The following is a 221,936-nucleotide window of genomic DNA, read 5'->3' on the forward strand; positions in this document are numbered from 1 at the left end:
CTCGGCGGCTGTCAGACGCCTGCTGACACACCGTCTGGCTGCTGGGACGCCTTGCGGCGCAGCGCGGCGGTCGCGGGGATCGACAGACCGACGATGAGCAGGATGATCGCGATCCCGGACAGCGAGGGAGACAGCACCTTCTCCAGGTCCAGCGACCATGGGCTGCCCGCCGTGTAACTGACGAGGTAGGAACCCTTGCTGGCTCCGTAGCCGATGCCGAACAACGCGGCAACGGCCGCCACCGTCAGGCCCGTGGCCTGCCGTCGCCGACCGGCCCGGCGGTTGATCGCGCCTGCCTTGAGGCACAGGAACACCAGCTCGGCGCAGGTGACGGCAACGTAGGACAGATAGACCAGGAGGTAGGCGTTCACGGTGTGGTTGCCCGCGAAGTCGGTCGTGAACGTGATGTCGGGCGCATCGTCCGACGCGGCGATGAACAGGGGGACCAGGGCTGCTGCGACGCCGAACGCCAGGAAGATCCGGTAGCCGGCGTGGGTCGGCACCGCCCACTGTTCGTAGGCCCAGTCGACGAGCATGATCTGCAGACTGCAACACCAGGCGACGGCACACAGATGAGCGCCAAGCTTGGCCAGGTTATGGATGCCCGAGAGCGCCTCGACAGCGTCGGCAAGGGCCGGGATGGCCAGGGCCACGCCGATGGTGCAGACGGCGAAGGCGCAGGCTCGCGCCCACCTGGAGATCCCGTAGCCTCCGTCGTGCCGCTTGCGCCAGGCGACCAGCAGGTTCGCTGCCGTGCCTCCCAGCCCAACGGCCGTGCACAGCCCAAAGACCAGGGCGTCCACCATGCCTTGCCAGCCTCCTCAGTTGTCGGCGGCACGCGCCGCCATCTCGGTGTCACTGCGCCTACCCCCACGCCGCCGGCCGGGCCGGGTGGGTTCCGGCGCCAGCGGTGGAACGTCCGGAACCTCGGGGACGGGGGCGGTGCTCAGCGAGCGCCGTGCACGGATGTCGCGCGCGGCAGCCACGAGCTCCGCCGCAGCCTCGGGCCCGAGGCCGGCGACCAGGCGTACGGCCTCCCGTATGCCCGGTTCCTGCTGGTAGGCCGTCAGACCTGTCAGGTCGTCCCAGCCGGGCAGCAGGTAGGCAGCAGGGGCATCGAACGCTTGGGCGACCGCTTGGATGGTAGTACAAGGAGGATTGGTCTTGCGTCCATTGAGTAGGTCGTTGATCACGGCGTGCGACAGGGAGGGGGGATCTCCGTCGGCTGGCGCGGTTCGGGCTGCGAGTTCTCGAACGGACGGCGTATGCCCGATGGTGACGGCCAGTCGGCGCAGCAGGAGGTCCAGCTTGCCGGCCAGCGTCGTGGGCACCTCGGAGGGGGGCGGCGCGGTCATGGATGCGACCCGCGCTCAGAACGGCTTGTCATGGCCCCCATCTGCACTGATGCCCCATCCGTCGATTGTAAGTTTTCGTTGACATCCCGTAGCGACACCATGCAAGCTACCGGAAGGTCGTCGATCATGGACGACTTGGGGGTGTCCTGCCGGGCTGGCGGAGTGCCGCATGCCCGTGTGCATCTCCCGTATACGATCCGCGGCCCGCTTGCCGCGAGGGGGAATCCTGATGATCGACCGCGCCAGGGTATTGGCACGCCTCCAGGAGGCTGAGGGCTCCGGGCGTCCGCCGGTCGGCCGGATGGACGCCCATCGGATGCTGTGTCATCTGGCGGCGGTGGACGTGAGGGCGATCTGTGGTGACGAAGTCCCGGAGGGCGACGGGCCCGCCGCCGATTGCTGAATGGTCACTGGGCTCCTGACCTGCGAAAACTCCAAAATTTGGCCTTGTTGCCCCCCTCTTACGCGTATAGAATTAATGCATAAGGAACGGGGAGTTCCCGAAAACCTCTTGGAGTGGAGTCCGAAATGACCGTCAAGGCCGAGGCCCGCAAGACCAGCACCAGCCGCAAGACCGCCGCCCGCAAGCCGGCCGCGCGCAAGGCCGCCGCAGTCGCGGCCAGCCCCGCTCCTGTCGCCGAGACACAGGCCGCCGCCACGCCGGGCAAGCAGGTCGTTGCCCTCAAGCTCGCCGAGGTCCACCGCAACGAGTCCCAGCCCCGCGAGTACTTCGACGCCGCCTCCCTCATGGAACTGGCAGCCTCCATGGCCGAGCGCGGCCAGCTCCAGCCGATCGCCGTTCGCCCGGACGAGGAGAAGGGTGGCTACGAGATCGTCATCGGCGAGCGCCGCTGGCGAGCCGCCCACCTGAACGAGGCCGAGACGATCGACGCCGTGATCCTCGACGGCCCCTACACCCTGCAGACCTACAAGAACCAGGTCGCGGAGAACCTCAACCGGGAGGACATGACCCCGATCGAGGAGGCCCGCGCCTTCAAGAAGATCCTCAACGAGGAGGAGGGCGCCACGCCGGAGAGCGTGGCCGCCGACTTCGGCAAGACTACCCAGTTCGTCAACCTCCGCCTCAAGCTCCTGGACCTGGTCTCCGAAGTCGCCGAGCAGGTCAACAAGGGCGCCATTGGCACCCAGGCCGCCGTGCAGATCTCCCAGCTCACCGCTGCCAACCAGGGTGCCGTCCTCAGGAAGTGGGCCAAGGGCGAGTTCGCCACCGAGAACGACCTGGTCCACTTCGCCTACCAGGTGAAGCAGCAGCAGGACCAGCCGTTCATGCTGGAGGTCGAGGACCTGACGGAGGAGCAGCGCGCCGAGCGCGTCGCCACCCAGCGTGCCACCCGCTCCAAGCTCGACAAGATCGAGCGAGCCATCACCGAGCTCGACGGCATCAGCAAGATGCCGCTGCCCGAACTCGTGGCTGCCCTGGATGGCCAGATCGCCGCCCGCATGGAGCAGCTGGACCGCGTCGCCAAGGCTCTGGCCGACGCCCGCTTCCAGCTCCGCCAGGCGAAAGCCGCCGCCGACGCCCGCGAGATCGCACTGAACCCCGACGCGGTCGCGCCCACCCTGACCCCCGTTCAGGGGGCGTCGCAGGAAGCCGGGGAGGTGACCAAGCCCGCCGAGATCGACGGGTTGCAGTCAACCCCCGGGAACACCGAGACCGCACAGGGCAGCGGGGCGGCGCAGGCCCAGCAGGGCACCAGCTGCGGTACCGAACCGCAGGCCAGCGCCGATCAGACGGTGGAGCTGGCGGCCTGATCAGCCCACCCGTGAGGGGCGGCCTGCCGGGCCGCCCCTCCCCGTCCGAAGGAGAAGCCATACCGTGATCATCGACGCCCAAGCCCGCTCCGCCCTGGAGCAGGCCGACTGCAATGGCCCCGAACTGCGCCTGCCCCGCCTGGACAGCGCACTGTACAAGCGGATCGACCAGATGCTCGCAGCAGTCGGCGGTCGATGGACCCGCGGGTGCCAGGCGCACGTCTTCCCCAGCGGCGCGGCCGAAGTCCTCGCCGCACTCCTGGCGGCCGGTCAGATCCACACCGAGGCAGAGGCCATCGCCGAGCGGCAGTTCTACCCGACCCCCGAGCACATCGCCCAGCAGCTCATCGACCTCGCAGGGATCGAGCCCGGCCACCAGGTGCTGGAGCCGTCAGCCGGAGATGGCGCGATCGCCCGCTTGGCCGCCGCCCGCGGCGCCGTCGTGGACTGCGTCGAACTCGACCCCGGCGCCGCCGACACCATCCGCAGCGCAGGCTATGCCCGGAACGTGACCGTCGGCGACTTCCTACGCCGGCCCCGGCGGCCGGACTACGACGCGGTGGTGATGAACCCGCCCTTCGCCAACCGCCAGGACATCCGGCACATCCGCCATGCCCTCGGATTCGTTCGGCCTGGCGGCAAGCTGGCAGCCGTCATGTCCGCCGGCATCACCTTCTGGAACGACCGCGCCGCGCGCGCCTTCCGTGATGAGGTCGACCAAGCCGGCGGAAGGATCGAGCCCCTGCCTGACGACACGTGGAACCACCTCGGGGTCAAGCTGCGCACCGTCCTGGTCGCCGTACCCGTGGTCGGCGTCGTGCCCACCGCCCCGGCGAGCCCCATGCCCAAGGCGGTCAGGCCGTGGAGTCACCTCACCCCCGCCGACTTCGGTCACGAACAGGCGAGTCCACAGGCGTTCCTCCTCGACGAGCTCGACAGCGTCGGCACCCGGCCATTCGAGAGCTTCAACTTCGATGCGGCCCCGCCTCAGAACAAAAGATAGGCAACAACTTAATGGAGTGCTATGGTCAGGTTGTCGCTCGGGGAACCGCCCCATCCGGTAACCCGAGCGACAACGCCGTGGCCAGCGGCGCCCTCACCACCGTGCCCGACGGGCGGCAAACCCCCCGCGCCCCACCCGCCAGGCACTGGCCTCCCGACGAGGCCACCGAGGGCGCCGCCCCACCCACGAACCGGACCCGCCCAACCCACCCCGGGGGCGGGTCCTCGCGTACCCGAAGGACATTCCGTGCCCGCCACCTACAACACCGATGGCGCCGAGGACCCCGACCTCTACGCCCAACTCATGACCGAGCGGTACGGCCCGCTGCGGCTCATCCTCGCCGAACGCAACAGGCCAGCCCCGCCCCGCCAGGCACGCGCGAACCTCACGCCAGATCCCAGAGCGGCCGAGCATCGCCACCAACTCCTCGAAGCCCTCAACAACCGCCCCCAACCGGACCCGGAGCCAGCCGCATGATCGCCCACACCCCGAAGCCCCAGCCCACCCCGCCCGTCCCCGGCGCCATCTGGTGCAAGTCCTGCGACTCCTGGTGCCTCCCGAACGGCCTGTGCCGGTGCAACAACCGGTGAGCTTCCACAGCCCGGCCCCTGGGCAGATCTACCAGGCATGCCACCCGATGGACGAGGGTCGACAGATTCGGATCACCGCCGTTCATGGCAACCGGGTCGACATCGAGACCGTCGGCGGGCCAGGCCGCCCCCGAACCCTGGACATCACGGCTCTACACGCCACGGGAACTACGGCTACCGGCCGGACTCGCCGGACCGGATACCGTCTGCTTGACCCCGACTCCAGGAGCATCCCGTGATCAACCGGATGACCGCCAGCACTGCCACCGACCCCGGTCTGGAGGAGCTGTACGAGCGTCTCGATACCGCGGCCCAGCTCCTCGCCGCCGGGTATAGCTCATTCCAGGAGCGGGCCGGCATCGTCCAGCGGTTGTGCAGCGGAGAGATCACCACGCAACAGGCCCGGGACGAGGACCGCGGGGAGTAACCCGGTGTGGGGTGTGCCCGGTTAACCCAGAAAAGCGCACCCCACACGAGCGCCCAGCCGGACCTACCGACCGGCATCGCCTCCGTCCGAGTCGCGAGCCAGCCCCTTGCGCCACTCCGCCTTGACGTCACGCAGCGATCGGATGCCGATGATCGCCTTCCTGCTCAACACCGGGATTTGGTCGAATACCTTCTCTGTGAACCGGAGCATTCCGTACACAACGAAGGCGCCGGTGCCGAGGCAGATCTCAATGATGCCCATTTGCTCCCCAATGGCTACTGGGGATCTGGGCAACCGGCACACGGCAGGCTCGACCCGGCATCCCACAGTTGCGGATGAACGGATCGAGACCACCACGGCGCCAGTCTCGTCAGACAGCACAGACCGGGGGATGTACCCCCAGCTGTGTAACGACGCAACTGCCCGCGTCGCAGGGTCTCTCCATTAGGTCGCGCGTTCTGCATCAGTGCGCCGGCACTGGGCAGTCGTATCGACCAGGAGTCGCATCCTGCCCGTCGGGCAAGACGGAGGCGCGTGCTCAACTGACCGCCTCAGGACTAGTTTCGAGCGGTGGAGCAGCTAGGGTCAAATCAGCAGCTCAGACGCCGAGTTGGTGCCGCGTCAGCAGCCGAACGACTGGGTTGCCGTGTGATCGTCTAGGGTGGTTGGCCAGTAGGGCGCGGGGAAACGGCCTACCTGAGGGACGACTGTGACTCCACCGCCCACCCGCATCCCCGAACCGCTGCTCCCGCTCGCGGTGCCGATCGGTGACCTCGCCCCGTACCACCGGAATCCGCGCACAGGCGACCTCGCCTCGATCCGGGAATCCCTGACGACCAACGGCCAGTACCGGGCGATCGTCGTCAACCGTGGCACCCACACCGGCCGCCCGAACGAGATCCTGGCCGGCAACCACACCTGGAAGGCCGCTAACGAACTCGGCTGGGACCAGATCGCCGCCACCTGGATCGACGTGGACGACGAGGCCGCCGCCCGCATCGTCGTTGTGGACAACCGCACCAGCGACCTCGCCGGCTACGACACCGCCCTCCTGGCCGACATCCTCTCCGAACTCCCCGACCTCGACGGCACCGGCTACGACCAGCACGCCCTCGACGCGCTCCTCGACGACGCCGAACTGCCCGGCCTGGTCGAACTCCCCAGCGACGGCGCCGGAACCGGCGAGAAGGCCGTCGTGGACTACCTCCAGTGGGGCTACCTCCAGTGGTCCTCCACCCGAGTCCGGATCACCGCCGAGGAAGTCCAGGCCCTCACCGCGCTCCACGACAAGTTCATCGACGACACCAACGGCGACCTCGGCTTCGGCTGGCACCTCATCGAGCACCCGCACAAGCAGGCCGATGCCTCGTGAGCGCCATCCCCACCACGACCTTCCACGAGTCGTACCCGCTCGCCGAGCTGCGCCCCGCCGACTACAACCCGCGCAGGCTGTCTGCCGAGGCATTCGAACGCCTCAAGGCCAGCATCGGTCGCCACGGCATCGTCAAGCCGGTAATCCTCAACGCCAACGGGACCCTGGTCGCTGGCCACCAGCGAACCAAGGGCATGACCGCCCTCGGCATCACCCACACCCCCGCGGTCATGCTCGGCACCACCGTCCGCCTCCAGGACGAGATCCGCTTCAACCTCCTCCACAACAAGGTCGAGACCGAAGCGAGCATCGTCCACGCCGAGCCCGGCCAGATCGGCCACTGGACCTGGGTGCCCTGGCAGTCCATCCGGATCGACGACCAGAAGAACGCCGCGTTCATCCAGGCCATCGGACAGATGGCCGCCGCACACGGCCCCTGGGGATCCGTGGTGATGGACGATCAGGGCCGGATCATCCTCAACGCCGAGTACGCCGTCGTCGCCGCCGCGCACCGCTTCGACCTGCTCGCCTGGACCGTCCCCTCCCCGGAAGCCGCCCAGCTCCACGCCGACCTCACCGGCGAGTACGGCGTCTACGACTGGACCGCCATCGAAGGTCAAGCGCCCGTCTGGAACCAGCACATCGTCCAGCCCAAGCGGCTCCGCCAGCGCAGCTCCAAGGCCAAGACCGGCCTCACCTACGGCTCCGAGACCTGGGAGAAGCTGGTCCTGCCCTGGCTCAAGCCCGAGCAGCGCGTCGTGGACTTCGGCGCCGGCCACGGCGACTACGCCACGATGCTGCGGGGGAAGGGCTTCTCCGTCACCGACTACGAGCCCTACCGCACCGCGCCGGGCAAGTACGCCGTGGACATCCGGGCCGTCGTCAGCATGATCCGCGCCATCCAGAAGGAACTGCGCGAGCACGGCCTGTTCGACGTCGTCGTACTCGACTCCGTCATCAACGCCACCACCAGCCTCGACTACCAGCACTGGGTGCTCGCCACGGTCAACGCCCTGTGCGCCGAGGACGGAGTCGTGTGCCTCGGCACGCGGAGCCTGCTCAAGGAAACCCGTATGGAGCAGGCAGGCCGGGCAACAACCGGCGGAGCCGTCAACATGAGCTTCCTCGACGACAACAACGTCGAGATGAACTTCGTGGCCGGCAAGTGGCAGAAGCTCCGCTTCCACACACCAGAGACGCTGGCAGCCCTGCTCAATCCGTACTTCGCCGAGGTCAAGATCACCGACGCCTCCGACTCCAACCTCAAGGCCGTTTGCCGCAAACCGAAGGCGCTCCAGGAAGCCGAGTATCGGAAAGCATTCGAAGAGGAATTCAATATGCCTTACCCGAATGACTTTCGCCATGGCAAGCATCTGGAATTGGTCGAATTCTTGATAAAATTGGTACTGGAGAGGAATTCTCTCGAATCTCGCGACTAGAAAAGGGGTGGCCGTGAAAGGCAAAATCACGGTAGAAATACGCGCACGTGAGGACTACGGCATCATGTGGCTCGCCGGCATCCGCCACGTAGCCCTCGACCAGCACTGCCTCAAGTCCTTCGGCCGCCCCGACCGTGCCACCGTCCACCCATGCACCAAGCTCCAAACCGTCCACCTTCCAACTGCCAACCCGCCCCTCGCCTGGTATCTGTGCGCACTGCCCATCCCGTGGAACTGGGCCGCCAACGCACACCTCGCTTTCGAGGCGGCGCCCGGCTACCACTGGGAAGGCCAAGCCCTCGTCCCCGGCCTCGAAGTTCGACTCGTCGGCGCCAAGCCGATCACCGGCTGGGGCGAGCACAGTGTCCCTGCCAGCGAGCCCCACCGCTCCCTGCGTCGGTACCGGACATGCCGCAACTGGCAGTTCGCCTGGTGGCTCCGGCAGAACCGCGCCGCCCCGACGCGCCCCCGCCCCCGCAGCCACCCCATCAGGACCACGGGCAGATGACCCTGCTGTGAGAACGCACCTGGGGCCAGCACGTGTTGACGTGCTGGCCCCAGGTGCACGCGCTAGGAGCGGCGGTTGACCGGACGCCGCCGAGCCGCCGCCGACCGCACCCGCGGCCGACCTGCCGGCACGGCACCAGTGGGCCGCCGCCCGCTGTCCGCCGCAGACCGGCCAGCCCACCGCCGGTGCACCCGCCGCAGTTCACCAGCCCGCCGTGCGGACTTCCGCAACGGAGCCCGCCGCGCGCCCACCGACGGACGTGGCCGGGGCCGCCCCGCCTTCTGCCGCAGCAGCTCCAGAAACGCCGCCACGCCGACCCCGAACGCCTTCACCATGGCCTCCACCGACCACGGCGACTCCAGGACATGACGCATTGCTCACCTCTCAGCTGAGAACCGGGAGGGTGTGATTGATCAGGCAGCCAGGCCAAGAACCAGCCCTTGGACGCCCACCCCGAAGCGACCGGCCGCGAAGATCGGTCCGGGGGCCCTGGGAATCAGAGGTCTGCTGAGTCTCGTGATTCCGCAGGCAATGGCTAGCGGCTCGTGATCGACTGGCTGCGGAAAGCCCGCATCCGAATCGGTATCCCAGACGCGGGCTGACTGGAGCGAGCGAGCGAGAAGAAAGCCGGACTCTAGCCGGCTCAATGCACCAACGAAGCCATGGCGGTGGAGTCGTCCGGCCCGCTGAAGGACCCGATCGATGGGCTGGCCTCGCCAAGAGGCGGCGGCCACCAGGCCGAGGTATGCCTCTGTCTTCCCACCGCCCGTCGCGTGGAGCCACAACCCGCCCTTAGCGGCGTCGTGAGCAGCAGTGAGATCGCTGAGCCGATCACCACTCGAGTGAACGAATTCATCGGCGAGCTCAATGGTCGCGAGCAGGTGAGCAAGCTGGAGAACGCCGACCTCAGCTGGGCCCTCGCAGACGACTTCCATGCTGCTGATCTTGGGGGACAGTGAGCCCGTGACCAGGTCGCCTAGGCGTACCCGCCTTTGCCCCACCCGGTGCGCGACATCCACGGACCCCCGGGCCGACTGCACTACGCCGGACTTGATGCCGTCCAGCTCGATCGGCTGCATGCCCGAACTCTACGCCGACGCTGATGATCGACGCACCGAGTCCGCTGACCCGAGTAGTGAGGGATCATAGAAGCGGCGCGGGGGCGCACGGAAGGACCACCGCGCCCATGGCCCGCCCCACTCGGGCGCAGCGCGCCGCGATCGCCCAACGCCGCGCCGACGCCGTCGAGCTTCAGCTTGCCGGCGTTGACTGGCTGACCATCGGCCGGAAGCTGGCCGCCGACCCGACGATCAACTCCGATCGGATCGCCTACCCCCAGGGCTACGGCGCCGAGTTGTACGCCAAGGGCAAGGAGCCGCCGGATGACGCCGCCCTGATCCGCTACGCCTGCAAGGACGTCAGCACCGCGCTGCGGGAGCGGCACACCGAACTCGACATCGCCGTGGACGAGCTGCGCATCGTCCACCACATGCGCCTGGAGCGGCTGTTCTTCGTCGCGTTCCGGCGAGCCGTCAAGGACGGGGATCTGCTGGCGATCGACCGCGCCGTGCGGATCCTGGAGCGCGACTCCCGGCTCCTCGGCATCGACGCACCGGCCCGCACCCAGCTGTCGGGCCCCGGCGACGGCCCAATCGCGGTCGAGTCCGTCACCGCGGCCGAGCTGGCGAAGCTGATCGCGGCGACCGAGGGTGGCAGCGAGTGACGGCCGCGACCGCCGAACTCCTCGACCGCTACAGCACGCTGCCCGGCGACCGGCGCCGAGCCATCGCCGCTCAGGCTTCACCGCAGCTGCGGGACCAGCTCGCCAAGGTCGAGAAGGACATGGCGATGCGCCGCTCCCCGGGCTCGCTCGCTGCCGTCCTCACCGCAGGCCGGGAGATGCAGGCCGAGCACTTGGCCCTCATCGACGACGCCTTCGCCCGCATCGCGGCCGGCGAGTCCATCCGGCTCCTGCTGACCATGCCGCCGCGGCACGGCAAGTCCCGCCGTGCCGCCCGGTGGGCGCCGCTCTGGTACCTGCTCCAGCGCCCCGACCACCGCGTCATGATCGCCAGCTACTCCGCCGAGCTCGCCGACGACCATGGCCGATGGATCCGCGACGCCATCACCACGTGGGGCGATCAGATCGGCATCGCCCTCCACCCCGGCTCCAAGGCCGCGAACCGGTTCGACATCCTCGGCCACGAGGGCGGCCTGGTCTGCGCCGGCGTCGGCGGCGGCCTCACCGGCAAGGGCGCGCACCTCGCCGTCGTGGACGACCCGATCAAGGACGACGCCGAAGCCCAGTCCCCGACGATGCGCAAGCGCCTGTGGGAGTGGTGGCAGTCCGTCCTCCTCACCCGCATCGAGCCCGGCGGCAGCGTGATCGTCATCCAGACCAGGTGGAGCGAAGACGACCTCGCCGGGCGCATTCTCGCCAGCGAGACCGCCGAGGACTGGATCATCATCGACCTCCCGGCGATCGCGGACAGCTCGAACGACGCGCTCGGCCGCAAGGTCGGCGAACCGCTTTGGCCCGCCCGGTACGGCGCGAAGGCCCTGGCGAAGATCCGCCGCGCGGTCGGCGAGCGCGTCTGGTGGTCGCTCTACCAGCAGAAGCCCCGCCCGCAGGAAGGCGGCGTGTGGAAGCGGGAGTGGATCGACCAGCACCGCATCACCGCCGTAGCGTTCAGCGGCCTCGACATGGCCCGGGTCGTCGTCGCCGTGGACCCAGCCGGCGGCGAGAGCCTGGTAGGTGACGAGACCGGCGTTGTCGGCATGGCCCTCGGCTACGACGATCACCTGTACGTGCTGGACGACCGCTCCGCGAACATGGGCGCCAACGACTGGGGCATCAACGCGTGCCGCCTCGCCATGGAGCTGAAGGCTGACGCCATCGTGGTCGAGTCCAACTACGGAGGCGACATGGCCCGCCAGGTCGTCACCCAGGCCTGGGACCAGCTCGCCCGCGACGGCGAGACCCGAGGCCTGCTGATGCCGATGATCCTGGAGGTCACCGCCAAGGTCGGCAAGCGCCTGCGCGCCGAGCCGATCGCGCAGCTGTACGAGCAGGGCCGTGTCCACCATGTCGGCCACTATGCCGAGCTGGAGGGCCAGATGGTCACCTGGGTCGCTGGCATGGACTCGCCGGACCGGATGGACGCCACTGTGCACGGCCTCACCGAACTCGCTGACCCGGACCAGCTCGCCATGCTGCCGAAGGGCTTGGATGATGGTCGCCTCGACGGGCGCCGGTAGACGATCGGCTCGACCAGGCTTGTAACGGCCACAGTAGTTTTATCGCCAAGGCTTCCGACACCGCTTGGAAGGTGCTCCCGGGGCTTGCGGCGTAGCGTGGAGGCGTGGCGGATAACAGGCTGCCTGCGATCCCGGCAGCAGTTGAGATGGTCACTCTCTGGCTTGATGGCCCGGGTGAGTGGACCGATCGAGTGCAGCAGATTATCAAGGCCATGAAGGCCCACGAGAGCGAGTGGATCCCGCTCCTAGGTTTGCTCATGCTGAGCGAGCGTGCGCTCCATGACCTTGCAAGTGCACGTGGTGAGGATCCTCAGGCGTTCATTCCCGGTTACCTGCGTGCCCTGTCGCTGGAGGACCAGAACAGGTCGAGTGGGCTGTAGGGCGTCGGCCAGGCACGATCGCTGTTCGGCTCGGTAGCGTCGCGATCATGAAGCAGTGAGGGCAGGGGAAGATCGTCGCAACCGGGGTTGCGGGGGCTGCGATTGCGGCTGGTGGGATCACGTGGGCCGTGTGGCCAGGTCGTCGCGCTACGACTCGTGGCTGGCGGCGCAGCGGTAGCCTGTGGCCGTGGCGTCGCCTGGGGCGCCTGAGTGGGCCGTGCAGTTCAAGTACAGACACCGCGCCTCGATGGTGGTTGGCAGGTAGGCGCAGCTGGCGATCGTGCAGTGAGGTGGCGTGTTCGCAGGAGTTGTGCCAGGCGGAATGGGAGAAGTTCACGGTGGCGCAGCGGCTCATGCTGGACCGGGACGGCTTCAATACTGGCTGCGAGACGATGGAGTCGCAGGCAGCTGCCGACCGGGAGACTTGGAGCGGACGGGTTGCCTAGATCTATGAGTCTGCTCAGGGTTGACGCTCCGCCAGGTTGAGCCCCGGCAGATAGAAGGTCACCATACTTGGTTATCGGTTTCGAATGACACAGATAACTGTGTGCGGGTACCGTGGTCGGCGTGAGGATGGCTTATCCATGGTAGCCATTCCTTGTCAGGCCGGGCGGCGACCCGAAGCCTTCGGACCGCCACCCGTTCCGCCAGCGAGCGGAAGACTGAGGTGATCAGCCGTTGTGAGTCGTGAACAACTCCCGCGCGACAGCGGCGAACTGTGCGAGCAGGACCACGGTCCTCAACTGCTGATTGCCTCGGTCTGACAGCGAGAACGTCCTCGCCTTCTTGATCTTGGCAACCAAGAGCTTGATCATGCCTTCACCCCCTCTCCCAAGTGGTGCGGTGAGGGACATGCATGACGTTGCGTCACTGCAGGAACCACGTTAGGGGCATGACGTTCGGCGTGTGGCCGATTCCCTGAAAGCTAGGGATAAGTCGGCCGCTGCGGACACGGCCGCGCAACTGATACACCCTACGGTGTGGGGATAAGCTCCTTGTCGGGCGCGGGGCCCGTTAGCTGGGAGCACTCCAGTGGGTCTGCGTGATCTCGTCATCGATGCGTGGTCGTGGCTGAACTACAAGCCGGTGATGGCCAACCCGGTCCGGCGCGGAGCCGGCCCGTTCGCTGAGCTGGCGGCCGGCTGGGTGCCGCTCGAGGATCTGCGTCGCCTTCAGGCGTACAAACTTCTTGCCTCCTACGACAACAACCAGGCGGGGCAGCTGGCCGCAGCCGCCGGAGACGAGACCGGCCTGGAGCGCCGGGAGTTGGGTGATGCGGCGAAGCTGATCGACACCGCGCTCGGCTACATGCTCGGCTCCGAGCAGACCATCGTGGTGTCCGGGGCGGAGCACGACGATGGCACCGGCCTGTCCCCCGAGGCGCAGGCAGCACTCAACATCCAGGAACAGCTGAGGACATGGGCGGAGCGCGAGCTGCTGCCGCTGCGAATCCAGCAGGCCGAGCGGGCTGCGGTACGGTGCGGCGACACGGTCTACACCCTGGCCTGGGACCCCGCCAAGGGCCGACCGCAGCTTCGCGTCCTCGACGCCGGGTTCTACTTCCCGGAATGGGGCGAGGAGAGCGACGCCGCCGAGTACCCCTCCCGCGTCCACTTCGCCTGGGAGCTGCCCGAGGACCAGCGCCGTGGGTTGAAGGCCCGCCTGCGCCGCATCACCTACGAACTCGGACCGATCAGCGCCGCGACCCGGCCCGGCCAGTCGAAGACCGGCCAGCCGATCCGGGAGCCACTCGTTGGGGACGACGGTGACCCGCTGCTGATGGCCGGCGACCAGCTCGACGCCAACTCTGGCACGATCTACCGCACTTACCCGTGGGCTCCCGACCGCCCTTCAGGGGTGACGTGCTACCTGACCGACGCCGAGTGGCTGTTGGACGACCTCCGGGGACAGGACGATGTCTACAACCTGCCGATGGCCAAGGCCACCTTCCGGGCTCGCTCCGACGGGGAGGTGCTGGACCGACTCGACCTGATGGTGGACTTTCTGCCGGTCGTCCACGTCACCAACACCATCCCGGACGCGGGCGAGCACTGGGGCCAGCCGACCATCGCCAAGGTCATGCAGACGCTGGACGAACTCGCCGCGACGGACTCGGACTCGGCCGCCGCGTCTGCCACCACCGGCACGCCCATCATCGGCCTGTCCGGTGTGCGGCTGCCCAAGGACCGGATCACCGGCACGACGCTGCCGCTTCAGGTCCGGGCCGGCACGGTCTGGACGCTCGCCGAGGGCGGCTCCATGGACACGCTCGACACCTCGGCGCAGCTCGCCGAGCTGCGCGCCCGCGTCGATCACCTCCTCGACCGGGTCGCCGGGAACTCCCGGCTCACCTCCTCCGGCCTGGGAACCCTCGACCCAGCCGCTGTCCCGTCCGGCTACGCCCTCCAGCTCGCCCTCGGACCGCTTGATGCGCTGGTCAGCAGCATGCGACTCGCGCGGAACCACAAGTACGCGCTGCTCCTTCGTATGGTGCAGCGCCTCTACCAGGCTGGGCAGGCCGACAGCTGGCCGATGGGGGAGACCCTGTCCGCACGCCTGGTTTGGGGACCGCATACGCCGACCGACCGGGCCGCTGTGCTGGACGAGGTCACCAAGGGCTTCGTCGCCGGTGTGCTCTCGCTGGAGACCAGCGTCCGGATGCTGGCCGAGGCCGGATACCCGATCGAAGACGCGGCTCAGGAAGTCCAGCGGATCCAGGCCCGCGCGTTCGACGCGGCCGCCCGGCTCGCAGACGCCACCGGTGACAACGGGGCGGTCCGGTCCTACCTGGGACTGCCGGAGCCAGCCCCCTCGCCGATGTGACCGGGCCGGTGGTGTCAGCGGCCGATTGCGCGCTGCGCTTGTCGCTCGCGCCACCGGGCAGCCAAGGTCGGCCGAACCGCTGTGGCGGGGCTGAGGCGCACCCTGTCCTGGTCGGGGCCTACTCCGTAGGGGAGGAACCGGTCGTCCAGCACCTTCAATGGGCTCAGACCGGCAGCGACGATGACCGAGTTGATGACGCCGGAGGTCCGGTACTGCACGTAGCGGGCCTCATCCCATTCCCTGGCGGCAGCCTGGTAGACCCCGATCGGCGGTGACATCGGGGCGCCCGAGTCGCAGGCGCCGACGATCCAAGTCTGGTACCCGCCCGGGTTGCCGAAGTAGTGGCCCTCCGCGTAGCCGAACCGTCGAGCGCCAACAGCTGCGAACCGGCCGCCGGTCGGTCGCTGGGCCGGGTCCGGGAGTTCAGCGAAGCGGGAGCGGCCAAGCTTGATCGAGTAGTCGGGGCCGACCGGGACATGGGGCTGGAACCACCTGCTGCGAGTCGTGACCCCGTACATGACCACCGTGTCGTCGGCCAGCGTGCACCACGTCGTGAGGTAGCCGAGCTTCCCCAGCGGCCAGATCCGCACAAGCAAGTCCACGTCCGTGGTCTGCCCGTGCACGCCTTCGTACTGCTGGAACGTGGCCTTGAACTGCCAGTCGTGCTCACCGAACTGCCGCTTGATGACGTCGTGGCGGACCGAGAGCGCCATCCCCTCGTAGAGGCCAGCGTAGTACCGGCCCTTGCCCAGGGTCTTGCGCCAGAACGATCTGATGGTTACCAGGACGCCGCCGGTCGCCGTGACGGCGCCCGCCACGGTCAGCCCGCCCTGCCAGGTCTGGAACACGTGGCTTAGCCAACTCACGGCCTGATGATGCACCAGCAGGGCCCAGTTGCGCACGTGCCGAGCGAGAACCGCGTGCGGCCGCTTCGGCCTGAGTACACTGATCATCGGCGCGGGGGCGCTGCATGGAGGTCCTGTCTTGGCCGCCCCCCGCCCTCTTCCCGTCGCTGGAGAACGCCGCGATGGCCAGCCCGTCCCTCCGTCGTCCGGCGGCACCCTCGACGATCCGTCCTCTGTCCTGACTGACCAGTCCCCGTCGGTGGACGCCGGTGGCGCGCTGATCACGCAGGACACCCTGTCGCGACTGCTGGCCCGGGAGAAGTCCCAGGGGGAGCGCAGCGCGGTCCGCAGGCTCGCCGCCGACCTGGGCTTCGCCGACGCGACCGCGCTGAAGACCTGGGTCGATGCGCAGCGGGCCGCCGAGCAGGCCGCGCTGAGCGAGGCCGAACGGCGCGAGCAGGCTGCCACGCAGGCCCTCGCAGCGGCGGACGAGCGGGAGCGACGCGCCGAAGAGCGGCTTCGAGCGGCGATCCGCCAGACCGCGCTGATGCGACTCGGCGCGGCCGGTGACGGGCTGGCCGATGCCGAGCGGCTGCTGGACGTCCCGGACGACGCGGACGACCAGGCCGTGGCCGTCGCTGCTGCCGAGCTGAAGGCGCGGCGGCCGGAGCTGTTCGGCCCAGCCGCACCGGCCGTCGCCCCGCCGGCCCCGGGCGGTGCGCCCGCAGGTGGACCGCCGCCGCGCGGCCAGGCCCCGGCTGCGGTCGGCTCGGCCGGACTGGAGATGGCCAAGCGGCGCGGCTACGTCCCCTCCGCCTGAGCAGTTGCCCCGGCCGTGTCCGGGGTGTGGGACCACGCCCTTTCCCGTGGACGGCGCCACCGGCTGGTGAGCGTGCGCGACCGCTTCGTCTTCCCGTCCCCGAGGAGGGGCTTTGACCATCCAGCCGGTCAGCTCGTCGGCGCAGTTCAGCACCGATCGGTCCTGGCTCGCGTCGCTGCACGGCACCGACAGCACTGAGACGATCACCCTCGACATCACCAAGTTCACCGCCGGTGTGCACTACCAGGTGTCCGCCGACACCACCCAGCCCTACAGCCGGGTCCTGTCCGGCGTGCCGGTCGGGAAGATCACAGCGAGCGGGCTGTTTGGCCCGTACGACCCGGCTGCGACCGATGGCCGCCAGGTGCTGGCCGGTCTGGTGTTCGCCGAGACGCTGTTCGCGCCCACCCAGACGAAGGTGCCGGCCGCGCTGCTGTGGCACGGCGTGGTGAGGGTAGCGAAGGTGCCCGGCGGGATCGACCCGTCGAAGATCACGTCGTCCGTGACCGGACCCCAGATCCGCTTCATCTAAGGGAGTTGCCCTGTGACCATTCAGGACCTCATCAAGGACGTCACGGCGCACGACCTGACGACCTTCGCCCGCACCATCCCCACCCCGGCTGACTTCCTGCTCACTCAGAGCATCTTCCCCACGCTCGTGTCCCGTGAGGTGAAGTGGCGGCTCAAGCAGACCGGACGCTACGTCAATACCGCCAAGTACCGGGCCTACGACGCGTCCGTGCCGTTCGCCGAGCGGCAGGCCTGGCAGTCCGGCCGCGAGGGCTTCCTGCCACCGCTGGGGCAGAAGCTCGTCGTGGGGGAGCAGGAGCAGATCCTGCTGGAGCAGTCCCACGGTGCGGACCAGGACAGGCTGATCGAGCTGCTGTACGACGACGTGGAGCGGCACGTGGAGGCCATCCGCTCCCGGCTCGAACTCGCCGCAGGCGACGTGCTGTTGGACGGCAAGTTCACGCTGACCGGGGAGAACGGGCTGACGCTGGAGGTGGATTGGGGCGTGCCGGCCGGGAACATGCCGGTCGCCGCGAAGCCCTGGTCCGACCCGACCAGTGACCCGATCGCCGATGAGCTGTCCTGGATCCAGTACCTGGACGACCTGTCGGCGCCGGAGCCGGAGTTGGTCCTCACCTCCCGCAAGGCGTTCAGCTTCCTGGCGAAGAACAACGCCTACCGGGCCGCCTACTACGGCTCCGTGAACCCGAGCACCACGCCGACCGCGACGCTCACCCCCGGACAGGTCAACACCGTGCGCGGCAACTACGGCCTCCCGCCGATCACCTTCTACAAGGCACAGGTCCGCGTCGACGGGATGCCCACGCGGGTCCTGCCCGAGGACCGGTGGATCATGCTGCCTCCGGACCGGACCAAGTGGGGCCAGCTCCAGTTCGGTGCCACCGCCGAGTCCCTGGTCCTCTCGCGCGGGTCGAACCCGGAGATCGCGGCCGAGGACGCGCCGGGCATCGTCATCACCCGCGGTGTGCAGGATGACCCCGTGCAGATCTGGACCAAGGGCGCCGCCGTCGCCATGCCGGTCCTGCACACCCCGGACGCCCACATCGTCGCGAAGGTGCTGTGATGGGCGCCCGCCTGGCCGCCGCCGTGCATCTGGACCACCCGGTCACCCACGAGCGAATCCACCTCCAGCCCGGCGACGAACCCGAACCCGAAGTCGCCGCGCTCATCACCAACCCCGACGCCTGGCAGCCCGACGAACCGGCACCCGAGCCCGGGCCGGCAGCGCAGCAGCCGGAGGCGCCCGCACCCGAGACCGCCGAGCAGTAACCTCGGCCGCAGTCGGCCTGGCCACCGAAACGACGAGCGGTGGCCAGGCCGACCGCGGCCCCGACCAAGGGACCCGCCCGTGGACCAGAGCGTCCTCGCCTGGCTGCTCGCCCAGCTCGGCCCCAGCACCGACCACACCGACCTCGCCACCCGCTACGCCCGGCTCGGCACTGCGCGCTCCGTCGCCGCCGAGATTCTGGCCGAGCGTCGCGCACGCCTGCTGGCCGAGCCGCTGCGCTTGGTCGTGGACGGTGTGATCACCACCGACAACACCGCGAACCTGGCGGGCCTGGAGCGCCAGCTTGCATCCTTGGCCGACGCCATCGCGCCGGACGATCCGGCGGCGGCAGAGGACGGACACCAGCTGGTCACCGCCCAGCTGATCCGCTCCCGCACCACCCGGTAGGCCCTGCCGTGCCGTACGTGTGGCCGCCGCTGCTACCCGGCGATCAGGAAGAGGTCGCCGGCCGAGTCGCCGCCGTCCTCGAGGACGCCTGGCAGCGGCTGATCGCCAAGCAGGCCGCGGTGATCACGGCCTTCGCCGACAACTGGCGCACCCCATACGTGCTCGCCACCTTGGCCGAGTTCAGGAGAGCGATCGAGGACTTCCACAGGGCTGTGGACGAGGAGGCGGCAGGCTTCGTGCGGCGGCAGCTGCCCTACCTGTACGAGCAGGGGGCAACAGCGGCCGTCGCCGTGTCTGGCGGCAGGTTCGCGTGGACGCTGATCCACCGCGATGCCCTCCAAGCCCTCGCCGCCGACTCCTACGCCGACTTCCTGCGCCGCTCCCAGGAGGCCGGCCGGATGGCCGAGCAGTTCTACCGGGCGGCCCGAGCCGCCGCCCGCCGGGAGGTGCCGCTGCTGGCGGCAGGGAACACCACCGCGCGGCAGGCAGCCCGCGCTCTCGCCGACCGGCTCACTGCCGAGCACCGGCTCGACCACGTCATCTACCGCAACGGCGCGCGGGTCCCGGTCCGCGCCTGGGCGGAGGCGGCGACCCTGGCGAAGAGCGCGGTCGCCTACAACTCGGGCACCCTCAACCAGGCCCGCCAGGCAGGGGTCACCATGGTCGAGGTCTTCGACGGCCCGGACTGCGGGTGGACCAGCCACACCGACCCGGACAAGGCCACCGGGACGGTACGGTCCGTCGACGAGGCAGCCGCGTGGCCGATCTCCCACCCGAGGTGTCGTCGAAGCTTCGGGCCCCGTCCCGATCTGTGACGGGGGAGGTGGCGCCGGCAGGGGCTCACCGGGCAGGATCGCGTGCATGAAGCTTCTCGTGCTGGGCGGTACCTGGTTTCTCGGTCGAGCGGTAGTGGTTGAAGCTCTGTCACGTGGCTGGGAGGTGACCACGTTCACCAGGGGAAGGTCGGGCATCCCGGTCCCCGGTGCGGTTGCCGTGCACGGAGACCGCGAGAACGCCGACGACGTGGCGAGGCTCGCCGCCCAGGGACCGTGGGACGCCGTGGTCGACACTTCGGCCTCCGAGCTGGCGCCGGTCACGGTGCTCCTGGGCACCCGGGCTCTGGCGCCTGTGGCGGCGCGGTACGTCTACATCTCGACGGTGAATGTCTATGAGGGCTGGCCCAGTGAGCCGCTGTCCTTGGACTCGCCTGTTCTCGACGGGCCGCCGGATGCCGACGTCGATTACGGGAGGCTCCCGGCGGACTGGACGGGGCCGGACTACTACTACGGCCGCCAGAAGGCGGGCGCGGAGCGGGCGGTGCTTGCGGCCTTCGGCGCTGACCGGGCGTCGCTGCTGCGGCCGGGCGTCATCCTCGGACCTGGGGAGTACGTCGGCCGGCTGCCTTGGTGGCTCCGCCGGGCTGAGCGTGGCGGGCGCATCCTTGCCCCGGGGGATCCCCGGAAGACGATCCAGCCGGTGGATGTGCGAGATGTGGCTGCCTTCGCACTGGACCAGGCTCAGCAGACGGGGCTGCAGGTGCACAACGTCGTTGCACCGATTGGCAGGGAGACCATGGGGGGCTTCCTGGAGGCTTGCATGACGGCGACCAGCAGTACGGGTGAGCTGGTCTGGGTCCCGGATGAAGTCCTGCTGCGCAGCGACCTGCGGCAGTGGAGCGAGATCCCGCTGTGGCGGACGCATCCGGGGGTGTGGCAGGTCGACGGGACATCCGCCGTAGCGGCAGGCTTCCGCAGCCGGCCCATCGCCGAGACGGTCGCGGACACGTGGGCATGGCTGTCACAGGGCAATCTGCCTGTCCCACACGCCCGTTGGGGCGAACACGGGATCTCCCCGGAGAAGGAGATCAACATCCTGGCCGGGCTCGGTTAGCTGGCAGGCCCGTCGATGGCGGCCCGCACCGCACCTGGTCCCAGGATCCGTGGTGCGGCCACCAGCGTGAAGTCCTCGATCCGCTCGGCGAGGGATGACGCTGCGAAAGCTGTGCGGAAGGTGGGCGCAACAAGTTCCTGGCGGACGGCGTTGATCCGGTCGACTACCCCGGAGCCGCGCCATTCTCGGGGGAGGCTGAGAACTGGGCGCAGGGCCTCGGCAGCGGCATCGAGATCGCGCCGGAGAAGGAGGGCCATCGCCAGGTCGGTCGACGCCTGAGGTGCGACCGCGAACGGCGTCGAGCCATCGGGAGCCTGGGCGATGAGGTCGAGCGACAGCCGGGCAGATGACTCGGCCCCGGCACCGTCGCGCAGCAGGAGGTAGCTCGCACTATTGGACATGGCGACGCGTTCGAAGCTGAAACCGAACTCGCCGCCGATGCCGTCGTGGATCTCGTCCCGGTCCAAGCTGCGATCCTGCAAGCTTCGCTCTATGGCCTGCTGGGTTTCTTCGACTCGGCCGAGGTGCGCGAAGGCGCGAGCCGCGATCGCGGCAAGCCGTGCCCGTCCGGTCGCTCCAACCCCCGTGAATTGCTGGGCCCGTTGGACGTGCTGAACCGCCTGGCGGGGGTTGCCGCCCCAGTACGAGAGGATCGCCAGATATCCGTAGGCGTATGCCTGGAGCGGACCGTGCTCTGCCACCTGGCCGTAGAGCGCGGCGGCGCGGAACAGTTCGACAGCCGTTGGCAGCGAGCCGAGGTCGAACGCACAGCCTCCGAGTAGGGCGGAACTCTCTCCAGCCACGAGAAGCAGGCGCTGCCGCTGGGAAGGGAGCTGGGTGCGGTCGAGCATCACGGTAGCGAGCCCGAGTACTTCCTTGGCCTGCCCGTAGATGATGTGGGGCGGCGTGTTGGTGTGGGCTCGGACGAGGCGAACCAGGTCGTCCTCCAGCTGGTCCAGACTCAGGTCGGGAAGGATCTGGGCCGCGGCGTTGGTTGCGTGGTTGCGGGCTTCTCGCGCAGTCATGCGTAGTTCACTTTCATCGAGCACGGGGGCCAGCGTGAGGGCGGCCACCTGCTCGTCGTTCGCTGGTGCCAGTAGGGCTTGGATGGAGTAGCCGGGGAACATCCGCTCCAGAATCCGTGGAGCAGGGTGACGCGGGATCGCGGTAGCCCCGGAGCGCCACCGCTGCCAGGTGACCTCCGAGATTCCAGCTTCCTTGAAAGCGACATCCCGAGTCGCTTCGAAGAGCTGGTTTCCGGTGCTTCGATAGGCGACGGCGAACTCGCGGTAGGTCTGGCCCTGTTGTGTGCCTAACAGCCCGAACAGCGTCTTCTTCTCTGCATTCACTGGACAGCCTTGCCTTCCGCTGATGCCGCAGCTTGTCCTGCGAGGTGCCGTCCCTCTGTGACTACCACGCGAATACAGGGCCGCACACCCGTCACCGTGAAGTGATGGGCGAATGATGCCTCGATGCGCCAAAAGCCTCTGACGAGGCATCAAGTGAGGTGGTCGTTGACGTGGTTGTGTTCCGCGTTCGGCGGGACTCTGTCATCTCCGCAAGGCCCGACGCTCGGGTCCCGGCTATCCGTGAGGAGCCGTCTGAGTTGCGGGTGGTTCTCGATCAGCTCAGCGAGAGGTGCACGAGGTGAGTAACGCTGCAGTCCAGGGTCGACGGTGCGGCCAGGTGCGGGCACTGGTACGCAGGGCGCTCGGGATACACCGGCGGGGCGAGGTTCGTCGCCCGCCCGGCCGCCCGGCTCGGCCGGTTCGGGCGCCCTGGCGACCCTGGGCTATGGCGGGCGCGGGCTTCGTGTGCTCGGCGGCGGCGTACTCGGACGACCACGGAACCACGCATCTTGGGTACTTCGAGACCGCCGATGCCTACCAGGCCGTGACATGGGCGCAGACCCGCGTCGGACAGCTCGCTGAGCAGCTGCACCCGTGGACCGCCCCGTCCGCCATTACTTGGATGGCGAGTGTGGAGGAGGGGCGCGCCGCGATGGCCTCGCTCATGCTGGGCCAGCCGCTCCAGGTCGAGGTCGCGAACGCCGCACGGACACAGTACGTCGTGGTGGTCTCCAGGGCGCACAACGAGCAGCCCTCCAGGTGGTTGTCGTGAAGCCGAGCGGGGTCGCGAGGTCCGTGTCGACTCCTCGCCGGCCGATCCAGTTGCCTTCGCTGACCGCTGCCCCGAGTGCTCGTTCCTTTGACCACGGGAGCGAGGGCTGGGGAGGGCCGGGAACGCGTGAGCACTACTACGACGCCAAGGCCGACGAGGTGGAGGCTCGCCGCATCCGACACCGGCTGCTCGGCCTCGCAGAGCAGTGGTGGCCCGCAGCGACGGAAGACGAGCGGGACGCACTCGGCACCGTTGCCGCCGAACTCCTCGCAAACGTCGTCCGGCACGCTCCCGGACGCGTGACGGCGCTCTTGATCGACTCGGGCAACGGCAGCTGCGTGCTGGCCGTCGCCGATCAGAGCCCCACGGGACCGGTCACACGGCACGCGGAGCCTGGCCAGGCCGAGTCCGGCCTCGGCCTGGTCCTCGTCCAGGAGCTGACCAATAACTGGGGCTGGCACCCGATCCCGCGCGGCAAGGTCGTCTGGGCTCAACTGCCCATAAGCAGCGCCGCCTCGTGAAGCTCCGGCGGCCGCCGTCGGTAGAACCCGAGCGGCGGCCACCGGCACCAAGTCCCTCCCGGCGCTATCCGGGAGGTGCCTGAAATCAGTTCAACTCGCGATTCCAGAAGGGACCATGAACACTACCTTCGAGATCTGCAATGACGCTGGGAAGCCTGGGGGCGACCTGGTCGACAGCATCACCGTCGCTCTCCAGGCTGCTGCCCCCCTTGTCGAGCAGTTCTCCCAAATGCCGCTCCCGGACCGCGTGACGGTGCGCCTGCTGACGGTCGACGCGAGTTTGGACGTGTCGGCTCAGCATTTGAACCGCGGCTTCGCTGAAGCAGCGGAGCGCGTTGGGACGGAGAGAGCGCACCAGATGGCCGCGGTGCTTGCGGAAAGGGGCACTCGGCAGTACCGCCAGTCCGAACGGCTCATGAACCCCCTGCAGTTGGGCAAGGTCGTCTATGGTTCGGAGGACGGGGCTCCGCCAGAGCTGGTGATCACGCCAGCCGCTCACGGGGCGGCACGCTCCACTACGCGCATTCAAACCATGGTTTTCGCACACGAGTTGACCCACATAGCTCAGTGCCACAAGTGGCCCGGCATGCTCGCGTTCAACAACCTGCAGCAGCTCGAGATCACGCTGACCGGCCGGCCCCGCTCGGAGATGCGGTTGATTCCGCCGGTTAGCGAAGGGCACGCCATGGTCGTCTTCCGGCAGGTAGCCGATGAGCTGTTCGGGGCAGGCGCCAAGTTCCACGAGAAGGGCGATCGGGGGCCGACGCTGCGGTACTGGGCAACGGCGCTGCTGTCCTTGTTGCCTCCGCTGTGCTTGGTGCGTCTGATGTACAACCAGGGCACCAAGTTCATCAGGGCGGTCATGGCGGCTGGTGGTCCGCCGCTCGTACATTCCCTGTTCGAGGACGACGGAAAGCGCCTGCCCGTAGGGGTGGAAGTCGCCAGGCCAGGGCTGTGGTTGGCCCGTTTCGGCCCGGACGGCGGAGAGGCGTGAGACGGTCCCGGTGGCAGCCCACCCGGCACGGCATCGCCTCTGCGAGTGACGCCCGCACCGTCCTGCCGGCGGACATCGCGAGCCGGGGCCTCCCCTGGCCGGGGCCTGATACACCGGTCGACCTCGCAGTCCACCAACTCATCGACGTCATCCGCGAGTCCGTCTACCAGCCAGCGCGGTCCAGGCATGACGTACCTCCTGAAGCGGCTTGAATCCGTGCTCGCCTTAACCCATCACCAGTGAAGGAAGACGCTTATGGGAATCGCCACTCTCACCGACCTCGCCCCGTCACAGGAGAACTTCCTCGCGCTGGCTGCCAGCGCAAGGGACGAGAAGGTGTTTGAATCGCTGTTCATCTGGGGCGATCTGCAGACCCGCGACTATGCGACCGAGCTGTTCCGGCGCGGCGGCACATCGCAGGCTGACGTCGACGCGGCTGTCGCCGCGCGGCTCGCGCGGCGACAGTACATGGACGGCACCCGCACCTACCACGTCGTGATGACCGAGAGCACCTTGCTCTCGGGCTTCGGCGGACGAGAGGTGATGAACAATCAGCTCCGTTATCTACTGGAGGCCATGACCACGCCTGGCTTGACGCTCGGCATCATCCCGGCGACGGCTGAGATGCCGGTCGTCCCCGGTGGCGGCTTCGCGATCATCAACGGCGTGCGTGTGGAGTTCGACGACTACGAGGGCCACAGCACTGCCACCGACATGGCAGCGGTCAGGCGCTTCAACGACGCCTTCGATCAGCTCAGTAACGTCGCTGTGTTCGGCGACGATGCGCGAGACCTGATCACCGCGGTGATCGACGCCCGCTGATCGACGCCGGTCACCGGAACTGCCTCCGCCCGATGCTCAACATGCCCTGCTCGGCTGTCGCCGGCGAGAGCATACGGGGCCGCGCCACCCACAAGGACCGTGCGGCCCCACCCAGCATCTGACGACACCAAGTAACTGCCCAGCTCTTGCGCGGTGGTGAGAGCTGGGAGTTTCGAAGATCGGGCCGACGACCCGGTGTCTCTATTCCCAACTGACCGGCGCCTTAGGGCACTTGCCTGGGACCGACTCACTCCTCCCTCCATGCGGGGGACTACCGAAAGTACGGAGATGACAGACAAGTCACCATGCCACGCCATAGTGATCGCCTCCGGTGGGCTCGACAGCACCACCGTGGCGTACTGGCTCGCCGACCGAGGAGCCATCCTCACCATGCTGTCGTTCGACTACGGGCAGCGGCACCGTACGGAGCTGCAGTACGCCGGGCGTATCGCCGGTCACCTCGGTGCTTCGCACGAGGTCGTCGACTTGAGTGGGCTCGGTCGGCTGCTGACCGGGTCGGCTCTCACGGACCTGGGTGTGAGGGTCCCGGATGGCCACTACACCGCCGAGACCATGCGCAGCACCGTCGTGCCGAACCGCAACACGATCATGCTGTCCGTTGCCGTCGCGGGGGCCGTCGCGACGGGCGCGGACGCCGTGGCGTTCGGCGCACACAGCGGGGATCACGCGATCTACCCGGACTGCCGAGCCAGTTTCTTCGACCAGTTCGCGGCGATGACGCGGGAAGGCAACGAGGGTTTCCTCGCCGACGGGTTCGAGCTGCTGGCGCCGTTCATCGGCCTGACGAAGGCCGACATCGTGGAGATCGGGCGGCAGTTGGGCGTGCCGTTCGAGGACACCTGGTCCTGCTACAAGGGCGGCCAGGTGCACTGCGGGACCTGCGGGACGTGCACCGAGCGGATCGAGGCGTTCGCGCTGGCGGGCGTAAGCGACCCCACCGTCTACGCCAGCGCCACCCCAGGGGCGGCCTCGTGACCGCGTTAACCGGAGAGCACCGGATCGGCAAGCGGTTCCGGTTCGAGGCCGCGCACTACCTGCCCGGCCTGCCCGATGGGCACCAGTGCGCCCGGCTGCACGGCCACTCCTATGAGGTGGAGTTCGTCCTGACCGCCGACCGGCTGAGCGGGCCCGGCTTCGTCACGGACTTCGGGGACCTGGCGCCGGTCAAGATGATGATCGACAGTGCCCTCGACCACCGCGTCCTGAACGAGGCGCTGCCCGAGCTCGTACCGACCTCGGAGAACCTGGCCGCCTACTTGGCCGGCTGGTTCGTCGAGCACGTCGAGCCCGGCCTCCCTGGCCGCCTGACCGCGGTGCGGGTGTCGGAGACCGCGAGCAGCTGGGCGCAGTTCGAGGTGGCCCGGTGAGCGCGCCCGTCCGGGAGGAACCCGGGGCCCGGGGACTGCTGATCGCCGAGACCTTCGGCCCCACCTTCCAGGGCGAGGGCCCGACCGCCGGGCGGCAGGCGTTGTTCATCCGGCTTTCGCGCTGCAACCTGCACTGCCCCAGGTGCGACACCCCGTACACGTGGGACTGGACCAGGTTCGATCCGAGTGAGGTCTCCACCCGCCACAGCGTCGAGGACGTGGCGGCCTGGGTGACGGACCGGCTGACGGCGCGGGTGGTCGTCACCGGCGGTGAACCACTGATCCAGCAGCGCGAGCTGCTGAGGCTGGTCCAGCTGCTGCCGGACCGGCGGGTCGAGATCGAGACCAACGGGACGATCGTTCCGCTGCCCGAACTCGTGGGACTGGTCGAGGGGTTCAACGTCTCCCCGAAGTTGGCCGGCTTCGCGGCCCTGGACGATCAGGCGGTCAACGGCGCGGCGCTGCGGGTGCTGGCGGCGTCCGGCAAGGCCCGATTCAAGTTCGTCGTCCGGCAGGTCGCGGAGCTGGAGGAAATCGCGGCCCTGGTCGACGAGTTCGATCTGACCGAGGTGTGGGTGATGCCGGAGGGAACGAGCAGTGGCGCGGTGCTCGCGGGGATGCGCGCGCTGGCGGACGCGGTGCTGGCTCGCGGCTGGAATCTCAGCAACCGCCTGCATGTGCTGCTCTGGGAGGATGAACGTGGCCGGTAAGGACAGCAAGACGCCCGAGTGGGGCGGTCGTTCCGGATCCCCGAGGCCGCGCGTGTTGGGTAGCGGCCAAGCGTGTAGAGGGGGGAGCGGGAGCCTGCCTGCCACTCGGGCTGTGCCCAGCATACCCAACTCCTCGGCTGCGCGCGCCCATTCGCTGATGCCGTTTCTCGTGGATCCCAAGCACCTGAAGCGGGCGGCCCGTGCCTGCATGCGCCGGGGTGGGGCTCCTGGAGCGGACGGGATGAGCTGGGCGCAGTTCCGTACCGGCTTGTCCGGCCGCCTCGCAGATCTTGCTGAGCAGCTGCACGCCGGCACCTGGCAGCCGAGCCCCGTGCGGGAGGTCGCGATCACGGCCTACACCGGCAAGGTGTTCACGGCGGTGATTCCGACCGTCGCCGATCGGGTGGTGCAGCGGGCGATGCGCAACGCCATCGAACCGGTGCTGGAGGCAAGGGCGTTCGCCGACTGGGTGTCCGGCTACCGGGCCGGTCGCAACCGGATCACGGCGTTGCGAGACGCCGACCGGCACCTGCGGGCCGGGCACCGGTGGGTGGCGGACCTGGACGTGCGCCAGACCTCCGCCGGGTCCAGCGCGGCTGAGGTCACTGACTGGCTGGCCGAGCATGTCGCCGACGGGACCTTCCTCGGCTACTTCCGCAAGGTGCTGGAGCCGCTGCCGTACCCGATCGTGCCCGGCACCGCGCTGGCGCCGCTGCTGATCAACTTGCGGCTGTCTCGCGCAGACGCGGCGCTGGCCGGCTACTGGGTGGTGCGGTTCGCCGACAACTACTGCCTGTTCTGCCGTGACGAGAAGCAGGCTCGCGAGGCGATGGCCGCCGTCATGGAGGCCCTGGCCGGGTGCGGTCTTGAGCCGCATCCGGACAAGAGCCAGATCCGATGCGGTGTCAACGCCGAAGATCTCTTCCTGATCGCCGGATGAGGGGAGGCGACATCATGGAGAACAACCCTGACCAGCAGTTGGTGTGGGTTCCGGTCCCGGGCGGCATCTGCCTGTTCGGCGACCGGCAGCGCCGGGTGAAGGTGCCAGACCTCGAATGGACAGTCACCCCGCTCACCTTGGCCCAGGCCGGGCAGGGCGGCGGTGCGCTCCCGCTGACCGGCCTGGTCCACGCACAGGCCGCCCGGCTGGCAGCCGACCTCGGCGGGCGGCTACCCCGCTCCTCAGAGTGGGAGTGGGCGGCTTCCGGCCCCGGCCGCAGGCTCTACCCGTGGGGCGGCGAGGAGCCCGGCCCCGGCAGGGCGAACTTGCGCGGCGGCCCCGGCCGGCTGACCGCGGTGGACGCCCATCCGGACGGAGTGACGCAGCAGGGCCTACTCGACATGGGCGGTAACTGCTGGGAGTGGACCTCATCTCCGACCATCGGCGGCGGCTTCATCATCCGGGGAGGCTCCTACAACTCCCTGTCCCTGTACGCCCGGTGCACGTTCCTGAACGCGGCTCCGGCCGAGCTGGGCTCCGCAGGCATCGGCGTGCGGGTGGTGAGGGCGACATGATCAGGGACCTGGTGATCGCGGGTTGCTCCCGTCGCAAGGCACCGGAGCGCAGGCCGCTGCCCGCGTTGGAGCGGTACACCGGCGGTATCGCCCCGCACTTGCGGACGAGATTCGCCGGCCATCGGCAGGCGCGGGAGCGCATCCGCTTCCTGTCGGCCGAGCACGGGCTCATCCGCGCCGACGCCCTGCTCACCTCGTACGACCGGCAGCTGACGGTCGCGCGTGCCGAACGGCTGCGCCCACTCATTGCCGAGCAACTGGAGCACGAGTTCCAGAACCGGGGAGTCCCCGAGCGAGTTCTACTCGTGCTGGAGCCCGCGTACCTGGTGCCGCTCGCCGACCTGCTCGCCCACCCAGCACGGCCCGCCCTGCAATGGATTTACGACCCGCGCGGTTGGGCCGAGGCCGCCGCCGTCCTCGACGAATGGAGGTGGCCGTGACCGCCACGCTCGCGGATACGCTCAAGACGCGCTCCAACGACCACAGTTACATCACCGGTGGGTTCTACGGCGGTACCAGGGTTGGCTGGCACCAGCCGACTCCAGCAGCGGCCGCCGAAGGCCGTCCGCTGTCGGTGGTGCTCCCGGCCCACAACACCGCATACGCCCTGCCGACGGTGCTGGACGCGCTCGCCGCGCAGCACACCGCCGGGCCGGTGGATGTGATCGTCGTGGACGACGCCTCCACCGACAACACCTTCGAGATTGCCCGTCGGCACCCCGTGGTCACCACCGCCGTGCGGTTGGCGACCCGGTCCGGCTCGGCCGGTGCCCGCAACGTCGGCGCCCGCCTCGCCCAAGCGGAGAACCTGCTGTTCGTGGACTCGGACATGGTGCTGCCCTCGCACGTGCTCGCGGACTTCGCCGCCCGTGCCCGGCCCGAGACCGTGCTGACCGGCTTCCGCCACAACCTTCCCTTCCTGCGCACCGCGTGCGGGCCGATGCTGCCCGAGAACCCGCCGCAGCTGGCCGCCGACCACCGCGTCACCTGGACGCCGCCGATCAACACCCTGCTGCCGTACTCCGGCATCACGCTCACCGAGCCGCTGCACGGCCGACCGCTTGATGCCACCGACGACTTCCAGAACCTCGGGTACGGCCGGTTCTACTACGACTGGGACCTGCCCCGGATGGCTGTCACCGCGCTGCTCGGCGTCCCCCGCGAGCGCCTCGTGGACGTCGGCGGCTTCGACGAGGAGTTCGGCCGGATCGGCTGGGGCATGGAGGACACCTACCTGGGTGCCGCGCTGATTGCCGCTCGCTGCCTGGTCGTCCCGCTGCGTCAGGCCGTCGGCTACCACCTCGACCCGCCAGACGCCGCCGCCCAGTGGCAGACCAAGCTCGCCGCCTGGCCCGCCACCCTCGCCCACTACCGGACCCTGCTCGCCCAGCCGGCCCCCACCGGGCGAGGGCGCGACTTCGCTGCTGCCACCGACAAGCTCCTGACCGACGCCGAGGTGATCACCGCATGATCCGCACGTTCGCCGCCGCCGACATCCACGGCACCACCGTCGTCCACGACCCGGCCACCGGCACCAACCACCTGCCGGCGCGGCCGTTGCCGCCCGGACCCCTCGGCCTGGATGAGCAGGAGGTCGCGGCCTGGCCCGAGGCCATGCACGGCCAGCTCAAGCCGACCGCGCCGCTGAGCATGTGCTGGTCGCCGATCGTGCGGTGCAACCTCACCTGCCCGCAGTGCCTGGACGACAAGCGCGTGCGCGAGTCCACCGCCGAGGAGCGTCGCACCCTGGCCAGGCACATCGGCGAGTCCGGGATCTTGGGCGTGGACATCTCCGGCGGAGAGCCGCTGCTGTTGCGCGACCTGCCCGACCTCGCCCTGGCGATCCGCGCCGGCCGCCAGGCGGTGGTCAGCTGCACCACCAACGGCTGGCACCTGGCCAGGCGCGCCCCCGAGCTGGCCCCCGCGCTCGACGCCATCCGCATCTCACTGGACGGCGCCACCGAGGCCACCCACGACGCTTGGCGCGGAGCCGAGAGCTACAGCCGGGCGATCGACGGCACCCGTGCCGCAGTCGGCGAGGGTCTGCGGGTCCAGTTCCAGATGGTGCTGATGCGCTCCAACCAGCACGAGGCGCAGGCCCTGCTGGAGTTGGCCGCGCAGCTCGGCGTCGGCGGCGTGACCTTCCTGCAGATGCTGCCCATCGGCGAAGGCAAGGCCATCGCCGAACAGCAGATGCTCACCGACGACCAGGCCACCGCCGCCATCGAAGCCCTCACCGTCCCCGATGGGCTGCGGGTGCGGCTTCGTACCCGCGACAGCGCCGACGGCTTCACGGTGCTGCGTGCTGACGGCTACGCATGGCGCAATACCGGTGGCGCCACCGGCATCGCCGCGTTCATCCCCGTCACCGGCCCCCAGGATCTGCACCTGCCCACCGCCCGGAGCGCATCGTGACCGACACCGCCCAGCAGCCCGCTGGCGGGCAGCGCCTCTTCGCCCGCACTGCGCCCTACGTCCCCACCCTCTACCAGTGCTACGCCGCCGCCCGCCTCATCGCCGAGTCCGTGGTCGGATGCGAGCCACCGGTGACCGCGGTTGTCGGCATCGCCAACGGTGGCACCAGGCCAGCCACCGTGATCGCCGACTACCTCAAGGTCCCGCTGCACCTCATCATCGCTCGGCACAACCCGACGGACGAGCTCTGGCAGCAGGCCACCGGCGATGTCACCGTGACCCTACCTGGCGGTCTGCCAAGGCAGTTCGACGGCACCGTGCTGCTGGTCGACGACATCGCTGGGTCCGGCGCCACCTTCACGGCCGTCTCCCGCGCCCTGCTCGGTACCGGGGCCGTACTGAAGACCGCGGCGCTGTGCCGCAATGCCGGCTGCGCCGAAGGCCCCGACCGCTGGGTCTGGGACGTGGACGACTGGGTCGTTTTCCCCTGGGAGGCAACCCACTCCGGCGAGACCCGGCAGCTGCCGGTGCCGAAGGAGGTGGCGACCCGGTGACCACGAGCGCCACGTCCCGTGGCGTGCTGCTTGTCCTCGTATCCTGGGCGCCCGACGCCCCCGCCGGCATCGAACGCGCCACAGCTGCCCTCGCTCTGGGCCTCGCCCAAGCAGGGCACCGCCCCGTCATCGCCACCGCCGCCCCACTGCCTGACCGGCCTGGCCTGCCGGGCGTGCGGGTGGAGCGGCTGCACCTGGCCGGGGTGACGTTCCCCTGCGACGACGAGACCCTGCGCCGCGCTATCACCTGGCAGGACAATGACCTCTGCCAGCAGATCCGCGAGCTGATCACCCAGCACCGGACTGACACCGTCCTGTTCGCCGACGCGCTGTGGGGACTCGGTCGCCTGAGCGGTGACCTCCCAGGCCACGTTCACCGTGTCCTGGCCGCCCACGTCCAGCCCGCCACCCTGGACGCCGGCCCGGCGCTGGCCAGGGCGAGCCACGTCATCGTCCCCTCCGCCTTCATCCACGAGCAGCTGGAGCTGGCAGGATGGGCGCTGCCGGCTACGAGAATCGTGCCCAACGCCTTGCTGTCCGGCCCGGCAGTTGCCGCGCCCAGCAGTGCACGGCGCGAGGAGCTGCGCCGCAGCGGCCCGGTCAGGGTCCTGGCCCGGCTCGGGGCGGAGAAGGGCGTGGCCGAACTCCTCGAAGCCGCCGCCGGCTGGGACCGTCCGCTGGACGTTGCGCTCGCCGAAGCCGGATTCGAGGACGCCACAGGCTCCCAGGCCACGCTGCTGGCCCACTGCCGGACGCTGGCCGTCCAGCACTCGAACGTCCGACTTCGTGGCGCGCTCGCCTGGCAGGAGGTGCTTGGCTGGCTCGCGGACGCCGCTGTGGTGATCGTTCCGAGCCACCGGGAAACCTTCGGCCTGGTCGCGCTGGAGGCCATGAGCGTCGGAACTCCAGTCGTCGCCTACCGCGTCGGCAACCTGCCCGCGCTCATCGAGCCGACGGGGCACGGCGAACACCTGCTCGTGCCGCGCGACGCGGGCCCTAACGCCCTCCACAAGGCGGCACAGACCCTCCTGGAAGATGACATACTGTACGGCGCGACTACACAGACCGTGTACCGGCGGGCCCAGGACTTCACGCCCTACCGGATCGCCAACCTCTTCTTGGAGGCGATCTCGTGATGCCCGCATCCACCACCGGCCCCGCCCCGCTCCTGCTCGTGGACGGCTTCAACGTCTTGTGGGCCGGAACCTTCGGCTTCCCCGCCGAGGTGCGCTCCCGCGACAAGACCCGTGAACTCACCGGCCTGTTCGCGTTCTTCGCCCTGCTGCGCGCCACGATCCGCGACGACCTCGATGTGGACCCACCTGAGGTCGTAGTTGTCTTCGACGGGGAACACGGCACCGCTGATCGCGTGGCCGCCGACCAGGGCTACAAGGCCAACCGCGAGGCGACCCCTGAAGCCCTCAAGCCGCTGCAGTTCCTCGCCCCGGTCAAGGAGGGCCTGGACCAGCACGGTATCCGTTGGGTCGAACTGCCAGATCAAGAGGCGGACGACGTGATCGCCACCCTCACCACACGGGCCGCCCAGACCCGACCGGTGCGGATCATGTCCCGCGACGCCGACTACTACCAGCTGCTCACCGACCAGATCCGCATCATCAATCGATCCCGCAAGGCGACCCGGCGGCTCATCACCACCGCCGAAGTCATCGAACGCTACGGCGTCACCCCCACACAGTGGCCGGACTTCCGCGCCCTGACCGGCGACAAGTCCGACAACATTCCTGGCGTCAGGGGAGTCGGCGCCAAAGTCGCCTCCCAACTCCTTCGCGACAACATCGCGTTGGATGACCTGCCGACCTCGGGTCGACTGGCCGGCGCCAAGGGTAAGGCGATCATCGCGAGCTGGGGCGACGTCTTGCGCTGGCGCGACGTGATCACGATGCAGCGCGACCTCGATGTGCCGCTCATCCCTACGGGCGAGGTCAGCCCCCAACTACCCAAGCCCGCTGAGGTGGTGGAGAAACTGGGGCTGTGGTGAGCGCCCCTGGTTCGATCCTGGCCCTCTTCGCGCACCCCGACGACGCCGAACTCTGGGCAGGTGCCACTCTGGCCCACCATGCCGCCCACGCCCGGGTCACCGTCGCTGTTCCCCACCGGGACGCCGTTCGGGATGCCGAGGCCGTCGCAAGTGCCGCGGTGCTCGGCGCCGACCTGCGTCAGCTTCCCGTCCTCGATGCCCCGGCGGTTCATGCCCTGCTCATGGACACCGAGCCCGACATCGTCATCACCCACCCGCTGCGCGACGTGCACCCCGAGCACCGGGCCGTCGCCGAAGCCGTCCTCACGGCCCTGCCTGAACCGGTGATCGCCACCGGCCTTCCGAGCAGGCTCTACACCTGCGACACCTACAACTCGCTCACTCTGGACGGTCCGCTGCGGGCCGACACCATCGTGGACGCAACTGCCACGTTCCCCACCAAGATCCGGGCGCTGAAGGCCCACGCCTCCCAGCCAATCGCCGAGCACTTCGGCCCGATGGCCGAACACCTCGGCCGACTCTGGGGTGCCCGGATCGGCGCCGACTACGCCGAAGCGTTCACCGCCCTGCCCATCCTCGGTCGCCTGCCTGCGGCCACCCAGCTCTGACCACACCATCGTCCGAGCCGAAATCGGGTCGACCCCACGCCGGGCCGCCACCGGTATCCGTCATGCAATGGCCTCAACCGTCATGCCCTGAAAGGGGAAACCATGGCATCCATACCAACTCCCACCCGCCGCCCTGTCGATACCGGGCGCGTCGAACACCTCACCCGCGAACTGCTCGTCGCTCTCGGCGAGGACCCCGACCGCGAGGGCCTGGCCGACACGCCACGCCGGGTCGCCGCGTGGTGGACGGACTTCCTCGACCGCGACCACGGCACACTCGGCACCACCTTCACCCACAGCACCACCCACGACGACTTCGTCCTGCTGCGCGGCATTGAGGTCTGGAGCCTGTGCGAGCACCACCTGCTCCCGTTCCGTCTCACCGTCTCCATCGCCTACGTTCCCCAAGCACAGGTCCTCGGCTTGTCCAAGCTCGTCCGTCAACTCCGAGTCCACGCCCACGCGTTGCAGCTCCAGGAGCGCATCACCGCTGACGTCGCCGGCGACCTTGCCAAGGCCGCCGGCACGGACGACGTCGCGGTCTACGCCGAGGGCGAGCATCTGTGCATGAGCATGCGTGGCGTCGAGACGGGATCGGTGCGGACCGTCACGTCCTGCCGTCTCGGCCGTACCGCCAGCGACCCCGAACTGGCCGCCCGGATTGAGCGGTTGGCTCTTGCATCTGCTCGATAGGCGCTCGGCGAAGCCTCGTCCCATCCTGGTGCTGGCGCGCCGGTCCGGTGGAGTGTCAGCTGCGATTCCTACGCTCAGAGCCATGACTACCCCCACACCCATGGCCACGGTCGACGCTGGCGGGCTGCTGCCCGCCAGCGTTGCTGGTTTGGTCGAACGACGACTCCTGACCGACATCGTGCGCATCTACCGAGCGGGTGCACCCGTCCTCAACCCGGACACCGGCCAGATGGAACCCGGCCCGGACACCGTCATCTGGGAGGGGCCCGGAGCGCACAAACCCGCTGGAGGCCCTGGGCTGGTCCTGCGCCTGGAAGGCCAGGCGTACAAGGACGACGGGGACTCCCGGTACATCCTGTTCACTCCGCTGTCCGCCCCGGCCGCTCAGGTGGGCGACATGGTCACCGTCGTGCACAGCGATGACAGCGCGGCGGTCGGCCGGGTGTGGCGCGCCATGGATCCGGGCGAGTCCGGCACCGTGCAGGTCGTGCGGTCCACCTGGATGCGAATCGAACACGTCGCGTCGGCTCCGGGTGGTGCTTCGTGACGGTACCTGTGGACCTGGGTGCGGTGCGCCAGCACCTGGAGACAACGGTGATGGTGGACCGGGTGCGGATCAGCCGCCCGACCGGCATCGCCGTGCTGGATCCGGAGACCGGTCTTGTTGGGCCGGTGCCCGTGGTGCTCGTATGGGAGGGGCCCGGAGCGGTGCTCTCGGCGCATGGCCTGACGACGGTCGAGCAGTTGGTGGGCGGCAAGTGGCTGGATGGCTCCGCGAGTTGGTATGGCTTGGTGACGCCGCTGTCTGCGTCGCTGCCGCAGCGCGGCGATCTGGTGTCCGTCGTATCGGCGGCGTCGGCGACGGCCGGAACGGTAGGTCGCACCTGGCAGGTGCTGGATCCTGCGGAGGCCAGCACCGTGGAAGTGGCTCGTGTGACTCGTCTTGACGAGATCACCGGTCCATGAGTTTCCGAATCTGGAAGCACCGCGACCGAGTACGGTCGGCAGCATGACGCACACCTTCGCAAATCCCGCCGACGCTGCCGAAGCGATGATCCAGCAGGTCTTGGAGCTGCGCCACCGCGTGGTGCAGAGCCGGTTGGACGCTGTCGGGTTTGGGCGCACCAGCGCCACGTTCCACGGCGCGGAGCAGGTGACGAGCGCCATGCGGGAGGACGCTATCCTCCAGTGCCTTGGGTTCGTATTGGGGGCCACGGACGAGGCTTCCGTCGATGCCTTCGTCGAGGCCTGGGCCGTGAGAGCCGGTGTAGACCTTGGCGATGCTGCGGTGCGTATCCGGGAGATGCCGACTGCGGGTGACTTGTACGACCAGCAGGCCAAGGAGCAGGTGCTTGAATCGCTCCGCGACGCAGGTGAAGACGGCTTGTCGAAGACGAGGTTTCTCCAATTGCTCTCCGCTGACCGCCTCGCGTTCGGCCGTGGGGGTGAGGACAGTCGCTGGCTTCGACAGTGGCTTCGCGAAGGTGTAGTGATTGAGCGTCAGCGCGGGCGCGGCACGAACTACGTGCATCGAGAGTTCAGCATTTTCCGTGCTCCGGCCTCGGAGTCAGGCAAGCCGTAGCCAGTAGTGCGGACCGCTGATGATCGTGACCGAGCTGTGTCGGTTGCGCTGCCTAGGGTCGTCGGTATGAGTACTGACACGCAGGTGCCGAGCCGGGTGCGGATCACTGCATCCGGCCTGGACTCCTCGCTGACGATCGACGGGCACGATGTGTCCGATCAGGTCCGCTCCTACACGCTGCACCACCAGGCGGGGCAGGTGCCTCAACTCGCGCTGTTGCTCGGACCCTCTGCGGCAGATCATTGGGAGGGCGTAGCCAAGGTAGTGGTCGGCGTTCCGCCGGACCCGGGTCCGGCTGCTGCCTCCTTTCTGGAGGCGATCGACGCGGGCGAGCTGGAGCGGACCGTACTGAACCGGCACGACCTGATGGATGGGCAGCCGGGGGAGTACACCCGGGCCGTGCTGGCGCAGCTGACCGAGTGGGCAGCAGGCCGGTGGGGGCTGCTGGAGGAGATCGCTTGATGGCCTCGCCTGTGAACCCGCACCCGAACGCGCACCCGTCAGCCGGGGCGTACAGCAACGGCGCGCAGCTGGCGGTCCAGTTGGAGGCGCGGGCTGCCGCGCTGCTCCCTGCGGCCGTTGCGGTGGTGCGGCATCATGCGATGCTGCTGGAGACTGCGATCAAGGCGCAGGCGTCCGGCCGGCCGGGCCCGAACGCGGTGACGGGCGACTACCGGCGGTCCTGGACGCACGAGGTGCGCACCGTGTCAGGTGGGGTGGAGGCGGTAGTCGGGACGAACAAGCCTCAGGCCCGTCGTCTGGAGTTCGGGTTCGTCGGCCCGGACATTCTGGACAGGGTCTTCCACCAGCCGCCCTACCCGCACGTTGCTCCGGCCGTGGCCCAGATCGAGCCGCTGTTCACCGCTGCCATGGCCCGGCTTGCCGAAGGGAGCGGTCAGTGAGTGCGTTCGACGACGATCTGCACGCCGCGATCGCGGGAGTTCTCAGCTCGCATGGCCTGGGCATGCTCGGCCGGGCGGTAGTGGTCGCCGAAGTCCATGACGACGACGGCGAGCTCGGCCTGATCACCCAGCCGCTGCCCGACACCATGCCGATCTGGGACCGCACCGGCCTGCTCGGCTACGCCTCATTGGACCTGGCCGGGCAGGTGACCGCCGCGCGGGTCGTAGAGGTGGAAGCCGACGACGAGGAGGAGGAGTAGCCGTGGCCGTATCAGGGCGGGTGATCTCTCTGGCGGTGCAGGCGGCGCTCGCGTCCGCGACCGGGCGCAGCTGCGGCTACGGGGCGGCGCCGCTGGTCGCCGACAAGCCGACCGGGAACACCATCCCGTACTGCGTGCTCTACCCACTTGGTACCGCCCCGATGGACGGGCCGCCGTTCGGCGATGCGGATGCGGACGCGAAGGTGCTGGTGCAGGTGACGAGCATCGGGTCGACCGCCGAGCAGGCCGAGTGGATGGCCGACAAGGTCCGCACCACGCTGCTCGGACGGACCGTCAACAGCGGCTTCGCCACGCCGATCACGCCGACCGGGTTCGCGGTGATGGGCCGGGAGCTGGACAAGAGCGATGGGATCAGTGTGGTCAGCGGCGTATACAGTTACGTCGAGCGGTTCGCCCTGCACGTGACGACTCCGGGTAGCTGACCGCTGAGCACGTTCTCACCGTGGAGACCTCGCACGGACGCCCGGCCGCCGGCACGGGCTGACTCCCTTCCGCCCTGCTGGGGCGGCTGGTTGGGGTCGGGTCTCCGGGTACTCCGGGCCGTCCCCGGATTGCGAGAGTCAGCGTGGCCACCACGCAGCAGCGGTTCATGCGCCGCGGCGTCACCAGGATCTTCTTCGTCAAGACCATCGCGGCGGCGAGCAACATCCCGACCCGGGCCGAGCTGAGCGGGCCCGGCGGGACGGACCTGTCGAAGCTGGTGTCCGACGTCGAGGGCTGGGCGCTGGAGAACAGCCCGATCGACACCCCCGACCTGGGCTCTACGTTCGCCAGCAGCATTCCGGGCGAGGACAAGGCTGCCACCTCCAGCCTCACCTTCTACGAGGACCTGGCGAGCGAGGTCGTGGAGACCCTGCTCAGCAAGGGCGTCACCGGGTACGTGGTGATCCTCCGCAAGGGCGACGTCCCGAACTCCAAGTCGATGGATGCCTTCCCGGTGCGGGTCGCCTCGCGCGCCGCGTCGTACTCGACCGGCACGGAGCCGGCGAAGTTCAAGGTCGTCTTCGCGGTGACCGACGTGCCGACCCTGGATGCCGCGGTCCCGGCCGCTGCGGCTGGCTGAGCGGGGCGGCGATGAGCAGCATGATCGAGCCGCCGCCGACAGCGGTAGCCAAGGACGCGCACTGGGCGCGGAAGATGGCCCGGCTGCGGGCCCGCCGCCTGCCAGAGCGCACCGCCTCCTTCTGCGATGACCAGAGCGCCAAGGACGCGGTGAACCGCGCCTCGATCGGCCTGGCGACCGCGCGGGCAGCAGCGCGCACCGCCGCCGACACCGAGGGCGTGCCGCCGGAGCAGCGCGAGCAGTGGGCCGAGCAGCACCCCCTGGTCACCGCCGCGAAGGAGGCGCTGGACCGGGCGGAGCGTGAACTGGACTGCGCCACGGTCGAGCTGACGTTCCGGGGGTTGCCGAGGCCGGTGTGGGAGCAGCTGCTCGCGGAGCATCCGCCGACCCAGGAGCAGGCCGACAAGGGCCAGGAGTACAACGTGCACTCCTTCCCGGCCGCGCTGGTGGCCGCCTGCCACGTCGAGCGCGACACCGACGGCGCCGAGGTCGATGGGCTGAGCGTGGCCGAGGCCCAGGAGCTGCTGGACACCTGGTCCGATGCTGACGCGCGGGCGCTGTTCACCGCGGCGCTGCTGGTCAACCAGACGGTTCGGGCCGACCTGGGAAAAGGCTGACCGCCGACCCGGCCTTCCGGGCGGAGATGGAGCTCGCCGACCGGTACGGGATCCCGCACAGCCAGCTGACCGGCGCCGGATCGGGCCGGTGGACGGCGCTGGACCGAGCGAAGGCGCTGGCCTTCCTCGCCTACCGGCGGCATGTGTGCGACGGGTGCGGAACCCGGGCGGCGGAGTGGGACGAACGCGCGGGAGGTGACCGGTTCGCGTACGTCGCCGAGACGGTGCGCTGCCCGGGCTGCGAGCTGGTGGAGATGGAGCGTGAACGGGTCCCGGACGGGGCCGAGGGACGCGGGGTGAAGATCGGGCTGCGGCCCAGGAAGGAGTGACCGGCGTGGCCGGCGCCTACACCCTATACGTCCAACTCCAGGCCGGGCTGTCCGGGTTGACGAACGGCCTGCGCGGCGGGGCCCAGCAACTGCGGGCCTTCGACGGGCAGCTTGGCGCCACCCGGGCAGCCCTGGAGCGAGTGGAGGCGGCGGCCGAACGTCTGGGCCGCGCCCAGGTCTCGGCGGCGGCCGAAGCGGCGCGCGCCCAGACCACGGTCCGCGAAGCCGTCGAGCGCACGGCCGCCGCCGAGACGGCCGCCGCAGCCGCCGGCGAGCGGGCCGGGCGGGCTCAGGCGGTCGCCGCCTCGGCCGCCGCCCGCGCGCAGGCCGAGCAGACGGCGGCAGTGGAGGCCACGGCCCGCGCCCTGCGGGCTCAGGAGCTGGCCGCGACGATGGCCGCCCGCGCCCAGCAGACCACGGGAGCCGGTGCGCTCGCCGCCCAGCGCACCGCCGAGGCCGCAGCCGCTTCAGCAGCACGGGCAGGCGAGGCACAGGCAGCGCAGGCGGTGCGGGCCGCGGCCGCACAGGAGACGGCTGCTCGTGCGGCACGCCTGGCCGAGTCGACCAGCGCCAGCGCCACAGCGGCAGCGGTCGCTGCCACCCAGGCCCGCACCGCCCAGGCCGCTACAGAGGAGCAGGCCGCGCGCCGCACTGCAACGGCCACTGCCCAAGTCACGGCTGCCGAACGGGAAGCCGCCGCGGCGACGCAGGCCGCCAACGCCGCCCGCACCGCCAGCTACGCCAAGAGCGGCCTGCTGATCGGCGCGATTCTCGCGGCTGGCATCGCCCAATCGGTGGCACTGCAACGGGAGATGGCCAACGTCCTGACCATCTCCGAGCAGATCACGCCCCGCAACCTCGGCGTCTACACCGAGCAGATCATTGCAATGTCCAAGGAACTTCCGCAGTCTGCCCGGCAGTTGGCCGAAGGCCTCTACCAGGTCGTCTCGACCGGGTTCGACGGCGCGCAGGCGATGGAGATCTTGCACGTCGCCGCGAAGGGCGCCTCCGCCGGCCTGACCACCACCGAGGTCTCCGCCAGGGCCCTGCTCGGGGTCCTGAAGGCGTACGGGCTGCCCGCCTCGCAGGCGTCCGACGTGATGGACGTGATGTTCCAGATCGTCAACAAGGGTGTCGTCTCGTTCGCCGAACTCGCCCAGCAGCTCGGCGACGTGGTGCCTATGGCGGCGGCCGCCGGAGTGAAGTTCGACGACCTCGGCGCAGCCCTGGCGGGCATCACCCTGGCCGGCATCCCAGCCGCCGAGTCGGCCACCGCACTCAACATGCTGATGACCCGCCTGATGCGCCCCACACGGGAACTGACCGACCTGATGCACGACTTGGGGTACGAGTCGGCGGCCAGCGCCGTGCAGCAGGATGGCCTGTACGTGGTCATCCAGAAGGTGAACGCCGCGACCAAGGGCAGCGCCGAGCAGACCGTGCAGCTGTTCAAGGACATCCGCGCCGTCCGCGCCGTGCTGGCACTCGCGGCCGCCGACGGGAAGAACTACTCAGACGCCTACCAGGCGATCGCCATCGCGACCGAGCGCGCCGGAGCCACCCAGAAGGCATACGCCCTGCAGGCGAACACGGTGGCCGGGCAGTGGGACCTGGCCCGCAACCGCGCCGCAGCCCTGGGCATGGACATCTCGCGGCTGCTGCTGCCGGTCCTCCAAGAGCTGACGGCCGACACCTCGGCGGTCATCGGAGCGATCGGCGACTTGCCCGCACCGGTCAAGGACCTCGCCGGAGTCCTGATCGCGTTGGCCGCCGCCGGGATGCTGACCCGTTCCGCCCTCTCCGTGGTCTCCTCCCAGCTGACAGCGTTCCGTGCCGCCACTGCCGAGGCCGCGGCCGGCGGCTCCGTGCTGCCGGTGATCCTGCGCGGCGCCAGCCTGGCGGTGACCGGCCTGTCTTCGGTCCTGGCACTCGGTGTGCTCGGCTACGCCGCCTACTCGGCGTCCAAGCAGCACGCCAAGCAGGTCACCGACGACCTGGCGGCGGCGCTGCGCCGCGAACGCGAAGAACACGAGCAGGGCGCGGGACTTCGAGCACTGGCTGAGTCGTTGTCCGGCTCTGACGACCTGAAGAAGCTCCAGGCCGCTGGCTTGGCGTTCAACGAGATCGTCGACGGGCTGGTGAACGGCGGCGACAAGCTGAGCCAGCTCAAGGACCGCCTGGACGTGGGCAAGCTCGCCTCCTGGAACAAGGACCTGATGGCGTACGACCCGAGCTACGACAAGGCCAAGGAGATCCTCGACCAGCGCCGCAAGACCTGGTCGGACGCCGTCCGCAAGGATGCCGAGCTGGCGGACGCGATGAACATCATCAGCGCCAAGGTGAACAACGCCGTCCAGACCTCGGCGAAGGCCTGGAACCTCGACATGCTCGTCCCGCATGGCAAGAACGGCGAAGCCCAGTACACCGACCAGATGAAGGCCATGGCCAAGGCGATCGGTGACGTCGTCTCGCCGACGACCGCGTGGAAGGACGCGCAGGACAAGGCCGCTTCCTCCACCCGCGCGGGCGCGCTGTCGGTGGACCTGGCCAAGACCAGCATCGGCGAGTACATCGACAAGCTCGCCGACCAGCACAAGACCACTCAGCAGTTCCAGCAGGACCTTCAGGAGCTACGGGAGCGCGGCTACGGCCAGCTCGCCGAGCACTTCGCGCAGCTCGGCGATGCCTCCGCCGGCATGGCCTCCCAGCTGGTGGAGAACCTGCGCCAGGGCAAGGCCGGGGCCGCTGAGCAGCTGACCGGCCTGGTCCAGGTCACCAAGGCCAAGCTGGACGACTACATGGCCGAGCTGCGCACCCAGCTGCAGGCCCAGCGCGACTGGCAGCACAACCTGTCCGAACTCGCGCTGGCCGGCTACAGCGATCTGACCGCGCACTTCGCCGACCTCGGCCAGTCGGCGGCGCCGATCCTGGACGAGCTGGTCAAGCAGCTCAAGGCCGGGCACACCCAGGTCGCCGACGAGCTCCAGTCGATCGTGGCGGAGTCCACCGCCCGCTCCCAGGCCACCTACCAGGCCGGGCTGGAGCAGCTGCCCGCGATCGCCGCCAAGTACGGCGCCGACACCGCCCGCGCCTGGGCCACGGCGGCCGAGACCAACGACGTCGCAGCCTTCGGCAAGGTCCTCCAGCAGATGGCGGTCGCCGACATGGCCAACGCGGTCAAGATGGGCACCGACGCCTCCCGCCAGCAGATGGCCATCGGCTTGGACCTGGTCACCCAGGTCGCCGGCGCCAAGGGCCTCGACTCCGCGCAGGCCTTCGCCGACGCCCTGCTCGCCGGGGACATCAACCGGGCGATGACCACGCTGGCCACGATCTGGGGCGCCGACCAGCCGATCAGCCCGCCCGACCTGAGCGCCGTCATCGCCGCGTTCGGCACCGCCGGGTCCCAGGCCAAGGACCAGTGGTCCGCGATGCTCCAGCTGATCGAGCAGGTCTCCAAGGAGCGCGGCCAGGCCACCGCCCAGGCCCTCACCAAGGCGCTGCTTTCCGGCGACATGGGCGCCGTGCAGGCTGAACTCGACAAGATCGGCGCCTCCGTGCGCGCTATCCCCGGCCAGAAGACCATCACCGTGTCCGTGGACGCGCCAAGCTCAGTGAACATCCCGATCTACCTCCAGCAGCAGAGCAAGAACGAGAAGGAGATGGAGCGCCTCGGTCGGGAAGCCAACGGCGGTGTGCTGTCCTTCTACGCCCAAGGCGGCATCCGGCGCGAAGAGCACGTCGCGCAGATCGCCCCGGCCGGGGCCTGGCGGGTCTGGGCCGAGCCGGAGACCGCCGGCGAGGCGTACATCCCGCTCGCAGCTGGCAAGCGGGCTCGCTCCAGGCAGATCCTCCAGGAAGTCGCCCATCGGTTCGGCGGCCAGGTTGTATACGGCCTCGCGGCAGGGCGCCAGTTCGCCGACGGCGGCATCCTCACCTCGACGGCCGCACCGCCGCGCACGTTGGCCGCCACCCAACGGGTCATCAAGCTCGTCCCGGCCCAGCCGCCGGGCCGAACCGTTGTGATCGTCCAATCACCCGAACAGGCACGGCCGTTGATCGGCTCGATGCCGATCACCATCACCGGTGGCGGCGACCGGCCCGAAGCGTTCGCCGACGCCGTGATGCGCCGAGTACGCCACCTCCAGCGCGGAGGCCGCGCATGACCAACACCCCGCTCGCGGACTGGCAGTTCGACCTGGCCGGCCTGGTGATCGGCCACGGCACCGACATCCCGGTCTCCGACATCGAGCAACAGACGGAACAGCGCACTGCCGACGTACCGATCCCCGGCGAGGACGGCACCTTCCCCGGCCGCGACCTCCTCGGCAGCCGCACCCTGCGCATCGAGGCCGGCATCCGCACCCCGGGCGACCCCGAGGCCGCGCTCGCCCTCCTGGCCCGCCTGGAGCAGACCGCCGCCGACCCGGCCGTGCGAACCACAGCCGGCTCCACCGCGGTGCTGCGGGCCAAGCGGCCCGGCCAGGGCGTGCGCCGCCTGGTCGGCAGAGTCCGCCGCGCCGGAGCGGTCAGCATGGCCCGCGCCGTGCACGGCTGGATCCCCGTGGAGATCGAGTTCACCGCCACCGACCCGGCCTGGCAGGCCGACGACCTGTCCGGCCTCACCGTCGGACTCGACCCCGGCGCCCAGCTCGGCCAGGGCTTCACGGCGCCGCTGCGCGCCCCGATCACGACCGGCGTCGCCACACCGGAGGCCCGGCCCGGCTGGGCCACCAACCGGGGAGACCGGGCGGCGTGGCCGAGCCTGCGGATCACCGGGCCGGTCGTCAACCCCAGCGTGTGGGTGGTAGAGACCGGCCAGCGCCTCGACCTGGCCATCACCCTCGCCGTGGGCGAGTACCTGGACATCGAGACCGCCCCCGGCACCCGGTGGCTGATGCTCAACGGCCGCTCCTACGCCGCCGGAGCCCTGCGGTCCGGGCGCCTGGACCGCCTCACCCTCCCACCGGGGCGCAGCGAGATCCGCTGGACCGCGCTCGACTACAGCGGCACCTCCCGTCTCGCCGTCACCTGGCGCGACACCTACAACAGCCTTTAAGGAGACACGAGTTGACCCTGATCAATCCGCCGCTGATGGTCACCGGCGGCATCCACCCCGCCAGGGCCATGCGGATGATGATCCGTGACCTGTCCCGGGGCTCCCAAGGCATCACCGAGGGCGGCGACTTGAAAGTCAGCGCCCTCACCACGCCCGGCCCCGGGGTGCGGGTCGGGCCAGGCAGTGCGGTGATCCGCGGCGCCGCGTGGGGCCAGGGCTCCTACACCCAGGCCAACGCGGGCGACACCGTCGTGCCGATCGCCCCGACCAGCGCCAGGGACCGCATCGACCTGATCGTCCTGCGGATCGAGGACCCCGAGTACGAGGGCAACCGCGACCCCGCGAAGGACGACATCGGCTACATCCAGGTCATCTCCGACGTGTCCCGCGGCGCGCTCACCGTCCCGCCCGGCATGACCGCCATCCCGCTGGCCTGGGTCTGGCAGCCGCCGAACTGCCAGACCGTCACCAGCAACATGATCAACGACCTGCGGCAGCTGGCGAACCCGCGCCGGGACCGGCGCCTCCAGACGATCACCTCGTTCACGCCCTCGGAACTGCCTGCCCAGTCAGGAGTCTGGCAGTCGAACTGGCCACCCAACGCGGCCATCACCATCGACGTGCCGCCGTGGGCCACACTCGCCCACTTCGTCACGACCCTCACCGGTCTGCGAGTGTGGGGCGAGACCTACATCGGATTTCGGAACCTCTACGGCGGCAACCCGCTGACCGAGTTCAAGGTCGACACCGACACCATCACCAGCGCCTCTCGCGTGAGCCAGGTCTGCGCAGACGTCGTGTTCGTCCAACCCGCCCATCGCGGCACAAGGCAGGAACTGCGCCTCCAGGCAGGTCGGTACCTCGACATCAAGGGCGGCTGCAACGTGGACGGCGCCACCGCCTTTGTCTTCGATGTCGAGTTCGTCGAAGGGGTGCGGTGACACATGCCCGGCGCCTACCGGTACTTCACCACCCACGCCGTCACCGGCGAGGTACTGAGCATCGACCTGCCGCTCGCCGACGTCGAGTTCGGCCCCGAGCTCAACGGTCCCGGTCGCTTCACCGGCACCCTGGCACCAGACCTGCCAGGCCTGGACGTCCGCCAACTGGACTCCGGGACCGTGCTGTTGTGGGCCGAGCGCGGCGAACAACTGCTCTGGGGCGGCCTGGTGTGGCGCGCCGAACCCGACGAGGAGCGGTACCGGATCGAGGCCGCAGGGTTCTCCTCCTACCTCGGACGCCGCTTCGACCTGCACGGCAACCTCTCCGGCCGTGCACCGTACAAGGGCACGGACCCGTGCCAGGTGATCGCCGACGTGTGGGCATACTGCCAGGCGCAACCCGACGGCGACCTCGCCGTGATCGTCGAGCAGCCACCCGGCGGCAGCCCAGGCCGACTCGGCACCACGGAGCAGCCCTACACCGTCAAGGAATGGGAAGCACCGAGCCTCGCAGCCGTCGTGCGCGACGCCGCAGGCGTGGACGGCGGACCGGAATGGACCGAGCGCGTCACCCGCACCCCGGACGGCCGCCTGGAGCGCCGTATCGTCCTGGACTCACCGCGCCTGGGCACTCGCCGCGCCGACCTGGTCTTCGCCACCGGAGTCAACATCATCGACAAACCGACCGCGGCAGCCGACGGCGACCAGTACGCCCAGGTCCTCGTCGCGCTCGGCGCCGGCGACGGCAGCGCGAAAGTCCGCACCACCGACGCTATCCGTGACGGACGCCTACGCCTGGAAGCCGTCCTGGATCGGCCCTCCATCACCGACCGCACCGCCCTGGCAGCCCTGGCCCGCACCGAGCGGATCCGCCGCTCCCAACTCGCCCAGGTCACCGAGATCACCGTGCACGACCACCCAGCCGCGCCGATCGGCTCGTGGCAGGTAGGCGACGACGTGCGCGTGCAGATCCACGAGCCGCGGATCGACTTCGACGGCTGGCGACGCATCGTCGGCTGGACCCTCCAACCCGACCACGCCGGCCAGGAAACCGCCACCCTCCACCTTGCCAACGCCTACACCTCGTGAGGAGACCGAGAGTTGACCGATGCCATCACCCAACTCGCCCAGCGCATCGCCGCGCTGGAGACCGCCCTGCCCGAACTCTCCCGCTCTTCCAACCTGGCGCACAGCAGCATCGACGACGGTGCGCTGACCGTCATCTCCGACGGCACGGTGCGCGCCATCATCGGCCAGCAGTCCGACGGCACCACCGCCTTCAACGTCGTCAACGGACCCGTCCCGCCCACCCCCAGCGCCCCAACGGCGACTTCGATCCTCGGCGGTGTCCGTGTGACGTGGGACGGTCGCTTCACCGCCGGCCAGGTGTGCCCGCTCGACTTCGCCCGCATCGAAGTCCACGCCGCCCCTGCCGCCGACTTCGTGCCGTCCTCGCAGAGCCTGATCAGCACGATCGAGTCGCCGCGAGGCGGCAGCGCCACCATCCCCACCACCGTCCCGGTGCAGGTGGTGCTGGTGGCGCGCACCACCAGCGGGAAGGCATCCGCCACCTCCGGCACAGCCACGGCCGGCCCGGCGAAGGTGGTCGCCGACGAGGTGCTGCCCGGGATCATCGGCGAGCTGCAACTCGCCGACGACGCGGTCACCGCAGCGAAGGTGGCCACCGGCGCGATCGACGCCACAGCCATCGCCGACTTGGCCGTGACAGCCACCAAGCTCGGCCAGGCCGCCGTGATTGCAGGCAAGATCGCCGCCGACGCAGTCACCCCGGGCACCATCGCGGCCGGCGCCATCACTGCACGCGAGATCACCGCCGGCGCCGTCACCGCCACCAAGCTCGCCGCCGGTGCCGTCACCGCAGCCGCCCTGAGCGCCGACGCCGTCAATGGGCGCACCATCACCGGCGCAACCATCCAAGGCGGCACCGTGACTGGCAGTCAGGTCCGCACCGCCGCGACCGGCCGCCGCATCGAGATCACCCCCAGCGACCCGATCCGCGCCAGTCCCGGCGTCACCTTCTATAGCGGATCCGACACCGAACTCCAGCCCGGCCTGCTCTCCGCCACCAGCACCACAGGCACCATCACCACCCCCGCACTCACCCTCCAAGCCCCCAGTATCGACAAGAGCAGCAGCTGGCTCTACCCCAGCGACGCCGCCTCCCTGCGCCTCACCTCCCGCTCGGGCAACAACCGCTCCGACGGCACGTTCTCCCTCTCGGCCGCCGCGGGCATCAACGAGTTGGGCATCTGTACGGTTCGAGGCGTCGCACCCGGAGACCAAAGCCAGCCCGCCATGTTGACATTCGAGGTGCGCAACCCCGTTCCGACGGGCACCTCCGACTACCGCAACACCATCATCGACATCACCGGGCGACAGATGAAGATCGCGTTCAACGCGGTCGGGATTGTCCTGGACGAGCACGGGCTGCGCTACGACGACACCGGGTGGCAGCCCCTCGCCTTCGCCAACGGCTGGACGAGTCTGCCCGGTTGGCGGGCAGTGGAGTACCGCCGCACACCCGACGGCATGGCGCACCTGCGGGGTATCGGCAAGACCCCGGCCAGCTTCACCAGCGGGCGCATCGGAACCATCACCGACCCCAACTGCCGTCCTAAGGCCCCAGAAGTCATTCCTGTCGCCAACGACAACAGCTCCAAGTGCTGCATCTTCATCTACCCCGAGGGCGGAGTTGACCTGTCGAGCAACGCCGGTTGGCCCGGCAGCTGGGTGTCTTTCGGCTACAGCCGTTGGTCAGTTACCGGCTAGATGAACAAAGAAATGCTCTTAAGAACTCTGCTTGTATCTCCGCACCACATCATCAAGCAAGGATCGTTGGGACTGTGCCACGGCGATCAACTCGCGATTGACTTTTTCTAGAGCATTTTGAGCAGTCCGTTCGTCCTCAGTTTCTCGCTTTTGAATCGCTTCGGAGTATTTATGCTCAAATTCCCGAAGATGAGAAACTATTTGCTCATGAGTTCGGACGATTGACGGATCGGGAGGAGGGTCAGTGCGCTTAAGCTCTCCGAGTAGTTCATGAAATCTCGAAGCAAACTCAATATATTCACGACTGGATTGCGGGTATGCGTTCTGGACTTCCTGGCTCACGCTATTCAGTAGCTTGGAGACGCTCTCGTAATATCTGACTAGTGAATCCTTCTGTTGACTTTTCTCCTGCTCCGACTGCATTGCTTCCCTGAGGCCCAGGGCTCCGAATGCACCTATGGCTAGTAGTCCACCTATACGTTTCGCTCTTTTTGCCTTTTCGCCCAGATCGTGTTCTTGTGCCCATTGGCGGGCATTCTGAGTAAGGTGACGAGCATTCTTGTTAAATTGGAGTGACAGCTTCTTTTGTTCTGATTCGGGCGCCCCGGAAAGGTTCTTGCTGTCCTGGTCGGAGACGTTGCGAACTGCTGTTATAAGGGCGGAAAAGTCACCCTTCTGTGCATTTACAAATAGCCAGTCATCTGAGTGTGGAAGACTTGCGACAGGATCGCCGAAGTCCTCTGCTGGTGATACAGAGACACCTAGTATCGGGCGATTGCTGGCGCGAGCTTTTTCGACCTTGGCCCAAGTGTCTACCAGTTTTGTCGGTTCGGGATCCCCAGACACCAACGCCACGAAGACGTCGCCCTCCTCGGACACCAAGCTGTGGCCTACCTCAGCCAGCTCCATCCGTACACGCTCTGTGAGTTCAGGGGACTCTGTGGAAGCGATTGCGATCCTCATCAGCTACCCGCCCTTGTGTGCTGGCCTGTCACACTGCTACCAATCATTGCCGCGCTTATGAGGTTTTGCAACTGGCGGCTACATTAGGCTTGTTGCACCCGAAATAGTTGCGGGGGCAACGAAAATGCCCTTCAATCGATATCGGACAGCTTGCGATCATGGGTGCACCCAGATAGATTCCAAGCATGAAGGAAAGTGAGCGACTTTTGGTGATATTGCCTGCGGCAGATCGGTTTGTCCAAATGTCGGAAGGGGAGGCGCGTGCAGTGCTTTCCTATCTGGGGTTTGAGAACCCTCAGGATTCGCTATTTTGGGTATATTCCGAAGAGGTCAAAAAGGGCATCTGGCTACGATTCCTGAGAGATGCATCGGATGAAGCTATAAGTCGACTAAGGGAGTTTCTTGGCATCGAAATCGGGGCGACAGAAAGCACTCGAACGAAGGTGGACGATCGCGAGAAGTTGAGTGACCCGATCTTTGTAGTGCACGGCCATGATTCTGCACTTCTCTATGAAGTCCTACGACTCCTTGAGCGCACTACCCAGCGCGAAGTAGTCGTTTTGCGTGAACAGCTGGATCATGGAAGAACCGTCCTGGAGAAGCTTGAAGATCACACGACTGGAATTGCCTATGCTGTAGTGCTGCTCACGGGGGATGATTTGGGTCAAGTTAAGTCTGGCGGCGACCTGAGGCCACGGGCTCGTCAAAATGTAGTCTTTGAGCTTGGATATTTATTTGGGAAGCTGGGACGTAAGTACATCGCGGTAATTTACGAGGATGGCGTCGAATTGCCATCGGACATTACTGGCCTGGTGTACATCTCTCGTGCGAGTCAATGGAAATTGCGCCTTGCGCATGAGGTTGGTGCATCAGGAATCGAGGTCGATTATCGCCAGATTGTGTGAATATTTCTGGTGCTCACGGGCGTACGGAGATGTGGGTTAGTCACGCGCCGGTTGAGCGATTTTGGCTTGCCGCGGCGCCGCAAGTTCGTATGTCGGGCAGTGTGCGGACTTGCCGCTCGCATCCGTACTATCGGTTTCTAGCCGATCTGGTCCCGCAGATGCTGGCGTGCGCTGGCGTCACGACTGCCCGATTTCGTGGCTCGAAGGCAACCCGAGCTCCAGCGCCGCCTCAGTGCTCTCACCCACGGCCAGCATTCCTCTTCCATGCTTCGGCCGCTGTCAGGGGAACAGCAACTAACATATCCAGCCCAGTTCAATAGCGTACGACGGATCTGCCGTAGGATGGTGTCCGGCGCGGGGGCGCTGTCCTGGAGAGCACGATGACCGCCCCCACCTCTGAGCCCACCCTGTGGGAACTGCAGCGTGCGCTCTCCCAGATCCGCCAGGACCAGCGCGACGGTATGGTCCAGCTCCGCGACGACCTACGCGCTGACATCGCCCTGCTGACTAACCGTCTGGAGCAGGTCGTCACCAAGGATGTCTACCAGGCGGACCAACGAGCCACCGCGCAGCGGATCGAGGTTCTGGAGCGGGACCTGCGCGCGGAGATCCAAGACCGCGAGGACGATCAGGCCAAGGCGGCAGCCGCCCGTCGGTGGCTCGTCGGCGCCTTCATCGCTCCGATCGCCGTCACCGTCATGCAGATCTGGCTCATGTCCAAGGGGACCAGCCCGTAGTCGAGTTGGCGCTACCATCCACATCGAAGCAGGCGCGGGGGAGAAGCAGGACGCGCAGCTTTGCAGTTCGTCACCCGCGACCAGTGGGGCGCATGCCCTCCGAAGTCCGACTTCACCTGGATCGACGGCACCCGCGGTGTCAAGGTCCACTACGAGGGCACCCCGGTCCCCGCAGATCTCGCCGCGCCTGACCAGCACGGCCGCTGCGCTGGCCGGATGCGGGACCTCCAGGCGAGCCACCAGGCCAATACGGCCGAGGGGTACATCTGCGTCGCGTACAGCGCGGTCGTGTGCCCGCACGGCTTCGTCTTCGAGGGACGCGGCGTCCACCACCTCCAGGCAGCCAACGGTCCTGGGCTCAACTCGCAGCACTACAGCGTCTGCGCGATGCTCGGCGACTCCGGCCTGACGCAGCCCACCGACGCGCAGCTGAACGGCATCCGCGACGCCATCGAGTGGCTCCAGCGCGACGGCGGCGCCGGCTCCGAGATCAAGGGCCACCGCGACGGCTACGCCACCGACTGCCCGGGTGAGCCGCTGTACCGGTGGGTGCAGGCGGGAACGCCCCGCCCCGGCTCCTCCGCCCAGCCGACCCCGCAGCCCCAGCCTGCTCCGGGGCCGAACTGCCCGGCCTGGCCCGGCATCTACCTGCGCGACTTCACCGCCGACGGCGCGGTGCGGGTCTGGCAGCAGCGCATGGCAGAGAGGGGCTGGCAGATCGCGGTGGACGGCCAGTACGGGCCCAAGTCGGCTCAGGTCTGCCTGAAGTTCCAGACCGAGAAGAACCTGCAGCGTGACGGCGTGGTCGGCCCCGAGACCTGGAACGCCACCTGGACATCCCCCATCACCTGACCAACTCCACTGATTGGAAGCCTCCTTGAACATCTACCTCTCGCTCGTCCGCACCGGCATCCCCGCTCTGGTCGGCTGGCTGGTCGCCCTCGCGGCCGGCTATGGCCTGAACCTCGACCCCGCTGCACTGGCGGGCGTTCTGGCGCCGCTGGCTGGCTTTGCCTACTACGGCCTGTTCCGCATCGCCGAGGAGCACCTGAGCCCGCGCTTCGGCTGGCTGCTCGGCTATGCCCGGCCCCCGCATTACGCGGCGCAGATCGAGTCGGCTTCGAGCTGACCGTCTGCAGAACGCGGCGAGGCCCCCAACCGCGTTGGGGGCCTCGACCTCTTGGAGGACTTCAGGCTACCAGCCAATCCGCCTCGCACCGAAAGCACTGCCCGCGCATAGAATCAAGCTGTAACGTGAGCGAGTAGGGAATGGCGGTGGGTGGCATGAAGCCGCTGCTGGCAGGCAAATCGGAGTTCGGCGCGATCTACGGCACGACGGCGGCGCGGGTTTCGGAGTGGGTCACCCGAGGAGTCCTGGACTACTCGTACGCCCGGGTGATCTCCGGCTCCCCCTACTGGCTGCTCGACTATGCCCGCAAGTTTGGCGAGCTGACCGCCAGGCCGAAAGCCGTCGACGAGGCCGCCCTGGAGGCTGTGGTCGCTTCACAGCAGCCGGCCGCGTGGATGGCGAACGTGGCCGACCTTCCGGTCATCGTGGGGCAGCAGGAGGTCATGGCGATCTTCGGGCTTGAGCACGGCACGCTGGTGGAGCAGGCGCAGCAGCGTGGCGTGTGGCCGGCGGGCGACTGGCATCTGTCGGGGTCACACCTGTGGCTGCTGTCCACGGCGCTCGAAGCGGCGGAGCTGGTCACGGCCGATCCGACTGCCCGACCGTGGGCGCCGCCGGGGGCGGAGCGCGTACGGCAGAAGCCGCTGTCGAGGATCTGGGCGGCGGACGACAAGGTTGTCGATGCGCTGCGCGCGGACACCTATGACGGGCCTGGCTCGCGGATCCTGCCCCGCGGGCGAGCGGCAAAGAAGTCGACCTCGGAGTCGTAGCGCATTGGACGCCGAGGCTGAATGCGTATAGAATTAAGCTAGAAGGGGGAGGGTCCCGCCGGTCTGGAGAGTCATGCGAATCGGCCGCGGTCGGGAATCGGGGGCCGACCATCCGCCCTTGGGTCCGTGGGTGGTCGGGTCGTCGTTCGCACCGCCTTGATCAATCCACTTCGTTCCTAAAAGATAGGTGGCAACTTAACGAGAGGTTGTCACCTTCTGAGGGGGGATTCGTCATGCCCAGCCGCCAGCCGCGCCTTCCCGGCCTGGAGGACATCGAGCAGTTGGTCTACCCGGACCACACGCCAAGCGCCTCCATCCAGACGCGCTTCGAGGCGTTCCACGAACTGAACCCCTGGGTTCTGCGGGAGCTGGAGCGCCGAACCGCCGAGTGCGTCGAGGCCGGATGGCGCCGGATCGGCATCGGGATGCTCTTCGAGCTCCTGCGCTTCCGCTACGGCCAGGCGACCAGGGGCGATGAGTTCCGGCTCAACAACAACTGGCGCTCCCGCTACGTCCGGCTGCTCCTCGAGCGCCATCCCGATTGGGAGCCCCTGTTCGAAGTCCGCGCCCTGCGCGCGGTCTGACCCACCGACACGACCTCTTGGAGAGAGAACCGTGCCACCCGAGATCAAAAGCAGGAAGCCCAGCGGCCAAGTGCCCTTCCCCCTCGTCCTGATCGAGGGTGAGGAGGGCGCCGGAAAGACCTACAGCGCCGCCCAGTTCAGCTCCTCCGAGCTCATCGGCCAGATGTACTGGATCGACCTGGATGAGGGGTCGGCCGACGAGTATGCGGCCATCCCCGGCGCCAACTACCTGATCATCGAGCACGACGGCACATACCGGGACATCTTCGAACAGATCCAGGCCGTCTACTACGAGGCCGCGAAGCCGCGTCCAAGCGCAAGCCGCCGGTGGTCCTGACGATCGACTCGGTCAGCGCGCTGTGGCGGATGCTCACCAACTGGACCCAGGAGCGAGCCCGGCGCACGAAGAAGAACAGCCAGGCGCTGGCCACCGATCCCGACGCGGCAGTGGACGTCGCGATGAACCTTTGGAACGACGCCGTGGACCGGTGGTCGGCCGTCATGTACTACCTGCGGACCTTCCCCGGCATCGTGATCGTCCTCGCGCGCGGCAAGCAGGTCAGCTCGGTGGACGACAACGGCAACCCGATCAGCGGCCGTAAGGAGTGGAAGGTCGTCGGGCACAAGGACCTCGGCTTCGATTGCAACGTGTGGGTGCGGATGCGCCGCGGCCAGGAGACCGAGGTCGTCAAGGTCCGCTCGCTGCGCATGGCCGTCAACCCGCGCAGGCCCCTCCAGATCCCGGACTTCAGCATCGAAGACCTGGTGTTCAACCGGATGGGCTGCTCCGTGGAGTCCCAGCCGCGCGTCATGCCGGAGTTGGCAGGCGACCGCACCAAGCCGTGGCTCGCCAAGGTCGAAGCGGCCAAGGACAAGGACACGCTCGCCGAGCTGTGGCGCGAGCTGCACCCGGACAAGTCCGGCCTCACCGACCAGGAGGCTGGCACCGTCGCGGCCGCCATCAGGCGCCGCGTCAGCAAGCTTGCCGAGCCGCACCGTGAACTCGACGACCAGCCCCCCAGCGACGCCGAGAAGCTGCGGGCCGCAGCCCAGCGCGAAGCAGACGCGGAATTCGCAGGCGACGAACCCGCCGACAGCTGACGCCCGGCCCGGCCGCTCCAGACGGCCGGGCGCACCATGACCTCTTGGAGAAGAGACCCATGACCCTTTCGCCTGCCCGCTTGTCGCCGTCGATCTGGACGGCCGCCGACCAGGCCGACGCCCGCCGGCCGCGATCCCGGCAGACACAGCTCGGCGCCAGCGACACCGTCTGCGAGCGCCGCGCCGCCTACATCCTCCACGGACACCCGCGCACCGACCACGTCGTGAGCCCGGCCGCGATCCTCGGCACCTACATCCACGCCGGCCTGACTGCCGACGCGAAGCAGGAGTTCGGCTGGCTCGTCGAGCGCAAGGTCGCCGACACCGCCGTGCGCGGCAGCGTCGACATCGTCCAGCTCGACGACGCCACCGCCCGCAAGTTGCCCACGCGGCTGCGCCCGAAGGCGCCCGCTGAGGCCGTCACCGTCGAGGACATCAAGACGAAGACCGTCTGGAAGTGGGACGACGTGCTGCGCTACGGCGCCACTGAGGCCGAGCTGCGCCAGGTCCACCTGTACGCGGACCTGATTCGCACCGACGGGTTCGAAGACCGCTCGGGGCAGCGGGTCCTGGCTCGCCTCGGGCCAGTCGATGTCCGCCAGATCCGCCTGCGCTTCATCTGCCGAGACAACGGCGCCGAGCACGTCCAGGAGATCGACTTCGACCCGCAGCGAGCCGAGGAGGCCCGCTGGTGGCTCGACCGCGTGGCCGAGACCGCAAGCCCCGAGGAAGCCCGGCGGGACTTCAACGGTCCCGGCCTCGATGCGGCCTGCGACTTCTGTCCGTTCGTCACCGCATGCTGGGGCGTTCCCGCTCCCGGCCGACCCGCGCAGACCACCTTGATCCACAACGACATGGACGTGGAGCAGGCGCTGATCGACTACTCCGAGGCGCACCAGCTGTTCGTGCGCGGCAAGCGCGTCAAGGACCTCGTCCGCAAGATGGTCGATGCCTCGCCAGAGGGCCGCTATGGTCCCAACATCCTCAAGTGGGGCGGTGGAAGCCCGGTCGAGGAACCGGACCTGGCGAAGATGATCGAGCAGTTCGATGACGCCGAACTGACCGTGCCCCAGATGCCTGATGCAGCCAAGATGGTGAAGATCCTCACGGCGGCAGGCCTGGCTGTGCCGATGCGCGAGACCAGCCGCCGAACCGCCCGCACCATCCGCATCGTGCCCTACCGCGAGTGATCCCGCCTCGCGCCGAGGAAGAGCACGTTCGCATCGCTGAGGGGACCCGTTGAGCATCCACCTGATGATCGTCGCCGCGTATCTGCCGGAGGACGTCGTCACCGCGACCCAGAAGCTGGCGCTGATGAAGATCTGCGACAGCGCCGACGACGAGTCGCGGTTGTCGCGGCCCGGCATGGTCCGCCTGCGCGCCTGGACCGGCGTCGGTCGTACTCGGGCCACCACGATCGTCACCGAGTTGGTGGAGAAGGGGCTGGTGGAGCGGGTGGAGATCGGGAGGCCTGGCCGTGCCGCGCTGTTCCGGGTGTTTCCTCTGGGCCTTCCAGGTATTCCGACCACGGAGGAGCTGAAGGCGCGCCAGGCAGCTCTGGACGCCGCGCCGAAGAACGCCGCCAAGGCACGCAAGGGGGTCAAGCGGGCGGCTCCGTCCGCGCCGGCGCGCACCTTCGCGGACGTCGAGGCTCGCAAGGCAGTGCGCGGCGTGGGCCCCGAAGCTGGTGGGTTCCACCTGGGGAACCCACCAGGTGGCGAGGAGGATGTTCCACCGGTGGAACCCAGCGAGTTCCACACGGGGAACCCAGCGAGTTCCACCGGTGGAACCCCTTCCTTTCCTGGTTCTTCCTCAGTCCTTCCTTTCCCCCTACCCCCGCGGCTGACGCCGCAGGGGAGTGCGGTGCCGCACCCGACGACCCGTCATCTGCTGCTGTGCAGCGTTGCCCCAGCCACCCCACTCCTGCGAAGAGTTGCCGTGCGTGTGGAACCAGCCCGAGGGCCCGCAGGAAGCAGCAGCAGGACGCCGAGAAGGAGGCTTCACGGGCCCGTGAAGGGCAGTTCTGGACCGACTGGCACGCGGAGTCCGGCGAGCGCCGAGAGAAGGCGCAGCAGGGCGCGCAGACAGTTCGCGCCGCGCAGCGGGCGGCCCGGCAGGCGATCCAGAGCGCCAGGCAGAGCACCGGAAGATAGGTAACAACTTGATCAAGTTCGCCAGAATGAGGAGTTATGCATATAGAATTAAGACGTAAGAATGAAGCAAGAAAGCGAGTCGACCGGAGGGGATCGGCGTGGCTGTCCTGAAATGCAACCTAGTGCTGGCGCAGCCTGCCGAAGGCCGCTGCAAGCGCCGTCGCGAAGCGGAGCGCGCCAGCATCAGGCTCAACTCGCGTGGGCTCGGTACTGGAGGCTCGATCACTCGTCCTTGCTAGATCGCAGCCGGTCTGACTCGGGGTGGCTTGCTTGCCCCGAGCCAGAAGATAGGTAACAACTCAAAGCGCACAGAAGGTCATGTGCGCCGGCCTCTTGGAGAAGCCATGCACCGCACCACTCCGCACCTGCGGTTCGAAACCCGCTACGACCACATCCTGACCCCGCTGCGCCAGCGCGGAATGCCTGCCGCCATCGAGATCCTGGGCGCCCTGATCTACATCCACGCGCCTCTTCCCGACGGCAGCCACCTTCAGATCACCTCCGACGGCACTCTCCCGAGCGACCCCGACGCGGTGCGCGCCTGGCAGGCATACCGCCACCACGACGACAACCCCACTGTCAGTGCCCTGATCTACGACTCCACCACCGACGGCGAACACCGACTTGAATGCGGCCTGCGTTCTCCGCTGTTCGCGGCGATCGACGCCTTTCTAGCCGCCCGCGGACTCGTTCCCACCTGGCGCTCGGAGTTCCGGCCCGTTGCCGTCCACGTCCGCCACCAAGGTCTCACCGGCGTACTCGGCCGCCCCTGGTGTTCCCGGGCCGCGAACAGGCCGCCGCCCACTACATCCAGCTCAACACGGCTCTCCTCAACGGAGGCTGGCAGCGCCTCCTCGCCCACTCGAGTGTCAGTTGGCCCCGCAGCTCGTGGGCTCGCGATCACGACGTCATCGCGGTGAGCGTCCTGAGCGCCGAGTTCGCACCGAGCGGTTGGCGGGTTCCCCGTGGCTGACCTTGCTCGACTGACGACCGCGCCCAACTGCCCGGCCCGCCAGACGGAGGAGCCGTGACGCAGACCCAGCTCACCGGCGTCCTGATCGGCACGGTCCTGGTCGTCGGCGCCGTTCTCGCCAGCCTGCTGATCGAGCAGTTCCGCTGGGAGCGCCGCACCACCAAGTGCCCCTCCTGCGGGCACCGCTACCGCCATCTGTGAAGCACCGCCCGGTCGGTCCGACCGGCTGAACCTCTTGGAGAACTCATGGGCTACGACCTGTACACCGCCAACCCGCCACGTCCGAACGCGATCCACCCTTTCCGCGTCGCCTTTGACGGCGGGTTGGGCTCACTGGTGGACCGACAGCAGCGCCACGACATCGCAACCGGCTACTTCCGCATCGGCTACTTCGAAATGCCCTCCCTGATAGGCGTCATGACCGAGGTCGGGATAGTGGACACCACTGTTCCCGCGCCGGCCTGGCCGACAGCCGACGACTACGGGCTGACCTTCCAGGACCTGAACGCACCGCAGGATCAGCTCAGCGATGCGAAGAAGACCGCCGTCGAGTCCTTCCACAGCCACATCGCCGCCGTGCGGGGTGGCGAGCAGCCGGAACCGGCAGGGATCCCCGCCTACAAGCTCGACAGCAACGATCTCTGGCTCGTCACCCCGTGCGAGATCCGCGCCGCACTGGCCGCCTACCGCCGACAAGAAGCCAGCGTCCAGGACGACTTGGCCGCGCGCATTGCCCTGTGGCGTGGGTGGATCGCCTACCTGGAGGTCGCCAAGGACTGCGGCGGGTTCCGCGTGCACTGACCCCTTTGCCTGCCCGGCCGCCGCTGTCGGCCGGGCAGGCCCCACCTGGCCGCTGACTAGAGCGGCACCCCGCAGCCTCTTGGAGAAAAACAGCCATGGCTTTGAAGTTCATCGACTTCCTGTGCGGAGCTGGCGGCTTCAGCACCGGACTGGTCGAGTCCGGGATGGAACTCCTGCTCGGCGTCAACCACTGGGACGTGGCACTGCGAACCCACGCGGCCAACCATCCGAGGGCGGACCACGCACTCAGCGATGTCGCCGACCTACGGATGCGCTATCTGCCGAAGGCGGACGGCCTGGTGGCCAGTCCCATCTGTACCGAGCTCAGTCCCGCAGGTGGCAACGTCATCGAGCAGCCGGACAACCAGCTGGATCTGTTCGACGAGGACGAGAACGGCTTCAAGGAACTGCCCAAGGAGGCGTTCGAGAAGACCCGGGTCACCGCGTGGTGCACAGTGCGGGCCGTCGAAGCTCGCCCCGGAAGCTTCAAGTTCGTCGTCATCGAGAACGTCCCCGACTTCGTCACCAGGTGGCCGCTGTTCCGCGCATACGTCTCCGCGATGGCCGACCTCGGCCTCCAACAGCACCAGGTCATCAGCCTCAACTCCGCCCACATCGGCGACGACACCAACCTGTCCGCGCCCCAATGGCGCGATCGCGTCTACGTGATCTTCACCCCAAGGGCGCCCGCAAGCCCGACCTGACTCCCAGGCCATGGGCCTGGTGCTTCCACTGCGACAGGAACGTCAGAGCCCGCCAAAGCTGGAGGGACCCGAAGACCCGGGCTGGTCGGTACGGCGTCCAGTACGACTACCGCTGCCCCAACTCCCGCTGCCGGCACGCGATCGTCGAGCCGTACGTGCGCCCGGCGGCCGCCGCCATCAACTGGAGCGACATCGGTACGCGGATCGGGGATCGGCGCAAGCCGCTGGTCCCCACCACGATGGCCCGCATCCGGGCCGGACTGGAGATGTACCCGCACCAGCCCAGCGCACTGACTCTCACCCACGGCAAGGCCGGCGACGCCCGAGCCTTCGACCCCAAGGTTCGGCCCCTTCCGACGCGTTCGACCAAGCAGGGCGAGGCGCTCCTTGTGCCCGCCGGTGGCTCCTGGAACACCGACGCCGCCCGCACCGATGCCCCGTTCCGCGCCCGCACCACCCGCGAGAGTGAAGCCCTGGTCGCCCTGCCCGAGCCGTACATCGTCGAGTACCGCAACCACTCGACCGCCAGTCCGGTCAGCGCGCCTATGGCGGGCGTTACTGCCCAGGGCAACCACCACGGCCTAGTGGTGCTCGGCAGTGTCCCTGACCACTATCGGGACACCCTCGTCATCCCCTACCGCAAGGGCGCCGCCAGGACCGCCGGCCACCCCTTCCATACCTTCGGCACCAAGGCATCCGCCGCCCTGGTCCACACATCGCCGGACATCGCCGACTGCCACTTCCGGATGCTCCAGCCCCGCGAGCAGCTCCTCGGCCAACGATTCCCCGCCGACTACATCGTGTTCGGCACCCCCGCGGCCCAGACCATGCAGGCCGGAAACGCGGTGAGCGTCAACGTCGCCCGCTTCATCGGCGAGCGCCTCCAGGCCGTTCTCTGACACCGACTCAGCCGCTGACTTGCCCGCCCGGCCGCCGCGGCGGCCCCAGACAAGGACCCACATGCCCTACTCCGCGCTCCCCACCACCGACACCCTCATCCCCGGCTGCTACGGCCACCCCGGGTTCGCCCCCAAGTCCGCGCTGTACAGCGACCGATCCCAGCTCCTGAAACTGTGCCTTCCGCTACTGCCCACCTGCGGCCCCTGCCCGGTGCGCGCCCGATGCCTCAAGCAAACCCAGCCACGCGCTGGGCGGCTCGACGGTATCGCTGGAGGACGGATCTGGTTCCAGGGCGAGGTTCTCGCCACCGTCGAAGGCGCCGACGACCAGGAGCTCCCCCCGGCCCTCGGTTCCCGCCAGGCCTGCGGTACCCGCAGCGGCATTGACGAGCACTACAAGCGCGGCGAGCGGTACTGCGACGCCTGCCGCACCGTGCTGACGAGCAGCACCCAGCTCCAGCTGACCGAGTAACCCACCACGACCACGAAGGACCGACGATGACTCACGACACCGCAACCCTGGCCACGCTCGCCGAACTCCGCCAGCACCAAGACGAGCTGGAACAGGCCGTCTGCGAGGACACCCAGAAGCGGGCTCCCCTCTCGACTCTGCGCCTCGTGACCAAGCTGCGCACCGCATTCGGCGGCAGCACCTCCGCTGACGCCGGCGGGAGCCCGTCATGACGGCACAGGTCGCGACGCTCGACCGGCAAGTCCCGCCCCATCACCGTGAAGCCGTCAGCAGGATCCTCGCCGCAGCGCCCCCAGGCATCCCGATCCACGCGCTTGTCAACAGTGCCACCATCGCCGCCTGGGCCCTCCGGCCAGACGATCTACGGTCGCTCACCCTCGGCCAGTACACCGACCTCGTCATGGCCGCCGCGTTCCCCGTCGGGCTGCGTATCGCACTGCGACACCGAGGCGACCGGCGCCACATCCGCACCGTCGCCGACGAGATCACCCGACACATCGCCCTTCACTTCAACTGACCCCGGCACCGTGCCACGGTCCGGCTCCCACCTCAACCAAGGAGACACATGGCCACCCGCTGGTTCCTCGCCTCACCGACCGCCGACGGCTACATCGGACGCCACGTACAGCAGGACGGCTACCCCGACACCGCCGTCCCGATCCTGATGCAGCTCGTCCTCGCCGTTCACGGCGGTGACGTCCAAGCCGCGCGACACCACCTCATCACCGAGCACCCCGACGGATGGCTCAACGTCCCCGATGCCCACGGGGCAGGCCAGTGCTTTTGCCACGACATCAAGGTGTTCCGGAGCAGCAACTTCGACGGCACAGAAGACAAAGTCGCCAACCCCCAACAGCACCAGTGGCTCTACGTCATGCACGCCACCCATCTGGCTGTCTTCGCCAGCGACGGCGAACAGTTCACCCACGCGGCCGACCACCCCTGGGGCCCTGAGAACACCGACCGCGTAACCGGCGCGGCCAAGAACTGGCGCGTCATCTACAACCCCAGCACCACCACACCCCTGCTCCTACTCGGAGCCTTTCCGAGCGGCGAAGACGCCGAGCTCGACGAGGAACTCGGGAGCTACACGACCGCCAACTCCCTGTCCTCCGTGACCGTCGAGTCGCGCACGCTCACCGACGCCCTACGCCAAGCCCGTGCCCTGATCGACCACAGCTGACCGCTGAGGAGCCGTCATGCAGATGGACCTGTTCAACCAAACCCCCGAGCAGCGGCCCAAGCTGAACATTCGCAAGCGGGCTCAACCGGCGAAGCCAGCGACCGGAATAGCGTCGGCCAAGAACGAAGCCCACGCGCAAGCCGAGCGCCCGCACCGGGTCGCCGGGGACGCGGCAACGCCCAGCAAGCGGGTGGGCCAGCGCCGCATCAACCCACCAAGCCGCCCTCACGAAGCCGCTTTCGACCTTGCCGAGGCTGTCGCCAGCGCCTGGTACAAGGCCGGCGGGGACAACCGCTTCGAGGTCCCCCTCGGCGCCATCGCGGGCGTCGCGCTCTGGCCGCTCAAGGGTCACGACATCGCCCCCATCGTCGCCGACTGGTGGCGAACCCTCACCGAGACCGAAACCAACACCGCCCTTGAGGAATGCTTCGCCCGCTGGTGGATTGCGCGCCCCGACCTGATCGAGGCAGCTCGCCCCATCCACGAATGGCTCACCTACGAAGCCACCGCAACCAAGTACGCCACCCCGGTCCGGGCGGCCATCACCGCGGCACTCGACGCCGGCCTGCTCGACCTCCTCGGCGACCACGACCCGTACTACCGATCAACCACTGACGTGGTCGGCAGCCTCATGACCTGCTTCCGCTCGACCGGACACCGGTACGCTCTCGCGGAGTTTCACACCCCGCCGGAGGTCGCCGAACTGATGGCCAGGATCCTGCTCGGCGGCGAACGCCATCCCGGCGAGTCCTTTGACGACCCGTGCGCGGGCAGCGGCGGCATGCACCGCGCTACGGCCCAGATCCTTCGCGAACAGGGCCACGACCCGGCCGACTACCAGTGGTCCATGACCGACGTGGACCCGATCGCCACCGCCTGCGCTGCCGTCAACGCGATCCTCTGGGAACTGGGCCCCCACGTCCTGGTGTGGTGCGGCGACACCCTGGCGGAAGGCGATGGACCGCAGCGGGCAGCGAGGCGGCGCGCCAGGGTCATAGAACATCGCGACCAGCAAATCAGTGTGGCGAAGCTGCTGAAGGCGACGCGCGAGCTGACCGCAGGCGCCCTCGCCTCCGTAGCCGCCTGATCTGCGGATCCCCGCAGAAGGGGCAGATCCATACCCCAAATGCGTATAGAAGTAAGCCATAGGGGAGATCTGCCCCTATCGACCTCTTGGAGAAGAGATGAAGATCCACGCAACAGATCTCGGTGCCATCGCCAAGGCCACCGCCGACCTACTCGGCGCCCCCTGGACCATCAACCCCGATCTCAGCAGCACCGGAATCGCCCACCTCGACGGACCCGGTGGCCGCCGAGCCGGCCTCCGCGCCCGACAGGATGGCACCACCCTCCAGCTGTGGATCACCGGCGCACCCGCCCCGAGCCTTTCGGACGGCGTCAATCAGGCTGCACGCGAAGCCAATCGCCAGCACCTCGCCGAGCCCCTTGGGCCAGGCGCCAACTACCACACTGTCCTCAACCTCGCCGAGCTCGACGACGCTCCCATCGCCATTGCCTGTACCTTCCGCGAAGACCTCTTCCCCGCCTTCGACCACAAGCCCCTCGCCGTCAACCACCGCCCCTGGCTCGACGCTTCAGAGCAGGCAAGCTCCGCCGATCCTCAGCCGCAACAGCAAGTCCCCGCCGAGCCTGCTGACACTGCCGACTCCCAGATGCGCACCGCTGCAGCAACCCTCGCCAAGGCGCCCCGAGCACCCCGCCGCACAACCAAGGCGGCGGCCGCCATGCCGCGCACGGCCGAGACCAAGGCCACGCGCACCAGGGAGCCGGTCGCAGTCGAAACGCCTGCCGCCAAGAAGACCGCGAAGCCGCGCACCAGTCGAACCAAGTCCGTCACCACCAACAGCTGATCCCAGGCGGGGGTGCCGCCCTCGCGGGATCATCGGCGCAAGCCCGGCGAAGCGCCAGAGGTGGCTCTCTCGGGGTGGTGTGAGTTCCATAGCGTGATCAGCCCAATGCAGCCCGACTATCGATTCTGACGATCTTTCGGGTAGTTCGGGACCCGGCGTGAAAGCCTCGCTCTGGCGGGCTCCGGCTCCGTCCCCCACTGGGGGCGGAGCCGTTTTCGTTGGGAAGGGGAATCCCTGTGGCCCTGCTTCTGCCACTTGATGCATCGCCAGGTCAGGGCCCCGGGCCGCTTGCCGTACCTCTGGGCGGCGCCCCGTGTAAACGTCAGGTAGACGGCAGGACGGTGCAACCCGGTGCGAGGCGGTGCATCACCAATCAGCTATCACCCCGCTGACCTGCAGCGCAGTGCAATCTAGTGCCGCATCAACCAACCTTTGCCCCTTGAGGCCGGGCTGGCCACTCCTGGGATGATCTTCGATACGAGTCCACCATGAGGGGATCCAGTGGAGATCATCGAGCACGCGATCAATGCGCACTGCGAGGGTGTGGTGGTGGAGCCCGTCGGGGGCAGCGCGGTGGGCGTTCTGGTGCTGGCTGGTTCGAGCGGTCGCATCGAAACCGACCGCTGCCGTCTGCTCGCGCGCACCGGGATGACTGCGCTGTCGATCCGATGGTTTGGCGGCGAAGGGCAACCCGCAGGAATCTGCGAGATTCCACTGGAGACCTTCAGCACCGCGATCGATCTGCTGCGGGCGAAGGGGGCGGAGAGGATAGGTGTGCTTGGGGTGTCCAAGGGTGCCGAAGCAGCCCTGCTCCTCGCCGTCCACGATCCGCGTGTTGATGCGGTGGTTGCGTTGTCGCCCACCTCGGTGGTCTGGGCGAACGTCGGCCCCGGGTCCGACGGGGAGATCTACCCCTATCGCTCGTCGTGGACGTGGAGGGGGAGCCTGTCCCGTTCGTTTCCTACGACGACAGTTGGGCTCCCACGGAAGCGGAAGGGGAGCCCACTGCCTACCGAACGCACTACGAGCGGAGTCTGCAGACCTTTGACGAGGCGGCGAGGCAGGCCGTGATCCCGATCGAGCAGTCCGCTGCTGAGATTCTGCTCGTGGCGGGTGGTGACGATGAAATGTGGCCGTCGTTGGTGTTCGCGCAGGAGTTGGCGTCACGCCGCGTTTCGGCGGGCCGCACTGCCAAGGTCATCAGCTCGGCCGACGCAGGGCATCGCCCGCGGTTGCCGGGGGAAGGGCCGGCCGCTTCTTCCCACCGGTTCCGCTACGGCGGTACTGCCGAGGCCGACGCTGACCTCGGTGCGAAGGCATGGCCTGACATCGTGGGCGTGCTTGCAGGACCTGTGGTCCCGGGGAATTGATCGGGCCGGTTTGGTGTCAGGCGACGTTCGCCTTGGCCACGACCTGGCGGAGGCGCTCGTCGGCGGCGTGCTTGTTCCGCCAGATGATGTAGCGGCGGATCATGCTGCCCTGCTCCTTGTGGCTGGCGTGGTCGGTGCCGTCGAGCGTGAAGTAGCGCAGGGCGGTGAACTGGGCCTCGATCCGGTTGAGCCAGGAGCTGTTGGTCGGGGTGTAGGCGATCTCGACGTTGTTCGCCGCCGCCCACGTCCCGACCCGCTGGCACCGTTTCGTCGTCAGGTGCGGCGAGTAGTTGTCACAGACGATCGCGATCCGCACTTCCGCCGGGTGCAGCGAGCGCAGGTAGCGACAGAACTCCAGGAATTTCGACCTGTTCTTTGTCTTCTTGATGTGCCCGTAGAGCTTGTCCTTGGCCAGGTCGTAGGCGGCGAACAGGTGCCTCACGCCGTGCGGGCGGGTGTAGGTCGCCCGCCGTCTGGGCCGGGGCTCGCGGTCGGGGTCCTTGCCCTTGCCACCGCGTTCGGTCCACTGTCGGCCGGGGTGGGGCTGGAGGTTGAGTGGTCCGAACTCGTCGAGGCAGAAGACGACTTCGGGTTCGCCCTCCTCGGGTATGACCTCGCCGTCGGCGATCGCATAGAGGTGTTCGACGCGGGCCTTCTTGGTGGCGTAGTCGGGGTCGCGGGAGGTATTCCAGGTCTTCACGCGTTGAAACGAGACGCCCTCCTCTCGGAGCAGGACCCGAAGGCCCTCGTGGCTGATGTCGTCGACCACCCCCTCGGCGACCAGGAAGTCGGCCAGCTTGACCAGGCTCCAGGTCGAGAACGGCAGGCCGTGCTCGGTCGGCTTTGACTTGGCGATCTTCTTGATCTCACGGCGCTCGGGCAGCGTGAACGTCCTCGGCCGTCCGCCCTTGTATTTCGGGTACAGGGAGTCGAAGCCGTCGGCGTTGAAGTTGTGGATCACGTCGCGAACCCGATCCGCGCTGGTGAACGTGACCTCGGCGATCTTCGCCACGGGCATGCGCTGGGCGGACAGCAGCACCATCTGAGCCCGCCGCCAGGTCACCACCGAACCAGTGCCCCGGCGGACGATCCGCAGCAGCCGTCTACCTTCGGCATCATCGATCTCACGGACCTGCACGCGTTCAGCCACGTGATCATTCTGACGGTCCGGTACCGCCCGGCACAGCAACCGGACGACGCGTCACAACAGGGCGAAGGTTGTCTGAAGCGGCACTAGCGCAGGGCAAAGCTGGGCAGGGCGGGTGATTTGATGACTGCCATGTGCCGGGCTAGTGATCGTACAGTCGCAATCCCTGTATGCCAGGTTTCGTGCTGATGGCTGCATCGGTCTGATCCCCGTTGACGAGGCGGGCCCTCGCACATCGGGGACCATCCCCGCGAGCGCGGGGCCGACCTCGATGCGGTGCTTGGCGCTCGCGGGGCCGACCACTGGCAGTTCGTGTGCCGCTGGAAGTCGGCAGGGCCACCCCCGCGAGCGCGGGGCCGACGTGCCAGCCGTTGAAGCAGTGACAAGCAGCCCGGGACCACCCCGCGAGCGCGGGGCCGACCCTGTGCAAACTGGCGATGCTGGGCCCAACGAGGACCACCCCCGCGAGCGCGGGGCCGACACCATGCCGCTGGAGTCGACGGCCGGGTATGCCGGGCCACCCCCGCGAGGGCGGGGCCGACAACCGCACCAGCTGCTGGTCGATGGTCTGCCCGGGACCACCCCCGCGAGCGCGGGGCCGACGTGCCAGCCGCGACCATGGCCAGCCCGCCGAAGGGACCACCCCCGCGAGCGCGGGGCCGACTACGCCTGGGACGACCAGCAGCTCCCGCCCATCGGACCACCCCCGCGAGCGCGGGGCCGACTGCAAGTGGTGCAGTCACGGCAGCCCGCCACGAGGACCACCCCCGCGAGCGCGGGGCCGACGATGCGCGGCCGGTCCACGCCAGGGGCCGGGCGGGACCACCCCCGCGAGCGCGGGGCCGACGTCCTGCCGAGCGATGGACTCGGCGAGTGCGCGGGACCACCCCCGCGAGCGCGGGGCCGACTTTCGCCACCCTTGCCGACCTGCGGTGGTGAGTGGACCACCCCCGCGAGCGCGGGGCCGACTCCGTCGCTTTCCTGATTCCGCACCAGTACGGAGGACCACCCCCGCGAGCGCGGGGCCGACGGGTGTTCGGGTGGTGCAACGGGCCTCGGTGGGGGACCACCCCCGCGAGCGGGGTGGTGCAACGGGCCTCGGTGGGGGACCACCGCGAGCGCGGGGCCGACTAACCGAGGAGCGTCTCGGTGCCCACGCTGCCGGGACCACCCCCGCGAGCGCGGGGCCGACCCGCGCTGGCCCGGATCGCCTTCAATCGTGCGGGGACCACCCCCGCGAGCGCGGGGCCGACTCGCTGGTCGACGAGGCCGGCCCCTTCTCGGCGGGACCACCCGCGCGAGCGCGGGGCCGACGTGGCCGCCGCCGCCGGGCGGGGAAGGCCGGCCGGACCACCCCCGCGAGCGCGGGGCCGACTGCGCCTTCTCCAGCGCCTTGACGGTCTCGGCCGGACCACCCCCGCGAGCGCGGGGCCGACTCCCACCCGGCACGCTTGGCGGCCCGAATCAGCGGACCACCCCCGCGAGCGCGGGGCCGACTTGGGGCGCGGGCAGCACAGGATCCCGGACGCGGGACCACCCCCGCGAGCGCGGGGCCGACCCGGGGTAGGGGCGGGGGTGTTCACCGAACGGCGGGACCACCCCCGCGAGCGCGGGGCCGACAGCGGCGGCAGGCCGTCGCCCTCCTCAAAGGGCGGACCACCCCCGCGAGCGCGGGGCCGACCCGGGCGGCGGCCGGCAGAAAGTCCGGACGGGGGGACCACCCCCGTGAGCGCGGGGCCGACCTTGCCGAGAGACAGCGCGTCATACAGCACCCCGGACCACCCCCGCGAGCGCGGGGCCGACGGGATGCGGCAGTTCCTCGACTTGGGATGCGGGGGACCACCCCCGCGAGCGCGGGGCCGACGCGTCGTGGGCGGTGGTGTGCTCGGCCCGGCGCGGACCACCCCCGCGAGCGCGGGGCCGACTGGCCGAGCTTCTGGTACACCGCGCGCTTGGCCGGACCACCCCCGCGAGCGCGGGCCGACAAGATCAGCACTCGCATCCGCGTCCGCCCCCAGGGACCACCCCCGCGAGCGCGGGGCCGACCACCTACTCAGGCATCGCCGCCCGCTATGGCCAGGACCACCCCCGCGAGCGCGGGGCCGACAAGGTGCAACCCAATGGCCGTACTAGTCGCGGGGGACCACCCCCGCGAGCGCGGGGCCGACTCCGTCGTCACCACACAGTCGATGGTCGATGCAGGACCACCCCGCGAGCGCGGGGCCGACTTCTGCTGGATGACGACAATGACTTTCGTCGTTGGACCACCCCCGCGAGCGCGGGGCCGACCACGTACTTCATGGCGTAGTACAGGTCCATGAGGGACCACCCCCGCGAGCGCGGGGCCGACGGCGGTTCGCGGCTCGGGATCGGCCGGGGCCGGGGACCACCCCCGCGAGCGCGGGGCCGACGTGCAGCACGTCCGCTCCACCACTGAGGAGACGGGACCACCCCCGCGAGCGCGGGGCCGACAGCCCGGGAGGTGAGATGCCCGGGCTTCAGCCGGGACCACCCCGCGAGCGCGGGGCCGACCTCCACGCGATGCTGCACGACCTGGCCGTGAAGGGACCACCCCCGCGAGCGCGGGGCCGACGTCATCTCGGCGGCGACGGGGCGGGCGGTGATCGGACCACCCCCGCGAGCGCGGGGCCGACCATTCCAGGACGCTGCGCTGGCTGGCGGAGAGGGGACCACCCCCGCGAGCGCGGGGCCGACCCGTCCCCCATCAGGGGGATGGGCCCTGCGGCGGGACCACCCCCGCGAGCGCGGGGCCGACAACCTCCCGGGCGGGGCGACCGGCGGCCGGACCGGACCACCCCCGCGAGCGCGGGGCCGACGACGGCGAGGAGGGCGGGGGGCAGCCAGGCGGGGGACCACCCCCGCGAGCGCGGGGCCGACACCGCCGGGCCGTGGAGAGCGAAGCTGCGGAGGGGACCACCCCCGCGAGCGCGGGGCCGACGGTGTGCTTGCCTAGCCACTGGGACCAGATGTGGGACCACCCCCGCGAGCGCGGGGCCGACTGCATGAGCGCAACCGACATGCGGTGCAACGGGGGACCACCCCCGCGAGCGCGGGGCCGACCGCTGCGCCTGCAGCGCGAGCCGTGCTCCCGGGGACCACCCCCGCGAGCGCGGGGCCGACGGAGTTGAAGCGGCAGCCGGCGGCGGCCGGTTCGGACCACCCCCGCGAGCGCGGGGCCGACAGTGGCGGTCATCGTGTGGGCTCCCAGCCGGCGGGACCACCCCCGCGAGCGCGGGGCCGACCTGCTGCTGGTCGCCTTGGCCCCCGACCTCGACGGACCACCCCCGCGAGCGCGGGGCCGACTTCTGGGCGGCCGGGGAAAGCGGGGTACCCGGCGGACCACCCCCGCGAGCGCGGGGCCGACCCTGGGCGTCGTTCCAGTGCGGCAGGGCAACGAGGACCACCCCCGCGAGCGCGGGGCCGACGGGCGCGGTGCGCGCCGGCAGCACTTGCCCTGGGGACCACCCCCGCGAGCGCGGGGCCGACCCGCTGGTGGTGGATGCGGGTGCCGGTGCCGCGGGACCACCCCCGCGAGCGCGGGGCCGACGGCTTCGGGGTCGACCAGGTCGGCGATCCAATGGGACCACCCCGCGAGCGCGGGGCCGACTCCCAGCATGCAAGCATGCTGGGACCCTTGTCGGGACCACCCCCGCGAGCGCGGGGCCGACGTGCCAGCCTGCTGGACCACGGCCTTGCGCTCGGGACCACCCCCGCGAGCGCGGGGCCGACGCGAGGAGGCCGAGCTGGGCGGCGCGGGCTGCTGGACCACCCCCGCGAGCGCGGGGCCGACACCGCGGTGCGCGGCGCCGTCTGTTACGACTGGGGACCACCCCCGCGAGCGCGGGGCCGACTCTTCGGGTGGCGTGAGGGCGGCGCTGAAATGGGGACCACCCCCGCGAGCGCGGGGCCGACATCAAGGAGGTTCCATGCGCCGTGCCACCCTCAGGACCACCCCCGCGAGCGCGGGGCCGACTTCTGCTCGCCAGTGACTGAGCCGCCCGACACCGGACCACCCCCGCGAGCGCGGGGCCGACACCGGGTCGGCGCCGTGGAACTGGGCGGTGGAGGGACCACCCCCGCGAGCGCGGGGCCGACATCGAGAGCGCGTCCCGGGTGGCTGCCGGCACGGGACCACCCCCGCGAGCGCGGGGCCGACTTCTGCTCGCCAGTGACTGAGCCGCCCGACACCGGACCACCCCCGCGAGCGCGGGGCCGACACCGGGTCGGCGCCGTGGAACTGGGCGGTGGAGGGACCACCCCCGCGAGCGCGGGGCCGACATCGAGAGCGCGTCCCGGGTGGCTGCCGGCACGGGACCACCCCCGCGAGCGCGGGGCCGACGGGGCGGCGCCGACGGACCGGAGGTCGAGGTAGGGACCACCCCCGCGAGCGCGGGGCCGACTCTGGGAGGCGCGCGCACAGGCGCCGGGTCAGGGGACCACCCCCGCGAGCGCGGGGCCGACTCACCACCAGCCTGGTCGACTCGCTCGGCCCCAGGACCACCCCCGCGAGCGCGGGGCCGACTTGCCGGCGCCCTGGCCGATCAGCCTGACCTCGGGACCACCCCCGCGAGCGCGGGGCCGACGGACGGCGGAAGCGTCAACATCGGCGGCACTGAGGACCACCCCCGCGAGCGCGGGGCCGACACGGGCTGCAGCAGCATGAGCCTGGGGCCGAGGGGACCACCCCCGCGAGCGCGGGGCCGACCCTTCCAAGGGGAGAGAAATGGGCAGCAAGTCGGGACCACCCCCGCGAGCGCGGGGCCGACGGGGATGCCGGCGGCCCGCACGGCGGCCCCGAAGGACCACCCCCGCGAGCGCGGGGCCGACATCAGGAACAGCAGGCCGACGGTGACCGCGCCGGGACCACCCCCGCGAGCGCGGGGCCGACCATCAGGCCACCGTGCCGCGGGTCGCTCCCGCGGGACCACCCCCGCGAGCGCGGGGCCGACAAGAACGTCCGGCTCGGCGACCAGTTCGAGAAGGGACCACCCCCGCGAGCGCGGGGCCGACACTTCGTGACCTGCGGTGCTATCGGCGCAGGCGGGCGGAGAGAATCAGTCCGTCGTAGTCGACGGGGTGCCAGCGGTCTTTGCCGGCGGTTCTGACGGTCCAGCCTTGTTCGTTGTTGGCGGGTTCGACGAGAACGGCTTGGCCGTTGCCGATGCGAGTGGTGAGGAGGTCCCAGATGCGGTCGCGGATGCGACGGCTGGGGGAGCCGACGAAGACGCCCGCGTTGACCTCGACCATCCAGCGGGTGAGGTGCCCTCGGAGGCCCTCGGGGGCGGCGATGAGGATGATCACGGTCATGTGGTCAGGCCTCCGGAGGGTTCTGCTCGAACTCGGGGCCGATGACGGCGATGTGTTCGTCGCCCATGCCTGGGTCGATCCGCGGTGCGGAGGCTGCCCAGTTGACGCCTCCGGGGACAGCACCCAGGTGCTCGTCCCAGAGTTCGTTGACCTCCGCGTCGGGGAGGTCGCTCCCTTCAGGCGTGAGGAGGGTCTTGACGTCGCTCACGATGCGTCCGAGCAGACGGTCTTCAGCGATTCGGTCGCGTAGGGCGAGGCGGGCGTCGCGTTCCTCGGTTCGGCCTTGCTTGGCGAGGTCGAAGGCGAGGGGGATGGTGTAGTCAGCTTTGTACAGGTCGGCGATGTCCAGGACAAAGGAAGTGGCCAGGCCGGTGTGTACGAAGCCGAGCCCGGGGCTGACACCGAGGCCGGTGATAACGGCGTGGCAAATGCCGTAGAGGGCCGCATTGGCAGCCGAGAGCAAGCGGTTGAGGTCGTCGCCGGCCGCGTGAGCGTCGCCTGCCTTGTAGACGCGGCCGTTCCAGGGCACACCAGTGCGGCGTGACTCGGCCTGGTACAGCTTGCGGATGCGGGCGCCCTCGCGGCCGCGCAGCTGCTGCATGGTGGCGGAGTCGACGTCCTCGCCGGGGAAGCGCATGCGGTACATGGCGCGGGCTACAGCGAGCCGTTCTCTGGTGCGACTGACCAGCCAGGCCTGGCGGTTCAGCAGGCCCGCGCCGCGGCTTGGTCCCAGGCCAGCGGCGTACATGCGCACGCCCTGCTCGCCGACCCAGCACACGGTGGTGCCGGAGTCGGCGAGCAGGTTGATGGCGCCGTGGGTGACGCGGGTGCCAGGTCCGAGAAGGACGACGGCAACCATGGCGGCTGGGACTCGGACGGTTTCGCGTTTGTTGATGATGACGACGGCGTTCTCGTCGCGGTCGAGGTGGCTGCGCTCGATGTAGAGGCTGGAGACGCGGTCGGCGAGGCGGTGCAGGTCGTGGGGGTGGGCTTTCCACCAGATGTCAGCCACCAGTTGGTGCCCCTTGCTGGTGCAGGGGAGCGAGGGTGAGCAGGCCGCAGCCGTAGGCCTTGGACGGCCCTATGCCGTCAAGGAGCGCGGCTTCCAGGAGCTTTGGGTCGGTGATGCGCAGTCGTCCCTCGAAGGTGGCAGTGGTGAGGGTCACCCGGGTGCGTGTGCCTGGCTTGCTGAACGTGTGGCGGTTGCGGTCGGTGATCCGCACGTCCCTTGCCATCTCGCCTCCTGCCGGCGTCTCCGCTTCGGCTAGTCCCGGGGCGGCCGGATCGGTGCGGGCCGTCGGGATCTCGAATCCGCAGCGTGTCGTGCGCTGAAGGAACCAGCCGAGCTGGTGCGCGGCGGTGCGGTGGGGGATGCGGTAGGAGCGGTGGTGCAGCTCGTCGGCGGTCTTGGTGCGGTGCGGGCTGGACCCGTTCGGAGTCGAGGTGTTCTGAACCGGGCTGGCGGTGAGGCGGAAGGCGAACTCCCGGCCCGCGGCCAGTTGGGTGAGTAGCGGGGTGTAGTCGCGGATGGCGTAGTGCTCGCCGTCGGCGTCCGGCCAGCCGGCCTGCTCGACCAGGTGGTTCCAGTCGGGCCGGGTAGGGTGAGGACGAGGAGCTGGGGGCGGCGCGGGTTGTCGGCATCCAGCCGCCACAGGGCTCGCTGGTCGGTGGGAGGTCGGCGATACCGGCGTTGACCGCGCCGTGCAGGGCCCGCGGATTGGCGAGCAGGGTTCGGCTGGCGGCGCGCAGTGGGTTGATGCGGATGCGGGACAGGTAGGTCATCGGGTCACCAGCCCAGTAGGGCGAACGGGTCGTGGCTGCCTTCGGAGCGTTCGATGTCGGCGGCGCGGCGGGCGGTGGTCTGCGGGGTCAAACCGGTGGGGGTGGCGAGCCAGGTGTGGCGAATGCGGCGGGTGGTGAACTGTCGGCCGCGCGGGTCGAAGGTGAGGGGCACGTCCTGCCAGGTGTCGTCGCCGACTGGGTCGTCGAGGGTGGCGGGCAGGTCGATGCGATCGGTGCGGTCGGCGGGGGTGCGGCGTAGGAACGCTTCGCGTTCGTGGTGCCCGGCCTGCCAAGGTTCGTTGCGTAGTGCCGCCTCAAGGCCGGGGTCGCGCAGGTCGCCTAGGACGACGGGTTGGGTCGGAGGGCAGGAGCGCCGTCCCAGCGTGAGCGGGAACGAGGGGCGGCGGATCGCGGCTGCCAGGGCTTCCAGGAGAGGCAGCGGGCCTTCGAGGGCACAGACGAAGACCGCGTCCTGCAGGTAGAAACGCTGGGTGACGTGGGTTTCCTTCGCGGGGGAGGTCGGCTTCTGCAGGCCCTTGGCGTTGACCCCGGCCTGCGGCAGCGGCCTGCCGCGGTAGTCGCTGACGGTGTGGTAGTCGCGCAACAGGGTGCCCGGCTGGTCGACCCGCACGCCTAGGTGAAGGTCGGTCAGATCGGTGATGTCCGCTTCGCGGGGGCGCCCGGCGGCCGCCGCGAGTAGCCCCACGACGCCGGACTTGGTCGGCTGAGGGCGGGTCTCCCGTCGGTTGAAGGCGCTGCGGTCGCCCCAGGATTGCAAGGGGCCCGCCAGGCGCAGGAGCAGGACCGCTCGTGCCGGCTCCGACGTCCGCGGGGAAGTGCCGTCCGCATTCGGCGTACCGGAGTGAGGGGACATCAGTTGACGTCCAGTGCGGAGCTGAGAGCTGCCTGCAGGCCTTCGAGGAGCTGCGAGAAGGTCTTGTTGACGCCGAACGCCTCCGCCAGCTCAGCGGCCTCAGGGTCAGCGTCGCCCAGGGTGTGGCAGACGGCGGCGTAGAGCGGGACGTCGCCCCACTGGCGGGTCGCGGTGAGGTACTCGCCGGCCAGGCGGAGGGCGGAGGTACAGACGACGCCGTCGCCGACCGGGACGGGCCGCTCGTAAGCGGACACCAGATTGACCGGCTGGTCGGCGCGGACGACCACCGCGACGAGGCTGGGGCGAGTGCGGTGGGCGAAGGAGTTCGCGTAACCCGTGGGCATGGAACGGGAGAACGAGTCGACGAACAGATCAACGGCCTCGAGGGCGGCCTTGTCCTCGCCCAGGTTCTCCTGGAGCTGATGCACGCCGACAGTGGCGTAGCGATAGAGCGTGGCAGAGTTGAAGCCGATGGTGCCGATCATGCCGGCGCCGGTCTCGTCCGCGGTGTTCTCATCGTCCACTGCCGTGTAGTAGTCGAACTCCAACTCCGTGGCATGAGTGGAGATCGCGTGGGCTACCTGGGTCGCGGCGTCCACGTTCAACCCGGGGATGTCCGCCACCATCCGCCCGAACAGGGCCACATCGGCCGGGTGTCCGTGCTGCAGCTGCTCGCGCACGGGAAGACCGGAGACCGCCTTGTCGAGCGCCTCATCGTCCAGCGCCGCCAGATCGACGGCGTCGTCGGCGACCAGGTCGACGATGTTCTCCAGCTGACGGCGCCCGAAGAACAGTAGGTAGGCGGTGTCCCCGGCCTTCTTGCCCGCCGTGATGCCCATCGGCTTCAGAACCGCTCCGGCGATCCGCTCGGCATCCTGCGCCGCGATCCCGCTGCGGGCCTGCAGCCGCTTGGCCAGCTGGCCGGCGATCCGCTTGGTCCGGGTTGCGAGGTCCTGCGGGCCGCACCGCTCGGCGAAGTGCATCCGGGTCGCCCGCTTCCACGCCTGCGACGAGACCCGGGAACGGCGCTTGCCCCCGAAATAGGCCTCCTTCGGGTTCCCGTTGTCGTCGCGGTTCAGGTTCGCCGGTGGGACGGTCTGCAGGATGTGCACGTCGACAAAGAGACGCCTGATCATGCGCTGCTCCTCAGAGGTTTGATCAACATAGCTGTGCATTAAGGGAGTTCTGTGACAGAAGGCGCTCGCCGTCAGGTCCGCGCTTTCTCGCCCGGCTGCTCTTGGCGCCACGCCTGGTAGCCGAGTGCCCAGCGTCGGCGAACCGCAGGTCGCCGCTCCACGTCGTGCCAGGAGCGAATGTCGGCCATCAGATGGCTGTAGTCCAACGGTTGTTGAACTGCCCGCAGTTGAGTGATCAGGCCGCGCAGGTGCATCAGCAGAGCGGGCACGCTGGTGGCACCGGCCATCGTGGACACCCGCCGGTCGACCGCATCCTCGCTGAACTTGCCGCTGCGCCGCAGGGCGAGCAGCGCCTGGCCGACCTTGACGCCGTTGCGGTGCATGGGCGCGACCTGACTCTGCTGGTGCAGACCGAACAGGGCGAGGGCGGCGTGCTCTGCCTCCTGCTCATCCGAGATCCGATCCTGCAGAGCCAGCACGTCGTCGACCGGACTGGTGTAGAACGGCCAGATCTTGGCACTGTCCATGGCCGGCCTGCCCAACCCGCCACGCAGGGCGGCGAGTTCCTCACCGGGCGGCAGTGCGGGCCCACCGGTCGCCCAGTCGGTGCGCCACCGGCTATCGGGGCCCACGTACCGGTCCCAGTAGAGGCGCTTAGCCACGCTCTGCTCTCCCATCAAGTATCAGCTCCAGCCATCTCGTCGGCAGACTCTTCGCGGGCCGCCTTCCGCTGCGCCTGCGCTGCACGCAGCGCCTCCGCCTGACGGGGCAGTACCGCTTCCATTTGCCGGTGGAAGTGATAAGCGGCCGTGCCCAGCGAGTGCAGCGGCGGTTCCGCGCTCTTGCCGGCGGACGCCGCCCGCCGGCCCGCGAAGGCCGTCGCGGGGGCTGCATCGAACAGCGGCTCGGCCACACTCAGCGCCACCCGCCAGGCAGCGCCCTCCCACCCATTCCGAAGCTCTTCGACGAGTTCATCACCACCGGCACGCTGCACGGCAACCAGAAGACGCCGCACCAACGGGTCGACCTGGTGAAGAAGGATCTCGCCGGGGCGCTGCCCCTTGTCCCACGGGATCGGATCAGCCCCAACAGCGCGCCGTAGGTCGGCAGAGAGGTTGTTGACGGCCCACGACAGCTTCTCGGCCTGCTCGGCGACCTCCAGCAGCATGTCGTGCACCTCCTGGTCTGCGCGCAGGGCCAGGAGCGGGAGCGGGATCGCGTCGTGCAAGACGTCTTCCACCACCGCTGACTGCGTGCCGTACACCATCCCGAAGGTCTCGATGCGCAGTGGGTACTCGGCTGCCAACTGCCCATCCTCGACCATGCCCGAGATCTGGTCGAGCAGGACGCTGGTCTCGAATTTCTCCGTCGTCTGCCTGGCGGGCGCAAGCAACGCCTCAAGCCCCCGCCACACGGCCCTTCCCGCCATGTGGCGGCGCGGGCGGCGCTCACCGACCGCTGCCTTGGCCGCGCTCGCCTTTCGTGTCGTCGGTTGCCCCAGGTTCCACGCGGTGTGCGGTTCGGTGGCAGGCGCCGGGTCGAGCCGGTCGCCGGCGCAGAGAACGACCCGCGTGACCATGATGCCGTCGCTACGGTCTTCGGGGATCAGCCGGATCCGGCGGGCCTGCCACGTCCACAGATCCAGCAGCCCGTCAGAAGGGCGCGACTCCCACGTGGGCCCGAGAGGATCGCGGTCCCACTGGGGGCGGCCCACCTGCAACTTCGGGGTCACGGGGAGATTGAGCAGCAGCGTCTCGTACAGGCTGCGGCCCATCGGTACAACAACGCCCAACTGGCCGAGTGGGCCTGTCGGGTTGCCTGTCGTCTTTCCCGCCTTCACCTTCGGATCGCCGGCCGCACCCGTCTTGATCGCGGCGGTGTCCCAGCAGTGCGCGTGCAGGAGCCAGTGAACGGCCTGAGCCGGTGTCAGCTCCAGGGGATCGGCGTCAGTCCGAGCTGCGAACAGTGGAACGTTATTGCCGCTAGCCGCAGTTGCCACCAGCGCGGCTGAGCCCTTCGTCTCATCCTTCGGTGTTCGCAGGTGCGCTGCCTGGGCGAACGGCGCGACGGGGTCGAAGAGGTCGAACCTGGCCCGGTGCTTCTCGAAATACGCTTGCAGCTCTCGTCGTTCGTCCTCGCTGAAGCGCCCCCGTTTGAAACGGTCGGCCCGCTCGGCCAGGCTGGCCGGGACGCCGAGCGCGTGTCCGACCAGGGGAGCAGGACCTGGCGCAGCAAGGCTGGCAACTGGGTGGCGAACTCGACCACCACGCCGTCGAACTCGTCGGCCCGCAGCACCGCATCCCGTAGTCCTAAGTGTTCTGGAGCACTGCCGCCGAGCGGGCGCAGCGTCAGCCACGGCTCGTCGAGCAGGTTGTACTTGGGCACCCGAAACATCCTCCAACTGGCCATGTATAGGCCGTGAGTTGATGACATCATGGCACTGTCGGAAGTAGCGTGTGGCTGGAATGCTTGAACTTCTCGGTCGGCCCCGCATCGCTGGGCGGGGATGGCTCCTGGCCCTGTATGAGGTCCGCAAGGAGACGACGATGGGTCCTGCGTTCGCGGGTGCGTCCCCAGGACTGGGGTGTGGCGATGAAGCCTCGTCGAGTCCTAGCCCTGGGGTGACGCCGAAGCTTCGGAGAATCAAGAAGTCGAACGGTATAGCTCAACCACGTGCGTCGAAAAGGGACTTGATGACACGTCAGCTCGTATGGATGCGCTAGGGTGGGCCACCAACGACGGAAGGGCGCCCCGGCTCTTGCACAGCCATTGGGGCGCCCCTGGCAATCTGGAGGCTCGATGTCTCTCCCGATCGGTGATGCCCACAGTCCGCGGCGCATCACGCCCAGCAGCCTGGCACGTTTCGGAGGGTGCCACAAGGACCTGACTGCTCTCGTGACCCTGGTCACCGCCTGTGTGATCAGCGGTGACACGGTCTCCAGGGTGCTCAAGCAAGTCACCATCTTGGTGGTCGCGGTGATCTTCCTGATCATCGTCACCTCGGCGGCGCGGATGTTCGATGCACTTCACGAGTGAGTAGTCTTTGCGGCTGAGTCCTGCCAGTGTGGCCCCGCGTTCGCGGGGATGGTTCCGGCATAGCTCAACCTCGGGCGTCGGCTCCGCGTTCGCGGGGTTGGACCGCTGTCACGATTGGCCTTGGCCTGACGGCACAGGTGAGATTGCCCGCGTGATCGCAGCGAGCGGGGTGGATTCCACTGGCGGGGTCCACCCCGCTCACCTGGGCGTCGGCCCGGCTGACACCAGCAGGCCCAGTGCCTCGTCGTAAGCCAGCTGAAACTCACCCAGCTGCGCCCTCCCGGCCTCATCGAGCTCCAAAGCGCGGCTGTACCGGAGCCACGGGTGATCCCGCCAGCCCGGGAGAGGGCTGAGCTGCTGCTCGGCCGTCGCAGTCAGCTTGCTGGGTAGTCGCACGGTGCCCGCCAGTACGTCGTCGACCAACTCGGGCGCCACTTCGCCGTTCGGGCCCAGGCGTCGCCCCGACACAGCGCACGGCCCCTTGCCGTCGTAGCGCACCAGCACCACTTCCACGCTCCGCTCACCATCGCGAACTAGAGCCTCGAACTGCCCCTCGTTCAGGCTCCCATGGGCCCCTGCGTAGTGCATGCCCGCCAGGTTCGGCGCGCCATGCTCGCCGGCACGGGTCAACAGGTAGTCCTGTGCGGCTGCCGCGCGACGGTTCTGCCTGTCCGTCCACTGCTCACGCGCTGAGTTGAGCGCCTGCCTCCAGTCGAGTGGAACCAGACCCTGGTCCGTTCCGTAGCCCTCCGCGACCAAGCCTGGCACTTGTGCCGGAATCTGCCAGCCGTCCTTGCCCGCTGCCATGACCTGCGCGGCCGTGCGCAGAAGCAGATATCGCCCGTAGATGGCCTCGCTGGCCGGCAGAATCGACGGTGGCCCGTCATCGTGTGGTGCGAATCCGGTGACCACTACTGCTGGAACGGCCAGGCGCTCCGGCCGCACCACGCCGTCATGCCGATGCAAGCGGCCGATCCGCTGCAGCAGCAGGTCGATTGGCGCCAGATCGGTCACCAGAAGGTCCGCGTCCACATCGAAGGACTGCTCTGCCAGTTGGGTAGCGACAACGATCAATCGGCCAGGTCGCTTCCGATCCGGACCAGGAGGCCCGAGCAACTTCAGACACTCCTCTGTGCGTTCCGCCCGATGGCCCGCGTGCAAGCGGCCGTGCAGTAGCTGGACATCCGCGCCGAACACCTTGCGGAGGGCCTCGTACGAATCCTGCGCACGCGCGACGGTGTTCCGGATTACAAGCGCACAGCCACGGTCGCCGAGGCGCTTGCTCAACAGCTCGACCAGGCTCTTGTGGGGCGCAGCTGTTGTCGCACTCCGCTCGGCCGCCTGCGTCTCTGGCGGCAGCTCAGGCAGCATCTCTACCTGGACGTTCAGGCCCTGGGAACGCCATGGTGTCGTGCTTTCGACCAGGAACTGCGGCTTGCCACAGTTTAGCCAGGCCGCCGTGACACTCGGGTACCCAGCCGGCTCCGCGAGCTCGGCCGCAATTGCCTCGGTAACGTCGGCAACCTCGGCCGACCGGGCTCCGGCCAGGTAGGCCGCCACCAACTCCCGGCGCTGCGAAGGCGGAAGAGTGGCTGAGAGCAGTAGCACCGGTACCTGCCCTTGGCCCAGCCACCACAGGCCCTCCTTGAGGAACTGAGACATATAGACGTCCGCCGCGTGGACTTCATCCAGCACCACGACCTTCCCCGCCAGACCCGCGGCGCGCAGCATGACGTGCTTGGTGCGGGTCGCGGTGAAGAGCAGCTGGTCGATCGTGCCTACGGCAAACGGGCTCAGCAGCCCACGGCGCCGACCGAGGAACCACTCTGCCGGAGCCCGCCGGACATGGTGGCCGTGGTCGCCTGCTTCGAAGTCAGCCGCCATGCCGTACTCGTCTGGCTCGTCCTCACCCACTGACGCGAAGCACGCGTCTGCATCGAGACTCCAATCCTCGACGTCCGCCAGCAGCCCGCGCCACTCTCGATTGAACATGCGCTTGCCATGCAGGAGAGCGACCTGCTCCTCCAGGCCACCCCTGAGACCTTCCAGCCACTTCCGGACCTGACTGAACATGGGGTCGCTGGTCGCCTGTGTGGGCATGCCCACGAACACGCCGTCCACACCGAACCGGGCCGCGATCAGCTCGACAGCAGCCAGCGCCGCCTTCGTCTTACCCTCACCCATCGGCCCCTCGACAACCAGCAAGCCGGGCCCGCTCATCCGTCCAGCGACATCGAGCAACAACCGCTGCGAGTCACGGGGTTGTGCGCCGAACCGATCCGCGAATGCTGTCGGGCTTGGAAACGGCAGATGCCCCCACCCGCCGCGCAGGCCCAACTTCGACCACGCCGCGGATGCTCGATCCTGCGCGGCAGGCATCCGCACCCTTGAAAGGTCGTCGACGCCACTGAAATAGCGTTCATCGCTGGCGATCCAGTCACACATCACTACCAGGCCGGACAGCTGGAGCTGTAATGCGCGAGAAGGCTGACGCTGCGGCTGGACCCCCTGCAACGGTCGCTCACCCGTGTAGCCCACCTCGTAGCTGAACAACTCGACCAGGGCATCCTGAGCGGCTTCCCAAGCGGGCCCTTGGCCTTGCAGTTTCGGTTTTCCGGCGCCGAGCTGGCCGAGAGTCGGGAACTTTCCGTGATGGCCGGCGATCAGAGGCCACACCCAGTCGATGTGTGCAGCGTCCCACTGATTTGCTGTCAACAGACGGCGGATCAACTTGCCGCCAGCCTTGTCATGCCGCCACGACGTGCGACCCACTGCGAACCGGTCCCACGTCAGCCCCGACGCCAGAACAGCCCGGGCTCCGGCCGGATCCATGTGCTGGAAGGCCGGCGTCGCCTTGCCGCAGTCGTGGATACCGCAGAGCCATGCGAAAAAGCGTCGACCCTGCCCCGGCCCGCCAGCTAACTCGTCCAGCCGCCAGCGCGTCACGGGCGCCAGGTACCGATCCCACACCAACTCGGCCACCGCGGCGGTGTCCAGCATGTGCGACAAGAGAAGGTTCGTCACCCCACCAGCCCGCCCGGCCGACTTCCCCCACAACGCCGCTACGGCTGCCAGCACCCCGGGCTCGTAACGCCCCCACCAGTCGTCCACCCCGCACACCGCCCCATGCTCGATTCCGTGTGAAGCTGCAGCCACGTTAGGTGACGCATCTGACAAGCTGGGTGCAAGGTACTTAGAACTGGCGGCAACTGAATGGAAGTCAGGTATCCGATGGTCGAACATGTTAGTGTGCGCGGCGCTGAATTCAGTCAGAGCGGCCGGCGACGGACGCCTTGAGACGCCGGGGCGCGTGGGGTTGCCAGAGCAGTGGCGGGGAGGCGGCAGCTTGGCCCTCGAACCGAATGAGTCTGTGGCGGCGACGCGGTAAAGCCGCAGCTCAAGAAGTGTCGGCCCCGCGCTCGCGGGGATGGTCCCCCGGTCACCCCCGACACCCTGGCGGACCTGGTGTCGGCCCCGCGCTCGCGGGGATGGTCCAGCGTGCCGACGGTGCATGTCGATGCTGTCGCGGTCGGCCCCGCGCTCGCGGGGATGGTCCCTCGACAGCGACTCGGGGACGTTGTTCACGCTGGTCGGCCCCGCGCTCGCGGGGATGGTCCGATGATCGGCCAGTTTGCCTCAGGTGTTACGTGGTCGGCCCCGCGCTCGCGGGGATGGTCCCTCGGCGAAGTGCGCGCGGTACGGCTCAAGATCGTCGGCCCCGCGCTCGCGGGGATGGTCCTGCCGTGGGGAATCCACTGGCCGACTTCCGCCGGTCGGCCCCGCGCTCGCGGGGATGGTCCCGCGCTGGCCTGCTGGCAGGCGCTCGACGACGAGTCGGCCCCGCGCTCGCGGGGATGGTCCTTGGCGAGGAGCGCGAGCCAAGCCTCAAGACCGGTCGGCCCCGCGCTCGCGGGGATGGTCCCTCGGCCGGTGGTTGCGTGGACGGGTGGGAGAGGTCGGCCCCGCGCTCGCGGGGATGGTCCTCACCCCGGCCGGCCCACCGCCACCGCCGGCAGGTCGGCCCCGCGCTCGCGGGGATGGTCCTCACCCCGGCCGGCCCACCGCCACCGCCGGCAGGTCGGCCCCGCGCTCGCGGGGATGGTCCCGTGCGCACCTGCGCGTCGTCGGCCTCGGGCTCGGTCGGCCCCGCGCTCGCGGGGATGGTCCCCGCGTCCGTGGCCCGTGCGAGGAGCACCAGCAGTCGGCCCCGCGCTCGCGGGGATGGTCCCGCGCATCATTGTCGGTCAGCAGGAGCGCACTTGTCGGCCCCGCGCTCGCGGGGATGGTCCGTGCCGGCCGCGACCATGGCCAGCCCGCCGAAGGTCGGCCCCGCGCTCGCGGGGATGGTCCCCCGAGGTTGGCGGTTTCCGCTCCTGCGTGTCTGTCGGCCCCGCGCTCGCGGGGATGGTCCCGGGCCGTGGCCACGCCCGAGCGAGACGACGACGTCGGCCCCGCGCTCGCGGGGATGGTCCTTTCGGGCGGCTTTCGGGGTCTGGGCGCGCCGGGTCGGCCCCGCGCTCGCGGGGATGGTCCCCGGCCCCCGGACACCATCCGGGGGCCGCTTCGGTCGGCCCCGCGCTCGCGGGGATGGTCCCGCGCATCATTGTCGGTCAGCAGGAGCGCACTTGTCGGCCCCGCGCTCGCGGGGATGGTCCGTGCCGGCCGCGACCATGGCCAGCCCGCCGAAGGTCGGCCCCGCGCTCGCGGGGATGGTCCCCCGAGGTTGGCGGTTTCCGCTCCTGCGTGTCTGTCGGCCCCGCGCTCGCGGGGATGGTCCCGGGCCGTGGCCACGCCCGAGCGAGACGACGACGTCGGCCCCGCGCTCGCGGGGATGGTCCTTTCGGGCGGCTTTCGGGGTCTGGGCGCGCCGGGTCGGCCCCGCGCTCGCGGGGATGGTCCCCGGCCCCCGGACACCATCCGGGGGCCGCTTCGGTCGGCCCCGCGCTCGCGGGGATGGTCCCGACGCCGAAGGCCGCCGCCCGGCCGACATCCAGTCGGCCCCGCGCTCGCGGGGATGGTCCCCGGGGCGGCGACCGGGTGCGGGCGGCATCGAGGTCGGCCCCGCGCTCGCGGGGATGGTCCCGGGAGGCGGGACGGAAGCACGCGCCGGAGGCAGTCGGCCCCGCGCTCGCGGGGATGGTCCCAGCACTACCGCTCCCGACACGGCATCGCTGTCGTCGGCCCCGCGCTCGCGGGGATGGTCCCATCAACGGCCTCACCGACCTGTTCGCCGTGTCGTCGGCCCCGCGCTCTGTCAACGGTCATTGAGATGCCCAGGTAGGTGGCCGTCGGAGGCCCAGGCTGGTGGCCATCAGAAACCCAGGCGTGTGGCCAGTGGTGTTCCTGCGGGTGGGGTCAGTTCAAGGGGACCACTCCCTTCCCGGCGAGGGCCTCGGCGAGGCGATGCGAGTCGCCGGTGGTGGTCACGAGGTGAGCGTGGTGCATGAGGCGGTCGGTGCTCGCGCCCGCGAGAGTCTTCGGCATGATCGTGTCGAATCCCGAGGGGTGAATGTTGCTGGTCACCGCGATGGACCGGCGTTCGTAGGCGGCGTCGATGATCCGGTAGAACGCCTCGGCGGCGTCTTCGCCGACGGGCAGGAGGCCGATGTCGTCGATGACGATGAGGTCCGCGCGGCAGATCCGGGCGACGGTCCGTGCGGTCGACCCGTCGACCTTCGACTTCCCGATCGCGGCACTCAGCGTCTCCAGGGTGAACCAGGACACCCGCAGGTCCTTCTCGATCGCGGCCTGGGCCAGGCCCTCGGTGAAGTGGCTCTTGCCTGTCCCGGAGGGGCCGGCGATCACCAAATTCTCGGCGCGGCCGATCCACTCCAGGGTGACCAGGGAGTTCTGCGTGGGTTCGGGGATCGTGGAGTCCTCGGCCCGCCAGGAGCCCAGGGTCTTGCCGGTGGGGAAGTTCGCCGAGTGCCGGCGGAGCCGGCGGGTGGCCGCGTCGCGGCCGGTGACCTCCTCGGCTATCAGCAGCCGCAGGACCTCGGCGGGATCCCAGCGTTGAGCGCGGGCGGTGGCCAGAACGTCGGGAGCCGCTTTGCGCATATAGGGCAGGCGCATGCGGCGCATGAGCTTGTCGAGTTCTTCGGGGATGGCCGGGGGGTTGGGAAAACTCATGGAGGTGCCGTTCTCTTTGGTGACGTGCAGCCAAATGGCTGTGACTGGCGGCGTGTTGGTTCAGCGGCCGAGGGCCTGCCAGCCGATGGTTCCGTTCTGGACGGAGTGGGCTTCGTCCGCGCGGACGACCTCGCCGGCGGGCTTGCTGTCCGCGATGTGTCCCAGGATCGAGAGGAGGTCGCCGTCAGCGAAGCGCCCGGCCGTGGCGGCGAGACCGAGAGCCTGGTCGACTCGGTCGTTGCCCAGGACAGTGGCCAGCTCGACCGCGCGGGCCATTTTGGCGCGGATGCGAGTGGCGCCGGCGGGTCCGGCTTCCTTGAGCCAGCGCCCGGCGCCGGGGCCGATGCCGACGAACGCGATCTCGGCTTCCGAGCGGGGCTGGAGCCTCGGCTGATGGATGCTGCGGCCGTCGGGATGGTCTGGATAGTGGGCGTCGATGATCTGCGGAACCCCGGGGGTGGACAGCTGGTGGCGCCAGATCTCCGATAGATCACCCGAGTTGGTGCGGGCGGTGATGGAGAGTTCCTCACCGACGACCCGGCACCACACCCGGGCGCCGGTATAGCCCGGCGGGGTCGAGTAGCGCACCGAGTTGAAGCTGATCGTGCGGTCCGAGCCGACCAGTCGTTCCTCGCCCAGCGCGAGCGCCAGCGGCTCGACGGGCAGAATGTGCAGGGTGGTGCGTTCGATGTCCAGGCGGTCGGCGGGTATCTGCCCGGTCGCCCGGTGGCGGCGCGAGTTCACTGCGTCGCACCAGGTCAGGCAGGCATCGGCGAGCTCGGCGAACGAGTCGTAGACGGGCAGAAGGTTCGCATCGGTGGGCACCAGGTCGGCCTTCGCGATACGGACCGTGGCCTCCGCACCGCCCTTCGATTCGGGGTCGTAGGGCACGCAGCTGACCACCTGGCAGCCGTAATGCCGGCCCGCGGCGACCATCTGCGGATGACGGACCGGGATTCCGGCGATGTGCTCGACGGTGACCGTTTTCGCGTTGTCGGTCAGTACATACGTCGGTGCCCCGCCGATCCGTCTGAGCGTGGTGTCCAGGCAGGCCACGAGCGTGCCCAGCGTGCAGTCCCAGACCGGGATCACCACCCGGAACCGTGACCAGGACAGCCACGCGCAGAACAGCCAGGTCCGACGGCCGCCGATCCGCGGGCCCTCGCCCCAGTCGAACTGCAGCCACCGGCCCGGCTCGGGAATCCACGGCCGGTACGTCCGGCGCTTGCCCGCCTTCCACGCACTCTTCGCCGCGTTCACCGCCCGCCTCGTCGAGCGCGCGCTGCCCCGGTAGCCCATCTTCACGAGCTTCTCGTGGACCACATCGGCGCGGATCGTCGCCTTCGACTGCTCGACCCACTCCTCGACCTTCTCCAGGAACGCGTCGATCATCTTCGGCCGCGGCTCTCGCTCATAGGGATTGCGCCCGCTGTCGCGGGCCTCGACATACCTCTTGACCGTCTTCGGGTCGTGCCCCGCCAAGGTCGCCGCCGACCAGACCGTCCCGGTCAGGTCGTACGCCTCAAGGATTTCCATAATCTCCGTGTCAGACTTCGTCACAGGACCTCTCCGGCCGGTAGCTGATGCATGCAAACACCAGCAAACGGGCGGAGGGGTCTCCTCCAGTTAAGGAAGCGATCAGGAACACCACTGGTCAGACGGCCATCCACCTGGAATTCCGGTGGCCATCAGCCTGGACTCAGCTGGCCGCACACCTGGACTTTGCCACGGCCGCCGTCACGCTCGCGGGGATGGTCCCCGCCCCGTCCGACACTGCTCCTGATGCGCAGTGTCGGCCCCGCGCTCGCGGGGATGGTCCCGCGGTTTAGGGCAGCTGGAGTTCAGCCGGCAGGTCGGCCCCGCGCTCGCGGGGATGGTCCCGACACCCGGCTCGGCCAGCAGCTCCCCGCGGCGTCGGCCCCGCGCTCGCGGGGATGGTCCCTGCTGAAGGTGGGGGTCAACTGCGGGCGATGCAGTCGGCCCCGCGCTCGCGGGGATGGTCCTATTTGCGGCCTCGTCCAGCACGGCGCGCATCGGTCGGCCCCGCGCTCGCGGGGATGGTCCCTTCGGCGGCCTGGTGTCGCAGCCGCTGTCGTCGTCGGCCCCGCGCTCGCGGGGATGGTCCGCCGCCCATGAAGGACCGCCCCCCGCCCGCGCCGTCGGCCCCGCGCTCGCGGGGATGGTCCCCTGCTGGCGTGGGGGTTCGTCCTCGCCGCGCTGTCGGCCCCGCGCTCGCGGGGATGGTCCCATGAACGTGTTCGAGAAGCCCGCCGAGGAGACGTCGGCCCCGCGCTCGCGGGGATGGTCCGTCTCCTGCGCTGCTTGGCATCTGGGCGAGACTGTCGGCCCCGCGCTCGCGGGGATGGTCCTCAGCAGGAGGTGACACGCCGTGAGCGTGCTCGGTCGGCCCCGCGCTCGCGGGGATGGTCCCCTGCCGACCTGGGGCACCGCGTTCGCACCATGGTCGGCCCCGCGCTCGCGGGGATGGTCCCGTCAACGGCGGTGGTCGCTGGCTGGGTTGATGGTCGGCCCCGCGCTCGCGGGGATGGTCCTCAGCAGGAGGTGACACGCCGTGAGCGTGCTCGGTCGGCCCCGCGCTCGCGGGGATGGTCCGTCGAAGCCGCCTTCGGCGTCCGCTTCGTAGTGGTCGGCCCCGCGCTCGCGGGGATGGTCCCCGGCTCGTCCTGCTGGTTGCCGTACCTGCGGTGTCGGCCCCGCGCTCGCGGGGATGGTCCTCCGCGACTACCCGACGCTCCCCCAACTGCCAGAATCGGCCGCGCGCTCGCGGGGATGGTCCTCGGGAGCCGCCCGCCGCACCGCCAGCAGCCCGGTCGGCCCCGCGCTCGCGGGGATGGTCCCCTCGGCATCGAGATCGACTACACCGTCACCTCGTCAGCCCTGCGCTCGCGGGGATGGTCCCAGCTGGATACTCGTGGGGGTCACCGCGCCGCCGTCAGCCTCGCGCTCGCGGGGATGGTCCCTGCACGGTGGCGCTGTTGAATTGGTGGTCCCGGTCGCTCCCGCGCTCGCGGGGATGGTCCGCTGTCCACCTGGGCCTCGCCCGGTCGTGGCTGATCAGCCCCGCGCTCGCCGGGAGGTCTTTTGGGCTGGCTGGGGATGACGTGCAGCGCAGATGTTGAGCCCTGGTGATAGCCGGACTTGGCCCGATTGCGGCGGTGGGGACCGTACCCGTTGGGAACGGAAATCCCCGTGCTCGGCTTCGCGAGTAGATGGAGCGCCCATGTCAGCGTCTGACTGCCGTTCCGTCGCACCACAGAGCCTCACTCAGTGGAAACGTCAGGTAAACGGCAGGACGGTGCAACCCAATGCGGGGTGGTGCAGCACAAAACAGCTATCGCCCCTCTGACCTGCAACGCAGCGCAACCCGGTGCAGGCCAAAACGCAGTAGGGCGGGCGGGTTGATGACTCATAATCCCTGGGTCGTGGGTTCGAGTCCCACCCGCCCTACTCCGAACGCAGGTCCGGGCCCCGAGAAGGGGTTCCTGGCCAGGCGACACGCCTGGGGAGCCCGACCGAAACTGTAGGGCACGACGCGCCCGCGGCACGGTGCGCAACGCCGAGATTCACCCTACGGCGGACATTCCGGCGACCCGGTGCTGACGGGCGACTGGTGGAGCCGGTTCGGGCGGGCCGCTGACGTTGCGCCAGAAGGATGATCTTTCCGTCGCCGGGTTGTATGCGCACAGTGGCGCTGTGTGATCGTTTGTCACATGCGACGTATGGCCCTCTCCGCACTGTTCGCCGCCGCCACCCTGGTCGGGATGGCCGCCGCGCCCGCTCAGGCCGCCTCCGGTCAGGTGGTGGTCTACAGCACCCAGCTCCGGCCGCTGGACGTCTACAAGGACCCGCACGGCTGCACCAAGCTGCCACTCGACGCGCATGTGCTGGACAACCTGACCGACTCCACCATCACGGTCTACACCGACCCGTACTGCACCTTCCCGCTCACCGAGAACGCGCTCACCCTCGGGCAGCTCAAGCCCGGGCACGGTACGCACGTCTCGGGGACGGGCAGCTTCAAGGCCTGACGGGCCGTCGAACGGCGGCCGCCGGGGGATGGCAGGGCTCCGCCGGGCGGGGCCTCCCACCGGTCCGGCGTCGGAGGCGCTGACGCCGGTCCGGGCGCGGCCGACCGAGGGGCGGCGGCGGGACTCCAGGTCCCGTCGCCGCCCCTTCACGCGCGGCCGGCCCGCTCAGCCGAGCCGGTCCGCCAGCCACCGGGCGCCGCGCACCAGGGCCGCGCGACGGCGCCCGCGGCGCGAGTTCCCCCGGGCCTGCTGCGGGATGGCGCCCGGCGGCGCGGCGGCCAGCGAGGCCAGCCGGGCGGCGGCGCGGGCCAGGTCGGCGCGCAGGCGGCGCCGCCGGCCTGGGTCGGTGGTGTGCTGCAGGGCCGCGTGCAGCCCTTCTATCTCGGCGACGGCGGCGGCCAGTCGCAGCGAGTCTGCGGAGTTGGCGGACCGGTGGTCCCCCCACGGCATGGTCAGCGCTGTTCCCTTCGATCGGGTCCTTCGTGGTTCCTTGGGACGGGGACTGGGCGGCTCAGCCGTAACTGAGGCCGGAACACGGGTCGGTGTCGGCGGGTCTGATGTTCTGCGTGATGCCGCTCGGCAGTCCGGTCGGCGAGGCACTGGTCGAGGCACCGGCCGCGGCGCGGGTCGAGCCCTGGGCGGAGGCGGCTGCCGAGCCGGCGGACTGGCCGTCGGAGGGGCCGTCGGTCGCCGTGGCGTCGGGCGAGTCGTCGTCGGCGACCGGGCTGCCGGACTCGCTGGGCAGGGCGGCGGCGTAGTCGGCGCCGACGGTGACGGTCAGGGCGGTGACCGATGGACCCGCCACGGCCTGGGCGCCCGGGAAGTACCGGGCCAGCTGTTCGGCGGCCGCCTGCTTGCCCGCCGGGTACTCGACGACCGTGACGGCGCGCTGGATCCCGTTGGGGTCCGTGCCGACATCGCGGTAGCCGCGGGTCCGCAGCAGCTCCGCCACCTGGAGCGACAGCCCGGGGACGGGGCTGCCGTTCTGCACCACGATCGGCACGGTCAGGTCGCCGGACGGGCCGGCCGTGGGGGCCGGCGTGCTGCTCGGGCGGTCGGCGGCACGGTCGTTCAGGGTGCGGTCCTGGCGCAGCAGCGTCCACAGCGTGTCGACGTCCGGGTGGATCAGCGCCACCCGTTCTCCCGCGTACCGCCACGGCGCGGTCACGAAGTTCACGTCGGCGAGTTCGATCGACCGCAGTGAGCGGATGAACGAGGCCAGCTTCAGCGGGCTGCCCAGGCCCTGATCGACCGTCAGTGACTTGGTGGCGGCGTCGGCCAGCGGGAGCAGGGCGGTCAGGTCGAAGCCCTTGGCCTGGATCTTCTTGATCAGCGAGGCCAGGAAGGCCTGCTGACGCTTCATCCGGCCGATGTCCGAGCCGTCCCCGAGCCCGTGGCGCGCCCGCACGAAGTCCAGTGCGCTCTGCCCGCTGACCGTCTGCAGGCCCTTCTTCAGGTGGATCCCGAAGCCGTCCACGTCATCGGGCACGCAGACCTGCACGCCACCGACCGCGCTGGTCATCGCGGCGAAGCCCTTGAAGTCGACCACCACGGTGTGGTGCACCCGCAGTCCGGTCATGGTCTCCAGGGTGTTCTGGCTGCACGCCGGGTTGCCGGTCGGGGAAGAGCCCACCGAGAACGCCGAGTTGAACATCTGGTCGTGTTGCGGCTCGGTCCACTTGCCGCCCGGCAGCAGGCAGGGCGGGATGTCCACCAGGGCGTCGCGGGGGATCGAGACGGCCACCGCGTGGCGGTGGTCGGCGTAGACGTGCAGCAGGATGGCGGTGTCGGAGTTGCCCGCGCCGATGTCGCCGCCGGCCAGGGCGTTGTTGCCGTCGGCCCGGCTGTCCGAGCCGAGCACCAGCACGTTGACCGGGGTGTTGCCGGACCCGTCCGACGGACCGTCAGGAGGGCGGTGGGAGGAGAGGCCGGCGCTGGAGAAGATCGAGAGGTTGCCGTCGAGCCGTTCGTAGAACCAGAAGCCGGCCCCGGCTGTTCCCAGCACCAGGGCAGCCGCGGTCACCACGGCGACCTTCGCCAGTCGGCGGCGCCGTGGGTGGGCAGCTGACGGTTCAGCGCTTAGGCTGGTGGTTTCCACTCCGTCCTGGGCGTGTTGCTCCCCGGGATTGGCCTCGGGATCGGTCATGGGGCTGTCTTTCGCGCGGTTGCCGACAGATCAGTGGGCCGGCGGCTCCTCCGGGGCCGGTCGGGAGGACGGTCCGGCCGAATGATCCGGTTGCACACTTGCGCAATTTAGCAAGTTTTGGGCATGCCGCATACCCCCGACAACCGTGTTGGCGGAGGATGCGGCTATTCGGCGCAGGAAATCAGAACGTGGGAGTGTCGGGCTGCGTGCCGGTTGACGGCAGGTCAGGCGTGCCCGGCATGCCGGGTGTGCCCGGGATCCCCGGCATGCCGGGCACACCGTGAGCACCGGGCGCGCCGGGAGCGCCGGAGCGGTTCGCGGTGCCGTGCACCGTCGGCGCGCCGTACGGCGGCGGGGTGGGCGCGGCCGGTGCGGTGGGCGCGGCGGCCTCGCGCGGGGTGGCCCGCAGGTACATGGTGTCGTCGTCGCGCGCCTCGCCCTGGCCCGGCACCGTCCCGGCGGCCGGGGTGGCGGGCGTCGCGGCGACGGTCGGCTTGGGCGGCGCGATGACGCCGGAGGACTCCGGCTGCGGCTCCAGCTCGTTCCGTCCGGCGGCGTCGCTGAGCTTCAGCATGATGCCGGTGAGCAGCCAGTTGGCCAGCGTCGACGAACCACCGGCGGCCAGGAACGGCAGCGCCTTGCCGGTCAGCGGGATCAGGCCGCTGACGCCGCCGACCACCACGAAGACCTGCAGCCCCACCGCGCTGGCGAGGCCGGTGGCGAGCAGCTTGCCGAACGGGTCGGAGAGCGCGATCGCGGTCTTCAGCCCGCGCTGCACGAAGAGCCCGTAGACCAGCAGCACGGCCGTGACGCCGGCCAGGCCCAGCTCCTCGCCGACCGTGGTGAAGATGAAGTCGCTGCGGCCGGCGAAGCTGATCAGCCAGGGCCGGCCGCTGCCCAGCCCGGTGCCGGTGAGGTGGCCGGTGCCGAAGCTGAACAGCGCCTCGGCCGGCTGGTTGGAGATCAGCGCCGGGTCGTGGTGCGCCTTGTAGTAGTCCAGCGGGTGCAGCCACGCCACCACGCGGCCGTGCACGTGCGGCTCGATGGAGCCGACCACCGCGGCGCCGCCGACCGCCATCAGCAGGCCGAGGATCGTCCAGCTGGTCCGCTCGGTGGCCACGTAGAGCATCACGATGAAGACGCCGAAGAAGATCAGCGAGGTGCCCAGGTCGCGTTCGAAGATCAGCACCAGCAGGCTGATCACCCAGATCGCCAGCACCGGCCCGAGGTTGCGCATCCGCGGCAGGCTCATGCCCATGACCTTGCGGCCGACCAGCGCCAGCGCGTCCCGGCTCATCATCAGGTAGCCCGCGAAGAAGACGCAGATCGCCAGCTTCACGAACTCGTCCGGCTCCAGCTGCGGCAGGCCCGGGATCTTGATCCAGCGCTTGGCGCCGAAGTCGTCGCCGGGGAAGAAGGCGGGCGCGGCCAGCAGCACCAGCCCGCCGACCATCACGATGTAGACGTAGCGCTGGAAGAACCGGTGGTGCTTGACGAAGGCGATCATCGCCATCGCGATCGGCACCGAGATGAAGAGGAACTGCACCTGCGAGGGCGCGGCCGGGAGCTTCTGGTAGTCGCCCTTGGCGGAGTGGATGATCGCGTAGGACTGGTCCAGCCGGTTGAGCAGCACCAGGCCGAGCCCGTTGAGCAGCACCGCGCAGGGCAGGATCAGCGGGTCCGCGTACCGGGCGTACTTGCGCATCACCAGGTGCGCGCCGAACACCAGCACGGTGAAGGAGGCCCCGTAGACCAGCAGCCCCGGTGGCATCTTGTTGTTCATCGCCAGGTCGGCGTCGATGTAGGCGAACAGGCAGATCGCGAGCGCGAAGGCCAACAGCGCCGCCTCGATGTTGCGCCGCCGGTCGGCCCCGCGTTGGCCCTCGGCACGCTGGCTGGCCCGTTGGCTGCCTATCACACGAACTCCCCACCGGCACGGCACTCTGGACCGGCGAATTCTCGCATGCCGCGCCGGGTGGCCTGATCACCGACCCGAGACCAAGGGGGCGTGTACCGCGACCTACGCGCCGGGGGGCGGCGCGGCTAGACTGAGCCGCCGTACAACAGGGAGAGGGGTAGCACGGATGACGGGCTGGAGCAGGCTCGACGACCCCTCGCCACAGCTGCTGCAGCAGGCAGCCGCCTCCTTCGGTCTGCTCGCCTCCACCATGCGGCTGCACATCGTCTGGGTGCTCAGCCAGGGCGAGGCCGACGTCGGCACCCTGGCCGACCGGGTCGGCGGCACCCTGCAGGCGGTCAGCCAGCACCTGGCCAAGCTCAAGCTGGCCGGCATCGTCTCCAACCGCCGCGAGGGCCGCCGCCAGGTCTACGGCGTCGAGGACCCGCAGGTGGCCACCCTGGTCCGGCTGATGGTCGAGAACCTGGACGCCGCCGAGACGCCGCTCGCCGAGGTCCGGCGCCTGCGGAGCAGCGATGGCTGAGCGCGCGGCACACCAGCTCCGGCCGGCCCGCAGCCGGCCGGACGACGGTGTGCCCGCGGCGCTCGGCCCGGCCCGACTGAGCCGGCTGCAGGCACTGCGCGCGCTCGACTCCACGCCCCGCGGCCTGCCGGAGCAGGAGGCCGAGGACCGCCTCGCCCGGTACGGCGAGAACACCGTGCTCCCCGAGCCCGGACCCGGCCGGCTCCGCCGGATCCGCACCGCCCTCGCCGACCCCTTCACCGCGCTGCTCACCGGCCTGGCCGCGGTCTGCGCGGTGATCGGCTCCTGGGGCAGCACCGCGATACTGGGCGCCCTGGTGGCCGCCGCCTGCGCGCTGCGGCTCACCGACGAGCACCGCGCCGCCACCGCGCTGACCGCGCTGCGGGCGCTGGTGCCGACCACCGCGACGGTGCTGCGCCGGGCCGGCGAGGCGGAGCCGCTGGCCCGCGAACTGCCCGTCGAGCAGCTGGTGCCCGGCGATGTGGTCCGGCTCACCGCCGGCGACGCGGTTCCCGCGGACCTGCGGCTGCTGCGCGCCGAAGGGCTGACGCTGGACCAGTCGGCGCTGACCGGAGAGAGCGAGCCGGTGCACCGCGCCGCCGTCGACCTGCCGCCGCCGGCCGCCGCGTCCAGCCCCTTCGAGGAGCCGCACCTCTGCTTCGCCGGCAGCACCGTGATCACCGGCAGCGCCACCGCGCTGGTGCTCGCCACCGGCACCGGCACCCGGTTCGGCGCCGCGCACCGGCCCGGCCGGGTCCGCCGGCCGGGGCGCTCGGCCGTGGAGCGCGGAGTGCGCCGGGCGGCGCGGGCGATGATCCTGTTCATGGCCGCCGCCGTCCCGGCGACCGTGGCGGCCGACACCCTGCTGCACGGCTGGAGCGCCTCGCTGCTGCCGTTCGCGGTGGCCGCCGCGGTCGGCCTCACCCCGGAGCTGCTGCCGCTGGTGATCAGCGCGGTGCTGGCCCGGGGGAGTGCGGGGCTGCGCCGGGACGGCCTGGTGGTGCGCCAGCTGCCCGTGATCGGCGAACTGGGCGCGCTCGATGTGCTCTGCCTGGACAAGACCGGCACCCTGACCAGCGGCGAGACCGCGGTGCTCGGCGGCCTCGACCTGGCCGGCGAGCCCGACCAGGAGCCGCTGCGCTGGGCCGCGCTGGCCGCCGAGGCCGCGCTGCTCGCGGGTGACCCCGGGCTGGCCGCACCGCTGGACGAGGCGCTGCTGGTCACCGCCGACCAGGCCGGCCTGCTGGACGATCCGGGCCCGGCGGCCGGGGGCACCCCCGTGGTGCTGCCGTTCGATCCGGTGCGGCGCTACGCCGGCGCGGTGCTCAGCGTGCGCGACGGCGGGCACCGGCGGCTGCTGGTGGTCAAGGGTGCGCCGGAGGCGGTGCTGGACCGCTGCCCGGGGCTGCCCGAAGAGCAGCGCGCCGCCGCACTGGCCCTGGTCGAGCGGCAGGCCGCCGCCGGGCGGCGGCTGCTCGCGGTGGCGCTGGCCGAGCAGCCGAAGCTCGGCACCGCGGTGGACTTCAGCGGGCTGCGGCTGCTGGGCTTCGTGGCCCTGCGGGACGAACCGCTGGCCGGCGCGGCCGCCGCGCTGGCCGAGCTGTCCGGCACCGGGGTCGCGCTCACCGTGCTGACGGGTGACCACCCGAGCACCGCGCTGCGGCTGTGCGAGCAACTCGGGCTGGCCGTGGACCGGGTGGTGGCGGGCAGCGAGCTGGCCGGGCTGACCGAGGCCGAAGTGGCCGCGGCGGCGGCCCGCGGGGCGCTGTTCGCGCGCTGCGACCCGGAGCAGAAGGCCGCCGTGGTGCGGGCGCTGCGCCGGGCCGGACACACCGTGGGGTTCCTCGGCGACGGGGTCAACGACGTGCCGGCGCTGCGGGCGGCGGACATCGGCTTCGCCACCCCGGGGGCCGTCGGCGCCGCCCGCGCCTGGGCGGACGTGCTGCTCGGCGGCACCGACCTGGCGCGGCTGGGCCGGGCGCTGTCGGCCGGCCGGGAGGGGGTCGCCCGGGTCGCCGCCTATCTGCGGATCGCGCTCTCCTGCAACCTGGGCAACGCGATCTCGATGCTGGCCGGCGGGGTGCTGCTGCCGTTCCTGCCGATGCTGCCGGCCCAGGTGCTGCTGCAGAACGTCTGCTTCGACGCGGCGCAGCTCTCGTTCGCGGTCTCGGGGCGCGCCACCGGGCCCGGCAGCCGGCCGGTGCGGCTGCGCTGGGGGGCGCTGGCGGTCTTCGCGGTCGGCTTCGGGCTGCTCAACTCGGTGGCCGACGTGGCGCTCTTCGTGGTGATGCGCCGGGTCACCGGCGGGTTCGCCGGGCCGGACGCGGAGGGCATGTTCCACACCGCGTGGTTCAGCGAGAACCTGCTCACCCAGGCGCTGGCCCTGCCGGCGCTGTACGGGCTGACCGGGGCGCGGCTGCGGCCGCCGCGCCCGGTCTGGTGCGCGGCGGCGGCGCTGGCGGTGCTGGGGGTGCTGCTGCCGGAGCTGCCGTTCGGGGCGCACCTGGGCTTCGCGGCACTGCCGGTCGGCGCGGTCGGCCCGCTCGCGCTGGTGGTGCTGGGCTACGGGGTGCTGCTGCTGGCCGCCCGGCGGCTCTGGCGGCTGCTCGCGATCTGGGACGGGCGGCGGCAGGCCGGCTGACGGGGCTCAGCCCTGGGCGCCGGTCAGCATCCGGTTCAGCAGGTCGCGCAGCGTCCGGCGCTCCTCCAGGGGGAGGGCGGCCAGCGGCTCGCGGGCGAAGTGCAGGGAGCTGCGCAGTTCGGCGGAGGCGGTCCGGCCGGCCTCGGTGGCGGCGACCAGCTTGACCCGGCGGTCCTGCGGGTCGGCCTCGCGGGTGACGAAGCCGCGGGTCTCCAGCCGGTCGACGATGCCGGTGATGTTGGACGGCTCGCAGCTGAGCGTCTGCGCGATCCGCCGCATCGGCAGCGGACCGTAGCGCAGCAGGGCGAGCACCTTGGCCTGGGCGCCGGTGAGCGAGCGGGCCTGGGCGGCCTCCTCGTACTCCCGGTGGAAGACGGCCACCAGCCCCGCCATCAGTTCGACCACGTCGCGGGTCAGCTGCTCTTCGTCGAGCTGCTCCTCGTTGCTCTCCATGAAGTCATGCTACCTGAATATTTGACATCCTGAACCTTTCAGGTCCAGGGTTTCCTTGACCTGGTCAACCTTTCAGGTACCCCCCGCACGCTAGGAGCGCCACCATGGCCGAGCAGCCGCTGCCCGCCACCGCCCGCGAATGGCACCTCAAGGCCCGCCCCGACGGCTGGCCGGTCCCGGCCGACGCCGCCCTGGTCGAGGCCCCGGTCCGGGAGCCCCGGCCCGGCGAGGTGCTGGTCCGCAACCGATTCCTCTCGGTCGACCCGTACATGCGCGGCCGGATGAACGACGTGAAGTCCTACGTCCCGCCGTTCCAGCTGGACCAGCCGATGGACGGCGGGGCGGTCGGCGAGGTGGTGGCCTCCGCCGCCGAGGGCATCGCGGTCGGCGACACCGTGCTGCACGCGCAGGGCTGGCGGGAGTACGCCACGGTGGCCGCCGAGCACGCCGCCAAGGTGGACGCCGCCCGGGCGCCGCTCTCCGCCTACCTCGGCGTGCTCGGCATGCCGGGCCTGACCGCCTACGCCGGCCTGCTCGAGGTGGGCTCGCTCAAGCCCGGTGAGACCGTCTTCGTCTCCGGCGCGGCCGGCGCGGTGGGCTCGCTGGTCGGCCAGATCGCCCGGCTCAAGGGCGCCGCCCGGGTGGTCGGCTCGGCCGGCTCGGCGGCCAAGGTGGCCAAGCTGGTCGACGACTACGGCTTCGACGCGGCCTTCAACTACAAGGACGGCCCGGTGGCCGAGCAGCTGGCGCAGGCCGCCCCGGACGGCATCGACGTCTACTTCGACAACGTCGGCGGGGACCACCTGGAGGCCGCGATCGGCGCGCTCAACGTGCGCGGCCGGGCGGTGCTGTGCGGTGCCATCGCCCAGTACAACGAGACCGGTCGGCCGGTCGGCCCGCGCAACCTGGCGCTGGCCATCGGCAAGCGGCTGCGCCTGGAGGGCATGCTGGTGAACGACCACGTCGCGCTGCGGCCGCAGTTCACCGCCGAGATGGCGGGCTGGCTGGCGGACGGCAGCCTGCGCTACGAGGAGACCGTGGTGACCGGCATCGAGCACACCATGGACGCCTTCATCGACCTGCTGCGCGGCGGCAACACCGGCAAGATGGTGGTCGCGCTGGACTGACCCGGCGTCAGAATCGAACTGCGCGCGCTCCGACGGCCCGGCATCCGGGTAGCCGGGGCGCGCGCCGCTGTGTCGCGCGACCCCCGTCGGCGAATGCCCAGCAGATCCGAGGGACCGTCAGTTCCCAGGTCAGGGGCCGCGATAGCGTGGCCGCAGCGGCGCACTGCCACCCGATGCGGCCATTCGGGGAGAGATCCCGATCAGGGGTAGACCTCTTCGCGGATCTGACTACCATGATGGAAGGCTGTCCGTTTTGCTCAAGTTAGTGACCGAATGTCGACTGACCTGAGCAGAAGAGGGCGGCGTCGAGCCAGGTGGCGTTCACGACCAACCGGGCATGGCACGAGGCAGCTGGGGAAGGCGACTCTCGTCCACAGCCTGGAGGTCCCGGTGACGACACGTGGCGTCCTGTTCATCCACTCCGCGCCCCGCGCGCTGTGCCCGCACGTCGAATGGGCGGTGGCGGGCGTGCTCGGCGCGCGGGTCAACCTCGACTGGATCCGTCAGCCAGCCGCCCCCGGCCAGTGGCGGTCCGAGCTCTCCTGGCAGGGGGAGGCGGGCACGGCCGCCAAACTGGCCTCCGCGCTGCGCGGTTGGCAGCTGATGCGCTACGAGGTGACCAGCGAGCCCAGCGGCAGCGCCGAGGGCGAGCGCTACTCCAGCACCCCGAGCCTGGGCATCTTCCATGCCGTCACCGGCATCCACGGGGACATCCTGATCCCCGAGGACCGGCTGCGCGCGGTGCTGGTGCGGGCCCGCAGCCAGGGCAGCGACCTGGAGGCCGAGTTGGCCCGGCTGCTCGGCAAGCCCTGGGACGACGAACTGGAGCCGTTCCGCTACGCCGGCGAGGGCGCGCCGGTGCGCTGGCTGCACCAGGTGGTCTGAGCAAGCGTCAGGGCGGCCTCCCCGAGCCGGGGAGGCCGCCCTGAGGGAGCGTCAGACGGTGCGGAAGGCCAGCACCACGTTGTGGCCGCCGAAGCCGAACGAGTTGTTCAGCGCGGCGATCCGGCCCTGCGGCAGCTCGCGCGGCTCGAAGCGCACGATGTCCGCGTCGACCTCGTCGTCCAGGTCGTCCACGTTGATGGTCGGCGGGGCCTGCCGGTGGTGCAGGGCCAGCACGGTGGCGACCGTCTCGACACCGCCGGCGCCGCCCAGCAGGTGGCCGGTCATCGACTTGGTCGCCGAGATCGCCACGTGGTCCAGGTGCTCGCCGAGCTCCTTGCGCAGCGCCTTGATCTCCGCGACATCGCCCTGCGGGGTCGAGGTGGCGTGCGCGTTGACGTGCACCACGGCGGCCTTGTCCAGGTCGGTGTTGGCGAACAGCTGGGCCAGCGCGCGGGCCACGCCGGAGCCGGTCGGCTCGGGCTGGGCGATGTGGTGGGCGTCCGAGGAGAGGCCCTGACCGACCGCCTCGCAGTAGACCTTGGCGCCGCGCTTGGCCGCGTGCTCGGCCGACTCCAGGACGATCACGCCGGCGCCCTCGCCGAGCACGAAGCCGTCCCGGGCCTTGTCGTAGGGGCGGGAGGCGCGCAGCGGCTCGTCGTTGCGCTTGGACATCGCCATCATGCTGGCGAACGCGGCCACCGGCAGCGGGTGGATCGCGGCCTCGGTGCCGCCGGCCACCACCACGTCGGCGCGGCCGGTGCGGATCATCTCGATCGCGTAGCCGATCGCCTCGGCGCCGGAGGCGCAGGCCGAGACCGGGGTGTGCACACCGGCCTGGGCACCGACCTCGATGCCGACGTTGGCGGACGGGCTGTTGGGCATCAGCATCGGCACGGTGTGCGGGGACACCTTGCGGGCGCCCTTCTCCCGCAGCACGTCGTACTGGTCGAGCAGGGTGGTGACGCCGCCGATGCCGGAGGCGATCACGGCGCCCAGGCGCTCGGGGTCGAGGGGGAGGCTTCGTTGGTGGCCGGCTGCTCGTAGCCGGCGTCGGCCCAGGCCTCGCGGGCGGCGATCAGCGCGAACTGGGCCGAGCGGTCCAGCTTGCGCAGCAGCGGGCGGGGCAGCACCTCGGCGGGCTCGACGGCGCAGGGGGCGGCGATCCGCACCGGCAGCTCGGCGGCCCAGTCCTCCTCCAGCGCGCGCACACCGGAGCGGCCGGCGAGCAGGCCCTCCCAGGTCGACGCGGCGTCCCCGCCCAGCGGCGTGAAGGCGCCGATACCCGTGACTACCACGGTGCGGTTTTCAGTGGTCACTGGTTGTCTTCTCTCAACGTGTTGCGGGGCTTGGGGGAGGGGAGTCCGGCGGGGCGGCTCGGCCGCCCCGCCGGTCGCCGAATCAGGCGGCGTTCTTGAGGATGTAGTCGACCGCGTCGCCGACCGTCTTCAGGTTCTTGACCTCGTCGTCCGGGATCTTGACGTCGAAGCGCTCCTCGGCGGCCACGACGACCTCGACCATGGAGAGCGAGTCGACGTCCAGGTCGTCGGTGAAGGACTTGTCCAGCGCGACGTCCTCAGTCGGGATGCCGGCAATCTCGTTGACGATGTCGGCGAGACCGGACAGAACATCGTCCTGGGTGTGAGCCATCTTGGCTGCTCCTCTTGTGTGGATGGCGCTTCACGGGTGCGACGCGCCGAGTTGACGGTACTTAAGGCGTTTTGCGTTGCCTAAGTGCCTAAGGGAGGGTAACGACTGCCGCCGCGTACACGAGACCCGCCCCGAACCCGATGATCAGTGCGAGGTCACCGCTCTTGGCCTCGCCGGTCTGCAGCATTCGCTCCATGGCCAGCGGAATGGAGGCCGCGGAGGTGTTGCCGGTCTCGGCGATGTCGCGGGCCACCGGCACCGAGGCCGGCAGCTTGAGGGCCTTGATCATGGCATCGGTGATGCGCATGTTGGCCTGGTGCGGGATGAAGGCGCCGAGCTGGTCGGCGGTGATCCCGGCCGCGTCCAGGGCCTGCTGGGCGACCTTGGCCATCTCCCAGACCGCCCAGCGGAAGACCGGCTGGCCGTCCATCCGCAGGAACGGCCAGCGCGCCTCGTCGTCCGAGCTGCCGTTGATCGCGTCCGGCTTGGCGAAGGCGGTGTCCCAGGCCTCGGTCTGGGTGATCAGGTCCTTCTGGGTGGCGTCCGAACCCCAGATCACCTTGCCGATGCCGGGCGTGGTGGACGGGCCGACCACGGCCGCACCGGCGCCGTCACCGAAGATGAAGGCGGTGGAACGGTCGTGAATGTCCGTCATGTCGCTGAGCCGCTCGACACCGATGACCAGCACGTACTCGGCGCTGCCGCCGCGGATCATGCCGTCCGCCAGGTTGAGGCCGTAGCCGAAGCCGGCGCAGGCGGCCGAGATGTCGAAGGCCGGCGCCGTCGGGCAGCCCAGCTTCAGCGAGATCTCGGTGGCGACCGCGGGGGTCTGCTTGAAGTGCGAGACGGTGGAGACGATCACGGCGCCGATCTGGTCGGGCGTGATCCCGGCCTGGGCGATCGCCTTGCCGGCGGCCTGCACCGACATCTCGGCGACCGACTCGTCCGGGCCGGCCCAGCGGCGCTCGGTGATGCCGCTGCGGGTGCGGATCCACTCGTCGGAGGAGTCGATCCACTCCAGCACCTCGGAGTTGGGGACCACGCGGACCGGACGGTAGCCGCCGACCCCGTGAATCCGGGAGTGGGCCGCACCGGTGGTGGGACGGATCTGCGGGACTGCGGTCATGCGGAGAGCTCCTCGGTGGCGTGCTCGGCGATCAGCTCGCGGGCCTTGTCCAGGTCGGCCGGAGACTTCAGGGCCAGAGTCGCCACGCCCTTGACGTTGCGCTTGATCAGGCCGGTGAGGGTGCCGGCCGGGGCGAGCTCGATGACGCAGGTCGCGCCGAGCTGTCCGATGGTCTCCATGCAGAGGTCCCACCGGACCGGGTTCGCCACCTGGGCGACCAGCCGGGAGAGCACCTCGGCGCCGCCGGCGACCACCTCGCCGTCCTTGTTGGACAGGTAGCGCACCACCGGATCGGACACACTCAGGGTAGGCGCCAGCTCGGCCAGACGGGTGACCCCGGGGGCCATGTAGTCGGTGTGGAAAGCACCGGCCACCTTGAGCGCGATCAGCTTGGCCTTGGCCGGCGGGTCGGCCCGCAGGGCCTCCAGCGCGTCCAGGGAACCGGCGGCCACGATCTGGCCGCCACCGTTGTTGTTCGCCGCCACCAGGTTGTGCTCGGCGAGCTTGGCCGCGACCTCCTCCGGGTCGCCGCCGAGCACCGCGATCATGCCGGTCGCGGTCGCCGCGGCGGCCTCGGCCATCGCCCGGCCGCGCTCGCGCACGAAGGTCAGGGCGTCCTTGGCGTCGAAGACCCCGGCGAGCGCCGCGGCGGTGATCTCGCCGACGCTGTGGCCGGCCACCGCGCCGACCAGCTTGCGGGCCTGCTCCTCGTCCGGGAACAGGGCCCGGGTGGTCATCAGGCCGGTCGCGACCAGCAGCGGCTGCGCGACGGCGGTGTCCTTGATCTCCTCGGCATCAGCCTCGGTGCCGTAGTGCACCAGGTCGATCCCGGCCGCCTCCGACCAGCCGTGCAGCCGGTCGGCGACACCGTCCAGCTCCAGCCAGGGAGCGAGCATTCCGGGGGACTGAGCACCCTGTCCAGGGGCGACGATAACGAGCACGGTTCAACCCTCTCTCGCCCGACCCCCGAGGACGGGTAGGCGACGGTAACGAAGAAAAGCACCTCGGATTGTGGAGTCTCTACAGGACGGGGAAATCAGTCCGCGGCGGACTCCAGCCGGCCGAGCGCAAGCGCAATACGCAGAGTGAACGCCGAACGGACGTCCGACGGGGCGTACCCCGTGACGTCGGTCACACGACGCAGCCGGTAGCGCACGGTGTTGGGATGGACGAAGAGCATCCGGGCGGCTCCCTCCAGGGAGGAGGCCTGCTCCAGGTAGACACTCAGCGTCTCCAGCAGTGCCGACCCGGCCTCGTCCAGCGGTGTGTAGATCTCCTCCACCAGCTGGCGGCGCGCCACCTGGTCGCCGGCGAGTGCCCGCTCGGGCAGCAGGTCGTCGGCGAGCACCGGGCGCGGCGCGTCCGGCCAGGCCGCGCAGGCCCGCAGGCCGGCCGCGGCGGCGTGCGCCGAGCGGGTCGCCGACAGCAGGTCGCCCACCGTCGGGCCGACCACCACCGGGCCGGGCGCGAACTGGCCGATCAGCGCCCGGGCCGCGTGCACCGGCTCCTTCTCGCCGCCGACCACCACCACCAGGCGCTTGCCCAGCACCCCGGTCAGCACCTGCAGCCGGGCGTGCCGCGCGGCCCGGCGGATCGCCTCCACCACCGCCTCGCTGTCCCCGTCCGGCGCGTTGCCCATCACCACCCGCACCTGGCTGGGCTGTCCCCAGCCGAGCGCGGCGGCCCGGGACAGCAGGCCCTCGTCGGCGTCCCCGGAGAGCAGGGAGTTCACCACCAGGGCTTCGAGCCGGGCGTCCCAGGCGCCGCGGGCCTCCGCGGCCTGGGCGTACACCTGGGCGGTGGCGAAGGCGATCTCCCGGGCGTAGACCAGCACCGACTGGCGCATGCCGTCCTCGTCGCCCGGCGCTGCGACCTCCGGGATCGCCTCCTCCATCACCTCGATGGTGGTGCGGATCAGCTCCACGGTCTGACGCAGCGTGATCGCCCGGGTCAGCTCGCGCGGGGCGGTGCCGAACACATCGGTGCTGATCGCCTGCTTGGCCTCCGGGTGGCGGTACCACTCGGTGAAGGCCGCGATGCCCGCCTGGGCCACCAGGCCGATCCAGGAGCGGTGCTCCGGCGGCATCCGGCGGTACCAGCCCAGCTGGTCGTCCATCCGGGCGATCGCCGCGGTGGCGAGCTTTCCTGACGCCTTCTCCAGCCGCTTCAGGGTGGCGGCGCGCAACTCGGCGCGCTCGGCGGCCAGTCGTCGCTCCACGGCGGTGCCGCCGGAGGTCGCGGTCTGGCGCACACGGCGGGGGCCCGACGGGCGGGTGGCCTTCGGGGACGGCTGCTGCTCGGGTGGATCTGACGGGTCTGGCACAGGGACAAGACTGCCTCACCGCGTGGGGTGCCCGCACACGCCCCCCGCACCTGACCCGCTACGGTGGGTCAGGTGACCGACCCCGCGCGCCCACGGGCCGACCTGCGCCGCACCGCCGAGCGGTATGTCTCCGAGCCCGCCGCAGGGGTGCTGACCCGGCACGCGTTCTCGTTCTCCGAGCACTACGACCCGAAGAACCTGCACTTCGGCGCGCTACTGGCGTGCAACGAGGAGACCCTGGCCCCCGGCGCCGGCTTCGACGAGCACCGGCACCGGGACACCGAGATCCTCACCTGGGTGCTGGACGGCGCGCTTGCGCACCGTGACACCGACGGTCACGCCGGGGTGGTGCGCCCCGGCATGGTGCAGTACCTGAGCGCCGGCTCCGGCGTCGCGCACACCGAACGCAACGTCGGCGGGGCCGACGTTCCGGTGCGGTTCGTGCAGATGTGGCTGCAGCCGGACGTCTTCGGGACCGACCCCGCCTACGGCCTGCGCCGGGTGCCGGACGGGGACGGCCTGACCCTGCTGGCCTCGGGGATGACCCGCGACGCCGACACCGAGGCGCTGCGGCTGCGGCGCTCGGACGCGGCGCTCTGGCTGGTCACCGCCGAACCGCACCAGGCGCTGCCCGAGCTGCCCGAGGCCCCCTACCGCTACGCCCACCTGACGGCCGGTTCGCTCGGCTACCGCACCATCCCCGGGCCGCGCGGCCAGGGGCGCTCGCTCGACCCGGGCGACAGCGTGCGGATCACCGGGGAGGCGTTCGCCGCGCCGATGGCCGGGGAGCAGGGCGCCCAACTGCTGCTCTGGGAGATGCACTCGGGCCTGACGTACGGCTAGTCGGCCGGCTGGAGGCCGCGGATGACGGCGCGCTCGACCGGCGAGTGGGCGCCGTCGGCCCGGTCCAGCTCCAGCAGGCCGACCGGGACCAGCGGCGGCTGGGCGATGAAGCGGGCGGTGCTGCCGCGGTTGGGCTGGGCCGCGTGGATCAGGAACGGGTGGCACAGGTAGACGTCCCCGGCCCGCCCGGTGGCCAGCGCGATCTCCCGGTCCGGCGCGTCCAGCCGGCCGTCCTGGTCCATACGGGCGCACAGCTCGAAGCCGTCGACGCCCCGCTCGCCGTACTCCGCCAGGTAGCGCGGCACGTCCAGGTGGGAGCCGACCTTGATCCGGGTCGGGCCGTCCGCCTCGGTGACGTCGGAGAACAGGAAGAGCATCAGCAGGGACTGCCCCTGGGACCGCAGGTTGAGCCAGTAGCCGTTCTCGCCGTCGGGGGTGTAGCCGGCGTCCAGGTGCCAGCCGGTGTCCCCGGGGTCGGCGGGGTGCGGGAACCGGATCGGGAAGGTGCCGAGACCGGTGCGCGGCACCCAGCGCCCCTCGCCGACCAACTGGTCGAAGGCCGTGTGAAGCCGCTCGGTGGTCGCGGCCCGTTGGAACGGCTCGCTCCCGTAACCCCAGAGCCGGACCACCGGCTCGGTCCAACTGCTCGGGTCGGCCGGGTCGCAGCCGGTCTCCTGCCAGAGGAACTCCCGGCACTCGTCCGCCAGTTCACGCGGGAAGGCGTCCCGGAGCCGGACGAATCCGGCGGTGGTGAACTGGTCGATCTCTTCAGCTGTCAGCACGTGTCGCACGCCCGTGATTCTCGGTGCGGAGGTTGCCCGCGGCAATCGAATTGCGCGCGACTATGCCCACAGCTCGGCCAACAGCCCGTTCACCACCTCGGGTTGCTCCTGGTGCGGGGCGTGCACGGCGCCCGGGACCAGGACCCGGCGGGCGCCGATCCGCTCGGCGACGAAGGCGCCGCAGGCGAGCAGCGCCTCGCCGATGAACGCGCGGTAGTCCGGTGCGGCGGTCTCCCAGCTGCCGTTGACCACCAGCTTCGGGTAGTCGGCGGCCCTGATCGGCGCCAGCGGGATCATCGCGTCCCAGGCCGGCCGCTCCGCCATCGCGGAGGCGGCCGCGCGCAGCAGCTCCGGTGTGAACTCCGGCCGCGGCAGGCCGTAGTCATCCGTGGAGTAGCACAGGTACTCCTCGGGGCTCATCGGCTCCAGCTGCTCGCCGAACGCCGCCCGGATGCGCTTCAGCGCCGCCGCGATCTGAGGGACGTCGTCCTCCGCGGTGTGCAGCACGGAGGGTTCGATCAGTGCCAACGACCTGATGGAACCCGGTAGTTGAGCTGCCGCCAGCAATGCTCCGGCCGCGCCGTAGGAGTGCCCCACCAAGTGGGCGCCGCCGCCGAGCAGTTCGGCGATGTCCTCGGCGTCGACCTCGTAGTCGCTGTGCTCGATGTCAGGACTGGCGCCGAAGCCCCGCCGGTCCATCAGCTCCAACCTGAACTCGGTTGCGAGCGGGCGCTGTTCGCGGAAGCAGTCGGTGCCCCAGCTCAGCGTTCCGTGCACCAGCAGCACCCGATCGGTCGCCGCCGTGCCGTCCTGCCAGACCGTCACCCGCACCGGTTCGCGTCGCATACCGACGCATCCTACGGTGGGTCAGGTCGCGGGCGGCGGCCGATCCGGGGAGTCGTCAGCCGCGCTTGCCCTGGTACCAGTCCGCGTAGCTGATCCGGTCCACCGGGGTCACGGCCACGGTGGTGCCCCACTCGTTGCGGCCCAGGCGGGAGAGCGGGCGCAGCAGGCCCATCTCCGGATGGCCGTCGACCAGCACCGACTCGTCCACCGCCGCGTGCACCACCTCGCCGAGCACCAGGGTGCCGTCGCCCAGGGTGATGGTGCTGTGCAGTCGGCACTCCAGTGCCACCGGGGAGGCGGCCACCCGGGGCGGCTTGACCCGCAGCGAGGGTTCGGTGGCCAGCCCGATCGCCTCGAACTCGTCCACCTCGGCCGGGAAGTCCGCCCCGGAGGCGTTGACCTCGGCCATCAGCGGCTCGGGCGCCAGGTTCACCACGAACTCGCGGGTCTCCAGCACATTGCGCAGCGAATCCCGGCTGGCCACCGAGGTGAACTGGACGATCGGCGGCTCGATGCTGGAGATGGTGAAGAACGAGTGCGGGCCCAGGTTGGCCACCCCGTCGGCGCTCACCGTGGAGACCCAGGCGATGGGCCGGGGCACCACGGTGGCGGTGAGCAGGCGGTAGGTGGCGTCGCGGCCTATCTCGGCGGGACTGAAGTCGATGCGCATGCATACAGTATCCACGTCGCGGGATCGGCCCTGCGAGGGCCTCACGGGTGGTGGCCGCTGGGAACGGCTTGCGGGGGCGTCAACCGGCGTTGCACACCTGCACCACCCCGTACCGCCCGCTGGTGCGCCAGGCCTCGCCGGTGCCGTCGAGTTCGCGCACCGCAGCCTCCGGCAGGCCGGTCACCACATCCGACTTGAGGGTGCGCAGGGCGGCGACCGGCGACGGGAAGTGGCCGGCCGCCTCGGCGAACGGCGTGGTCGGCGGCCAGAGTCGATCGCCCACCAGGCGGCGGTAGTTGAGGTCGCCCTTGAGGATCGTCAGGGTGGCGCCGGCGAACTCGGCCGCCAGCTCGGCGGGCAGTTCGTGGTACGGCAGCGGGGCGCAGAAGAAGGCATGGGTGCGGACCGTCAGCGTGCCGTCGCCGATCGCCCGCCAGAGGCGGTCGCCGATCGCGCCGGCCTTCGACCTGCGCAACCGCCCCACCGCCGCCAGCACATCCGCCATCATGGCGTCGGAGACGTAGTACGGCTGCGGCTTCACCCAGAGCGCCATCTCGGCCGCCAGGCCGCTGGTCAGCAGGTGGTCGGTCAGCACCAGGTCCGGTAGCAGCTCGCGCCCGGCGTTGTCCGCCACCAGGTCGACCCGCCCGCCTGCCGTTCGCTCCAACTCCCGCCACAGCAGCGGCCCGTCGTCCACCAGCAGTCCGGTGGCGGTGACGGAGCCCGGGTCGTTCGTGATCCGGAACCCGAGGTCGGCCCGGTTGCCCCAGAGCGCCGAAGTCAGCAGCGCCGCACGCCGTTTGGCCTCCGGGAGGTCGAGCAGCGCGCTGAGGGTCGCCAACTCGTCGTCCACCGTGGGGTTCGCCAGCTCGGCGCTCTTGAACGGGCCGAACGGGTCGACGCCATGCCAGGCGCCCGAGGTGAAGTAGCCGGTGGCGTGGAGCAGTCGGCGGTAGAAGTAGCTCTCCGCCCAGAGGAACGGCACCTCGCCCCAGGGCAGCCCCCACAGTCGCTCGCCCCAGCGAAGCCACTGCTCGTGGTCGGGGGCGTCCGGCGGCAGCGGGGTGAGCACGCCGGTGGTGCTCTCCGCCAGCAGCTGCTCGACGTGCCGGCGTTCGGCCGGCCCGTACGGCAGCGCGTCCAGCACCTGCCGCAGCAGCTTGGGGTGCCGCTCGTGGAAGACGCTCCAGGGGAAGGAGCCGGGGTCGCCGCTGAGGATCACCGGTGCGTCGGGCATGGCCGGGGTCCGCCTTTCGTCAGGCTGCTGCCGCTTCTCGTCAGGCTGCTGCTTCTTCATCCTCTGCCGGGCGGCAGAGCTGCACCAGGTCGTCCAGCGACAGGTCCAGGGCGGCGGCGAGGGCCGCGATGGTGAAGAACGCGGGTGTGGGGGCCCGGCCGGTCTCGATCTTGCGGAGGGTCTCGGTGGACAGGCCCGCCTGAGCGGCGACCTGCACCATGCTCCGCTCGCCGCGGGCCCGCCGGAGCAGGGCGCCGAGCCGTTCGCCGCGTTCGCGTTCCTGAGGGGTGAGGGGTGTGCGCACCATGGCACCAATACTAATGCCGTGATACAAATACCGGTATAAGAATTGGTGCCCAGCTGGGAGTGGACGATGGTGGAGATCAAGACCGATACGGCGCTGGACGCGATGCGCGAGGCCGGGAGGGTGGTCGCCGACGCGCTCGCCGCGGCGCGCGAGGCAGCGGGGGTCGGGGTGTCGCTGCAGGAACTCGACGAGGCGGCGAGGGCAGTGCTCCGCGAGGCCGGCGCCGACTCGCCGTTCCTCAACTACCGCCCCCACTTCGCCCTCACCCCGTTCCCGGCAGTCATCTGCACCTCCGTCAACGACGCCATCGTGCACGGCATCCCGACGGATTACCGGCTCCGTGACGGCGACCTGGTCAGCGTCGACTGCGGGGCCCGCCTCGGCGGCTGGACCGGCGACTCGGCGATCAGCTTCACCGTCGGCACACCCCGCCCCGCCGACCTGCGCCTGATCGAGACCACCCAACGCGCCCTGCAGGCCGGCATCGCCGCCGCCGTGGTCGGCGCCCGGATCGGCGACATCTCCCACGCCATCGGCACCATCGGCCGCGCGGCGGGCTACGGCATCATCGCCGACTTCGGCGGCCACGGCATCGGCCGCCGCATGCACGAGGACCCGCACGTCGCCAACGAGGGCCGCCCGGGCCGGGGCATGGTGCTGCGGCACGGCATGGTGCTGGCCCTGGAGCCGATGTTCCTGGCGGGCGGCGGCGACACCTACCTGACGGCACCGGACGGCTGGACCCTGCTCACCGCCGACGGCACCCGCGCCGCGCACTGCGAGCACACGGTGGCGGTGACGGAGGACGGGCCCCGGGTGCTGACGATGGGGTGAAGGGGCCGGCTATCGAGCCCGCTCGTTGCAGGCCTGCGCGCACCCGACGGTCGGGCGTTGCCGAAGGTCGGCGCAACTGGCCCTTGGTTCTGCGGCCCCGTTCGTTACCGCCCGCCGTCTTCGTGTGCGCGCACGAACTCCGCGATGCGGGCCAGGGTCCCCGGGGTGTCCGTGTGGATGTGGCCCGCCAGGCCCAGGGTGCGGGCGGCGGCGACGTGGGTGGGGGTGTCGTCGATGAAGAGGGCGTCGGTGGGGGTGCTGGCGAGGCGGTGCAGGGTCAACTCGTAGATGCGGGGGTCGGGTTTGGCACAGCCGACCTCGCAGGAGAGGACGAGGGCGTCCACCAGGTCGAGCAGGCCGGCGCGTTGGAGGGCGGGGCGCATCGAGGGCCAGGCGTTGCTGACGATCGCGGTGCGGATGGACGGGCGGAGGGCGCGCAGGGCGGCGACCAGGGCCGGATCCCAGGTCCGACTGAGCGTCACATCGGCGCGCAGGGCGGCGAGCTGGTCCCCGCCGAGCCGCAAGCGGTCGCGAACCACGCCCCACCAGGCGTCCTCGCTCACCCGCCCGATCAGGATCTGGTCGTCGTTGCCGCCGAAGAGGGCTGCCAGCACGTCGGCGGGCGTGCAACCGAGCCGGGCGGCCCAGTCGTCGGCGATGGCCGGGAGGTGGTCAGGGCTGAGGACACCGCCGATGTCGATCAGCACGGCCGGCCGGGACATGCGGCTCACCCCAGCAGTTCGAGGAGCGGCGCGAGCCCGGCGGGACGCTCGGCGACGGGGAGGTGGTCGACCGGGAAGTACTGGCAGCCGATCGCGGTGGCGGCGGCGTCCTGGACCGGATGGTCGCCCACCATCAGGACGTCCTCCGGCGCCAACCCGAGCCGGTCGCAGGCGGCTTGGAAGATCGCGGGGTCGGGCTTCTGTACGCCGACCTCGAACGAGAAGACGTAGGCGTCGACCAGCTCGTCCAGGCCGTGGGAGACGAACACCGGCCGCAGGTCCCAGCCGATGTTGCTCACCACGGCGATCGGCAGCCCGCGCCGCCGCAGCTCGCGCAGGGTCGGCTCGGCATCGGGGTACGGCTGCCAGGCGGCCGCCGACCGGTGGCGATCGTAGAACGTGTCCGCCGACAGGCCGGCCGGCAGCTCAGCGGCCCGGGCCAGCGCGGTGTAGGCGGCACGGTGTTGATCCGCGCTCAGGTCGCGGGCCGCCCAGAGCGGCTCGATCGCCTCAGGGAGTTCGACCGGTACAGGCCCGCCGGGGAGCGCGCCGAAGTGGTCCAAGCGTCGCAGCAGGTCAGCGCGTTCGTGTTCGGGGACGGCGAGACCGGTGAGGGTGAGGCAGGCGTCGAGCCACTCGGCGGTGGACTCGATGCGGAAGAGCGTGCCGGAGAAGTCCAGGAGGACACCCTTGATCATGCGGCGAGCCTATCGGCGCCACGGCACCCGGTCGATGACACGCGGAGCGCCGCGCGCGCAGTTTCCGTGATCCGACGCCGTCCCGCGCGTCTCCTGAAGGGGATTCCGGATCGTGGCCGACCGCCACGGCTGATGGAGGGGTGGCACATGAGGCTCGAGCTGCGGCACCTGCAGATGCTCTGTGCGATGGCCGACTGCGGGAGCGTGGGCCGCGCGGCCGCTCTGCTCGGCTATTCGCAGCAGGCCCTGAGCGGACAACTCCAGCGCATCGAAAATCACTTCGGCCAGCCCTGTTCAAACGCACCGCCGACGGCGTCAAGCCGACCGGCTACGGCGCCGCCATCGTGGCGCAGGCTCGCGATGTGGTGACCCGCGCCGGCGCCATCGGCGGACACCCCGCACCCAGTGAGATGCGGCAGGCCGACCGCCCCCGGCCGCTGCGGCTGGCCACCACCGGCTCGCCGCTCCTCGCGGGCATGGCGACCCGGGCCCGCGACCGGCTCGGCGAGCTGCCGCTGAACGTCACCAGCGTTCACCAGCCAGCGGCGGCAGCCGAGTTGCTGGAGCGGGGCGCCGTCGATGTCGCACTCGGCGTCGACCATCCGGGGCGAACCGTGCGCCTGGCCCCCCTCCCTCGCGCAGCTGGGCATCGCCACCGAGCCGCTGTTCATCGCCATGCCCGCCGGGCACCGGCTGCGCCACCGCCTGGAGGTGCGACTCGCCGAACTCGCCGACGACCGCTGGTTCCTCGCGCCGGACAACGGCGCGGGGTGGCCGGCTGCCCTCCACCAAGCGTGCGCGGCGGACGGATTCACCCCAGCCGCCGTGCACGAGTACCTCGGCGACCACCAGCAGCTCCAACTCATGGTGGCCCAGGGGATGGGCGTGACGGTGGTCCACGCCACCGTGCGGGCGATCCCGGGCGTGCTCGTCAAGCCACTGGTGGGCTCCCCCTCTGGCGCCGCCACCTGCTCGCCTGGCGGCCGGACGCCGTGACCGGGCCGGTGCTGGAGGTCCTGCACGCCTCGGCGGTCGCCGCCTACCGCGAACTGGTCGCCGGGGCGCCGCACTTCCAGGCCTGGGTCAAGCGGACGTACCAGGTCAGGATGGCCGTCGAGGCCGAGTAGCAACAACGCCAGAACAGCTCGGTGTTATGAGCAGGACCTCGCAACTGCTGTGTCCCCGAGCGTTCCCCCAGGCTCCCGCGCGATGGAAGTCTGCCTAACCAGCACCGGGGCCTGCACGCTCCGCTGCCGCACCTCCCCCACGCACACGTCACTTGAGGAGCGCCATGCTGCGCCGACCCACCCTCAGAAGCCTCGCGGCAACTCTCGCCGCCACCACCCTGCTCGGCCTCGGAACCGGCACCGCGCTCGCCGCGCCACCCGGTTCTGCCCCGCCCACCGCTGCGTCCGGGGTGGCAGCGGTGCCCGCCCAAGGCCACGCCCGGCCCCCGGCCGCCTACGCCCCGACCGGTGTCTCGGACGCCGGTACCGACCGGGACGCCGTCCAGACCGGTCGCCTCACCCCCGCCCAACTGCCCCCGGCCCGCCCGGCCTTGCCGCACCAGACCGCTGCCCACGCGGCCCACCTGGCGGCCGCCCAGTCGTGCACCCCCGCCGACTTCAGCGGCCGCACCGGGGCCGCGCTCGCCGCGTACCTGGAGTCCTCGACCACCGACTGCGTCAACACCCTGTTCGCGCTCACCGGAAAGGACGCGCACGGGGTGTTCCAGGAGTCCCAGGCGATCCCGGTCGCCCAGGCCCTGAAGACGGTGGCCGCCGCCTACGAGGGCGACGACTCCTCCGGCATCCAGCAACTCGTGCTCTACCTGCGCGCCGCCTACTACGTGCAGTTCTACGACGCGGCCGACGTCGGCCCGTACGACGACAAGCTGACCGCCCCGGTGACGGCGGCCATGGACGCGTTCTTCGCCAACCCGCACTCGCGGGACGTGACGGGCGCCAACGGCGCCATCCTGGGCGAGACGGTCACCCTCACCGACAGCGCCAACCTGCACCAGCACTACCTGGACGTCTACCAGCGCCTCTACACCGCGTACAGCAGCTCCTGGGACGCGGTCTCGGGCATGGACACCGCCGTCTACAACGCCAACAGCGCGCTCTGGCGGGCGGCGAACAACCCGGCGTTCGTCACGGCCATCACCGGCGACCACGGCCTGGTCAACACGCTCAACGCGTTCGTGCGGGGCCACACCGGCATGCTCGGCGGCGACAACACCTTCATGGTCGCGGGCGCCGGCCAGGACCTGGCGGCCTACGTCCAGTTCCCCGCGCTGCGGCCGACCGTCCAGCCGTTGATGCTCGGCGTGCTGCACACAGCGCGGATGACCGGCCCGACGGCCGCGCTCTGGGTCGCCGTGGCCCAGCAGAGCGTCGACTTCGACGCGGCGAACTGCGCCGCCTACGGCACCTGCAACCTGCCCGACCGGCTGAAGGCCGCCGTGCTGACCGCCTCGCACACCTGCACACCGACGATCACGGTGGCGGCCCAGGCCCTCGACGCGACCCAGCTCGCGGCGGTCTGCGACAGCCTCGCCAAGCAGGTCCCGTGGTTCCAGAACCTGGTGCGGGCCGGCGGTCCGATCCCGGGCCAGACCATCACCGGCGAGACCATGGTGGTGTTCGCCAGCCGGCAGGACTACCAGATCTACGGCCCCGCGATCTACAACATCGACACCGACAACGGCGGCATCACCGAGACCGGTGACCCGAGCCAGCCCGGCAACTCCGCGTTCTCGGTGATGTACCAGGTGCCCTACGCCACCGACTTCACCGCGAACATCTGGAACCTCAACCACGAGTTCACCCACTACCTCGACGCCGTGGACAACACCCGCGGCGACTTCACGGCCGAGACCGCCGTCCCGGACGTGTGGTGGATCGAGGGCATCGCCGAGTACACCTCCTACACCTACCGGGGTGTCGCGGACACCGAGGCACTGGCCGACGCGCCCCAGCACACCTACGCGTTGAGCACCCTCTTCCAGAACACCTACGGCAACAGCGACACGACCCGCACCTACCCGTGGGGCTACCTGGCGGTGCGCTACATGTGGGAGCGCCACCTCGACGTGATGTACGCGATGCTGGGGCACTTCCGGACCGGCGACTACACCGGCGGCTACAACGTCTACAACTCGCTCGGCACCAAGTACGACGCGGACTTCGCCAGTTGGCTCGACGGGCTCGCGGGCAGCGGGAGCGGCAGCCCGACGGCGGCCTTCGGCACCTCGATCGACCGCATGTCGGTGGCCTTCACCGACAAGTCCACTGAGACCGGCAACGGCCGGATCACCGGCTGGAGTTGGACATTCGGCGACGGCTCCACCGCTAGCGTCCAGAACCCGACGCACAGTTACGCCAAGCCCGGCAGCTACACCGCCACCCTGACGGTCACCGACAGCAACGGCCACACGGCCACCACCACGGCCCAGGTCGCGGTCAGCAGCACCACCGCCTGCACCGGCGCCGACCAGCGGCTGCTGGACCGGAACTGCTACCGCGCAAACCAGTCGGCCGCGGCCGGCGGCGAGGACTACCTGTACATCTACCTGCCCGCCGGCACCACCCAGTTGACGGTCAGCACCACGGGTGGCAGCGGTACTGCGTACCTCTACTACAGCCCGAGCGGCTGGGCGACCAAGACCCACCACTCGGTCGCGTCCACCCACCCCGGGACGGCGCAGTCCCTGACCGTCACCAACACGACGGCCGGGTACCGGTACATCACCCTGTACGGCGCCACCGCGTTCAACGGGGTCACCGTGAGTGCCGGTTACTGACCTGCCTGACGGGCTGGTGACCGTGGTCGACCCCGGTGGCGCGATCGCCGCCGGGGTCGACCACGTGTCCATGCGGTGGCCCTGCCCGGAGCACGCGCGGACCTCCGCAGTCCGCCATGAACCACTCAAGTGTCATGCTTTGGAAACAGCCCCTCCAGCTGCCCCGATCGCCGTTGCGGCAAGGTCACTTCGCCTCGTAACGTTCTCCCCGGGAAGCCCGGCTCCCACTGCTCCCAGGTCTCTGGTCGAGCGGGGTCCAGGTGCTCCCTCTCCAACCGAAACATTCCCTGGGGGGGAATCATGACGCACGCACGTGCCCTGCGCCGCCGTCTGGGCGGCCTCGTCCGCCGAGTGGCCGTCGTCTCCGCGCTCACCGCCGCGGTGGCCGGCGCGGCCATGCCGGCCATGGCCACCACGCCGCCCCCGCCGCCGTGCGACGTGTGCCACTGGGGCAACGGCGCCGACGTTCCGTCCGGCGCCACCCTGAAGAGCGGCACGCAGGTCCAGTTCGGGCAGCTGACCACCCTCACCATGCAGTCGGACGGCAACCTGGTCCTCAGGACCCAGGGCGAGCCCAGCTTCGTCCTGTGGGCCGGCGGCACCTACGGGCACCCGGGGGCGACCGCGACGATGCAGGCCGACGGCAACTTCGTCATCTACGACACCAACCACAAGGCGCTGTGGTCCACCGGCACCTACTTCCACGCCGGTGCCCACTTCAGCCTGATGGAAGACCGGAACCTGGTCGTCTACGACGCCCACAACAAGGCCATCTGGCAGTCCGGCAGCAACCTCAAGAAGACCCCCTTGGACTTGGGCGGCCAGGTCGTCACCCAGCTCAACTCCGGGGCGACGCTCTACGGCACCAAGACCCGGCTGGTCATGCAGCCCGACGGCAACCTCGTCATCTACTCGCAGCGGACGGGTGCCGCTCTCTGGTCCAGCATGACCTTCGGCCACGCCGGTGCCCACCTCGTGACGGGCACTGACCGACTGGCCATCTACCCCGCCCAGAGCGGCGCCCCGCTGTGGACCTCCCCCACGGGCGGCCACGGCCAGGTCGTCGGCGTCTTCCAGAAGGACGACGACTTCGTCATCTACGACGAGCTGGGCAACGTCCTCTGGGCCACGTACACCAACTACGTCGCCTGACGGGGTTCACCCACCCGCTGGTACCGCTGAGTTGACGGTCAGCGCCGAGGTGCGCGGTAGCGGTACCTCGCCCCCTGCGTGACGCATGTAGGCCCCGATGGCACTCTCGCCATCGGGGCCGACATGCGTCACGAGGTCTGTGAGTAGACGGTCGGAGAGTCGCGCCAGGTGCACTAGGGGTTCGCCGACGTCAGGTCAGGGACTGGGCGGGGTGGAGGGGTCAGGTGGATCACGGGAGCGGCTTGCAGTCCTGCCCGTTGATCCACAAGGCGCCCTCGGCCCAACCTGTTGCGCACTGCCACTTGCTGCCCTGCTGGTTGGTGACGGTGAAGTCGGAGAGCGGCCCCCAGCTGTCGGTGTTGCAGTTTCGTCCGAACACGCTGGACTCCTCCGCGTTCACCTCTTGGCACTGGATGACCTCCCCGGCCCGCGTTGCGGCGGCGGTGCTCCTGGCGGTGGTGTGCGGTGCGGCTGCGGCTGCGGCTGCGGAGGCGGCGGCTGGTGCGGCGGCGGCGAGGAAGGCCGCGATCGCGCCGACCGCCAGGGTGCGCAGGGCGGTCCGAGATGAGTTCAGGGTGGTGGTCATGCTGGGTTTCCTCCTTGATCGGTGCCCGGGCATGGGGGTGGCCGGACGGGGGGTGTCGCGCTGGCTGATCGGGGGGTGGGCCTACGCGGCCGGTCTGTCTTCGGCCACGTCGGCAGGACGCGGCCAGGCCGGCGCCCCCGGGCCCGCTGACGTGGCCCCTAGCGCACGTTGTTCTCCGTAATGACATCCTCTTGGCACTGAACGCTGTGGCGGGCCGCGTCTGCCTTCGCCTTCCGCACCCCGGCGGGGAGCCAAGTCCCTTGTGCGGCTTGGCGGCCACGGGGTGTGATGGTGATGTTCCAAGGGCTGTCGGCGGCGGACCACGGGACTGGGAGGATGGCGATGCCCGCGTCCTCCCAGGCGGCGAAGGCATCGGCGAGCTCGGCGTTGATGTCGATGGTGGGGCTGTCGTGGGAGCAGCCGTAGGTGCCGGACAGGGCGGTGCCGCCGTAGTTGTTGGGGGCGCCTACCGGGTCGGTCGCCGCGAAGAGGGTTTGGGCGACGGTGATCCGCTCGTCCGTCTGACCGGTGGGGTCGTCGAGGGTGAGGGTGGCGTGGGCCTCGACGGGAACGCCCCGGGCGAACAAGGGTGAATCGGGGTCGGGGAGGACGGTTGCGTTCCATGGGGCGTTGGAGGCACGGCACGGTCCGCTGAGGCTGATGCTGCCCCTGGCGTCGTTCTGGGCGGTCAGGTCGATGCGCAGCCGGGCCTTGCGAGTGTCGGAGGGATCGTTGCAGCTGTAGGTGCCGCCGAGGGAGACGGAGCCGTCGGAATTGACCGTTGCGGTGCCCTGAGTGATCGACAGGTCGAGGGTGGTGCCGAGGATTTCGATGCGTGACTCGGGGCCGCCCGGATCGGGCGCGGAGGCCTGGGCGACGGTGGCCTGGGCAGTGGGGACGACGAGGGCGGCGGCCAGGGTGACGCTGCCGAGCGCGAGCGCGCAGTGGGGGGTGAATCGCATGGGGACTCGACTCCAGGTGGGGACACGTCGGCGCCCGGGTGCGGGTATCCGAGGCCGAGGGAGCACGGATGGTTGCTATGCGTAGCAATCCGTGACTCACCGTAAGACACGTGGTCGAGTCGTGCCACAGCAATGCCGCCGTTAGCGCGGCGCCGGCCTGCCGGGCGGGCACTGGGGGCGCCCGCCCGGCAGGCGGTCAGGCGAGGCGGCGGGTGGTGACGGCCTGGAGGAAGGTGGACCAGGCGGTGGGGGCGAAGCGGAGGTGCGGGCCGTCGAAGTCCTTGCTGTCGCGGACCGGCCAGTGATCGTCGCGGCGGGGGTTGAAAACACCCCGGCAGGCTTCGGGCGGAGAGGGCGAGGCATGGTCTCACCAGAGAATCGGCCCGTCCTCGGCCAGAAAGGCGCCCGTCGGGCCGTCCTCGCCCGCTGTCGCCAGGTCAACCGCCACGGCCGCGCCCTCCTCCGCCGTGCGTATCCCGGTGTGGCGGTTGAGGTCGGTCGCGCAGTAGCCGGGACTCACCGCGTTGACCAGGATCCCTTCGGCGCGCAGTTCATCGGCGTAGAGCACGGTGATCGCGTTCAGCGCACTCTTCGAGGTGCAGTAAGGGAGGAGGACCGAGGAGTAGGCGGACCACGGGCTGCCCGGGTCGGCCAGGTGGGTGAGGGAGCCGAGTTCGCTGGACATGTTGACGATGCGTGCGGCGGCGGAGCGGCGGAGCAGGGGGAGCATGGCGTGGGTCACCGCGATGACGCCGAACACGTTGGTCTCGTAGACCTGCCGGACGGTAGCGGCTGGGGTTTCACTCGGCTTTTGCGGTCCGGCGGTGATCGCGGCGTTGTTGACGAGGATGTCGAGGCGGCCGAACGTGGCGTCGATGTGCTTGGCGGCGGCCTGGACCGAGATCTCGTCGGTGACGTCCAGCGGAACGAACCGTACGTCGGCGCCGCCCGCGCGAAGCTCCTCGGCCGCCGCCTCGCCACGCTCGGCATTGCGGGCGCCGATCAGCACGGTGATGCCGAGGGCTGCGAGCCTGCGCGCCGTTTCCTTGCCGATGCCCTTGTTCGCGCCGGTGATCAGAGCAGTCTTCTGCGAAGTCGTCATGGCACCCAGCCTCCCCTCACCCACGGGCGGCAGGGAAAGACCAGAAGACTCTGGATCTATAGTCCACAGATATGAGTGAGCTAGAGGTGCGGGAGCTGAGGTACTTCATCGCGGTCGCCGAGGAACTGAACTTCAGCCGGGCCGCGCACCGCCTGGGGATGGCGCAGCCCCCGCTGTCGAAGGCGATCGCTCAGATGGAGTCCCGGCTCGGGGTACGCCTGCTGGAGCGCACCACCCGGCAGGTGAGGCTGACCAACGCCGGTCAGGTGCTGCTCGACCAGGCCCGGATCGCGGTCGACGCGGTGCACGCGGCGGCCCGGCGTGCACGCCGGGCCGGTGAGCCGACACCCCGGCTCGTCGTGGCGGTCAAGCCGGCAGGCGATGCCGGGCTGCTGCGGGAGATCCTCGCCGCCTACCGGGGAACGGGTTCGCATCTGCCGCCGCCCGAAGTCGTCGTCGGCGGCAGCGGAGAGCCGATCGCCATGCTGCGGGACGGCCGTGCCGACGTAGCGCTGCTGCGCAGCCCGTTCGACGGTCAAGGGCTGGATTCCCAGACGCTCGTGGTCGAGCCGCGACTGGCCGTCCTCCCCGCCGCGCACCGCCTGGCCGGACGCCGGCGACTGCGGCTGACCGACCTCAAGGGCGAACCGATCCCGCGCTGGAAGGGGGCCGCCCCCTCCACCACCGCCTACTACACCGGATACGACGGAGCGGAAGCAGGCGATGGCCACACGGGCTTGGCGCCGGCCGACACTCCTGAGGGGCCGCTCGTGGCCAGCGTCGAGCAACTCCTGGAGGTGGTCGCGCTGGGCCAGGCGGTGGCGTTCCTGTCACTCTCCACCACCGAGCGGCACCAGCGCCCGGACATCGCATACCGGCCGGTCACCGGCCTCAGCCCCAGCGCGGTCATGGTCGCCTGGCCGGAGACCTCGCGATCCGCAGCCGTCGCCGCCTTCGTCCAAGCCGCCCACGACGTCGCCGCCCACCACTCCGACCACATGACCGCACTGGCCTACTGACCGGGGGCACTCACCCCTCGCCATGACGATCACTGGAGGACCGATTTCAGACAACCACCAGCGCGGAGGAAGGCCAGCACCCCCTCACCCGCCACCGCCATGCGCATGCCGCTCGTCCCCGCGCTCAGTCACCCGATTCGTCGGTGAATGAGTGCGTCAGGCGCCTGTAGGGCGTGGGAACGGCGGCCAGGCGCTCCGGCGTCCAGTGCTCGGGCCGCTCATCGAGGGTGAGGTCGCCGTCGCGGCGGAGCAGCCAGACGACCTCGCTCTGGAAGTGCAGCACGGCGTCGCCGGGCACCCGCTGCAGGAGGCCGGCGGCAAGGTGCACCACCTCGTCCATGGCGGTGATCGTGTCCCGCTTGTCGAGCGTGAACGCGACGGTCACCGTCTCGGTGAACTCCTGGCCGTCGATCACCGTGGGCCAACGGCGTGGCCCCACCCGGCACACTCGGAACCAGGTGCCCCCGGCCGTCAACGCGCCGTCACCGAGCACCAGTTCCGTGGTGTGCCGCGCATCGACCAGCCCCGTGCGGTCGCCCACCGCGCGGAGCTCGCGGGCCACCTGCGGGGCGGACCACGGGGTTATCAGGTCGAGGTAGTAGTCGAGCGCCATGGTGCCGACCGTACGGCACCACCCGGGAACTGTTGTGCCAGTACTGACCGTTCATGCGGCGGGGAGGTCGATGATGCCGGGAGTGAGACGCGGTCCGGGCTGGTACCGGGGGGACTGCCATGTGCATTCGGTGTACTCGGACGGCGAGCTGACGCCCGTCCGGCTGGTCGCCGAGGCCCGCGCGGCCGGGCTGCACTTCATGGCCGGCACCGAGCACAACTCGGCTGCGAATCCTGACACTTGGGGAGCTGAAGCCGGAGATGGCCTGCTGGTCGTGCTGGGCACGGAAGTGACCACCCGCACCGGCCACTGGCTGGCCCTCGGTATCGAGCCGGGCCAACTGGTCGACTGGGACTACCGGGTGCGGGACGGACGCATTGACCAGGCGATGGCGGGCGTGCACGAGGTGGGCGGGCTCTGCGTGGCCGCGCACCCCCATGCGCCGTACCCGACGGGCCGGTTCATGTACGCCTACCAGGGCTTCGACGCGGTCGAGGTGTGGAACGGGCCGTGGAGCTCGGACCGGCCGTGGCAGGCCGACAACGAGGCAGCGCTCGCCGAGTGGGGGCGGAGCCTGGCCGCCGACGTGGAAACCGGGCAGTGGCGGCCCGCCATCGGCAACAGCGATGCGCATCTGGCGGGCCAACTCGGCACCCCGCAGACGGTGGTGTTCGCCGAGGAACTGAGCAGCCCGGGTGTGCTGGCGGGGATCAGGGTCGGGCGCAGCTGGATCGCCGAGTCGGCGGCCGTCCAACTCTCGTTCCTCGCCGATGCCGCGGGCCGCAGCGCCGGGGTGGGCGAGCGGCTGGCGACCGCGGGGGAGCCGGTCACGGTGCGGGCGCGGATCCAGGGGGTACCGTCCGCCACCGTGACCTTCCACAGCGATCGGGGCGCCGTGCACCGGGGTTCGCTGCCCGCGCACGGCACGGGCACCGCGACCTGGTGCACGAGTGCGGCGGAAACGGCCTTCGTCCGGGTCGAACTGCGCCATCCCGACGGCCGGATGGCCGCGCTCAGCAACCCGATCATCCTGCACTGAGGCCGTACCGAGGCCGCATCGGGCGTGCACCAACGCGTGTACCAAAGCGCGCGAGGGTCATTGACCCGAACCCAACCAGTGGGTAACTTCCCGGCCAGTAACCTCGCGGAAACCCGGCCCCGCCGCCCCCAACGGCCCGGCCGGTCCTTCTCCCTGGCACAGCCCCCACCCCTGGTTTCAAGGAGAGCCCCCGCATGTCCCTCCGTGCCCGCTCACGCCGTCTCGCGGCCGCCGTCGCGGCGTCCGCCACCCTGGCCGGCCTCGGCCTCGCGCTGCCCGCCCAGGCCCAGGCCGACTCACCCGTCAACTACGTTGCGCTCGGTGACAGTTACAGTGCCGGGTCGGGCATCCTGCCGCTCGACCTGAGCGCCCCGCTGGAGTGCGCCCGCTCCAGCCTGAACTACCCGCACGACCTGGCCGCCCAGGCCGGGCTGAACCTCACCGACGTCACCTGCGGCGGCGCCCAGACCAAGGACTTCGCCGGCTCCCAGTACCCGGGCGTCGCACCGCAGTTGGACGCGCTCAACGCCAATACCGGCCTGGTCACCATGACCATCGGCGGCAACGACAGCGGTGTCTTCATCGACGCGATCCTCGCCTGCGGTTCGGCCGGTGTGGTCACCCTCGGGTTCGGCGACCCCTGCCAGACGCTCTACGGCTCCAGCTTCGACAACACCATCGACAACAGCACCTATCCGGCGCTGGTGTCGGCGCTGAACGCCGTCCGGGCCAAGGCCCCCAATGCCCGCGTGGCCATCGTCGGCTACCCGTGGATCGTGCCGAGCCAGGCCGTGCCCGGCTGCTTCGTCAAGATGCCCATCGCGTCCGGCGACATTCCCTACCTGCGCGACCTGGAGGTGCACCTCAACTCGGCCGTGCAGCGGGCCGCCGCCACCACCGGCGCCAGTTACGTCGACATGTCGGCCGCCTCCGACGGCCACGACGCCTGCCAGCCGATCGGCACCCGGTGGATCGAGCCGGTGCTGTTCGGCACCAACTACGTGCCGGTCCACCCCAACGCCCTGGGCGAGGCCGCGATGGCCGGCCAGGTCGCCGACACGCTCGGCCTCAACTGACCCGACCCTGAGCCGTCCCGGGTTGACCCCGGGGCGGCTCCGCTCATCCTGCGCTTGAGCGCTTCGGCGCCTCAGCGCTGTCCGCGCAGCTCCGCGAGCACGGCGTCGGTGAAGGCCGGCCACACCTCGGCGGCCCACGGCCCGAAGTTGCGGTCGGCGAGGGCAACGCAGGCCACGCCCGCCACCGGGTCGACCCAGAGGAAGGTGCCGGACTGGCCGAAGTGCCCGAAGGTGGCGGGGGAGCTGGTGGCGCCCGTCCAGTGCGGGGACTTGCCGTCGCGGATCTCGAAGCCCAAGCCCCAGTCGTTGGGCCGCTGGTGGCCGAAGCCCGGCAGCACCCCACTCAGGCCGGGGAAGGACACCTCAAGGGTGGCGGTGGCCACCGTGGAGGGGTGCAGCAGGCGCGGGGCCTGCAACTCGGCGGCGAAGAGCGCCAGATCGGCGGCCGTGGAGACGCCGCCGGCGCCGGCCGGGCTGCGGTGCGCCGGGTCGATCACGGTGTCCGTCATGCCCAGCGGCTGGAACACGGCCTCGGCCGCATAGCGCTCGAACGGGATGCCGGACGCCTTGGCCACGGTGTCGGCGAGGACGTCGAAGCCGGCGTTGGAGTAGAGGCGGCGGGTCCCGGGGGCGGCCATCGCCCGGGGCTCGTCGAAGGCCAGACCCGAGCAGTGGGACAGCAGGTGGCGCACGGTGGCGCCGTCCGGCCCGGCCGGGTCGTCCAGCTCGAAGACGCCCTCCTCGACGGCGACCAGCGCCGCGTAGGCGGTCAGCGGCTTCGTCACCGAGGCCAGTTGGAAGCGGTGCCGCTGCGGGCCGTGCGCCCCCAGCAGCGCGCCGTCCGCGCCCCGCACCACTGCCACCGCAGCCGTCTTGACCGGCCAGTCTTCGATCATCCGCACGCTCTGCATGACCTGCACTGTAATGCGAAGGAGGGATTTCACGGATTGCGCTTGCTTGGAGTGCACTCCAACTCGATAGCGTCAAGGGCGTCAACACCGCACGGACCAACTGCACTGACCGGGGGAAGTGACCGATGAGCGCGGAACTCCTGGCGTCGCTCGACGATGCCGAACGGACGCCGCGGCACAGCATCAGCGAGGTCGCCGAGCTGACCGGGCTCACCGCCCACACGCTGCGCTGGTACGAGCGGATCGGCCTGCTCGAACCGGTGGACCGCACGCACGCCGGCCGCCGCCGCTACAGCGACGCCGACCTGGCCCGCCTGGAGTTCCTCGGCAAGCTGCGCCTGACCGGCATGTCGGTGGCGGACATGGTCCGCTACATCGAGATGGTCCGCGAGGGCCCCGCGACCATGGACGCGCGGCGCGACCTGCTGATCGAGCACCGCGCCGAGGTCCGGGAGCGGATAGCCGATCTGCACGCCAGCCTCGCGGTGCTGGACTACAAGATCGACTTTTACGGTGCGCAGGCGGCGACGACCGCGAACACGATCGCGCAGGCGAACACGAGCGCGAAGACGACCGCGACCGTGACCACGAACGACAGCACCACCACGCACGAGCGCACCACCACGAACAACAGCAACTCCCGGAAGGCAGTAAGCGCATGAGTGACACCAAGCTCCCCACCGTCGAGCTCGGCAAGGGCGGTCCGCTGGTCGGGGCGCAGGGCCTGGGCTGCATGGGCATGAGCGAGTTCTACGGCCCGACCGACACCACCGAGGCGCTGGCGACCCTGGACGCCGCGCTGGAGGCGGGCGTCACCCTGTACGACACCGCCGACATGTACGGCTTCGGCGCCAACGAGGAGCTGATCGGCCCGTTCGTCCGGGCCAACCGCGACCAGGTGGTGATCGCCACCAAGTTCGCCATCGAGCGACGGGCCGAGGATCCCACCTACCGCAAGGTCCGCAACGACCCGGCCTACATCCGCCAGGCCGTCGACGGCTCGCTCAAGCGCCTGGGCATCGACGTGATCGACCTCTACTACATGCACCGCCGCGACCCCGGCGTGCCGCTGGCCGAGTCGATCGGCGCCATGGCCGAGCTGGTGCAGGCCGGCAAGGTCCGCCACCTGGGCCTGTCCGAGGTGACGGGTGCCGAGCTGCGCGAGGCGCACGCGGTCCACCCGATCGCCGCCGTGCAGTCCGAGTGGTCGCTGTTCACCCGGGACGTCGAGCGGGCCGTGGTGCCCACCGCCGCCGAGCTGGGCGTCGCCCTGGTGCCGTACTCGCCGCTCGGCCGCGGCTTCCTGACCGGCTCCTTCGCCCAGGCCGGCGAGCTGACCGAGGGCGACTTCCGCCACAGCCAGCCGCGCTTCACCGGCGACAACGCGGCCGCCAACGCCGCGCTGATCGCGCCGATCCAGCAGATCGCCGCCGAGCGCGGGGTGACGGCGGCTCAGGTCGCGCTGGCCTGGGTGCAGCAGCGGGCCCAGGTGCACAACCTGACGGTCGTTCCGATCCCGGGCACCCGCAAGCGCACCCGGCTCGCCGAGAACGTCGCCGGCGCCGTCCTGAAGCTCACCGACGCCGAGCTGGCCAAGCTGGAGCCCATCGCCGGCGAGGTGACGGGCGACCGCTACGCCGACATGCAGTTCACCTTCGCCGGGCGGGAGTGACGGCGACTCGGCTCGGATGAACCAGAAGATGAACTAGCAATGGCGCCCTGTCAGTTGATGACAGGGCGCCAGTCGCGGTGCTGCCGCAGCGTCAGCTGTACTTGACGTCCTGGTAGTCGCCCAGCGCGATGGTGGCGAAGTTGTAGAGGCTGTCGGTGCCCGGGTCGAAGTAGCCGGCGTGGCCGACGGCTCCGGCGGACGAGATGCGCTCGGCGCCGAAGTCGGGGCTGGTCGGGTCGGCACCGTGGCCGAGACCGCCGACCTCCAGGTACGGGACGTTCCCGATCCAGTCCGCCGGGTTGCGGGTGGCCCAGACCTGGACGCCGGTGCCGAGCTGGGCGGCGTTGTCCACGTTCATGCCGGGGCTGCCGAGGATCATCATGTCGGTGGTCGCGCCGCGCAGCTTGGGCGCCGCCTCGCCGCAGACCACGCTGCCGTAGGAGTGGCAGATCAGCGACGGCGGGGCGGCCGGGGCGGTGGTCCGGTGCAGTCCGTCGAGGAAGCGCAGCAGCCGCGGCACGGCGGCGTCGGCCAGCCGGGAGGTCACGGCGTCCGGGCCCAGGCCGAGCGGGCTGACGTAGTCGGTCCAGGCGATCACCGCGGTCGGAACGCCGGGCGAGAGCTTCTGCTCCTCGGCCTGCACGGCGCGGGCCATGCCGGCGGAGCTCTGCAGCGGGCGGTCCTTGGGGTCGTGGTGACCGAGGTCACTGTCGGACCCGGGCACCACCACGGAGATCCGCTGGGCGGCGGCCAGGTCGCCGAAGACCTCGGTGACCAGGCCCCGGCCGCGCGGGTCGAAGGCGAGGATCTGGCGGCCCGGCTCCAGCAGCGGGCGGGAGTCGTTGGCCCGGCTGGCCGCCTGGGCGCGCTGGTCGGCGTGCAGCTTCTTGTCGGTGCTCGCGGCCAGGGCGCGGTCCAGCTCGTTCTGCACCGCGATGCGGTTGGCCTGGTAGCGCAGCTGGATCGGGGCGCCGTCCAGGTTGCCGACCACAAGCGGGTAGCTCTGCGCGAGCTGCTGCTGCTCGGCGGGGGTGAGCGAGGCGAAGAAGGCGGCCACGGTGGCGGCGTCCGCGGTGGCCGGGTCGGGCAGTGTGCGGCCCAGGGAGTGGTCCTGCACCCAGGCGGCGGCGCCGGCCGGCGGAGTGGTGATCGCCACCTGCTCGTTGGACCGGGTCGCCTGGGCCGCCGCGTTGCCGGCATCTGCCAGCACCGCGCAGGCCGCGAAAGCGCCGATCATCACGCGCTTCAGCCGGCGGCGCTGCATCGCCTCAACTCCTGGTGGTACGACGGCTGGTCGGGGACCGCCGAGCGGGGCACGTCTGGATACAAGCGGCCAGCGTAACGGGCGATGGCGCCCCGTCGAACTGTGGGGTGAATCACAGTGAAGCCGACCAGGTGTGTCGTAGGCGACACGATGGAAGTCACAGAGTAGCGGAGTCACTCGACGGAGTGTCAGCCGCCTGTTGACGCAGGGTCAGGGTCGGTGACCGGCGTCAGGCGCCCAGTGACCGGTGACCAGCGCCGGGCCGAGCTGGTCCAGCTGCGCCTCGATCACCGCGATCATGCCCTCCGGGCCCTCCTCGCGCCGCTGGTCGCCGGCGCTGGACCAGGCCAGGTGCGCGGTGCGGATCGCGGCGCTGAAGACCGCGGCCAGCAGCCGGGGGCGCAGGTCGGCAGCGGCGTCCACGCCCTCCCGGGCGGCGAGGATCGCGGCCACCCGCTGCTCCTGCTCGGCGGAGCGGCGCAGCTGGGCGGCGAGCAGGCTCGGGGTCGACTCGATCAGCTGGAGCAGCTCCAGCGCCGCCGAGACGCCCCGGGAGCCCTGCTGGTAGTCCTCGGTGCTGAGGTCCCGCCAGGCCGCGCAGACCGCCATCCGCAGGGCCAGCAGCGGGGGCTCGTCGGACGGGCGGTCGGCGAGGCGTTCGACGAAGTAGTCCTCCGCGTCGGCCAGGACGGCGAGCGCGGCCTCCTCCTTGTTGGCGAAGTAGCGGAAGAAGGTCCGCTGCGAGACGTCCACCGCCGCGGCGATCTCGTCCACCGTGGTGCGCGCATAGCCCTGGCTCAGGAACAGCCGGTGCGCGGCGTCCACCAGGGCGTCCCGGGTGCGCTGCTTCTTGCGCTCGCGCAGACCGGGTGCGGGAGCGGGCACAGCTGTCGAGGTCGAGCCCATGCCCTCACGATATCGCCTCCGCCGCACCCCCTGAACGCTTGCTGTCAGCCACTGCCATAATCTCCCCGGGTGGCGCCCGCAGGCCGACGCGCTCGTGGGGACGGGCAGGACCCGGGCGCCACTACCCACACCCGTTCGGAGAACCGGGCTCCCGGGGAAGCAGCCTCCTGGGAAACGGCCGAGGGCCGGCTCCCCGCCGAAAGCGGGGGCCGGCCCTCAGACGTGCTGGTGGCGGGGATCAGGCGTCGCCGCCGGCTGCGCCCGGGTGGGCGGCGGCGACATCGAGCAGCTGGTAGCGGTCGATCGTCTCCTTCAGCGCGGAGCGCTCGATCTTGCCCTGCTTGGCCAGCTCGGTGAGCACGCCCAGGACCACCGACTGCGCGTCGATGTGGAAGAACCGGCGGGCCGCACCGCGGGTGTCGGCGAAGCCGAAGCCGTCGGCGCCCAGCGACTGCCACTGGCCCGGCACCCAGCGGGCGATCTGGTCCGGCACCGCGCGCATCCAGTCGGAGACCGCGACGAACGGGCCCTCGGCGCCCTGTAGCTTCTGGGTGACGTACGGCACCCGCTGAGGCTCCTCCGGGTGGAGCAGGTTGAACTCCTCGGTGGCGACCGCGTCGCGGCGCAGCTCGTTCCAGGAGGTGGCCGACCAGACGTCCGCCTTGACGTTCCACTCCTCGGCGAGGATCCGCTGCGCCTCCAGCGCCCACGGCACCGCGACACCCGAGGCGAGGATCTGCGCCGGGATCTGGCCGGCGGTGCCGGCCTGGTACTTGTGGAGGCCCTTGAGGATGCCCTCGACGTCGACGTCCTCGGGCTCGGCCGGCATCTGGATCGGCTCGTTGTAGACCGTCATGTAGTAGAAGACGTCCTCGCCGTGCGGGTGCTCGGCGGTGGAGCCGTACATCCGGCGCAGACCGTCCTGGACGATGTGGGCGATCTCGAACCCGTAGGCCGGGTCGTAGGCCACCACGCCCGGGTTGGTGGACGCCAGCAGGTGCGAGTGGCCGTCGGCGTGCTGCAGGCCCTCACCGGTCAGCGTGGTGCGGCCGGCGGTGGCGCCGATGACGAAGCCGCGGGCCAGCTGGTCGGCCATCTGCCAGAACTGGTCGCCGGTGCGCTGGAACCCGAACATCGAGTAGAAGACGTAGACCGGGATCAGCGGCTCGCCGTGCGTCGCGTAGGACGAACCGGCGGCGATCAGCGAGGCGGTGCTGCCGGCCTCGGAGATGCCGTCGTGCAGCATCTGGCCGGTCGGCGACTCCTTGTAGGCCAGCAGCAGCTCGCGGTCGACCGACTCGTAGGTCTGGCCGAGCGGGTTGTAGATCTTGGCCGACGGGAAGAGCGAGTCCATGCCGAAGGTGCGGTACTCGTCCGGCGCGATCGGCACGAAGCGGTTGCCGATGCCCTTGTCCCGCATCAGGTCCTTGAGCAGCCGGACGAAGGCCATCGTGGTGGCGATGGTCTGCTGGCCGGAGCCCTTCTTGACCGCCTTGTACGCGTCGTCGCCGGGCAGCACCAGCTGGCGCGGGCGCACCTTGCGGGTCGGCACGTAGCCGCCGAGCTCCTGCCGGCGGTCGTGCATGTACTGGATCTCCTCCGAGTCGCGGCCCGGGTGGTAGTAGGGCGGGTAGCCCTCCTCCAGCTGCTTGTCGGTGATCGGGATGTGCAGCCGGTCGCGGAACCGCTTGAGGTCCTCGACGGTCAGCTTCTTCATCTGGTGGGTCGCGTTGCGGCCCTCGAAGTTCGGACCCAGGGTCCAGCCCTTGACGGTCTGGGCCAGGATCACGGTCGGCTGGCCCTTGTGCTCGCGGGCCGCCTTGAAGGCCGCGTAGACCTTCTTGTGGTCGTGGCCGCCACGACCCAGGTGCTGGATCTGCTGGTCGGTCATGTTCTCGACCATCGCGCGCAGGCGCAGGTCGTCACCGAAGAAGTGCTCGCGGATGTACGCGCCGGTCTCGGTCGCGTAGGTCTGGAACTGGCCGTCCGGGGTGGTGTTCATCTTGTTGACCAGGACGCCGTCGCGGTCCTGGGCCAGCAGCGGGTCCCAGGTGCGGTCCCAGATCAGCTTGATGACGTTCCAGCCGGCGCCGCGGAACTGCGACTCCAGCTCCTGGATGATCTTGCCGTTGCCGCGGACCGGGCCGTCCAGGCGCTGCAGGTTGCAGTTGACCACGAAGGTCAGGTTGTCCAGGCCCTCGCGCGCGGCGAGCGACAGCTGGCCGAGCGACTCCGGCTCGTCCATCTCGCCGTCACCGAGGAAGGCGTAGACGTGCGACTGAGAGGTGTCCTTGATGCCGCGGTGCTCCAGGTAGCGGTTCATCCGGGCCTGGTAGATCGCACCCAGCGGGCCGAGGCCCATGGAGACGGTCGGGAACTCCCAGAAGTCCGGCATCAGCCGCGGGTGCGGGTAGCTGGACAGGCCGTACGGGGCCTTGGACTTCTCCTGGCGGAACGCGTCGAGCTGCTGCTCGGAGAGTCGGTCCAGCAGGAAGGCGCGGGCGTAGATGCCCGGGGAGGCGTGGCCCTGGAAGAAGATCTGGTCGCCGGACTCGCCCTCGGCGTCCTTGCCGCGGAAGAAGTAGTTGAAGCCGACGTCGTAGAGCGACGCGGAGGAGGCGAAGGTGGCGATGTGGCCGCCGACGCCGATGCCGGGCCGCTGGGCGCGCGAAACCATGACGGCCGCGTTCCAGCGGGTCGCGTTGAGGACCTTGCGCTCGATCTCCTCGTTGCCGGGGAAGAACGGCTCGTCCTTGGTGGCGATCGTGTTGACGTAGTCCGTGCTGCGCATCTCGGGCACGGCCACGCGCTTCTCGCGGGCACGCTCGATCAGGCGGAGCATCAGGTAGCGGGCGCGCTCACGTCCCCGCTCGTCGATGGCCGCGTCAAGCGACTCCAGCCATTCCGCGGTCTCCTCGGGATCGAAGTCCGGGACCTGACTCGGAAGGCCGCCAATGATGATCGGGTTGCGATCTGATCCGGAAGCCACGCTGTTCCTTCACTGTCGGACGAATTCTCTGGTGTTGTCGCGCCGCCTCCATCGTGCTACCGCGTTCGGAGATCCGTCATCTCTACCGATCGGTAACCATCGTCCCTGCTGGTTATCTGCCATGGGGAACCCGGTCAGGTGGCGTGCGGCCGGCGGTCCACCGTGGGTCCGCCGGAGTGAGGGCCAACAGAAGACTTTACGCCCGTGATCGGCATGCACTCGAATGCCGTTCGTATGGCGGGCGCGGTGACCGGATCTCGGCCATCCGCCGCCAGGCATCCGCAGCATGGGCGAACGGTCCGCAAAAGGGCAAATCGGTGTGATTCCCGGCACAGGTTACGGCGTGTCTTGGGACGACACGTCAACCTTTGGGTGGGATCGGGGGTCGGGTACTTGCGCGAACCGCCGCGCACGTGTGGACTACGGCCACAGCCCTGGCATCGACGCCGGGCCGAAATACTGGAGGTTATTCCCGTGAGCGCGACCGCGGACCCCGCGGACAAGTCCAACCCGGCCCTCAAGCTGGGCTTCGAGCCCGGTCAGGTCATCCAGGAGCTCGGGTTCGACGATGACACCGACCAGGTTCTCCGCGAGGGCATCGAGGAGATCACTGGGGAGGAGCTCGCCGACGAGGACTACGACGACGTCGCCGACGGCGTCCTGCTGTGGCACCGCGATGATGACGGGGATCTGACCGATGCCCTCGTCGACGCCCAGGAGTACCTGGTCGAAGGCGGTCTGATCTGGCTGCTGACGCCCAAGAAGGGGCGCGACGGCCACATCGAGGCCCACGAGATCGCCGAGGCCGCGCAGACCGCGGGTCTCTCCCAGACCAGCTCGATCAGCGTCGCCGCCGAGTGGGCGGGCACCCGCCTGGCCACGCCGAAGGCCGCGAAGTCCAAGCGCTGAGCCGTCCCGGCAGCTGGTGATCCGGCCCCCGTTGGAGTCCCCTCCAGTGGGGGCCGTGTGCGTTCCCGGACTGTTCGCCCCGGGCGCTGCCCTTAACAGCTGTTCGCCTCCGGCGAAACTGTCTCGCGGGTGCCTTCAGGACTCACCCGTTAGGCCGAAACCGGTCCGCCGGATGCGAGGATGAGCCCCGCGACCGGCCGTAGCGCCGCCGCCACCCTGCGGGATCCACCGTGACCCGCGGGACCCTACCGAGACCCGTGACGAAAGGTCCTCACCATGGCCATCGAGGTCGGCACCCAGGCTCCGGACTTCGAGCTCAAGAACCAGCACGGCGAGCTGGTCAAGCTCTCCGACTTCCGGGGCGAGAAGAACGTCGTCCTGGTCTTCTACCCGTTCGCCTTCACCGGTGTCTGCACCGGCGAGGTCTGCGAGATCCAGAACGAGCTGCCGCGGCTGCAGAACGACGACGTGCAGGTGCTGGCGGTCTCCAACGACTCGCCGTTCAGCCTGCGGGTCTTCGCCGAGCAGCAGGGCCTGGAGTACCCGCTGCTGTCGGACTTCTGGCCGCACGGCACCGTCTCCCGGGCCTACGGCGTCTTCGACGAGGAGAAGGGCTGCGCGGTGCGCGGCACCTTCGTGATCGACAAGGCCGGCGTGGTGCGCTGGACGGTCGTCAACGGCCTGCCGGACGCCCGCGACACCAAGGAGTACCTGACGGCGGTCGACGCGCTCTGAGCGCAGCGCCAGGGCCCGGCGCGGCGGGACCTCCCGGCGCACCGGGCCGCCGCGCTCCGGCGGCGGTCCGGCCGGGCCGCCCGCCGACCCTCGTGGCGCCAACTCCCGTGACGGGAACCGGCACTACGATCGGCCCGTTGGGCGATTCAGAGAGCCCGCACGGCACAACGAGACGCGACCCGAACGACGACAGCTTCATGGAGGACCTGTGGGTGTGAGCCTGAGCAAGGGCGGCAACGTCTCGCTGACCAAGGAGGTGCCGGGCCTGACGGCCGTCCTGGTCGGCCTGGGGTGGGACGCCCGGACCACTACCGGTGCCGACTTCGACCTGGACGCCAGCGCGCTGCTCTGCAACGAGCAGGGCAAGGTGGGCAAGGACAGCGACTTCGTCTTCTTCAACAACCTCAAGAGCCCGGACGGCTCGGTCGAGCACGCCGGCGACAACCTGACCGGTGACGGCGAGGGCGACGACGAGGTCATCAAGGTCGACCTGTCGACCGTGCCGCCCGCCGTGTCGAAGATCGTCTTCCCGGTGTCGATCTACGACGCCGATGTCCGCAGCCAGAACTTCGGCCAGGTCCGCAACGCCTACATCCGGGTGGTCAACCAGCTCGGCGGCCAGGAGATCGCCCGTTACGACCTCTCCGAGGACGCCTCCACCGAGACCGCGATGGTCTTCGGTGAGCTCTACCGCAACGGCACCGAGTGGAAGTTCCGCGCGATCGGCCAGGGCTACGCCTCCGGCCTGCGCGGGATCGCCCAGGACTTCGGGGTGAACGTCTGATCCCCGTCCGGATTCACCCGATGGCCCGCCCGAGTGGCGGGCCATCGGCGTTTCTGACTGCCCGTGCCCTGAGGGCGGATCAGGAGCAGCCCGGGCGGGAACCCGAAACAGTGGCCGGGAGCGGGCGCGACCCGCTTGATAGGTTCCAAGTTCAGCATGTTCAGTGGGCGGTCCAGGACTGATCGACCGTGAGTGGGCGTAGACATGGAAGTCGGCCCGCACACGTCCGATCGTGGCGCGGACCGCCAGGGAGTGGGAGGAAAATCCACCATGAGTGTCACGCTCGTCAAGGGCGGCAACGTCTCGCTGAGCAAGGCGTCGCCGAACCTGACGCAGGTGCAGATCGGCCTCGGCTGGGACGCCAGGTCGACCACCGGCGCGCCCTTCGACCTGGACGCCAGCGCGCTGCTCTGCTCCGGCGGCCGGGTGCTCGGCGACGAGTACTTCGTCTTCTACAACAACCTCAAGAGCCCCGAGGGTTCCGTCGAGCACATGGGCGACAACCTGGTCGGCGGGGTCGAGGGCGAGGACGGGGACGAGGAGGTCGTGGTGGTCAACCTCGACCTGGTGCCCGCGCAGGTGGACAAGGTGGTCTTCCCGGTCTCGATCTACGACGCCGACGCCCGGACGCAGAGCTTCGGCCAGGTCCGCAACGCCTACATCCGGGTGGTCAACCTGCAGACCGCCGAGGAGATCGCGCGCTACGACCTCACCGAGGACGCGTCCAGCGAGACCGCGATGATCTTCGGGGAGCTCTACCGCTACCAGGGCGAGTGGAAGTTCCGTGCCGTCGGTCAGGGCTACGCGTCGGGATTGCGAGGGATCGCCTTGGATTTCGGGGTCAACGTACAGTAAAGATTGCGTCAAAGAGATGATGTGATCTGTCACCGAAAGGTAGTCATAGCGTGTTCCTCCGAACCTTCGGATGGCCGTTCGCGGCCACGATCGCCGCACTGATCGGGGCAGGGCTGGTCTGGGGACCGACCGGGTTCGGCGTAGTGCTGATCTTGGCGATCCTGGAGATCTCGCTCTCCTTCGACAACGCGGTGGTCAACGCCACGGTCCTGAAGCGGATGAACCCGTTCTGGCAGAAGATCTTCCTGACGGTCGGCGTGCTGATCGCGGTCTTCGGCATGCGCCTGCTGTTCCCGCTGCTGGTGGTGGGGCTGACCGCGAAGATCGGGCCCGGCACGGTGCTGGACCTCGCCCTGCACAGCGACCACACGTACCACGGGCTGACCTACGCTCAGCACCTGGAGGCGGCCAACCCGGCGATCGCCGCGTTCGGTGGGATCTTCCTGCTGATGATCTTCCTGGACTTCGTGCTGGAGGAGAAGGACTACCACTGGCTGCGGTTCATCGAGCGCCCGCTGGAGAGGATCGGTCGGCTGGCCTCGGTCTCCACGGTGCTCGCGCTGGTCGCCCTGGTGCTCGCCGCCCGCTTCTTCGCCGGCGACCGGGCCGAGACGGTGCTGCTCGCCGGGGTGCTGGGCCTGGCGACCTACCTGGCGGTGAACGGCCTCTCCGGGCTCTTCGAGTCGTCGATGGAGGCCGATGAGGAGGGCGAGGAGGAAGACCAGCGGGCCGGGCGTTCGCTCGTGCAGGTGGCCGGCAAGGCGGCCTTCTTCCTGTTCCTCTACCTCGAGGTGCTGGACGCGTCGTTCTCGTTCGACGGCGTGGTCGGCGCCTTCGCCGTTTCGGACAACATCTTCCAGATCACGCTGGGCCTGGGCATCGGCGCGCTGTACATCCGCTCGCTGACGGTCTTCCTGGTCCGCAAGGGCACCCTGGACGACTACGTCTACCTGGAGCACGGCGCGCACTACGCGATCGGGGCGCTGGCCGGGATCCTGCTGGTCTCCATCGCGCACAAGATCCCGGAGATCGTCACCGGCCTGATCGGCGTGGCCTTCATCGGTGCCGCGCTCATCTCCTCGGTGCTGCGCAACCGGCGGCAGCCGGAGGACCCTGAGCTCGCGGCGGCGGACCAGCCCTCGGTGGCGGCGAGGCACTGATCGGGCGGCCGGCAAGCGAGGAGCCCCGCACCTGGTGATCAGGTGCGGGGCTCCGGTGCGTTCGGGGCCGGTTCGGCCCGCTCGGCTCGGGTGCGGGGCCGGTTCGGCCCGTCGGGGCCCAGGCCTGGTCGGCCCGGGTCGGAAGGGTCAGCCGAGCTTCTTCTCCATGGCGCGCAGCTTGCGCTCCAGCGAGTCGAACGGCGAGTCCAGCTTGGGCAGCGACAGCGTGTCGTCGTCCGGGGTCAGGTCGATGGCCTCCCGGCTCTCCCAACCGCCGTCCCGGCTGCTCCGGCCCTCGCCGCGCAGGCCGCCGGAGAGCGCCGCCGGCTCCAGCGCCGACGGGCCGACCTTGGCCATCGGGTCAGCGGCCTCCGCTAGCGCAGGCTCCGTAGCGGGCTGGGCGTCGCCGCTGCCGCGGGTCAGCGCGGGCACCTGGCGGCCACCGCGACCCCGGGGCAGGCCGGTGCCGGTCCGGGCGATCGCCTTCAGCTCGGCCCGCTCCCGGCGGTCGGCGCTGCGGGCCGCCGCACGGGCCTCCAGCTTGGCGGTCCGCTCCTCGCGGACCTCCTCCACCGCCTCGTCCAGGCTGCGCACGTTCTCCAGCAGCATCAGCGACCAGGCCGCGTAGGTCTCGCGCGGCGCCCGCAGCCAGCGGACGATCCGGATCTGCGGCAGCGGGCGCGGAATCAGGCCCTGCTCGCGCAGCGCGGCCCGGCGGGTCTGCTTCAGCGCCCGGTCGAAGAGCACCGCCGCCGAGATCGACATGCCGGCGAAGAACTGCGGGGCACCGTTGTGGTCGCCGCCGCGCGGGGCGTGCACCCAGTTGAACCAGGCCGAGGCGATCGCGAAGAGCCACACCAGCATGCGGGAGCCGAGCGCCGCGTCACCGTGGCTGGCCTCCCGCACCGCGAGCACCGAGCAGAACATGGCCGCACCGTCCAGGCCGAACGGCACCAGGTACTGCCAGCCGTTGCTCAGGCCCAGGTTCTGCGTACCGAAACCGACCAGGCCGTGGAACGAGAGCGCGGCGGCCACGCCGGCACAGACGAACAGCAGCACGTAGGAGGAGATCCCGTAGACCATCTCCTTGCGGCGGCGGCGCTCCTCGCTGCGCTCCCACGAGTCCGTGTTCTCCTCGGACTTGGCGGCCTTGAAGCGCAGGGTGGCCACCAGGATTGCAGTGAAGATCAGGGCCGCGCCGCCGACGACGGCCCAGACGACCTGTATGGAGGAGAGTGACATGCGGGTGTGAGCCTCTGCTTTCCGCGGTCGGGCGGGGAGGTTGGAGAGGTGCCCGCGGGTGACGGGGGACACCTGTGCGCCATGACGATATCGCGTCCGAGAAGGCGGCATGGTACGGGAGTACGAGTTGGACCGCCATCACCGTGACGGGTGGTATGCAAACCGAGTGACGGGGTGTCGGATCCGACGATGGCTCAGTCCCACTGCTGGGTAGGGAACCCGGTGCACAATGGTGCGTCAGACGATCGTCGCGGCAGGTGACGACGGGTCCGAGGGCTGGGGGTCGGCTGTGGGTGCGGTCTGGGAGTTCCTGCGCGGTGAACGGCATCTGTCCGACGTGCAGCTGAACCAGGGCGGCAAGATCACCCTGACCAAGTCCAGCCCCGCGCACGCGATAACGGGCGAGGGCGCGATGACCGGCAACCTCTACGTGAACCTGCACTGGACGGCACGCGAGGTCGACGGCGGGCAGGGGCAGCTGCGCCGCAAGCTGCTCCAGCCGCGCCAACTGCTGCGCAACGAGACCGAGGTCGGCCAGCCGGTCGGGCCGCAGAACGTCGACCTGGACCTCGCCTGCATGTATGAACTCGCCAACGGCGCCCGGGGCGTGGTGCAGCCGCTCGGCCAGTTCTTCGGCGACCTCAACCAGCCGCCGTACATCAAGCTGAGCGGCGACGACCAGTACGGTGCGCCGTCCGGCGAGACGATGTTCATCAACCTGGAGAAGAAGGACGAGTTCAAGCGGCTGCTGATCTTCGTCTACATCTACGACGGGACGCCGGCCTTCGCCCACACCCATGCCGTGATCCAGATCATCCCGCCGACCGGGCCGCGCCTGGAGGTCAACCTCGACCGCCGGGAGGCGGCCGCCCGGTCCTGTGCGGTGCTGCTGATCGAGAACCAGGGCGGCGTGCTGATGGCCCGCCGGGAGCTGCGGTACGTGCACGGCTTCCAGTCGGACCTGGACCGCCTGTACGGCTTCGGCATGCAGTGGCAGCGCGGCTACAAGGACAGCTGAGCCTGCGGCCGGGCCCGGCCGGCCCGGTCGCCGTGCGCCGGGCCGGTCAGCGCGGCTGGAACTGCGGGCCCTGCGGCGGGAGCGCGAAGTTGGGGTCCACCACCGGCGCGGGCTGCGGCGGCACCCCGGGCACTCCGGGCACCCCCGGCGCCTGCTGCGGCGCGGGCGGGTAGCCGTAACCGGGGTGCGGGGGCTGGGTCTGCGGCGGCTGCATGGTCTGAGGGTAGCCGTAGCCGGGCTGCTGCTGCGGATAGCCGTAGCCGGACTGGGTCGGCTGCTGCGGCGGCTGGCTCGGCGGGTAGCCGTACCCGGCGGCCACCGGGGCGGGAGCGGGCGCCGCGGCGGGTGGCGTCGGCACGGTGGGCGGGGCCGCCGGGGGCGGCGGCAGGGTCGGGCCGGTGGTGGGCTGGGCGGCCTGCGGGTGAGCAGCCTGCGGTTGACCGGCGGGCGCGGGGGCGGTGGTGACGCCGTGCGGCGCGGTGACCGGCGGGGCGCCGGGCGGTGGCGGCACGGCCGGGGTGCCGGGCTCGGCGGCCTGCTCCGCGGCCGCACCCGGCACGGGAGCCTCCTCGTCCACCGTGATGCCGAAGTCGGTGGCCAGGCCGCTCAGGCCGGACGCGTAGCCCTGGCCGACCGCGCGGAACTTCCAGCCGCCGTCCCGCCGGTAGAGCTCGCCGCAGACCAGCGCGGTGACCGCCTCGATGCCGCGCACCTGGAACTCGGCCAGCGGGTCGCCGCCGGCGTCGTAGAGCAGCATCCGCAGCCCGCTGACCTCGTGGAAGGTGCCCGGCTCCACCGAGCCCGCGACCACCACCCGGTCGACCCAGGCCGGGAGCTTGGCCAGGTCGACCTCGATGGTGTCGGCGATCTCCGCGGCGCCCGCCACCCGCTGCTTGGGCAGGTGGCGGACCACCCCGGAGGGGTGGCGCGGCTGGTTGTAGAAGACGAAGTCGGCGTCCGACTGGACCTTGCCGCCCGCGCCGAGCAGCAGAGCCGAAGCGTCCACGTCCGGCGCGTCCGGCACCGCGCTCCAGCGCAGCACGGCCCGGACCGCGGCTGCGGCCAGCGAGATATTGGCACCCTTCGCCATCACGTGCGTCATACCGGCCATCCTGCCTGCCCACCCGACCGCCGGACAACGCGGGTGCACGGGCGTGTCCGGGCCGCGGGGCACGGCGGTACGTGTCCGGAGAGCCGCCGAGTGGCCGAAAAACTTGCCTGATATCGCAACTGATTAAACGTTTATCGCGCGTCGAAAAGTTCAGCGAATTCCGGGTCCGTGCGCGCCGGAACCGCCTCTGACGGGTCGTACGATAGGCCGCTACCGACAGGGTGGGCTGCGGCAACGGGCGTTGCCCGCGCGGCATCGCGGGGGATTTTCGGCGCATTGCCGGGGGTGGTTCCCGGGTCTTGCCCTGCCGCTGCTTTCCGATGCCCTGCCGGCCATGTGCCGGCCCCGTCACGGGAGATTGTTTTGCGCCATTTCGGCCAGCTGGGCGCGGAGGTCCGCCGGCGGCTCTTCCATCTCGAGCCGCAGTCGTTCGATCGGCGAAGCGACGCCCCCGTGCTGGCCGCCGCCCTGGGCGCCACCCTCTACTGCCCCGCCACCCGGCCCGCGCTCGCCGCCGACGTCCGCCGCCAGGCGGCCCGCGGCGCCGTCTCCATGGTGCTCTGCCTGGAGGACGCGATAGCCGACTCCCAGGTCCGCGCGGCCGAGGCCAACCTGCTGACCCAACTGGCCCGGCTTGCCGCCGGCCCCGAGGACGACCTGCCGCTGCTCTTCGTCCGGGTCCGCACCGCCGAGCAGATCGGCGACCTGACCCGGCGGCTCGGGGCCGCCGCCCGGCTGCTCAGCGGCTATGTGCTGCCCAAGTTCACCGAGGCCACCGGCCCGGGCTACCTGGAGCGGCTGGCCGAGGCCGAAGCCGCCCTGGGGCAGCGGCTGTTCGGGATGCCCGTGCTGGAATCGCCGGAACTGGCCCACCTCGAGCGACGCAGATCCGAACTGCTGGGCGTGGCCGAGGTGCTGGCCAAGCACCGGGAGCGAGTGCTGGCCGTCCGGCTGGGCGTCACCGACCTGTGCGCCGCCTACGGACTGCGCCGCTCACCCGAACTGACCGCCTACGAGCTGCCGTTGGTCGCCAGCGCGATCGGCGACGTGGTCAACGTCCTCGGCCGGACCGACGGCACCGGCTTCACCCTGACCGGGCCGGTCTGGGAGTACTTCCCGCTGCCCGGCGGCGGCCCCGAGCTGGACGGCCTGCGGCGCGAGCTCGAACTCGACCTGGCCAACGGGCTGCTGGGCAAGACCTGCGTGCACCCCAGCCAGCTGCCGGTGGTGCACGCCCGCACGGTGGTCAGCCACGAGGAGTACCGCGACGCCTCGGACATCCTGCGCCGTGAGGCCGGCGGGGTCTCGGCCTCCGACTACCGCAACAAGATGAACGAGGCCGGGCCGCACCGGCGGTGGGCCGAGCGGGTGCTGAGGCGGGCGGCGGCCTTCGGGGTGGCCCGGGCCGGGGTCGGGTTCGCGGAGCTGCTGTCGGCGGTGCGGGGTGGGTGAGGTGGTGGCCGGCGGGCAGGTGGGTGAGGTGGTGGCCGGCGGGCTGGTGGGTGAGGTGGTGGCCGGCGGGCCGGAGGGCGAGGTGGTGGCCGGCCGGCCGGAGGGCGAGGCCTGGGGCGGTTCCTGGGTGGCCGAGCAGGTCGGCATCGAGCTGTCCGACTCGCCCGGCCTGCGGGACCTGGTGGGGATGGCGATCCGGCGCGGCAACCCGGCGCGCGCCCAGCTGCTGGTCTCCCGGGTGCTGGGCAAGCACGTTCCGCAGCACCCCTCGGTGGTGCTCGGCGCCGGGCGGCGGCTGGGCGCCGAGGTGCGGGCCGTGCTCGGGGCGGAGCCGGCCGTGGTGCTGAGCTACGCGGAGACCGCCACCGCGCTCGGGCAGTGCGTGGCCGACGAGTTGGGAGCTGTCCACCTGCACTCCACCCGGCGCGCGGTGCCCGCCTACACCTCGGTGGCCGACTTCGAGGAGGAGCACTCGCACGCCACCTCGCACCTGCTGCTGCCACGTGATCCCGAACTGCTGGCGGCCGACGGCGCGTTGGTTCTCGTCGACGACGAACTTTCGACCGGCCGTACGGTGTTGAACACCATCGCCGCGCTGCATCGCCGGTGGCCGCGCCGGCGGTACGTACTGGCCGCGCTGGTCGATCTGCGCACCGTGCGGGACCGGGCGCGCCTCGCGGAGTTCGCCGCCGGGCTCGGGGCCTCGGTGACCGCGGTCGCCCTGGCTCGCGGCGAGATCCGGCTGCCGGCCGACGTGGTGGTGCGGGCGGCTGCAGTGGTGGCACGGGCCGGAGCGGAGGCACGGGCGGCTGCAGTGGTGCGGGGCGCCCCGGTGGTGCGGGCGAGGGTGCGACCGGCGCGCCGGCTGCTGAGCGCGCCGACCTGGTGCGCCTGGAGCTCGACTGGCCACTCGGGGTGCCGGAGGGTGCGCGGCACGGCTGCACGCCCGACGAGGTGCGCCGGCTCACCGCGGCGCTGCCCGCGCTGGCGGACACCCTGGCCGGCCGGCTGCGCGGCGACGAACGGCGGATCCTGGTGCTCGGCAGCGAGGAGCTGATGTACGCGCCGCTGCGGCTGGCCGAGGCGCTGGCCGGGGCCCTGCCCCAAGCGGAGGTCCGGTTCTCCAGCACCACCCGCTCACCGGTGCACGCGGTGGACGCCGACGGCTACCCGATCCGCACCGTGGTGGATTTCCCGGCACCCGAGGGCGAGGGCGAGCGGTACGCCTACAACGTGGCACCCGGCCGGCGCCGGGCCAGCCGGTTCGACGCCGTGGTCCTGGTGGTCGACGCGACCGCCGACACCCCCGCACTGCACGCACCGGACGGCCTGCCGGCCCGGCTGCGCGCGACCACCGACCGGGTGGTGCTGGCCGTGCTGCCCACGGTCGGGGCGCTGCCGCGCCCCCTCGGCGGCCCCGACTTCTCCTCCTACTCGGCGAGCGAGGTGCGCTGGCTGCTGACCGACCTCTCCGGCGCCGCCCTGGAGACGCCGACCGCCGAGCGCGAGGCCGCGACGCAGTCCGGGCGGGCGCACTACGCCCAGTCGCTGCCAGTGGAGTACCAGCCCGGCCCCCGCTACCAGGAGCTGTTCCGGCAGGCGCTGGCCGCCTCGGCCCGCCGGCTCGCGGTGGCCGTCGGCGTGGTCGCCGAGACCCTGCTCCGGGAGCGCGGCAGCAGCCTGGTGCTGGCCTCGCTGGCCCGGGCCGGCACGCCGGTGGGCCTGCTGGTGCGGCGCTGGCTGGCCCTGACGCACGGTCTGACGGTGCCGCACTACGCGGTGTCGATCCTGCGCGGTCGGGGCGTCGACCGGGTGGCACTGCGCTACCTCGCCCACCACCACGAGCCGCGGCAGGTGGCCTTCGTGGACGGCTGGACCGGCAAGGGCGCGATCACCCGGGAGCTCACGGCCGCGCTGGCCGGCACCCCGTTCGACCCCGCGCTGGCCGTACTGGCCGACCCCGGCCGGTGCGTGCGCACCTACGGCACCCGGGAGGACTTCCTGATCCCGTCGGCCTGCCTCAACTCGACGGTCTCCGGGCTGGTTTCACGCACCGTGCTCCGCGCCGACCTGATCGGCCCCGGGGACTTCCACGGCGCCAAGCACTACCGGGAGTTGGCCCCGCACGACGTCTCCGCACGGTTCGTCGACGCGGTCTGCGAATGGTTTCCGACGGTCCGTCAAGAAGCCCTGGCCGCAGCGGACTTGCTGGCTCGGGCGGGCGACGGCCGGGAGCCGGACTGGGCCGGTTGGGCGGCCGTCGAGCGGATCAGCGAGCGGTACGGGCTGGCCGACGTCAACCTGGTCAAGCCCGGCGTGGGGGAGACCACCCGGGTGCTGCTGCGCCGGGTGCCCTGGCGGGTGCTGGTGCGGGCCGGCGCGGGCGCCGAGCTGGAGCACCTGCGGCTGCTGGCCGAGGAGCGGGACGTTCCGGTGGAGGAGGTGGCCGAGCTGCCGTACTCGTGCGTCGGGTTGATCCGGCCGCTGGCGAACGGCGGGAGGTGACCGCAGGGGGCCTCCCGCCGCGCCGGGTGCGCGGGCTCAGCCGCAGCAGCCGCCACCGCAGCAGCCGCCGCCACCGCCCGAGGACTGCGGCGCGCCCGTGCCGCCCGGAGAGGTGATGGCGACCGTGGAGAGCAGCTTGGTGGTGTCCGGGTGGCCCTGCGGGCAGACCGCCGGAGCGTTGGCCTGCGCCATCGGGCGGCGCAGTTCGAAGGTGGCACCACAGGTGCGGCAGCGGAAGTCATAACGTGGCATGACCGCAGCGTACCCGCGGGGGCACCCCGCCGCCGGGTGCTGCGGCAGCACCCGGCTAGTGGGCGTCCGCGCGGATCAGCGCGACCACCTCGGCGGCCGCCTGCCGGGCGCCGTCCAGCTCGGTGAGGAACAGCCAGTAGTCGGGGTGCCGCCCGGCCGCCGACAGCGCGGCCACCGCGCGGTCCACCCGCAGCACCGCGGCGTCCAACGGCCCGGCGTGGCGCGGGTCCGGGGTGCTGCGGCCGGCCATCGCCAGGCGCTGGGCGTCCCGCAGCGCGAACCGGGCCCGCTCCACCTCGGCCGTCGGCTCGCTCGCCACCGCGGTCAGCCGGCGCAGCCGGTCCGCGACCGCCTGCGCCGAGCCGTCGGCGGTGTCCAGCAGCGCGCGAACCGTGCCGAGCGCGGCCGTCGCCTCCGCCAGCGCTGCTCGTCACGGGCCCGGGCGGCTTCGGCGAGCCGGGCCTCGGCGGCCCGCACGGCCTCGTCCAGTTGCTGCGGCACCCGCTGCAGGTCCTGCCAGCAGGCCGAGGCGAACCCCCGGCGCAGCTCGCTGAGGGTCGGCTCGACCACCGCCGATCTGGTGCGCAGCGCGTCGATCCGGGTGCGCAGGCTGGCCAGCCGGCGGTCGATCCCGGCGGCCTGCTCGGGCAACTGCTCGGCCTCGGCCCGGATCTGAGCCGCCTGCCGCCGGACCTCCGCGGCGCGCCGCAGGGTGTCCTTGATGCCGTGCCGGGTGACGCCCTCGTTGAGCTTGGTCAGCTCCGGCGCCAGCGCGGCCAACCGGGCCGCCGACTCGGTGGCGGTCAACCCGGCGGCCCGCACGGCGTCCAGCGCGGTGGTGGCGCCCAGCAGTTCCCGCTTGGCCTGCTCCACCGCCGGGGCGACCCGGGCCAGCTGGTCCTCGGCGTGCTGCACCAGCGGCTGCAGCCGGGCGAGGTAGGCGGTCAGTTCGGCCTGCGTGGCGGTCAACTGCTGCTGGGCGTGCCCCAGGCGCTGCCGGGCCTCGGCGACGGCCCCCGGCGGCAGCTCGGCGGCCTCCAGGTCGGCCGTGTCCAGCGCGGCGAAGTAGCCCAGCGTGACCTGGTTGATCCGCTCGGTCAGACCCCGGTAGTCGGCCAGCGCCTGCCGCACCATCGCCGAGTCCTCGGCCGCCCGCACCGTCTCCACCGCGAGCTCCGCCTCCCGCTGGGCGGCCTCCAGGTCGTAGAAGGCCAGCTGCGCCGCATCCCGCGCGGCCACCGCCTCGTCCCGCTGGGTGTCGTTGCCGCGCCGCCACCAGGAGCCGCGCCCACCGCCACTGCCGAACGACCCGCTCACCCAGCACCCCCTGCTCAACCCGCCGACCGGACCCCTCATTCTCCCCGATCGCCCCGCCCACCCTTCGTACCGCCATATCCAGCAGGACGCCAGGCCGCGGATTAGGTACTCTTACCTCTCGCCGCACGGCCCCTCAGGGTGCCGCCCGGCGGCAGGGGTGCGTAGCTCAGTGGTAGAGCGCTGCTCTTACAAAGCAGATGTCGGCGGTTCGAAACCGTCCGCGCCCACCAGAGGGAAGCCCCGGACCGGTCGCGGTCCGGGGCTTCGCCGTTGGCGGGCTGCTGCGGTCGTGGGTCAGGCCGCCTGCGGGACCAGTTCGTGCATCTCGTCCTGGCCGTCCCGGATGCAGCCGTAGCTGCACTCGGGGACGGGGTTCCAGGCACCGGAGAGGGCGCCGAGCGGTTCGGAGACCACGATGCGGGTCTCGTCGGAGACCAGGCGCAGGGTGCCGACCTCGGGGTGCAGGGCGCGCAGCGAATCGACGTCCGTGCTGTAGAAGAGCGATCGCGTGGCGCGCTCGGTGGAGTAGCGGAAGGCCCACAGCCGGTCGCCGTCGGACACGGCCACCGTCATGTTGATGGCATTGGGTATGCCGTGGCGGGCGGCGGTGGCCTCCACCAGGCCGATCATGCGTTCCACCGCGCCTGGGACGTCGTTCTCCATGCCGAGGGTGAGGGCGAGGTAGAACATGGTCTCCGAGTCGGTGGTGCCCTCGATCGAGGGGAAGAGGGAGGGGTCGACCGCGAGCATGAGCTCCCGGCGGATCTCGTGGAAGCGGTTGATCAGGCCGTTGTGCATCCACAGCCACTGCTTGTAGCGGAACGGGTGGCAGTTGCTCTCCTGGGTCGCCGTGCCCGTGCCGGTGGCGGCGCGGATGTGGGCGAAGAACAGGTGCGAGCGGACGTGGGAGGCCAGGTCGTGCAGGTTGCGGTTGCTCCAGGCCGGTCCGACGCCGTGGAACACCGCCGGCGTCTCGTCCGGATCGAGTGGGCCGACGGCCGGGTCGGTGTACCAGCCGACGCCGAAGCCGTCGCCGTTGGTCGTCTCGGCGCCGAGACGGGAGTGGCGGCTCTGGTCGATCAGGGAGTGTTCGGGCTTGTAGATCAGTTCGTCGAGCAGGATGGGTGTCCCGGAGTAGGCCAGCCATCGGCACATGGGTTCTCACCACCTTGCCGGCACTGCGAGGCGCGCGGCGTCGAGGCATGCCGTCCCTTCCACGGTAGGACGGTGTGTCGGCGGGGGCGCGTCGACGCTCGGCGAGTGGGCGGCGAGCAAGCGCTTGCTCAGTAGTCCAGCCCCGGGAACCAGTCGCCGCGCCCCTGCGGGGTGAGGTCCAGCAGGTTCCAGACCGGCGAGAGCAGGTCGATGCCGCGCTGGTCGATGTCGGAGTCCATCCTGGGGCGGGTCGAGTACTGGTGGCGGATGGTGCCGTCGGGGTCCTTGGTGAACACCGAGATCGTCGAGTCCTGGTTGCCCGCCTCGTCCTCGCTGCCCAGGTCGTACTTGAACGAGCCGGCCCCGCAGCTGAGCAGCCGCAGCCGGTCCCAGCGCCGCCGCCGGGCGTGCTCCCGCAGCTGCTCCGGGTCGGCGGCGGCGATCACCACGAAGTCGGCCCGGCGCTGCACATGGCCGACCACGCCGTTGAAGCCGTCGATCCACAGGGTGCACATCGGGCAAGGGTCGACCTGCTTCTTGCCGTACATGAACTGGTAGACCAGCAGGGGGCGTCCGGGTTCGGTGAAGAGCGAGGACAGCTGGACCGGACGGACCGGCAGGTCGCCCTGGTCGAGGTGGGCCGGGCCCTCCAGGAAGATGTAGTCGGTCACCGCCGGACCGGTCGGCAGGGCCCGCCGCCGCTCCGCGACCCCCTCGCGCTGCCGCATCAACTCGATCTCGGCGCGCTGCAGTTGTTCACGCGCCTCGGCGTACTCGGGGCTCTCGTTGGGCAACCGGGTGGCATACGGGTGGAACGGCGAGACTGAGGACATGCGGCCAGCGTCGGCCGGGGCGGTGGGCCGGGCAACCGGGGTGTGCCGGACGGGTGGTGCGGGGCGCGGCCCCGCACCACCCGCCGGATGGCTCAGCGGTGGCTCGGGAACTCCACCACCTGCTGGTAGGTCGGCCGGTTCTGCCAGGTGGTGGTCGCGTCGGTGACCCCACCCAACGGGCGCTGGATGATCCCGTCGGCGCACCACTGGTCACCCGCCGAGCAGTTGCCGTCGCCCGGGTAGACCTGGGACGCGCTCTCGGCGGCGGCCTGCTGCAGGGTGTTCAGCAGCACCGTCCGGCAGGCCGCCAACTGCCCGCCGCCGCAGAACTGCTGGGCCAGCGGACCGGCCACCGGGTGACCGAGCACCGAGCGCAGGTCCTTGTCCAGGTAGCTCCACCAGCCGTACTGGAACGACGAACCCTTGTGCGGGATCGACTCGTTGGCGCTCACCGAGCCGCTGGTGGACCCGGTCTGCCCGCCCGAGGGCGACTCGTTGATCTGCAGGGCGCCGGTCAGCGCGGTGTAGGCCTGGTCGCCGAGGCCGGGGTGCATGACGCCGTCGGCGAGCAGCGGCCACCAGGCGTCCATCACCTGGATCGCGGTGGCGTCGGTGTAGGCGTGGCTGCCCGCGGAGGTCTCCACCCGCTTGCTGCCGGATGCCTGCCAGGAGGTCAACTCCTGGACGACCGAAGCGAGCTGGGGATCGGTCACCGGAGAGCTGCCAATCACCTGGAGCAGTTCGGGCAGCACGTCCTCACCACGCAGGTCGGTGACCGCGGCGTCCTCCATCGCCTGGGTGAGCGAGGCCCGGGTCACCCCGCCCTTGGCGACCAGCGCCTTGACCCGGGAGTCCAGCAGATTGGCCCGGTGCACCGAGCCGTCGCCGAACCCGGCCGCACCGTAGTCCGCGGCCTGCTTGTTGTTCCAGGAGACGTAGTAGTCCTGGTCGACGGACTGCGGGTGCTGGGACGGCGGGGTGTACCGGGCGGTGTTGGTGGCAGGGTCGAACCCCTGCCACTCGTAAGCGGCTTGGGCCATGACCGGCAGGCCGGGGTCGACTCCGGGCGCCCGCACCGGGTTGTTCCCGGAGTTGTAGTAGGCGGTGTGCTGGGAGTCGGCGTAGAACCAGTTGAAGGTGTAGTTGATGTTCTGCACCGCCTGCTGGAAACCGGCCGGACCCTGCACCACGGACGGGTCGTTGAGCATCTGGAACCCGACGATCGAGTCGACCTCGTGCTTGTAGCTGGAACGCAGCGAGGTGAACGCCACCGGCTGCCCGCCGACCGTGCCGCGGGCCGTCACCAGGCCGTAGTCGGAGCGGTACATCACCAGTGAGTAGGAGCCGGCCGGGGTGGAGTCGGCGGTGGTCGGCGACCAGGAGTCGTTCTGCACCAGCTTGTCGAACGGGGTGCAGACCCCGTGGTAGAGGTAGGACTCGGCGGCCAGCGTCACCGGGGAGCCGTCGGTGGTGCAGAGCGGCACGGCGTAGGTGTCGGTGATGTCCTGCCCGGCCGAGGTGGCGCTCCACGCGTAGTCCTGGCCGCGGCCCAGCTCGACGTAGAAGCTCAGCCCGGCGAAGGCGGCGCCGCGGGCGCTGATCCCCGGGCCCTGCAGCTCCTCCAGCATCAGCAGCTGCGGTGCGAAGTAGCCGGTCTGCGGGCCGAATACCGCCACGGGATGTCCGCTGGAGGTGTACTTGCCGGACACCACCAGGGCGTTGGACATGCCGTGCTTGGCGGTCAGCAGATTGCCGGGCAGCACGCCGGCGGCGGCCGTGGTGCTGCTGGTGGCCGATCCGGTGGCGTTGTAGATCAGTTGCTCGGGCACCACCGAGCCCTGGTCCGGCATCGCGACGCCCTGCGGGTTGTTCGGCGGCAGCGCGTACGGGAACGACTGGCCGTCGTGCAGGGTGGTGACCGCCTCCGGGTCGTTGGCCTCGCGCAGCGAGAGCCACAACTGGTCGCCGAGCGCGGTGCCGTAGCGGGCCTCGGCGGCCTGCTTGACCGCGGCCGACTGCAGTTCGCCACCGCCGCCGGAGCCGAACAGCGCGCCGATCACCGAGGCCAGCGCGACCAGGTCGGTCAGCTTGAACGGCTGTATCGAGCCGGCGTTGGTGATGGCGTTGACCTGCCCGGTCAGGTCGTACTCGCCCGGGAAGTAGCGGCCGTTGTAGGACTCGTTGATGTACTGGTTGATCCCGTCGACATAGGCCTGGGCGTCGGCGAGGGCCTGCTTGGTGCGGGCGTTCTGGTTGGCCAACGCGTCGATCTGCCCCTGGAGTTCGTCCTCGGTGTAGGGCGCGGCCTGCCAGAAGCTCTGCTCCAGCTGCCGGTTGGCGGCCGCGCCGCCGGCGAAGCCGGACAGCTCGCCCCGGCCGACGTGCCGGAACAGGTCCATCACCCAGAGCCGGTCCTGGGCGGCCGCGTAGCCGGCCCCGAACTCGGTGCCGTACCTGGTCGTTCCGGTGATGTGCGGCACGCCGACCTTGTCGCGCAGGATGGTGACGTCCGGGCGCGGGTTGCTGGTGCTGGTCACCTGGCCGGCCGGGATGCCGAACGAGGAGTCGTTGAAGAAGTTGTTCAACTGGCCGTTGGTGAGGCCGGGGTAGCCGGATGCGAGCGCGGAGTAGGGGCCGAGCTGGTCGTCGGTGTGGGCCGGTTTGGTGCCGAACACCTTGTTGGCGAGGATGTCGGCAAGGGTGGCGTTGCCGTTCTCGCCGGGCGGCAGGATGTCGTTGCACTGGCCGGCGCAGTAGTCGTTGGCGGCGGCGGCCCGGCCGGTCGCGTGGCCGGTCGCGGCCTGGGCGGTCACGGCGCCCGGCACGGCCGCCAGCAGAGCGGCGGCCACAGTGGCGGCGAGCGCGGTTCTGATCCCGGTGGAGCGACGGTCACCGGCGTGTGGTCGCCGGATCCGCAAGGGCATGCGTGGGGGCACGATCAGGCTCCTCGCTGTGCAGGAAAGGAAACCTGACGGTAAGTCGGATTCTGTTCGGTGCCTAGCCGCTGTGCGCGGATTCAGTGTGATTATTTGTCATGTCTTGACGACTTCGAGGGGTGCGGGCGGTGCCTTCGAGGGGGAGGGGCGGCGCCGGGCGCGGCGGAGGGCAGTCGTACCGGTTGTAAGGGAGAGATAAAGCGCTGGCAGCAGTTCGCCTGTTCGACAGATCCCTTTGGCCCAGCGCACGTCCAGGGCGGCAACAACCAAGGCATGCGAGTCGCCATCGTCACCGAGTCCTTTCCGCCGGAAGTCAACGGCGTCGCCCACAGCGTGCTGCGCACCGCCGAGCACCTGGTGCGGCGCGGCCACCAGCCCTGGTCATCACCCCGGCCCCGGCCCGCGGCTCCAGCAGCCCCGAGCACACCTTCGGCCCCGAGGCCGCCGACCTGCCGGTGGTGCGGATCCCCTCAGTCCCGCTGCCCGGCTATCCGCAGGTGCGGCTCGCCCTGCCCAGCTCCCGGCTGGGCGCGGCACTGGCCGCCCACCGGCCCGACCTGGTCCACCTGGCCAGCCCGTTCATCCTCGGCGCCCGAGGCATGGCGCAGGCCGCCCGGCTCGGCCTGCCCAGCGTGGCCGTCTACCAGACCGACCTGGCCGGCTACGCCCAGGCGTACCGGATCGGCGGCGGCCTCGGCGCGGCCGCCGCCTGGCAACGGATCCGCACCATCCACCGGGCCGCCACCCGCACCCTGGCGCCCTCCACCCCCGCCGCCCAGGACCTCACCGCGCACGGCGTCCCGCGCGTCCACCTGTGGCCGCGCGGCGTCGACTCGCTGCGCTTCCACCCCCGCCACCGCGACCAGGCGCTGCGCCGGGCGCTCGCCCCCGGTGGCGAGGTGCTGGTCGGCTACGTCGGCCGGCTGGCCCCCGAGAAGCGGGTCGACCTGCTCGCCGGAGTGGCCGCCCTGCCCGGTGTCCGGCTGGTGGTGATCGGCGACGGGCCGAGCGCCGGCGCGCTGCGCGAACTGCTGCCCGGTGCGGTGTTCCTGGGGCGGCGCACCGGCGAGGAACTGGCCCGCTGCTACGCCAGCCTCGACCTGTTCGTGCACACCGGTCCGCTGGAGACCTTCTGCCAGACCATCCAGGAGGCGATGGCCAGCGGCGTCGCGGTGGTCGGCCCGGCCGCCGGCGGGCCGCTCGACCTGATCGGGCACCGCCGCACCGGCCTGCTGGTCGCCCCGCGCGACCAGCGCGCCGTCACCGAGGCGGTCGCCGAACTCGCCGCCGACCCGCAGCGCCGCGCCGCCTACGGGCAGGCCGGCCGGGGCGACGTCACCGCCCGCACCTGGGAGGCGATGGGGGACCTGCTGCTGCGGCACTACGCGGAGGCGCTGGCGGAGCACCGCGGCACGCCGGTGCGCTACGACGCGGTGCCGGCGGCTCCCGCGCAGCCCGTCGAGGAGTTCCCCGCTCCGGTCGCTCCGATCGAGCACCCGGCTCCCGTCGAGGAGCAGGCGGTATGAGCTCCTCACTGCGCATCGTCCGGCTGGCCAACTTCGTCACCCCGGTGTCCGGCGGCCTGCGCACCGCGCTGCGCCACCTCGGCGCCGGCTACCTGGCCGCCGGGCATGAACCGGTGCTGGTGGTGCCCGGCCCCGAGCACCGCGACGAACTCACCGAACAGGGCCGGGTGGTGACCCTCCCGGGCCCGGTGCTGCCGGCCAGCGGCGGCTACCGGCTGCTCACCGACCGGATGGCCGTCGCCCGGCTGCTGCACCGGCTGGCCCCCGACCGACTGGAGGTCTCCGACCGCACCACGCTGCGCTGGACCGGCAGTTGGGCCCGGCGCAACGGGGTGCCCGCGGCGATGGTCTCGCACGAGAGCGCCACCGGCCTGCTCCGCACCCGGGGCCTGCCCGAGCCTGCCGCCCGGGCCCTCGCCGACCGCCTCAACTCCCGCACCGCGCACGCATATGACACCGTGATCTGCACCACCGACTGGGCCGCCGACGAGTTCCGCCGACTCGGCGTCCAGCACCTGGTGCAGGCGCCGCTCGGCGTGGATCTGGACCGACTGCACCCATGGCGGCACGACCCGGCCGTGCGGCAGCGCTATGTGACGGATGGTCAGACCATGCTGATGCTCTGCTCGCGGCTCTCGGCGGAGAAACGGCCGGGGCGGGCGCTGGACGCGCTGGCCGAGCTGCGCCGCACCGGGCTGGACGCCGTCCTGGTGGTGGCCGGCACCGGCCCGCTGCGGGAACGGCTGCAACGGCGCGCCGGGCGCGAGGGGCTGCCCGTGCGGTTCCTCGGCCACATCGCCGAACGGGCCGAGCTCAGCGCCCTGTTGGCCTCGGCCGATGTGGTGCTGGCGCCCGGGCCGATCGAGACCTTCGGGCTGGCCGCGCTGGAGGCGCTGGCCTGCGGCACCCCGGTGGCGGTCAGCCGTTCCTCGGCGCTGCCCGGCATCGTGGCCGACGCGGGCGCGGTGGCCGCCGACACCGGACCAGGATTCGCCGCAGCGGTACGGGAGTTGCTGGCCCGCCCCGAGGACCGGCGGCGCACCGAGGCCCGGGCCCGGGCCGAGCAGTACAGCTGGGACGCAGCGGTCGCGGCGTTCCTGGCCATCCACGAACGGAGCAGAGCACGCAGCGTCGGGAGCATGACATGACCGCACCCACCCACTCCGCGCCCGCGATCGCGGCCGCCCCGGTTGAGATCGTCCGCTTCGCCGCCCTGGGCGACTCCGTCACCGAGGGGGTCGGCGCCCCCGCCGGCCCGCCATGCCCGGCTGGCGGGGCTGGCCGGCACTGCTGGCACCCGCGTTGGCGGCCGACCCGGCCCACGTGCTGCACCGCAACCTGGCGGTCAGCGGCGCCCGCAGCGCCGACCTGGTCAGCCGGCAACTCCCCGCCGCGCTGGCCATGCGGCCGCACCTGGTGGCGGTTGTGGCGGGCGGCAACGACACCCTGCGGGCCGACTTCGACATCGCCCGCACCGCCACCGACCTCGACACCGCACTACGCGAACTCGCCGCCGCTGGAGCAGTGTTGCTCACCGCGTGCCTGCCCGACCCGGGCCGACTGCTCCGGCTGCCCGGACCGCTGGCCCGCCCGCTCGCCCGCCGGATGGCGGCCGTCAACACCGTGGTGCACGAGCTCTCCCGCCGTCATGACGCGATCCATCTGCACCTGGCCGAGCTGCCCTGGCTGCGCGACCGGCCGCTGCTCAGCGCCGACCGCCTGCACCCCAGCCCCGCCGGGCACCTGCTGATCGCCCGCGAGTTCCACGCCTGCCTCGCCGCCGCCGGTCACCCGGTGGGCCCGCCACCCGCCGCGGTGCTGGCCCCACCGGCCCCCGGCCGCTGCGCCGACCTGTGGTGGCTGGCCACCCGGGGAACAGCGTGGCTGGCGCGGCGCGGCGTCGACCTGTTGCCCGGCCTGCTGGCCCTGGCGGCCGCCGAAACCGTGCAGCAACTCCGCGGCCGGGGCACCGAGTTGGACGCCCGCGCCGAGGCGGCGGCCCGGGCGGCGACGGCGGGGGTGCCCGGCGGCCCGGGGCGGGGCTGAAATTCCCAGCGGTGCCGGCCGCCGGGCAGTATGCTCTCCGCCGTCGTCGTCGAGTGAGGAGGTGAGGTTATGGGTGCCGTGAGCGAGCTTCGCCATGCCCTCATCCGGGTCGCCGACTGAGCAGAGCGCACCGGCGCCGTGCCGCCGCGACCCGGGCAACGACAACGAACTCCGGAGTCGCACACCGTGCACAACAACAACGCTCGACCGCTGAACCTCCTTGTCCTCGGCGGCACCCGCTTCCTGGGCCGCGCCGTCGTCGAGGCCGCGCTCGGCGGCGGCCACCAGGTGACCCTGTTCAACCGGGGCCGCACCAACCCGGGCCTGTTCCCCGAGGTCCGGACCGTCATCGGCGACCGCACCGAAGACCTCGCCGCTCTGAGCGGCGGCCGCTGGGACGCCGTCGTCGACGTGGCCGGCTACGACCCCCAGGTGGTGGCCAAGTCCGTCGACGCACTCCACGGCCGGGTGGGACGGTACGTCTTCGTCTCGTCCCTCTCCGTCCTGGCCGACCAGAGCACCCCCCAGAACGAGGACGGCGAGGTGCTCCGGCTGCGCGAGTACCTGCCGGCCCACGAGGAGTACGGGGCACGCAAGGCCGCCTGCGAGCGGGTGGTGCTCGACGCCTTCGGGCAGCAGGCCACGATCGTCCGCCCCGGCATGATCGTCGGCCCGCACGACCCCACGGACCGCTTCGCCTACTGGCCCCGCCGCTTCGCCCGCGGCGGCCGGGTCCTGCTCCCCGGCGATCCGGCGGACGCCGCCCAGTTCATCGACGTCCGCGACCTCGCCGACTGGATCCTCAGGTGCGCACGGGCAGGGCTCGGCGGCGTCTACAACACCACCGGCCGGTCCATGCCGTTCGGTGCGTTCTTCGACGCCTGCCGTGCCGTCACGCGGTCGGCGGCCGAGCCGGTGTGGATCCCGAGCGACCGGCTGCTCGCCGCGGGGGTCGACCCCTGGATGGGGGTCCCGATGTGGATCGCCGACCCGGACTGCGCCGCCATCAACCAGGTGGACGTCTCGCGGGCGCTCGCCGCCGGCCTGGCCCTGCGGCCGCTCGCGCAGACCCTGGCCGACACCCTCGCCTGGGACACCTCCCGGGGTGGCCCGGCCGCCGGCGGCGAGGGACTCGGCGCGCAGGAGGAGCAGCGCCTGCTGAGCGAGCTGGCAGGCTGACCCGATGACGTGAAGCCGGCCGGCAGCCGGCCGGCCGGCTTCACCGACGGGGCACCGCTGGGTGCACCAGACAGGAGCGAACCGGATGACGGCAGCACCGAGTACACCCTGGTCGGTCACCCTGGACTACTCGCACGACGTGGCGCTCGCGCTCGCCGTGCGCGACGCGTTCGGCTACCCGGATCCGTTCGGCCTACCGCCCGTCGACCCGCCCGTGGCACTGGAACTCCGCCGGGAGGAGCACCACGACCCGGTGATCGCGGAGCAGTGGCGGACGTGGTGGGAGCGCGCCATGGCGGCACCGACCCACCAGTCCCAGCTCGCCCGCACCCTCGACGGCCCGCTCGGCGTGGTCATCCACCGGAACTCCGCCGCGCTGCTGGCCTGGAGGTCCGCCCGGAAGAGGGAACTCGCACGACTGAGCAGGCCGGCCCCCGGCCGGCAGCCCATCCGCCTCGCCGACGCCATCCGCGACCACAGCCGGCAGACCGGAACCCAGTTCTCCGAATTCCACTTGACGATCACTGCCATCCCGGCCGGAGAAGCCTGCTTCCAGCCGATCCGGGACGATGTGATCGCGGCGAGCATCGAGCTGATCCGGGACCGCGGCGCCTACGTCGCCGAAATCATCGAGCACCTGGTGAGGCGGCAGGCCTGAGGGCCCTCCCTTGACCTCAAGGGCCGTCCCTTGACCTCAAGCCTCCTTGAGCTACCAGGATGGGCCGCAGGCGGCTGTCCGATCAAGGAGTTGAAGCTGATGCGCGCGATCTGGCTCAAGCAATTCGGTGACCCCTCGGTGCTGGTGCCGGGTACGGCTCCCGATCCGGTGCCCGGGGCGGGGGAGGCGCTGGTGGCCGTGGAGTTCGCCAACATCACCTTCGTGGAGACGCAGTTCCGGGCCACCGGGGCGGGGCCGTTCCGGGCCGAGCTGCCGATGATCCCGGGCAACGGGGTGGCCGGCACGGTGACGGCCGTCGGGGCGGGAGCGGACGCGGCGCTGCTCGGCCGGCGGGTCGTCACCGGCACGGGCGGCAGCGGTGGTTATGCCGAACTGGCCGCGGTGCCGGCCGCCGGGGTGTTCGAGGTGCCGGACGGGCTGGCCCTGGACGACGCGCTGGCGCTGCTGGCGGACGGGCGGACGGCGGTGCTCCAGCTGCGAGCGGTCCGGCCGGCGGCGGGGGAGCGGGTGCTGGTGGAAGCCGCGGCCGGCGGGGTGGGCAGCCTGCTGCTGCAGTTGGCCAAGGCGGCCGGCGCCGAGGTGGTCGCGGCGGCCGGTGGGCCCCGCAAGCCGGCGCTGGCCCGGGAGTTGGGCGCGGACCTGGCGGTCGACTACCGGGAGGCCGACTGGACGGCCGCGGTGGGGGCGGTGGACGCGGTGTTCGACGGCGTGGGCGGCGCGATCGGCCGGGCCGCCTTCGAACTGCTGGGCCCGGGTGGGCGGATGGTGAGTTACGGGCTGGCCAGCGGGGAGTGGGCGGCGATCCCGGCCGACACCGCGGCCGCCCGGGGCGTGGCGCTGGTCACCGCGGACCGCACCCCGGACGCCCTGCGCGACGCCACCGAGTACGCACTCGCCGAGGCTGCGGCGGGCCGGCTGCGCCCGGTGATCGGCCAGCGCTACCCGCTCGCCGAGGCGGCCGCCGCGCATGCCGCGATCGAGTCCCGGGCGACGGTGGGCAAGACGCTGCTGGAGGTCGGCACGCCCCGCGACTGGGGCGGTGAGCGGCTAGCATGGGCCCCATCATGCGGCTGCACCCGATCTCCTGGACCCGGCTCACCGAGCAACTCGCCGACCGGGTCGAGCAGCTGATGCCGGCCGACGGCGGGCAGTGGCCGCGGGTCGCGGTGGACGGCGCGGGCGCGGCCGGGCCGGGGCGGCTGGCCGAGGCGCTGGCCGACGAGCTGCGGCTGCGCGGTCGGGCGGTGCAGCGGATCCGGGCACAGGGGTTCTTGCGGCCGGCCTCGATCCGGCTGGAGTACGGCCACCAGGACGCGGACGCCTACCTCGACCTGTGGCTGGACACCAACGCGCTGTTCCGCGAGGTGTTCACGCCGCTCGACCCGGGCGGCAGCGGCAAGGTGCTGCCGGACCTGTGGGATCCGCGCACCGATCGCGCAACCCGCAGCCCCTACCGCCAGTTGGCGCCCGGCACCGTGGTGCTGCTGGACGGGCCGCTGCTGCTCGGCCGCTGGTTCCCGTTCGACTTGACGGTCCATCTGCTGATGTCCCCACCGGCGTTGGCCCGCCGCACCCCCGACGCCGAGCAGTGGACGCTGCCCGCCTTCGCCCGCTACGACGCCCAGGTCCGGCCGGCCGAGAGCGCGGATGTGCTGGTGCGCGTGGACGACCCCAATCACCCCGCAACCGACCTCAGTTGAGCAGCCCAACCAGTGCGTGATGCACCACCGGGCCGGCAGCGACGAAGCCGGTCGAGGAGGCTCGCCAGGGCGCCCCGCGCTCGTCGGTGACCAGGGCACCGGCCTCGGCGGCGATCAGCGCGCCCGGCAGCAGGTTGGGCCCGTCCAGGCCGAACTCCCAGAAGGCGTCCAGGTGTCCGGAGCCCACCTGGGCCACCTGGAGCGCGGTCGGACCCAGGTTGCGCACGGCGACCACTCCGCCGGCGAGCACGGCGCTCAGCGAGGCGCCGGCCCGGTGCAGCGCCCACGGGTCCTCGCGGACCGCCGGCGGCTGGCTGGTGGCGACCACGGCGGCGGCCAGCTCCCGCGCGGACGGGGTGATCGGCCGGCCGTTCAGCCAGGCGCCGGAGCCGCGCAACGCGGTGTAGCTGAGGCCCAGTTGGGGCGCGTGCACCACGGCGAGCACCGCCTCGCCGTCCCGCAGCAGGGTCGCGGTGACCGCCCAGTGCGGCTGGCCGAGCAGGTACTGCACCGCGCCGTCGGTGGCGTCGCACACCCACCAGTCGCCGCTGTCCGGCACCACGCCCGCCAACTCGGCGTCCAGCCAGCCGACTTCCGGGCGCAGCGCGGTCAGCCGCTCACGCAGCAGGCCGGCCGCCGGCTCGTCGATCGCGGCGAAGGCGGCGAACGCCTCGGCGCGGCCGGCGGCCGGCAGCGGCTCGCTGCGGTGCCGCTGCGCCAGCCAGTCAGCGGTCTCGCGCACCGCCGCCAGCACACCGTCCAACAGCTCGGTCATCTCCCGCTCCGTCCCACTCCATGAGCTCTCCCGTGTGGGACAAGGAGTACCGTGAGTGCGGCCGAGTACGTCGTGGACCACCCTGGATGTGGCGGAGATCGGACAGCGATGGCACCCAGAACAGCGGATCCGGACACTGCGAACCCCGCGGACGCCCTGGACGCCTTGGACCGCCGACTGGTCTGCGCCCTGCAAGTCGACGGCCGTGCCGAGCCGGGCCGGATCGCCGCCGCGCTCGGCGTCTCGGCGCGCACCGTGACGCGGCGGCTGGCCCGGCTGCGGGAGACCGGGGTGGTCAAGGTGGTGGTGCAGCCGCGGGCCGTGGACGACGCGGTCGGTGCGCTGCTACTGCGGATCCGGGTGCTGCAGGGCCGGGTGGCCGCCGTGGCCGACGCGCTCGCGGACCGCTCGGACGTGCCGTTCGTCGATGTGATGCTGGGCGGGCAGGAGGTGGGCGCGGTACTGGTCAGCGACCAGGCCGGCCGGGACGGCCTGCTCTACCGCCAACTGCCGGTCACCGGCGCGGTCACCGAGACCACGGTGTACGCGGTGCTCCACCTGTTCGCCGACGCCGCGCAGTGGCACGCCGGCCTGCTCACCCCCGAGGAGACGGCCGCCCTCACCCCGCATCCGACCACCCCGCAACCGACCACCCCGCCGCCGACCGTGCCGGCCCCGGTCGCGGCGAAGGACGACCCGCTGGACCGTGCGCTGCTGGCCGCCCTGACCGAGGACGCCCGCAGCTCGGCCGCCGCCCTGGCCACCGCCGTCGGCGCCCCCGAGTCCACGGTGCGCCGGCGACTGCAACGGCTGGCCGCGGCCGGGCAGTTGCGCACCCATGTGACGGTCGACCCGCGCCTGCTCGGCATGGCCGTGGACGCCAACCTCTACCTCGCGCTGCCGCCCGGCCGACTTGCGGCGGCCGGTACGGCACTGGCCGCCCACCCGCAGGTGCACGGGGTGGTGGCCACCAGTGGCCCGCACAACCTGATGGCCGCGGTCTTCTGCCCGGACCACGCCGCGCTCTACCGCTTCACCACCGAGGTGCTCGGCCCGCTCGGCGTGGACCGGATGGAGACGGTGATCGTCGCGCGAGCCGTCAAACGCGCGGGCGCGCGCGTGGTGCTGCCCAAGCCATGAGCGTCAGGCGTGCGTGGTGCTGCCCAGACCGTGAGCGCCAAGCGCCCATGGTGCTGCCCGGACCGTGAGCGTCAGGCGTGCGTGGTGGAGCCCGGCCGGACCACCATCAGCACCGTGACCACCGCCCAGAGCAGCGAGAACAGCCCGGTGCTCATGGCCAGCATCTTGAGCCCGCCCAGCGCCTTGCCGGCGTCGGCCTCTGCCTCGCCGGCCAGGGTGTCGACCACCGCCTGCTGCGGGGGCAGCACCAGCACCAGCAGCACCAGCGCCGCCACGATGGTGAGCACCAGCGAGGTGATCAGCCAGGGGCTGCTCATGACGCCCATCACCTGCGCGGTGCCGATGCCCAGCACGGGCACCGCCACGCCGATCGCCGCGTAGACCTTGGTGATCCGGTTCAGGGTGTGCACCGCCGAGGCCTCCCCGGCCGCCTCCGGTCCGCCGGCCAGCGCGGCGCGGGCCTTGCGCGGGAACATGCTCGCGGCGACCGTCACCGGCCCGATGGCGATCACGGCCGCCAGAACGTGCAGGCTCAGCAGGAACTTGCCCATGGAAAGGATCGCTTTCGTGCGGTGGGTGCGGCCGTCCGGGGGAGACGGCTCCGCCCGGCACGCTAACACCCGCCCCCAGAACCCACGGGCCCGGCCCTGAGGCCGGGCCCTCCACAGGGGAACCTCAGGTCACCGCGCCCCGCCGGTGGAACCGCTCGGCGCGCCACTCACCGCTCGCCAGCACCTCGCGCAGCGCCTCGGCCGCGTCCCAGGCGTCGGTGTACGAGGTGTAGAGCGGGGTGAACCCGAAGCGCATCAGGTCGGGCGCCCGGAAGTCCCCGATCACCCCGCGTTCGATCAGCGCCTGCACCACCGGGAACCCGTCCGGGTACCGGATCGCCACCTGGCTGCCGCGCCGCTCCGGCTCCCTCGGGGTGACGATCTCCAGGTCCGCCAGCCGCGCCATGAACAGCTCGGTCAGCGCCAGGCTCTTGGCCCGCACCTGGTCGAGGTCGACCTGCTCCCAGATCTCCAGGGTGGCCCGCAGCCCGGCCAGCGCCAGCAGCGGCGGGAAGCTGGTCATGAACCGGGTGATGCCCTGCGCCGCCTGGTACTCGGGCCGGAACGCGAAGGGCTCGGCATGCCCGAACCACCCGGTCAGCGGTTGCCGCACGGCGTCGTGGTGGCGGGTCGCCGCGTAGAGGAAACCGGGTGCGCACGGTCCGGCGTTGAGGTACTTGTAGGTGCAGCCGACCGCGAAGTCCACCTCGCAGGCCGTCAGGTCGATCGGCAGCGCACCGGCCGAGTGGCACAGGTCCCAGATCATCAACGCGCCCGCGCGGTGCACCCGTTCGGTGATCCCGGCCATGTCGAGCAGCACGCCGGTGCGGTAGTCCACGTGCGAGAGCACCACCGCGGCGACGCCCTCGTCGAGGTGGGCGTCCAGGTCGTCCAGCGAGTCGAGCAGCACGCTGCGGGCGCCCTCGAAGAGCCCGGTGACGCCCTCGGCGATGTAGAGGTCGGTCGGGAAGGTGTCCCGCTCGCCGAGCACCGTGTGCCGCCCGGGGCGCATCCGCATTGCCGCCGTGAGGATCTTGAAGAGGTTGATCGAGACGCCGTCGCAGACCAGCACCTCGCCGTCGCCGGCCCCGATCAGCGGCGCGATCCCGGCACCCAGGGTGTGCGGCAGCTCGGTCCAGCCGGCCGCGTTCCAGCTGGTGATCAGGCCCTGGCCCCACTCCTGCTCGACGGTCCGTCGGACCACCTCGGGGGTGCGCACCGGCAGCACGCCGAGCGAGTTCCCGTCCAGGTAGATGCCCTCGACGGGCAGCGTGAACTCCTTGCGCAGCGGCGCCAGCGGGTCGACGGCGTCCAGCGCCGCGCACTGCTCGCGGGTGGTGGGGACGGCCAGGCTCTTCGGGTCGGTCACAGCTCTCCTCGCACGGTCCACAGCTCCGGAAAGACGTCCTGCTCGGTGGCGGCCTTCAGCCAGGCCAGCCCGCTGGAGCCGGCGGTGCCCGACTTGGCCCCCATGGTGCGCTTGACCGAAGAGTAGTGGCGCTGCCGCCAGCGGGTGACCCGTTCGGCGGTGTCCAGCAGCGCCTCGGCCAGCTCGACCAGATCGGCGTGCGCCGGGTCCGTGTAGACGGTGCGCCAGGCAGCCTGCACGGCCTCGCTCGGCCGGTAGCGCTCCGTGCCCGGGGCCGCCGGCTCGCTCAGCAGGCCGCGGCGGGCCAGCAGCGCCAGCACCTCGTCGTAGAGGCTCGGGCCGTGCAGGGCGGCGGTGAGCTGCTTGCGGACCTCGGGGGCGCCGCCGTACATCTCCAGCAGCCGCTCGGACTTGTTGCCGAGCAGGAACTCCAGCAGGAGGTAGGCCGAGGACTGGAACCCGGAGGCCTCGCCGAGCAGCGGGCGGAAGGCGCTGAACTCCACCGGGGAGAGCGTGGCCAGCAGGTCCCAGGAGCTGTTCAGCACGTCCTGGGTGAGCGCGCCCCGGCGCAGCGCGGCGCGGGCGGCCGGCAGGTCGTCCGCGCGCAGCGCCTGCTGGGTCAGCGTCCACTCGTGCCGCACCAGGTCGAAGAGCAGTTCCATCACCTGGGTGGTGATGATGAACGACATCTCGGCGTCGACGGTGCTTCGCGGCTGCTGCAGGGTGTGCAGCACGTCGAGGCGGGCGTAGGCCTCGTAGGGCGTGGCGCCGCCGTGCGCCGCGGCCGGGTCGGCGTCGTAGGCCAGCTTCGGCTTCTGGACGGTGGACTGGGCCATAATCTCGCTCCCTCTCATGGCAGGCGCGGACTATTGTGCGGCGGCTCACGGCAGTCTTGAATGGGTACCGGCTACCAGATCGCGGTCATCGCTTTCCGATCACAAGGTGTTTTCCCCGATGACTTGGCGATTACTCCGGGTAGCGGTTACTGCCCTGGAGGAACCGATGGCGCTGGACGCGCTGGACCGCCGACTGCTCGCCGAGTTGCAGGCCGACGCCCGGCTCTCCTACAACGAATTGTCGCGCCGGGTCAGCCTGTCCGCACCGGCCGTCGCCGAGCGGGTGCGGCGGCTGGAGGCGGACGGGGTGATCGCCGGCTACCACGCGCAGGTCGACCTCTCCCGCGCCGGACTGCCGGTGACGGCGCTGGTCCAGGTGCAGTGCTACGGCCCGCGCTGCCTGCTGCGCGACCCCGAGGTGGCCGAGTGGCCGGAGGTGCTGCAACTGCACCGGGTCACCGGCGGGGCCTGCTGCGTCCTGCTGGTGGCGGTCCCCGGGATGGCCGAGTTCGAGGCGCTGACCGACCGCTTCGCCCCCTACGGGCAGCCGACCAGCTCGATGATCCTCTCCACCCCGGTGCCCTGGCGGCCGGTCACCCCGCCGTAGCCCCGCCTCACTGCCTGTTGGGGCTGGCCAGGTGCACCCCGAGCCCCTCCAGGCCGTTGAGGATGAGCTCCACGCCGACCGCGGCCAGCAGCAGGCCGAGCAGTCGGGAGACCACCTCCAAGGAGGTCTGGTGGGTGCGGCGCAGCAGCGGGGCCAGCGCCACCACGCTGACCGCGTTGCACCCGACCACCAGCAGATAGGCGCCGGCCACCGTGAACCGCCAGCTCACGGCATCGTTGGCGAGCGATTCCACCAGCACCGCGGTGATCGCCAGCGGGCTGGCGATGTACGGGAGGGACAGCTCCCGCACGCCTTCGGCCAGTGGGCGGCTCAGCCGGTCGTCGTACTCGGTCGTCACGACGCCGAAGTGCACCCCGAGCACCAGGCCGACCGCATAGAGGAAGAAGATCGTCCCGCCGGCCAGCTGCAGGGACTCGTCGCTGACGTGGAAGAACCCGGTCACCGTCTCGGCCAGCAGGGCCATCAGCACCCCGACGGCCGCGGCCAGCGCGGTGCTCACCGCCACCAGCCTGATCAGTTCGCGCTGGCTGCGGGTGCGGCTCAGCTCGGCGTAGGTCAGCAGCACCTTGGGCGGGCCGACCACGGCGAAGAAGGTGATGAACACGCTGCTGAAGTTGAAGGTGGCCATTTCCCCAGGATGAGCGAGCGGACCGGGGCGGGGCGGTCGGCGCACCGGCGGGCGCGCCAGGTGTGGGCGGCGTCTCGGCGGGCCCGGCGGGGTCCCCCGGATGGCCGCGCCGGGGTGAGGAGTGGGCAGCGGTCGGTTGGGATGGAGGCGTCATCCGGGGGCGGCAGAGATGAGGACACCATGGGCTGCGTCAACCGCAAGGATCTCGGACTGCTCGTGCTGCGGGCGGCCGTCGGCGGGGTGCTGTTCTCGCACGGCACCCAGAAGCTCTTCGGCTGGTTCGGCGGCGGCGGGCTGGAGGGCACCGCGAAGGCGATGGAGTCGATGGGGTTCAAGCCGGGCGGGCAGAGCGCGCTGGCGGCCGGCCTGGGCGAGGCGGGCGGCGGCGCGCTGCTGGTGATGGGGCTGGCCACGCCGGTGGCCGGACCGGTGGTGGCGGGCACCATGGCCGGGGCGGCCTCGGTGCACTTCCCGCACGGCTTCTTCGTCACCAAGGGCGGCTACGAGTACCCGGCGCTGCTCGGCGTCTGCGGCCTGGCGCTCGGCATCGCCGGCCCGGGCCGCTACTCGCTGGACGAGCTGACCGGCAACGCTTTCAACCGCTCGGTCCTCGGCGCGCTGTCGTTCGCGGCCGCGGCGGCCGGCGCCTACGCGGTGGTGACCAAGCGCGAGCGCGCCGTCCGGGAGGCGGCCGCCAAGGCGATGGACTCCGAGCCCGAGTAATCCCGAACCTCTCTGCCACCCGCGGTCGGACGGCGAAAGGAGTCCGCAAACCGACCCCCAGTCGAACAGCTGGTGAACTTCGGGTCCAACCCCGCCTGACGTCTACACGGACGTAGTACCTTCTCGCGGGGAGGGGCCCGAAAGCCGTTTCGAACGGCTCGGTGCGGTGTCGCCTCCCACCAGACCCGTACCGCGACTGAGGGTGTGCCGATGTCCCTGACCTACCCGGAATCCATCGGCGTGGGCCTGCTGCAAGGTGTGACCGAGCTCTTTCCGGTCTCCAGCCTGGGACACAGCATCCTGCTCCCGGCCCTGATCGGCGGCAAGACCAAGAGCGACCTGGACCTGACCGCCGCCCAGTCCCCGTACCTGACGGTCCTGGTAGGCCTGCACCTGGCCACCGCGCTCGCCCTGGTGGTCTTCTTCCGCAGGGACTGGGTGCGGGTGATCCGCGGGCTGTACACCTCCATACGCGAGCGCCGGATCCAGACCATCGAGCAGAAGCTCGCCTGGCTGCTGGTCGTCGGCACCATCCCGGTCGGCATCGCCGGCCTGGTCGCCGAGAAGGCGCTGCGCAACGCGCTCGGCAAGCCCGTTCCGGCGGCGATCTTCCTGGCGCTCAACGGATTCGTGCTGCTGGGCGCGGACCGGCTGCGGCGCGGTGGCGGCGGTCGGCGCCGGGCCGGCGCGGCCGTCCAGCACACCCCGGGGGTCGACCCCGACCTGGCCTCGGACCGCCGGCTGGTCAAGATGAGCTTCGGCAAGGGCGCCTGGATCGGCGCCGCCCAGATCCTCGCCCTGCTGCCGGGCATCAGCCGCTCCGGCGTCACCATGAGCACCGGCATCCTGCGCGGGCTGAACCACGAGGACGCGGCCCGGTTCTCCTTCCTGCTGGCCACCCCGGTGATCCTGGCCGCCTCGGCGCTCAAGCTGCCCGAGCTGGCCAAGCCGGAGAACGCCGGGATCCGCGGCCCGCTGCTGGCCGGCTCGGTGGCCGCCTTCGTGGCCGGCTACATCTCGGTGAAGTTCCTGACCAAGTACTTCGAGAACCGCAGCCTGACCCCGTTCGCGATCTACTGCATGCTCGCCGGCGTCGGCAGCGCGGTCTACCTGAGCGTGTGACGGTCCGCCTGAGCGTGTGACGGTCCGCCCGGGCATGTGACGGGCCCTCACCCGGTTGCCCGGCCCGCCTGGCGCGGGCCCCGGGGCCGGTCGACGGTGGGTGGGTAGTTCCCGACCCAGGAGGCCGCCCGATGGACCGCCGCACCCCGCCCCGCGCCACCGCGCCGCGCCGTGTCCGCGCGCTTGCCGCCCCGCTCGCCCTGGCGACCGGAGTGGCGCTGTCGTTGGGGCTGGCCCTGACCGGCTGCTCCTCCAGCACCACGGCCACGACCTCCCCGGCGGCCTCCTCCGCGCTCGCCGGGGCCCAGTCGGTGCTGTCGTCGATCGCCTCCGGGGCCGGTTCGCAGGCCGCCTCCGCGGCCTCCTCGGCGCTCTCCGCCGCCGCCTCCGTGGGCTCCTCCGCGCTCTCGTCCGCGCAGTCCCAGGCCGCCTCCGCGTTCGCCAGCGCCACCGGCGGCGTGAACGCCACCAAGGACGTCACCCTGGGCACGGCGAGCACCACCTCGGACGGCAAGCTCCAGGTGCCGGTCACAGTGGCCAACCACGGCTCCGGCAGCGCCCGTTACACCGTCCAGGTCGCCTTCAAGGACGCCGGCGGCGCCCTGCAGGACACCACGGTGGTCACCATCGGCCCGGTGGCCGCCGGCCAGACCGGCACCGGCACGGCGGTCAGCCACCGGGCCCTCTCCAGCGGCATCACCGCAACCGTGGAGACGGCGCTGCGCTATTAGGGCCGCTGTTATGGATCATGCCGGGCCCCCTGATCCAAAACAGCGGCCCTGAGCCCGGTCAGGTCGGGCGCACCAGGCGGTTCTCGTAGGCGAAGACCACCGCCTGCACCCGGTCGCGCAGGCCGAGCTTCAGCAGGATCCGGCTGACGTGGGTCTTCACGGTGGCCTCGGCGAGCTGGAGTTCGGCGGCGACCTCGGCGTTGGACAGGCCGCGGGCGACCTGGACCAGCACGCTGCGCTCCCGGGCGGTCAGCGACTCGATCGCGGTCGCCGCGCGATCGGGGAGCTGCGGTCGGGCAGCTTGTCGGCGAAGTGGTCGAGGAGCCGCCGGGTGATCCGCGGCGCCACCACGGCGTCCCCGGCCGCCACGCTGCGGATCGCGCTGAGCAGCTCGGCCGGCTGGGCGTTCTTCAGCAGGAAGCCGGAGGCGCCGGCCCGCAGCCCGGCGAAGGCGTACTCGTCGAGGTCGAAGGTGGTCAGGATGAGCACCTTGGTGTCGGGGGACTCCTCGACGATCCGGCGGGTCGCCTCGATGCCGTCCATGCCGGGCATCCGGACGTCCATCAGCACCACGTCCGGGCGCTGCTCGGCGGCCAGCCGGACGGCGGTGGCGCCGTCCTCGGCCTCGCCGGCCACCGCCAGGTCGGGTTGCGAGTCGAGGACCAGGGTGAAGGCCACCCGCAGCAGCGGCTGGTCGTCCACCAGCAGGACGCGGATGGTCATGACGGCTTCTCCTCGGCGAGGTCGGGCAGGGCGAGATCGAGGGTGGCCGCCACCCGCCAGCCGCCCTGCGGCAGCGGCCCGGCGCTGAGCTCGGCGCCGTAGGCGGCGGCCCGGTCGCGCATCCCGGCCAGGCCGTGGCCGGTGCCGAGCAGGCCTTCGGCGGGGCGGGGCAGGGCGCGGCCGTCGTCGCACACCTCGACCGCCACCGAGCCCGGCCCGCAGACCACGGTGACGGTGGCGCGGGCGCCGGGGGCGGTGTGCTTGATGGTGTTGGTCAGCGACTCCTGGACCAGCCGGTAGACGGTGAGTTGGGCGCCGGGGGAGACATGGGCGTGGTCGCCGGTCAGCGCCAGCTCGGTGGGCAGCCCGGCGGCGCGCACCTGGGCGGTCAGCGCGGGCAGCTGGCCCAGGCCCGGCTGGGGGTGGCGCAGCGCGTCCGGCTCGTCGGCGCGCAGCACGCCGAGGAACCGGCGCATGTCGGTGAGCGCCTGGCGGCCGGTCTCGGCGCTCTGCCGCATCGCGGCGGTGGCCTTCTCGGGCGCGTGCTCGTTGGCGTAGACGGCGCCGTCGGCGAGCGCCACCATCACCGACAGGTTGTGGGTGACGATGTCGTGCATCTCCCGGGCGATCCGGCTGCGCTCCTCGGCGACCGCCAGCGCGGACTGCTGGTCGCGCCGGCGCTCCAGGTCGCGGGCCCGCTGCTGCAGCGCCGCCAGCTTGGCCTGCCGGGCCCGCACATTGCGGCCCAGCACCACGGCGGCGGTGGTGACGCCGGAGAGGAAGAAGACCGTCTTCAGGACCGCCTCGAAGGGGGAGGCGATTGGGTACTCGGGGCGCCAGCGCAGCACGCACAGCAGCACGCCGACCTCGAGCGTCCCGTACGCGGCCAGCGTCCAGCGGAACGAGCGGTGCGCAGCCACCGTGTAGAGCGCGATCAGCGCGGCGATGTCGGCCGGCAGCACATGGCTGTCGGCCCACCAGCTGATCACCCACTGGACGAACGCGACCACCGCGACCACGGCGAAGACCCCGGCCGGGTGGCGGCGGCGCAGCGCGAGCGGCAGCACCAGGGCGGCCTGCAGCGGCAGCTCCCAGAGCCCCGGCATCATCCGGGCGTGCACGCCGGAGGTGAGCACCAGCAGCAGCACCGCGCCGCAGCCGTCGACCAGCACCGGGTGGCGCTCACCGAGCCGCCGGGCCCGCAGCGCCGCGAGCCCCCGGGTGGCGCCGGGGAAGCGCCGCCCGAGGGCGGTCAGGGGCAGCTCGGGCAGTCCAGCCACTGTCATTGCGCCATTGTGCAACGAACCGGGCGACCGGTGACGGTCACGCGTCCCGCCGCTTGAGCACCGCGGCGGCGGCGACCAGGGCGACGGCGACATAGCCGCAGAGCAGGCCGAACCCGGCCCACGGCGCCATCGAGTGCGGCTCCTGGGTGATGTGGACGAGGGCCTGCCCGGCGTTGCTGGGCAGGTACGGGCTGATGTGCTGCTGCCAGGAGCTGGGCAGCGCCTCGCTGAGCACCGGCAGCACCAGCAGCACGCCGAAGACCGAGGCGATGCCGCCCGCGGTGTTGCGGATCAGGGTGCCGAGGGCGACCGCGAGCAGGCCGATGGCGGTGAGGTAGAGGCCCATGCCGAGCACCACCCGGGTCACCCCGGGCGCGGAGAGCGTGGTGTCCAGGTGCTTGCCGGCCAGGATCGACTGGCCGACGAAGAAGGCGACCAGGCACGAGACGGTGGCCACCACCCAGGTGACCGTGCCGAAGACCAGCGCCTTGGCCCAGAGCACCGGCAGCCGCTTGGGCACGGCGGAGAGCGAGGCCCGGATCATGCCGGTGGAGTACTCGCCGGTGACCACCAGCACGCCGAGCACGCCGATCGCCATCTGCGCCAGGTAGAAGCCGCGCAGGCTGTGCTCGGCGGGCGTGAAGGCAGCCCGCTCGTCGGCCGGCAGGTGGTCCCAGCGGTTCATGGTGGCCCAGCAGAACAGCGCGCCGAACCCGATGGTGAGCGCGGCCGCCACCGCCAGGGTGATCCAACTGGAGCGCAGCGAGCGGAACTTGATCCACTCGGAGGTGACCACGCGGGGCAGCGTGACCTTGCCGTCGCCGGCCCGGTTCGAAACGTATGTCGTAGTCGTGCTCATGCCGCGGGCTCCTTGACCAGCTCGGCGGGCCGGACCACGGCCTCGTACTCGACGGCGTCCCGGGTGAGTTCCATGAACGCCTCCTCCAGCGATGCCTGACGCGGCGTCAACTCGAAGAGCACCACGCGGTGTTCGGCGGCCAACTTGCCGACCGCCTCGCTGTCGACGCCCTCCACGGTGAGCACTCCGGGCTCGTCCTCGACGGCGACGGCCGCGCCGGGAAGGTCGCGCAGCAGCAGCGCCAGCTCGTCGGCCTGCGGGGTGCGCACCCGCACGCCGCCCTGCGAGGCGCCGGCGGTGAAGTCGGCCACCGAGGTGTCCGCGATCAGCCGACCGCGGCCGATCACGATCAGGTGCTCGGCGGTCAGCGCCATCTCGCTCATCAGGTGCGACGAGACCAGCACCGTACGGCCTTCCGCCGCAAGCGACTTGAGCAGGTTGCGGATCCACAGGATGCCCTCGGGGTCGAGCCCGTTGACCGGCTCGTCGAGGATCAGCGTGGCCGGGTCGCCGAGCAGTGCGGAGGCGATGCCCAGGCGCTGGCCCATGCCGAGCGAGAAGCCGCCGGCCCGTCGGCGGGCCACCTCGCGCAGGCCGACCAGGTCGATCACCTCGTCCACCCGGGAGGTCGGGATGCCGTGGGTGGCGGCCAGCGCCAGCAGGTGGTTGCGGGCCGAGCGGCCGGTGTGGATGGCCCGGGCCTCCAGCATCGCGCCGACCTCGCGCAGCGGGGCCGGGTGGTCCGAGTAGCGGCGGCCGTTGACCGTGGCGTGCCCCGAGGTCGGGGTGTCCAGGCCGAGCAGCATGCGCATGGTGGTGGACTTGCCGGCTCCGTTGGGGCCGAGAAAGCCGGTCACGATGCCGGGGCGGACGCTGAAACTCAGGTCCTGGACGGCGGTTTTGGGGCCGTAGCTCTTGGTGAGGCCGACGGCTTCGATCATCTGTGGTCCTCGGGCGAGGGGGTGGACGGGCGACGGTGTCCACGCTAGGTGCCGGCAACGGCCGAAAACGTGCCGCGTGAGGAGGAACCGCAGGTGGCGGGGGTGGTCCACAAGACCCACCGGACGTACATCTTGAGACGGACCTTGCTTCGGATGCAGAGGGTTCGCCGGACGCGCCGTGCCCCCGGAGCGGCTGCGCTCCGGGGGCACGGGTCGTCGGTGCGTCGGTCAGGAGCCCTCGGGCATCTGCGGCTTGATCAACCAGAACGCGCCGCCCTGCGGGTCGGTGAGCGCGCCCATCTTGCCGACCGGCGTGTCCATCGGCGGGACCAGCACCGAGCCGCCGGTCCGGACCGCCGCGTCCACCGTGCTGTCCACGTCGTCCACCGCGAAGTAGACGGCCCAGTGCGCCGGGGTGCCCTCCGGGTGGTTGGCCAGGCTCTGCGCGCCGCCGACCGGCTTGCCGCCGACCTCGAGCCCGTAGTACTCGGGCATGCTCTCCGTGCCGGGCATCTCCATCAGCTTGATCTCGATGCCGAGGGCGGCCTGGTAGAACGCCTTGGCGCCCGGGATGTCGCTGGTGTTCAGCTCGTTCCAGATCACCGCGCCGGGCTCGTTGACGATCTGGGCGCCGAAGAAGTCCAGCTTCTGCCAGACCCCGAAGACCGCGCCGGCCGGGTCGGCGGCGATGAACATCCGGCCGACCGTGCCGACCGTCATCGGCCGAAGAGCACCTTGCCGCCGTTGGCGCCGACCCGGGCGGCGGCGGCATCGGCGTCGTCGGTGGCGAGGTAGGTGGTCCAGGCGGTGGGCGGTGGCGGGTTGCCGTCCATCGGCACGGCCGCCATGATGCCGGCCACCGCCTTTTCGTTGAGCATCATCACGGCGTAGCCGCCGAACTCCTCGGGGCCCTTCTCGCCCTGCCACTCGAGCAGGTCCTTGTAGAAGTCGATGGCCGCCTGCTGGTCGGGAGCGGCGAGGTCGACCCAGCACGGAGTGCCGGGGGTGTACGGGGTGGTGACCACGGGCATGGGTGTCGCCTCCAGGGCGGAAGTCGTCTGGTCAGACGTTTGTTGCCCCCCGACACACACTGCCGCCGTCCCACCGCCCCGCCACTCAGGGGGCCCACTCATGGCGCTCAGGGCGCGCCGGTCTCGATCCGGGTGAGCATCCGCCCCAGCAGCCCGGAGAGCACGGTGCGCTCATCGGCGCCGACGTCCTGGAGCAGCTCCTCCTCGAAGACGGCGGCCATCCGCATCGACTCCAGCCACTTGTCGCGGCCGGTCTCGGTCAGCTCGATGATCACCCGGACCCGGTTGGCCTCGTCGCGCTCCCGGGTGACCAGCTCCTCGGCCACCATCCGGTCGATCCGGTGGGTCATCGCCGCCGGGGTGAGGCCCAGCCGCTTGGCCAGCTCGCCCGGGCCGAGCCGGTACGGGCTGCCGGCCACCACCAGGGCCTTGAGCACCTCCCACTCGGCGCTGGTGATTCCGAGCACAGTCAGCTGCCGGTCGTAGGCCACCGACATCCGCCGGGCGACCCGGGACAGGGACGACACGATGGTCTCCACCTGCGGGTCGACGGTGGGGAACTCCCGCTGGTAGATGGCCACTTGCTCGGCGATGCCGAGGTCACCGCAGTCCGGTTCGGCCGCCGCGGCGGCCTTGCGTGCGCTCATGGGCTTCAGTCTCCCACGCCTTATAGCGAAGTTAAGGCTTTGACAGTGGAGTCTTTCCTCTCATAGAGTTTAGCTCTGAAATCTTGAGGGTTGAAACCGGTGAGGGGTGGTCTCCATGATGCAGCTGAAGTTCGGTACGGGTGGTGCCCTTCGCCGGGTCCAGCTCGGCAACGCGCTGAGCGCCTTCGGCAGCGGGTTCACGCTGCCGTACATGTTCATCTACGTGGACCAGGTGCGCGGGCAGGGTTCGCTCGCCGCCACCATGGTGTTCACCCTCTTCGCGCTGGCCGCGCTCGCCGTGCTGCCGTTCGCCGGCCGCTCCATCGACCGGTACGGGCCGCGCCCGGTGCTGCTCGCCGGGTGTGCGATGGCCGCCGTCGGCGCCTTCGCCTTCGGGCAGGCGCAGAGCACGGCCGGACTGCTGCTCTCCGTCTTCCTGTTCGGCGGCGGCGTCACCACCTGCCAGCCGGCGCTGGCCACCATGATCGTGCGCAGCTCCACGGCCGCGACCCGCTCGCACGCCTTCGCGCTCCAGTTCACCCTGGTCAACCTGGGGATGGGCATCGGCGCGCTGGTCGGCGGGCAGATCGTCGACGTGGCCGAGCCGGCCAGCCTGACCCGGCTGTTCACCATCGAGGCGCTGACCTACCTGGGCCTGGCCCTGGTCACCGGCACCGCCAAGATCGCCGGCCCCGGCCCGGTGCCGGTCGCCGACGACCGCCGGCCCAGCGGCCTGCGGACGCTGGCCGGTGACAAGGCGATGCTGAACCTGCTGGTGCTCGCCGCGCTGATCTTCTTCACCTGCTACGGCCAGTACGAGTCGGGTGTGGCGGCCTTCGCCACCACCACCGTGCACACCGCGCCGTCCACCCTGGGCCTGGCGATCGGCGCCAACGCGGTCACCATCGTGGTGCTGCAGATGATGATGGTCCGGATCACCGCCAAGCGCCGCCGCACCACCGCGATGGCCGCCACCGGCGTGGTCTGGCTCGGCGCCTGGGGCATGGCGCTGCTGGCCGGCCTGATCCGCGGCGAGGCCGCGCTCGCCACCGCGGCGATCGTCTCCATCTACGTGCTGTTCGGCATCGGCGAGTCGATGCTGGCCCCGACCCTGGGCCCGATCGTCGCCGACCTGGCCCCGACCCGGCTGCTCGGCACCTACAACTCGGCGTTCTCGCTGGTCAAGCAGACCGCCACGGCGGTCGGCCCGGCCTTCGGCGTGCTGCTGGTCGGCTCCGGCACCTGGCCGCTCTACCTGGCCGCGATGGCCGGCAGCACCCTGCTGATCATCGTCATGGCGCTGCGGCTGCGCGGCCACCTGACGCCCGTGCAGGACAACGCCGAGCGGCCCGCTCCGGTCACCGTGCCGGTCCGTGAGCTGCAGACGGCGGCATGAGAGGGTGACGGGGGAGACCGCGGCCGCCTAGAGTCGTCGGTGATCAACGAGTCGACGACGGTGGGGCCATGGCGAATACGGCAGTCATCGAGCGGCCGGCCGGTGCGCACCCGCAACCGGTCGGCCGCACGTCCGTGCTGCTGGAGCTGGGCCGCCGGCTGCCCTGGCTGGTCCGGCACGCCGGCTGGCTCGGACCGATCGCGGTGGCGCTCTTCGCCGGCGTGCTGCGGTTCTGGAACCTCGGCTACCCCAACGCCTTCGTCTTCGACGAGACGTACTACCCCAAGGACGCCTGGTCGCTGCTCCACCAGGGATACGAGGGCAGCTGGGCGGAGAACGCCAACAGCGCGATCCTCTCCACCCCGCAGCAGATCCCGCTGAACACCCAGTGGGCCTTCGTGGCGCACCCGCCGCTCGGCAAGTGGGTGATCGCGATCGGTGAGGCGCTCTTCGGACTCCATCCGTTCGGCTGGCGGGTGATGGTCGCGCTGGTCGGCACGGTCTCGGTGCTGATGCTGGCCCGGATCGGCCGCCGGCTCTTCGGCTCCACGCTGCTCGGCTGCACCGCCGCGCTGCTGATGTCGGTGGACGGCCTGCAACTGGTGATGAGCCGCACCGGCCTGCTCGACGGCATCCTGATGTTCTTCGTACTGGCCGCCTTCGGCTGCCTGCTGATCGACCGCGACCACACCAGGGCCAAGCTGCCGGCCGACGGGGTGGACGGCGACCGGATCCGGCTCGGGCTGCGCCCCTGGCGGCTGGCCGCCGGGCTGATGCTCGGTTGCGCCTGCTCGGTCAAGTGGACCGGCGCCCCGATCCTGGCCGCCTTCGCGCTGCTCACCGTGCTCTGGGACCAGGCCGGGCGACGCCGGGCCGGCGCCCGGCACCCCTGGCGCAGCATGCTGCGGCACGACGCCGTGCCCGCCTTCTGCTCCATGGTGCTGGTCGGGGCGGTGGTCTACATCGGCTCCTGGGGCGGCTGGTTCCTCAGCTCCGGCGGCTACGACCGGCACTGGGCCGACACCCACCCCGGCGGCTTCCTGCCCGGACCGCTGCGCAGCTGGTGGCAGTACCAGACCGAGATGTGGCGGTTCAACACCACGCTGACCACCCCGCACACCTACCAGTCCAACCCGTGGAGCTGGCTGGTCCAGGGCCGCCCGGTCAGCATGTACTGGCAGCCGGTGCCCTTCGGGCAGCGGGGCTGCACCGACTCCGGCGGCTGCACCACCCAGATCCTGGCGCTCGGCACCCCGCTGCTGTGGTGGGCGGCCTGCTTCGCGCTGGCCTATCAGCTCTGGGCCTGGCTCTTCAAGCGGGACTGGCGCTCCGGCGCGGTGCTCTGCGCGGTGGCCGCGATCTACCTGCCCTGGTTCCAGTACCAGCAGCGCACCATCTTCTCCTTCTACATGGTGGTGCTGGTGCCGTTCCTCTGCCTGGCCGTGGCCCAGATGCTGGGCGCCATGGTCGGCCCGGCGCCGGCGACCGTGCGGCGGCGGGCCTGGGGCGGGGCGGCCGCCGGCGGCCTGGTGCTGGCGATCATGGGCTGCTTCCTCTACTTCCTCCCGCTGTACACCGCACAGGTGATCCCGATGTCCGACTGGCAGGACCACATGTGGTTCGTCAGCTGGATCTGAGCGCGGCCGGCTCCAGCCAGCTGCTGCCGGTCACCCCGCTGCTCGGGGTGCTGATGGCGGTGCTGCTCGCGGCGGCCGTCGCGGTGGCGGGGTGGGGGAAGCTCGGCCACGGGCGCTCGGTGCTGAAGGCCGGCGTGCGGGCGGTGGTGCAGCTGGTGGCGGTCTCGCTGGTGATCACGGGCGTGGTGCACTCGCTCTGGCTGACCGCGCTCTTCGTGCTGCTGATGTTCACGGTGGCGGTGCGCACGGCCGGGCGGCGGATGACCGAGGCACCGGGCTGGTCCTGGGCCTGGGCCGCCGCGCCGATCGGGGCCGGAGTGCTGCCCGTGCTGGCCCTGCTGCTCGGCACCAGGCTGCTGCCGTGGCAGGGCCTGTCGATCGTGCCGGTGGCCGGGATCCTGATCGGCGGCGGGCTGACCGCCACCTCGCTGGCCGGTCGGCGCGCGCTCGACGAGCTGGCCCAGCGCCACGGCGAGGTGGAGGCGGCGCTGGCGCTCGGCTTCGAGGACCGGGACGCCCGGCTGGAGATCTGCCGCGCCGCCGCCGCCACCTCGCTGGTGCCCGCACTGGACCAGACCCGCACCGTCGGCCTGGTGACGCTGCCCGGTGCGTTTGTCGGCATGCTGCTCGGCGGCGCCTCGCCGGTGGCGGCGGGGGCGGTGCAGCTCTTCGTGCTGGTCGCACTGCTGGCGGTGGAGGCGGTGGCGATCGTGGTGGTGCTGGAACTGGTCGGGCGGGGCCTGGTGAAGCGTCCGGTAGACTGGCGGGGTTGAAGGGGAGTAGCCCTCCACCGGACCGTCGACATACTGGTCGCCCCAGCGGGGTGGCCCGGCGCCCGGGACACCACGTGTGTTGGCGAGACCTTCGGCCGCAGTGCTGTCTCTGATGACCAGTGCTGTCGGGCCGGGGTCTCTTCTGTTTTCGGGGCCGCGCGGCCGGGCAGCCCGACCGTGGAGGAACGTCCCCCGATGAATCTGACCGTGTTCGCCGTGACCTTCGGCATCATCTTCCTGGCCGAGCTACCGGACAAGACCGCGCTGGCCGCGCTGATGCTGGGCACCCGCTACCGCGCGTCGTACGTCTTCGCCGGGGTTGCCGCCGCGATGGCCGTGCAGGTCGGCCTGGCGCTGGTGGCCGGCAGTCTGCTGGCGCTGCTGCCGCACCGCTGGGTGGAGGGCGTGGCCGGGCTGCTCTTCCTGGTCGGCGCCGTGATGCTGCTGATGCACAAGGACGAGGACGAGGAGCACGAGGCCCGCAAGCCCGCCGCCAACAGCTTCTGGAAGGTGGCCGGCACCAGCTTCCTGGTGGTGGCGGTCGCCGAGTTCGGCGACCTGACCCAGATCATGACCGCCAACCTGGCCGCCAAGTACGCCGAGCCGCTCGCGGTGGGCCTGGGCGCCTGGCTGGCGCTGTGCGCGGTCGGCGGCCTGGCCATCCTCGGCGGGCAGAAGCTGCTGAAGCACGTGCCGATGAAGGCGATCATCCGGGTGGCCGCCGCCGCGATGCTGGTGCTGTCCGGGATCAGCATCGTCGAGGCGGTGACCGGCTGAGGCCGGGTCAGTTGCGGGTGTCGCCGGCGGGGGCGGGGGTCAGCAGGTGTCGCCGGCGTTGAGGGCGTCCTGGGTCTGCTGGTCCAGCACGCCCTGCTGGTTGGCGTCGATGTTGTTCCAGTACTGGAACTGCGCCACCTCGCTCTCGGTGCGGGTGTCGTAGGTCCCGCTGTGCGTCCCGCCGCAGCCCGCCGACCGGAGCTGCCGCTGCAAGGCCACCACCGTCGGGCCGGAGTCACCCGGGGCGGGCAGGGCGGCGCTCGGGCTCGGCGCGGCGCTGGTGGGCGGTGCCGTGGTGGGCGGCGGCGCCTGGGTGGTCGCGGGTGGGGGCGGCGGGGCGGCCGCGCTGGTGCTGGGGGCCGGCGGCGGGGTGGTGCGGGGCGCCGCCTTGGTTCTGGGCGCGGCCGGTCTGGCCGAGGTCGCCGGGGCCGCGCTGGCGCTGGCTGCGGTGGTGGCGGGGGCGCTGCTGGGGGCGGCGCTGTCGGTCGGCGCGCTGCTCGGCGAGGCGGCGCCGGTGGGCACGACCGGCAGCGCCTGGTCGGTCGACGAGCCGCCGGGGGAGAGGACGTAGGCCAGCCCCACGCCGAGGGCGACCACGCCGGCACCGGCCGCCGCGACCAGGCCGCCGCGGCGCCGCCGGGCCCGTCGGGCGGCGGCGCGGCCGCGGGAGCCGTCCTGGCTGTCGGCGATCGGGAACAGGCCGAGCTCCCGGGGCGGGGGCGCGGTGCTTTCCTGGCGGACTGGGTTCGGGCCGGCCGGGTTCGGGCCGAGCGGGGGCAGTACGGCGGTGGCGTAGGGGTCGGCGGGTGCGGTGGCGTACGGGGCGGCGGTGTACGGGTCGGCGGTGTACGGGTCGGCGGTGTACGGGGCGGCCGGGGCCGGGGGCAGTACGGCGGTGGCGTACGGGTCGGCTGGCGCGGTGGCGTACGGGTCCGGGTACTCCTCGACCGGCACCGACGGGACGTACGGGCGGACCAGCGGGGCCCCTCGGTGTGCGGGAGGACCGCCGTCTCGGTCAGATCGGGATCCCGGCCGGGACCTGGCTGGGCGAACCCCGGCATGGGCCGGTCCTCCTGGAGATTGCGACGGGCTTCGGAACGCGCCCGATTATGCAGGACGCCACAGCGGGCGAACAGTGCCACCCGGCTAACGAATGGCCCAACCCCGAGCCGCAAAAGCAGACAAATCTGACACGATGAGAAGTCAGAAGCTGCCGGATCATCAGGATCACCGGACGGAACACCGACGGATCACCAGACGGAGGTTCTGTCATGGCGGAACCGGCGACCGAGACCCACGCACCGGCCCCGCAACAAGTGCCGGTCCACAACCTCTGGGTCCCGATCGGTGCGCTGCTGCTGGCCCTGCTGCTGGCCGCGCTCGACCAGACCATCGTCTCGACCGCACTGCCCACCATCGTCAGCGACCTCGGCGGGCTGGAGCACCTCTCCTGGGTGGTGACGGCCTATCTGCTGGCTTCCACCGCCGCCACCCCGCTCTGGGGCAAGTTGGGCGACATGTACGGCCGGAAGCGGTTCTTCCAGGCCTCCATCGTGATCTTCCTGATCGGCTCGGCGCTCTGCGGGATCTCCCAGAACATGGGCGAGCTGATCGCCTTCCGCGCGCTGCAGGGGCTGGGCGGCGGCGGCCTGATCGTGCTCACCCAGGCGATCGTGGGCGACCTGGTGCCACCGCGGGAGCGGGGCAAGTACCAGGGCCTGTTCGGCGCGGTCTTCGGCGCCACCAGCGTGCTCGGCCCGCTGCTCGGCGGGTTCTTCGTGGACCAGCTCTCCTGGCGCTGGGTCTTCTACATCAACCTGCCGATCGGCGCGGTCGCCCTGGTCGCGATCGCGCTGGTGCTGCACAGCACCGAGGTCACCCACAAGCACGCCATCGACTACCCCGGCATCGTGCTGATCGCCGCCGTGGCCACCTGCTTCGTGCTGATGACCTCGCTCGGCGGTGTCAGCTACGGCTGGGGCAGCTGGCAGATCATCGGCCTGGGCGTGCTCGGCGTGCTGCTGCTGATCGCCTTCGTGCTGGTCGAGCGACGGGCCGCGGAGGCCGTGCTGCCGCCCCGCCTGTTCACCTCCCGCACCTTCAACCTGGTCGCGGTGATCTCCTTCGTGGTCGGCTTCGCGATGTTCGGCGCGCTCACCTATCTGCCGACCTTCCTGCAGGTGGTGCAGGGCGTCTCGCCGACCATGTCGGGCGTGCACATGCTGCCGATGGTGCTCGGCATGCTGGTCACCTCGATCGGGTCCGGCCAGATCGTCGCCCGCACCGGCCGCTACCGGCTCTTCCCGATCATCGGCACCGCGGTGATGGTGGTCGGGCTGGTGCTGCTCTCCCGGCTCACCGAGTCCACCTCCACCACCGTGATGAGCTTCTACTTCCTGGTCTTCGGACTGGGGTTGGGCCTGGTGCTCCAGGTGCTGGTGCTGATCGTGCAGAACTCCGTCGGCTACCAGGACCTGGGCGTCGCCACTGCCGCCGCCACCTTCTTCCGCTCGATCGGCGCGTCGTTCGGCGTCTCGATCTTCGGCACCATCTTCACCACCGGCCTCAACCACCGGCTCCGGGACGCACTGCGCGGCGTCCCGCTGCCACCGGGCTTCTCTCCCGGGAAGATCACCGAAGACCCCCGGGTGATCCACACCCTGCCGCCCGCGGCCGCGCACAACGTGCTGCACGCCTACGCCACTTCCATCTCCCAAGTCTTCCTCTACGCCGCCCCGTGGCGGCCGTGGCATTCGTGTTCGCACTGTTCATCAAGGAGCAGCCGCTGCGCGAGTCGGTGACCGCGCCCGACCTCGGCGAGTCGATCGGGATGAACCCGGTGCAGCGCAGCTCGGTCGACGAAATCGCCCGCGCCCTCGCGGTGTTGAACACCCGGGAGGCCCGCCGCGACCTCTACCGGCGGATCACCGCCGAGGCCGGGCTCGATCTGCAACCCGCCTCCAGCTGGCTGCTGCTGCAGCTGCTCCGCCAAGGCTCCATGGAACCGGCCGAGTTGGCAGAACGCCGGATCGTGCCGCCGGCGGTGATCGAGGCCGCCGCCCGCGAGGTCGAGGGCAGGGGCCTGGCGATCCGCAACGGGCTGCCGATGCGCCTGACCGAGGAGGGCGAGCGCGTCGCCCAGCAACTCGTCACCGCGCGGCGCACCCAACTGTCCAAGCTGCTCGGCGACTGGGACGAGAAGCAGTTCGCCGACCTGGCCGCGCTGCTCACCACGCTGAGCCACAACCTCTGCGGCGACCCGCACGACCGCCCCGACCGCGTCCCCGAGCCGCACGTCCCGCACAACGAGGGGCGCACGCTCTGAGTCCGCCAGTTCAGTTCAGTTCAATAGGTGTGCAAGGGCGTTGCGGAGGTCGGCCGGCTCGCGGTAGTCCACCCCCGTCATGCCGAGCGCCCGAGCGGCCGCCACGTTGCCCGCCGTGTCGTCGACGAACAGGCAGCGCTCCGGCGCGACTTGGGCGCGCTCGGCGGCGATCCGGTAGATCCGCTCCTCCGGCTTGACCGCGCCCACCTCGGCGCTGTTCACCACCGCATCCGCCACCCCGGTCAGCTGCTCCATCGCCGCCAGATCGGCGTCCAGCCACGCCGTGGCATTGGTGACCACCACCACCGGGACGTGCTCGCGCACCGCACGCAGCAGCGACACCACGGTCGGGTCAGCCCGGAACGGCGCGCTGGTGAAGGCCGCGGCCAGCTCTGCTGGGGTGGCGGGCTCCGGTGTCGTGGCCGACTCCGGTGCTGTGGTCGGCTCTGGTGTTGTGACCGACTCTGCTGCCAGGCGTTCGGCGATCCGCGCCTGCCACTCGGCCTTGCCCAACTGCCCGAGCAGCAGCGGGCCGCGCAAATCGGGGTGGAAGGCGGTCCTCATGGTGTGGCCGGCCGGCAGACCGGCGGCTCGCTCCAGGCGGTTGAGCTCGCTGTGGTCGAACAGCCGGATCACGCCGTCGAGATCGGTCAGCACGGCATCGAAAGGCCGGACGGTGGAGGTCATCCGCCCGGTATACCGGGGGCTTGGCGATCTTGTCGAGGGTCGGGCCCCGCCACGGCGGCCGACGGCCGGCGGCCGGCGGCCTCGCGGAGGTCGTGCCGTGGGCCGGTGGCCGGCTGGCCTGGGGTGGCTCGGGTGCCTTCCGGCGCTCTCAGACGCTGAACGGCACCGAGTGGATCTCGTCCGCCCGGTGGCCCGCGCGCTCGTGCACCCGTTGCACGGCGTCGGCCGACGGCGCCTCCGAGAGGCCCGAGCGAGGTGGTCAGGCAGTAGACCGCGAAGCGCGGCAGGTTGGCGCTCAGCGGGTCACCGGGCACGAAGGCGATCGAGCTGCTCAGGCCCGCGATGTACGGCCAGCCCTGGAGGTTCATCACCGTGCCGTACAGCACCGCCGCCACCGCGCCGTACCCCGCCAGCAGCAGCACCTCGCGCCGCCCGCGCAGCCGGTCCGCCCCGGGCAGCAGGCCGGCCCCGAGGCAGACCCAGCCCATGGCCAGCATCTGGAACGGCAGCCATGGCCCGACCCCGCCGGTGAGCAGCGCCGACGCGGCCATCGTCACCGCGCCGAGCACGAACCCGCTGCTCGGGCCCAGCACCCGGCCCGCCAGCACCATCAGGAAGAACATCGGCTCCAGCCCCGCCGTCCCCGCCCCCAGCGGTCGCAGCGCCGCACCGGCCGCGGCCAGCACCCCCAGCAGCGCCACCGCCTTCGGCTCCAGCCCGGAGTCGGCGAGCTGGGCCAGCAGCACGGCGAGCAGCAGCGGCAGCAGCAGGGCGAACAGCCAGGGCGCGTCGGCGGCATGCGCGACCACCGCCGAGTGGGCCGACGCGATCAGCGGCCAGGTGAACGCGGCCAGGCCGAGCAGGCTGGTGAGGGCGAGCGCGGCGACCGAGCGCGGGCCGAGCGGCGGGAGCGGGCGCTGGCTCACGAGGTGCCGCCCTCCTCGGCGGGCGCGGGGGTGGGGGCGCGGTGGGCGGCCCCGGGTGCGGGGGCTGGCTGGGCAGGGGTGGGCCGGGCTGGTGGGTGGGTGGGTTCTGTGCTTGCGGTGCCCTCTTCGGTGGGTCCGGGGGGCTGGCTGGGCAGGGGGTGGGCCGGGGCCAGGGGGTGGGTGGGCTCCTCGGTTGGGGTGGCGTCGTCAGCCAGGGCGGCCGCGACCTGGGTGACCGTCAGCCACGGTTGCGGGGCCAGCACCTTGGCCACCTGCGGGCGTACACCGGGGAGGCCAGCACCACCTGGGCGGACGGTCCGTCGGCCACCAGCTCGCCGTCGGCCAGCACCAGGGTGCGGTGCGCCAGCTCGGCGGCCAGCTCCACGTCGTGGGTGGCCAGCAGGATCGCGTGTCCGTCCGCAGCGAGGCCGCCGAGGATCTCGACCAGGCGGGCCTTGGCCGGGTAGTCGAGGCCGCGGGTCGGTTCGTCGAGCAGCAGCAGCGCCGGGCGGGCCGCCAGCACCACGGCCAGGGCCAGGGTGAGCCGCTGCCCCTCGGAGAGGTCGCGCGGATGGGCGGCGTCCGGCAGGGCGGGCAGCAGGCGCTCCAGCAGGGCGCGGCAGCGTCCCGGTTCGGCGCCCGCGTCCCGGTCGGCGGCGGCGCACTCGGCGGCCACGGTCTCGGCGTAGAGCAGGTCGCGGGGTCCTGCGGGACCAGGCCGACCCGGCGGACCAGCTCGGCCGGGCGGGCCCGGTGCGGGGTCAGGTCGCCCACCCGCACCGAACCGCCCGCCGGGGCATGCAGGCCCGCCAGCGCGCCGAGCAGGCTGGACTTGCCCGCGCCGTTGCGTCCCATCAGCGCGGTGACCTCGCCGGCGCGCAGTGCGAGTGAGACGCCGCGCACGGCGGGGACCGGGCCGCGCCGGACGGCCAGCCGGTCGACGACGGCGACGGGGGTGGGGTGGTGGCCGGGGCTTGGCGGTTGGCGAGGTGGCGGAGAAGTCGGGTGAGCCGACTTTCGGGGCGGGGGTGGTGGGGTCCTGGGGTTGGGCGTGCGCCTGAAGAGTTGGGCGGGCCGACTTCCGGTGGGGCGGTGGTGGGGCCCTGGGGTTGGTGGTGCGGTGGAGAAGTCGGGCGAGCCGATTTTCGGGGCGGGGGTGGTGGGGTCCTGGGGGTTGGGCGTGCGCCTGAAGAGTTGGGCGGGCCGACTTCCGGTGGGGGCGGTGGTGGGAGCCTGGGGGTTGGTGGTGCGGTCGAAAAGTCGGGTGGGTCGACTTTCGGTGCCAGGGCCCGGCGAGCCGGTGGGCGGCTGGTGGTGTGCCAGGCGTTCCCGCAGGTCGGTGGCGCGGCGGCGGGCGTCACGCACCGAGAGCGGCAGCGGCGACCAGCCGGCCAGCCGGCCCAGGCCCACCACCGGCGGGAAGACCGGCGACTCGGCGAGCACCTCGCCCGGCGCGCCGAGCAGCGGCGCACGGCCGTCGCCGGGCAGCAGCAGCACCTGGTCGGCGTACTGCACCACCCGTTCCAGGCGGTGTTCGGCCATCAGCACGGTGATGCCCAGGTCGTGCACCAGCCGCTGCACCACGGCGAGCACCTCCTCGGCCGCGCCGGGATCGAGGGCCGAGGTGGGCTCGTCCAGCACCAGCACCCTCGGGTGCACGGCCAGCACCGAGCCGATCGCCACCCGCTGCTGCTGACCGCCCGACAGGGTGGCCAGTGGGCGGCCGCGCAGCTCGGCCAGGCCGAGCAGGTCCAGTGTCTCCTCCACGCGGCGCCGCATCACCGCCGGCGCGAGCCCCAATGACTCCATGCCGTAGGCGAGTTCCTCCTCGACGGTGTCGGTGACGAACTGCGCGCGCGGGTCCTGGCCGACGGTGCCGACCAGGTCGGCCAGTTCGCGCGGCCGGTGCTCGCGGGTGTCCCGGCCGGCCACCGTCACCCGGCCGCGCAGCAGCCCGCCCGTGAAGTGCGGCACCAGGCCGCTGACCAGGCCCAGCAGGGTGGACTTGCCGGCCCCCGACGGGCCGACCAGCAGGCACAACTCGCCCTCGGGGATGGTGAGATCGAGGCCGGCGAGGGCCGGGGCGGCGGCGTCCGGGTAGTGGACGCTGACCTGGTCGAAGGTGATCACGAGCGGCCGTCCAGGGCGGGAGTGAGGGGGAGCGGTCGGGGTGCGGCGACGGCGGGGAGCAGCGCCAGCAGTACGGCGAGCGCGGCGAACAGCGGCAGCACCGGGGCAGTCGGCGGGACCACCGTGGGTGTGAACGGAGCCGGGTCGCGCACCGAGAGCACCGTCACCACGGCCGCCGCGGTCAGCCCCGAGCCGGCCACCAGCCACTCGGGCCAGGACCATCCGTCCGGCCGGTAGCGGGTCCGCACGGTGCGCCGGCTGCCGAGCGCCAGGCCGGTGGCGGTCAGCGCCAGGCCGGCGAGCAGCGCGGGCACCGCCCAACCACCGCCGTCCGAGCCGAGCAGCCCGAACACCGCCGCGCACAGGCCCAGCAGTCCGAGGACGGTGCAGGCGGTGGTGGCCCGGGCGAGGGCACGCGACACCGGCCGGGTGCGGCCGAAGCCCCGGGTGTCCATCGCGGCGGCGAGCGCGATCGACCGCTCCAACGCGCTTTCAAGCACCGGCAGTCCGACGCTCAGCATCGAGCGCACCCCGCGATCCGGGCGGCCCCGCAGCCGCCGGGCCGCCCGCAGCCGCTGCACGTCCGCCAGCAGGTTGGGTGCGAAGGAGAGCGCGACCACCACCGCCACCCCCACTTCGTAGAGCGCGCCGGGCAGCAGCCGCAGCAGCCGGGCCGGTGAGGCCAGCGCATTGGCCGCGCCCACGCAGACCAGCACGGCGGCCAGTCGAAGCGCGTCGTAGAGCGTGAAGAGCAGCCCCTCAAGGGTCACCCGGCCGCCGATCCGCACTCCCTGCGCCCAGGCGGGGAGGGGGAGTTGGGGGAGCGTCAGGATCGTGTGGGAGCCCGCCACCGGGGAGCCGAGGAGCAGCGTGAACACCAGTCGCAGTGCCAGTACCGCCAGTGCCACCCGCAGGAAACCGGCGTAGCTGCGGGCCCACGGCGCCTCGGTCCGCCGGGCGGCCACCACCAGGGCGGCGCTGGCCATGATCAGCAGGAGCAGCAGCGGGTTGGTACTGCGCGACGCGGCGGTGGCCAACCCGAGCGCCCACAGCCACCAGGCGCCGGGGTGCAGCGGGCGGGAGTCGGGGGAGGCGGTCATGGGGTGAGCCGGGGTGGGTGTGGGGGTGGGGGTGCGCGTGCGCGTGGGTGGGAAGTCGGGTGGGTCGACTTTCGGGGAGGGCGATGGTGGTGCTCATAGGGCAGGCCGGGGGTGGGTGTCGGGGGCGGGTATCTCGCACTGGGGCGGATTCGGGCGGATGCCGCGCGAGGTCGCGGTGAGGGCGAGTGCGCCGAGGGCTCCCGCGGTGTGCAGGGTGTGCAGGGTGAGCAGCGGCAGGGCGGCGGCGCAGAGGTGCTGCGGGGGTGTCATGGGGCGCGCTCGATGGGGTCGGTGGGCGGGCGTTGGTGAGGGGGGCGCTGGGCAGGGCGGGGCGGGGGCGGCCGAGGTGGGGCGCGGGTGCTTGGGGCGGTGGTGCTGGGAGGGGCGTGGGTGGTCGGGTGTGCGGTTCATGGGCGGTCAGGGGTGCTGTGTGTGGCGGTGCGTCGGCGGTGGGCCAGCCAGGCGGCGCCCCCGGCCACCAGGGCGATCAGGGCCAGGGCGGCGGGGAGTGGCAGGGCGGGGGCGGTCGCGTGCGGTGCGGTGGGTGCCGCTGCGGCGGCCGGGGCCGGGCCGGTCAACGCCTCGCCGCAGCCGGTGACCGGGTAGCCGGCGATGGCGCAGAGGATCCCGTTGGTGTCGTAGCGCAGCGGCGGGGCGATGGCAGCCAGCACCTCGGCGGAGCTCGCCTGGGTTGGCACCTGGGTACAGGTGGTGCGAAGTGAGGGAGGATCAGCGTGGGCTGACGGTGCGTCAGCGGGCGTGCCGAAGTCAAGGACGACGCCGACCCGCTTGCGCCCGGGCTGCGCCGGGACGTTGGCGCACAGCGTGGCGAAGTCGGGGGCGGCGCCGGGCCGTTCGTCGGCCTGGCCGACGCCCTGGCTGAGGGTGAAGCGCCAGCCGTCCACGCTGCCGTCCGGCGGCTGGTACATGGCCGGGCCCTGCTGCTGATAGGCCCAGCCACCCGAATTCCCGCGCCAGAACGACCAGTAGCGGTAGTCGGCGGCCTGCGCGGGGCCGGCGGCCGCGAGCAGCAGGCCGGCCAAGGTGGCGAGCAGCGCGGCAACGACGGTGGCGCGGTGGGTCGTTGCCCGCCGGGTGCCGGGGGTGCCGGGGGTGCCGGGGTGCCGGGGGTGCCGGGGGTGCCGGGGGTGCCGGGGGTGCCGGGGGTGCCGGGGGTGCCGGGGGTGCCGGGGTGCCGGGGGTGCCGGGGGAGGTGGGTTGCGCTGCGAGGGGTGTGGCAGTGGTTCCCGGGTGCTGTGCGGTCGGGCCGGGCGGGGTGGGGGCGTTGTGGTTCCGTCCCCCGCCCGGTGGGGCCGGGTCACGGCTGGCGCTTGCGCTTGCTCAGGTAGACGCCGTAGCCGATGCCGATCAGCAGGCCGCCGCCCGCGATCCAGAACGGGTTGAGGCCGCCCGAGCCGCTGCTGTGCTTGGTGGCGGGGTGCTGGGGGCGGTGGACGGCGCGGCCGGGCCGGCGGCGGCCAGGCTGCTGACCAGGTCGGCGCCCGCGAACGAGTGCGGATCGCGCCCGGCGGCCTTGGTGGTGAGGATCAGCGTGGCGGTGGCAGCCGCGTCGGTGCCGGACTTGTTGTGCAGCCAGCCGGCGGCGTTGGCGGACAGCCAGTCCACGGCCGGGCCCGCCTGCGCGCCGTAGCCGGCCTTGGCGAGGCTCAGCACCGCCCAGGAGGTGGCCGCGAAGTCCGGCGTGGGGGCCGCGCCGGGCATGGCGAGCATCAGGTGCTGGCCGTTGGCGCCCAGCGTGCCCACCAGGTAGGCGGCCGAGCCCTCGGCGGGCGCGACGGCACCCGAGCAGTCCAGCGGCTTCGGCGCACCCGGCTGCGCACTGCCCGCCGTCACCGGCAGCGAGCCGTCGGCCAGGGCCAGCTCGGCCTGGGCGGTGGCCAGCGCGTTGGCGGCCGGCGCGGCGCCGGGGGCGGCCGCCTGGTAGGCGAGCGCGCCGCGCTGGTCGGCCGCCGCCTTGCAGTCGAGCTGCAGTGCCGTCAGCGCCTGCACCCCGCTCTTGCCCTGCTTGGCGACGGTCTTCGGGTCCACCCCGGCCGCGTGCAGCGCGCTCACGGCCAGACCGGTGGAGTTGGCGTCGCCCGCGTTGCCGGGGTTGTAGGACCAGCTGCCGTCGGCGTTCTGGTTGGCCTTCAGCCAGCCGGTGCCCTTGTCCACCGCGTCCTGGTGCCCGCCGAGCGCCACCAGCGCCTGCATCGCCAGCGCGGTCGCGTTGCTGTCCTCGGTGGCGGCCGCGCAGGCGGTGCCGGTGTCGGCGCGGAACGACGGCCAGCCGCCGTCCGTGCACTGCTGGCCCTTCAGCCAGTCCACCGCGGCGGTCGGGGGCGTCTGGCCGGTGGCCTTCAGCGCGAGCAGCGCCAGCGACTGCCGGTAGACGCCGTCATAGGTGGGGTCGCTCTTGCCGTACAGCGCACTGGGGACCGCCGCGGGGGCGGGCGGCGAGGACGGTGCCGTCGCCGACGCGGGGGCGGACGGTGCGCCCGAGTCCGCCAGCGCCGGGCCGGTGGCGAGACCGGTGAGCAGGCCGGCGGCGAGCAGGGCGGCCCCGATACGGGCGGGTGCGAGCATGGCGGAGCGCGGGCCTTTCGGTGGACGGGCAGACGGAGCAGACCGGCCGCGGTCCCCGCACCCGGCCATGGCCGGGGCCGAGCGCGGCCACCAAGACTCTAGCCGGAGCCCACGGCAGAGCCCCGCGAGCCGTCGTGCCGGCGCCCCCGCAGCCCCCCGCGGGCCGTCCGCCGGGGCCCCGCGAGTCGCCGTTCCGGGATCCGCTTCAGGGCCCTTGCGGGCCGTCGTCACCGCCGCCGCAGGCCCACGCGGGCCGCCGCAGGACGCCGCGAGTCGCCGTCCCAGACCCGCCGCAGCCCCCCGTGCCGGCGCCCCCGCAGCCCCCCGCGCCCGTGCCGTCCCAGCGCCCCCCACCAGCCCCCGCCGCCCCGCAGGCGCTGCCGTACCACTGCCCCCGGCCTGGCGTGGTGTGAATCACCAGCCCGCCCTGCGAAGCACAAGCTACGGGCCGGTAATCTTCAGGGTCTCTGGAGTTCACACGCTCGGCCCGGTGGGCGTGGGCAAGAAGGGGCCGACCATGACGGGGCAGCCACCCACCGCCGACCAGCCGCTGCGGATCGCGCTGCTCTCCTACCGCGGTGACCCGTTCTGCGGTGGCCAGGGTGTGTACGTCCGCCACCTGTCCCGGGAGCTGGCCCGGCTCGGTCACCACGTCGACGTGATCGGCGCCCAGCCCTACCCCGTGCTCGACGCAGGCGAGGACACCAGCCCCGGCAAGGTGCGCCTGGTGAAGCTGCCCAGCCTGGACCTGTACCGGGCCGACGACCCGTTCCGCACCCCCAAGGCCGCCGAGCTGCGCGGCCCGGTGGACGCGTTGGAGGTCGCCACCATGTGGACCGGCGGGTTCCCGGAGCCGCTCACCTTCTCGCTGCGGGCCCGGCAGTACCTGGCCAGGCACCGTGGCCGCTACGACGTGGTGCACGACAACCAGACCCTCGGCTACGGCCTGCTGGGCCTGGCCCGGCACGGCTTCCCGCTGGTCACCACGGTGCACCACCCGGTCACCGAGGACCGCCGGCTGGAGCTGGCGGCCGCCGGGACCCGGGCCCGCCGGCTGTCGTTGCGCCGCTGGTACGCCTTCACCCGGATGCAGCGCCGGGTCGCGGCCCGCCTCGACCATGTGATCACGGTGTCCGGCAGCTCCAAGGCCGACATCGTCGACCAGCTGGGTACCGCGCCGGGCAGCATCCAGGTGGTGCCGATCGGCGCCGACACCCGGCTCTGGTCGCCGTCCGACGCGGTGCCCGTGGTGCCCGGACGGATCGTCACCACCTCCAGCGCGGACGTGCCGCTCAAGGGGCTGGTGTACCTGGTGGAGGCGCTCGCCAAGGTGCGCACCGAGCGTGACGCGCATCTGGTGGTGGTGTGCAAGAAGCAGGGCGAGGGCCCGGTCGCGGACGCGGTGAAGCGGTTCGGGCTGGAGCGGCACATCGAGTTCCGCAGCGGGCTGAGCGACCAGGAGCTGGTCGACCTCTACCGGTCCGCCGAGGTGGCCTGCGTGCCCTCGCTCTACGAGGGGTTCTCGCTGCCGGCCGCCGAGGCGATGGCCACCGGCACCCCGCTGGTGGCCAGTACCGGCGGGGCGATCCCCGAGGTGGCCGGGCCGGACGGCGAGACCTGCCTGGCCGTGCCGCCCGGGAACGCGGACGCGCTGGCCGGCGCGCTCGCCCGGCTGCTGGACGATCCCGAGCTGCGGGCCAGGCTCGGGGCCGCCGGCCGGGCCCGGGTGCTGGCCGGCTTCACCTGGGAACGGGCCGCCGAGCGCACCGCCGACTGCTACCGGGCGGCGATCGCCACCGGGGTCGGGCAGCGGGCCCGCTCCGGTCCGGGCTGGCGCTATGTCTGACCGTCCGCGGCCGTGAACCTCCGTCACCTGATCACCCGTCACCCCCGCTTGACGTCGTAACGAAGGCGTCGTAACGAATGGGAGTCCCGCAGTGCTGACCGTCGACTTCTCCCGCTTCCCACTCGCCCCGGGCGACCGGGTGCTCGATCTGGGCTGCGGCGGTGGCCGGCACGCGTTCGAGTGCTACCGCCGCGGCGCCAACGTGGTGGCCCTGGACCAGAACGCCGACGAGATCGCCGAGGTCCGCAAGTGGTTCGCCGCGATGGCCGAGGCCGGCGAGGCGCCCGAGGGGGCGAGCGCGGTGGCCATGGAGGGCAACGCGCTGGCGCTGCCGTTCGAGGACGAGTCCTTCGACAAGATCATCATCTCCGAGGTGATGGAGCACATCCCGGACGACAAGGGCGTCCTCAACGAGATGTTCCGGGTGCTCAAGCCCGGCGGGCTGCTCGCCGTCACGGTGCCGCGCTGGCTGCCGGAGAAGATCTGCTGGACACTCTCCGACGAGTACCACGAGGTCGAGGGCGGCCACATCCGGATCTACCGCGGCGACGAGCTGCTGGACAAGCTGCGCGACGCCGGCCTCAAGCCGTACGGCACCCACCACGCCCACGCCCTGCACTCGCCGTACTGGTGGATCAAGTGCGCGGTCGGCGTCAACAACGACAAGGCGCTGCCGGTGCGGGCCTACCACCAGCTGCTGGTCTGGGACATCGTCGGCACCCCGGTGATCAGCAAGCTCACCAAGGCCGCCGAGGCCGCGCTCAACCCGGTGATCGGCAAGAGCTTCGTCGCCTACGCCAGCAAGCCCAACCGGACCGCCGAATGACGATCCCCGAGGGCGTGGCGGCCCCCGAGACCCTGCTGCTGCCCGGCGTGCTGGACGCCGCCGAGGCCGCCGCCACCGTGCGTTCGATCCTGGCCGAGCAGCGCCCCGACGGCGGCATCCCGTGGTTCACCGGCGGTCACCTCGACCCGTGGGACCACACCGAGGCGGCGATGGCCCTGGACGCGGCCGGCGAACACGCCGCCGCCGACCGCGCCTACCGCTGGCTGGCCGAGCAGCAGAACCCGGACGGCTCCTGGTACGCCGGCTACTACGGCGACGGCGCCCCGGGCGTCAGCAACCGGGCGGTCGAGAGCAACTTCTGCGCCTATGTGGCGGTGGGCAGTTGGCACCACTACCTGACCACCGGCGACGACGCCTTCGTGGACCGGATGTGGCCGGTGGTGCGCCGGGCGCTGGACTTCACGGTGGGCCTGCAACTGCCGGGCGGCCCGATAGCCTGGCGGCTGGACGAGGACGGCGCACCCGCGCAGGAGGCGCTGCTGACCGGCTCGTCCAGCATCCTGCACGCCCTGCGGTGCGGTCTCGCCATCGCCGAGCACCGCCAGGAGCCCCAGCCCGACTGGGAGTTGGCGGCCGGTCTGCTGCAGCACGCGGTGGCCGAGCACCCCGAGCGGTTCCTCGACAAGGGCCGCTACTCGATGGACTGGTACTACCCGGTGCTCGGCGGCGCGCTGAGCGGTGCCGCGGCCGAGCGCCGGCTGGCGGCCGACTGGGACCGCTTCGTGGTCGACGGGCTCGGGGTGCGCTGCGTCAGCGACCGGCCCTGGGTGACCGGTGGTGAGAGCGCCGAACTCGCCCTCGCGCTCTGGGCGGTGGGCCGGCACGAGGACGCCGCGACCATCCTGCGCTGGATCCGCCGGCTGCGGAACCAGGACGGCTCCTACTGGACCGGCTACGTCTTCGAGGACGACGCCATCTGGCCCGAGGAGCACACCACCTGGACCGCCGGCTCGATGCTGCTCGCGGTGGCCGTGCTCGGTGGCGACCCCGCCACCTGCGCCGTCTTCGCCGCCGACAAGCTGCCGGGCGGACTTGCCGTGCAAGGCTGCTGCTGACCGCAGCGCGCAAAACCCGAACGGCCCGGCGGGAGAACTCCCGCCGGGCCGTTCGCAGTTGAGCTCGGCTGCGGTCAGCCGCGCTGGATGCCGGTGACGTCCACCAACACACCCTGGGTGCCGTCCTGCAGCTGGGCCACCAGGGCGGTGCCGCGCTGCTCCACCGCCAGGTACCAGGTGCCGGGCACCAGCTGGCCGACCGGCGGACCGGCCGAGCCGTCCTTGGGGGCCAGCGACCGCGGTGCCGGAACGGCGAACCAGAACGGGGCGAACTCGGCGACCGGAGCGCTCGGGGCGGGTGCCGCGGCCGCCGGGGCCGGGTCGGCGGCCAGGGTCGGCGGCAGCACGGCGGTCTGCTCGGCGGCCGACTCGGGGATGCCCTGGGCGGCCACCGGGGCGGCAGCGGCAGCGGGAGCGGGGGCCGGGAAGGCGTCCTGCGGCTGCGGCTGGGCACCCACGCCCGGGGCCGGCTGGCCGAACTGCGGCTGCTGGCCGGGCTGCTGACCGAACGCAGCCGGCGCACCGGCCTGGCCGGCATCCGGGGCCGGGAAACCGTAGCCGCCCGGCTGCTGGCCGGGGAACTGCTGGCCGGGCGCGTGCTGCTGACCCGGGTAGCCGTAGCCGCCCGCCTGCGGGAAGCCCTGGCCGGGGAAGCCCTGCTGGAAGCCAGGGGCGGCCGGCTTGTCGCTCACCAGCGGCGCCTGGAGCGCCGGCACCAGCGGCCCGGCGACGGCCGCGCCGGTCAGCACCGCGGTGGCGATCAGACCCAGGTAGGCGCCCCAGGAGTGGGAGAAGGTGACGTCCTGGTTGCCGGAGCCGCTGCCCAGCGACCAGAGCGCGGTCCACAGCGAGGCCACCGCGAGCCCGTTGCCCCACTGGTCCAGCCGCAGGCCCAGGATCTGCCGGGTCTTCGCCGCCTCACCCTGGAGCCGCTGCAGCAGGATCAGCACCGCCGCGGCGATGCCCAGCAGGTAGATCGACGGCAGCACCGGGAGCAGCTGGGTGGACCAGGCGTTGTCCGGCAGGCCGCTGAGGGTCTTGCAGGTGCCCTCGTAGCAGGCCTCGGCCGTGATGAACGGCAGGAAGGACGAGATGAGCAGAAGCACGGCCGCACCGGCGACGGCGGCATCTCCCCTGGTGAGAGCGCGCAGATTCACGGTTTCGGTTCCCCTCGCTGGTGTGTCGTGTCGGCGTAACGGCCTGTGATTCTACTGATCCCGGTACCAACCGGTCAGCCGGTGGGGCTCGGCGTGGCTCCGGCGTGGCTCAGAAAGGCGGTGAACCCGTCGGCGATGCCCTGGGCCGCCTTCTGCCGCCACTGCGGATCCGTCATCCGTTCGGCGTCGCCCGCGTTGCGCATGTTGCCGCATTCGATGAACACCTTGGGCACCTTGGACAGGTTCAGTCCGCCCAGGTCGTCACGGGTGTCCAGGCCCTGGTCGGCGATGTAGTCGGCGAACTGCTCGCCGGTGGCGCGCTGGAAGTCGTCGCGGACCAGCAGGCCGAGCTGGTGCGAGGGCTCGGTGATCGCGGTGGTGTCGGCCTGCCCGGCGACCACCTTGGCCGGCACGATCACGTGGAAGCCGCTGCCGGAGGCCGGTCCGCCGTCCCCGTGCACCGAGATGGCGGCGTCGGCGTGCGCGTCGTTGCCGATCGCCGCGCGCTCGGTGATGCACGGGCCGTACGGGCGGTCGCCGTCCTGGGTGAGGATCACCGTGGCGCCGAGGCCCTGCAGCAGGTCGCGCAGCCGGTGCGAGACGTCCAGGGTGAAGTCGGCCTCGGTGTAGCCCGCGTCGGTCGAGGTGCCGGTGGTGTCGCACTCCTTGTGCCCGTTGCCGACGTCCACCTGCTGGTTGATCTCGGTGGGGTGGTTGACGTTGTTCGGGTTGTGGCCCGGGTCGAGCGCGATGGTGCGGCCGGCCAGCGGCTTGTCCGCGGTGCTGCTGGGGCCGGCACTGCCGGGGCCGGCGCTGCCGGGTGGCGCGCTGGTCGCGGCGGCACTCGGGCTGGCGCTGCCGGCGGCGGTGCTGCTGGGGGAGGCGCTCGGGCTGGCGCTGCTGGGCGTGGTCGGCGCCGGGGCGGCACCGGCGGCCGCGCTGCTGCCGCCGCAGCCGGTGAGCGCGAGCGCCGTGGTCAGGCCGAGCGCGGCGAGCAGCGCGCCGCGGGCCGGGCGGGCGGCGGTGCGGTCACGGGTGGGCCGGGTGGTACGGAGGTTCACGAGCTGTCAGATCCTGTCCCAGGTCCGGCTGGCCAGGCCGTAGCTGCCGGCCAGCGCGTTCCACTTGGCGACGAAGTCCTTCTTGGCCTGAGTGGCCTGCGGGTTGAGCTGGTCGGCCTTCTGCTTGTCCGCGGTGTCGGGCGCCTGGTTGCCGTTGCCGCAGCCGCCGGCGCTGACCGACTGCGCCCAGGCCGCGTACGCCCGGTCGATGTCCGCGGACGTCTGCCAGGCCGACTTCAGGCTCTGCACGGCGTCGGCGCCGCCGGGGATGTCGGCCACATTGAGGACGGCCAGCTGGGCGACCAGCTTGTCGCGCTGGTCGGCGCCGCTGGTGAAGGTCTGCACGGCGGCGTCGATGTCGGCCTTGGCGGGACAGCTGGCCACCTGGGCGACCGCGCTGCCGATCGGGGCCTTGGCCGCCTCGCCCTGGGTCAGCAGGCCGTCCAGCGCCTGGGCCTCGCTCTGCGCGTTCGCGCCGCCACTCGCGCTCGCACTGGCGCCGGCCGAGTCGGACGCGCCGGCGCTCGGGCTGTCAGTGGCCGACGGCGAGCCGGACGCCGGCGCGCCGCCCGTGCTCGGCGCCGTTGCACCGGTGGTGGGCGGGGCAGCCGCCTTGGCGGTCGGGCTGCCGGAACCGGAGTTCTGCATCGCCAGCACAGCGCCGCCGCCCACCGCCAGCAGCAGCACCAGGCCGGCGCCGACCAGCAGCGGGGTGCGGCGGCGGGCCGGGCGGTCATCGTCGTCCGGATCCTCCTCGTACCGGCCCGGCAGGTCCAGACCGCCGCCGGGCGGGGCCTGGGGCGGCGGGGGGTAGCCGGCGGGGACCGGGGGCAGCATCGCGGTGGGTGCGTCCGGCGGGGTGGCCGGGGGGTAGCCGTAGCCGCCCGGTGCGCCGGGGGGCGGGGGCAGCAGGGGGCGGTCGGCGGGTGCGCGGGGGTGCGCGGCGGCGGGTAGCCGTAGCCGGGTTGCGGCGCGGCCTGGCCGGGGGCGCCCGGGGGTGCCGTGGGCGGGGCCGGTGGCACGGGCGGCGGCGGGCCGGCCTGCAGATACGGACGGGCGGTCAGCATCGGACCCTGGTCGCCCACCGCCCCGGCGTGTGGCTGCGGCGCCATCGGGGAGGCGGGCGCACCCCCGGGCGGCGTGGGCCCGGTCGGCCGCGGCGCGCCGCCGGCCGCCGGACGGCGCACCCAGCCGCCCGCGCCGCCGTTCGCGGCCGGATCCCAGACCGCGGGTGTCATGTCGCCCTGATGGTCCGTCATGCTCAGTGGCCCCCGCCTTCAGGTCCGGCCGTGCCCGTGGTCGCTGGTGGTCAGTGGTGCGCGGTGCGGCGGCCCGCCGGTCCCGTCCGGACCGTCGGTGCCGGTACGGACCCCGCGAGTGCCCGTCGTCACCGTACCGGCCGTTCGAGGTCCCGAGGGGATCGGCTCCGGAAAAATCGAGCCGATCCGCCGTAACGGACCACGCACGGTCAGCGGGCGGTGTCAGACGGTGCGGCGCAGCACCCGCAGCGAACCGGTGACCGAGACCTCCTCGAACCCCTCGGCCAGCGCCCGCAGGTACACCCGGTACGGCGCCTGGCCGCCGTCGGCGGGGTCGGGGAAGACGTCGTGCACCACCAGCAGGCCGTCCTCGGCCAGGTGCGGCACCCAGCCCTCGTAGTCGCCGGTGGCGTGCTCGTCGGTGTGCCCGCCGTCGATGAAGACCAGCGCGAGGCGGCCGCCCCAGACCGCCGCCACCTGCGGGGAGCGGCCCACCAGGGCGATCACGTGCTGCTCCAGGCCGGCCCGGTGCAGGGTGCGGCGGAACCGGGGCAGCGTGTCCATCAGGCCGACCTCAGGGTCGACCAGCGTGTCGTCGTGGTACTCCCAGCCCGGCTGCTGCTCCTCGGAGCCGCGGTGGTGGTCGACGGTCAGCGCGACGGTGCCGGTGCGGCGGGCGGCGTCGGCCAGCAGGATCGCCGACCGGCCGCAGTAGGTGCCGATCTCCAGCACCGGCAGGCCGGTGCGCTCGGCGGCCTCGACGGCGGCCGCGTACAGCGCCAGGCCCTCGTCCACCGGCATGAAGCCGTCGGCGGCGCTGAAGGCCGCCAGCACCTCGGGAGCCGGGGCGGGGGTCTCGGTCATGGTGCTGCTCCTGCGCTGGTGGATCGGGCGGACGGGGTGGGGACATCCTCGCACCGCATTACCGGCCGGTAGCCGGCTGGGTGCCCCGGACATGAGGACGGGCCCGACCCCGCCGGCGGCGGAATCGGGCCCGGGATCGCGCAGGCGGCCGTCGGCCGTCAGTTCGCGGTCGCCTCCATGCGGTGGCGGCCGCGCCCGCCGGCCTCGCTGCTGTCGTCCGAGGCGAGCAGACCGCGGTGGCGGCCGTGGGCGGCGTCCTCCGAGTTGGCCTCGTCGGCGCCGTGGTCGCTGGTGTCGTTGAGGGTTTCGGACATCTGTCGTCTTCTCCGTGCGTGGGTGCAAGGTCTGTGGTGCCGCGCGGCACCGCCGGCCATGACCGGGCCCGTACGCCGTGACCGGGCCTGGCACAGGGAAATGCCGCCTCGGTACGGCGCGGCGACCCGCGGCACACCGAAGCGATCTCGCCCCGTTGGTAGGTCACCCTAATGGCCGACCCTGACAAAGCCTATCCACCCCCGCGCCTGGCGGACGATCAGGCGCGGCGTGTCGCCCGCAGCGGCACGGAACGTCGGTGCCGTCGCTCCTGACGTCTGCCGGGACGCCCGCCCGCGGCCCGGCCCCGGCCCCGGCTGGGCCGTACTCGTCTCAGAGTCGGTCGAGCAGCTCCGGCAGCCGCTCGATCAGCGCGGTCGCCCCGGCATCGACGAGCCGCTGAGGCGGCATCAGGGCGGTGTAGCCGATCACGTCCATGCCGGCGGCCCGTGCGGCCCGCACCCCGTTGGGGCTGTCCTCGACCACCAGGCAGTCGCCCGGCGCCACCCCGAGCGAGGCCGCCGCGTGCAGGAAGAGGTCCGGAGCGGGCTTGCCCACGCCGTCGACGTCCTGCGCGCTGAACACCACCTCCCGCGGCAGCTGCGGACGCAGCCCCGCCCGGTCCAGGGTGAGGTCGATCCAGGCGTGGTCGGAGGAGGACGCCAGGCAGTACGGCACACCGCGCTGCCGCAGTTCGGTCAGCACCGCCGCGGCATCCGGTGTCGCGGCCAGTCCCTCGCGGAACGCGGCGAAGACCCGGTCGTGGCAGCGCGCCGTGAAGTCCTCGGGCAGGACGCCCTGGTAGCGGTCGGCGATCACCTGGTGGACCGTCCGACCCGCGTTGCCGAGGAAGTGGTGGTAGGACTCCTCGAGGGTGGTCGGGAAGCCGAGTTCGGTCAGATAGCCCGAGAGGATCCGGTGCGCGGTCGGCTCGCTGTCGACGAGCACCCCGTCATTGTCGAAGATCACTAACTGATAGCCCATCAAGGCAGCCTACCGACTCCCTGATGTATGGCCCTGAACGGTCATAGACCTGCCCACAGCGCGGGCTTGTCGATAGGTTTGGCCTCGTGACCAACGAATTCAAGGACGGAAGCGCCGGAGACGCCGACTACGGTTCCATCGGTGCTGGCTACAGCAACTACCGCCAGCCGGATCCGCGCATCGCGGAGCTCATCCAGCAGGCCCTGGGCGAGGTCCGCACCGTTGTCAACGTCGGTGCGGGGCGGGGTCCTACGAGGCCGGGCCGTTCGAGTTCACCGCGGTGGAGCCGTCCCAGGTGATGCGGGAGCAGCGGCCCGAGCACCTGGCGCCCGCCATTGACGCCACGGCCGAGCAACTGCCTTTCGAGGACGGCTCGTTCGACGCCGCGCTGGCCACCTTCACCGTGCACCAGTGGAGCGACGTCAAGGCCGGACTGCGCGAGCTGCGGCGCGTCGCCCGCGGTCCGGTGGTCATCCTGACCTGCGACCCCGCGTTGGTGCGGGACTTCTGGCTGCACCAGTACGCGCCGGACGTCCTCGACCACGAGGCCCGGCGCTACCCCGCGATCAGCACCATCTCCGACACCCTCGGCGGTGCCGTCGCGGTGGACCGGGTGCCGATCCCGGCCGACTGCACCGACGGCTTCAACGAGGCCTACTTCGCCCGCCCGGAGCGGCTGTTGGACCCGGGCGCCCGCCAGGCCTGCTCGGCGTGGAGCTTCGTCGAGCCGGAGCTGCGGGAGCAGTACCTCAAGAAGTTCCGCCGCGAACTGAGCTCCGGCGCCTGGGACGAGCGCCACGGCGCCCTGCGGCACCAGGACAGCTACAACGGTTCGCTGGTGCTGATCCGCGCGATTCCCTGATCCGCACTCCGTTCGGTCCCGCCCGGTTCGGCCCCGCCCGCTCGCCCGCCCGTCCGCTCGCCCGGGCGGGGCCGAACCGCTGCCCGCGCTCAGCCGGTTGCGGCGGCCGGGTCCAGGACCGCCGTCAGCAGCCGGTTGGCCAGGGGAGCAGGGGCGGCGAAGTCCAGGCTCAGGTTGGAGACCGAGTAGACGGCGCGGACGCTCAGGTCGCGGCTGGCGAACATGCCGTTGGCGTAACCGAGGTCGTGCCCGGTCTTGCCCCAGAGCAGCTGCCCGTCGGGCAGTTGGACGGACATCAGGCCGGCGCCGAAGCAGGCCAGCTTGTTGCAGGAGGTGCCGTTGACGAACGGCACGGGCTTGCCCCGGCCGTCCTTGGGCAGGGTGAACAGCTCCTGCTGCTGCGCGGCGGGCAGCAGACGGCCCTGGAGCAGGGCGGTGAGGAAGCGGTCCAGGTCGGCCGGGGTGGAGATCATGTTGGACGGGTCGCCGCCCTGCTCGCTGACGTCCACGTTCTCACCGTGGCTGTCCGTCAGATAGCCGTGCAGACAGGGGCGCGGCATGGTCGGATCATCCTCAGGCACCGAGGTCTGTTCGAGGTGCAGCGGCGTCAGGACGCGCTCGGTGACCTCGTCCCTGAAGGAGCGGCCGGTGGTCTGCTCGATCAGCTTGCCCGCGATCCGGAAGCCGAGGGAGTTGTACTCCTGCTTGGTGCCGGGGGCGAAGTGCGGGCCGGGCCAGGGGCGGTGGGCGGGGCGCAGGGTGGACTGGATGATCTCGTCGAAGGTGCGGTACCGGTAGCGGAGGGCGGCCCGCAGGGCGGTGGGGTCGAGCGGCGGGCAGGCGGTGGCCGTGTTCGGGTGCGTCGGGGCCGGGGCGCCTGCGGCGAAGGCCTGGGTGCCGGCGCCGGCGGTGAGGCCGATCAGGGCGGTGCAGGCCAGGCCGAGGGTGGCGGCGCGACGGGCGAGCGGCTGCATGCGGTGGCTCCGGTGGTTCGGGGGTGCGGTCCGTGGTGGCATGAACCAGCCTGACGGCAGGTCAGCTCACCGGGTATCGGGATCAACCCGGAGCCGGCCCGGAGTCGACCCTTGAGGTCTGATAATCCGAGTTTCGTCCGTACTCGAATTTTTTCCGCCAGGCCCTCCCGCCCGCCTTGTCACGATGGCACCCTGGGATTATGACGCCGAGCTATCGGACGATCGCCGAGCGTGCTGTCCGGGAGGTGGCTCCCGCGGCCGAGTGGCGGGTTCAGGAGGACGAGACCTGGTGCATGGTCTCCCCTCCGCGACACGTGCGCCGGGACCAGGGCTGGAAGCTGCACCTGTCGGCGACCCCGGGGGTCGCGTGCCGACTGCTGGAGGCGGCGGCCCGGGTGCTGGTGGCGCACGACTGCGCGTTCAAGTTCGCCGTCACCCCGCAGGTCGCCGCCGAGCTGAACTCGGTGCGGGCGGTCCGCGGCCAGTCGGGCAAGTTCCTCACCGCCTATCCGGCCGATGACGACCAGCTGCGGCTGCTCGCCGAGCAGCTGCACCGGGCCACGGTCGGCTTGGACGGCCCCGCGATCCTCTCCGACCGGCGCTACCACCCCGACAGCCCGGTGTACTACCGCTACGGCTGCTTCGCCCGGCCGCACGAGCTGAACGACGAGGGGTTCTACGAGGGCCGATTGCGCGCCCCCGACGGCAGTTCGGAGCCCGACCGGCGGGAGGCGTGGTTCTCGCCGCCGCCCTGGGTCCCGCTGCCGTTCGACCAGCCCGAGCCCGAGGGTGCGGCGGGGCGGCGGCGCGGCGGACCAGTGCTCCTCGCCGACCGCTATCTGGTCAAGGAGGCCATCCGGCACTCCAACAGGGGCGGCGTCTACCGGGCCCGGGACGAACGGACCGGCGCCGAGGTCCTGTTGAAGGAGGCCCGGCCCCACGTAGCCGCCGACCCCAGTGGGCGGGACGCGCGGGACTGGCTGCGCCATGAGGCCGAGGTGCTGCGCGCCCTGGCACCCCGGGGTGTCGCCCCTGCCGTGCACGAGGTGTTCACCGCCGCCGAACACGTCTTCCTGATGGAGGAGTTGATCGATGGCGGCACCCTGCAGCAGTGGGCGGTCGACCGCGCGCGGCAGGCCGGCGGCCGGATGCCGGCGCGGCTCGTCCGGCAACTGGCGGGCCGGCTGGCACGGCTGATCGGCGAGGTGCACGAAGCCGGGTTCGTGCTGCGGGACTTCAAGCCGAGCAATGTGATGATGGCGGCCGGCGACACACCCGTGCTGGTCGACCTGGAGTGCGCCGCCCGCCCGGGCGAACCGGTCCGGGTGGCCGGCACCCGGGGCTTCACCGCCCCGAGTACCTGGCCACCGCCGAGCCGGACGATCCGCCGCGGCCCGCGCCCGGCCCGGCGGTCGACTGCTACAGCCTGGGCGCCACCCTGCTCTACGTCAGCACCGGCATCAACCCCGTGCTCACCCCCGACATCCCGGCCGCCCGGACGGACGGCGAGCGGATCGCGGCGATCGTCCGGGCCGCACTGCCCGAGTTCCCGGCCCTGCGGGCGCTGGCCCCCGCGATCCTCGGGCTCACCGCCGAGCCGGCCGACCGCTGGTCGCTGGCGGCGGTCGCCTCATTCCTCGCGGCCGAGCCCCGAGACGGGCCGGTGCCACCGGCCGCCGAGCTCGCCCGGGACGACCTCGACCGGCTGCTGGCCGACGGGCTCGCCCAGCTCGCGGAGACCATCGACCCGGCGGCCGAGTACCTGTGGGCCCGCCCGCGCTCGCTGCCGTACGGCGACGCCTGCAATGTGCAGATGGGCGCGGCCGGCGTGCTGGCCGTGCTGGGCCGGGCCGTCCGCTGCGGGCACCGCGTGGCCGAACCGACGCTGCGCACCGCCGCGCACTGGCTGGACTGCCACCTGGAGCGGCCCAGCAGGACGTTGCCCGGCCTCTACTTCGGCCGCTCCGGCACGGCGTGGGCGCTGTACGACGCCGCTCGCACCCTCGGCGACGAGGCACTGGCGAGCCGGGCCGTCGACTACGCGCTGCGCATTCCGCTCGACTGGCACAACCCCGATGTCTGCCACGGCCTGGCCGGGGCCGGCACCGCGCAGCTGCACCTGTGGCATGCGACGGGCGACCAGCGCTTCGCCGAGCGGGCATCGGAGTGCGCGGACCGGGTGGTGCGACTGAGCTCGCAGGCGCAGGGCGGGGTGGACTGGCCGCTGGGCGAGGGGGTCCGCTCCGAGCTGGCCGGTGCCGGCTCCTACGGCTTCGGGCACGGGGTCGCCGGGCTCGGCACCTTCCTGGCTGCCGCCGGCCGCGACCTGGCCCGGCCCGAGCTCCTGGAGATCGCGGTCGGCGGCGGCCAGGTGCTCTGCGCCGTCGCGGAGTCGGCGGGTGAGTGGGCCGAGTGGCCGAAGGGCCCCGGTCGCACCGAGCGCATGGGCCTGGACTTCTGGTGCAACGGCAGCTCGGGCATCGGCACCTTCCTGGTCCGCCTCTGGCAGCAGACCGGGATCGACCGGTTCCGCGCCCATGCGGAGCGGGCCGGCGTCGCCGTCCACCAGAACCGCTGGCGGCTCGGCCCCGGCGACTGCCACGGCGTGGCCGGCAACGCGGAGCTGCTGCTCGACCTGGCGGAGGCGACGGGGGAGCAGCGGTACCGGGGGTGGGCGGCGGAGAGCGCCACCTGCCTCTTCGTCAGGGCGGCGCATCGCGGGGGCCGGCTGGTGGTGCCGGACGACACCCTGCGCGACATCTGCGCGAGCTACCAGGTCGGCTTCGCCGGCGTCCTGGACTTCCTGCTCCGCCTCAGACACGGCGGCCACCGTTCGTGGCTGGTCGACACGGGTCGACCCGTCGGGAGGCCGTCGGCAGAAGAGAAGTACACCCCGAGAGGAGAGTCGAACCATGGACACCCAGGTTCTGGAACTGCAGGAACTGCCCGAAACCTACGAGGAGTTGCTGGAGCCGCTGATGTGCTGTGACACCGGCCACCGCAGCTTCGAGGTCAGTGACTTCTGCGCCGTCCCACCGGGCGACGAGAAGTAGCGGAACACGGGGCCTGCGCGGGCGTGCCGACCGCGCCCGCGCAGGCCCACGACTCCGTGACGGTCAGCCGGTACCCGCCTGCGCCAGGATGCTCAACGCCAACTCCCGCCCCGCGCCCGCCGGGTCGCCGTCCGGCCGAGTGGCGCCGGCGGCCATGATGCCGTCGATGACCAGCAGCAACTGGCCGGCCGCCGGCGCCGGTCGCGGATGGCCGAGGCGAGCCAGCTCGACTTCGAACAGCCCTGTCACGGTGGCCCGGTACTCCCGGGTGACGGCATGCCCCGGGTGGTCCGGGTCGGCCAGGGCCAGGTCCGCCGCCAGGTAGCGGCAGCCCCGGAAGTCGGCCTGCTCGACGACCAGTGCCAGCTGGTCGAAGACCGCCAGCAGTCGGGCGCGCGGGTCGTCGCCGGCCGCGGCCATGGTCGCGCGGTAGGCGGCCTCGTCCTGCGCGGCGCTGCGGCGGAGCACCTCGGCGATCAGGCCGTCCTTGCCGCCGAAGTGCTCGTAGAGCGAGCGCCGCGCCACGTTGGCGGCCTTGAGCAGGGTGTCCACGCCGACCCCGACGCCTTGGCGGTACGTCAACTCCTGGGCGGCGTCGAGCAGGCGTTCGCGGGGGCCGGGTTTGGTGCGGGTGGTCATGGTGCCAGCCTGTCAGCTCTTGCCGAGTAGATCAACCGGTCTATATATTTGCCGACGGAAGTAGACCGGATGTTCTATCTACTTGGGGGTTCTTCATGTCATCGGTGCGCACCACGGCGGCCGTGATCGAGCGGTTCAACCACGCATTCGTCCACCACCTCCCCGATGAGCTCGACGAACTGGTCGGCGAGGACTGCGTGATGGAGGGGATCCAGCCCGCGCCGGACGGCGAGCGTTACGACGGCGGACAGGCCTGCCTGGAGTTCTGGCGGGCGCTGGCCGCCGACCGCACCACCCGGTTCGCGCCGGAGGAGGTGGTGGTGATGGGTGAGCACGCCACCATCCGCTGGCGGTACCGGTACGGCGACGGCCCCGCCGACTCCGTCCGGGGCGTCAACCTGATGCGGGTGCGGGACGGCCGCATCGTCGAGGCCCTCGGCTACAGCAAGACGGCCGGTGAGGTGCCGCTGGCGGCCGAAGCGTGAACGGCGGTCGGAGCATGCGCAGTTCGCGGCGATGAACCGGACGCCGGAGGAGCACGGGATCCGTCCGGTGATCGACCGGGTGGTGCCGTTCGACGAGGCCCCGGCGGCGTTCCGGCGCTACGCCTCGGCGGCGGCGTTCGGCAAGGTGGTGATCTCCATGGGGGACTGACGCGGCAGTAGCAGGGGAGTCGCCAGCAGGAGCAGGCCCGCGGCCGCGATGGCGGTGCGCGGGCCGGTGACGGCGGCGAGCAGGCCCCAGAGCGCGGTCAGGGCCGCGATGGTGGCGCTGCTGGTGATCGACCAGGCGGAGATGGTGCGGGCCACCAGGTGCTGCTCGGTGTGGTCGAGCCGCATGGTGGCCAGCACCGGGTTGGTGATGCCGATGAACAGGATCAGGGCGAACTGGAGGACGATCACCAGCAGCATGCCGCCCGTGCCGGAGCCGATGAAGGCCAGGCCGATCGGCCAGCAGGCGCGCAGGGTGCCGCCCACCAGCAGGACCCGGTGCCGGCCGTAGCGGTCGACGACCCGCTTGGAGAGCCGTGAGCCGAGCAGGCCGCCGAGGCAGGGGGTGGCGAAGGCCAGGGTGTACTGCCAAGGGGCGAAGCCGAGCCGGCCGAGCATCAGCACGGAGAGCAGCGGTTCGGTTGCCATGATCAGGGCGTTGAACAGGACGGAGTTGAGGAACAGCGGGCGCAGCACGGGGTGGCCGAGGATGTGGCGCCAGCCGTCCAGCAGTCCGCCGCCGGCGCGGGGCGAGCTGGGCGGCGCCGGCTGCGGTTCGCGGTGCCGGATGGCGGCGATCCCCACCGCGGAGAGCAGGTAGCTGACCGCGTCGGCCAGCACCGTCACCACCGAGCCGAACCAGCCGATCGCGGCGCCGCCGAGCGGCGGGCCGAGCACGGTGGACGTCCAGGTGGTCGACTCGAAGCCGGCGTTGGCGGCCAACAGGTCCTCGGGCGCAACCAGCGACTTGAGGTAGGCGCTGCTGGCCGCCCGGAAGGCGATCTTGGCCGCGGCCACCACCACGGCCACGACCAGGAGTTGGAGGAAGCTCAGCCGGCCGATGGCATAGGCGGCCGGGATGGTCAGCAGGGCGGCGAACCGCACCGCGTCCATCGCCACCATCACCCGCCGCTTGCGGCGGAACTCCACCCAGGGCCCGAGCGGCACCGCGATCGCCGCCCCCACCGCCAGCCCGGCCGACGCGAGCAGCGAGACCTGGGCCGACCCGGCGTGCAGCACCCGGATCGCGATCAGCGAGAAGGCGCCGAAGCCGAGCCCCGAACCGTAGGCACTGACGGCGTAGGCACCCCAGAGGAGGTGGTAGTTCCGCCCAAGTGATCGCCGCTTTGCCATGTGTGCCTTCCTCACTCGTACAACTCAACCGTGATACGGACCATCCAAGCGGGCGGCGGATGCGCTGTTCAAACCCGCGAGGGAGGGCCTGGCCACAACGGATCATTGTGGCAGTAGCATCACGACCCATGGACCTTGAAGCCGTGCGCACGTTCGTGGCCGCCGCCGACGCGGGCCGTTTCCAGGACGCGGCCGTCGACCTGGCGGTCACCCAGCAGGCCGTCTCCCGGCGGATCGCGACGCTGGAGGGGGAGCTCGGGGTGCGCCTGTTCACCCGGACCGCGCGCGGCTCGGTGCTCACCATCGACGGGCAGGCGTTCCTCCCGCACGCGCGCGAGCTGCTGCGGTCCGCCGAGCGGGCGGTGGCCTCGGTGCGGCCCGGGCAGCGCGCGCTGCGGGTCGATGTGATCGGCATGCGGATCGCGCCGGCGGCGCTGCTGCGGGAGTTCCACCGGGCCCAGCCCGAGACCGAGCTCGACGTGGTGACGCTCTTCGACGGTGACACGGCGATCGCCGCCGTCGCCTCCGGGGCGATCGATGCGACGTTCCGCGCCGTCGTCCAGCCGGGGCGCCAACTCCCGGACGGAGTACGGTCGATGCGGGTGATCGACGAGCCCCATCAGCTGCTCGCCGGGCCCCGGCATCCGCTGGCGGCGGCCCGGGAGGTCACCCTCGCGGAGCTGACCGGCCACCGGATCTGGATCCCGGGTGCCTCTCCGGGCACCGAATGGACCGCGTACTACGACGAGTTGGTGGCCGAGTTCGGGCTCGCCATCGACGCGGTCGGGCCCAACTTCGGCAGCGAGGCGCTGCTGGAGGTGATCGCCGACTCGGCGACGGTGGCCACCTTGACGACGGAGCGGACCAGGTTGGTCTGGCCCGCGGAGTACGACCTGCGGCGGATCCCGGTGGTCGACCCGGTGCCGCTGTACCCGCACTCGCTGGTCTGGCGCGACGACAACTCGCACCCGGCCCTGGCGGCGCTGCGCGAGTTCGCGGCGGCCCGGGCATGCCGAGTGGAGGGGTGGGTGCCCGGCTGGGTGCGGTGAGAAGGTGGAGGTGAGCGGGCCGCAGGCCCCCGCAGGAGGTGGCGCACCGATGGAGCAGGAGAGCCCCACCGCCCGGCAGCGCAGGCTGTGGGACTCGGCGGCCCCCGGCTACGACCGGCAGATCGCCTTCTTCGAGCGCGTCTGGTTCGGCGGCGGGCGGGAGTGGATCGGCTCGCGCGCCGGCGGCCGCGTGCTGGAGGTGGCGATCGGGACCGGCCGCAGCCTGCCCCACTACCGGGCCGGCGTGCGGCTCACCGGGATCGAGCTGAGCCCGGCGATGCTGGCGATCGCCGTCCGGCGCGCGGCCGGGCTCGGCATCGACGCCGACCTGCGTGACGGTGACGCCGAGGAGCTCCCTTTCGCGGACGGCACGTTCGACACCGTGGTGTGCGTGCTGGCGCTCTGCTCCATCCCCCGGCCGGCCCGGGCGGTCGGTGAGATGGCCCGGGTGCTCAAGCCCGGCGGCACGCTGCTGCTGCTCGACCACGTCGGCAGCAGCTGGCCGATCCTGCACGCCGTCCAGCGGCTCACCGAGCGGGGCACGATCCGCGCCGCCGGGGAGCACTTCACCCGCCGCCAGCGCCCGCTGGTCGAGGCGGCCGGGCTGCGGATCACCGAGGCCCAGCGGCTCAAGGCCGGCACGGTGGAACGCATCGCGGCGGTCAAACCCGCCCCGGGGAAAGGCCGGGTGGCCCGGGGCGCGAACGCCCTGGGCCACCCGGGGTGACTGCTGATCCCGATCGCGTCAGGCGACGGTCGTCAGGCGATGGTGAAGATCAGGCAGGTCAGGAGCAGGCAGGTGAACTGGCAGCCGTTGCCGCCGTTCAGCTCGACCGACTCGGTCTCCGGCAGGTCCTGCAGGGCCGCGAGGTCGGTCTCGAAAGCGGTCATCTCCATGATGGGTTCCTCCCCTTGATGGTCGCGCCCTGGTCGGGCGCGGTGTTGTGTGGTGCTCCGCCCGGCCACGGTGGCCGGGCAGTCCCCCGGGTCGCGTCGCGATCGCGAAGCGGGGAAGTCTGTGATGTGACGTTTCGTCAGCCGGTGCGTCCGGTCCGCAGGAAGCCGGCCAGCAGCTCGTGCAGGACGGCCGAGCCCTCCTCGGTGAGCACCTCGTGCCCGGCCCCGGCGGCCTCCACGTAACGGAAGTCGCTGCCCTCCGCACGGCCCAGGCGCAGCAACTCGTGGCGCAGCGCCCGGGACTGGCCGACCGGGACGGCCTCGTCGCGGTCGCCGTGCACGATCAGCAGCGGCGCGGTGAGGCGGTCGGCGAGCGCCAGCACGTCACGCGGGCCGAGCTCGTCGTCGATCGGGTCGCCGCCGCCCAGCCGCCTGGTGAGCGCCCGCACCGGCGGTGTGGCCTCGGCCAGCAGTCGGGCACCGGACAGGAACGGCGCGACCACGGCGCACCGCGCCACCCGGTCCGCCGGGGCGTGGGCGGCGGTCAGCAGCGCCAGGAAGGCGCCGTAGCTGACCCCGAACAGGGCGGGCGGCTCCAGCCCGATCGCGGCCCGCTGCCCGGCCAGCCCCTCCAGCAGGCCGAGCACGTCGGCCAGGTCGGGCCCGCCCCAGGCGCCGCGGATCGCCATCGCGTGCTCGGTGCCGTAGCCGGTGCTGCCGCGCTGGTTGGGCGCGAGCACCGCCAGGCCCTCGGCGGCCATCCGCTGCAGCATCGGGTCGAACTCCAGGCGCCAGGCGTCGGCCGGACCGCCGTGCAGCGCGAGCACCAGCTGCGGGCTGCTCAGCCAGGCCTCGCCGCCGTAGACCACCGCCTCGATCGGGCCGAGCGGTCCGGCGAGCTCCAGCGCCAGGGCGCTGTGCCAGCGGCCGCCCTCGGCGGGCGCCGAGCTGCCGTCCAGCCGCCAGCCGAGCACCGGAGTCGGCGGGGCGCCGGTGACCTGGGCCGGGACCAGCCCGGTGCCGGGTACGGCGGCGGCCGGGTTGGGCAGCAGCCGCGGCCCGGAGAGCGGGGCCAGGGCGAGCGGCAGCGGCCCTGCGGCGGCCACCCCGGCCTCTTGGCCGCGCAACTGGTCGACCCGCAGGGTGGCCAGCGCCGCCGGGTGGTCCGGCGCGGAGTACGGCATCCGCAGGCCGGCCGCCGACCAGTGGCCGACCGCGCCCAGCCGGCCGGGCGGCACCGCGAGCGGCTCCAGCCGCCCGCCGCTCGGCCGCCACAGCGCGAGGGCCGACGAGACGCCGTGGTCGACCTGGATCGCCACCCGGGTCTGCTCCGGCGCGCGGGCGCCGGGTTCGAGCACCACGGGACGCAGGAACAGTCCGGGCACGTGCAGGCACTCGGGGAACCGCACCGGGGCCGAACTGCCCAGCACGCCCCAGCCGAGCCGGTCCGCGCCGGGCGCGTCGCTGCGCAGCAGCAGGAACGAGGTGTCGGGGTCGAAGAGCACCAGCCGGTCGTTGCTCCGCTCGGAGATCTCCAGCAGCGGTGTCACGGTGCCCAGCCGCAGGTCGAGCACCACGGACTTGACCACGCCCGCGCGCACCCGGTCCAGCGCCAGCAGCCGCCCGGTGCGGTCCAGCCAGACGCCGCCGCCGTGCAGCCCGGCGAACTCGGCGACCTGGCGGGGCGGGCGCCCGTCGGCGAAGACCAGCCAGGCGTGGGTGGTCGGGGTGGTGTCGGTGCCGAGCGCCACGGCCACCGGTGCGTCGGACACGGCCGGGTCGGAGGCGGCCGGGAGCGCCAGCAGCCGCAGCCCGGGCATCCGCAGCGTGGCCACCGGCTGCTCCGCGGCCGCGGCACCGGCCGGGCTCGGTGCGAGCAGCACCAGGTCGTGGCGTTCGCCGTCGTGCCGGCAGGCCAGCAGCCGGCCGTCGGGCAGCGGGACCAGCTGGGTGCGCAGGCTCTCGAAGCGGTCGCCGGGCAGCGGCAGCGCAACGGGCTCGGCCAGCGCGTCCGGGGCGAGCCGCCAGCTCTCGGCGTACCAGCCGCCGTCGGGGCCGGCGGCCAGGCAGGCGGCGTGCGAGCCGTCCGCGGCGAAGGCGAAGCTGAGCCGGCGCAGCGCGGGAGTGGTGGCACGTATCGCGGTGTTCATGCGGTCGGCTCCTGACGGGCGGTGGGCTGCCGGACGGCGGTGGCGGCGACCGGGTCGACCCAGAGCCGCGGCCCGCCGTGCAGCAGGCGCAGCAGGAAGGCCAGCGGTCCGGCCGTCCCGGTGCCGTAGCCGGCCGCGCAGCCGGTGCCCGTCTCGTCGGGCAGCACCAGCAGGCCGTCGTGCAGCACCGCGCGGGCGCCGAGCAGCTCGGCGAACTCCCGGGCGCCGTCCGCGAAGCGCGCCTCGCCGGTGGCCTCGGCCAGGTCGAGCAGGTACTCGCCGTCCCCGGCCAGGCCGTGGCAGGCGCTGGTGCCGCAGTGCCAGCGGTTGTCCAGCACCGCCTGGCCGGCGGCCAGGGCCAGCTCACCCGCGCCGGTGTCGCCGGTGGCCTGCCAGTAGCGGAGCAGGAAGCTGCCCACCCCCGAGGAGCCGTTGCACCAGTGGGCCAGCCGGACGGTCGCCGGGTCGCCGGCGCTCTGCGGCCACCAGGCGGCGCCCTGGCCGTCGTAGCGGGCACCGGTGGCGGTGCGGGCGGTGGCCGTCAGCGTCCGGGCGGCCCGTTCGGCGCCGGCCAGGGCGGCGGCGTCGCCGGTGGCCCGGTGCACCGCCAGCAGGAAGGCGCCGACACCGGCCACGCCGTGCCCGTACCCGAGGTGGGTGATGCCGGCCAGGCTGGAGTCGAAGGTCTTCGGGACCGGCCAGACCGTGCCGTACGGCTCCGCCGCGGCGGCGGCGAGCAGCGCCCGGGCAGTGTCCAGCGCGGCCTGGTGGTCGCCGAGCCGCAGCCGCAGGAAGCCGGCCCCGGCGGCGCCGTGGCAGACGTCCGGGTTGGGCCAGCGGTGCGGGATCGGCTCGGCGAGGCGCCGGGCCCGCTCGGCGGCGGCCTCGTCGCCCAGCGCCTCGGCGGCGTCCAGCAGCGCCCAGGCGACCCCGGAGCGGCCGAAGTGCAGGCCGGGCAGCACCACGGGTTCGGCGGCGCAGCGCCGCTCGGTCCAGCGGGCGGCCTGGTGGATCGTCGGCGCCGCGGCCGGGTAGACGGCCAGCCCACGGGCCAGCACGGCGAGCACGCCGGCCGCGCCGTGCTGCACATTGCACGGGTCGGTGCGCTGCCCGTTCGGCACGGTCGGCCAGAGCCGGTCGGGGCGGTGCGGGGTGGCGGTCTCGGCCAGCCGGCGCAGCCCGTCCCGGACCAGCCGGTCGAACGGCTGCGGCGCCGGGGTGGGCGGGGGAGCGGCCGGGGCGCCGAGCAGTCGGCGGACCTCGGCGAGGGTGGCGCGCTGCTCGGGCCGCTCGGCGCGCAACTCGCGGACCAGCGGGGCCAGTCGGCGCGCGGTGGCGCCGGTGCGGGCGGCCAGCGCCAGCCAGCGGTCGAGGCGCTGCGGGAGCGGACGGCCGCCGGCGGGCTGCTCGGGGAGCAGCGGGTCGTGCCCGGTGGCCAGCAGGAAGAACAGCCCGCCGAGCGCGAACAGGTCGGCCTGCGGGTCGGCCACCGCGGCCGACTCGCGCTGCTCCGGGGCGCGGTAGCCGGGGGTGCCCGCGGTGCCGGCCGAGGTGCCGGCGGCGCAGGCGAGTTCGAGGTCCACCAGGCACAGCGACCCGTCGGTGCGGACCAGGACGTTGCCCGGTGCCAGGTCGCGCAGCACCACGCCGGCCGCGTGCACCCGCGCCAGCAGGTCGACCAGGGCCAGCGCCATCGGCTGCGCCTGGTCCCACGGCACGTCCGGCGCGCCGTCCCTGGTCAGCCGGGCCGCCACCCAACTGCCCAGCGACTGGCCCGCGATGTGCTCCTGCACCAGCAGCAGCGAGTCCTGCTGCTCGATCAGCTCCAGCGGTCGGGCGGTCAGCCCGAGGTCGGCCAACTCGGCGAGCATCCGGGCCTCGTGGCGCAGCGCGCTGCGGGCCTCGGTGCCGGAGCGGTCCACCTCGATGTGGGCGCGGGCCTGCTTGACCACCACGGGGGTGCCGTCGGTGGTGTCGGTGCCCAGGAACACCCCGCCCTTCGCGGAGTGCCGCAGCGCCGCGGTGAGCGCGAACCGCCCGCCGACCAGCACCCCGCCACCGCCGCGCCGTGCGCCGTTCGCCACCGCCGCCTCCGCTCCCCGTACCGGGTCGACCACCCAGGGCGGGCAGCGGTAGCCGGCCATGCGAACATCTTCGAACCGTTCATCGTCAGGTCCGTGCAACATCGATCGATAAGCGCCGTCATTGCCGAGTTCGGCCCGCCGGGAAAACGCGCCGTACCGGTAGTGCACCAGACTGTCGGGTGCGAAAGGTCGATCCGACAGCACCACCGGCCCCGGCATTCCCTCGGTGGCCCGGTGCAATTCCTCGGCGAGCCTCAGGAACTGCTCCTCGTCGGCCGGGTAGACGGTGATGAACTTTCCGGCCGAACCGCGCTCGCTGTTCCGGGAATTGATCTGGTGCAGCTTTTCCCGGTCGGCCGCGAACTTGAAGGTGCACGGATCCTCGGCGATCGCCCCGGCCACCGCCGAGAGCACCTCGGTGGCCACCGTGCCGGCCGCACTGACATGGATCTTCCACCCCTGGGCGGGCGGCGCCGGCACCCCCTCGGGCGGCCGGACCGTGCACCAGAAGCCGTCGCAGGCGGCCCCCCAGCCGCCCGCGACCTCGGCGCCGCCCGGTGCCGCGGCACCGGTCACGGCCGCCCGCGCCACCTCCACCAGCGTGTCGTCCGCGAGCGCCCCGGTCCGCCACGCGTCGTCCACCGACTCCGCCCCCCCGACCGAGCGCAATGGTGTGCCCGTCCCCATGCTGCTTTCACACCCCTGTTCTGGCTCGACGGTCCGGATTCGATGTCCGCAAGGCTTGCCCGGGAATCCCCCGGAGGCCTTCGGAAGTGCGGGAAGTCACCTGCCGCGCGCACCGCATCGAATGTCGAATGCGGCCCCGCGGCTCTTTCTCAGCCCCCCGGCCCGAGTAACTTCCCTGCGCACCAGAGAAGTTACTTTCAGTGCGAGGGGTGCTCAACGCCAAGCGGGTCACTTCACTCGTAAGGGTGATCTGGATTCGTTTTCGCCGTCATGCGGGCCGCCGATGATGCCTCATTCGCCCCCGCACTCCCGGGCGAGCGCGGCGCGGCAGGCGGTCGGCGGGCCTCGGAGCGCCCTCGCACGCGGGTTGACGAGCACCCGTCCGGCCCGCTCCGGCCCAGGCAGGCGGTAGTCTCAACGGGTGCCGAAACTGTCCGAGGTCATCACCGCACTGGAAGAGCTGTACCCGCCCCGGTGGGCGGAGTCCTGGGATGCCGTCGGACTGGTCTGCGGCGATCCGGACGCCGAGGTGCGCCGGGTGCTCTTCGCGGTCGACCCGGTGCCGGCGGTGGCCGAGGAAGCCGCCGCCTGGGGTGCCGACCTGGTCGTCACCCACCACCCCCTCTATCTGCGCGGCACCACCAGCGTGGCCGCCACCTCCTTCAAGGGCCGGGTGGTGCACTCGCTGATCCGGGCCGGCATCGCCCTGCACGTCGCCCACACCAACGCCGACCACGCCGACCCCGGGGTCTCCGACGCGCTGGCCGAGGCGATCGGCCTGCGGGTGCTCGGCCCGCTGGTGCCGGACCCGACCGACCCGGCCGGGCGGCGCGGCACCGGGCGGATCTGCGAGCTGCCCGAGCCGCTGCCGCTGAGCGCCTTCGCCGACCGGGTGGCGGCCGGTCTGCCCGCCACCGCCACCGGGATCCGGGTGGCCGGCGACCCCGGCCTGACGATCCGTCGGGTCGCGGTCAGCGGCGGCTCCGGCGACAGCTTCTTCGCCGAGGTCCGGGCCGCCGGCGTGGACGCCTACGTCACCGCCGACCTGCGCCACCACCCGGCCTCCGAGGCCGCCGAGGCGGCCCCGATCGCCCTGGTCGACGCCGCCCACTGGGCCACCGAGTGGCCCTGGCTGAAGCAGGCCGCCCGCGAACTCGGCGGCATCGCCGAGAAGCACGGCTGGACGCTGGAGACCCGGGTCTCCACGCTGGTCACCGACCCGTGGACGGCGCACGCGCCGATGCCGCACCCCGCGTCCTCTTAAGGCGCACCACACACCCGACCGCTCGACTTCATTCCCCCCAGGAGCCCTCCGCGTGAACGCCGCGCCCGCCGACCAGATCCGCCTTCTCGACCTGCAGTCCATCGACTCCAAGCTGGACCAGCTGGCCCACCGGCGCCGCAGCCTGCCCGAGCACGCCCAGATCGACAAGGCCACCGCCGACCACACCGCGCTCAAGGACCTGGTGGTCGCCGCCGAGGCCCAGCACGGCGACACCACCCGCGAGCTGGCCAAGGCCGAGCAGGACGTGGAGCAGGTCCGCACCCGGGCCGCCCGCAACCAGCAGCGGATGGACTCCGGCGCGGTCAGCTCCGCCAAGGACCTGGAGAACCTGCAGCACGAGAACGCCTCGCTGGCCAAGCGCCAGGGCGATCTGGAGGACGTCGTGCTGGAGGTGATGGAGCGCCTGGAGACCGCCCAGACCCGGGTGACCGAGCTGACCGGCCGGCTGGAGCACGCCGAGGTGGTGCTCAAGGAAGCCACCGAGCGCCGGGACGCGGCCCTCGCCGAGATCGACGCCGAGGTGGCCAAGGTCGCCCGCGACCGCGAGGCCGTGGCGGCGGTCATCCCGGCCGACCTGATCAAGCTCTACACCCGGCTGCGCGAGCAGCAGGGCGGCGTCGGCGCGGCCCGGCTCTACCAGCGCCGCTGCGAGGGCTGCCGGGTGGAGTTCGCCATCACCGACCTCAACGCGATCAAGGCCGAGCCCGCCGATGCCGTGGTCCGCTGCGAGAACTGCGGTCGGATCCTGGTCCGCACCGCCGACTCGGGCATCTGAGGGCAGCCCTGATGGCGGAGCGCAGGTTCATCGTCGAGGCGGACGGCGGCTCCCGGGGCAACCCGGGCCCGGCCGGCTACGGCGCGGTGGTCCGGGACGGCGACACCGGCCGGATCCTGGTCGAGGCCGCCGAGTACATCGGTACCGCGACCAACAATGTGGCCGAGTACCGGGGCCTGATCGCCGGCCTGCGCGCCGCCCGTGAGCTCGACCCCGAGGCCCGGGTGGACGTCCGGATGGACTCCAAGCTGGTGGTCGAGCAGATGTCCGGGCGCTGGAAGATCAAGCACCCGGACATGCAGCCGCTGGCCGCCGAGGCCCGCGAGGTCTTCCCGCGCGGCCGGGTCGGCTACGAGTGGATCCCGCGCGAGCGCAACAAGGACGCCGACCGGCTGGCCAACGAGGCGATGGACGCGGGCAAGGCCGGCAAGCAGTGGGAGCCCAAGGTCCGGCCCGCCGCCCCGGTGCTCGCGACCGACCCGGAGCCGCTGCCGGAGCCCGCCGCCCCCAAGGCCGGCTGGGGCGCCGACCTGGGCATCACCACCACCTTGGTGCTGCTGCGCCACGGCGAGACGGCGCTCACCCCGCAGAAGCGGTTCTCCGGCTCCACCGGCAGCGACCCGGAGCTCTCCGACAGGGGCCGCTGGCAGGCCGAGCGGGCCGCCGAGGCACTGGCCGGGCGCGGCACCGTGCAGGCCGTGGTCTGCTCGCCGATGCTGCGCACCCGGCAGACCGCGGAGGCGGTGGCGGTCCGGCTCGGCCTGGAGGTCCGGGTCGAGGAGGGGCTGCGCGAGCTGGACTTCGGCGCCTGGGAGGGGCTCACCTTCGCCGAGGTGCAGGAACGCCACCCGGCGGACCTGGACGCCTGGCTGGCCTCCACCAAGGCCAAGCCCACCGGCAGCAGCGAGAGCTTCGCCTCGCTGACCCAGCGGGTCTCGGTGGCCCGGGACAAGATCCTGGCCCGCTACGCCGGCAAGACCGTGCTGGTGGTCTCGCACGTCAGCCCGATCAAGACGCTGGTCCGGCTGGCGCTCGGCGCGCCGCCGGACGCGATCTACCGGATGGAGCTGTCGGCGGCCTCGCTCTGCGCGGTGCAGTACTACGGCGACGGGAACGCCTCGCTGCGGCTGCTGAACGACACGGGGCACCTGCGCTGACTGAGCGCTTGGTCACCGAGCTGCACTGAGCTGCACCGACCTACCAGGCGCTCAGTGCAGCTCGGTGACCACCACGTCCAGCTGCCACGGCTTGCGGGCGGTGCCCTCGGCGGCCAGCTCGACGGTGTAGCCGAGCCCGCCCAGCACCTCGAACAACTCGCCCGGAGTGGCCGGTTCGGCGCCGGAGTTCAGCAGGTCGCGGACCAGCCGCCCCTTGGTGGCCTTGTTGAAGTGGCTGACCACCGAGCGCCTGCCGTCCTTCTCGTGCAGCACCCGCACCGTCGCGGTCCGCGCCGCCACCTCGCCGACCGGCTTCCAGGACGCCGCGTACGCCGAGCTGCGCAGGTCCAGCACCAGCGAGTCGGCCGCCGCCTCGCGCGGCAGCACCTCGGCCAACTCCCGCCGCCAGTAAGCGCCCAGCGCCCCGAGCGGCGGCAGCTTGACCCCGCCCGAGCAGCGGTAGGCGGGGATCCGGTCGCCGATCCGCACCGCGCCCCACAGCCCGGAGAACACCAGCAGCGAGCGCTCGGCCCGCCGGTAGGCGGCCTCGTCCAACTTGCCGAGGGCCAGCGCGTCGTACAGCACCCCGGTGTAGAGCTCGCCGGCCGGCAGCGTGCCGGCGGTGCGCAGCCCCGCGTTGCGGGCCACCTCGCCGCGCAGGCCCTTGCTCAGCCCGAGCACCGCGGCGGCGTCGTCCTCGTCCCCGCGGCAGAGCTCCACCAGCGCCGACAGCACCCGCTCGCGGGCCTGGGTCAGCCCCGGCAGCGACAGCTCGGCCGGCTTCAGGGGCGCCCCCTCGGGCGCCTCGGCCTTGCCCTCGGACGGCGGCAGCAGGACCAGGAACGGCATGCGCGCGACTTCTCCTCGATACTCCTCAAGAACCTTCCGCAGCAATCTACCCGCCCGCCGCCACCCTCCCTACCATGGGCAATCTCCCTACCATGGGTGAGGAGGGGGTGGCACGCGATGTTCCACCGAGAACAGGTCGAGATCGAAGCCGAGCCCGCGGCAGTCTGGGCCGTGCTCACCGATGTGCAGCACTGGCACACCTGGACGCCGTCCATCGAGCTGATCCGCCGCCCGGACCCCGAGCGCCCGTTCGGCGTCGGCTCCCGGGTGTGGATCAAGCAGCCCCGGCTGCGCGGCGCGCACTGGCAGGTCACCGCGTACGAGCCGGAGCGCTCGTTCGTCTGGCACACCCGTGCCCCGGGAGCGAAGACCGAGGCCGGCCACCAGCTGCAGGCCACCCCTACCGGCACCCGGGTCACCCTGGACCTGCGCCTGACCGGCCCGCTGGCCCTGCTCGGCCGCCTGCTCTACGGCCGGCTGATCCGCCGCTACCTCGCCCTGGAGGCGCTCGGCCTCAAGACCCAGTGCGAGACGACGCCCACCGCGTAGTGACCGCCCTCGGTCCGGGGGACCGGTCACGACCGGCTACGATGACCAGTACGGCGGACGAGCCGGCCGGGCGGTCGCGACGGGTCCCTCACGGGGCCCGCCGAGGAACGTCCGGGCTCCACAGAGCAGGGTGGTGGGTAACGCCCACCCGGGGTGACCCGCGGGACAGTGCCACAGAAAACAGACCGCCTACCTCGGTAGGTAAGGGTGAAACGGTGGTGTAAGAGACCACCAGCGACCGAGGTGACTCGGCCGGCTCGGTAAACCCCACTCGGAGCAAGGTCAAGATCGGGACCCTCGGGTCCCGTGCGCGGGTGTTCGAGGGCTGCTCGCCCGAGCCCGCGGGTAGACCGCACGAGGCTGTCGGCAACGGCAGCCCTAGATGGATGACCGCCTCCCCGGGCCGCGCAAGCAACCCGGGAGACAGAACCCGGCGTACAGGCCGACTCGTCCGCCCCCTGTGCGCCCTGGAGGGCACGTCATGGTTACCGCGTCCCAGCATCCGTCGGACGAGCCACTCATTCCGATGCCGCCGTTGACCTTTCCAGGCCTACAGAAGGCCGTCGCAACTCTTGTCCCGTCCCGCCTGCCGGAGTTGTTCGAAGACATGCGGCAGACGTTCATCTGGGCCGAGGAACAAGAGAGCATCTCTCCCATTCGACTGTTCCACCTGCGCTGGGGGATGGTCATCGCCATCGAGCGCATCCCATCGCGGGCCCACCGTTTCCGGGAGTGCGAACACCGGGTCGCCAACGCCGGCACCCGCGAGGAAGCCCGCGCCGCCTCGATCGAGATCGGCCGCATCCTTGCGGAGGCAGAGGCCGAGGTCCGAGGGTGAGTGACTGGACCTGGGAGTATCTGCCGGATGCCCAGTACGTTGTGGGCGGGCTGCCGGAGGCTGTGGTTGAGGAGGTTGAGTCGATCGCCGCAGAACTGGCGGTTCTCAACTCCATGACCTACCCCGAGGGTCGGGATTTCCAGGGAACGGGCCCAGGGATGCGGAAGGTCGTCAGAGCGCATCTGATGGTCTGTTACACGACCTTCCCGCGAGATGAAGCGATCTACATCGTCCAGGTGACCCACCTGCGGTGACGGCCCAGGGTGCCCGCCCAGGTGCTGGCGGCGGTCCGCGGCGAGCCGTTCGCGCGCTGAGGGCTCCCGGCGAGCGAGCCTGGACCCGCCCGCCCCGGATGCCCGTCCCAGCGGGCGGGTGCCGGGCTGACGGTGTGTCATGGGATCCATGGCACACCGACAGCACTGGCTGATCCGCTTCACCGACGAGTTGATGACGCTGACCGGCGATCTGACGCAGGAGCAGGCCGCCGACTTCGTCCGCCGGGTCTACCAGGCCGGCCACGAGGCGGGTGTGGCGGAGGCCCGTGAGGAGAACCGCCGCGAAGGCGAGTGACCCCGGGGCGCCCGGTGCCCGGTGCCCGGCGCCAGGAGGCGGGGCGTCAGTGCGGGATGGCGTCGATCACCTCGCGCGCGCCCTGCCGCAGCAGCGCCACCGCGACCGAGGTGCCCAGGGTCGCCGGGTCCAGCGGACCGGCCCACTCATGGGCGTCCAGCACGGTCTTGCCGTCCGGTGAGAAGACCCGGCCGCGCAGCGAGAGCCGCCCGTCCCGTTCGGCCCGGGCGAAGCCGGCGATCGGGCTGTTGCAGTGCCCCTGCAGCACGTGCAGGAACATCCGCTCGGCGGTGGTCTCCCGCCAGGCGTCCTCGTCGCCGAGCCCGCTGACCGCCGCGATGGTGGCCGCGTCGTCCTCCCGGCACTGGATGGCGAGCACCCCGGCGCCGATCGGCGGGCACATCAGCTCCACCGGCAGGATCTCGCTGATCCGGTGCTCGGCGCCGATCCGGGCCAGGCCGGAGGCGGCGAGCAGCAGCGCGTCGGCCTCGCCGGCGGCCAGCTTCTCCAGCCGCCGGTTGGCGTTGCCGCGCATCGGCACGCAGACCAGCTGCGGGTGGGTGACGGCGAGTTGGGCGATCCGGCGGACCGAGGAGGTGCCGATCCGGGAGCCGGGCGGCAGCTGATCGAGGGTCAGGCCGGCGGGGTGCACCAGGGCGTCCCGCACGTCGTCGCGGCGCAGGAAGGCGGCGAACACGGTGCCGGCCGGCAGCGGACGGTCGGCGGGGACGTCCTTGACGCAGTGCACGGCCAGGTCCGCCTCGCCGGCCAGCAGCGCCGCGTCCACCTCCTTGGTGAACGCGCCCTTGCCGCCGAGCGCCGAGAGCGCCCCGGTCCAGCGGTCCCCGGAGGTGGTGACCGGCACCACCTCGGTGTGGATCCCCTGGTGCAGGGCCGCCAGTTCGGCCTGGACCCGGGCGACTTGGGCCAGGGCCATCGGGGACGAGCGGGAGACGATCCGCAGCACGGCGGGCACAGGCAGCGTCATGGCACCACGATAGGGGGTCCGGGCCCTCGCGAACGGCGGAACACCGCCGTCGCCGCTGTGCCGCCCGGGCGGGCACGCGGTAGCCTGCACCCTTCGCACACCGGTCGGCGAGAACAGCACGAGCACAGCACGAGCACAGCACGCAACAGGACGCGCACAGCACGAGAGCGGAAGGGGCCCTGCCCGGATGGCCGAGACCCGCGAGTCCGCGATCCCGTCCCAGCGGGTGCCCGTGTGGGGCCGTACCCGGCGGGTGGCCCAGGCGGCCCGCGAGGGCCGGCTGCGGGAGGCCGGGCCGCACCTGGCGCTGGCCGTGCTCTTCCTGCTCGGGTACGGCGTGGTCGAGCTGCTGCGCTACCAGCGGTTCGCGGCGCCCTCCTGGGACCTCGGGATCTTCACCGAGGCGGTCAAGGGCTATGCGCACTTCGGCGCGCCGACCCTGTCGATCAAGGGGCCCGGCTACAACGCGCTCGGTGACCACTGGTCCCCGATCGTCGCGCTGCTGGCCCCCCTCTGGTGGGTGTGGCCGTCGCCGTTGATGCTGCTGGCCGCCCAGGCCGCGCTGTTCGCCTGGTCGATCGGGGTGGTCTCGGACACCGCCGAGCGGGTCCTCGGCAGTCGCAGCAAGGGCCTGCTGATCGGTGCCGCCTACGGCCTGTCCTGGGGGCTGCAGCGGGCGATCGACTTCGAGTTCCACGAGATCGCCTTCGCCGTCCCGCTGCTCGCCGTGGTCTGCCGCCAGCTGCTGCTCAAGCGGTGGGACCGGGCGGCCTGCTGGGCCATGCCGCTGGTGCTGGTCAAGGAGGACATGGGGCTGACCGTGGCGGCCGTCGGCGTGGTGCTGCTGGTGACGGCCCGGCGCCGGTCCACCGCGGCCGGGCTGGTGCTGTTCGGCCTGGGGTTCGCGGCGCTCACCGTCGGCGTGCTGATCCCGCACTTCAACCCGCAGCACCAGTACGACTACTGGGCCAAGCTGCCCGGCGGCACCCATCCGCAGCTGTGGCAGCTGGTGATCGCGCCGTTCACCCGGCTGACGGTCTGGAAGACCTGCGGCTGGCTGCTGGGCATCGTCGGGTTCCTGGCGCTGCGCTCGCCGCTGGTGCTGCTCGCCCTGCCCACCCTGGCTTGGCGCTTCGCCTCCTCGAACTCGATGTTCTGGGGGCAGGACTGGCACTACAACGCGACCCTGATGCCGATCCTCTTCCTGGCCCTGGTGGACGCGATCGCCCGGCTGCGGGCCGGCAACGCGGGGCCGGTGCTGCGGGGCTTCGCCGAGGGCATGGTGCCCGCGGCGCTGGCGATCGGCGCGGCCTGCACGGTGAGCCTGCCGGTCGGCGTAGGCGGGCTGGCCGACCCGGGCAGCTGGAGCGGCGGGCAGCACGCGGCGGCGCTGCGGGACGGGCTGGCGCTGGTGCCGCGCGGCGTCACGGTGGAGTCCACCATGGGGCCGCTCTCCCGGCTGGCCGCCGCGGACGACGCCTACTGGGTCGGCGGCTGCAAGCCGAACCCGCCGCAGTACCTGGTGCTCGACACGGAGGGCTGGAACAACCCGCCGACCGATCTGCCCGCCTACGGCGCCGCGTTCCACCCGGGGGCCCGGTACACCGTGGTGTTCAACCGCGACCAGGTGACGGTGCTGCGGCGCCAGTGAGGTGCGGCCGGGCCCGCCGTCAGCCGGCGGCGAGCCGCTCCAGCACCCGCACGGCCCGCTCGGCGTGGTCGGCGGCCACGAACAGGTGGTCGTGGTGGAAGCCGGCCACCACATTGCAGCTGATCCCGTGCTCGGCCAGCCGGCCGGCGACCGCGGTGGTGACCACCCCGGTCTCGTCCAGAACCGAGTGGCTGCGCAGCGTGATCCAGACCGCCGGATAGGCGTAGTCGAATCCGAGCGCCTCGGCCTCCTGCTGCTCGACCACCGCCGTGATGCCCTCCGGCTCCGCCACGGTCACCACCGGACGCAGCCCGGCCGGCACCCGCCCGGGGAAGCTGCAGAAGACGTACCGCCCGGGGCGACCTCGGGGCGCAGCTGCCTGAGCAGCTCATGAAGATCTCTCTCGCCGGCCATGCCTGCCACGGTAGCGGCCCGGCCCGCCCGGATCCGGGAACCCGCCGCCGGAAGTTCCTTCCGATATATCGTTGCCAGCCGACAGTCACCGATATATCGTTGAGCCATCGAGATGGTACGCGACAGTCCTACCGACAACGGCGCGTACGACAACGAAAGGCAACCAAGGAGGTGCGCACCATGCGCGCAGAACGACATGGCAGGCGCCGCTACCGGGCCCGGTTCGGCGAACCGCTGGGTGAGTACGGCGAGGGGCGCGGCGCCTTCGGGCCGCCGATGCCGCCGGGCGGCCCGTTCGGCGGTGGCCCGTTCGGGGGCTTCGGACCGCACCGCGGCGGCCGCGGGCGCGGACGGCACGGGCGGGCGCGGCGCGGCGACGTCCGGGCCTCGCTGCTGGCGCTGCTGAAGGAGCGTCCGATGCACGGCTACGAGATGATCACCGAGATCGGCGAGCGGACCGGCGGCGCCTGGCGGCCCAGCCCGGGATCGGTCTACCCGACCCTGCAGCTGCTGGAGGAGGAAGGCCTGATCGAGGCTCAGGAGTCCAGTGGCAAGCGGCTGTTCACGCTCACCGGGACCGGTCGGGCCGAGGCCGAGGGCGGTTCGGCCGAGCCCTGGCAGGAGGCCGGGCGCGGCATCGACTGGGCGGCGGTGCAGGAGGTGGGGCAGACCATGGCCTCACTGGACCACGCGATCCGCCAGGTGATGACCACCGGCACCGAGGAGCAGCGCACCAAGGGGCTGGCGGTGCTGGTGGAGGCCCGCAAGAAGCTCTACCTGATCCTGGCCGAGGCCGAGGAGGCATGAGACCCCGGGGGGAGGAGGGCTACCGGACGGCGTCCTCGGGCGCCCGGTACTCGTACCGCCAGCGCATCCGCCCCTTGGCGTTGTACACCTTGGCCCGGTCGTACAGCAGGGTCCGGGCCGGCTCGTCACCGTGGGCCGGCACCGGCACCCGGTAGACCTTGGGCACCCCGTTGAACAGGCTCACCATGATCGGCAGTACCCGGCCGTCCAATGGTCCGCCGACGAACTCGGTGTCCTCGCTCCGCATGACCAGTGCCCTTCCCACGTGCTGATCCGTCCAGCTTCGCACCTGGTGGGGGCCGCTCCAAACCCGCGGGCCGACACCCCCGGGTCGGAGCAGGCCCGCCGCTCCCTTATCCTGCTCAATACGCCTCCGGGACCAGAGCCCGGTCAGCGCGCCCCGAGCGCACCCCCTCCACGGCAGCACCCCACGTCCGGTGAACCCCGGCGCGGCCGCCCGGTGGACGGCCCCGGGCCTGACCGGGAAGCTGCGGACCGCGCCCGGTGTTGCGTCGGTAGGTGCGTAGAACGCTGTGGCGCACCAGTCACAGCTGTGCGGAAGGGGCCTGATGGTAGCCAGCAGCAGGTGGACGGCGTGGTTGCGGCGTGATCGGAACCCTGGGCCGACCGCAGGCCGCCCGGCCACCCCGCAGGCCCGACTGGAAGAACTGCTCTCCTCGGTGCGGGCCGGCTTCCCGCTGGCGCCGGCGGCGCATCCGGCCGGCCACCGCTGCTCCTGTGACCGGGTCGGCTGTCCGGCCCCGGCCCGGCATCCGGTCTCGTTCGCCTGGCAATCCCAGGCGACCACCGACACCGAGCAGCTGAACCGCTGGCTCTCCCGCGACCCGCAGGCCAACTTCATCTCCGCCACCGGCCGGGCCCACGACGTGCTGGACGTGCCCGCCGAGGCCGGCCGGCTGGCGCTGGAGCGGCTCGCCGAGCTCGGGGTGGAGGTGCCGGTCGCGGCCGTCGGCGAGGACCGCTACCTGTTCTTCACCGCCACCCGGGGCACTCCCGAGGACGAGGACGAGTTCTGGTCCTCCGAACTGGACAGCCATCCGGACTCGCCAACCGAGCACCCGGGGCTGCGCTGGCACTGCCGCGGCTCCTACACCCTGCTGCCCCCGGCCGCGCTGCCGGACGGCACCGAGGTGCGCTGGGTGCGCGGCCCCGAGCACCCGCTGCCCGATCCGCTGCGGGTGCTCGACGTACTCACCGACGCCTGCACCGAGGTCGGTGCGGTCGCCGAGGAGCAGTGGCTGATCGGCTGACGCGGCGTTCGCCTGACGCCGCGTTCGCCTGACGCTGCGTCCGTCTGACGCCGCGTCAAAGAGCCGGTCGGTCAAAGAGCCGATAGGGCAGAGGGCCGCTCAGGGGAGCGTCAGGATCTCCGCGCCGTCGGCGGTCACCAGCAGGGTGTGCTCGAACTGGGCGGTGCGCTTGCGGTCCTTGGTGACCACGGTCCAGCCGTCCGGCCAGACCTCGTAGTCGTAGGTGCCCAGGGTGAGCATCGGCTCGATGGTGAAGGTCATGCCGGGCTTGATCACCGTGGTGGCCCGGTCGCTGTCGTAGTGCGGGATGATCAGGCCGGAGTGGAACGAGGTGTTGATCCCGTGCCCGGTGAAGTCCCGCACCACGCCGTAGTCGAAGCGCTTGGCGTAGGACTCGATCACCCGGCCGATCACATTGATCTGACGACCCGGCTTGACCGCCTTGATCGCCCGGTTGAGCGACTCCCTGGTCCGCTCGACCAGCAGCCGGGACTCCTCGTCCACGTCGCCGACCAGGTAGGTGGCGTTCAGGTCGCCGTGCACCCCGTGGATGTACGCGGTGGCGTCGATGTTGACGATGTCGCCGTCCTGCAGCACCGTCGAGTCCGGGATGCCGTGGCAGATCACCTCGTTGATCGAGGTGCAGATCGACTTGGGGAAGCCGCGGTAGCCCAGGTCGGACGGGTAGGCGCCGTGGTCGCACATGTACGCGTGGGCCACCGCGTCCAGCTGGTCGGTGGTCACCCCGGGCGCGATCAGCTCGGCCGCCGCCGCCATTGCCTGCGCCGCGATCCGGCCGGCGATCCGCATCTTCTCGACGGTCTCCGCGTCCTGCACCTCGGACCGGTGTACGGGGTCGGCATCGGCTTGCCCACGTACTCCGGCCGGGCGATGTGCGCCGGAACCTTGCGGACGGGGGACTGGGTGCCGGGAACGAGGTGAGCCATGGGCGGAGTCTATCCCGCAGGGCCCGTCCGGCCCGGCTGTGTGTGCGAAGGCGCGGCCGGGCATGATCCAGCCAGAGCGACGAAGGAGACACCCATGCCCCTGTTCCGCCACCAGCCCACCGGCAAGCCCGGTGAGTGGTACTACTGCCTCAAGCACCAGAAGGTCGAAGAGGGGCCGGAGTGCGCCGCCAAGGACCGGCTGGGGCCCTACGCCACCCGCGAGGAGGCGCAGAACGCGCTGGAGATCGCCGCCGAGCGCAACCGCGAGTGGCGCACCGACCCGGCCTGGAACGACGACCGCCCCGAGGACGACCGGAGCTGAGGCCGGCTACCAGCGGTTGACCGGCTCCGCGGTGAACTGCCGGACCAGCCGGGCCAGCCGGGAGCGCGGCCGCTCCCCGGCCGCCGCGCTCACCAGGTGCTGCACCAGGTCGAAGCCCGGCTCGGCCGGCTCGTCGACGGTCAGCCGCTCGTGCGCCAGCTCGCCCAGCTCCCGGTCGCCCGCCTCCAGCGCCAGCACCACCGCGCCGCCCCGCCGGGCGTCCGACACCCGCGCCAGCAGCGCCTCGCCCGCCGCGCCCGGGCTCACCACCAGCACCGTCTCGCCCCGACCGGCGGCGGCCAGCCGGTCCGGGCCCGGCTGCTGCGGCCCGGCCGGCTGACGGCGGATCAGCAGCGGCGACAGCTGCGGCACCGCCGACCAGGCCGCCTCGTCGTCCAGGTGCGCGGCCAGGTGCCAGGGCTCGTACTCCGCCGTGCCGACCAGCAGCAGGCCACGGGCGGTGCGCCGGGTCACCGCGCCGCGCAGCGACCCCGCGAAGGAGCGGGTGGCCGCCAGCAGCTCGGAACCGGCCAATGCTTCGCGGACTTCCGACAGGCTGGTTGCATCCATCCCCGAAGCATGGAGCCTGCCGGAGGCGTTTGGCAGGATCGTCGGTATGACTTCCCTCGAATCAGCGACCGACAGCGGACCCGACGTCAACGACCTGGTGGTCGGCGTGCTCGGCGGGACCGGCGACCAGGGCCGGGGCCTCGCCTACCGGCTGGCACGGGCCGGCCAGCAAGTGATGATCGGCTCGCGCAGCGCCGAGCGGGCCAAGACGGTGGCCGACGAGCTCGAGAACGGCGTGCTCGGCGCCGACAACCACACCGTCGCCAAGGACTGCGACGTGGTGATCGTCGCCGTGCCGTGGGACGGCCACGCCGAGCTGCTCGGCAGCCTGCGCGCCGAGCTGGCCGGCAAGATCGTCATCGACTGCGTCAACCCGCTCGGCTTCGACAAGCAGGGCGCCTACCCGCTGCGCCCGGAGGAGGGCAGCGCCGCCCAGCAGGCCGCCGCACTGCTGCCCGAGTCCCGGGTGACCGGCGCCTTCCACCACCTCTCGGCGGTGCTGCTGCAGGACCCGCAGGTCGACCGGATCGACATCGACGTGATGGTGCTCGGTGACGACCGTGCCGCCACCGACGTGGTGCGCGCGCTGGCCGACCGGATCCCGGGCATGCGGGGCGTCTACGCCGGCCGGCTGCGCAACGCCCACCAGGTGGAGTCGCTGGTGGCCAACCTGATCGCGGTCAACCGCCGCTACAAGACGCACGCGGGGCTGCGGATCACCGGCATGTGACGGAATGTGACAGTCTGGTCACGGAATGACGGGTCCGGAGTCACCCGGCTGCGGGCGGCTCCGGCCCGTCGGCGACAATGGACGCCGACCGACCCGCGACAGACCCGTCGCCTCACCGACCGGAAAGCCGGACAGATGCCCCGCAACGCCCTCTACGCCTCGATCGTCTTCGTCCTCGCGGTGTCCGCCGCCGTGGTGTCCTTCGTGGAGGGCAACTGGCTGGGCGTGATCTGGGTGCTGCTCGCCGGCGTGTCCAGCAACATCGCCTGGTTCTACCTGCGCAAGGAGAAGCTGGCCCGGCAGGCCGACCAGGCCTGAGCGCCCGCTAGCCCCGCCCCGTCACAGCTGCCAGAAC

At 71.5% G+C, this 221,936-nt stretch carries 220 protein-coding genes, 2 tRNA genes, 1 other RNA gene, 12 pseudogenes and 4 CRISPR repeat arrays (1 of these 239 running past the window's edge); of the genes and pseudogenes, 144 read left to right on the forward strand and 91 right to left on the reverse strand.

What is annotated here, in order from left to right; translation table 11 throughout:
* Nucleotides 1-11: 11 nt before the first annotated feature.
* Entirely contained in the window at nucleotides 12-806 is a 795-nt protein-coding gene (locus tag E6W39_RS28970) for a hypothetical protein (RefSeq protein WP_181799484.1), read from the reverse strand.
* A gap of 15 nt (nucleotides 807-821) precedes the next feature.
* Nucleotides 822-1,355, reverse strand: coding sequence for a hypothetical protein (locus E6W39_RS28975; RefSeq protein WP_141635998.1), 534 nt, complete (start codon nucleotides 1,353-1,355; stop codon nucleotides 822-824).
* Between the two features lie 528 nt (nucleotides 1,356-1,883).
* Here E6W39_RS28975 and E6W39_RS28980 point away from each other — a divergent pair.
* The 4 genes from E6W39_RS28980 (at nucleotide 1,884) to E6W39_RS28995 (ending at nucleotide 5,148) form a co-directional block, all read left to right on the forward strand.
* The gene (locus tag E6W39_RS28980; RefSeq protein ID WP_141635999.1) at nucleotides 1,884-3,128 is read left to right on the forward strand and encodes a ParB/RepB/Spo0J family partition protein; all 1,245 of its coding nucleotides are present in this window, start codon (nucleotides 1,884-1,886) and stop codon (nucleotides 3,126-3,128) included.
* 64 nt (nucleotides 3,129-3,192) lie between these two features.
* Complete coding sequence (locus E6W39_RS28985) at nucleotides 3,193-4,131, forward strand: methyltransferase (protein ID WP_141636000.1); 939 nt, start codon at nucleotides 3,193-3,195, stop codon at nucleotides 4,129-4,131.
* A 246-nt stretch (nucleotides 4,132-4,377) separates the two neighbouring features.
* Nucleotides 4,378-4,608 (forward strand): hypothetical protein, encoded by a 231-nt coding sequence (locus tag E6W39_RS28990; RefSeq protein WP_141636001.1) that lies wholly within the window; start codon nucleotides 4,378-4,380, stop codon nucleotides 4,606-4,608.
* Between the two features lie 348 nt (nucleotides 4,609-4,956).
* Nucleotides 4,957-5,148, forward strand: a complete 192-nt coding sequence (locus tag E6W39_RS28995; protein ID WP_141636002.1) for a hypothetical protein — start codon at nucleotides 4,957-4,959, stop codon at nucleotides 5,146-5,148.
* Between the two features lie 63 nt (nucleotides 5,149-5,211).
* Here E6W39_RS28995 and E6W39_RS29000 read toward each other — a convergent pair whose 3' ends face one another.
* Nucleotides 5,212-5,409: a CBS domain-containing protein gene (locus E6W39_RS29000; RefSeq protein ID WP_141636003.1), complete on the reverse strand. Its 198-nt coding sequence runs from the start codon at nucleotides 5,407-5,409 to the stop codon at nucleotides 5,212-5,214.
* A gap of 448 nt (nucleotides 5,410-5,857) precedes the next feature.
* On the opposite strand from E6W39_RS29000, the gene E6W39_RS39785 reads away from it, so the two are divergent.
* From E6W39_RS39785 to E6W39_RS29035, 7 genes are all read left to right on the forward strand, one after another.
* Nucleotides 5,858-6,520, forward strand: coding sequence for a ParB/RepB/Spo0J family partition protein (locus E6W39_RS39785; protein WP_220140271.1), 663 nt, complete (start codon nucleotides 5,858-5,860; stop codon nucleotides 6,518-6,520).
* Entirely contained in the window at nucleotides 6,517-7,959 is a 1,443-nt protein-coding gene (locus E6W39_RS29010) for a methyltransferase domain-containing protein (protein WP_181799485.1), read from the forward strand. The genes E6W39_RS39785 and E6W39_RS29010 overlap by 4 nt, the downstream gene beginning before the upstream one ends.
* Nucleotides 7,960-7,972: 13 nt before the next feature.
* Entirely contained in the window at nucleotides 7,973-8,467 is a 495-nt protein-coding gene (locus tag E6W39_RS29015; RefSeq protein ID WP_141636005.1) for a hypothetical protein, read from the forward strand.
* A 662-nt stretch (nucleotides 8,468-9,129) separates the two neighbouring features.
* Nucleotides 9,130-9,426 carry a hypothetical protein gene (locus E6W39_RS29020; protein ID WP_141636006.1) on the forward strand — a complete coding sequence of 99 codons (297 nt, stop codon included), beginning with the start codon at nucleotides 9,130-9,132 and terminating at the stop codon, nucleotides 9,424-9,426.
* A 227-nt stretch (nucleotides 9,427-9,653) separates the two neighbouring features.
* Complete coding sequence (locus tag E6W39_RS29025) at nucleotides 9,654-10,190, forward strand: hypothetical protein (protein WP_141636007.1); 537 nt, start codon at nucleotides 9,654-9,656, stop codon at nucleotides 10,188-10,190.
* Nucleotides 10,187-11,725, forward strand: coding sequence for a terminase large subunit domain-containing protein (locus E6W39_RS29030; RefSeq protein ID WP_141636008.1), 1,539 nt, complete (start codon nucleotides 10,187-10,189; stop codon nucleotides 11,723-11,725). The genes E6W39_RS29025 and E6W39_RS29030 overlap by 4 nt, the downstream gene beginning before the upstream one ends.
* A 104-nt stretch (nucleotides 11,726-11,829) precedes the next feature.
* Nucleotides 11,830-12,105: a hypothetical protein gene (locus E6W39_RS29035; protein ID WP_141636009.1), complete on the forward strand. Its 276-nt coding sequence runs from the start codon at nucleotides 11,830-11,832 to the stop codon at nucleotides 12,103-12,105.
* Nucleotides 12,106-12,776: 671 nt separating this feature from the next.
* Here E6W39_RS29035 and E6W39_RS39790 read toward each other — a convergent pair.
* Entirely contained in the window at nucleotides 12,777-12,920 is a 144-nt protein-coding gene (locus E6W39_RS39790) for a hypothetical protein (RefSeq protein WP_181799486.1), read from the reverse strand.
* Nucleotides 12,921-13,137: 217 nt separating this feature from the next.
* On the opposite strand from E6W39_RS39790, the gene E6W39_RS29040 reads away from it, so the two are divergent.
* Nucleotides 13,138-14,928 carry a hypothetical protein gene (locus E6W39_RS29040; protein ID WP_141636010.1) on the forward strand — a complete coding sequence of 597 codons (1,791 nt, stop codon included), beginning with the start codon at nucleotides 13,138-13,140 and terminating at the stop codon, nucleotides 14,926-14,928.
* Nucleotides 14,929-14,942: 14 nt separating this feature from the next.
* Here E6W39_RS29040 and E6W39_RS29045 read toward each other — a convergent pair whose 3' ends face one another.
* Entirely contained in the window at nucleotides 14,943-15,794 is an 852-nt protein-coding gene (locus E6W39_RS29045) for an ETEC_3214 domain-containing protein (RefSeq protein WP_141636011.1), read from the reverse strand.
* Between the two features lie 238 nt (nucleotides 15,795-16,032).
* Between E6W39_RS29045 and E6W39_RS29050 the strand changes: the two genes are divergently transcribed.
* The 7 genes from E6W39_RS29050 (at nucleotide 16,033) to E6W39_RS29080 (ending at nucleotide 20,689) form a co-directional block, all read left to right on the forward strand.
* Complete coding sequence (locus tag E6W39_RS29050) at nucleotides 16,033-16,593, forward strand: hypothetical protein (protein ID WP_141636012.1); 561 nt, start codon at nucleotides 16,033-16,035, stop codon at nucleotides 16,591-16,593.
* A gap of 112 nt (nucleotides 16,594-16,705) precedes the next feature.
* Complete coding sequence (locus E6W39_RS29055; protein ID WP_141636013.1) at nucleotides 16,706-17,125, forward strand: head decoration protein; 420 nt, start codon at nucleotides 16,706-16,708, stop codon at nucleotides 17,123-17,125.
* 12 nt (nucleotides 17,126-17,137) lie between these two features.
* On the forward strand, nucleotides 17,138-18,187 hold the full coding sequence (locus tag E6W39_RS29060) for a major capsid protein (RefSeq protein ID WP_141636014.1): 1,050 nt from the start codon (nucleotides 17,138-17,140) through the stop codon (nucleotides 18,185-18,187).
* Entirely contained in the window at nucleotides 18,187-18,393 is a 207-nt protein-coding gene (locus tag E6W39_RS29065) for a hypothetical protein (RefSeq protein ID WP_141636015.1), read from the forward strand. Before E6W39_RS29060 ends, E6W39_RS29065 begins: the two co-directional genes overlap by 1 nt.
* 79 nt (nucleotides 18,394-18,472) lie before the next feature.
* Nucleotides 18,473-18,799, forward strand: coding sequence for a hypothetical protein (locus E6W39_RS29070; RefSeq protein WP_141636016.1), 327 nt, complete (start codon nucleotides 18,473-18,475; stop codon nucleotides 18,797-18,799).
* 8 nt (nucleotides 18,800-18,807) lie between these two features.
* The gene (locus E6W39_RS29075; RefSeq protein WP_141636017.1) at nucleotides 18,808-19,614 is read left to right on the forward strand and encodes a hypothetical protein; all 807 of its coding nucleotides are present in this window, start codon (nucleotides 18,808-18,810) and stop codon (nucleotides 19,612-19,614) included.
* Nucleotides 19,615-19,660: 46 nt separating this feature from the next.
* Nucleotides 19,661-20,689: an NAD-dependent epimerase/dehydratase family protein gene (locus E6W39_RS29080; RefSeq protein WP_181799487.1), complete on the forward strand. Its 1,029-nt coding sequence runs from the start codon at nucleotides 19,661-19,663 to the stop codon at nucleotides 20,687-20,689.
* On the opposite strand, the gene E6W39_RS29085 is transcribed toward E6W39_RS29080, so the two are convergent.
* Complete coding sequence (locus tag E6W39_RS29085) at nucleotides 20,686-22,038, reverse strand: hypothetical protein (protein WP_141636018.1); 1,353 nt, start codon at nucleotides 22,036-22,038, stop codon at nucleotides 20,686-20,688. The two genes, E6W39_RS29080 and E6W39_RS29085, sit on opposite strands and share 4 nt — an antisense overlap.
* 445 nt (nucleotides 22,039-22,483) lie before the next feature.
* Between E6W39_RS29085 and E6W39_RS39795 the strand changes: the two genes are divergently transcribed.
* From E6W39_RS39795 to E6W39_RS29240, 32 genes are all read left to right on the forward strand, one after another.
* A complete protein-coding gene (locus tag E6W39_RS39795; protein ID WP_181799488.1) occupies nucleotides 22,484-22,810 on the forward strand; it encodes a hypothetical protein in 327 nt (108 codons plus the stop codon).
* A gap of 23 nt (nucleotides 22,811-22,833) precedes the next feature.
* Complete coding sequence (locus E6W39_RS29090; RefSeq protein ID WP_181799489.1) at nucleotides 22,834-23,331, forward strand: ATP-binding protein; 498 nt, start codon at nucleotides 22,834-22,836, stop codon at nucleotides 23,329-23,331.
* A gap of 115 nt (nucleotides 23,332-23,446) precedes the next feature.
* Complete coding sequence (locus E6W39_RS29095) at nucleotides 23,447-24,325, forward strand: hypothetical protein (protein WP_141636020.1); 879 nt, start codon at nucleotides 23,447-23,449, stop codon at nucleotides 24,323-24,325.
* Nucleotides 24,326-24,580: 255 nt separating this feature from the next.
* Nucleotides 24,581-25,147: a Scr1 family TA system antitoxin-like transcriptional regulator gene (locus E6W39_RS29100; RefSeq protein ID WP_141636021.1), complete on the forward strand. Its 567-nt coding sequence runs from the start codon at nucleotides 24,581-24,583 to the stop codon at nucleotides 25,145-25,147.
* A gap of 288 nt (nucleotides 25,148-25,435) precedes the next feature.
* On the forward strand, nucleotides 25,436-26,143 hold the full coding sequence (gene queC / locus E6W39_RS29105) for a 7-cyano-7-deazaguanine synthase QueC (protein WP_181799490.1): 708 nt from the start codon (nucleotides 25,436-25,438) through the stop codon (nucleotides 26,141-26,143).
* Nucleotides 26,140-26,535, forward strand: coding sequence for a 6-pyruvoyl trahydropterin synthase family protein (locus tag E6W39_RS29110; RefSeq protein ID WP_141636023.1), 396 nt, complete (start codon nucleotides 26,140-26,142; stop codon nucleotides 26,533-26,535). Before queC ends, E6W39_RS29110 begins: the two co-directional genes overlap by 4 nt.
* Nucleotides 26,532-27,245 carry a 7-carboxy-7-deazaguanine synthase QueE gene (locus E6W39_RS29115; protein ID WP_220140272.1) on the forward strand — a complete coding sequence of 238 codons (714 nt, stop codon included), beginning with the start codon at nucleotides 26,532-26,534 and terminating at the stop codon, nucleotides 27,243-27,245. The genes E6W39_RS29110 and E6W39_RS29115 overlap by 4 nt, the downstream gene beginning before the upstream one ends.
* 241 nt (nucleotides 27,246-27,486) lie before the next feature.
* Nucleotides 27,487-28,185 (forward strand): reverse transcriptase domain-containing protein, encoded by a 699-nt coding sequence (locus tag E6W39_RS29120; RefSeq protein WP_220140273.1) that lies wholly within the window; start codon nucleotides 27,487-27,489, stop codon nucleotides 28,183-28,185.
* Nucleotides 28,186-28,199: 14 nt separating this feature from the next.
* A complete protein-coding gene (locus E6W39_RS29125; RefSeq protein ID WP_141636025.1) occupies nucleotides 28,200-28,760 on the forward strand; it encodes a formylglycine-generating enzyme family protein in 561 nt (186 codons plus the stop codon).
* Nucleotides 28,757-29,200 carry a hypothetical protein gene (locus E6W39_RS29130; protein WP_141636026.1) on the forward strand — a complete coding sequence of 148 codons (444 nt, stop codon included), beginning with the start codon at nucleotides 28,757-28,759 and terminating at the stop codon, nucleotides 29,198-29,200. The genes E6W39_RS29125 and E6W39_RS29130 overlap by 4 nt, the downstream gene beginning before the upstream one ends.
* A complete protein-coding gene (locus E6W39_RS29135; RefSeq protein WP_141636027.1) occupies nucleotides 29,197-30,231 on the forward strand; it encodes a glycosyltransferase family 2 protein in 1,035 nt (344 codons plus the stop codon). The genes E6W39_RS29130 and E6W39_RS29135 overlap by 4 nt, the downstream gene beginning before the upstream one ends.
* A complete protein-coding gene (locus E6W39_RS29140; RefSeq protein ID WP_141636028.1) occupies nucleotides 30,228-31,175 on the forward strand; it encodes a radical SAM protein in 948 nt (315 codons plus the stop codon). Before E6W39_RS29135 ends, E6W39_RS29140 begins: the two co-directional genes overlap by 4 nt.
* A complete protein-coding gene (locus tag E6W39_RS29145) occupies nucleotides 31,172-31,729 on the forward strand; it encodes a phosphoribosyltransferase (protein WP_181799491.1) in 558 nt (185 codons plus the stop codon). Before E6W39_RS29140 ends, E6W39_RS29145 begins: the two co-directional genes overlap by 4 nt.
* Complete coding sequence (locus E6W39_RS29150; protein ID WP_220140274.1) at nucleotides 31,726-32,865, forward strand: glycosyltransferase family 4 protein; 1,140 nt, start codon at nucleotides 31,726-31,728, stop codon at nucleotides 32,863-32,865. The genes E6W39_RS29145 and E6W39_RS29150 overlap by 4 nt, the downstream gene beginning before the upstream one ends.
* 38 nt (nucleotides 32,866-32,903) lie before the next feature.
* Nucleotides 32,904-33,728 (forward strand): 5'-3' exonuclease, encoded by an 825-nt coding sequence (locus tag E6W39_RS29155; protein WP_220140275.1) that lies wholly within the window; start codon nucleotides 32,904-32,906, stop codon nucleotides 33,726-33,728.
* Nucleotides 33,722-34,336 (forward strand): PIG-L deacetylase family protein, encoded by a 615-nt coding sequence (locus E6W39_RS29160; RefSeq protein WP_220140276.1) that lies wholly within the window; start codon nucleotides 33,722-33,724, stop codon nucleotides 34,334-34,336. Before E6W39_RS29155 ends, E6W39_RS29160 begins: the two co-directional genes overlap by 7 nt.
* Before the next feature lie 102 nt (nucleotides 34,337-34,438).
* Entirely contained in the window at nucleotides 34,439-35,029 is a 591-nt protein-coding gene (gene folE / locus E6W39_RS29165; protein ID WP_141636031.1) for a GTP cyclohydrolase I, read from the forward strand.
* 82 nt (nucleotides 35,030-35,111) lie between these two features.
* The gene (locus tag E6W39_RS29170) at nucleotides 35,112-35,576 is read left to right on the forward strand and encodes a DUF6093 family protein (protein ID WP_141636032.1); all 465 of its coding nucleotides are present in this window, start codon (nucleotides 35,112-35,114) and stop codon (nucleotides 35,574-35,576) included.
* On the forward strand, nucleotides 35,573-35,995 hold the full coding sequence (locus E6W39_RS29175) for a DUF6093 family protein (protein WP_141636033.1): 423 nt from the start codon (nucleotides 35,573-35,575) through the stop codon (nucleotides 35,993-35,995). Before E6W39_RS29170 ends, E6W39_RS29175 begins: the two co-directional genes overlap by 4 nt.
* A 43-nt stretch (nucleotides 35,996-36,038) precedes the next feature.
* Nucleotides 36,039-36,611, forward strand: coding sequence for a hypothetical protein (locus E6W39_RS29180; protein ID WP_141636034.1), 573 nt, complete (start codon nucleotides 36,039-36,041; stop codon nucleotides 36,609-36,611).
* 66 nt (nucleotides 36,612-36,677) lie between these two features.
* On the forward strand, nucleotides 36,678-37,073 hold the full coding sequence (locus E6W39_RS29185; protein ID WP_141636035.1) for a hypothetical protein: 396 nt from the start codon (nucleotides 36,678-36,680) through the stop codon (nucleotides 37,071-37,073).
* Nucleotides 37,073-37,513 carry an HK97 gp10 family phage protein gene (locus E6W39_RS29190; protein WP_141636036.1) on the forward strand — a complete coding sequence of 147 codons (441 nt, stop codon included), beginning with the start codon at nucleotides 37,073-37,075 and terminating at the stop codon, nucleotides 37,511-37,513. The genes E6W39_RS29185 and E6W39_RS29190 overlap by 1 nt, the downstream gene beginning before the upstream one ends.
* Nucleotides 37,510-37,773 (forward strand): hypothetical protein, encoded by a 264-nt coding sequence (locus tag E6W39_RS29195; protein ID WP_141636037.1) that lies wholly within the window; start codon nucleotides 37,510-37,512, stop codon nucleotides 37,771-37,773. Before E6W39_RS29190 ends, E6W39_RS29195 begins: the two co-directional genes overlap by 4 nt.
* 2 nt (nucleotides 37,774-37,775) lie before the next feature.
* A complete protein-coding gene (locus tag E6W39_RS29200) occupies nucleotides 37,776-38,216 on the forward strand; it encodes a hypothetical protein (protein ID WP_141636038.1) in 441 nt (146 codons plus the stop codon).
* A 143-nt stretch (nucleotides 38,217-38,359) separates the two neighbouring features.
* Nucleotides 38,360-38,857 carry a phage tail tube protein gene (locus tag E6W39_RS29205; RefSeq protein WP_141636039.1) on the forward strand — a complete coding sequence of 166 codons (498 nt, stop codon included), beginning with the start codon at nucleotides 38,360-38,362 and terminating at the stop codon, nucleotides 38,855-38,857.
* 11 nt (nucleotides 38,858-38,868) lie between these two features.
* Nucleotides 38,869-39,474: a hypothetical protein gene (locus tag E6W39_RS29210; protein WP_141636040.1), complete on the forward strand. Its 606-nt coding sequence runs from the start codon at nucleotides 38,869-38,871 to the stop codon at nucleotides 39,472-39,474.
* 26 nt (nucleotides 39,475-39,500) lie between these two features.
* Entirely contained in the window at nucleotides 39,501-39,803 is a 303-nt protein-coding gene (locus tag E6W39_RS29215; RefSeq protein WP_228718401.1) for a hypothetical protein, read from the forward strand.
* A gap of 5 nt (nucleotides 39,804-39,808) precedes the next feature.
* Nucleotides 39,809-43,969, forward strand: a complete 4,161-nt coding sequence (locus E6W39_RS29220) for a phage tail tape measure protein (RefSeq protein ID WP_141636042.1) — start codon at nucleotides 39,809-39,811, stop codon at nucleotides 43,967-43,969.
* Entirely contained in the window at nucleotides 43,966-44,862 is an 897-nt protein-coding gene (locus E6W39_RS29225) for a phage tail family protein (protein ID WP_141636043.1), read from the forward strand. The genes E6W39_RS29220 and E6W39_RS29225 overlap by 4 nt, the downstream gene beginning before the upstream one ends.
* An 11-nt stretch (nucleotides 44,863-44,873) precedes the next feature.
* Nucleotides 44,874-45,803: a hypothetical protein gene (locus E6W39_RS29230; protein ID WP_141636044.1), complete on the forward strand. Its 930-nt coding sequence runs from the start codon at nucleotides 44,874-44,876 to the stop codon at nucleotides 45,801-45,803.
* A 3-nt stretch (nucleotides 45,804-45,806) separates the two neighbouring features.
* A complete protein-coding gene (locus E6W39_RS29235) occupies nucleotides 45,807-46,892 on the forward strand; it encodes a hypothetical protein (protein WP_141636045.1) in 1,086 nt (361 codons plus the stop codon).
* A 12-nt stretch (nucleotides 46,893-46,904) separates the two neighbouring features.
* Nucleotides 46,905-48,593: a phage tail protein gene (locus tag E6W39_RS29240; protein ID WP_141636046.1), complete on the forward strand. Its 1,689-nt coding sequence runs from the start codon at nucleotides 46,905-46,907 to the stop codon at nucleotides 48,591-48,593.
* Nucleotides 48,594-48,611: 18 nt separating this feature from the next.
* On the opposite strand, the gene E6W39_RS29245 is transcribed toward E6W39_RS29240, so the two are convergent.
* Nucleotides 48,612-49,502 carry a hypothetical protein gene (locus tag E6W39_RS29245; RefSeq protein WP_141636047.1) on the reverse strand — a complete coding sequence of 297 codons (891 nt, stop codon included), beginning with the start codon at nucleotides 49,500-49,502 and terminating at the stop codon, nucleotides 48,612-48,614.
* A gap of 239 nt (nucleotides 49,503-49,741) precedes the next feature.
* On the opposite strand from E6W39_RS29245, the gene E6W39_RS29250 reads away from it, so the two are divergent.
* The 22 genes from E6W39_RS29250 to E6W39_RS43160 all read left to right on the forward strand — a co-directional run bounded on the left by E6W39_RS29250 (nucleotide 49,742) and on the right by E6W39_RS43160 (nucleotide 65,208).
* Complete coding sequence (locus tag E6W39_RS29250; RefSeq protein ID WP_141636048.1) at nucleotides 49,742-50,461, forward strand: TIR domain-containing protein; 720 nt, start codon at nucleotides 49,742-49,744, stop codon at nucleotides 50,459-50,461.
* Nucleotides 50,462-50,841: 380 nt separating this feature from the next.
* Complete coding sequence (locus E6W39_RS29255) at nucleotides 50,842-51,198, forward strand: hypothetical protein (RefSeq protein WP_141636049.1); 357 nt, start codon at nucleotides 50,842-50,844, stop codon at nucleotides 51,196-51,198.
* 60 nt (nucleotides 51,199-51,258) lie between these two features.
* Nucleotides 51,259-52,050 carry a peptidoglycan recognition protein family protein gene (locus E6W39_RS29260; RefSeq protein ID WP_141636050.1) on the forward strand — a complete coding sequence of 264 codons (792 nt, stop codon included), beginning with the start codon at nucleotides 51,259-51,261 and terminating at the stop codon, nucleotides 52,048-52,050.
* 25 nt (nucleotides 52,051-52,075) lie between these two features.
* Complete coding sequence (locus E6W39_RS29265) at nucleotides 52,076-52,327, forward strand: hypothetical protein (protein WP_141636051.1); 252 nt, start codon at nucleotides 52,076-52,078, stop codon at nucleotides 52,325-52,327.
* A gap of 155 nt (nucleotides 52,328-52,482) precedes the next feature.
* On the forward strand, nucleotides 52,483-53,097 hold the full coding sequence (locus tag E6W39_RS29270) for a hypothetical protein (protein WP_141636052.1): 615 nt from the start codon (nucleotides 52,483-52,485) through the stop codon (nucleotides 53,095-53,097).
* 233 nt (nucleotides 53,098-53,330) lie between these two features.
* On the forward strand, nucleotides 53,331-53,681 hold the full coding sequence (locus tag E6W39_RS29275) for a hypothetical protein (protein WP_141636053.1): 351 nt from the start codon (nucleotides 53,331-53,333) through the stop codon (nucleotides 53,679-53,681).
* Between the two features lie 70 nt (nucleotides 53,682-53,751).
* A complete protein-coding gene (locus E6W39_RS29280; protein ID WP_141636054.1) occupies nucleotides 53,752-54,018 on the forward strand; it encodes a hypothetical protein in 267 nt (88 codons plus the stop codon).
* Nucleotides 54,009-54,782, forward strand: coding sequence for a hypothetical protein (locus E6W39_RS29285; protein ID WP_141636055.1), 774 nt, complete (start codon nucleotides 54,009-54,011; stop codon nucleotides 54,780-54,782). The genes E6W39_RS29280 and E6W39_RS29285 overlap by 10 nt, the downstream gene beginning before the upstream one ends.
* A gap of 59 nt (nucleotides 54,783-54,841) precedes the next feature.
* Nucleotides 54,842-55,972 (forward strand): PD-(D/E)XK nuclease family protein, encoded by a 1,131-nt coding sequence (locus E6W39_RS29290; RefSeq protein ID WP_141636056.1) that lies wholly within the window; start codon nucleotides 54,842-54,844, stop codon nucleotides 55,970-55,972.
* 1,307 nt (nucleotides 55,973-57,279) lie between these two features.
* A complete protein-coding gene (locus E6W39_RS29295; protein WP_141636057.1) occupies nucleotides 57,280-57,855 on the forward strand; it encodes a hypothetical protein in 576 nt (191 codons plus the stop codon).
* A gap of 107 nt (nucleotides 57,856-57,962) precedes the next feature.
* Entirely contained in the window at nucleotides 57,963-58,109 is a 147-nt protein-coding gene (locus E6W39_RS39800; protein WP_181799492.1) for a hypothetical protein, read from the forward strand.
* A 45-nt stretch (nucleotides 58,110-58,154) separates the two neighbouring features.
* The gene (locus E6W39_RS29300) at nucleotides 58,155-58,709 is read left to right on the forward strand and encodes a hypothetical protein (protein WP_141636058.1); all 555 of its coding nucleotides are present in this window, start codon (nucleotides 58,155-58,157) and stop codon (nucleotides 58,707-58,709) included.
* Nucleotides 58,710-58,804: 95 nt separating this feature from the next.
* A complete protein-coding gene (locus E6W39_RS42090) occupies nucleotides 58,805-59,413 on the forward strand; it encodes a DNA cytosine methyltransferase (protein ID WP_228718402.1) in 609 nt (202 codons plus the stop codon).
* Nucleotides 59,356-60,312: a DNA cytosine methyltransferase gene (locus E6W39_RS42095; RefSeq protein WP_228718403.1), complete on the forward strand. Its 957-nt coding sequence runs from the start codon at nucleotides 59,356-59,358 to the stop codon at nucleotides 60,310-60,312. Before E6W39_RS42090 ends, E6W39_RS42095 begins: the two co-directional genes overlap by 58 nt.
* 61 nt (nucleotides 60,313-60,373) lie before the next feature.
* Nucleotides 60,374-60,784: a hypothetical protein gene (locus tag E6W39_RS29310; protein WP_141636059.1), complete on the forward strand. Its 411-nt coding sequence runs from the start codon at nucleotides 60,374-60,376 to the stop codon at nucleotides 60,782-60,784.
* Between the two features lie 26 nt (nucleotides 60,785-60,810).
* On the forward strand, nucleotides 60,811-60,996 hold the full coding sequence (locus E6W39_RS29315) for a hypothetical protein (RefSeq protein WP_141636060.1): 186 nt from the start codon (nucleotides 60,811-60,813) through the stop codon (nucleotides 60,994-60,996).
* The gene (locus E6W39_RS29320; RefSeq protein ID WP_141636061.1) at nucleotides 60,993-61,301 is read left to right on the forward strand and encodes a hypothetical protein; all 309 of its coding nucleotides are present in this window, start codon (nucleotides 60,993-60,995) and stop codon (nucleotides 61,299-61,301) included. Before E6W39_RS29315 ends, E6W39_RS29320 begins: the two co-directional genes overlap by 4 nt.
* 48 nt (nucleotides 61,302-61,349) lie before the next feature.
* Nucleotides 61,350-61,967 (forward strand): hypothetical protein, encoded by a 618-nt coding sequence (locus E6W39_RS29325; protein WP_141636062.1) that lies wholly within the window; start codon nucleotides 61,350-61,352, stop codon nucleotides 61,965-61,967.
* A 16-nt stretch (nucleotides 61,968-61,983) separates the two neighbouring features.
* A complete protein-coding gene (locus tag E6W39_RS29330; RefSeq protein WP_141636063.1) occupies nucleotides 61,984-63,054 on the forward strand; it encodes an N-6 DNA methylase in 1,071 nt (356 codons plus the stop codon).
* A 97-nt stretch (nucleotides 63,055-63,151) separates the two neighbouring features.
* Entirely contained in the window at nucleotides 63,152-63,838 is a 687-nt protein-coding gene (locus tag E6W39_RS29335) for a hypothetical protein (protein ID WP_141636064.1), read from the forward strand.
* A 501-nt stretch (nucleotides 63,839-64,339) separates the two neighbouring features.
* Nucleotides 64,340-64,909: an acyl-CoA thioester hydrolase/BAAT C-terminal domain-containing protein gene (locus E6W39_RS43155; protein ID WP_267286713.1), complete on the forward strand. Its 570-nt coding sequence runs from the start codon at nucleotides 64,340-64,342 to the stop codon at nucleotides 64,907-64,909.
* A complete protein-coding gene (locus E6W39_RS43160; RefSeq protein WP_267286714.1) occupies nucleotides 64,906-65,208 on the forward strand; it encodes an acyl-CoA thioester hydrolase/BAAT C-terminal domain-containing protein in 303 nt (100 codons plus the stop codon). Before E6W39_RS43155 ends, E6W39_RS43160 begins: the two co-directional genes overlap by 4 nt.
* 16 nt (nucleotides 65,209-65,224) lie before the next feature.
* On the opposite strand, the gene E6W39_RS29345 is transcribed toward E6W39_RS43160, so the two are convergent.
* From E6W39_RS29345 to E6W39_RS43165, 9 genes and pseudogenes are all read right to left on the reverse strand, one after another.
* Nucleotides 65,225-66,358: an IS630 family transposase gene (locus E6W39_RS29345; protein ID WP_141636065.1), complete on the reverse strand. Its 1,134-nt coding sequence runs from the start codon at nucleotides 66,356-66,358 to the stop codon at nucleotides 65,225-65,227.
* 236 nt (nucleotides 66,359-66,594) lie between these two features.
* Nucleotides 66,595-67,386: direct repeats of the CRISPR family, unit length 28 nt; unit sequence GGACCACCCCCGCGAGCGCGGGGCCGAC.
* Between the two features lie 72 nt (nucleotides 67,387-67,458).
* Nucleotides 67,459-71,386: a CRISPR direct-repeat array (repeat unit 28 nt; unit sequence GGACCACCCCCGCGAGCGCGGGGCCGAC).
* A gap of 18 nt (nucleotides 71,387-71,404) precedes the next feature.
* A complete protein-coding gene (gene cas2e, locus E6W39_RS29350) occupies nucleotides 71,405-71,683 on the reverse strand; it encodes a type I-E CRISPR-associated endoribonuclease Cas2e (RefSeq protein WP_141636066.1) in 279 nt (92 codons plus the stop codon).
* A 4-nt stretch (nucleotides 71,684-71,687) separates the two neighbouring features.
* The gene (cas1e, locus tag E6W39_RS29355) at nucleotides 71,688-72,695 is read right to left on the reverse strand and encodes a type I-E CRISPR-associated endonuclease Cas1e (protein WP_141636067.1); all 1,008 of its coding nucleotides are present in this window, start codon (nucleotides 72,693-72,695) and stop codon (nucleotides 71,688-71,690) included.
* A pseudogene (cas6e, locus tag E6W39_RS29360) lies at nucleotides 72,688-73,465 on the reverse strand (type I-E CRISPR-associated protein Cas6/Cse3/CasE). Before cas6e ends, cas1e begins: the two are co-directional and overlap by 8 nt.
* A gap of 4 nt (nucleotides 73,466-73,469) precedes the next feature.
* On the reverse strand, nucleotides 73,470-74,339 hold the full coding sequence (cas5e, locus tag E6W39_RS29365; RefSeq protein WP_141636068.1) for a type I-E CRISPR-associated protein Cas5/CasD: 870 nt from the start codon (nucleotides 74,337-74,339) through the stop codon (nucleotides 73,470-73,472).
* A complete protein-coding gene (gene cas7e, locus E6W39_RS29370) occupies nucleotides 74,339-75,475 on the reverse strand; it encodes a type I-E CRISPR-associated protein Cas7/Cse4/CasC (protein ID WP_141636069.1) in 1,137 nt (378 codons plus the stop codon). The genes cas5e and cas7e overlap by 1 nt, the downstream gene beginning before the upstream one ends.
* A gap of 71 nt (nucleotides 75,476-75,546) precedes the next feature.
* Entirely contained in the window at nucleotides 75,547-76,137 is a 591-nt protein-coding gene (gene casB, locus E6W39_RS29375) for a type I-E CRISPR-associated protein Cse2/CasB (protein ID WP_228718404.1), read from the reverse strand.
* 14 nt (nucleotides 76,138-76,151) lie between these two features.
* Nucleotides 76,152-77,687: a type I-E CRISPR-associated protein Cse1/CasA gene (casA, locus tag E6W39_RS29380; RefSeq protein WP_267286774.1), complete on the reverse strand. Its 1,536-nt coding sequence runs from the start codon at nucleotides 77,685-77,687 to the stop codon at nucleotides 76,152-76,154.
* Nucleotides 77,688-77,749: 62 nt separating this feature from the next.
* Nucleotides 77,750-77,911 (reverse strand): annotated as a pseudogene (locus tag E6W39_RS43165) (hypothetical protein); the annotation flags it as partial.
* A 459-nt stretch (nucleotides 77,912-78,370) separates the two neighbouring features.
* Between E6W39_RS43165 and E6W39_RS39805 the strand changes: the two are divergent.
* Nucleotides 78,371-78,511, forward strand: a complete 141-nt coding sequence (locus E6W39_RS39805) for a hypothetical protein (protein WP_181799493.1) — start codon at nucleotides 78,371-78,373, stop codon at nucleotides 78,509-78,511.
* A 198-nt stretch (nucleotides 78,512-78,709) separates the two neighbouring features.
* On the opposite strand, the gene cas3 is transcribed toward E6W39_RS39805, so the two are convergent.
* From cas3 to istA, 3 genes are all read right to left on the reverse strand, one after another.
* Nucleotides 78,710-81,754 (reverse strand): CRISPR-associated helicase Cas3', encoded by a 3,045-nt coding sequence (gene cas3, locus E6W39_RS29385; RefSeq protein ID WP_141636071.1) that lies wholly within the window; start codon nucleotides 81,752-81,754, stop codon nucleotides 78,710-78,712.
* Nucleotides 81,755-81,917: 163 nt separating this feature from the next.
* A CRISPR array of direct repeats spans nucleotides 81,918-83,715; the repeat unit is 28 nt; unit sequence GTCGGCCCCGCGCTCGCGGGGATGGTCC.
* Between the two features lie 151 nt (nucleotides 83,716-83,866).
* Nucleotides 83,867-84,640, reverse strand: a complete 774-nt coding sequence (gene istB / locus E6W39_RS29390) for an IS21-like element helper ATPase IstB (protein WP_141636072.1) — start codon at nucleotides 84,638-84,640, stop codon at nucleotides 83,867-83,869.
* 60 nt (nucleotides 84,641-84,700) lie between these two features.
* Nucleotides 84,701-86,176, reverse strand: a complete 1,476-nt coding sequence (gene istA / locus E6W39_RS29395; protein WP_141638016.1) for an IS21 family transposase — start codon at nucleotides 86,174-86,176, stop codon at nucleotides 84,701-84,703.
* Nucleotides 86,177-86,370: 194 nt separating this feature from the next.
* Nucleotides 86,371-87,681: a CRISPR direct-repeat array (repeat unit 28 nt; unit sequence GTCGGCCCCGCGCTCGCGGGGATGGTCC).
* A gap of 366 nt (nucleotides 87,682-88,047) precedes the next feature.
* On the opposite strand from istA, the gene E6W39_RS39810 reads away from it, so the two are divergent.
* Nucleotides 88,048-88,108: transfer RNA gene (locus E6W39_RS39810), tRNA-OTHER, on the forward strand.
* A gap of 263 nt (nucleotides 88,109-88,371) precedes the next feature.
* Nucleotides 88,372-88,689, forward strand: a complete 318-nt coding sequence (locus E6W39_RS29400; RefSeq protein ID WP_220140277.1) for a hypothetical protein — start codon at nucleotides 88,372-88,374, stop codon at nucleotides 88,687-88,689.
* Between the two features lie 165 nt (nucleotides 88,690-88,854).
* On the opposite strand, the gene E6W39_RS29405 is transcribed toward E6W39_RS29400, so the two are convergent.
* The 3 genes from E6W39_RS29405 to E6W39_RS29415 form a co-directional block, all read right to left on the reverse strand.
* The gene (locus tag E6W39_RS29405) at nucleotides 88,855-89,139 is read right to left on the reverse strand and encodes a hypothetical protein (RefSeq protein WP_101380170.1); all 285 of its coding nucleotides are present in this window, start codon (nucleotides 89,137-89,139) and stop codon (nucleotides 88,855-88,857) included.
* Nucleotides 89,140-89,200: 61 nt separating this feature from the next.
* Nucleotides 89,201-90,712, reverse strand: coding sequence for an LCP family protein (locus tag E6W39_RS29410; protein ID WP_220140278.1), 1,512 nt, complete (start codon nucleotides 90,710-90,712; stop codon nucleotides 89,201-89,203).
* Between the two features lie 304 nt (nucleotides 90,713-91,016).
* Nucleotides 91,017-92,753, reverse strand: coding sequence for an FtsW/RodA/SpoVE family cell cycle protein (locus E6W39_RS29415; protein WP_228718405.1), 1,737 nt, complete (start codon nucleotides 92,751-92,753; stop codon nucleotides 91,017-91,019).
* Nucleotides 92,754-92,919: 166 nt separating this feature from the next.
* Between E6W39_RS29415 and E6W39_RS29420 the strand changes: the two genes are divergently transcribed.
* Together E6W39_RS29420 and E6W39_RS29425 are read left to right on the forward strand one after the other, a co-directional pair.
* Nucleotides 92,920-93,276: an ArsR/SmtB family transcription factor gene (locus E6W39_RS29420; RefSeq protein WP_141636074.1), complete on the forward strand. Its 357-nt coding sequence runs from the start codon at nucleotides 92,920-92,922 to the stop codon at nucleotides 93,274-93,276.
* Nucleotides 93,269-95,917 (forward strand): HAD-IC family P-type ATPase, encoded by a 2,649-nt coding sequence (locus E6W39_RS29425; RefSeq protein WP_141636075.1) that lies wholly within the window; start codon nucleotides 93,269-93,271, stop codon nucleotides 95,915-95,917. The genes E6W39_RS29420 and E6W39_RS29425 overlap by 8 nt, the downstream gene beginning before the upstream one ends.
* Nucleotides 95,918-95,923: 6 nt before the next feature.
* Here E6W39_RS29425 and E6W39_RS29430 read toward each other — a convergent pair whose 3' ends face one another.
* The gene (locus E6W39_RS29430; protein ID WP_101380166.1) at nucleotides 95,924-96,370 is read right to left on the reverse strand and encodes a MarR family winged helix-turn-helix transcriptional regulator; all 447 of its coding nucleotides are present in this window, start codon (nucleotides 96,368-96,370) and stop codon (nucleotides 95,924-95,926) included.
* Nucleotides 96,371-96,474: 104 nt separating this feature from the next.
* Here E6W39_RS29430 and E6W39_RS29435 point away from each other — a divergent pair, with 104 nt between their 5' ends.
* Together E6W39_RS29435 and E6W39_RS29440 are read left to right on the forward strand one after the other, a co-directional pair.
* On the forward strand, nucleotides 96,475-97,497 hold the full coding sequence (locus tag E6W39_RS29435) for an NADP-dependent oxidoreductase (protein ID WP_141636076.1): 1,023 nt from the start codon (nucleotides 96,475-96,477) through the stop codon (nucleotides 97,495-97,497).
* Nucleotides 97,498-97,887: 390 nt separating this feature from the next.
* Nucleotides 97,888-98,382, forward strand: a complete 495-nt coding sequence (locus E6W39_RS29440; RefSeq protein WP_141636077.1) for a DUF3145 domain-containing protein — start codon at nucleotides 97,888-97,890, stop codon at nucleotides 98,380-98,382.
* A 51-nt stretch (nucleotides 98,383-98,433) separates the two neighbouring features.
* Here the strand turns inward: E6W39_RS29440 and fabF are convergent.
* The 5 genes and pseudogenes from fabF to E6W39_RS29465 all read right to left on the reverse strand — a co-directional run bounded on the left by fabF (nucleotide 98,434) and on the right by E6W39_RS29465 (nucleotide 103,373).
* Nucleotides 98,434-99,698 (reverse strand): annotated as a pseudogene (gene fabF / locus E6W39_RS29445) (beta-ketoacyl-ACP synthase II).
* Between the two features lie 82 nt (nucleotides 99,699-99,780).
* Entirely contained in the window at nucleotides 99,781-100,029 is a 249-nt protein-coding gene (locus tag E6W39_RS29450; protein WP_101380162.1) for an acyl carrier protein, read from the reverse strand.
* Between the two features lie 88 nt (nucleotides 100,030-100,117).
* The gene (locus tag E6W39_RS29455) at nucleotides 100,118-101,155 is read right to left on the reverse strand and encodes a beta-ketoacyl-ACP synthase III (RefSeq protein ID WP_141636078.1); all 1,038 of its coding nucleotides are present in this window, start codon (nucleotides 101,153-101,155) and stop codon (nucleotides 100,118-100,120) included.
* Nucleotides 101,152-102,096, reverse strand: a complete 945-nt coding sequence (locus E6W39_RS29460) for an ACP S-malonyltransferase (RefSeq protein ID WP_141636079.1) — start codon at nucleotides 102,094-102,096, stop codon at nucleotides 101,152-101,154. Before E6W39_RS29460 ends, E6W39_RS29455 begins: the two co-directional genes overlap by 4 nt.
* A gap of 95 nt (nucleotides 102,097-102,191) precedes the next feature.
* Nucleotides 102,192-103,373: a PucR family transcriptional regulator gene (locus E6W39_RS29465; protein ID WP_181799723.1), complete on the reverse strand. Its 1,182-nt coding sequence runs from the start codon at nucleotides 103,371-103,373 to the stop codon at nucleotides 102,192-102,194.
* Nucleotides 103,374-103,550: 177 nt separating this feature from the next.
* On the opposite strand from E6W39_RS29465, the gene E6W39_RS29470 reads away from it, so the two are divergent.
* Nucleotides 103,551-104,321, forward strand: a complete 771-nt coding sequence (locus E6W39_RS29470; RefSeq protein WP_141636080.1) for a pirin family protein — start codon at nucleotides 103,551-103,553, stop codon at nucleotides 104,319-104,321.
* Here E6W39_RS29470 and E6W39_RS29475 read toward each other — a convergent pair.
* The 5 genes from E6W39_RS29475 to E6W39_RS29495 form a co-directional block, all read right to left on the reverse strand.
* The gene (locus E6W39_RS29475; protein ID WP_228718406.1) at nucleotides 104,318-105,112 is read right to left on the reverse strand and encodes a phytanoyl-CoA dioxygenase family protein; all 795 of its coding nucleotides are present in this window, start codon (nucleotides 105,110-105,112) and stop codon (nucleotides 104,318-104,320) included. The two genes, E6W39_RS29470 and E6W39_RS29475, sit on opposite strands and share 4 nt — an antisense overlap.
* 51 nt (nucleotides 105,113-105,163) lie before the next feature.
* Nucleotides 105,164-105,949: an alpha/beta fold hydrolase gene (locus E6W39_RS29480; protein ID WP_141636081.1), complete on the reverse strand. Its 786-nt coding sequence runs from the start codon at nucleotides 105,947-105,949 to the stop codon at nucleotides 105,164-105,166.
* A 55-nt stretch (nucleotides 105,950-106,004) separates the two neighbouring features.
* A complete protein-coding gene (locus tag E6W39_RS29485) occupies nucleotides 106,005-106,619 on the reverse strand; it encodes a flavin reductase family protein (RefSeq protein ID WP_141636082.1) in 615 nt (204 codons plus the stop codon).
* Nucleotides 106,620-106,698: 79 nt separating this feature from the next.
* Nucleotides 106,699-107,856, reverse strand: coding sequence for a damage-control phosphatase ARMT1 family protein (locus E6W39_RS29490; RefSeq protein ID WP_220140279.1), 1,158 nt, complete (start codon nucleotides 107,854-107,856; stop codon nucleotides 106,699-106,701).
* A 40-nt stretch (nucleotides 107,857-107,896) separates the two neighbouring features.
* Complete coding sequence (locus E6W39_RS29495) at nucleotides 107,897-108,163, reverse strand: helix-turn-helix domain-containing protein (RefSeq protein WP_141636084.1); 267 nt, start codon at nucleotides 108,161-108,163, stop codon at nucleotides 107,897-107,899.
* Between the two features lie 66 nt (nucleotides 108,164-108,229).
* Between E6W39_RS29495 and map (E6W39_RS29500) the strand changes: the two genes are divergently transcribed.
* Nucleotides 108,230-108,997 (forward strand): type I methionyl aminopeptidase, encoded by a 768-nt coding sequence (gene map, locus E6W39_RS29500; protein WP_141636085.1) that lies wholly within the window; start codon nucleotides 108,230-108,232, stop codon nucleotides 108,995-108,997.
* A gap of 104 nt (nucleotides 108,998-109,101) precedes the next feature.
* On the opposite strand, the gene E6W39_RS29505 is transcribed toward map (E6W39_RS29500), so the two are convergent.
* Together E6W39_RS29505 and E6W39_RS29510 are read right to left on the reverse strand one after the other, a co-directional pair.
* A complete protein-coding gene (locus E6W39_RS29505; protein WP_141636086.1) occupies nucleotides 109,102-109,719 on the reverse strand; it encodes an HAD-IA family hydrolase in 618 nt (205 codons plus the stop codon).
* Nucleotides 109,720-109,724: 5 nt separating this feature from the next.
* Nucleotides 109,725-110,414 (reverse strand): HAD family hydrolase, encoded by a 690-nt coding sequence (locus tag E6W39_RS29510; RefSeq protein WP_141638020.1) that lies wholly within the window; start codon nucleotides 110,412-110,414, stop codon nucleotides 109,725-109,727.
* Nucleotides 110,415-110,591: 177 nt separating this feature from the next.
* Between E6W39_RS29510 and E6W39_RS43715 the strand changes: the two genes are divergently transcribed.
* Nucleotides 110,592-110,786 carry a helix-turn-helix domain-containing protein gene (locus E6W39_RS43715; protein WP_323809163.1) on the forward strand — a complete coding sequence of 65 codons (195 nt, stop codon included), beginning with the start codon at nucleotides 110,592-110,594 and terminating at the stop codon, nucleotides 110,784-110,786.
* Here the strand turns inward: E6W39_RS43715 and E6W39_RS43720 are convergent.
* Nucleotides 110,693-111,019: a hypothetical protein gene (locus E6W39_RS43720; protein WP_323809175.1), complete on the reverse strand. Its 327-nt coding sequence runs from the start codon at nucleotides 111,017-111,019 to the stop codon at nucleotides 110,693-110,695. The two genes, E6W39_RS43715 and E6W39_RS43720, sit on opposite strands and share 94 nt — an antisense overlap.
* On the opposite strand from E6W39_RS43720, the gene E6W39_RS43725 reads away from it, so the two are divergent.
* From E6W39_RS43725 to E6W39_RS29525, 4 genes are all read left to right on the forward strand, one after another.
* Nucleotides 110,997-111,413 carry a LysR substrate-binding domain-containing protein gene (locus E6W39_RS43725; protein WP_323809100.1) on the forward strand — a complete coding sequence of 139 codons (417 nt, stop codon included), beginning with the start codon at nucleotides 110,997-110,999 and terminating at the stop codon, nucleotides 111,411-111,413. The two genes, E6W39_RS43720 and E6W39_RS43725, sit on opposite strands and share 23 nt — an antisense overlap.
* On the forward strand, nucleotides 111,410-111,544 hold the full coding sequence (locus tag E6W39_RS43730) for a hypothetical protein (protein WP_323809101.1): 135 nt from the start codon (nucleotides 111,410-111,412) through the stop codon (nucleotides 111,542-111,544). Before E6W39_RS43725 ends, E6W39_RS43730 begins: the two co-directional genes overlap by 4 nt.
* A 164-nt stretch (nucleotides 111,545-111,708) precedes the next feature.
* A complete protein-coding gene (locus E6W39_RS29520; protein ID WP_141636087.1) occupies nucleotides 111,709-114,222 on the forward strand; it encodes a collagenase in 2,514 nt (837 codons plus the stop codon).
* 300 nt (nucleotides 114,223-114,522) lie between these two features.
* Nucleotides 114,523-115,374, forward strand: coding sequence for a hypothetical protein (locus E6W39_RS29525; RefSeq protein ID WP_141636088.1), 852 nt, complete (start codon nucleotides 114,523-114,525; stop codon nucleotides 115,372-115,374).
* Nucleotides 115,375-115,603: 229 nt separating this feature from the next.
* Here E6W39_RS29525 and E6W39_RS39815 read toward each other — a convergent pair whose 3' ends face one another.
* From E6W39_RS39815 to E6W39_RS29545, 4 genes and pseudogenes are all read right to left on the reverse strand, one after another.
* Nucleotides 115,604-115,960, reverse strand: coding sequence for a hypothetical protein (locus tag E6W39_RS39815; protein WP_181799495.1), 357 nt, complete (start codon nucleotides 115,958-115,960; stop codon nucleotides 115,604-115,606).
* A gap of 158 nt (nucleotides 115,961-116,118) precedes the next feature.
* Nucleotides 116,119-116,922 (reverse strand): hypothetical protein, encoded by an 804-nt coding sequence (locus E6W39_RS29535; protein ID WP_141636089.1) that lies wholly within the window; start codon nucleotides 116,920-116,922, stop codon nucleotides 116,119-116,121.
* 196 nt (nucleotides 116,923-117,118) lie between these two features.
* Nucleotides 117,119-117,211, reverse strand: a pseudogene (locus E6W39_RS29540) (DUF397 domain-containing protein); the annotation flags it as partial.
* Nucleotides 117,212-117,289: 78 nt separating this feature from the next.
* Nucleotides 117,290-118,024: an SDR family oxidoreductase gene (locus E6W39_RS29545; RefSeq protein ID WP_181799496.1), complete on the reverse strand. Its 735-nt coding sequence runs from the start codon at nucleotides 118,022-118,024 to the stop codon at nucleotides 117,290-117,292.
* A 71-nt stretch (nucleotides 118,025-118,095) separates the two neighbouring features.
* On the opposite strand from E6W39_RS29545, the gene E6W39_RS29550 reads away from it, so the two are divergent.
* Nucleotides 118,096-119,043 carry a LysR family transcriptional regulator gene (locus E6W39_RS29550; RefSeq protein WP_141636090.1) on the forward strand — a complete coding sequence of 316 codons (948 nt, stop codon included), beginning with the start codon at nucleotides 118,096-118,098 and terminating at the stop codon, nucleotides 119,041-119,043.
* A gap of 124 nt (nucleotides 119,044-119,167) precedes the next feature.
* On the opposite strand, the gene E6W39_RS29555 is transcribed toward E6W39_RS29550, so the two are convergent.
* Nucleotides 119,168-119,656, reverse strand: a complete 489-nt coding sequence (locus E6W39_RS29555; RefSeq protein WP_141636091.1) for a SitI3 family protein — start codon at nucleotides 119,654-119,656, stop codon at nucleotides 119,168-119,170.
* A gap of 73 nt (nucleotides 119,657-119,729) precedes the next feature.
* Here E6W39_RS29555 and E6W39_RS29560 point away from each other — a divergent pair, with 73 nt between their 5' ends.
* Nucleotides 119,730-120,695 carry a CehA/McbA family metallohydrolase gene (locus E6W39_RS29560; RefSeq protein WP_228718738.1) on the forward strand — a complete coding sequence of 322 codons (966 nt, stop codon included), beginning with the start codon at nucleotides 119,730-119,732 and terminating at the stop codon, nucleotides 120,693-120,695.
* A 194-nt stretch (nucleotides 120,696-120,889) separates the two neighbouring features.
* The gene (locus E6W39_RS29565; protein WP_141636092.1) at nucleotides 120,890-121,771 is read left to right on the forward strand and encodes an SGNH/GDSL hydrolase family protein; all 882 of its coding nucleotides are present in this window, start codon (nucleotides 120,890-120,892) and stop codon (nucleotides 121,769-121,771) included.
* A gap of 71 nt (nucleotides 121,772-121,842) precedes the next feature.
* Here the strand turns inward: E6W39_RS29565 and E6W39_RS29570 are convergent, their stop codons facing one another.
* Nucleotides 121,843-122,682 (reverse strand): serine hydrolase domain-containing protein, encoded by an 840-nt coding sequence (locus tag E6W39_RS29570; protein WP_141636093.1) that lies wholly within the window; start codon nucleotides 122,680-122,682, stop codon nucleotides 121,843-121,845.
* Between the two features lie 125 nt (nucleotides 122,683-122,807).
* On the opposite strand from E6W39_RS29570, the gene E6W39_RS29575 reads away from it, so the two are divergent.
* Both E6W39_RS29575 and E6W39_RS29580 read left to right on the forward strand, forming a co-directional pair.
* A complete protein-coding gene (locus E6W39_RS29575; RefSeq protein WP_141636094.1) occupies nucleotides 122,808-123,344 on the forward strand; it encodes a MerR family transcriptional regulator in 537 nt (178 codons plus the stop codon).
* Nucleotides 123,341-124,354, forward strand: coding sequence for an aldo/keto reductase (locus E6W39_RS29580; protein WP_141636095.1), 1,014 nt, complete (start codon nucleotides 123,341-123,343; stop codon nucleotides 124,352-124,354). Before E6W39_RS29575 ends, E6W39_RS29580 begins: the two co-directional genes overlap by 4 nt.
* 91 nt (nucleotides 124,355-124,445) lie before the next feature.
* On the opposite strand, the gene E6W39_RS29585 is transcribed toward E6W39_RS29580, so the two are convergent.
* The 3 genes from E6W39_RS29585 to aceE form a co-directional block, all read right to left on the reverse strand.
* A complete protein-coding gene (locus tag E6W39_RS29585; RefSeq protein WP_141636096.1) occupies nucleotides 124,446-125,618 on the reverse strand; it encodes an alpha/beta hydrolase in 1,173 nt (390 codons plus the stop codon).
* A 210-nt stretch (nucleotides 125,619-125,828) separates the two neighbouring features.
* Nucleotides 125,829-126,524, reverse strand: coding sequence for a TetR family transcriptional regulator (locus tag E6W39_RS29590; protein WP_141636097.1), 696 nt, complete (start codon nucleotides 126,522-126,524; stop codon nucleotides 125,829-125,831).
* A gap of 238 nt (nucleotides 126,525-126,762) precedes the next feature.
* A complete protein-coding gene (aceE, locus tag E6W39_RS29595) occupies nucleotides 126,763-129,513 on the reverse strand; it encodes a pyruvate dehydrogenase (acetyl-transferring), homodimeric type (RefSeq protein WP_141636098.1) in 2,751 nt (916 codons plus the stop codon).
* A 474-nt stretch (nucleotides 129,514-129,987) separates the two neighbouring features.
* On the opposite strand from aceE, the gene E6W39_RS29600 reads away from it, so the two are divergent.
* From E6W39_RS29600 to E6W39_RS29620, 5 genes are all read left to right on the forward strand, one after another.
* Entirely contained in the window at nucleotides 129,988-130,422 is a 435-nt protein-coding gene (locus tag E6W39_RS29600; RefSeq protein WP_141636099.1) for a DUF3052 domain-containing protein, read from the forward strand.
* A gap of 276 nt (nucleotides 130,423-130,698) precedes the next feature.
* Complete coding sequence (locus tag E6W39_RS29605) at nucleotides 130,699-131,157, forward strand: peroxiredoxin (RefSeq protein WP_141636100.1); 459 nt, start codon at nucleotides 130,699-130,701, stop codon at nucleotides 131,155-131,157.
* Nucleotides 131,158-131,365: 208 nt separating this feature from the next.
* On the forward strand, nucleotides 131,366-131,941 hold the full coding sequence (locus tag E6W39_RS29610) for a TerD family protein (RefSeq protein WP_141636101.1): 576 nt from the start codon (nucleotides 131,366-131,368) through the stop codon (nucleotides 131,939-131,941).
* Nucleotides 131,942-132,211: 270 nt separating this feature from the next.
* A complete protein-coding gene (locus E6W39_RS29615) occupies nucleotides 132,212-132,796 on the forward strand; it encodes a TerD family protein (protein ID WP_141636102.1) in 585 nt (194 codons plus the stop codon).
* A 50-nt stretch (nucleotides 132,797-132,846) separates the two neighbouring features.
* Nucleotides 132,847-133,956, forward strand: coding sequence for a DUF475 domain-containing protein (locus E6W39_RS29620; RefSeq protein ID WP_141636103.1), 1,110 nt, complete (start codon nucleotides 132,847-132,849; stop codon nucleotides 133,954-133,956).
* A 147-nt stretch (nucleotides 133,957-134,103) separates the two neighbouring features.
* Here the strand turns inward: E6W39_RS29620 and E6W39_RS29625 are convergent, their stop codons facing one another.
* Entirely contained in the window at nucleotides 134,104-135,198 is a 1,095-nt protein-coding gene (locus E6W39_RS29625; protein WP_141636104.1) for a DUF2637 domain-containing protein, read from the reverse strand.
* A gap of 229 nt (nucleotides 135,199-135,427) precedes the next feature.
* Here E6W39_RS29625 and E6W39_RS29630 point away from each other — a divergent pair, with 229 nt between their 5' ends.
* Nucleotides 135,428-136,216 (forward strand): Tellurium resistance, encoded by a 789-nt coding sequence (locus tag E6W39_RS29630; protein ID WP_228718407.1) that lies wholly within the window; start codon nucleotides 135,428-135,430, stop codon nucleotides 136,214-136,216.
* Between the two features lie 46 nt (nucleotides 136,217-136,262).
* Here the strand turns inward: E6W39_RS29630 and E6W39_RS29635 are convergent, their stop codons facing one another.
* A complete protein-coding gene (locus E6W39_RS29635) occupies nucleotides 136,263-137,318 on the reverse strand; it encodes a TerD family protein (protein ID WP_141636105.1) in 1,056 nt (351 codons plus the stop codon).
* 372 nt (nucleotides 137,319-137,690) lie between these two features.
* Between E6W39_RS29635 and E6W39_RS29640 the strand changes: the two genes are divergently transcribed.
* From E6W39_RS29640 to E6W39_RS44305, 3 genes are read left to right on the forward strand one after another with little or no spacing between them, the layout of a single operon-like run.
* Entirely contained in the window at nucleotides 137,691-138,779 is a 1,089-nt protein-coding gene (locus E6W39_RS29640) for an HpcH/HpaI aldolase/citrate lyase family protein (protein ID WP_141636106.1), read from the forward strand.
* Nucleotides 138,772-139,836: a phosphoribosyltransferase domain-containing protein gene (locus E6W39_RS44300; RefSeq protein ID WP_407658498.1), complete on the forward strand. Its 1,065-nt coding sequence runs from the start codon at nucleotides 138,772-138,774 to the stop codon at nucleotides 139,834-139,836. Before E6W39_RS29640 ends, E6W39_RS44300 begins: the two co-directional genes overlap by 8 nt.
* Entirely contained in the window at nucleotides 139,734-141,284 is a 1,551-nt protein-coding gene (locus tag E6W39_RS44305; protein WP_407658499.1) for a cysteine protease StiP domain-containing protein, read from the forward strand. The genes E6W39_RS44300 and E6W39_RS44305 overlap by 103 nt, the downstream gene beginning before the upstream one ends.
* Before the next feature lie 36 nt (nucleotides 141,285-141,320).
* Here E6W39_RS44305 and E6W39_RS29650 read toward each other — a convergent pair whose 3' ends face one another.
* From E6W39_RS29650 to E6W39_RS29655, 3 genes are read right to left on the reverse strand one after another with little or no spacing between them, the layout of a single operon-like run.
* The gene (locus tag E6W39_RS29650; protein WP_141636107.1) at nucleotides 141,321-141,536 is read right to left on the reverse strand and encodes an FmdB family zinc ribbon protein; all 216 of its coding nucleotides are present in this window, start codon (nucleotides 141,534-141,536) and stop codon (nucleotides 141,321-141,323) included.
* A gap of 55 nt (nucleotides 141,537-141,591) precedes the next feature.
* The gene (locus tag E6W39_RS43735) at nucleotides 141,592-141,855 is read right to left on the reverse strand and encodes a hypothetical protein (protein WP_323809102.1); all 264 of its coding nucleotides are present in this window, start codon (nucleotides 141,853-141,855) and stop codon (nucleotides 141,592-141,594) included.
* Between the two features lie 5 nt (nucleotides 141,856-141,860).
* Nucleotides 141,861-142,853 carry a coiled-coil domain-containing protein gene (locus E6W39_RS29655; RefSeq protein ID WP_323809103.1) on the reverse strand — a complete coding sequence of 331 codons (993 nt, stop codon included), beginning with the start codon at nucleotides 142,851-142,853 and terminating at the stop codon, nucleotides 141,861-141,863.
* Nucleotides 142,854-143,008: 155 nt separating this feature from the next.
* On the opposite strand from E6W39_RS29655, the gene E6W39_RS29660 reads away from it, so the two are divergent.
* Nucleotides 143,009-143,083, forward strand: a tRNA-Val gene (locus tag E6W39_RS29660).
* A 64-nt stretch (nucleotides 143,084-143,147) separates the two neighbouring features.
* Here the strand turns inward: E6W39_RS29660 and E6W39_RS29665 are convergent.
* The 3 genes from E6W39_RS29665 to E6W39_RS29675 form a co-directional block, all read right to left on the reverse strand.
* Complete coding sequence (locus E6W39_RS29665) at nucleotides 143,148-144,008, reverse strand: class II glutamine amidotransferase (protein ID WP_141636108.1); 861 nt, start codon at nucleotides 144,006-144,008, stop codon at nucleotides 143,148-143,150.
* Between the two features lie 128 nt (nucleotides 144,009-144,136).
* Nucleotides 144,137-144,841, reverse strand: coding sequence for a DUF899 family protein (locus tag E6W39_RS29670; RefSeq protein ID WP_141636109.1), 705 nt, complete (start codon nucleotides 144,839-144,841; stop codon nucleotides 144,137-144,139).
* A 92-nt stretch (nucleotides 144,842-144,933) separates the two neighbouring features.
* Nucleotides 144,934-147,765: a penicillin acylase family protein gene (locus E6W39_RS29675; protein ID WP_141638024.1), complete on the reverse strand. Its 2,832-nt coding sequence runs from the start codon at nucleotides 147,763-147,765 to the stop codon at nucleotides 144,934-144,936.
* A gap of 285 nt (nucleotides 147,766-148,050) precedes the next feature.
* Between E6W39_RS29675 and E6W39_RS29680 the strand changes: the two are divergent.
* The 7 genes and pseudogenes from E6W39_RS29680 (at nucleotide 148,051) to E6W39_RS29710 (ending at nucleotide 154,907) form a co-directional block, all read left to right on the forward strand.
* A pseudogene (locus E6W39_RS29680) lies at nucleotides 148,051-149,303 on the forward strand (glycosyltransferase family 4 protein).
* Nucleotides 149,300-150,451, forward strand: a complete 1,152-nt coding sequence (locus tag E6W39_RS29685) for a glycosyltransferase (RefSeq protein WP_141636110.1) — start codon at nucleotides 149,300-149,302, stop codon at nucleotides 150,449-150,451. The pseudogene E6W39_RS29680 and the gene E6W39_RS29685 overlap by 4 nt, the downstream one beginning before the upstream one ends.
* Nucleotides 150,452-150,563: 112 nt before the next feature.
* Complete coding sequence (locus E6W39_RS29690; RefSeq protein WP_228718408.1) at nucleotides 150,564-151,349, forward strand: SGNH/GDSL hydrolase family protein; 786 nt, start codon at nucleotides 150,564-150,566, stop codon at nucleotides 151,347-151,349.
* A 186-nt stretch (nucleotides 151,350-151,535) separates the two neighbouring features.
* The gene (locus E6W39_RS29695) at nucleotides 151,536-152,528 is read left to right on the forward strand and encodes an NAD-dependent epimerase/dehydratase family protein (protein ID WP_141636111.1); all 993 of its coding nucleotides are present in this window, start codon (nucleotides 151,536-151,538) and stop codon (nucleotides 152,526-152,528) included.
* 85 nt (nucleotides 152,529-152,613) lie between these two features.
* Nucleotides 152,614-153,186 (forward strand): hypothetical protein, encoded by a 573-nt coding sequence (locus E6W39_RS29700; protein ID WP_141636112.1) that lies wholly within the window; start codon nucleotides 152,614-152,616, stop codon nucleotides 153,184-153,186.
* 99 nt (nucleotides 153,187-153,285) lie between these two features.
* Complete coding sequence (locus E6W39_RS29705) at nucleotides 153,286-154,338, forward strand: zinc-binding dehydrogenase (RefSeq protein ID WP_141636113.1); 1,053 nt, start codon at nucleotides 153,286-153,288, stop codon at nucleotides 154,336-154,338.
* On the forward strand, nucleotides 154,272-154,907 hold the full coding sequence (locus E6W39_RS29710) for a nucleoside/nucleotide kinase family protein (RefSeq protein ID WP_141636114.1): 636 nt from the start codon (nucleotides 154,272-154,274) through the stop codon (nucleotides 154,905-154,907). The genes E6W39_RS29705 and E6W39_RS29710 overlap by 67 nt, the downstream gene beginning before the upstream one ends.
* Here the strand turns inward: E6W39_RS29710 and E6W39_RS29715 are convergent.
* Nucleotides 154,900-155,682, reverse strand: a complete 783-nt coding sequence (locus E6W39_RS29715; RefSeq protein WP_141636115.1) for an inositol monophosphatase family protein — start codon at nucleotides 155,680-155,682, stop codon at nucleotides 154,900-154,902. The genes E6W39_RS29710 and E6W39_RS29715 overlap by 8 nt on opposite strands.
* A gap of 108 nt (nucleotides 155,683-155,790) precedes the next feature.
* On the opposite strand from E6W39_RS29715, the gene E6W39_RS29720 reads away from it, so the two are divergent.
* Nucleotides 155,791-156,822, forward strand: a complete 1,032-nt coding sequence (locus E6W39_RS29720) for an Lrp/AsnC family transcriptional regulator (RefSeq protein ID WP_141636116.1) — start codon at nucleotides 155,791-155,793, stop codon at nucleotides 156,820-156,822.
* A 71-nt stretch (nucleotides 156,823-156,893) separates the two neighbouring features.
* Here E6W39_RS29720 and E6W39_RS29725 read toward each other — a convergent pair whose 3' ends face one another.
* The 3 genes from E6W39_RS29725 to E6W39_RS29735 form a co-directional block, all read right to left on the reverse strand.
* Complete coding sequence (locus tag E6W39_RS29725) at nucleotides 156,894-157,373, reverse strand: DUF2269 family protein (RefSeq protein WP_101380102.1); 480 nt, start codon at nucleotides 157,371-157,373, stop codon at nucleotides 156,894-156,896.
* Between the two features lie 124 nt (nucleotides 157,374-157,497).
* The gene (gene kynU / locus E6W39_RS29730; RefSeq protein ID WP_228718409.1) at nucleotides 157,498-158,742 is read right to left on the reverse strand and encodes a kynureninase; all 1,245 of its coding nucleotides are present in this window, start codon (nucleotides 158,740-158,742) and stop codon (nucleotides 157,498-157,500) included.
* Nucleotides 158,739-159,578 (reverse strand): tryptophan 2,3-dioxygenase, encoded by an 840-nt coding sequence (locus E6W39_RS29735; protein ID WP_141636117.1) that lies wholly within the window; start codon nucleotides 159,576-159,578, stop codon nucleotides 158,739-158,741. Before E6W39_RS29735 ends, kynU begins: the two co-directional genes overlap by 4 nt.
* A gap of 166 nt (nucleotides 159,579-159,744) precedes the next feature.
* Between E6W39_RS29735 and E6W39_RS29740 the strand changes: the two genes are divergently transcribed.
* Nucleotides 159,745-160,185, forward strand: coding sequence for an Lrp/AsnC family transcriptional regulator (locus E6W39_RS29740; RefSeq protein WP_141636118.1), 441 nt, complete (start codon nucleotides 159,745-159,747; stop codon nucleotides 160,183-160,185).
* Between the two features lie 7 nt (nucleotides 160,186-160,192).
* Here E6W39_RS29740 and E6W39_RS29745 read toward each other — a convergent pair whose 3' ends face one another.
* Nucleotides 160,193-160,834: a MarC family protein gene (locus E6W39_RS29745; protein ID WP_141636119.1), complete on the reverse strand. Its 642-nt coding sequence runs from the start codon at nucleotides 160,832-160,834 to the stop codon at nucleotides 160,193-160,195.
* A 180-nt stretch (nucleotides 160,835-161,014) separates the two neighbouring features.
* Here E6W39_RS29745 and E6W39_RS29750 point away from each other — a divergent pair, with 180 nt between their 5' ends.
* The 3 genes from E6W39_RS29750 (at nucleotide 161,015) to E6W39_RS29760 (ending at nucleotide 163,410) form a co-directional block, all read left to right on the forward strand.
* Nucleotides 161,015-161,557 (forward strand): DoxX family protein, encoded by a 543-nt coding sequence (locus tag E6W39_RS29750; RefSeq protein WP_141636120.1) that lies wholly within the window; start codon nucleotides 161,015-161,017, stop codon nucleotides 161,555-161,557.
* 210 nt (nucleotides 161,558-161,767) lie between these two features.
* The gene (locus E6W39_RS29755) at nucleotides 161,768-162,679 is read left to right on the forward strand and encodes an undecaprenyl-diphosphate phosphatase (RefSeq protein ID WP_141636121.1); all 912 of its coding nucleotides are present in this window, start codon (nucleotides 161,768-161,770) and stop codon (nucleotides 162,677-162,679) included.
* Between the two features lie 131 nt (nucleotides 162,680-162,810).
* Complete coding sequence (locus E6W39_RS29760) at nucleotides 162,811-163,410, forward strand: hypothetical protein (RefSeq protein WP_141636122.1); 600 nt, start codon at nucleotides 162,811-162,813, stop codon at nucleotides 163,408-163,410.
* Between the two features lie 58 nt (nucleotides 163,411-163,468).
* Here E6W39_RS29760 and E6W39_RS29765 read toward each other — a convergent pair.
* From E6W39_RS29765 to E6W39_RS29790, 6 genes and pseudogenes are all read right to left on the reverse strand, one after another.
* Nucleotides 163,469-164,133 (reverse strand): annotated as a pseudogene (locus tag E6W39_RS29765) (response regulator).
* Nucleotides 164,130-165,419 (reverse strand): sensor histidine kinase, encoded by a 1,290-nt coding sequence (locus E6W39_RS29770; protein WP_141636123.1) that lies wholly within the window; start codon nucleotides 165,417-165,419, stop codon nucleotides 164,130-164,132. Before E6W39_RS29770 ends, E6W39_RS29765 begins: the two are co-directional and overlap by 4 nt.
* Before the next feature lie 37 nt (nucleotides 165,420-165,456).
* Nucleotides 165,457-166,278, reverse strand: coding sequence for an ABC transporter permease (locus E6W39_RS29775; RefSeq protein WP_141636124.1), 822 nt, complete (start codon nucleotides 166,276-166,278; stop codon nucleotides 165,457-165,459).
* Complete coding sequence (locus E6W39_RS29780; protein ID WP_141636125.1) at nucleotides 166,275-167,219, reverse strand: ABC transporter ATP-binding protein; 945 nt, start codon at nucleotides 167,217-167,219, stop codon at nucleotides 166,275-166,277. Before E6W39_RS29780 ends, E6W39_RS29775 begins: the two co-directional genes overlap by 4 nt.
* A gap of 228 nt (nucleotides 167,220-167,447) precedes the next feature.
* Nucleotides 167,448-168,250 (reverse strand): annotated as a pseudogene (locus E6W39_RS29785) (VOC family protein).
* A gap of 107 nt (nucleotides 168,251-168,357) precedes the next feature.
* Nucleotides 168,358-168,897 carry a MarR family winged helix-turn-helix transcriptional regulator gene (locus tag E6W39_RS29790; RefSeq protein ID WP_141636126.1) on the reverse strand — a complete coding sequence of 180 codons (540 nt, stop codon included), beginning with the start codon at nucleotides 168,895-168,897 and terminating at the stop codon, nucleotides 168,358-168,360.
* A 115-nt stretch (nucleotides 168,898-169,012) separates the two neighbouring features.
* Between E6W39_RS29790 and E6W39_RS29795 the strand changes: the two genes are divergently transcribed.
* From E6W39_RS29795 to E6W39_RS29810, 4 genes are all read left to right on the forward strand, one after another.
* On the forward strand, nucleotides 169,013-170,293 hold the full coding sequence (locus E6W39_RS29795; RefSeq protein ID WP_228718410.1) for an MFS transporter: 1,281 nt from the start codon (nucleotides 169,013-169,015) through the stop codon (nucleotides 170,291-170,293).
* A gap of 68 nt (nucleotides 170,294-170,361) precedes the next feature.
* Complete coding sequence (locus tag E6W39_RS29800) at nucleotides 170,362-171,930, forward strand: dolichyl-phosphate-mannose--protein mannosyltransferase (protein WP_141636127.1); 1,569 nt, start codon at nucleotides 170,362-170,364, stop codon at nucleotides 171,928-171,930.
* 53 nt (nucleotides 171,931-171,983) lie between these two features.
* On the forward strand, nucleotides 171,984-172,703 hold the full coding sequence (locus tag E6W39_RS29805; protein WP_141638027.1) for an ABC transporter permease: 720 nt from the start codon (nucleotides 171,984-171,986) through the stop codon (nucleotides 172,701-172,703).
* 195 nt (nucleotides 172,704-172,898) lie between these two features.
* Nucleotides 172,899-173,480, forward strand: a complete 582-nt coding sequence (locus E6W39_RS29810; RefSeq protein WP_141636128.1) for a TMEM165/GDT1 family protein — start codon at nucleotides 172,899-172,901, stop codon at nucleotides 173,478-173,480.
* Between the two features lie 39 nt (nucleotides 173,481-173,519).
* On the opposite strand, the gene E6W39_RS29815 is transcribed toward E6W39_RS29810, so the two are convergent.
* On the reverse strand, nucleotides 173,520-174,434 hold the full coding sequence (locus E6W39_RS29815) for a peptidoglycan-binding protein (protein ID WP_141636129.1): 915 nt from the start codon (nucleotides 174,432-174,434) through the stop codon (nucleotides 173,520-173,522).
* A gap of 317 nt (nucleotides 174,435-174,751) precedes the next feature.
* On the opposite strand from E6W39_RS29815, the pseudogene E6W39_RS29820 reads away from it, so the two are divergent.
* A pseudogene (locus E6W39_RS29820) lies at nucleotides 174,752-176,805 on the forward strand (MFS transporter).
* A gap of 15 nt (nucleotides 176,806-176,820) precedes the next feature.
* Here E6W39_RS29820 and E6W39_RS29825 read toward each other — a convergent pair.
* The 7 genes and pseudogenes from E6W39_RS29825 to E6W39_RS29860 all read right to left on the reverse strand — a co-directional run bounded on the left by E6W39_RS29825 (nucleotide 176,821) and on the right by E6W39_RS29860 (nucleotide 184,234).
* Nucleotides 176,821-177,492 carry an HAD-IA family hydrolase gene (locus E6W39_RS29825; protein WP_141636130.1) on the reverse strand — a complete coding sequence of 224 codons (672 nt, stop codon included), beginning with the start codon at nucleotides 177,490-177,492 and terminating at the stop codon, nucleotides 176,821-176,823.
* Entirely contained in the window at nucleotides 177,489-178,418 is a 930-nt protein-coding gene (locus E6W39_RS44545; RefSeq protein ID WP_181799498.1) for an ECF transporter S component, read from the reverse strand. The genes E6W39_RS29825 and E6W39_RS44545 overlap by 4 nt, the downstream gene beginning before the upstream one ends.
* A pseudogene (locus E6W39_RS42105) lies at nucleotides 178,415-180,548 on the reverse strand (ATP-binding cassette domain-containing protein). The gene E6W39_RS44545 and the pseudogene E6W39_RS42105 overlap by 4 nt, the downstream one beginning before the upstream one ends.
* The gene (locus tag E6W39_RS29845; protein WP_141636131.1) at nucleotides 180,545-181,648 is read right to left on the reverse strand and encodes an energy-coupling factor transporter transmembrane component T; all 1,104 of its coding nucleotides are present in this window, start codon (nucleotides 181,646-181,648) and stop codon (nucleotides 180,545-180,547) included. The pseudogene E6W39_RS42105 and the gene E6W39_RS29845 overlap by 4 nt, the downstream one beginning before the upstream one ends.
* A 93-nt stretch (nucleotides 181,649-181,741) precedes the next feature.
* Nucleotides 181,742-181,918 carry a hypothetical protein gene (locus E6W39_RS39830; protein WP_181799499.1) on the reverse strand — a complete coding sequence of 59 codons (177 nt, stop codon included), beginning with the start codon at nucleotides 181,916-181,918 and terminating at the stop codon, nucleotides 181,742-181,744.
* A 137-nt stretch (nucleotides 181,919-182,055) separates the two neighbouring features.
* The gene (locus tag E6W39_RS29850; protein ID WP_228718411.1) at nucleotides 182,056-182,691 is read right to left on the reverse strand and encodes an SCO2322 family protein; all 636 of its coding nucleotides are present in this window, start codon (nucleotides 182,689-182,691) and stop codon (nucleotides 182,056-182,058) included.
* A 325-nt stretch (nucleotides 182,692-183,016) separates the two neighbouring features.
* Nucleotides 183,017-184,234: a prenyltransferase/squalene oxidase repeat-containing protein gene (locus E6W39_RS29860; RefSeq protein ID WP_181799500.1), complete on the reverse strand. Its 1,218-nt coding sequence runs from the start codon at nucleotides 184,232-184,234 to the stop codon at nucleotides 183,017-183,019.
* Between the two features lie 517 nt (nucleotides 184,235-184,751).
* Here E6W39_RS29860 and E6W39_RS29865 point away from each other — a divergent pair.
* The 3 genes from E6W39_RS29865 (at nucleotide 184,752) to E6W39_RS29875 (ending at nucleotide 187,982) form a co-directional block, all read left to right on the forward strand.
* The gene (locus tag E6W39_RS29865) at nucleotides 184,752-186,080 is read left to right on the forward strand and encodes a glycosyltransferase family 4 protein (RefSeq protein WP_141636134.1); all 1,329 of its coding nucleotides are present in this window, start codon (nucleotides 184,752-184,754) and stop codon (nucleotides 186,078-186,080) included.
* Nucleotides 186,081-186,171: 91 nt separating this feature from the next.
* Nucleotides 186,172-186,906, forward strand: coding sequence for a class I SAM-dependent methyltransferase (locus E6W39_RS29870; protein WP_141636135.1), 735 nt, complete (start codon nucleotides 186,172-186,174; stop codon nucleotides 186,904-186,906).
* On the forward strand, nucleotides 186,903-187,982 hold the full coding sequence (locus tag E6W39_RS29875) for a prenyltransferase/squalene oxidase repeat-containing protein (protein ID WP_141636136.1): 1,080 nt from the start codon (nucleotides 186,903-186,905) through the stop codon (nucleotides 187,980-187,982). Before E6W39_RS29870 ends, E6W39_RS29875 begins: the two co-directional genes overlap by 4 nt.
* A gap of 74 nt (nucleotides 187,983-188,056) precedes the next feature.
* Here E6W39_RS29875 and E6W39_RS29880 read toward each other — a convergent pair whose 3' ends face one another.
* The 6 genes from E6W39_RS29880 to E6W39_RS29900 form a co-directional block, all read right to left on the reverse strand.
* A complete protein-coding gene (locus E6W39_RS29880; protein WP_141636137.1) occupies nucleotides 188,057-189,139 on the reverse strand; it encodes a hypothetical protein in 1,083 nt (360 codons plus the stop codon).
* A 74-nt stretch (nucleotides 189,140-189,213) separates the two neighbouring features.
* Complete coding sequence (locus E6W39_RS29885) at nucleotides 189,214-190,200, reverse strand: N-acetylmuramoyl-L-alanine amidase (RefSeq protein ID WP_181799501.1); 987 nt, start codon at nucleotides 190,198-190,200, stop codon at nucleotides 189,214-189,216.
* 6 nt (nucleotides 190,201-190,206) lie between these two features.
* Nucleotides 190,207-191,037 carry a hypothetical protein gene (locus E6W39_RS43170; RefSeq protein ID WP_141636138.1) on the reverse strand — a complete coding sequence of 277 codons (831 nt, stop codon included), beginning with the start codon at nucleotides 191,035-191,037 and terminating at the stop codon, nucleotides 190,207-190,209.
* A gap of 644 nt (nucleotides 191,038-191,681) precedes the next feature.
* The gene (locus E6W39_RS29895) at nucleotides 191,682-192,323 is read right to left on the reverse strand and encodes a class I SAM-dependent methyltransferase (protein ID WP_141636139.1); all 642 of its coding nucleotides are present in this window, start codon (nucleotides 192,321-192,323) and stop codon (nucleotides 191,682-191,684) included.
* Nucleotides 192,324-192,481: 158 nt separating this feature from the next.
* The gene (locus tag E6W39_RS39835; protein ID WP_181799502.1) at nucleotides 192,482-192,637 is read right to left on the reverse strand and encodes a hypothetical protein; all 156 of its coding nucleotides are present in this window, start codon (nucleotides 192,635-192,637) and stop codon (nucleotides 192,482-192,484) included.
* A gap of 331 nt (nucleotides 192,638-192,968) precedes the next feature.
* Nucleotides 192,969-193,619 carry an HAD family hydrolase gene (locus E6W39_RS29900; protein ID WP_141636140.1) on the reverse strand — a complete coding sequence of 217 codons (651 nt, stop codon included), beginning with the start codon at nucleotides 193,617-193,619 and terminating at the stop codon, nucleotides 192,969-192,971.
* Nucleotides 193,620-193,705: 86 nt separating this feature from the next.
* Between E6W39_RS29900 and E6W39_RS43740 the strand changes: the two genes are divergently transcribed.
* Both E6W39_RS43740 and E6W39_RS29905 read left to right on the forward strand, forming a co-directional pair.
* A complete protein-coding gene (locus tag E6W39_RS43740; protein ID WP_323809104.1) occupies nucleotides 193,706-193,918 on the forward strand; it encodes a hypothetical protein in 213 nt (70 codons plus the stop codon).
* Nucleotides 193,900-194,481, forward strand: coding sequence for a class I SAM-dependent methyltransferase (locus E6W39_RS29905; RefSeq protein ID WP_323809105.1), 582 nt, complete (start codon nucleotides 193,900-193,902; stop codon nucleotides 194,479-194,481). Before E6W39_RS43740 ends, E6W39_RS29905 begins: the two co-directional genes overlap by 19 nt.
* A gap of 89 nt (nucleotides 194,482-194,570) precedes the next feature.
* Here E6W39_RS29905 and E6W39_RS29910 read toward each other — a convergent pair whose 3' ends face one another.
* Nucleotides 194,571-195,455, reverse strand: a complete 885-nt coding sequence (locus E6W39_RS29910; protein ID WP_141636141.1) for a serine hydrolase domain-containing protein — start codon at nucleotides 195,453-195,455, stop codon at nucleotides 194,571-194,573.
* Nucleotides 195,456-195,748: 293 nt separating this feature from the next.
* Here E6W39_RS29910 and E6W39_RS42115 point away from each other — a divergent pair.
* Nucleotides 195,749-196,750, forward strand: a pseudogene (locus E6W39_RS42115) (class III lanthionine synthetase LanKC N-terminal domain-containing protein); the annotation flags it as partial.
* Nucleotides 196,750-198,444 (forward strand): lanthionine synthetase C family protein, encoded by a 1,695-nt coding sequence (locus E6W39_RS42120; protein ID WP_228718412.1) that lies wholly within the window; start codon nucleotides 196,750-196,752, stop codon nucleotides 198,442-198,444. The pseudogene E6W39_RS42115 and the gene E6W39_RS42120, both read left to right, overlap by 1 nt.
* Before the next feature lie 127 nt (nucleotides 198,445-198,571).
* Here the strand turns inward: E6W39_RS42120 and E6W39_RS29920 are convergent, their stop codons facing one another.
* The gene (locus E6W39_RS29920) at nucleotides 198,572-199,147 is read right to left on the reverse strand and encodes a TetR/AcrR family transcriptional regulator (RefSeq protein ID WP_141636142.1); all 576 of its coding nucleotides are present in this window, start codon (nucleotides 199,145-199,147) and stop codon (nucleotides 198,572-198,574) included.
* Between the two features lie 95 nt (nucleotides 199,148-199,242).
* Between E6W39_RS29920 and E6W39_RS29925 the strand changes: the two genes are divergently transcribed.
* Both E6W39_RS29925 and E6W39_RS29930 read left to right on the forward strand, forming a co-directional pair.
* A complete protein-coding gene (locus E6W39_RS29925; RefSeq protein ID WP_141636143.1) occupies nucleotides 199,243-199,632 on the forward strand; it encodes a nuclear transport factor 2 family protein in 390 nt (129 codons plus the stop codon).
* A 31-nt stretch (nucleotides 199,633-199,663) separates the two neighbouring features.
* On the forward strand, nucleotides 199,664-199,801 hold the full coding sequence (locus E6W39_RS29930; protein WP_323809106.1) for a zinc-binding dehydrogenase: 138 nt from the start codon (nucleotides 199,664-199,666) through the stop codon (nucleotides 199,799-199,801).
* Here the strand turns inward: E6W39_RS29930 and E6W39_RS29935 are convergent.
* On the reverse strand, nucleotides 199,750-200,991 hold the full coding sequence (locus E6W39_RS29935; RefSeq protein ID WP_141636145.1) for an MFS transporter: 1,242 nt from the start codon (nucleotides 200,989-200,991) through the stop codon (nucleotides 199,750-199,752). The genes E6W39_RS29930 and E6W39_RS29935 overlap by 52 nt on opposite strands.
* A 128-nt stretch (nucleotides 200,992-201,119) precedes the next feature.
* On the opposite strand from E6W39_RS29935, the gene E6W39_RS29940 reads away from it, so the two are divergent.
* Entirely contained in the window at nucleotides 201,120-202,040 is a 921-nt protein-coding gene (locus E6W39_RS29940) for a LysR family transcriptional regulator (RefSeq protein WP_141636146.1), read from the forward strand.
* Between the two features lie 49 nt (nucleotides 202,041-202,089).
* Nucleotides 202,090-202,767: a class I SAM-dependent methyltransferase gene (locus tag E6W39_RS29945; protein ID WP_141636147.1), complete on the forward strand. Its 678-nt coding sequence runs from the start codon at nucleotides 202,090-202,092 to the stop codon at nucleotides 202,765-202,767.
* A 32-nt stretch (nucleotides 202,768-202,799) separates the two neighbouring features.
* Here E6W39_RS29945 and E6W39_RS39840 read toward each other — a convergent pair whose 3' ends face one another.
* From E6W39_RS39840 to lanL, 3 genes are all read right to left on the reverse strand, one after another.
* Nucleotides 202,800-202,937, reverse strand: coding sequence for a VenA family class IV lanthipeptide (locus tag E6W39_RS39840; RefSeq protein ID WP_180356426.1), 138 nt, complete (start codon nucleotides 202,935-202,937; stop codon nucleotides 202,800-202,802).
* Between the two features lie 137 nt (nucleotides 202,938-203,074).
* Nucleotides 203,075-205,087 (reverse strand): S9 family peptidase, encoded by a 2,013-nt coding sequence (locus tag E6W39_RS29950; protein ID WP_141636148.1) that lies wholly within the window; start codon nucleotides 205,085-205,087, stop codon nucleotides 203,075-203,077.
* Complete coding sequence (gene lanL / locus E6W39_RS29955) at nucleotides 205,084-207,813, reverse strand: class IV lanthionine synthetase LanL (RefSeq protein WP_181799503.1); 2,730 nt, start codon at nucleotides 207,811-207,813, stop codon at nucleotides 205,084-205,086. The genes E6W39_RS29950 and lanL overlap by 4 nt, the downstream gene beginning before the upstream one ends.
* A 466-nt stretch (nucleotides 207,814-208,279) precedes the next feature.
* Here lanL and E6W39_RS29960 point away from each other — a divergent pair, with 466 nt between their 5' ends.
* From E6W39_RS29960 to E6W39_RS29970, 3 genes are read left to right on the forward strand one after another with little or no spacing between them, the layout of a single operon-like run.
* Nucleotides 208,280-209,122 carry a Nif3-like dinuclear metal center hexameric protein gene (locus E6W39_RS29960; RefSeq protein ID WP_141636150.1) on the forward strand — a complete coding sequence of 281 codons (843 nt, stop codon included), beginning with the start codon at nucleotides 208,280-208,282 and terminating at the stop codon, nucleotides 209,120-209,122.
* A 52-nt stretch (nucleotides 209,123-209,174) separates the two neighbouring features.
* A complete protein-coding gene (locus E6W39_RS29965) occupies nucleotides 209,175-209,918 on the forward strand; it encodes a zinc ribbon domain-containing protein (protein WP_141636151.1) in 744 nt (247 codons plus the stop codon).
* Nucleotides 209,919-209,929: 11 nt separating this feature from the next.
* Nucleotides 209,930-211,075, forward strand: a complete 1,146-nt coding sequence (locus E6W39_RS29970) for a bifunctional RNase H/acid phosphatase (RefSeq protein ID WP_141636152.1) — start codon at nucleotides 209,930-209,932, stop codon at nucleotides 211,073-211,075.
* A 51-nt stretch (nucleotides 211,076-211,126) separates the two neighbouring features.
* Here the strand turns inward: E6W39_RS29970 and yaaA are convergent, their stop codons facing one another.
* Nucleotides 211,127-211,924 carry a peroxide stress protein YaaA gene (yaaA, locus tag E6W39_RS29975; protein WP_141636153.1) on the reverse strand — a complete coding sequence of 266 codons (798 nt, stop codon included), beginning with the start codon at nucleotides 211,922-211,924 and terminating at the stop codon, nucleotides 211,127-211,129.
* 117 nt (nucleotides 211,925-212,041) lie between these two features.
* Here yaaA and E6W39_RS29980 point away from each other — a divergent pair, with 117 nt between their 5' ends.
* The 5 genes from E6W39_RS29980 (at nucleotide 212,042) to E6W39_RS39845 (ending at nucleotide 213,881) form a co-directional block, all read left to right on the forward strand.
* Nucleotides 212,042-212,473, forward strand: a complete 432-nt coding sequence (locus E6W39_RS29980) for an SRPBCC family protein (RefSeq protein WP_141636154.1) — start codon at nucleotides 212,042-212,044, stop codon at nucleotides 212,471-212,473.
* 58 nt (nucleotides 212,474-212,531) lie between these two features.
* Nucleotides 212,532-212,927, forward strand: an RNA gene (gene rnpB, locus E6W39_RS29985) — RNase P RNA component class A.
* Nucleotides 212,928-212,954: 27 nt separating this feature from the next.
* The gene (locus tag E6W39_RS29990) at nucleotides 212,955-213,311 is read left to right on the forward strand and encodes a hypothetical protein (RefSeq protein WP_141636155.1); all 357 of its coding nucleotides are present in this window, start codon (nucleotides 212,955-212,957) and stop codon (nucleotides 213,309-213,311) included.
* Nucleotides 213,308-213,565 (forward strand): hypothetical protein, encoded by a 258-nt coding sequence (locus tag E6W39_RS29995; protein ID WP_141636156.1) that lies wholly within the window; start codon nucleotides 213,308-213,310, stop codon nucleotides 213,563-213,565. Before E6W39_RS29990 ends, E6W39_RS29995 begins: the two co-directional genes overlap by 4 nt.
* 148 nt (nucleotides 213,566-213,713) lie before the next feature.
* Entirely contained in the window at nucleotides 213,714-213,881 is a 168-nt protein-coding gene (locus tag E6W39_RS39845) for a hypothetical protein (protein WP_181799504.1), read from the forward strand.
* Nucleotides 213,882-213,927: 46 nt separating this feature from the next.
* Here the strand turns inward: E6W39_RS39845 and hemC are convergent, their stop codons facing one another.
* Nucleotides 213,928-214,869, reverse strand: coding sequence for a hydroxymethylbilane synthase (gene hemC / locus E6W39_RS30000; RefSeq protein ID WP_141636157.1), 942 nt, complete (start codon nucleotides 214,867-214,869; stop codon nucleotides 213,928-213,930).
* 187 nt (nucleotides 214,870-215,056) lie between these two features.
* Here hemC and E6W39_RS30005 point away from each other — a divergent pair, with 187 nt between their 5' ends.
* Nucleotides 215,057-216,520: a DUF2079 domain-containing protein gene (locus tag E6W39_RS30005; protein ID WP_141636158.1), complete on the forward strand. Its 1,464-nt coding sequence runs from the start codon at nucleotides 215,057-215,059 to the stop codon at nucleotides 216,518-216,520.
* Nucleotides 216,521-216,539: 19 nt separating this feature from the next.
* On the opposite strand, the pseudogene E6W39_RS30010 reads toward E6W39_RS30005, so the two are convergent.
* Nucleotides 216,540-216,934, reverse strand: a pseudogene (locus E6W39_RS30010) (ACT domain-containing protein).
* 180 nt (nucleotides 216,935-217,114) lie between these two features.
* Between E6W39_RS30010 and E6W39_RS30015 the strand changes: the two are divergent.
* A complete protein-coding gene (locus E6W39_RS30015; protein ID WP_141636159.1) occupies nucleotides 217,115-217,741 on the forward strand; it encodes a PadR family transcriptional regulator in 627 nt (208 codons plus the stop codon).
* Nucleotides 217,742-217,760: 19 nt separating this feature from the next.
* Here the strand turns inward: E6W39_RS30015 and E6W39_RS30020 are convergent, their stop codons facing one another.
* Nucleotides 217,761-217,988 (reverse strand): hypothetical protein, encoded by a 228-nt coding sequence (locus E6W39_RS30020; RefSeq protein WP_141636160.1) that lies wholly within the window; start codon nucleotides 217,986-217,988, stop codon nucleotides 217,761-217,763.
* A 322-nt stretch (nucleotides 217,989-218,310) separates the two neighbouring features.
* On the opposite strand from E6W39_RS30020, the gene E6W39_RS30025 reads away from it, so the two are divergent.
* Nucleotides 218,311-219,012 (forward strand): bifunctional DNA primase/polymerase, encoded by a 702-nt coding sequence (locus E6W39_RS30025; protein ID WP_141636161.1) that lies wholly within the window; start codon nucleotides 218,311-218,313, stop codon nucleotides 219,010-219,012.
* Between the two features lie 99 nt (nucleotides 219,013-219,111).
* Here E6W39_RS30025 and map (E6W39_RS30030) read toward each other — a convergent pair.
* Nucleotides 219,112-219,959 (reverse strand): annotated as a pseudogene (map, locus tag E6W39_RS30030) (type I methionyl aminopeptidase).
* A 94-nt stretch (nucleotides 219,960-220,053) separates the two neighbouring features.
* On the opposite strand from map (E6W39_RS30030), the gene E6W39_RS30035 reads away from it, so the two are divergent.
* Nucleotides 220,054-220,281 carry a hypothetical protein gene (locus tag E6W39_RS30035; protein WP_101380049.1) on the forward strand — a complete coding sequence of 76 codons (228 nt, stop codon included), beginning with the start codon at nucleotides 220,054-220,056 and terminating at the stop codon, nucleotides 220,279-220,281.
* A 6-nt stretch (nucleotides 220,282-220,287) separates the two neighbouring features.
* On the opposite strand, the gene E6W39_RS30040 is transcribed toward E6W39_RS30035, so the two are convergent.
* Nucleotides 220,288-220,851, reverse strand: coding sequence for a hypothetical protein (locus tag E6W39_RS30040; protein ID WP_141636163.1), 564 nt, complete (start codon nucleotides 220,849-220,851; stop codon nucleotides 220,288-220,290).
* 46 nt (nucleotides 220,852-220,897) lie between these two features.
* Between E6W39_RS30040 and npdG the strand changes: the two genes are divergently transcribed.
* Together npdG and E6W39_RS30050 are read left to right on the forward strand one after the other, a co-directional pair.
* Entirely contained in the window at nucleotides 220,898-221,581 is a 684-nt protein-coding gene (npdG, locus tag E6W39_RS30045; protein ID WP_141636164.1) for an NADPH-dependent F420 reductase, read from the forward strand.
* Between the two features lie 135 nt (nucleotides 221,582-221,716).
* Nucleotides 221,717-221,899, forward strand: coding sequence for a hypothetical protein (locus E6W39_RS30050; protein WP_141636165.1), 183 nt, complete (start codon nucleotides 221,717-221,719; stop codon nucleotides 221,897-221,899).
* A 21-nt stretch (nucleotides 221,900-221,920) separates the two neighbouring features.
* On the opposite strand, the gene E6W39_RS30055 is transcribed toward E6W39_RS30050, so the two are convergent.
* Nucleotides 221,921-221,936 carry the final stretch of a site-2 protease family protein gene (locus tag E6W39_RS30055; RefSeq protein WP_141636166.1) on the reverse strand. It continues 791 nt past the right edge of the window, so the window shows 16 of its 807 coding nt (coding positions 792-807); its start codon lies off the right edge, out of view; the stop codon is at nucleotides 221,921-221,923.

Source organism: Kitasatospora acidiphila (genome assembly GCF_006636205.1).
Classification (GTDB): Bacteria; Actinomycetota; Actinomycetes; order Streptomycetales; family Streptomycetaceae; genus Kitasatospora; species Kitasatospora acidiphila.

Excerpts from the sequence above, each read along its gene's own strand:
- E6W39_RS28970 (WP_181799484.1), bottom strand. The coding sequence starts at position 806 with ATGGTGGACGCCCTGGTCTTTGGGCTGTGCACGGCCGTTGGGCTGGGA.
- E6W39_RS28975 (WP_141635998.1), bottom strand. The coding sequence starts at position 1,355 with ATGACCGCGCCGCCCCCCTCCGAGGTGCCCACGACGCTGGCCGGCAAG.
- E6W39_RS28980 (WP_141635999.1), top strand. The coding sequence starts at position 1,884 with ATGACCGTCAAGGCCGAGGCCCGCAAGACCAGCACCAGCCGCAAGACC.
- E6W39_RS29000 (WP_141636003.1), bottom strand. The coding sequence starts at position 5,409 with ATGGGCATCATTGAGATCTGCCTCGGCACCGGCGCCTTCGTTGTGTAC.
- E6W39_RS29020 (WP_141636006.1), top strand. The coding sequence starts at position 9,130 with ATGGCGGTGGAGTCGTCCGGCCCGCTGAAGGACCCGATCGATGGGCTG.
- E6W39_RS29025 (WP_141636007.1), top strand. The coding sequence starts at position 9,654 with ATGGCCCGCCCCACTCGGGCGCAGCGCGCCGCGATCGCCCAACGCCGC.
- E6W39_RS39790 (WP_181799486.1), bottom strand. The coding sequence starts at position 12,920 with ATGATCAAGCTCTTGGTTGCCAAGATCAAGAAGGCGAGGACGTTCTCG.
- E6W39_RS29065 (WP_141636015.1), top strand. The coding sequence starts at position 18,187 with ATGGGCGCCCGCCTGGCCGCCGCCGTGCATCTGGACCACCCGGTCACC.
- E6W39_RS29080 (WP_181799487.1), top strand. The coding sequence starts at position 19,661 with ATGAAGCTTCTCGTGCTGGGCGGTACCTGGTTTCTCGGTCGAGCGGTA.
- E6W39_RS39795 (WP_181799488.1), top strand. The coding sequence starts at position 22,484 with ATGGCGGGCGCGGGCTTCGTGTGCTCGGCGGCGGCGTACTCGGACGAC.
- E6W39_RS29095 (WP_141636020.1), top strand. The coding sequence starts at position 23,447 with ATGAACACTACCTTCGAGATCTGCAATGACGCTGGGAAGCCTGGGGGC.
- E6W39_RS29100 (WP_141636021.1), top strand. The coding sequence starts at position 24,581 with ATGGGAATCGCCACTCTCACCGACCTCGCCCCGTCACAGGAGAACTTC.
- queC (WP_181799490.1), top strand. The coding sequence starts at position 25,436 with ATGACAGACAAGTCACCATGCCACGCCATAGTGATCGCCTCCGGTGGG.
- E6W39_RS29120 (WP_220140273.1), top strand. The coding sequence starts at position 27,487 with ATGAGCTGGGCGCAGTTCCGTACCGGCTTGTCCGGCCGCCTCGCAGAT.
- E6W39_RS29125 (WP_141636025.1), top strand. The coding sequence starts at position 28,200 with ATGGAGAACAACCCTGACCAGCAGTTGGTGTGGGTTCCGGTCCCGGGC.
- E6W39_RS29130 (WP_141636026.1), top strand. The coding sequence starts at position 28,757 with ATGATCAGGGACCTGGTGATCGCGGGTTGCTCCCGTCGCAAGGCACCG.
- E6W39_RS29140 (WP_141636028.1), top strand. The coding sequence starts at position 30,228 with ATGATCCGCACGTTCGCCGCCGCCGACATCCACGGCACCACCGTCGTC.
- folE (WP_141636031.1), top strand. The coding sequence starts at position 34,439 with ATGGCATCCATACCAACTCCCACCCGCCGCCCTGTCGATACCGGGCGC.
- E6W39_RS29170 (WP_141636032.1), top strand. The coding sequence starts at position 35,112 with ATGACTACCCCCACACCCATGGCCACGGTCGACGCTGGCGGGCTGCTG.
- E6W39_RS29180 (WP_141636034.1), top strand. The coding sequence starts at position 36,039 with ATGACGCACACCTTCGCAAATCCCGCCGACGCTGCCGAAGCGATGATC.
- E6W39_RS29185 (WP_141636035.1), top strand. The coding sequence starts at position 36,678 with ATGAGTACTGACACGCAGGTGCCGAGCCGGGTGCGGATCACTGCATCC.
- E6W39_RS29190 (WP_141636036.1), top strand. The coding sequence starts at position 37,073 with ATGGCCTCGCCTGTGAACCCGCACCCGAACGCGCACCCGTCAGCCGGG.
- E6W39_RS29210 (WP_141636040.1), top strand. The coding sequence starts at position 38,869 with ATGAGCAGCATGATCGAGCCGCCGCCGACAGCGGTAGCCAAGGACGCG.
- E6W39_RS29215 (WP_228718401.1), top strand. The coding sequence starts at position 39,501 with ATGGAGCTCGCCGACCGGTACGGGATCCCGCACAGCCAGCTGACCGGC.
- E6W39_RS29225 (WP_141636043.1), top strand. The coding sequence starts at position 43,966 with ATGACCAACACCCCGCTCGCGGACTGGCAGTTCGACCTGGCCGGCCTG.
- E6W39_RS29235 (WP_141636045.1), top strand. The coding sequence starts at position 45,807 with ATGCCCGGCGCCTACCGGTACTTCACCACCCACGCCGTCACCGGCGAG.
- E6W39_RS29245 (WP_141636047.1), bottom strand. The coding sequence starts at position 49,502 with ATGGAGCTGGCTGAGGTAGGCCACAGCTTGGTGTCCGAGGAGGGCGAC.
- E6W39_RS29250 (WP_141636048.1), top strand. The coding sequence starts at position 49,742 with ATGAAGGAAAGTGAGCGACTTTTGGTGATATTGCCTGCGGCAGATCGG.
- E6W39_RS29255 (WP_141636049.1), top strand. The coding sequence starts at position 50,842 with ATGACCGCCCCCACCTCTGAGCCCACCCTGTGGGAACTGCAGCGTGCG.
- E6W39_RS29270 (WP_141636052.1), top strand. The coding sequence starts at position 52,483 with ATGAAGCCGCTGCTGGCAGGCAAATCGGAGTTCGGCGCGATCTACGGC.
- E6W39_RS29275 (WP_141636053.1), top strand. The coding sequence starts at position 53,331 with ATGCCCAGCCGCCAGCCGCGCCTTCCCGGCCTGGAGGACATCGAGCAG.
- E6W39_RS29290 (WP_141636056.1), top strand. The coding sequence starts at position 54,842 with ATGACCCTTTCGCCTGCCCGCTTGTCGCCGTCGATCTGGACGGCCGCC.
- E6W39_RS29295 (WP_141636057.1), top strand. The coding sequence starts at position 57,280 with ATGCACCGCACCACTCCGCACCTGCGGTTCGAAACCCGCTACGACCAC.
- E6W39_RS29300 (WP_141636058.1), top strand. The coding sequence starts at position 58,155 with ATGGGCTACGACCTGTACACCGCCAACCCGCCACGTCCGAACGCGATC.
- E6W39_RS42090 (WP_228718402.1), top strand. The coding sequence starts at position 58,805 with ATGGCTTTGAAGTTCATCGACTTCCTGTGCGGAGCTGGCGGCTTCAGC.
- E6W39_RS42095 (WP_228718403.1), top strand. The coding sequence starts at position 59,356 with ATGGCGCGATCGCGTCTACGTGATCTTCACCCCAAGGGCGCCCGCAAG.
- E6W39_RS29310 (WP_141636059.1), top strand. The coding sequence starts at position 60,374 with ATGCCCTACTCCGCGCTCCCCACCACCGACACCCTCATCCCCGGCTGC.
- E6W39_RS29315 (WP_141636060.1), top strand. The coding sequence starts at position 60,811 with ATGACTCACGACACCGCAACCCTGGCCACGCTCGCCGAACTCCGCCAG.
- E6W39_RS29320 (WP_141636061.1), top strand. The coding sequence starts at position 60,993 with ATGACGGCACAGGTCGCGACGCTCGACCGGCAAGTCCCGCCCCATCAC.
- E6W39_RS29325 (WP_141636062.1), top strand. The coding sequence starts at position 61,350 with ATGGCCACCCGCTGGTTCCTCGCCTCACCGACCGCCGACGGCTACATC.
- E6W39_RS29330 (WP_141636063.1), top strand. The coding sequence starts at position 61,984 with ATGCAGATGGACCTGTTCAACCAAACCCCCGAGCAGCGGCCCAAGCTG.
- E6W39_RS29335 (WP_141636064.1), top strand. The coding sequence starts at position 63,152 with ATGAAGATCCACGCAACAGATCTCGGTGCCATCGCCAAGGCCACCGCC.
- cas2e (WP_141636066.1), bottom strand. The coding sequence starts at position 71,683 with ATGACCGTGATCATCCTCATCGCCGCCCCCGAGGGCCTCCGAGGGCAC.
- cas5e (WP_141636068.1), bottom strand. The coding sequence starts at position 74,339 with ATGTCCCCTCACTCCGGTACGCCGAATGCGGACGGCACTTCCCCGCGG.
- cas7e (WP_141636069.1), bottom strand. The coding sequence starts at position 75,475 with ATGATCAGGCGTCTCTTTGTCGACGTGCACATCCTGCAGACCGTCCCA.
- cas3 (WP_141636071.1), bottom strand. The coding sequence starts at position 81,754 with ATGTTCGACCATCGGATACCTGACTTCCATTCAGTTGCCGCCAGTTCT.
- istB (WP_141636072.1), bottom strand. The coding sequence starts at position 84,640 with ATGAGTTTTCCCAACCCCCCGGCCATCCCCGAAGAACTCGACAAGCTC.
- istA (WP_141638016.1), bottom strand. The coding sequence starts at position 86,176 with ATGGAAATCCTTGAGGCGTACGACCTGACCGGGACGGTCTGGTCGGCG.
- E6W39_RS29400 (WP_220140277.1), top strand. The coding sequence starts at position 88,372 with ATGCGACGTATGGCCCTCTCCGCACTGTTCGCCGCCGCCACCCTGGTC.
- E6W39_RS29405 (WP_101380170.1), bottom strand. The coding sequence starts at position 89,139 with ATGCCGTGGGGGGACCACCGGTCCGCCAACTCCGCAGACTCGCTGCGA.
- E6W39_RS29420 (WP_141636074.1), top strand. The coding sequence starts at position 92,920 with ATGACGGGCTGGAGCAGGCTCGACGACCCCTCGCCACAGCTGCTGCAG.
- E6W39_RS29425 (WP_141636075.1), top strand. The coding sequence starts at position 93,269 with ATGGCTGAGCGCGCGGCACACCAGCTCCGGCCGGCCCGCAGCCGGCCG.
- E6W39_RS29430 (WP_101380166.1), bottom strand. The coding sequence starts at position 96,370 with ATGGAGAGCAACGAGGAGCAGCTCGACGAAGAGCAGCTGACCCGCGAC.
- E6W39_RS29435 (WP_141636076.1), top strand. The coding sequence starts at position 96,475 with ATGGCCGAGCAGCCGCTGCCCGCCACCGCCCGCGAATGGCACCTCAAG.
- E6W39_RS29450 (WP_101380162.1), bottom strand. The coding sequence starts at position 100,029 with ATGGCTCACACCCAGGACGATGTTCTGTCCGGTCTCGCCGACATCGTC.
- E6W39_RS29455 (WP_141636078.1), bottom strand. The coding sequence starts at position 101,155 with ATGACCGCAGTCCCGCAGATCCGTCCCACCACCGGTGCGGCCCACTCC.
- E6W39_RS29480 (WP_141636081.1), bottom strand. The coding sequence starts at position 105,949 with ATGCGACGCGAACCGGTGCGGGTGACGGTCTGGCAGGACGGCACGGCG.
- E6W39_RS29485 (WP_141636082.1), bottom strand. The coding sequence starts at position 106,619 with ATGCGCATCGACTTCAGTCCCGCCGAGATAGGCCGCGACGCCACCTAC.
- E6W39_RS29490 (WP_220140279.1), bottom strand. The coding sequence starts at position 107,856 with ATGCCCGACGCACCGGTGATCCTCAGCGGCGACCCCGGCTCCTTCCCC.
- E6W39_RS29495 (WP_141636084.1), bottom strand. The coding sequence starts at position 108,163 with ATGGTGCGCACACCCCTCACCCCTCAGGAACGCGAACGCGGCGAACGG.
- map (WP_141636085.1), top strand. The coding sequence starts at position 108,230 with ATGGTGGAGATCAAGACCGATACGGCGCTGGACGCGATGCGCGAGGCC.
- E6W39_RS29505 (WP_141636086.1), bottom strand. The coding sequence starts at position 109,719 with ATGTCCCGGCCGGCCGTGCTGATCGACATCGGCGGTGTCCTCAGCCCT.
- E6W39_RS43715 (WP_323809163.1), top strand. The coding sequence starts at position 110,592 with ATGCTCTGTGCGATGGCCGACTGCGGGAGCGTGGGCCGCGCGGCCGCT.
- E6W39_RS43725 (WP_323809100.1), top strand. The coding sequence starts at position 110,997 with ATGTCGCACTCGGCGTCGACCATCCGGGGCGAACCGTGCGCCTGGCCC.
- E6W39_RS43720 (WP_323809175.1), bottom strand. The coding sequence starts at position 111,019 with ATGGTCGACGCCGAGTGCGACATCGACGGCGCCCCGCTCCAGCAACTC.
- E6W39_RS29520 (WP_141636087.1), top strand. The coding sequence starts at position 111,709 with ATGCTGCGCCGACCCACCCTCAGAAGCCTCGCGGCAACTCTCGCCGCC.
- E6W39_RS29525 (WP_141636088.1), top strand. The coding sequence starts at position 114,523 with ATGACGCACGCACGTGCCCTGCGCCGCCGTCTGGGCGGCCTCGTCCGC.
- E6W39_RS39815 (WP_181799495.1), bottom strand. The coding sequence starts at position 115,960 with ATGACCACCACCCTGAACTCATCTCGGACCGCCCTGCGCACCCTGGCG.
- E6W39_RS29535 (WP_141636089.1), bottom strand. The coding sequence starts at position 116,922 with ATGCGATTCACCCCCCACTGCGCGCTCGCGCTCGGCAGCGTCACCCTG.
- E6W39_RS29545 (WP_181799496.1), bottom strand. The coding sequence starts at position 118,024 with ATGACGACTTCGCAGAAGACTGCTCTGATCACCGGCGCGAACAAGGGC.
- E6W39_RS29550 (WP_141636090.1), top strand. The coding sequence starts at position 118,096 with ATGAGTGAGCTAGAGGTGCGGGAGCTGAGGTACTTCATCGCGGTCGCC.
- E6W39_RS29555 (WP_141636091.1), bottom strand. The coding sequence starts at position 119,656 with ATGGCGCTCGACTACTACCTCGACCTGATAACCCCGTGGTCCGCCCCG.
- E6W39_RS29560 (WP_228718738.1), top strand. The coding sequence starts at position 119,730 with ATGCCGGGAGTGAGACGCGGTCCGGGCTGGTACCGGGGGGACTGCCAT.
- E6W39_RS29565 (WP_141636092.1), top strand. The coding sequence starts at position 120,890 with ATGTCCCTCCGTGCCCGCTCACGCCGTCTCGCGGCCGCCGTCGCGGCG.
- E6W39_RS29570 (WP_141636093.1), bottom strand. The coding sequence starts at position 122,682 with ATGCAGAGCGTGCGGATGATCGAAGACTGGCCGGTCAAGACGGCTGCG.
- E6W39_RS29575 (WP_141636094.1), top strand. The coding sequence starts at position 122,808 with ATGAGCGCGGAACTCCTGGCGTCGCTCGACGATGCCGAACGGACGCCG.
- E6W39_RS29580 (WP_141636095.1), top strand. The coding sequence starts at position 123,341 with ATGAGTGACACCAAGCTCCCCACCGTCGAGCTCGGCAAGGGCGGTCCG.
- E6W39_RS29585 (WP_141636096.1), bottom strand. The coding sequence starts at position 125,618 with ATGCAGCGCCGCCGGCTGAAGCGCGTGATGATCGGCGCTTTCGCGGCC.
- E6W39_RS29590 (WP_141636097.1), bottom strand. The coding sequence starts at position 126,524 with ATGGGCTCGACCTCGACAGCTGTGCCCGCTCCCGCACCCGGTCTGCGC.
- E6W39_RS29605 (WP_141636100.1), top strand. The coding sequence starts at position 130,699 with ATGGCCATCGAGGTCGGCACCCAGGCTCCGGACTTCGAGCTCAAGAAC.
- E6W39_RS29615 (WP_141636102.1), top strand. The coding sequence starts at position 132,212 with ATGAGTGTCACGCTCGTCAAGGGCGGCAACGTCTCGCTGAGCAAGGCG.
- E6W39_RS29625 (WP_141636104.1), bottom strand. The coding sequence starts at position 135,198 with ATGTCACTCTCCTCCATACAGGTCGTCTGGGCCGTCGTCGGCGGCGCG.
- E6W39_RS29630 (WP_228718407.1), top strand. The coding sequence starts at position 135,428 with ATGGTGCGTCAGACGATCGTCGCGGCAGGTGACGACGGGTCCGAGGGC.
- E6W39_RS29635 (WP_141636105.1), bottom strand. The coding sequence starts at position 137,318 with ATGACGCACGTGATGGCGAAGGGTGCCAATATCTCGCTGGCCGCAGCC.
- E6W39_RS29650 (WP_141636107.1), bottom strand. The coding sequence starts at position 141,536 with ATGCCACGTTATGACTTCCGCTGCCGCACCTGTGGTGCCACCTTCGAA.
- E6W39_RS29665 (WP_141636108.1), bottom strand. The coding sequence starts at position 144,008 with ATGTGCCGATGGCTGGCCTACTCCGGGACACCCATCCTGCTCGACGAA.
- E6W39_RS29670 (WP_141636109.1), bottom strand. The coding sequence starts at position 144,841 with ATGTCCTCAGTCTCGCCGTTCCACCCGTATGCCACCCGGTTGCCCAAC.
- E6W39_RS29675 (WP_141638024.1), bottom strand. The coding sequence starts at position 147,765 with ATGCCCTTGCGGATCCGGCGACCACACGCCGGTGACCGTCGCTCCACC.
- E6W39_RS29685 (WP_141636110.1), top strand. The coding sequence starts at position 149,300 with ATGAGCTCCTCACTGCGCATCGTCCGGCTGGCCAACTTCGTCACCCCG.
- E6W39_RS29690 (WP_228718408.1), top strand. The coding sequence starts at position 150,564 with ATGCCCGGCTGGCGGGGCTGGCCGGCACTGCTGGCACCCGCGTTGGCG.
- E6W39_RS29700 (WP_141636112.1), top strand. The coding sequence starts at position 152,614 with ATGACGGCAGCACCGAGTACACCCTGGTCGGTCACCCTGGACTACTCG.
- E6W39_RS29705 (WP_141636113.1), top strand. The coding sequence starts at position 153,286 with ATGCGCGCGATCTGGCTCAAGCAATTCGGTGACCCCTCGGTGCTGGTG.
- E6W39_RS29710 (WP_141636114.1), top strand. The coding sequence starts at position 154,272 with ATGCGGCTGCACCCGATCTCCTGGACCCGGCTCACCGAGCAACTCGCC.
- E6W39_RS29715 (WP_141636115.1), bottom strand. The coding sequence starts at position 155,682 with ATGACCGAGCTGTTGGACGGTGTGCTGGCGGCGGTGCGCGAGACCGCT.
- E6W39_RS29720 (WP_141636116.1), top strand. The coding sequence starts at position 155,791 with ATGGCACCCAGAACAGCGGATCCGGACACTGCGAACCCCGCGGACGCC.
- E6W39_RS29725 (WP_101380102.1), bottom strand. The coding sequence starts at position 157,373 with ATGGGCAAGTTCCTGCTGAGCCTGCACGTTCTGGCGGCCGTGATCGCC.
- E6W39_RS29735 (WP_141636117.1), bottom strand. The coding sequence starts at position 159,578 with ATGGCCCAGTCCACCGTCCAGAAGCCGAAGCTGGCCTACGACGCCGAC.
- E6W39_RS29740 (WP_141636118.1), top strand. The coding sequence starts at position 159,745 with ATGGCGCTGGACGCGCTGGACCGCCGACTGCTCGCCGAGTTGCAGGCC.
- E6W39_RS29745 (WP_141636119.1), bottom strand. The coding sequence starts at position 160,834 with ATGGCCACCTTCAACTTCAGCAGCGTGTTCATCACCTTCTTCGCCGTG.
- E6W39_RS29750 (WP_141636120.1), top strand. The coding sequence starts at position 161,015 with ATGGGCTGCGTCAACCGCAAGGATCTCGGACTGCTCGTGCTGCGGGCG.
- E6W39_RS29755 (WP_141636121.1), top strand. The coding sequence starts at position 161,768 with ATGTCCCTGACCTACCCGGAATCCATCGGCGTGGGCCTGCTGCAAGGT.
- E6W39_RS29760 (WP_141636122.1), top strand. The coding sequence starts at position 162,811 with ATGGACCGCCGCACCCCGCCCCGCGCCACCGCGCCGCGCCGTGTCCGC.
- E6W39_RS29770 (WP_141636123.1), bottom strand. The coding sequence starts at position 165,419 with ATGACAGTGGCTGGACTGCCCGAGCTGCCCCTGACCGCCCTCGGGCGG.
- E6W39_RS29775 (WP_141636124.1), bottom strand. The coding sequence starts at position 166,278 with ATGAGCACGACTACGACATACGTTTCGAACCGGGCCGGCGACGGCAAG.
- E6W39_RS29780 (WP_141636125.1), bottom strand. The coding sequence starts at position 167,219 with ATGATCGAAGCCGTCGGCCTCACCAAGAGCTACGGCCCCAAAACCGCC.
- E6W39_RS29790 (WP_141636126.1), bottom strand. The coding sequence starts at position 168,897 with ATGAGCGCACGCAAGGCCGCCGCGGCGGCCGAACCGGACTGCGGTGAC.
- E6W39_RS29795 (WP_228718410.1), top strand. The coding sequence starts at position 169,013 with ATGATGCAGCTGAAGTTCGGTACGGGTGGTGCCCTTCGCCGGGTCCAG.
- E6W39_RS29800 (WP_141636127.1), top strand. The coding sequence starts at position 170,362 with ATGGCGAATACGGCAGTCATCGAGCGGCCGGCCGGTGCGCACCCGCAA.
- E6W39_RS29805 (WP_141638027.1), top strand. The coding sequence starts at position 171,984 with ATGGCGGTGCTGCTCGCGGCGGCCGTCGCGGTGGCGGGGTGGGGGAAG.
- E6W39_RS29810 (WP_141636128.1), top strand. The coding sequence starts at position 172,899 with ATGAATCTGACCGTGTTCGCCGTGACCTTCGGCATCATCTTCCTGGCC.
- E6W39_RS29825 (WP_141636130.1), bottom strand. The coding sequence starts at position 177,492 with ATGACCTCCACCGTCCGGCCTTTCGATGCCGTGCTGACCGATCTCGAC.
- E6W39_RS29845 (WP_141636131.1), bottom strand. The coding sequence starts at position 181,648 with ATGACCGCCTCCCCCGACTCCCGCCCGCTGCACCCCGGCGCCTGGTGG.
- E6W39_RS39830 (WP_181799499.1), bottom strand. The coding sequence starts at position 181,918 with ATGACACCCCCGCAGCACCTCTGCGCCGCCGCCCTGCCGCTGCTCACC.
- E6W39_RS29860 (WP_181799500.1), bottom strand. The coding sequence starts at position 184,234 with ATGCTCGCACCCGCCCGTATCGGGGCCGCCCTGCTCGCCGCCGGCCTG.
- E6W39_RS29865 (WP_141636134.1), top strand. The coding sequence starts at position 184,752 with ATGACGGGGCAGCCACCCACCGCCGACCAGCCGCTGCGGATCGCGCTG.
- E6W39_RS29875 (WP_141636136.1), top strand. The coding sequence starts at position 186,903 with ATGACGATCCCCGAGGGCGTGGCGGCCCCCGAGACCCTGCTGCTGCCC.
- E6W39_RS43170 (WP_141636138.1), bottom strand. The coding sequence starts at position 191,037 with ATGCTGCCCCCGGTCCCCGCCGGCTACCCCCCGCCGCCCCAGGCCCCG.
- E6W39_RS29895 (WP_141636139.1), bottom strand. The coding sequence starts at position 192,323 with ATGACCGAGACCCCCGCCCCGGCTCCCGAGGTGCTGGCGGCCTTCAGC.
- E6W39_RS39835 (WP_181799502.1), bottom strand. The coding sequence starts at position 192,637 with ATGTCCGAAACCCTCAACGACACCAGCGACCACGGCGCCGACGAGGCC.
- E6W39_RS29900 (WP_141636140.1), bottom strand. The coding sequence starts at position 193,619 with ATGGGCTATCAGTTAGTGATCTTCGACAATGACGGGGTGCTCGTCGAC.
- E6W39_RS29910 (WP_141636141.1), bottom strand. The coding sequence starts at position 195,455 with ATGCAGCCGCTCGCCCGTCGCGCCGCCACCCTCGGCCTGGCCTGCACC.
- E6W39_RS29920 (WP_141636142.1), bottom strand. The coding sequence starts at position 199,147 with ATGACCACCCGCACCAAACCCGGCCCCCGCGAACGCCTGCTCGACGCC.
- E6W39_RS29925 (WP_141636143.1), top strand. The coding sequence starts at position 199,243 with ATGTCATCGGTGCGCACCACGGCGGCCGTGATCGAGCGGTTCAACCAC.
- E6W39_RS29930 (WP_323809106.1), top strand. The coding sequence starts at position 199,664 with ATGAACCGGACGCCGGAGGAGCACGGGATCCGTCCGGTGATCGACCGG.
- E6W39_RS29935 (WP_141636145.1), bottom strand. The coding sequence starts at position 200,991 with ATGGCAAAGCGGCGATCACTTGGGCGGAACTACCACCTCCTCTGGGGT.
- E6W39_RS29940 (WP_141636146.1), top strand. The coding sequence starts at position 201,120 with ATGGACCTTGAAGCCGTGCGCACGTTCGTGGCCGCCGCCGACGCGGGC.
- E6W39_RS29945 (WP_141636147.1), top strand. The coding sequence starts at position 202,090 with ATGGAGCAGGAGAGCCCCACCGCCCGGCAGCGCAGGCTGTGGGACTCG.
- E6W39_RS39840 (WP_180356426.1), bottom strand. The coding sequence starts at position 202,937 with ATGGAGATGACCGCTTTCGAGACCGACCTCGCGGCCCTGCAGGACCTG.
- E6W39_RS29950 (WP_141636148.1), bottom strand. The coding sequence starts at position 205,087 with ATGAACACCGCGATACGTGCCACCACTCCCGCGCTGCGCCGGCTCAGC.
- E6W39_RS29970 (WP_141636152.1), top strand. The coding sequence starts at position 209,930 with ATGGCGGAGCGCAGGTTCATCGTCGAGGCGGACGGCGGCTCCCGGGGC.
- yaaA (WP_141636153.1), bottom strand. The coding sequence starts at position 211,924 with ATGCCGTTCCTGGTCCTGCTGCCGCCGTCCGAGGGCAAGGCCGAGGCG.
- E6W39_RS29980 (WP_141636154.1), top strand. The coding sequence starts at position 212,042 with ATGTTCCACCGAGAACAGGTCGAGATCGAAGCCGAGCCCGCGGCAGTC.
- E6W39_RS29990 (WP_141636155.1), top strand. The coding sequence starts at position 212,955 with ATGGTTACCGCGTCCCAGCATCCGTCGGACGAGCCACTCATTCCGATG.
- E6W39_RS39845 (WP_181799504.1), top strand. The coding sequence starts at position 213,714 with ATGGCACACCGACAGCACTGGCTGATCCGCTTCACCGACGAGTTGATG.
- hemC (WP_141636157.1), bottom strand. The coding sequence starts at position 214,869 with ATGACGCTGCCTGTGCCCGCCGTGCTGCGGATCGTCTCCCGCTCGTCC.
- E6W39_RS30005 (WP_141636158.1), top strand. The coding sequence starts at position 215,057 with ATGGCCGAGACCCGCGAGTCCGCGATCCCGTCCCAGCGGGTGCCCGTG.
- E6W39_RS30015 (WP_141636159.1), top strand. The coding sequence starts at position 217,115 with ATGCGCGCAGAACGACATGGCAGGCGCCGCTACCGGGCCCGGTTCGGC.
- E6W39_RS30020 (WP_141636160.1), bottom strand. The coding sequence starts at position 217,988 with ATGCGGAGCGAGGACACCGAGTTCGTCGGCGGACCATTGGACGGCCGG.
- E6W39_RS30025 (WP_141636161.1), top strand. The coding sequence starts at position 218,311 with ATGGTAGCCAGCAGCAGGTGGACGGCGTGGTTGCGGCGTGATCGGAAC.
- E6W39_RS30035 (WP_101380049.1), top strand. The coding sequence starts at position 220,054 with ATGCCCCTGTTCCGCCACCAGCCCACCGGCAAGCCCGGTGAGTGGTAC.
- E6W39_RS30040 (WP_141636163.1), bottom strand. The coding sequence starts at position 220,851 with ATGGATGCAACCAGCCTGTCGGAAGTCCGCGAAGCATTGGCCGGTTCC.
- npdG (WP_141636164.1), top strand. The coding sequence starts at position 220,898 with ATGACTTCCCTCGAATCAGCGACCGACAGCGGACCCGACGTCAACGAC.
- E6W39_RS30050 (WP_141636165.1), top strand. The coding sequence starts at position 221,717 with ATGCCCCGCAACGCCCTCTACGCCTCGATCGTCTTCGTCCTCGCGGTG.